The organism is Devosia nitrariae, assembly GCF_030160115.1.
GTDB lineage: Bacteria > Pseudomonadota > Alphaproteobacteria > Rhizobiales > Devosiaceae > Devosia > Devosia nitrariae.
The window spans coordinates 224202-451333 of record NZ_BSNS01000022.1 but is presented as its reverse complement, the minus strand read 5'-3'; the positions used below and the strand labels follow the sequence as shown (position 1 = coordinate 451333).

The following is a 227132-nucleotide window of genomic DNA, read 5'->3' as shown; positions in this document are numbered from 1 at the left end:
GGTATCGATCAGGTTGACGATGATGTCGTTCAGGATGAACGAGACGACGGCGGACTTGATGGTAATGCCGCGCCGGCGTTCGAGCGCCAGTGTATCGGTCTGGGTATTGCCGTCATCGACGCTGCCGATCCGGTCGATGACACCGGCTGCATGGAGCAGGCGTTCAGTAAGGCTGGTCTTTCCGGCGTCGACATGCGCCAGGATCCCCAGGTTCAACGTTCGCATGGAACCTCATGTCCTCTCGATAGGGAACTCCTTTCTCAGTGGACATGAAGGCTTTCATCTCGTTCTCCCGGGTGCGGAAGGATAGGGAAGCATGAATACAGCACAGGCCGCCGCTGCGGGCAATGGTGCCGTTGCCTGGGCCTCCGGCTTCACGGATAAGCGTGCTTGCCATCGAACTGGTGGATGGTCAGCGAAGCAAGCTCGACTCCCTCGATGCAGCGCGCATTGACCGACACGGGTGGCGGGTACTCGGTCGAGGTTCGCAGAATCGCCGTTCCGCAGTTCGCGCAGAAGTGCTGTCCGCCCGTCGCGCTTCGCCACCAATAGGTGCTCGCGCCCTGATTCTCGGTGAGGAATTTGACCTGGTCGGGCTGGACGTACCAATGCAGGAAGCCCGATCGCACGCAGAGCGAGCAGTTGCACTCCACCACCTCGGTGAGCTCCGCACTCACTTCGAGCCGAATCCGTCCGCAATGGCAGGAAACCGTGACGCTCATCTACCCAACCTCGACATTGCGGGAATGCTTGCACACTGGTGGCCAGCTGACAACGAAGCTCGGGCTTGAAGGCGCTTACGGAGTGAAGGGTATCCCGCCTCACATCCCCGGAATTTCTCGCCTTTTTGAATCAAGGACATAGCCGGATTCTGCGGTGTGGATGCGGAATCCGGTTGCTCGTGTTCTCTTTTTGTTCTTAAATCAGGGTATGCAACTGACGCTGCCTTTTGTGATGGAGAACAGGCTTGCGCGCGCCCATGAGCTGCTGTCGGCAGCCTTTGGGCCGGTGGCAGCCACGCGCCGGATGGACCCGGTGAGCCAGATGGTCTTTGCCATGCTCTCGGGGCGTACGCGCGATGGAATCGCCAAGTCCGCATTCGAGGGGCTTGCCAACAGCTTTCCCACCTGGGAGCCGGTGGCGCGGATGCGCGCCGGCGACCTCCTGGCCAGGATTGGGCAGACCACTTTCCCCGAAAAGAAGGCGTTCTACGTGCCGAGCGCGCTGCAGGCGATCATGCGCCGGCGCCAGCGGCTCGATCTAGATTTCCTCGGCAACCGGCCGGTCGAGGCGGCGCAGACGTGGCTCGAGAGCCTGCCCGGGATCGGCCCCAAGGCCAGCACGGCCGTCCTCAATTTCAGCACGCTCCACAGGCGCGTACTCTGCGTCGATACCACCCACTACCGCGTTGCTATGCGCTTCGGGCTGGTGCCGCCCGGAACGCCGCATAAGCTTGCATCGCGCCTACTCAACCAGCTGGTCCCCGACCAATGGAGCGCCGACGACACCGAGACGCATCACATTCTGATGCAGTTTCTGGGAAGGGTCTTCTGCACGGCAGGCCGGCCCAGATGCGCACCTTGTCCGCTGCGGCTGATGTGTCCAACGGCCAATTCGTCGGCGGTTGCGCCCCTCTCGGCTTTTTCTCCTCAAGCCTTCCATCCGGATCGGCAGGGTGGCTAGACATGTCCAGTCTCCAGAACCTTGCGGCGCTACGCGCCCGGATCACCGAAACGGAACGGATTTCCCCGCAGGCCTGGCCGAGCGCGCCGATGGGGGCTGCCGGGATCGATGCGGCGCTGCCGGGGAGGGGCCTGGTGACCGGAGCGCTGCACGAGCTGCTGCCGGCAAGCCATGCGGACCTCTCTGCCACTCTCGGCTTCGGGCTCGGGGCGCTTCGGCGCATTCTCGAGACGCGTGCCGGGCACATTCTCTTCGTGCTGCCCTCGTTCGTCGCCTTCGACATGGGCAGGCTCTACCCCATCGGTCTTGCCGCCTATGGGATCGATCCCAACCGGCTGGTGCACCTGCGCGTCGCAAAGCCCGTCAACGTGCTCTGGGCGCTGGAGGAAGCCCTGTCGCATCCGGCGGTCGCCGCCGCTATCGGAATCCTGCCCGAGAACGACCGCGCCTATGATTTCACCGCCAGCCGCCGTCTTTCCATGCGGGCCGGCCGGCACGGCGCCACCGCCTTCATCGTCGGCACCAGGCCGGACCTTGGCCTTTCGACAGCCGCCGACATGCGCTGGCGGATCGGGGCGGAGGCCAGCGCCCCTGCCTGGCGCACCGGCCAGTACCGGCCGGGACTCGGGGCCCCGCGCTGGCGGGTGGAGCTTATCAAAACGCGTAAAGGAGTGACCGGTGTATGGCCGGTCGAATGGGACCATGAAACGCTATCTTTCCGTGTGGCTGCCCCGCTGGGCGATCGAACGCCGCTCCGGGTCGATCGCCGCAGAGGTGGGCAACCTGCTGCCGCCTGACGAGGGCCGGCCGCTGGTCCTCTCGGATAACGCCCAAAGCGGGGCGCGCATCACCGCGACCAACGCCGCTGCCGAGGCGCAGGGGCTTTTTACCGGCATGCCGGTCACCGATGCGCGCGCCATTTTTCCGGCGCTCGAGGTCTATCCGGCCGACAGCGCCGGCGACGTCGAGGCGTTGACCCGCCTTGCCCTCTGGGGCCAGCGCTACAGTCCCTTCACCCGTATCGAGGGCGAGGACGGCATCAGCCTCGACATCACCGGCTGTGCGCATCTCTTCGGCGGCGAGGAGGGGCTGATGGACGATCTTGCGCAACGGCTCGAAAGCTTCGGGCTCTCGGCCCGGCTCGCCATCGCCCCGACCCTCGGGGCCGCCTGGGCCGCCGCCCGCCATGCGCCGAGTGCGCACGCCATCATCGCGACTGGCGAGATCAGTGAAGCCCTCGCCGCCTTTCCGGTTGCAGCCTTGAGGCTCAGCGAGGAGACGGTCGCCGCTCTCGACAAGCTCGGCCTCAAGCAGATCGGACTCCTCATCGGCAAGCCGCGCGGGGCGTTGGTTGCCCGGTTCGGCATGCTATTGGTGATGCGCCTCGACCAGGCTCTGGGTCAGGCCGACGAAAGCTTCAACCCGCTGACGCCGCCGCCCGTCTATCGGGCCGACTGCCGTTTCGCTGAGCCCGTGACCCTGCTAGCCGATATCGAGGCGACCGTTAAGCACCTGTCGCGCGAACTGGCCGAGGCACTCTACAAGGCAGGCAAGGGCGCGCGACGGATCGAGCTCGTCCTCTACCGGGTCGACGGCTGGTTCGAGGCGCTGGAATTGCGAACCAGTGCCTTGAGCCGCGATGCCAGGCACCTCTCGCGCCTCATCTGCGAGCGGCTCGAGCGCATCGAGGAGCGTGCCGGCTTCGGCTTCGAGGCGGCGACCCTTGCCGCCTTCGACGTCGAGCGGGGCGACGCGCAGCAGCATGGGCTCGATACCGGCGCGCCCGGCGAGGCGGAAGGCGACATTTCCGAGCTCCTCGACCGCTTCGCCAACCGGTTCGGCGCCGCCAGCGTCACCCGCTTCGTGCCGCGGCAAAGCTACGTGCCCGAAAAGGCGGTCGAGGCTCTCTCGGTGCTCGAGCCCATTGCACTGCAGGACTGGAGCGCCCATGCACGGCACCTCATGGACGATACTCCGCTCGCCCGTCCGATCCTGCTCTTTGGCAGGCCCGAGCCGGTCGACGTCATCTTCGAAACACCCGACCATCCGCCGACCCGCTTCGCGTGGCGGCGCATCGCCCACCGGATCGTGCGCGCCGACGGCCCTGAGCGCATCGCGCCCGAATGGTGGAGCGCCGCGCCCGGCGAGACCCGCGACTACTACCGCGTCGAGGATGAGGCCGGGCACCGCTTCTGGCTCTATCGCCAGGGTTTTTATGAGCGGCAGGGAGAGCCGGCGAGCTGGTTCATCCATGGGGTGTTCCCATGACTGCCGTGAACGCGCCCGCTTATGCGGAACTCGCCGTCACCAGTAATTTCAGCTTCCTCCACGGCGGCTCGCATCCGCATGAAATGGTCGGCATGGCCAAGGAGCTTGGGCTTTCCGCCATTGGCATTGCCGACCGCAACACGCTTTCCGGTGCGGTGCGGGCGCATGTGGCAGCAAGGGATGCGGGCATCCGTCTTGTCGTCGGGGCTCGGCTCGTTTTGCGCGACGGGTTCGAGGCGCTGTGCTTTCCGACTGACAGGGAGGCCTATGGGCGGCTCAGCAAGCTTTTGACCCTGGGCAATCTCCGCGCCCCGAAGGGCGAGTGCCATCTCGATTTCGAGGATCTTGCCGGTCTCGGCCACGGCCAGCGCTTCGTCGTCATGCCGACCTATGAGCTTGACGGTGAGTTCCGGGAAAGACTTGCCCGCTTCGCCTGCGTCTTTGCCGGCGAGACCTATCTTGCCCTGACGCCCTATTATCGCAGCAACGACCGCGCCCGCTTCGACAGGCTCGCCGCTCTGGCCGATCAACACGGCACGCCGCTCCTTGCCACCAATGACGTGCTCTACCACGATCACGGACGCCGTCGCCTGCAGGATCTTCTGACCTGCATTCGCGAGCATGTGACCATCGACGAGGCGGGCTTCCGCCTCGAGCGCAATGCCGAGCGGCACCTCAAGTCCGGCGCAGAGATGGCGCGCCTGCTCTCGGGCTACGAGGCGGCTCTGGCGCGTACCATCGAGCTGAGTGAGGTTTGCACCTTCTCGCTCAGCGAATTGAAGCCCCACTATCCCGATGAGCCGATGGGCGAGAGCGCTACGCCGCAGGCCGAGCTCGAGCGGCTGACCTGGGAGGGGGCGAGGAGGCGCTTTCCCAACGGGATCAGCGAGAATGTGCGCGGCAAGATCGCCCATGAGCTGCGCCTCATCGCCGAGCTCGATTTCGCGCCTTATTTCCTCACCGTCCAGGACATCGTCGGCTTTGCCCGCAGCCAGCATATTCTCTGCCAGGGGCGCGGCTCCTCGGCCAATTCGGTGGTCTGCTATTGCCTCGGCATCACCGCGGTCAATCCAGACGAGATCGATCTCCTCTTCGAGCGCTTCATCTCGGTCGAGCGCGGCGAGCCGCCCGACATCGACGTCGATTTCGAGCACGAGCGGCGCGAGGAGGTGATCCAGTACATCTACAAGAAATATGGCCGGCACCGCGCCGGGATCGCCGCGACCGTCATCTCCTACCGGGCACGCAGCGCCATCAACGAGGCGGGCAAGGCCATGGGCCTGTCGCCCGACATCGTGCGCGCCATGTCCGGCATCGTCTGGGGGTGGTCGTCGGAAACGCCGCCGCAGGACGATATCCGCAAAGCAGGCCTTGATCCCCACGATCCGCGCCTGTTGCAGGCGCTGGTGCTCGCGGGAGAGCTTGTCGGCTTTCCGCGGCACCTGTCGCAGCATGTGGGCGGCTTCGTCATCACCCAGGAGCCGCTGGAGGAGGTGGTGCCGATCGGCAATGCGGGGATGGACGAGCGCACGTTCGTCGAATGGGATAAGGACGACCTCGATGCGCTGGGGCTCCTCAAGGTCGACGTGCTGGCGCTCGGCATGCTGACGTGCTTGCGCAAGACCTTCGATCTTGTTGCCGACCATTATGGCACGCGCTACTCGCTGGCCAGCGTACCGCGCGAGGACAAAGCGACCTATGCGATGATCCAGGAGGCCGACACTGTCGGCGTCTTCCAGATCGAAAGCCGCGCGCAGATGTCCATGCTGCCGCGTCTGAGACCGAAGGATTTCTACGATCTCGTCATCGAGATCGCCATCGTGCGCCCCGGTCCCATCCAGGGCGACATGGTGCACCCGTATCTGCGGCGCCGGCAGGGCAGGGAAACGGTTGAATATCCTTCCGAGGCCTTGAAGGCCGTGCTGCACAAGACCCTCGGCGTGCCGCTCTTCCAGGAGCAGGCGATGAAGATCGCCATGGTCGGGGCGGGCTTTTCCGCCGACAAGGCCGACAAGCTGCGGCGGGCCATGGCGTCCTTCCGCAACCATGGCACCATCGACAAGTTCCGCGACGATTTCATCAAGGGCATGACCGGTAAGGGCTACAAGCTGGACTTCGCGCAACGGTGCTTCAAGCAGATCGAAGGCTTTTCCGATTACGGCTTTCCCGAAAGCCACTCGGCGAGCTTTGCGTTGCTCGCCTATGCCTCGGCCTGGCTCAAATGCCACTTTCCCGATGCTTTTGCCTGCGCGCTGCTGAACTCCCAACCCATGGGCTTTTATTCGTCGGGCTCGATCGTGCGCGATTTCCGCGACCATCATGGCGTGGTGCTGCCGGTCGACGTCAACCACAGCGACTGGGACCATAAGCTCGAGCCACTCGAGGATCCGCGCGCGATGACCCGCGAGGGCGGCAACGCCTTTGCCCTGCGCCTTGGCCTGCGCCAGATCGACGGGATGCGCGAAGAAACGGGGCAAAAGCTGGTTGCGGCGCGCGGCGCCGGCTTCGCCGACATGAACGACCTCTATGAGCGCACGCGCATCGAAGTCTCGGTGCTTCAACGCCTCGCCCATGCCGATGCCTATCGCTCCTTTGGCCTCGACCGGCGGCAGGCGCTCTGGGAGATCCGCGGGCTTTCCGGGTATCTGGGCGCGCGCGCCAATGAGGAGAGCCTGCCGCTTTTCCTCAACGAGGATGCGGGGGTCTCCGCCCTGCTACCGACCGAGGATGAGAAGGTGGAACTGCCCGCGCTCCTTGACGGCGAGCACGTGCACCAGGATTACGAGACGCTGCGCCTTTCCCTCAAAGGCCATCCGGTGGCGTTCCTGCGTGACAGGCTCGACCCGCGCGGGGTGGTGCGTACCCGCGACCTCGAGGGGGTGACAAACGGGCGCAAGGTGATCATTGCCGGCCTGGTGCTGGTGCGCCAGCGTCCGGGGACGGCGAGCGGCGTCGTCTTCATGACGCTCGAGGACGAGACCGGCATTGCCAATGCCGTCATCTGGAAAACGGTCTTTGATGAATTCCGCAAGGTGGTGATGGGCGCGCGCATGGTTGCGATCGAAGGTACGGTGCAGAAGGCCGACAACGTCACTCATGTGGTCGCCAAACGGCTGATCGACCTCACCCCGCAACTGATGCGCGCCATGGAAACCGCACCCGACCGCGCCAAGCCCCCGGTCGAGCAACCGAGCCTCTGGCGGCATCCACGCGATACGCGCGTGTTGCCTAAGGGGCGGAATTTCCATTGAGGGGACGAGTGGCGGAGTTGGGTCCGCCGCGGATGCTGGTTGAGCCCCCTTCCCCTCGCCCCTTGTGGGAGAGGGACCGCGTTTCCGCGTTCAGCGGAAACGCAGGGTGAGGGGGTGCGATGGTGCGGCTTGCACAAGGGTTTGGTGGGAGCCCCCTCATCCGGCGCTGCGCGCCACCTTCTCCCACGAGGGGAGAAGGGGAGGGTGCCAATCGCCAGCACCGAGCATTGACTGCCCGATCGCCACCACTAGGGAAAACGCTTATGCCACCCCACCGAACGGATTCGCCCAAAGGCGGCTCGACTCGCGGTCGGGGCGCGGTTACAAGCGCACTAACATGTTAGGGCTGGCTGCCGGCAAGAGGAGGCTGAAGAGATGAAGTTGCTGCGTGTGGGGGAAAAAGGATCCGAAAAGCCCGCGATCCTCGATGGGGATGGTGTGGTGCGCGATCTTTCCGGCGTCGTCACCGATATCGGCGGCGAGACGCTCACCCCCGAGGGCCTGGCGCGCATCCGCGCGACCGATGTCGGCGTCCTCCCGAAAATCGAGGGCACCCCACGCATCGGGCCGTGCGTCGCCAATGTCGGCAAGTTCATCTGCGTCGGGCTCAACTATGCCGACCACGCCGCCGAAACCGGTGCGAAAATCCCGGACGAGCCCATCCTCTTCATGAAGGCGACGAGCGCCATCATCGGGCCGAACGACGACGTCATCATCCCCAGGAACTCGATCAAACCGGACTGGGAAGTCGAGCTCGGCGTCGTCATCGGCCGCGAAGCCCGCTATGTCGAGCAGACGCAAGCCCTCGAGCACGTCGCCGGCTATTGTGTCGTCAACGATCTTTCCGAACGGCACTTCCAGACCGAGCGCGGCGGGCAGTGGGTCAAGGGCAAGTCGGCCGATACCTTCGGGCCGATCGGGCCGTGGCTGGTGACGCGCGACGAAATCGCCGATCCGCAGGACCTCTCGATGTGGCTCGAGGTCGACGGGCACCGCTACCAGGACGGCACGACCCGCACCATGGTCTTCGGCGTTGCCCATCTCGTATCCTATATCAGCCAGTTCATGAGCCTGCAGCCGGGCGACATCATCACCACCGGCACCCCTCCGGGCGTCGGCATGGGCATCAAGCCCGAGCCGGTATGGCTGAAGCCCGGCAACGTCATGCGCCTCGGCATCGACGGGCTCGGCGAGCAGCGGCAGAACGTCAGGGCCTGGCAGGGCTGACCTAGACGTAATCCCACCAGTCGCGTCGCGGTGCCGGCTTCTCGATGAGGCCGACATCGCGGCGCAGGGTATCGGCGGGCGGGCGCGAGGCGGCTAGCGCGCGTGCGAATGCAGCAAAGATTCTCATGATCTGAACCCTCATCGATTGCATGAAGGCGATCTTCGCGCTTAATCTACGCGAGGAGAAACGAAGTCTCGCCACGCCATGCATGAGGAAATTTCATGATCCTCGCATCGACTGCGCTGCCCTCCCTGCAGGGGCTGCGCGCCTTCCTGGCCGTCGCCGAGACCGGCAGCTTCACCAAGGCTGCGACAGCGCTGGGGCTGACGCAGACGGCGGTCAGCCACCAGATCGCCCAGTTCGAGGACTGGCTTGGCGGGCAGGTGTTCGTGCGCGACAGGCGCGCCGTCGGCCTCACGCCGCTCGGTGAGAGGCTGCTGCCGCAGGTGCGCGAGAGCCTGACGGATCTCCACCAGGTGCTCTCGGCGGCGCGCCAGACCGGGCAGAGGCAGAAGCTTTCTCTCTCGACGACGCCCGAGTTCGGCACGCAATGGCTGGCACCACGGCTCGAAAACTTCGTTTCGGCTCATCCCGGCATCAGCGTCAGCGTCACCCTCGAATACCGACGGGCGGACCTTATGGCGGGCGAGGCCGATATCGCCATCTGGCTTGGCAGCGGCGGACCGGGCCTATCGGCCGATCGGCTGATGCTGGAGGAGGAGTTCGCCGTCTCTTCGCCCGAACTCAGCGCGCGATTGCCGAAGCGGAAAGCGCTGCTCGCCGCGCCGCTCCTCCACTATAAGGGCGAGCGGCATACGGTGCTCGACTGGCGGCGTTGGCACAGCCAGCTCTACGGCGCCGGCGAGGGAAGCCCAGGCGACGAGCTCGCCCGCGAGATCGATATGGATGCCGGCCCGGTATACGCGACCTTTTCCGACATGCTCGAAGCCTGCCGGCGCGGGGAAGGGTTCGCGCTGGTGCGTACCTCGCTCGTCGCCGACGACCTCAAGGCCGGGCGGCTGGTGCGGTGCTTTGTCGAGGTGCTGCCCTCGGACCTGCACTATCATCTGGTCACGGCCCCGCAGCGCCGCCCGCGCCCCGAAATCACTATCTTCCGGCAGTGGATCTTTTCGCAGGTTCAGAGAGCATAGGGGCTACGGCCGGCGCGCGACCATGTCGATCTCGACAAGGGCGCCGACGGCAAGGCCGGTGACGCCGATGGTGGTGCGCCCGGGGAGTTTCCCTTCTTCGAAATAGCTCTTGTAGGCCTCGTTCGTCGCCGCGTAGTCGCGCTCGAAATGGGTGAGGTAGATGCGAGCGAAGGTGACGTTCTCGAGCGAGAGCCCGATGCCGGCCAGCACGAGCCTCAGATTGTCCATCACCCGCCGGGTCTGCGCCTCGATGCCCTCGGGGAGCGGCGCATCGGGCGCCTGCGGGTCGGTCGGCATCTGCCCGGTCAGGAATACCCAGCCGTCGGCCTCGACCGCATGCGAGAACGGCGCGACCGGACGGGGGCCGGTGGCGATCATGTGATGAATGGGCAGGGACATGGCGAGGCTCCGTGAGTGCTTGTCATTGCTGGCGCGGGCCACGATATAGGAGGACCCGATAGAAGCCCAAGGCCCCGTTTCATGACTACATTTCCGGTGACCGTTACCCGCGAGGACAGTGAAGCGCGCGGTCGCTACTCGGCGCCGCTCGCGCCCGGATACGAGGCGGAGATGACCTATCGCTGGGTGGCGCCGGGGATCATTTCCATCGACCATACGGGCGTGCCACCGAAGTTCGAGGGGCGGGGGATCGCCCTGCAACTGGTCAAGGCGGCGATCGCCGACGCGCGCAAGGACGGGTTCACCATCATCCCGCGCTGCCCCTATGTCGAGGTGCAGTTCCGCCGTCACCCGGACTGGGCGGACGTACGCGCGCAGCTTGACGGCGGTCGGCCGATTGCGGCCGGCTAGCGCCTTTTCCGTTCTGATTGAACGAGGGCGGGAGCGCTACGTGGATTATCGCGACCCGAACCGCAATAGTCGCGGACGTGTGCGCAGCCGTTTCTACGCGTAAGCCATCGACCGCAGGTCGTCGATCAAGTCGCTCGGTGCATCGGGCGTCGGGATGACCCCGACGTGCCGCAGCCACCACCACATGGTGATCCGGTGCAACAGCGTATAGTACCAGAGCGCGGCCTCAGGATCGGGGTGCTCGATTGGCCCGTAGCCCTCGAGAATGAGCATTGGGCTATCCGGCGCTTCATGTCTTGAACAGAACAGGCACTTAGCGAGGTCGAACACCGGGTCCGTCGCGCGGGCATTGCCGAAGTCGATGAGGCCACTGAGCGACAGGTTACCCTCCGCCGTCCGTGCGGCCAGCACATTGCCTGGATGCAGGTCGTCATGGGCGAAAACCGCGCCAGTGTTGTACAGGACGATGTCGTCGAACCGCTCGTCGATGATCGCGCGCAGGCGTTCCGCGAGTGCAGCGTCTCCACCGAACCTCACGAATCCCGTGAACGCGCCGTCGATCAGCGGTCGCAGAAAGTCCGCATTCGTTTGCGCGGGTGAAGCGACGCCGGTGGCACTCATGGAGCCATATCCAGGCATCGGAATGGTGTGGAGCTTGCGCTGCAGTTCGCCCATCTGCCGATAGACGTTCGCAATCCCCGGCTCGTCCTTCAGCACCCTGACGAGCACGCCCGGCAGATAGCTGGTGATGGCATAGCGGAAGGGCAGTCGCTTCCGGGTTTCGTCGACCAGCAAGTATCGTGTGGCTGGAATGTTGAGGTTTCGCAATTGCGCCGCTGCGAAGGCTTCCTTGGAGGGCACCAGGGAAAGGCCCTCCGTGTAGGTCTTGAGGACCAGATGGGTGCCGTCGACAAGGTCTATGCGAAAGGAGGGTGAGCTGCCGCCAGGCATCTCCTCGAGATCTGTCGGGATCGCTGCGCCGATCTCCTCGAGGATCGGCCGTAATCTGTCGATGTCAACGACAATGGTCATGCTGCGCCCGGCTCGATGGGACCCGATGCTAGCTCCCCCAGCGGAGCGTCTGGCCGCTCTCGCTGAGGAGCCCGTCGAGATTTTCCCACTTCACGGTCGCGGTGGGGGCGCCGTAGGCGTAGGCGGAGACCTCGTAGGGCTGGAACTGGATGGAAAGGCCATAGTCGCCGAAGATCCAGCGCTCTGGATTGGTGACGATTTCGGCGATGTCGTCCTCGAACCCGTCGAAGAGCGCATCGCCATGCTCGGACTTGAGGGCGGCAACGGTCAGGTCCAGCAGGGTCTTCTGCCAGTCTGAGCCTGCAAAGAGGTCCTGCGCAATCATCTGCCGGTTTTCGGCGGGCAGGTAGTGCAGGTAGCTCACGCCGTAATTGCCGTGGGCGGCGCCATGCCCGTACCAGAAATTGTCGAGCTTGACGGTGATGCGGGCAGGCAGCACCGTCTCGACCGAAGCGGACATGGTGATGTCGCTCGAGGAGTCGAAATCGTCGCTCTCCCCGTCGAGCACCCATTCGGCGAAATAGACGCCCATCATGTCGTTGAAGCCCTTGGCTACGTCGTCCTCGCCGTCGATCATCGGGAAGGCGAGGGCGTGCTGCGCAACCTGCCAGTAGGAGCCGGGTTCGGCCTCCGGGTCGGGGGCGGCGCCATAGGCAGTGTGGAGGTAGAAGCGACGGCCGCCGAGCATGCGGCTGTCCTCTAGGGTCGAGATGCGCTGGTTGTAGAGGTCGAGAAGGCAAGTGCCGCGCTCTTCGAGCGTGTCGTCAGGCGCCTCTTTGATGCAGACATAGCCGGCAAAATCCAGCCAGTCGCGCTGACCCTGGCGCATCTCATTGACGGCGGATTTGGAGAGGCCGCCGATAGCGGTGGCATAGGCGACGTCCAGCACCTCGTCGGCCTTCGAAAGGTCTGGCACGTCGCAGATGGTCTCCTCCATCACCGTTGCCGCCTTGGCGCAATCGAAGCTCGCAGCCGCCGCGGTATGTGGCAAGGCAAGGGCGAAGACAGCGAGAATTGCAAAGACGATGCGCATGACCGGTTCCTCCAGGATCGGGAGGTTCTTAGCATGTCCGGATGACAGCCGGAACGCGCAGCGCCGCAGTGGTGAAGGGTGGGTGCGGATGAGACGCTGGTGCAGGAGCCGAAGGTGACAAGGTGCTCACCTCCGCACCCCAAGCACGACTGCCTCTAGCGCAGTGCCTCTCGCGGCTCACCTTCTTCCCCGCCGGCCTCAGTTCCGATCTCCGTCGGTGCGACCGGTGGGATCGGCGGCTCGTTGCGCGTCCTCCACAGCGAGAACGCAACGCCGCCGCCGAGAATGGTTAGGGTCACGATCAGCGACAGCAGGGTGTCGACATGGATATGGAGCGGCACCAGGAAGATCTTGATACCGATCAGCACCAGGATGATGGCGAGCGAGATCTGCAAATAGCGGAAGCGGGTCATGGCCGCGGCCAGCGCGAAGTAGAGGGCGCGCAGGCCGAGGATCGCGAAGATGTTGGAGGTATAGACGATGAAGGTGTCCTGGGTCACCGCGAACACCGCCGGCACCGAGTCGACGGCAAAGATCAGGTCAACGAACTCGACGAGGATCAGCGCGACGGCGAGCGGAGTGAGAAACCAGGTGACCCGCCCGGCCTTGGGATTGTGCTGGCGCACAGCGAAATGGCGGCCGTGCAGTTCATTGGTGATCGGCACATGGGCGCGCAGCCATTTGAGGAGTGGGTTGTCCTCTATGTGCGGGTTGTCGTCCTTGTGGGTGAACATACGCACGCCCGTGAAGACGAGGAAGGCGCCGAAGATGAAGAGGATCCAGTTGAAGGAGGCGATGAGCGCGGCGCCGAGCCCGATGAGTATGGCGCGGAAGAGGATGACGCCGAGGATGCCCCAGAACAGCACCCGATGCTGATAGATCCGCGGGATGGCGAGGAAGCTGAACACCGAGGCGATGACGAACATGTTGTCCATCGCCAGGCTCTGTTCGATCAGGTAGCCGGTATAGAATTCGAGACCGGCGATATGGCCGCGCGAGACCCACACCCAGGCCCCGAAGGCCAGCGCTATGCCGACATAGAAGGAATAGAGCATGAGGCTTTCCTTGGCGGAAATCTCGTGCTCGTCGTGGTGGAGGATACCGAGGTCGAAGACCAGCAGGGCGATGACAATGGCAACGAAGGCAACCCAGAAATAAACGGGGGTGCCGAGAAAATCGCCCATAAGGGCGGCAAGAAGGGGCTCCATGGCCGGACCATCTCCATGTTGAATGGAGCGGCTCCGACATCACGGCAGGAACAAAAGCTCACCGCCGCCAGAGGGGCCCGGCGCCGCCTGTGCGATGTGGGGGCGGCGCCGCGGCTTTCAAGGGGGGTGTTGGAAATTTCTCTTTGCTCGCCGCTTGCTAAGGCAGCCGGTAGACCAACCGGCACTGCTCGGTATCGAAGTTGGCCACCCCGTCGGGCGCCGTTGCCGAGGAGCCGCGGACGAGAACCTCTGTGTCCGGCGCGTTCTCGATCATCTGCATCAGTGAGGTGTGGCCGGGCTGGTTGCCGATATCCATATCGAAGACGATGACGTGCCCGGCGGCCGCGCCAGCATCGACGGCAAGGCCCATGTGCTCGATGTGCTCGCTCGCCCAGACCAGCCGGCCCGTGGCGTCGAACGGCACGGGCGGGGCGGCGGCGGGCAGGTCGCCGGTCTCGGGGCCGAGGACGGTGGCGAGTACGGCAATGCCGTCCATGGCGACGCCTTCGGCAGCGTTCATGCCCGGCTGCAGGGGAGCGAGGCTGGCGAGGCGCTCGCGATAGGCTGTCTCGGTGCAGGCGGCATCCTCGCCGCAGCTTGCCGCGACCTTCTCGTGCCAGGCGGCAGTGTCGGCTTCGAAGCACTGGCGGGCGCCCTCGCCAATAAGGTTCAGCACGCCTAGCTCATAAAGAAACAGGGTTTCACCGAGCCAGTACCACAGTTCATCGCAGGCGATGTCGTCCTCGCCACACTGGTCGTATTGCGCCGCCGCGGGCGCCGGTGCCGCAAGCACCGCCGCCAGCAGGACGCCTGCCACCGTTTTCTTCATGCCAGCCCCTCCTCAACCCCTCGGATCGGCATCATGGCGGGGCGGGCCGCGGCAATCAACTGCGGTTCAGGCGGTCGCCACTCGGTAGGGCTTGAGGAATTCTGCGGTCTTCAAGAATTCCTCCTGGCGTAGCTCATGGCCGCCATCGTGCCAGAAGAGATCGACCGCGGCGCCCTGGCCGGAGAAGTAGTCGGCCAGGTCCTGGGTCGCGGCTGCAGGTCCGATGGGATCGCGCCGGCCGGCGGTGATGAGGAGACGCTTGCCGACAAGTTCGGGCCGCGGCGGTGGGGCGAAGGGGATCAGCGGGTGCATCAGCACAGCGGCATCGAAGATCTCTGGATGCTCGAACAGTACCGAAGCGAGGATGTTGGCGCCGTTGGAATAGCCAAGGCCGATGACGGCCGAAGGCGAGACGCCTTCGAGGCGCTCGCGCGCGAACTCGGCCATGTTGCTGGTGCGTAGCGCCAGGTCGTCCATGTCGTAGACGCCCTCGCCGGTGCGGCGGAAGTAGCGCAACGCCCCGGCCTCGGAGACGTCGCCGCGCGGGGCGATGACATGGGCGCCGGCAAGCAGCTTCCCGGCAAGGTCGAAGAACTGGTTCTCGTCGCCCCCGGTGCCGTGGAAGACGAAGAACACCGGCGCCTGGGCGTCGGCGCCCTTGCTCTCGCGGAAGAGGTAGTCACTCATGTGCGGATCTCCTGTCGTTCCGCCATATCTGGCATACGTCGGCCGCTAGACAATCAGCCGTCCGCGCCACGCACCGTTGCCGAGCTTTAAACAGTCAAGGGCGCTGGACGCCGCTCGCGGCAACGAAGACTGAATAGACCGCCTGGGTCGAGGTGAAGAACAGCCGGTTGCGCCGGGGTCCGCCGAAGGTCAGGTTGGAGACGGCCTGCGGGGCGCGGATGCGGCCGAGCAGGGCCCCCGACGAATTGTAGCATTCGATCGACGGGCCGGCGCTGGTCCAGACATTGCCCTCGGTATCGATGCGGAAGCCATCGGGCGTGCCGGCGCCGGTTTCAACGAACACACGCCCGTTGCTGAGCCGGTCGCCGTTGACGTCATATTGGCGGATGACCGTCGGCCAGTCGGGGTCATGGCTGCGACCGCTGTCGGCAACGTAGAGCACCGTTTCGTCGGGCGAGAAGGCCAGGCCGTTGGGCTTCTTCAGTTCGTCGGTCACGACGGTCAGCGACCCGTCCGCGGGATCGAAGCGGAAGACGTAGCAGCCGACCTGCTCCTGGGGGGACTTGTAGCCCTCGTAGTCCGAGATGATGCCGTAGGTCGGGTCGGTGAACCAGATGGTCCCGTCGGACTTGACGACGAGGTCGTTTGGCGAGTTGAGGCGCTTGCCCTCGAAGTGGGAGACGAGGGTGGTGATCGTTCCGTCCGGCTCGGTACGAAGGATTGCACGCGCGCCGTGCGAACAGGACACCAGCCGGCCCTCGCGGTCGCGGGTGTTGCCGTTGATGTAATTGGAGGGCATGCGGAAGACGGAGACGCCGAGGTCCGGCACCCAGCGCAGCAGGCGATTGTTGGGAATGTCCGACCAGACGAGGTAGTTGCCGTCCTCGAACCAGACGGGGCCTTCGCTCCAGCGGCACCCGTCGTAAAGGGTTTCGATGGCGGCGATGCCGATGGTCAGGTCGTAGAATTTCTTATCGATATAGTCGTAGGCATTGCTGGCCGCCATGATGCACCTCCCCCGTTTGGCGCGGGCAGATTGCGCGGAAGAGGCCGCCAAGGCAAGGCGCATTGACGACTAACATGTTAGTTAGTAGAGCAGGGAAAACCGTAAGGACTGGGCATGGCCGATCTCACCAAAATTCTGACCATCGAGGAGATGATGGCGCTGGCCAAGCGTCGGGTGCCCAAGCAGTTCTTCGACTATGCGGATTCGGGCGCCTGGACCGAGAGCACCTATCGGGCCAATGCCGAGGATTTTGGCAAGATCGCCCTCAACCAGCGCGTCGCGGTCAATATGGAAGGCCGTACGCTCAAGACCACAATGATCGGGCAGGAGGTCGCCATGCCGGTGGCGATCGCTCCGACGGGACTGACCGGCATGCAGTTCCCCGACGGCGAGATCAAGGCGGCGCGGGCGGCCGAGGCGTTCGGCGTGCCCTTCACGCTCTCGACCATGTCGATCTGCTCGATCGAGGACATCGCCGAGAACACCAGCAAGCCGTTCTGGTTCCAGCTCTACGTGATGCGCGACCGCGCCTTCATCGAGCGGCTGATCGATCGGGCCAAGGCCGCCAGGTGCTCGGCGCTGGTCCTGACCATGGACCTGCAGATCCTCGGCCAGCGCCACAAGGATTTGCGCAACGGCATGTCGGCGCCGCCCAAGTTCACGCCGCGCTTCGTCTTCGAGATGGCGCGCAAGCCCGCCTGGGCGCTGGGGATGCTCGGGACCAGGCGGCACACCTTCCGCAACATCGTCGGGCATGTGGAGAACGCGGGGGACCTTTCCAAGCTTTCGGTGTGGACCAATAACCAGTTCGACCCGACGCTCAGCTGGAAGGACCTCTCCTGGGTCAAGGAGCGCTTTGGCGGACCTGTGATCGTCAAGGGCGTGCTCGATGCCGAGGACGCGCGCCAGGCCGTGGCGCACGGGGCCGACGGCGTGATCGTCTCCAACCACGGTGGGCGCCAGCTCGATGGAGCGCCGTCGACCATCAGAGTGCTGCCCGAGATCGTCGATGCGGTGGGCAAGACCACCGAGGTCTATCTCGACGGCGGCATCCGCTCGGGCCAGGACGTGATCAAGGCCCTGGCCATGGGCGCCAAATCGACCTTCATCGGCCGAGCGTTTCTCTGGGGGCTCGGGGCCGGCGGCGAAGCCGGGGTCAAGCGGGTGCTCGATATCTTCCACCGCGAGCTCGAGATCACCATGGCGCTCTGCGGCGAACGCGATATCCGCAATATCGGGCCGCACAACATCTATTCCAACGACATCCCGCCGCGGAACCGGGTCGGGGGGAATTACTAAATTGCGGCTCCCACTTTTCCGCATCTCGGCACCAAAACACCAATACCCACGGGGTCATTCCCGCGAAAGCGGGAACCTCTGTTGGCAGAGCCGGCAAGGGAAACGGAGGTTCCCGCTTTCGCGGGAATGACCCGGTGGATGTGACGTAGTCTCACCGGAAGCATCCTCGGCCGGAAGGTCATCCCTCAGCTCATCCCCCGATATTCCTCCATCCCCGTGCTCCCACCGGTCAGCTGCCGGTAGACCGTCCGGGAGACGGTCTGCATGCGCTCCTGTGGCAGCGTGCCGACGACGGTGCAGGTGATGCGCGCATTGGCCCAGTAGAAGGCCTCGGCGCCGTCGAGGCTGGCGAATTCATAGGCCGGCTCCGGATCGGGCAGGGCCGCGGTGATGTAGACGGTGACGCGTTCGCCCGCCGCATTCTCGTACATCAGCTGCGCGGCGCGTCCGCCCGCCTGCGGGTCGGCGGGCAGCAGCCGGCCGCCCTTGAGGGTAAAGCCTTCGACAGAGAGGTCGGGCGTTCCGACCTCGGTTTCCAGCCTGTTGGAAAGCCAGGTGACCAGGTGGTCCCTGTCGTTGGAAGCGACCTCGACGGCGTGGCGGTTCTCGGCAGCAAAGACGCGGTGGGCGTTGACGGCGCTGGCGATGAGGATGTCGTAGGTTGCCGGCCTGCTCTCGAGCAGAGGGCGGGTGAGCCACCCGGCGCCGAGCCCGATGCCGAGAAGAACGACGGCGGCCGCGGCCCAGCGCCAGCGGCCGCGATTGCGGCTCTCCATCTCGGCGGCGAGGCGCCGGGGCTTCAAGCGTGGCGGCACCGGCTCGGCGCCGGCGGGGCCGAAGAGCGTGCGTATGGAATCGTCCTGGCGTGCCCAGAGCGCGACCTCGGCGGCGGCTTCCGGGTTGGCGGCGAGATAGGCGGCGACCGTCTCGGCCTCGGCCTGCGGCAGCTGGCCGTCGGCATAGGCGAGGAGCGTCTCGCGGGAGATGGGGCCGACGGCACTCATTTGACGGTCCTGAGGTAAGGTTCCCCGGGGACGCCCGCTGCGCTGCGCAGCGCCGCGCGGGCGCGCGAGAGGCGCGACATCAGCGTGCCCTGGGGGACGCCCAGTATTCCGGCGGCCTCGGCGTAGCTCACGCCTTCGAGGACGATCAGCAGCAGCGCCTCCTTCTGGTCGAGCGGCAACGCGTCGATGGCACGGGCGGTTTCGGCGAGTGCCATGTGCCCGGGCTGGGGAGCGGGAGTCACCGGCTCGCTGGGCACGTCGTCGAGCGCGACGACCTGTCCGCGCCGGCGACCGGCACGCAGCCCGTTGCGGTAAAGGTTCAAAAGAATGGTGAAAAGCCAGGCGCGGACCGGTCCCTGCGGCCGGAACAGGCCGCGCCTGGCAATGGCGCGTTCGAGACAGTCCTGCACGAGATCGTCGGCGGTATCGGCGTTACGCGTCAGCGCGCGGGCATAACGCCGCAACGCCGGTACGCAAGCCTCGATCTCGCTCAGGAACTCGCTCAAGCCGTCGCCCTCACGTCACGAACCTAAACGGCGCGTGATCATTCCACAGCAAGATGCCAGACGCCGCCGACGCCGTCACCGGTGGTATCGCCGGGATTGACGTCGTCCTTCCAGTAATAGAGCGGCATGCCCTTGTAGGCCCACATCTGGGTGCCGTCGGTGCGCTCGACGAGCGTGAACTCGCCTTCGGGTGTTGCCGAGGCATCGGCAATCAGCGGCGGCCAGTTGATGGCGCATTGTTCGTAACAATTGGTCACGCCCGGCTCGTCTTTGTCGAAGATATAGAGCGTCATGCCGTTAGCGTCGGTCAGGATCATCTGACCGCCGACATCGGTGGATTTGACGGCGCCGCCTAGATATTCGGCGGAGATCGCCGGTACGGCGAGAAGCGCGAGCGCGGCAGCGCCGGCCAGGAGGAGCTTTTTCAACATCTTTGGGAGTCTCCCTCGATTTTAGCGGGCGGAGGAGTCCGGCCCGCATGAGGGTCAACACCGCCGCGGGCGGTTTATTCCCGAGGGGACGATTTATTTCTGCGGCTGGTCGGATGCGTCCTCGATCGGCTCGGCGCCGTTCCAGAGGAAGATCTGGATCTCCTGGCCCATGGCGTGGGCCTGGCGCGCTGCCTCACGCGCGGCAGCAATCGCCGCGTCCTGCGAAAGATAGCCTCGAAGGGAGGGGCCACCAACCCCAACGGTCCAAGTCGCCCCCTCGCGAACGATGTCGTAACGCCGCTTCTTGCCCAACTTCACAACTCCATACTGCCTGTTAACAGCATGGAACGGGCGGGCGGTATTTGATTCAGATCAAATAGGTTCGGGATCGAGGTTGGTCGGCGCCATGCCCGTCGGTGGATTGGCAGTGGAGGGACAGGTGCTGGTGGATCATTTTGCGGCGCCGCCGACCAGCGTGCCGTTGCCGACCATCTGCGCTATGCTGGGTAAAAGGAGGGGAAGATGAGCGAGACAGAGGACGACCTGCAGGTACTGGTCGAAACGATCATCGAGGCGCCGGTGGACGCCGTGTGGCGGGCGCTGCGCGAGCGCGAACAGTTGCGCAACTGGTTCGGCTGGGATGCCGAAACGCTCGCCGACGAGATCGACTTCATCTTCTTTGGTCATGCGAAGGCGGACGAGGCGGGGCATGTGCTGCAGTTCGGCGAGTGGGAGGGCGTCTCGGACGCGTTCGAACTGACCGGGGACGCCAACGAGACGACGGTCGCGGTGGTGCGGCGCGGACCGCCGGTCGACTGGGCCGGCGCCTTCGAGGACGTGCCTGAGGGCTGGGTGACCTTTGTCCAGCAGCTGCGCCTGCTGCTCGACCGGCATCCGGGGGCCAAGCGGCGAACTCTCTATCTTTCGGGCGCGGCCAGGGCCGGCGTTGCCGAACCGCGCCAGGCGCTCGGTATCATCGACCTGATCAGGCGTCCCGACGGGGCGGAATATTCGGCAAGCCTGCCGACCGGCGAGACTATCTCGGGCATCGTCTGGCACCGCACGCATTTCCAGCTCGGGCTCAACGTCACCGAATGGGGCGACGGCCTCCTGGTCGTGACCAACACCGGCGTTACCGATACCCGTTCCAGCGCTGGCGGCTCGGTGCTGCTGACGACCTTCGGGCTCGATGACGCGACCTTCGGCGAGCTCGCGAGCCGCTGGCGGGCCTGGTGGGAGAAGCGGTACGAGGCTCCGCAGGCCGAGTGAAACACCTGCACTGGAGCCTTTTCCCGTTTTGATTGGATCAGAACGGGCGCCCCAAACTGATTGCGGCGTTTTCGAACCGCAAAAGTGGCATCCACTTTTGCTGAAAACGCCGTGGTGCGAGCATCGCGGGCGGTTGACCTCCGACTGGTGACAAGGGCGACAGACATGCTATGTGGCGGGCGGTCCAGACGGGCCGCGTGATGCATGGGAGGGTGTTGCATGTTCGTTGTCGGCGGGGAGAGCCTTATCGATCTCGTAAGCGACCCGCGGGGGGCGGACGGGATCATCCGCATGCATGCCCACCAGGGCGGCTCGCCCTATAACTGCGCCATCGCCCTCTCCAAGCTCGGGAACCAAACCGGTTTCCTCTGCCCCATCTCCCGCGACGGGTTCGGCGGCTATTTGCTCGAGCCCTTGGCGGCGGCCGGAGTCCGGCCCTTGCTCAGCGAGCGGGTGGCGTCGCCGACGACGCTTGCCGTCGTCACCCTCGATGCTGCCGGCAAAGCGCAATACGAGTTCTACCGCGGTGCCGAGCGGGCGCTGACCGCCGAGGCGGGGCTCACGGCGCTTCCCGCGGCGGTCGAGGTCCTGCAGTTCGGCGGCTTCGGCCCGATCGAGCCCGAGGATGCGGCCGTCTGGCTCGAGGTGGTCAAGGCCGCCATCGCCAGGGGCGCGACGATCTCAATCGATCCCAACGTGCGCCCATCGCTAGTCAACGATCCCGACGGCTATCGCCAGCGCCTGTCGCACTTCCTCGACCTGGCCCACATCGTCAAGGTTTCGGAGGAGGACCTCGCTTGGCTCGATCCGACGCTCAGCATCGAGCAGCACGCGGCGGGCCTGCTCGACCGTGCCAATTGTGCGCTCGTCATCGTCACGCTCGGCGAAAAAGGTTCGCGGGCCTTCACCCGCTCGGGCCTTGCCGAGGCCGGCATCTATAGCCCGCCGGTGTTCGGCGACACGGTGGGGGCCGGCGACAGCCTGATGGCCGGCATCCTCACCTATCTTGCCGAGCAGAAGGCGCTGGAGCCGGGGCGGATCGGGCGGCTCGACGATGTCGAGCTCGCGTCCATGCTCGGCTTCGGGGCGGTGGTGGCCGGGCTCAACTGCGCCTACAAAGGCTGCGTGCCGCCGACCCGCGAAGAGGTCGAGGCGGTGCTCGTTCAGCCGGTGCTGTAACGCGCTCCTCAATGGACAGGTCCGGCGGTTCTCCGATCAAGCCCCGGCGCGGATGGCGAGCGCTTCGGCCAGCGTCATGGTGGTATGATGCTCCCAGGTTTCGCTGGGCTGCGGGTGGTCGGTGCGGAAATGACCGCCGCGGCTTTCGGTGCGCCTCAAGGCCGCGGCGGCAACCAGTGTCGCCGAAGTGGTCATGTTGAGATAGGCGCGGGTGACCTGCTGGGCGTTGGCCTCGAGGTCGGCGATGCGGCGCAGGGCCTCACGCAGGCCCTCGGCGTGCCTCTCGACGCCGACGAGCTCGGTCATGACCGCGCGCAGGTCCTTGACCGCCTTTAGGTTGCGCAGCACCTGCTCGGCTTCCTCGCCCTTGGCGTCGTTCCACTCGATGCCGTCGAACGGGGCCAGCGCGCGCACCGGCTCGAGGCCGCCGATGTCCGCAGCGATGCGCGCGCCGTAGACGGTCGCTTCGAGCAGTGAATTCGAGGCGAGGCGGTTGGCACCGTGCAGGCCCGTGCAGCTGGCTTCCCCGCACACCCAGAGGCCTGGGAGCGAGGAGCGTCCGGTCTCGTCGACCTGGACGCCGCCCATGTGGAAATGGGTAGCCGGGGTGACCGGGATCAGGCCGTTGACCGGGTCGATGCCGGCTTCCCGGCAATAGCGGGCAACGGTGGGGAACCGGGTGAGGATCGTTTCCCCCAAAGCCTGACGGGTATCGAGGAAGACCTTCCGCCCGTCGCGGATCTGGCGGAAATTGGCGCGGGCAACGATATCGCGCGGGGCGAGCTCGGCATCCGGATGGATGGCGGGCATGAAGCGCTCGCCGAGGTCGTTGACGAGAATGGCGCCCTCGCCGCGCAGGGCTTCAGTCGCCAGCGGGGCCGGGTCGGCGCCGGTCAGGATCGCGGTCGGGTGGAACTGGACGAATTCGGGGTCACCGATCAGGGCCCCGGCGCGGGCGGCCATGCCCATGGCGTGACCGCGCACGCCCGGCGGATTGGTGGTGACGGCATAGAGCCCGCCGAGCCCGCCGGCGGCAAGGACGGTCGCGCGGGCGCGGATGAACACCGGCTCGGTGTAGCGGTCGCCGAGCTTGCGGCAGAAGACGCCGACGACGCGCCCATCGGCGCGAGCGAGATCGACGGCGGTGATGCCTTCGACGATCCGGATCGAGGGCGTGCGCCTCACCTCGCGGATGATCGCCTGCATGATGGCCCAGCCGGCCCGGTCGCCCTCGACCTTGACGATGCGGTTGGCCGAATGCGCGGCCTCGCGCCCCAGCGCATAATTGCCGAAATCGTCGCGGTCGAACGGCGTTCCCCAGCGGGCAAGGTCCTCGATGCGGGCGGCCGCCTCGGCGGTGACGCTCTCGGCGATGCCGTGATCGACGATGCCGGCACCGGCCATTTCGGTGTCGATCGCGTGGGCGTGCGAGCTGTCTCCGGCCCCGACCGCGGCGGCGACTCCGCCCTGCGCCCAGGCGGAGGAGGCGCCCGAACCCAGGGGCTTGGGCGAGAGCACGGTGACCGGACGCGGCGCGAGCTTTAGCGCGCAGAAAAGCCCGGCAAGACCCGCGCCGACGATGAGGGCACCGTCGGCGTTGAGTGTGTTGTCGAAAGTCGTCACCAAGTGTCCTCCGGCCGGCGCGCCCCGTAACGCAGCGCTTAACCGTATGTATGAGACTGATCAAGACATACGTATTTTGACCGATTGATCGGGATTTCCCCTGGGCTTAGACCTTTAGGCGAATCAGGGATTGAGCATGCTGCGTTTGGCCTTCGACATCACGAGCTCCGACGGCAGGGGCGAGATCGTTGATTGCCTGATCCCGGTGCGCCGGTTCGATGCGCCGCAGCTGGTGCGCCATATCGGCGGGCAGGTGCTGGTATTCCTGCCGGGCGAGGCCGGGCGCAACAGCTTCGTCGGCGGCGCCGTGCTGAGCGGCCTCGTTCCCAGCGGCCCCGACTCTCGCGGGCTGGTCGCCGAGCTCGCGCAGGTCGAGCTCTTTTCCGATCCGGTCGAGTATGGTGGCCTTCCCAGGATCGAAGGTGTTCCCTGGATCAGCCTGCCTGCCGCGATGTTCGAGGCAATCCTTACGAACGGTGAGTCCAGGGGGAGGGGCGATCTCGACGAAGACGAGGCTCCATTCGCCGCCGACGAGCGGCCGCCGCTGGAAAATGCGAGTTTTTCCGCGCTCGGCACGTCGGTGCTGCGCCACTATGGCAACGGCTGCGCGCTGACGGGCATGATGTTGGCTACGCAGTCTTCCGATGACCTGCGGATCGTGCCGATCCAGCCACTCGCCGAGGACGGGCCGGTGCACGTGACCAATTGCCTGCCCCTGGCGCCGGCGGCGGCCGAGGCCTTCTCGGCGGGGCACCTGACCGTTGCCGGCGATTTGCGGGTGATCGTCGATGTCGGGCGCATCGATCAGGACCTGCTCGCACGGCTCAATCCGCTGGGGCGCCTCATCGTGCCGCAGGACGAGGCTTTGCGGCCCGACAAGCAGCACCTCGCCTGGCACCGGCGATGGTTCTTCTCGCAGCTCGAGTGAGCTGAGCCGGTCCGCCTGGGTCGTGGCGGAGCCCTAAATGAAAAAGTCCAGGCGGGGCCCGGACATTTTTCAGGTTATCGATCTGTCTCTAGTCGAAGCTTAGTGGGCGCTCTCGCTCAAGCCGGGGGCAGGAACGCGGTAGCCCTGCTCGGCATAGATGTGAAGCTTGTTGCGCAGGGTGCGGACCGAAATGCGCAGGACGCCGGCCGCGTGTGTGCGGTTACCGTCCACCTGCCGCAGCGTTGCCAGGATCAGATCCCGCTCGACATCGGCGGCGGGCAGTCCGACGAGTTGCTCGGTTGCAGCAGATCGGGGATGGAAGTCATACATTGTCGGCCTCTTCTGAGCCCCCAGACCACCCAGAACGACATCAAGCTCCACCCCGCGTGGTTAACATCAGGTTAACGCGAGCCGCGGCCGCACGCTCCAGCGAATTTAGGCATATCTTCCACGACATCGCCCATAACCTGCCTTTATTCCGCCCGGCTGGCGCCACGGAATCGGATCACAAAGATGTGGCTGCCGGCCAGGCCCGTTTATCCGAGCCCCCAACTCCCGGCCCTGCCGGCAGCTCTCCCGAATTTTTCCTGACGCCTGGCCCGCCCTGTTGGCGGGTCCTTTTGTTTTGTTGTTCTGCCGGAACTGCGCGCGGACGGCTGCCGCCGCTGTTGCGCGTCAGCGGCTGATGCCAAGGACGGCGTGATAGAAGACGAGGCCGGCGCCGCTCTCCGAATGGCTCTGCCGCCCGGCCATGCCGATGGTGAGGGCAATGGGTGCAACGAGAACGAGGCTGAACACGAAGGCGGCCAGGAACGGCATGACGGGGCGGAAGACGGTGCTCATGGCTGGGAACGCGACGCTTGGAATTGATGATGACGAGGAGATAGCGGGCGAGCCCGCAACCGGCACTGAATGTGCCGTTCAGCTTGCGTTCAGGTTCGGGTTGGGGGCGGGGGGCGGTGCCGGCGCGGGGATCGGCTTGGCCGACTCCGTGCTGCGCTGCCAGGCGGAGTGCAAAGATTTTCCTGCGTCTGTCGATTTCGTTTCCTCGCATTCGACCAGGGGTGTTGCTGAGAGCACGTCCGCAAAGGAGTCGAAAATGGAACACCAGATCGTGTCACGAGATGAGTGGCTGGCCGCGCGAAAGGCCCTTCTTGTCGAGGAAAAGGAACTGACGAGAGCCCGCGACCGGCTGAGCGCCAAGCGGCGGGAACTGCCCTGGGTCAGGATTGACAAGGAATATGTGTTCGACACGGCCGAAGGCAGGAGGACGCTGGCTGACCTGTTCGAGGGGCGCAGCCAGCTCATCGTCCAGCACTTCATGTTCGGTCCTGATTGGGAGCAGGGGTGCGTCGGCTGTTCGTTCGGTGCCGATCACGCGGATGCCGCCTATCAGCATCTCAGGCACCATGACGTCACCTATGTCGCGATAGCACGCGCGCCGATCGAGAAGCTCGAGACCTATCGCAAACGCATGGGCTGGCGGTTCAACTTCGCCTCGTCCTACGGCAGCGATTTCAATTATGACTTCAGTGTCTCGTTCCGAAGGGAGGATATGGAGAAGGGCAAGGTTTGGTATAATTATGCAATGATCGACCCGGGTAGCGACGAACTGCCCGGCGACAGCGTCTTCTATAAGGACGAGGCCGGGCAGGTCTACCACACCTATTCCGAATACGGTCGCGGCGGCGAGGAAGCGCTCTCCGCATACATGCTGCTCGACGTCACGCCGAAAGGACGTAACGAAAACGGGCCCATGGGCTGGATGAAGCGGCACGACGAATATGAGGCAGCGGCGCCGCACTCCTGCCATGCCGATAACACCGACAGGCAAGCGCCGACGGCAGCCGCAGATTCGATTGTCTTGTAAAGAAGCGCGGCACTAACAATCCGCTCCTGGGCATGTACTAATGGGGCCGGCTCGAACGCGCGCGCGGTCGGGCTGCCCCGCATCTACATCCCGTTTCTGTGGAGGACAGAGCCTATGCCCGTCAGCGGATTTGGCATCCACACCAGTATCTGGGCGATGAATTGGACGCCCGAAGCGGCCGAACGCGCCGTGACGTCGGCCAGGTACTACGAGCTCGACTTCATCGAGATCGCCATGCCCGATCCTGCAGCGATCGATGCGGATCACACGCGTGGCCTATTGGAAGCCAATGAGCTCAAGGCGGTCAGTTCACTCGGACTTCCCGAGCACGCCTGGGCATCGGTCAGGCCCGATGCCGCCGTTGAGTTCCTGGAAGCTGCGATCGACAAGACCGCGGCTTTTGGCGGCAAGGCGCTTTCGGGCGTGATCTATGGCGGGATCGGCGAACGCACCGGCGTACCGCCGACGCAGGGCGAATATGACAACATCACCCGGGCCGTGGCCGCCGCCGCAAAGCACGCCAAGGGTCGTGGCATTGCACTCGGCATCGAGCCCATCAACCGCTACGAGAACCACCTCGTCAACACGGCACGGCAGGGTGTCGATCTCATCGAGCGCATCGGGGCCGACAACGTCTTCGTGCACCTCGACACCTACCACATGAACATCGAGGAAAAGGGCGTCGCCAATGGCGTCCTCGCTTGTCGCGACCACCTCAGATATATCCACCTTTCCGAAAGCGACCGCGGTACGCCGGGCTACGGCAACGTTGCCTGGGACGAAATCTTCGCCGCCCTTGCAGCGATCGAGTTCAAGGGTGGGCTCGCCATGGAAAGCTTCATCAACATGCCGCCCGAGTTCGCCTACGGGCTTGCCGTGTGGCGTCCGGTGGCCGACAGCATGGAGGAGGTCATGGACAAGGGCCTGCCGTTCCTGCGCAACAAGGCCGAGCAGTACGGGCTGACGCGGTGACGGTGCAGGCAAGGCCCACCCCGACTGGCTCGTCAAGAAGGAGGGAGCTGATGGATGTCGTCTCCAATGCTGGCGCACCCCTCGCCGGGTTTATGGGTGTCACTTTGCCAGACACCGAAGCCGGAATGGCGCACTGCATGAATGACGTCCATTATTGCCGGGCCGGGAAGGCCCGTGTCAGGGTCTGTCATCATGAGCGCACTCGATGCGGAAATCGTTGGTGAGCGGCTTGGGCTGACGGCTGGCCTGCTCGAATGGCTGCGCGCACGGCCGTTGCCGGCAGGATCGCCAAGCCCGGTGCTGCCGGACGACGAAACCGTCTGCTCTTACCTCGCGGCGCTCGCGGTTGAAGTGGAAGCGTGGTCGGAGATCCTGACGACCCGACCAGACCCGGCGAGCAGCCCAGAGCTATGGTGGGCCCTCGAGAGGGTTTACCACGATCTGGTCAGCAATCTCGGCAACGGGGCGGCCTTTGCCGGATGGCCGAATCTGCCCGTCGACGGCACCGCGCCGGTACGACATCTCTACATATGGACGTTTCTGGCGGCGGTGCCGGACGTACGGCAATACCATGCCGGGCATGGCATCCCCGATGAGATCAGCTGGGCGACCTTGCGTTCACTCGGTCAAGCGGTCACCGACTCGCGGGCGAGCGGGCTGCTGTTCGCACTGTGGGTGCAGCCGTTGGCGTTCCGCGGTGTGCACTACCGCATCGGCCGGCTTGCCTATGACCTCGGTGGGACCAAGGTCCCTCATCTTGATGGTGCCGATCTCGCCGTGCACATCGGCGCCGGTCAACCGCTTGAACCTCACGACTGTGACCAATCGTTTGCGCAAGCCGCCGCCTTCTTTCGCCGGCATTTCCCCCGGCGACCGGTGCGGCGTTTCACCTGCCACTCGTGGCTGCTTGACGATCAACTTGCCGATTACCTTCCCGAGGGGTCGAACATCCTGCAGTTCCAGCGCCGCTTCCAACTGCTCCCTCTTGACGAGGAACGAGAAGAGCGCGCCGATAACGTGATCCTTGAGTACGTCTTCGAGCGGATGCACACGGACCCGCTAATACCGGACGAGGTGCTCGAGGATCTGCCGCAGACGACTAGCTTGCAAAGGGCGTTCGTCACCCATTTGCGCAGCGGCAGGCATTGGTACTCCCGCACCGGCTGGTTCCCTGCGTCCGCCATCCGTTGATTCGGGGCAGGGGTGATTGCTTCGCAAGGCGAATGATGGACCGAACCTCCCGGCCGGTCGGCATCCGGGATGTCCGATGCTTGGCGGCGGTCGGTGGCCGTGCAGCTCGGAAGATTAAGCTCGGGCGCGTCGGTTCATGTCGGGCGGCCACGGCCGATGATTTCGACGACGGTGCCGTCAGGCAGATGAAAGTGCTGCCACGAGATACCGGCCTCGTGTTGGGATTCGCCGATGAAGGCGAAGCCTGCCGCCTGCATCTTTTGCTTGGTCGCATCGAAGTCGGGCACCTCGAAGCCGACGACTGGCCCGGTGCGAAAGAAGGCGTGGAAAGTGTCTTCGGGCCCGTAGAGCTCAAAGCGCGTGCCGTCGCCGAGCCTGAACTCGGTGAGCTGAGGCTCCTCGCGTACCGGCTCGAGGCCCAGCAGGTCGCGAAAGAGCGCGGTGTGCTCCTGTAATTTATCGGTGCGCATGCCGACGAAGCGGACTGCCTTGATGGTCATCTTCACCCTCCGCATCAGCGCGGCACGTGCTTTAGCACGGCCTGCCAAACCTGTCGTTGATCGGCGTCTTGCCCGAACCTAGCTCGCCTCGACCCCGCGCATCTCGCCGGGCAGGGTTTCCCAGGCTCGGATCAGGTCGCCGATGGACGCGGCTTGCATTTTGCGCATGACGTTGCTGCGATGGAGCTTGACCGTCACTTCGCTGATGCCGAGGTCGTAGGCGATCTGCTTGTTGAGGCGCCCGCGTGCCACCTGCTGCAGAACCTCGCGCTCACGGGGCGTCAATGTTTCGAGGCGGTCGACATTGCGCTTAACGACGACGGCTTCCGCCCGCCGCGCGGCATCCATGGCAATCCCCGCGATGACTGCATCGAGCAGCGTCTGGTCGCGCACCGGCTTGGTCAGGAAATCGACGGCACCGGCCTTCATCGCCTGGACGGTCATTGGAATGTCGCCATGCCCGGTGAGGAAAATGATCGGCTTGGGCTTGCCGCTGCGCGCCAACTGCTGCTGCAGATCGAGACCGCTCGCGCCGGGCATGCGCACATCGAGGATCAGGCACCCGGGGCTGTCGAGGATGTCGGCCTCGAGCAGCTCGCGGGTCGAGGCGAAGTCGACCGGCTGGAAGCCCGCGGACAGGATCAGTTCGGCGAGCGCCTCGCGCATCGACGCATCGTCGTCGACGATGAGGACGAGCGGTTGCCCGCCTTCACCGGTCCTTGGCTGTGACAGTGGCGCGGATCTGTGCGCGAACGGCTGGTCAATTCTCATGATTACCCTCCATCTTATCGCGTTCCCAATTCCGATTTGCCCAGGGCGTCGCCCACGGCCGCAAGCAGGGCCTGGGCATCGAAAGGCTTGCGGAAGAATCCGCTAATGCCCCGGGCGCGGCCCTGGTCGGCGAGCTCGTGACGGCCGGTGATCAGGAATACCGGCAGGTCGGGGCGCGCTTTCATCACCAGGTCGCGAAGCTCGAAGCCGTCCACGCCGGGCATGCCGATGTCGGTGATGAGGAGATCGAGCCCACCCAGCCCGGCAACGAGCAGCGCGCGCGCCGACGGGAAGCTGCGCGCCGCATAGCCGGCCGATTCCAGCAGGTCCTCCAGCGACTCGAGGAGCCTCGGATCGTCATCGACAACCGCCACGACAGGTCTTTTCTCACCCACGCTCAACTCCCTCCCGCCCGACGCGAGTGCGTGACCGGTATCTCCAGTCGCTCGGCCATGCGCACGAGATCGGCGAGCGACGCCGCTGCCATTTTGTGCATCACGTTCCTTCTATGGATCTGCAGCGTGACCTCGCTGATGCCGAGCTCAGCGGCGGCCTGTTTGTTGAGAAGTCCGCTTACGACGAGCGGCAGCACCTCGCGCTCGCGGGGCGTGAGCTCGAGATAGCGTTGCCTCAATTTGCCGAGGTCGGCCCGTTCGGCTCTTTTTCTACGATCCTCGCCGATCGCCGCGTCGATCGCGGCCATGAGATCGGCGTCGCTGAAGGGCTTGGCGAGGAAGTCCACGGCGCCGTGTTTGATCGCGCGCACCGAGGAGGGGATATCGCCATGCCCGGTTATGAAAACGATCGGCGGATGATCGCCGGCCGCGATCTGCCGTTGCAGGTCGAGGCCGTTGATGTCGGGCAGTTCGACATCGAGGATGAGGCAGGACGGGATGTCGGGCTTGTCGGCGCGGATATAGTCGCCGGCTGATCCGAACGTGACGGCGTCAATGCCGTGCGATGCGAGGAGCTCGCCGAGCGCCTCGCGGATGCGCTCGTCGTCATCGACGATGAAGACGATCCGGTCATGCCCCGTCATGGCGCAGCCTTCGCTTGGATCGGCAGGGTGAAGACGAACACTGCTCCCTGCGGCTCGTTGTTTTCCGCCCATAGCCGTCCGCCGTGCGACTCGACGATCGAACGGCAGATGGCTAGCCCCATGCCCATGCCATGGCCTTTGGTGGTAAAGAACGGCTCAAAAATCCTGTCGGGGAAGGCGATGCCCGAGCCGTGGTCGCTGATGCGGGTCTCGATCACTTCGCCCGCCCGGCGCACGCGCATGGCAAGAACCCGATCGCCGATAACTGCACTCGTCGCCTCCATGCCGTTGCGCATCAGATTGATCAGGACCTGCTGGATCTGGATGCGATCGATCGCCACCGGCGGCAGGCCGTCCTCGATGCCGACATCGAGGCGGATGGACCGCCGCGTGGCCTCCTCGGCGATAAGGCTGCGCGCTTCGGCGACGACGCTGGCAAGCATGGTGCCGGTCCTGGTCTCGACGGATTGCCGGAACAGGGCGCGGATGCGGCTGACGACGTCGGCGGCGGCGTTGGCGTCTCGGATGATGCGCTCGACGGTTCTCTGCGCCCGCTCGAGATTGGGTGGATCGGCGGTCAGCCAGCGCTCGCAGGCATGTGAGTTGGCAACGACCGCCGCCAAAGGCTGGTTGACCTCATGCGCGATGGATGCCGAGAGCTCTGCAAGGCTCGCCGCCTGCGAGGCGATCGCGAGCCTTTCCTGCGTGCGGCGCAGTTCCTCCTGGGTGCGCACTTCGTCGTCGACGTCGAAGCTCACGCCATACCACTGCACAATCTGCCCATCGGCATCGCGCAGCGGTTCGGCGCGGCCGTTGATCCAGCGATAGATGCCGTCGGCGCGCCGCTGCCGGTACTTCATTGAAAAGGTCTCGCCCGTCCCGAACGAGTGAACGAGGGCGCGCCCGACCGAAGGCGCATCGTCGGGATGGACGGAGCTCTGGATGGCCACCTGCAGGCGGCTCGAGTCGGGCATGTCGAGATCACTCAAGGTCAGGCCCACATATTCGGCGAGGCGCCTGTTGAGGTAGGAAGGTTCCCCTTGCGCCGTCGCCGCCCAGATCTGGGTCGGCAGGGCGTCGACGAGCCGTCTCAACTGCTCCTCGCTCTCCCGGATCGCTTCTTCGGCACGCAGTTGATCTTCTATGTCGTTGGCAAGGCCATACCACTGCAGGATGCGTCCGTTCTCATCGCGCATCGGTTCTGCGCGCACCTCCATCCAGCGATAGATGCCGTCGGCGCGGCGCAGGCGGTATCTCAAGGCGTAGTTCTCGCCGGTCGCGAGGGAATGGTTGAGCGCGTGGCTCACCCTGGCTGCGTCGTCGGGGTGAACGACTGTCTCGATGGCGGCCGCCAACGGGCTCACGCCGGGCTTTTCGTACTCCGCCACGTCAAGGCCCAGGAAATCGATCAGGCGTTTGTTGAAGAAGGTCGGTTCTCCGGAGGGCGCCAGGCGCCAGATGGGGATCGGGACCATGTTGACAAGGTGCGAGAACTCGCGCTCGCGGTCGCGTAGCGCCTGCTGTGCCGCCATCTGGTCGTCGATGTCGACATTGACGCCGAACCACTGGGTGATGGCGCCGGACTCGTCGCGTAACGGCTCCGCACGCGAATCCACCCAGCGATAGACGCCGTCCGCACGACGCACGCGCCACCTCATCGAAAAAGTTTCGCCGGTGACGAGGGAGTGACCAATCGTCTCCGCTATGACCGGTGCATCCTCGGGGTGGGCGGAAGTCAGGATAGCACCCGCCAGCCGGTTCATGCCGGGCTGGTCGTAGTCTTCTACGTCAAGACCGAGAAAATCGCCGAGGCGCTTGTTGATGAAGGTCGGCTCGCCCTCGGCCGTCAGGCGCCAAACGTGGCTCGGGACCATGTTGACGAGTTGCGAGAGCTCCCGCTCGCGTTCGCGCAGCGCCTGCTGCGCGCGCACCTCATCGTCGATGTCGAGAGAAACGCCATACCATTCCGCGATCGATCCGTCCTCATCGCGCCGTGCCTCTACCCTGCACTCGGCCCAGCGATAGACGCCGTCCTTTTCGCGCCAGCGAAACCGCATCGCCGCGCCGTTCCCGGTCGCGAAACACTCCTCAAGCGCGCGCTGCACCTCGGCAGTGTCGTCGGGATGAACGAGTTCCTGCAGCAACTGCGCGATGCCCGGCTTATCGAGCCGGTCGAATCCGTCGAGGACAGCGCGAAAATGGTCCTGGTATCGCTTGTTGAAATAGACCGGTCCACCCGCGGGCGTGGCGCTCCAGATGCGGACCGGCACCGCATCGATCATCTGCTGGAGTTGCTGCTCGCTGCGCCGCAACGCCTCGACATTCTGACGCAAGGTGAGCATTGCCAGCTGGTGCTGGCGGGATATGGCGGCAACGACGAGCGCGGAAAATGCCGAGATGGCCAGAAAGAGCTGCAGCATGACCTGCCTGTCCCTCTGGGACTCGGGGTCTCCGGCGAACTGGCTATCGCCGGATATGGTGAACACAGCCGTGATCAGCGCGAGGAGTAGCAAGCTGACGGCCGCGCCTTTGAACTCGAAGCGCACCGCGGTCCAAAGGAGCGGCGGCATGATCATGTAGGCGAACGGCAGATAACCGCTGAGGGAAAGGGCGGCGACACCAAGGAAGATCAGCGCCAGGACGGCGGCCTCCATCCATCGCGCGGTCGAGAGCTGCTCACCGCGCCAGTTTTGGACGACCACCAGCGCCAATGGCGCGACGATCAGAATGCCGGTTGCGTCTCCGATCCACCACAGAGGCCAGGCCTCCGCAAACGTCTGCGACTGTATGGCGAACCATTGAAGTGTCGCGCTTCCCGCCGTCGCGCTGACGACCGGCGCAACTCCGGCGGCCAGCACGACGAAGGCCAGAACATCCTGCAGGGTTTCCAGCCGGACCGACGCCCTGGAGGCCCTGGTCACGAGCCAGGCGCCGGTCATTGCTCCAAGCGCATTGCCGACATAGATGAGGAAGGCTGCGGGCAGCGGACTGTGGAACCACACGAAATTGCTGAAGAGTTCAGCGAGACACCCACCGAGCACCCACCACAGCCAGCTCTGCCTTGGGGCAAGGACGAGAGTCGCGATGAAAAGCCCGCCAGGCGGCCAGATGGAAATACCTGTTCCAGGTACGATCGCGAGCGACTGCGCGAATCCGCAGCCCAGGACATAGGCTGCAATGAAGAGCCCCAGATGCAGGAATTTGGGGCGGTGCGACCAGACGCGCATCATCGGCGGCTCCCATCGGCGCTTGCTGAGGCATTTATCTTATATCTACGCCGATAAACTCACGCCCCTACCCTAGTCGGGCAGTGCCTTGGCCGCATCTTATGGAAATCCATGCATAGCCCACGGCAGATGAGGAGAGAGAGCCGGACAGGTAAGACGCTCGCCTGCCGTTTCGTTGGCTGCAGAGAGAAACCGGAAAAACCCCTGCATTCGTCATCCCTGTCTCGTCCGGTTGACACGGCTCGTGGCCGAAACTCGCCACCTTCCAGCAAGAACGCATCTCACCGGTGACAGCGGTTGGCCTAACTGAAAGGTCAAATTGGCAATCCCTAGGTATAGTTCCGCACGCGCAACCCGCGGGACACAGTGGATCAGTCCACTGAGGATTGATGCCATGAAGCTCTATTATACTCCGCTCGCCTGCAGTCTTGCCGATCACATTGCTCTCATCGAGGTCGGTGTCGATTTCGAGCGGGAGCGGGTCGATCTCAAGACCAAGCGCACGGCCTCGGGTGGTGACCTCGGCGCAATCTCGCGGAAGGGCTATGTGCCGGTACTTGTCCTCGACGACGGTGAGACCTTGACCGAAAACACCGCGGTCCTCGACTGGATCGCGTGGCAGTACCCGGCGCTCGGTGTTGCCGGCCCCTTGGGCCGGACGCGGGTCATCGAGGCGTTGACCTACATCTCGACCGAAGTCCATCGCAGCTTCAAGCCGTTCTGGCACAGCGGCACGGACGCCGAGAAGGCGAGAGCGGCCAAGGCGATCACCCGCCAACTGCAGCTCCTTTCCGATAGCCTTGCGAGCGATTATCTCTTCGGCGACATGCCAAGTGTTGCCGATTTCTACCTCTTCGTGATGCTGCTGTGGGCGGAGCGGTTTGGCGTACCCATTCCCGCGCTGCTCCAGGCTCTGCGCGAGCGTATAGCGGCGCGTCCGGCGGTGGAAGCGGCGATGCGCCATGAAGGGCTGATCTAAAGACAACCGCCGAAATGGAAGAGCCGGCCGCGATGGGCGGCCGGCTCTCTCGATGCTTGAATCCGGCTCATTGCGCCGAGGCGACTTCCTCGATGATCGCGGCCTCCTGGATGATCGCGGCCACCTCGTCCGGATGCGAGATCATCAGCGCGTGCGAACCGCCTGGGATCTCGACGGCCTTCACGACGCCCGCGCGGTCGGCCATGAAGCTCTGGACAGCGGCCGGGATGTTGAGGTCGTCCGAGCCGTAGATGGTGAAGGCAGGCACCGCCTTCCATGTGGCAACAGTGGTCAACTCGGAGAGAGCTGCCTGCGTCACCGGGCGCTGCGTTGCCGCCATCAGAGCGGCGACGTCCTTGGGAATATCCGCGGCGAACTGCGCGTGGAACTTGGCCGGCTGTATGTAGAGGTCCACACCGCCATTGGCCAGGGCCACAGGCTGAAGCGCGTCGCCCAGCGTGCTGCCGGGGAACTTGGTCGAGAGGGTGAAGGCGGACTCGCCCGCCTCGGGAATGAAGCCGGCGACATAGACGAGCGCCTTGACGTTATCATTGCCGTTGGCGGCCTCGGTGATCAGGAGACCACCATAGGAATGACCGACCAGCACGACCTCGCCCGGGATGCTCTTGAGGACGGCGGAAACCGAGGCGGCGTCGCCGCCGAGGCTGCGCAGCGGATTGGCGGCGGCGATGGTGGAATAGCCGTCGCGGTTGAGTTGGGAAATGACGCCGTTCCAGCCCGACGAATCCGCGAAGGCACCGTGGACGAAAACGACCGTCGGCTTGGCCGGCTCCTGCGCCGAGGTGCCGGCAGACACGCCGAGTGTCGCGGCAAGAGCGATGGCTCCGAGAGCTTTCTGCATTTCATGTTCTCCAGATCGGCCGGGATGGCCGCCTTCGAACAATGGCGCCCGCAGCGGACGAAACCACTGTGCGCGGGCCGAGGCGGAGTTCGTCGGAAGGCGAGGTGGGTGCAACGCCTTGAGGCCGGAACGCCCGCCTGCCGCCTAGGCGGGTAAACCTTGGGGTGTGGAAGACCTCGCCCTAAGGCCGATGGCCGAGGTGGGTGGGAAATCGCCTGATGCCGGTGCGGCAGCCATGATGCTCGCCGGCAAGCCAAGCTGCCGGCACTCCCATGCGCCGCTCCTTAGTCAACCAACTCCAACAGGAGCCGAAATGAACAAGCCAATGTCCATGAGCCCCAGGCTCGAGCCGACCGCACACGCCTTTGTTGAAAGTCTTGCCGGGTCGCAGCCCATCCAGACCCTCAGTCCCGTCGATGCACGGGCGGTGCTCTCCGGAGCGCAAAAATCGGCTGAGGTGAAGCTCGCCGATGTCACCGTCAAGGACGTCACCCTGCCGCTGGGTCCGACCGGGGAGACCAGGATCCGCGTGCTGCGGCCGGCCGGCGCCACCAGCGCCCTGCCGGTCATCGTCTACATGCATGGCGGCGGCTGGGTACTCGGCGACCGCGAGACCCACGACCGGCTGATCCGCGAACTCGCGGTCGGGGCGAACGCGGCACTGGTCTTCGTCGACTACGAACGCTCGCCGGAGGCCCGCTATCCGGTGGCTGTCGAGCAAGGTTATGCCGTTGCCAGGCACATTGCCGAGAACGCCGACAAGCTCAATGTCGACGGCAGCCGCCTGGTGATCGCCGGCGACAGCGTCGGCGGCAACATGGCCGCCGTGATCGCGCTCATGGCCAAGGAGCGCAAGGGTCCTGCGTTCAAGGCGCAGCTTCTATTCTATCCCGTCACCGACGCCTCGATGTCGAGCCCGTCCTATGAGGAGTTTGCGCAGGGCCCCTGGCTCACCAGGGAGGCGATGGCGTGGTACTGGGAGCAGTACATCCCCGATACAGACAAGCGCGCCGAGGTGCACGCCTCGCCCCTCAACGCGCTGGTCGAGGACCTTGCCGGGCTGCCGCAGACGCTCATCATCGTCGATGAGAACGACGTGCTGCGCGACGAAGGCGAAGCCTATGGCCGCAAGCTCGCGCAGGCGGGCGTGCGCGTGACCAGCGTGCGCTACAACGGCACCATCCACGACTTCGTCATGCTCAACGCTCTGGCCATGACGCCGGCGGTGCGCGGCGCCGTCGGCCAGGCGACCGGCTATCTGCGCTTCGTTTTCGCGGCGAGCTGACCGCCGCTGTCATCTCGCGGCGGGTCCCTTGTGATCCGCCGCGCCTTTGCCGGAGCTCAGGTGGCACCCCTCTGGATGAGGTCATGCGGCAGGTGCGCCACCTCGCCTCCGTCGCCCGTAGGAGGGAACGCCATGACACCCCAATATCCGCAGGCCAAACCCGAAATCATCCCGCCCGCCACACACGAGAGCGTCGTTGGTCTTGTCCATGACCTCGGCAACTATATCCAGATCGCCATGTCGGCCGTCAGCATCATGTCGCGCCACGCGGACGTCGCCGCTTCCGAGGGGCTCGGAGCGATCGTCGCGCACGCGGCCGATTCCCTCGAACGCGCCGGCGCGCTGGTGCGGGGGTCGAGCGACCCCGACGCCTTGCAGGCCGAGGAGGTGAACATCGATACATGCCTCACGCAGATGGGGCCGCTTCTGCGCTATGCGTGCGGCCCCAATATCCGCATCAAGCTCTATATCGGCCTCGTGCCGAAGATCCGATGCAGCCGCCTGGCCCTGCAGAATGCACTGCTGAACCTCGCGCTCAATGCGCGCGACGCCATGCCCGGCCGCGGGACACTGACCATCTCGGCCCTTTTAGCCGACGGCCCGGAAGCGCCGGAAGTCGAGCTTACCGTCAACGACACCGGTGTCGGCATGGCGCCCGAAATCCTCGAGCGCGTGTTGGAAGCGCATTTCACCACCAAGCCGGGCGACGGCCACGGCATGGGCCTGCCGGGCGTCAGGTGGTTCGTCGAGCGCTCGAACGGGCGCCTCTTCATCGAGAGCGCGCCGGGGGTCGGCACCTCCGTAGTCCTGCGCCTGCCGGTATCGACCTGACGATATCCGGGAGGCGGTGCCCGACTGCGACCGAGGTCGAAAGGCCCTAAACCAAAAGCATAGGTCCCCACGCCTCCGGGACGATGGCTGCGCAAGCCCCCGGTGTCCACAATCGCGACATCAACCAATCTACCGGACAAAGGAGTCTGTCATGAAAGTCGTGGTCATTGGCGGAAGCGGTCTCATCGGTTCCAAGCTCGTCGCCAGGTTGCGTCACGGCGGGCACGACGTTGTTGCCGCTTCGCCGTCCTCGGGCGTCAATACGGTCAGCGGCGACGGCCTGCCCGAAGCAATGGAGGAGGCCGAGGTGGTCGTCGACGTCGCAAACTCTCCCTCGTTCGACGACGCTGTCGCCTGGGACTTCTTCACGGCCTCGGGGCGCAACATCTTTGCGGCCGAGACCGCCGCCAGGGTCAGCCACCATATCGCGCTCTCGGTGGTAGGTACGGACCGGTTGCTCGACAGTGGCTATTTCCGCGCCAAGCTGCTGCAGGAAGACCTGGTGCGCAAGTCCGGCATTCCCTACACCATCCTGCGCTCCACGCAGTTCTTCGAGTTCATGGGCGGTATCGCCGGCTCGAACACCGAAGGGCAGGTGGTGCGGATGCCCCTGGCCCTGATCCAGCCGGTAGCGGCCGACGACGTGGCCGAAACGCTGGCCCAGATCTCGGTTCGCGCGCCGGTCAACGACATGGTGGAACTGGCAGGCCCGGAGCCTTTCCGGTTTACCGATATCGTCAGCCGGGTGCTGGCGGCAAACCATGACGAGCGATTGGTCATCGCCGATCCCGACGCCAGGTACTTCGGCGTCCCGATCGAGGAGCGCACGCTGATCCCGGGCGAGAACCCGCGCATCGCCCCCACCAGTCTCGAGGCCTGGCTGTCCCGAACGCAGTTCCGGGCCGCGTAGGGAGAAGGAGGGCGTGCCGTGATCATCGCGGACCTGATCGGGGCGACCAGAACGAGGTTCAGGGCTCTCAGCCACGCGAGCTCGGTGCAAGCGGCCGCCGACGCCTTCTCTGACGCCCGCCTCGGCCTCATCATCGTTTGCGATGCCGCCGACCGGGCCACGGGCGTCGTCAGCAAGTCGGATCTTGTCAGGCATCTGGCGAGGTCCGGCCGGACAGATATGCCGGTCACCGCCGTGATGACGAACTCGGTGCTTTCGGCATCGCCGTCAGACGACCTGCGCACAACATGGGAATTCATGGTGGCGCGGCGCCTGCAGAGCCTGCCCCTGCTCGATCCTGGCCGCCGGCCGCTGGGGACGCTCGACATCCGTGACGCCCTCGAGGCCATTCTCGCATTCGAGCAGGACCAGGAAGACCAGCTGGTCAACTACATCGCCGGCAAGGGCTACCGGTAAGGCGGTCGCAGGCGCCATCCATCAAGGAGACAATAGCGATGACCTTCGTGATCCATCGGAGCGGCTGCCGAGGGGCGATCACAATCGTCGCATCTCGCTTGGTCTTCAGCGTGAGGAACTGGCGGCGGAAGCCGGGATCACGCCGGAGCAATTGCGTCTCTATGAGACCATTTCTCCCGATGGCAAGTTCAGTCGCGCCATTGCCGAGCGGGTCGGCCGGGCACTCGAGCGACTGGAAGCAAGCCGCGTCCCGATCGTCGACAACGGGCCCGTCCCCGGCACCGCCTGACCGCGCATCTGCCGTCTGCCGAGCCGTGTAAGGGGTGGGCGACAGGGCCAGATTTCCATTCGATTCAGCCGGTGGAGTAGGATCGGATGTGACCTGATGGTCAGGTGCCGACGACGGGCAGGGACGGGCAGATGCGCGATGTCACTTTGATGCTGGCGGGGGATGTCATGACCGGCCGGGGCATTGACCAGATTCTCCAGCATCCCTCGTCGCCCGAGCTCTATGAACGCTACATGCGCTCGGCGCTCGGCTACGTGAAGCTCGCCGAAGACCGGAACGGCGCCATTCGTCGCGCGGTCCCGCCATCCTATGTCTGGGGCGACGCGCTGACAGCGCTGGCACAGCAAGCGCCGGACCTCATCATCATCAACCTCGAAACTGCGATCACAAGGTCGGCCGCGCCCGAGCCAAAGGGCATCAACTACCGCATGCATCCGGACAACATCGATTGTCTTTCTGCACTGCGGATCGATTGCTGCGTGCTCGCCAACAATCATGTTCTCGACTGGGGTGAGGTAGGGCTGAGCGACACGCTGCAAGCCCTCGGGACCGCCGGCATTCGATGGGTGGGGGCCGGCCGCGACGCAATCGAGGCCGCCGCCCCCGCCGTGTTGCCCGTCCATGCCGGGCAGAGGATTGTCCTCCACGCCTTCGCCTGTCCCTCCAGCGGCGTCGACCGGCATTGGCGAGCTGCAGCGGGCCGCATGGGCGTCAATTTCGTGGACGAGGACGACGAAGAGGCGATCGGTCTGGCCATCGAGCGCGTGTCCGCCTTCGGCAAGGCGGACGACATCGTCGTCTGCTCGATTCATTGGGGCCCCAACTGGGGATATGACATCGATTCACGGCATCGGCGCTTTGCGCGCGCCCTTATCGATGGCGGAGCGGACCTCGTCTTCGGCCATTCTTCACACCACCCCAAGGCGGCCGAGATCTATCGGAACCGGCTGGTGCTCTACGGGTGCGGCGATTTCCTCAATGACTATGAAAGCATCGGGCCGCACGACGGCGAGAGGTCCGATCTCGCCGTCATGTACCTGCCCCGGCTCAACGGTGTCGATGGAAAGCTGCTGGCCTTGCGCCTGGTGCCGTTCAAGATCGAAAAATTCCGACTCAAACGGTTGGACGCGGGCACGGCCGCAGAGTTGCATCGGCGCCTGCAGCACGAATACGGCCGCTTCGGCCTTTCCCTCGACATCGATGCCTTCGGAGCCATGGATCTCGCATTGTAAGGCAGGAGAACACGGTGAACGGGCCGCGCAAGGAAGGATGACAAGGCGGTTTCAGCCGCGACATCAAATTAAACCTAGCGAGTGCTCGGTTAGTTTGCTACGATCCCGTCGATGGAGCCGCAAGAGGGGCACGCAAGCCCACGCGGCAGAACCGTTGATGGAGGAGCCAATGACTATGAGTGTCGCCCGCGGTTGCGGACCTTTCCGTTCGAGCATGCTTGCCGCGGGTATCGCCGCAGTGCTTCTTGGCAGCACGGCTGCCGCCTGGGCGCAGGAGCGCGGCGGGATCCTGACGGTATCGCAGTCTGCCGACGCCCAGCCGATCAACATCCTGGCGCTGCGGGCCGGCAATGCGCCGTGGATCCGCAATGTGTTCGAGACCCTGACCCTTGTGGACCCGCAGACGTTCCAGCCCCAGCCTGTGCTCGCGCAATCCTGGACACTGGCAGAAGACGGGCTTTCCATGGACATCACGCTGCGCGACGACGTGACGTTCCATACCGGCCGGCCGATGACGGCCGAGGACGTCAAGTTCTCCTTCGAGACGGCCGCGACGCCCGAGAGCGCTTCGCAGGTCGGCTTTATTGCCCGTGAGTTCGAGAGCATCGAGGTGACGGGCGACCACAGTCTGACCATCGCTTTCAAGCGCCCGCTCAGCAACATCTTCGACTTCTTCGAGGAGACCTATATCATCGACAGGGAGACTTACGACCAGCGCGAGGACGGATCCCAGGTCGTCGGCACTGGCCCCTACATGTTCTCCGAATGGTCGCCGGGCGCCTCGATCATCCTCAAGCGCTACGAGAACTACCGCTCGACCGACACGGCCTGGTTCGACGAGATCGAGTTCGCCGTCATTCCCGATCCGACCGCGTCCATTGCGGCGTTGCGCAGCAACCGCACGCAGATCACCACGGGCCTGACCCCGCGCGACACGGTCGAATTCATACGCAATCCGCAGTTCAGCGTGCTTGAGACCGGCGGCACCATCTATCCGCTCGGCGTCAACGTCACGATCCCGCCGTTCGACGACAAGCTAGTGCGCCAGGCGATCGCCTATGCCGTCGACCGCGACCGCATCAATGACCAAGTGTTCCTCGGCACCGGCACCGTCACGGACCTCTTCTGGTCGCCGGCGGCGCCCGGCTATAGCGGGGAACTGGCCAATCACTATACATATGATCCGGACCGGGCTCGCGAGCTTATCGCGGAGGCCGGCGCCGAGGGCGCTGCGATCCCGATTATCGTTCCGGCCATTCCATCCCAGCGCAGCATTTTCGAAATCGTGCAGAACAATCTGCGCGAAGTCGGCCTCGTGCCGGAGGCCGTTGTGCTCGATGTCGCCGATTTTGACCAGCGACAGATTGCCGGCGATCTGGGCGCTGCATTCCTGCTATTGCACGGCCAGGTCGGCTTTAGTTCGCCGACGTTGCTGAGTTCGCTTCCCTCGCTGCGTCAAGGCAACCCTTCCGCGTTCTGGAACGACGATTATGTCGCCTTGCGCGAGGCCATGCTGGCGTCGGCCACGCCTGAGGCGCTCGGCGATGCGACCGCGGCGCTTAGCGAATACATGCTTGATGAGGCATTCAGCACCGTTCTGGTGCAAGCTCCCGGCCAGGCCGTGATGTCGTCCGGCCTTCAGGGCGTGGTGGCGACCGTCCGTGGTCAACTCGTTCTCGCGGGCTCGTACCTGGAGTAGCAGATGTTCGGTTTCCTTTTGAGGAAACTGCCGTCGGTGGCGATGGTGGCGTTCATCAGTTCCATCATCGCCTTCGTCCTACCGAGGTTGGCGCCGGGCGATCCGGCGCTGACCATTGCGGGATCGGACGCGACTCCAGAGCAACTGGCGGCGGTGCGTGAGCGGATGGGGCTCCTGAAGCCCCTCTACCAGCAGTATTTCGACTGGATCTTCGGCATGTTCCGCGGCGATCTGGGCGAATCCTTCATCATGCGCCGGCCGGTGGCGAGCGTCATCGGCAGCCGGCTCGAAAGCACGCTCGAGCTCGCGCTCCTGGCCATGCTGCTGATGATCATCATCGGCCTTGCTCTCGGTATTGCCGCCGGCTCCCCGCGCTCCAAGTGGGCGCGCGCAGTGCTCGACGCGATGACGACAGTGTTCCTCGCAACCCCCCCGTTCCTGACCGGGTTGCTGCTCATCCTCTTCCTCGGCATCTTCGTTCCGATCCTGCCCATCAGCGGCGAGGTCGGCTTTCTGGAGGATCCGCTGCTGGCGCTGCAGTATCTGATCCTGCCGGCCGTGGCGTTAGCCTTGCCGCAGGCGGCAATCGTTGCTCGCCTGTTGCAGACGGCGATGAATTCGGCGCGTGGCGAAGATTTCGTGGATCTCGCCAAGGCCAAGGGCGTGCCGCCGGGCCAGATCACCCGGCGCCATGTGCTGCGCAACTCACTGGGAACGGCCGTGGTTGCCCTGGGCCTGCGCGCAGGGGACCTGTTGGCTGGGGCCATCGTCATCGAAGCCATCTTTGCGCGCAACGGGCTTGGCAGCCTCGCCGTCTATTCGGTGCAGTCACGCGACTATGTCGTGCTGCAGGTGCTGATCCTGGGGGCGGTGGTCATAGCGGTGTTCATTCAGCTCTTTTCCGAAATCATCCTGGCCGCGCTCGATCCGCGCATCCGTCTCGAGGGTTGAGCGATGACTGAAATCTCGACCCCATCCCACAAGCGCTCTCGCCTCAACCCGACGCTGGCTCGCTATCTCCAGGCCTTCACCACGCCCAAGGGGCAGATCGCCCTGGCGCTGATCGTTCTGCTTGCGGGCGTCGCGCTGCTCGCGCCCGTCATCTATCCGCAAGGTCATGACCTGCAGACGCGGGATTCACTGCTGCCGGTGTCCTGGGCGCATCCCTTCGGCACGGATGAACTCGGCCGCGACATCCTGGTGCGCAGCATCTATGGCCTGCGCACGGACTTGGCCCTGGCGTCCGTTGCCGTGCCGATCAGCATGATCCTCGGCACATTCCTCGGCCTTTCCGGGGCGCTGTCGCCGCGCCTCGGCGTACTCGTGCAACGGGCGCTCGACATCATCGTGGGCTTCCCCGGTCTGATCCTCGCCATCTGCGTCGTCCTCGTGCTGGGGGCGGGGTGGACGGCGCTGCTGGTCGCCATCGTCGTCGGCGGGCTGCCAAGTTTCGGCCGGCTTGCCCGCGCGACCCTGTTGAGCCAGCAGCATCAGGAATATGTGATTGCCGCGCGCACGCTCGGGGTGGACAAGTGGCGGATCATGGTGCGGCACATCCTGCCCAACGCCATCGATCCGATCATCGTCCAGGGTGCGGTGTTCGTCGTTGCCGCGGTCTTTACTGAGGCGGCGCTGAGCATCGTCGGGCTCGGCCTGCAGCCTCCCGAGCCGTCGCTGGGCATCCTGCTCAATATCGGCATGCGCTACATCACCATCGCCCCGTTCTATATCCTAGGGCCCACCTTGATCCTGCTGCTTCTGGCGCTGGCCTTCAGCCTGCTTGCCGATGCGCTCAATCGCACGGTCAACCGCACATGATCGCTGTCATGGACGTTTTAACGCCGCCCGCCCAGCCCCTGCTCAAGGTCGAGCATCTGACGACCACGTTCGACGCCGGCAAGGTCAGCGTGAAGGCTGTCACGGACGTTTCCTTCGACGTCTTTCCCGGCCGGGTCGTCGGCATCGTCGGGGAGTCCGGGTCGGGCAAATCGGTCACCGCACGATCGATCATGGGCCTGCTGCGCGCACCCGGCAGGGTGCGCGAGGGGAGGGTCCTGCTCAACGGCCGCAACCTGATCGACTTGCCGGAAGGGGAGATGCGCAGGATCCGCGGCAAGCAGATCGCCATGGTGTTCCAGGATCCGCAGGCGGCGCTCAATCCGGTCATGCGGGTGGGCGACCAGATCGCCGAAGCGCTGATGGTGCATGGCGCCGATGCAGGGAGCGCGCGCGACCGCGCCAAGGCGCTGCTGGCGCAGGTCGGCATTCCCGATGTCGAGCGCACCATCGATCAGTATCCGCACGAATTCTCCGGCGGCATGCGGCAGCGCGTCGTCATCGCCATCGCCCTCGCCAACGATCCGGCCCTGCTGATCGCCGACGAGCCGACGACGGCGCTCGACGTGACCATCCAGGCGCAGATCCTGCGGCTTCTGGCCGACCTCGGTCGCGAGCTCAATGTGTCGATCATCATGATCACCCACGACATGGGCGTGGTGGCCGAGCTCTGCGACGATCTCATCGTCATGTATGGCGGCCGGGTGGTCGAGCAGGGCCCGGTACGCGATATCTTCGCCAATCCGCGCCACCCCTATACGGCGGCGCTCCTCAAGGCTGTGCCACGGCTCGATACCGCGGGCGACGACCCGCTGATCGCCATTCCCGGCGCACCGCCGGTGCCGCTCCGTCTGCCGCCGGGCTGCGCCTTCCATCCGCGCTGCAGCAACGCCGTCGACAAATGTCGCGTTGAGGTGCCTCCGCTCGCCCCTATGGGCGACGAGCGGCGCTCGGCATGCTGGGTCGCGATGGCAGGCGGCGATGTGGCGCCGGTTGCGGCCGAAGCCACGATGCGGGCGCGCCATGGGGAGCGGGAGCGGGAACCAGCATTGAGGATCGAGGGGCTGCGCACCAATGTGGCGCGCCCCGGCGGGTTCCTGCGCACGTCCGATCCGGTCTATGCCGTCGATGGCGTGTCGCTGGAGGTCTATCCGGGCGAGACGCTCGGCCTCGTCGGCGAATCCGGCTGCGGCAAGTCCACGCTCTCGCGCACCATCATGGGCATCAATGCCGTCAGCGAGGGCCGCATCAGCGTTGCCCGTCGCGACGTCACGGCGATGGAACCCGAGGATCGCCGGCAGGTCAGCACCACGATCCAATACATCTTCCAGGACCCCTTCGCCTCGCTCAATCCGCGCCGGACCATCGGCCAATCCATCACCGAAGCCCTCAACGTCGTCGGCATCACCGGGGCCGCGGCGGAAACCCGCATGGTCGAGCTGCTCGAACGCGTGGGTCTCAGTCAGGACTACGTCCCGCGCTACCCCTACGAGCTCTCGGGCGGCCAGCGCCAGCGCGTCGGCATCGCCCGCGCCCTCTCGGCCAATCCCCGGATCCTCATCTGCGACGAGCCGGTTTCGGCCCTGGACGTTTCGATCCAGGCGCAGATCATCTCGCTGCTCGAAGAGCTGCGCGACGATCTCGGCCTCGGCTACCTCTTCATTGCTCATGACCTCTCGGTCGTACGTCACATCAGCGACCGTGTGGCGGTGATGTATCTGGGGCGGATCGTCGAGATCGGCACCGCCGAGGAGGTCTACGGTAACCCGCAGCACCCCTATACGGTAGCGCTGCTGAGCTCGACGCCGGAGCCGAATCCGGATCGGTCGGTCGAGAACCGCACCATCCTGACCGGCGACATGCCCAGCCCCGCGCGTCCGCCCTCCGGATGCCGCTTCCGCACCCGCTGCCCGATCGGTCCCGCATTTCGTTCCGAGCGTGAAATCTGCAATACAACCTCTCCGGACCTCGTCGAAACGCCGAATGGACAGAAAGCCGCTTGCCATTTCGCTGGCGAGGCCGAACCAGGAAAGGCGTGACTGGGATGGAGCATCAGGTCCTCCCAGCAAGGGAGCAGGCCATGAACGAGACCTCGGACAAACGCGCCAGCCGCCGCAGCCCGCGCGGCGACGCGGCCCGCAAGGCTATTCTGGAATCGGCAACGCGGCTGTTTTCCGAGGGTGGCTTCAATTCGGCCAGCATTGCGGACATTGCTAGGGACGTGGGCATGACCCAGGCCGGCATGCTGCACCACTTTCCCTCGAAAGCCGCGCTGCTGCACGCCGTGCTGCTGGAGCGCGAAGCGCGCAACGAGCGCGACACGCAGGCGGAGCGCGAGAAGGGGCTCGATCCGCTGACCGTCTTTCTCCATACGCTGCGCAACAACGACCGCAATCCGCCGCTCGTACAGCTGATGACGGTGCTCTCGGCCGAGAGCATCCCTGCCAACCACCCTGCACATGAGTGGTTCGAGCAACGCTACGAGGACATCGTCACCTCAACCGTCGAGCATTTCAGTGCCATCGTCGACGAGGCGGCGCTACCGGACGGGCTGACCGTCGAGACGGTGGCGCGGTGGCTTATCGCGCTGGCCGACGGTCTGCGCGTGCAATGGCTCTACGACCAGTCCTCGGTCAGCCGGCAGCACTCCCTGGCGCAGTTCTACGACATGGTCATGCGGCCCATCCTCAGGGAGCCTTATCGCTCCTTCTCCTGGTTGCAGATGATCGAGGACGAGGCCGCCAAATGAGCGAAACCTGCTGCCCACCCGCCGCGCATTGACTATCCATTGGAGACGCATCGTTGAAAGCCATCGTTGTCATGTTCGACAGCCTCAACCGGAAATATCTGCCCGCCTATGGCGCGGACTGGACCGGGCTGCCGAATTTCCGGCGTCTCCAGGAAAGGACCGTCACCTTCGATACCTGCTATGGCGGATCGATGCCGTGCATGCCGGCGCGGCGCGAGATGCACACAGGGCGCTACAACTTCCTGCACCGGTCCTGGGGGCCGCTCGAGCCGTTCGACGACTCCGTGCCGGAGATGCTCAAGTTCAGCGGGGTGCACACGCATCTTGTCACCGACCACACCCATTACTGGGAAGACGGCGGCGCCACCTATCACACGCGCTTTTCGACCTTCGAGTTTTTCCGGGGCCAGGAGGGTGATCCGTGGAAAGGGCAAGTGGCCGAGCCCGAGATCCCCGAAACGCTGAGCTGGCGGGAGGGCCGCCTCTGGCGGCAGGATTGGGTCAACCGGCATCATCTCGACAGCGTCGACAAGCATCCGCAGACCCTGACCTTCGACGCCGGCATCGAGTTCATCGCCACCAACAAGGACACCGATCGCTGGCTGGTGCAGATCGAGACCTTCGATCCGCATGAGCCGTTCTTCAGCTATGACGAGCACAAGGCCCGCTATCCGCACGACTACAACGGGCCCCATTTCGACTGGCCCGACTACCGGCCGGTCATCGAGAGCGATAGCGCGGTGGCGCATGCGCGTATGGAGTACGCGGCACTTCTCAGCATGTGCGACGATTCCCTCGGCCGGGTGCTCGATGCGATGGACGAGCATGGCCTCTGGGACGACACCATGCTGATCGTCTGCACTGACCACGGTTTCCTCCTCGGCGAGCGCAACTGGTGGGGCAAGAACGTCCAGCCCTGGTACGAGCAGAACATCCACACCCCGCTGTTCGTGTGGGATCCGCGGACGCGCGTTGTCGGCAAACGGCGCAAGAGCCTGGTGCAGACGATCGACCTCGGTCCCACCCTGCTCGACTATTTCGGGCTGGCGCCGACGGCGGACATGCAGGGGCGGGCGCTGCGCGAGACCATTGCCGAGGATCGCCCGGTGCGCGAGGTGGGCCTTTTCGGGGTCTATGGCGGGCACGTTTCGGTGACGGATGGCCGCTACGTCTATATGCGCTGCTGCGCCGAAGCGGCCAATGGGCCGCTGGAGCAGTATACGCTGATGCCGACGCACATGGCCTGGCGCTTCACCCCGTCGGAACTGACGAATGCGGAGCTCAGTCCGCCGTTGCCCTTCACCAAAGGCGTGCCGGTGCTGTGTATGGCCGGCAGGGCAATGGGGACCCCCTATGTCTTTGGCACTCTGCTCTACGACCTGGCGAGCGACCCCGACCAGCTGACGCCCCTCAATGATCCGGCGCTCGAGCGGGTGATGGCGCAAAAGCTCGTCACCGCCATGCGGGCCAATCATGCACCTTCCAGCCAGTTCGAGCGCCTGGGCCTGCCCGAGGCCGGTCCTGTAGAGGACCGGCACCTGCTCATCGAACGGCAGTGGCCGCAGGTCGAGAGCTCCTATCGGCAGGAGCGGCGGACGGATACTGCCGCGGACTACGGAAGTGAGGTTTCACGACCGCTGAGGGAGATCGTCGGCGAGCCAGCCGGCCGCGAGGCCATCCGAACCTCATTGGGGTTCGAGCCCGATGCGGCCATGCTCGGCTATATCGGCCATCTCAATGCCTGGCAGCTCAGCGTGATGCTGCCCGGCATCTCGCCGGCGGCGCTGAGATCGCTCGATCAGGCGCTCTCCCATCGGTAGCGTCGGTCGAGGGGCGAGCCTTGAGAATCAACTTCCCGTTCCGTTCACCCCGCCCCCCACATCCCACGCATCTTGGCACCGAGATCGACAGTGGCGGCGCTCGCCGGCTGCAGGTCGGCGCGGATCGGTGTGACGGGCGGCCAGAGGATGTCTTCGAATAGGGGCGTCATCGCGCGGGGGATGAACCGGGTCCGCTGCGCATAGAGGTGACGGTCCCCATTGCGGGTCTGCTGGGTGACGTAGAAGCGCTGCGGGAGGAGGAGATGCAGCTCGTCGCGCGCCCTGGTCATTGCCACATAGAGCAGGCGACGCTCCTCTTCGAGCTCGTCCGAAGTGCCCGCGCCGAGGTCGGAGGGAATGCATCCGTCGACGACGTTGAGGACGTGGACGGCCTTCCACTCTTGGCCCTTGGCGGAGTGGATCGTCGAGAGGATCAGATAGTCCTCGTCGCGCGACGGCACGCCGGGCCGGTCGCTGGTTGCGTCCGGCGGGTCAAGGGTCAGCTCGGTCAGGAACCGGTCGCGGCTGGCATAGCCGGCGGCGATCTGCTCGAGCTGGACGATGTCGGCCTGCCGCACCTGCACATCCTCATAGGTTGCCTCGAGCATGGGCTGGTACCACAAGCGCGCGTGCCCCAGCTCGATCGGCCAAACGACCTCCCGGCCGGAAAGGCGGACCATCAGCTCGACGAGGCCCGTCCACGCCTCGCCAGCCTTGGCGGGTGCGGGAGCTTCCTGCAGCGCCCAGACGGGGTCGGGACCGGTCTCCATGGCGTCGAGCACCCTTCCGGCGATACCGGGTCCGATGCCGGGCAGGAGCTGCAGGACCCGGAAGCCGGCGACGCGGTCGCGCGGGTTCTCGGCCCAGCGCAGAATGGCCAGGAGGTCCTTGATGTGGGCGGCATCGAGGAATTTGAGGCCGCCGAACTTGACGAAGGGGATGTTGCGCCGCGTCAGCTCGATCTCGAGGGGTCCGGAATGGCTCGAGGTGCGGAAAAGCACCGCCTGCTCCTTGAGCAGCACACCGCCCTCACGCGCCTCGAGGATTTTTTCGGAAACGTAGCGGACCTGGTCGGCCTCATCCTTGACCGTCACCAGCAGCGGCTTGGCCTCGCTCGTCCTGTCGCTCCACAAATTCTTGGTGAAGCGCTCGCTCGCCTTCTCGATGACGGCATTGGCGGCGGCAAGGATGGGTTGCGTCGAGCGGTAGTTGCGCTCGAGGGTGACGATGCGCGCAGGCGGCGCAAACGCCGTTGGAAAATCGAGGATGTTACGCACCGTTGCGGCGCGGAACGAATAGATCGACTGGGCATCGTCACCGACGACTGTCACCCCCTGTCCGTTCGGCCGCATGGCGAGGAGCACAGAGGACTGCAGCCGGTTGGTATCCTGATACTCGTCCACCAGCACATGATCGAAGCGGCCCGAAACCACACCCGCGATCGTCGGCTCGGCCATCATCCCGGCCCAATAGAGCAGCAGGTCGTCGTAATCGAGGACGTTCTGCCTTTGCTTGGCCTCGACATAGGCGGCAAAGAGGGACCGTAGCTGCTCCGCCCACATGGCGCACCACGGGAAGACGGTCTTGAGGACTTGCGCCAAATCCTCCTGCGCGTTGACCACGCGAGAGTAGATCGCAAGGCATGTGCCTTTGGTGGGAAAGCGTGAGGCGGCGCTGCTCAGCGCCAGCTCGTGCCGGACGAGGTTCATCAGGTCCGCGGAATCCTCGCGGTCATGAATGGTGAAGGCAGGGTCGAGGCCGATCTCGCGGGCGTGCTCACGCAGGAGCCTCGCGCCGATACCATGGAAGGTGCCGGCCCAGGTCAGGGAGTCCGTGACCGCGCCGGAACTGACCCCGAGGACCTTGCCTGCGATCCGTTCGACACGGCGGCTCATCTCGCTCGCGGCCCGGCGGGAGAAGGTCAGGAGCAGGATGCGACGGGGGTCGGCGCCGTTGACGACGAGGTGGGCGACGCGGTGCGCTAGCGTGTTGGTCTTGCCCGAGCCCGCGCCAGCGATGACCAGCAGCGGTCCCGGCGCGTTGGTACCCACACCGTGCTCGACGGCCTGCCGTTGTTCCGGGTTGAGCATCTCGAGATAGATGGCGTCAGCGGGCACGAATCGATCCCTGAGCAAAGTCGGACCATCGGACCGCATTCGCCTTTTGTTCGCAAGAGCCGCGTTCTGCGTGCCTGGTGCTTCCGTCCGAACCTTGAAAGTCGCTAACCGCGCGGACCATACTCTTGGCGGGGGTGGCCAAGGAGGACGCGAATGACCAGGATCGCCCATTTCGAGATCACCGCGAAGGACGTCGAGCGCACCGCAGACTTCTATCACCAGGTCTTCGGCTGGAAGACCAGTCCGTCGCAGTTCATTCCCGGCTATGTACTGCTCGATCTCGTCGATACCGACGCCGGCGCGGTCATGGACCGCAGCTATCAGAGCCAGCCGACCATCATCTGGTTCGAAGTGGCCTCGATCGACGAGACCGTCCAAACCATCGTCGCGGCCGGTGGGCGCACGATCAACGAGAAGCAGAGTCTGCCGGGGGTCGGCGAGCTGATTTATGTGGCCGATCCCGAGGGCACGGTTTTCGGCTTGAAGCAGCCGGCCTGAAGCCGGCCGGCTCTTGCGGTGGCTTCGCGCCTACGCCGAAGCGCTCCCTGCACCGTGCTGCAAGGCGATCATCATGGCTTTGCGCGCCGTTTGCTCGTCGCAGATGATCGCGCTGCCGAGGCCCGATGCCAGCACAGCGGCGATGGCTTCGGCCTTGTGGAGGCCTCCCGAGGCGAAGACGACGTTGGGGATCTGGCGCAGGGCCTCGAACGGCAGGGCGATAGCGCGGCGGTTGATCGGATGGTCGACGGCGTGGCCGGACCGGTCGATGAACTGGCCGAGAATGTCGCCGCAGGCGCCGGCCTCGGCGATCTCCTCGATGCTGATGTCCTTGGGCAGGCCATAACGCATCAGCAGCGAGCGGTCGGTCAGGTCGCCGATGCTCAAGAGGATGAGGTCGTTGGCGGCGACGCGGGCGAAGGCTTCCTCGAAGACATCCTGGTGCATGATGGCATCGCGCGATTCCGGGCTGCCGCTGTAGATCGGAGCAGCAAGGTACGCGCATTCGGCATTGAGCTGCCGGGCGAGATCGCTGGCGATGTCGAAGGTGTTGATCTCGATGCCGCGGGTCAGCCCGCCCATGACCGAATTGACGCACAGCTCCGGGCGGCGCATGGCCGGCATATGGCGCACGGTCTCGCGCAGCGTTGCGCCCCAGCCGACGCCGATCCCCTTCATCTTGTCGGCGTTGAGCAGCTGGGTGACGTAGTCGGCGGTCGCCTGGCCGAGCAATACCGGGATCTGCTCGACGTCCTGGGGCGTCGGGATGATGATGGCGCGCTTGAGGCCGAAGCGGCTCGCCAGTTCCTGTTCGAACTCGACGCAACTGGTCAGGCGCGAGTTGAGGGTGATCGAGACGAGCCCGGAGCGTCGGGCTTCGTTGATGATGCGGTTGATGCGCAGGCGGTTGGTTGAGAGCGTCTCGGCGATCTCGGCCTGGGTGCGCCCCTCCATGAAATAGAGCCAGACGACCCGCACGTTCAGCTGCTCTTCGGTCGTCGGCGGTGTGTCGACCGCCGCAGGCGATTTCTGCCCCATCTGCCTGTCCATCCCGTCAGCCACTCCAATGCAGCGCTATCGACATCAGTCGAGCCGCGCTTGTCAATTGCGGCAACCATCCGACGACCGCCGGTTCAGTCCATCCTGCGCCCCGTCCGGCTGTTGAAGGGGTGGAGCTTATCGAGCGGCGCATGGCAAGTGACGGCCTCGGCTTCGTGTACGCCGGCGCGGCCGGGAACGCTGGCGATCACCGGCTCGGCGATACCCTCGACACGCAGATGCACGTGGCTCTCGCCGCCGACCGGCTCGATAAGCTCGACGACGCCGCGCAGCGAAAGGGCGGGGGCGTCGGGGCGGTTGAGGGCAATCGCGTCGGGGCGCAGGCCGATGATATCCGTGCCGGTGGGCAGGTCGGGGATGCCTTCGACCGCCGTGGCGGTGCCCTCGAGCGGCAGGAGGTTCATCGGCGGTGAGCCGATGAAGCCGGCAACGAAAAGGGTTTCGGGACGCTCATAGACTTCGATGGGCGAGCCGATCTGCTCGATCTCGCCGCCGTTCATCACCACCAGCCGGTCGGCCAGGGTCATCGCCTCCAGTTGGTCATGGGTCACGTAAATGCTGGTGGTGCGCAGCCGCCGCTGCAGCCGACGAATCTCGACGCGCATGGCGACACGCAGCTTGGCGTCGAGATTGGACAGGGGCTCGTCGAAGAGGAAGGCCGCCGGATTGCGGACGATAGCGCGGCCCATGGCCACGCGCTGGCGCTGTCCGCCCGATAGCTGGCGCGGCCGGCGCTCGAGAAAGGGCTCGATCTCGAGGATGGACGCGGCCTCGCTTACGCGCTTCTCGATCTCGGCCTTGGGCGTGCCGCGATTCTTGAGGCCGTATTCGAGATTCCGGCGCACGGTCATGTGCGGGTAGAGCGCGTAGTTCTGGAAGACCATGGCAATATCGCGCTCGGCCGGCTCGACACGGCTGACGTCCCGTCCGGCGATATGCAGATGTCCCGAGGTGATGGTCTCAAGACCTGCAACCATGCGCAGAAGCGTCGATTTCCCGCAGCCCGACGGGCCGACGAGGACGATCATCTCTCCGTCCGAAACGGAGAGATTGACACCTTTCACGGCCGGCACCGGTCCATAATTCTTCTTGAGGTCGATGAGTTCGATGGTGGCCATTCTCTCCTCCGAACGGCAGTGTCATACAAATGTAACATCATATTGACATTTGTAACGACCGGGCGCTAGCTTCTTTTTGTCGCCGCCGTGGAAGCGGCCCGCCCGCCCCTCTCGAGCAGGAGAGCGGGAAAGGAATTACGGCGATGCGAGAGGAGAGAGAGATGAAGATTTTATCCAAGCGGGCCTTTAAGGCCTGCGCAGGCGGCGTCGCCATCAGCCTTATGACCCTGCAGCTCGGCGGCACCGCGTTCGCCCAGGACAAGGTCTCGGTCGAGTGGTGGCACGCGATGAGCGGGCGGCTCGGGGAGATCGTCGATCAGCTCATTGCCGACTTCAACGAGTCGCAGGACCAGTACGAGATCGTCGGCGTCAACAAGGGCAGCTATGCCGAGACCTTCGCGGCCATGATCGCGGCCTATCGGGTCGGCCAGCATCCGACACTGGTGCAGGCGACCGAGCGCAGCTTCCTGACCATGCTCTATTCCGACGCTGTCGTTCCGGTCGGCGAGCTGATGGAGCAGCAGGGCTATGAGATCGATTGGGACGACTTTGTCGGGCCGGTCGCTGATTTCTACATCGTCGACGAGACGCCGGCGGCCCTGCCGTTCAACTCGTCGACCGCCATCCTCTGGTACAATGTCGACCACTTCCGCGCCGCCGGTTTCGACAAGCCGGCCGAGACCTGGCAGGAGCTCGAGACGCAGCTCTATGCGCTCAAGGAGCAGGGTGTCACCGACTGCTCGATGGCGCTTGCCGGCGATTTCATCTGGAGCATGGTCGAAGGCTATTCGGCCATCAACGACTATCCCTATGCCACAAAGGCCAACGGCTATGGCGGGCTCGACACCGAGTACATCTTCAACACCACGCCCGTCGTCGGCCAAGTGGAACGCATGAAGAAATGGGTCGACGACGACGTGCTGCAGATCGCCGGTCAGGGTCTCAGCCCAACCCAGCTCTACACCTCGGGCGATTGCTCGACTTACATCGCTTCGACGGCCAGCCATGCGGCGGTCGAGTCGGGCGCCGAGTTCGACTGGGGCGCGACCTTCATGCCGCATGAAGAGGACGTCGCCGAGCCCAAGAACAGCAATATCGGCGGCGCTGCGCTCTGGGTCCTCAAAGGCAAGTCGGATGAAGAGCAGGCGGCAGCCGCCGCGTTCCTCGACTTCATCGCCAAGCCCGAGACCCAGGCCTGGTGGAGCGGCGAGACCGGCTACGTGCCGGTGACCAACGCGGCCTATGAGCTGATGCAGTCGCAGGGGTTCTTTGACGAGCACCCGACCCGCGAGATCGCCATCCTGCAGTTGACGCGGGGCGAGCCGACCGAGAACTCGCGCGGTTTCCGCTTCGGCAACAGCGACCAGACCTTCGCGGTCATGAACGAAGAGCTGCAGGCTGTGTGGACCGGCCAGAAGAGCGTTCAAGAAGCGCTCGACGCCTCGGTGTCGCGCGGCAACGAGATCCTGCGCGCCTATGAGACGCTCCATGCTGGCAAGTGACGCCATCACCAATCGGGAGGACGCGGCAACGCGTCCTCCCACGGGTTTCAAGGCCTGGACCCGGCGCCTCGTTCCGGTAGCGAGCGATGCCGGGCTGAAATCGGCCCATTTCCGCAAGCCCGGCATTGCCGTCTGGCTCCTGGCGCCGCAGCTGCTCATTCTTTTGTTCTTTTTCTTCATCCCGTCCTGGAAGGCGCTTTCGCTCGCCTTCGTGCAGGTCGACCCGTTCGGCGGCACGGTGCTGTTCGTCGGGCTCGACAACTTCACCCGGCTTTTTGCCAGCGCGTCCTACCGGTCGAGCGCGGTGCTGACCTTCTGGTTCACCATCATCCAGAACGTGGCAACACTCAGCATCGCCGGACTCCTTGCCTTTGCCACCGACCAGGTGATCCGCGGGCGCTTCGTCTACAAGAGCGTCATCCTTTTGCCCTATGCCATCGCGCCGGTGATCTCGGGCGTGCTCTGGGCCTTCCTGTTCAATCCGACCGTCGGGCCGATGGCGCAGTTCCTGCACAGTCTTGGCCTGCCCTGGGATCCCAACCGCCGCCCGTTCGATGCCCAGGTGCTGATCACCGTCGCCGCCGTCTGGAAGCATGTGTGCTACGACTACATCTTCATGGTGGCGGCGCTGCTTGCGGTTCCGCAATCGCTGATCGAGGCGGCGGCCCTCGATGGGGCGCGGCCGGTGCGGCGGTTCTTCACCGTCTCGCTGCCGATCATTGCCCCGACCATCTTCTTTCTGGTGGTGATGAACTTCACCTACGGGCTCTTTGACACCTTCGCCATCATCGATGCGGTGACCAAGGGCGGGCCGGGCGGCGCCACCAATACCCTTGTCTACAAGGTCTACCAGGACGGTTTCGTGCTCCTCGATCTCGGCTCGTCGGCGGCCCAGTCGATCATCCTGATGGCACTCGCCATCGTCTTCACCATCCTTCAGTTCCGCGCGATCGAGCGCAAGGTCAACTATCAGGTCTAGGCGATGGTCCAGCGCAATCCAGGTCTCACCATCTTCTGCCACATCGTTCTGTTCCTCGGAGCGGCGGCGGTCTGCATGCCGCTCTATTTCGCCTTCGTTGCTGGCTCGTTGACCACAGCCGAGGTGCAGCAGACGCCGTTCCCGTGGCTCCCCGGCGCGCACTTTATCGACAACATCGCCACTGCCTGGAACGAGGAAGATTTCTCGCGGCTCTACATCAACTCGATCATCGTCACCGCCGGGATCGTCGTCGGCAAGATCATCATCTCGCTGATTGCCGCGTTCGCCGTCACCTATTTCCGTTTCGCCTTCCGCATGACGGCGTTCTGGCTGATCTTCATCTCGCTCATGCTGCCGGTCGAGGTGCGAATCATCCCGACCTATGAGGCCGTCGCCGATGCCGCCGGACCGGTACGCTGGTTCGCGTCGGCGACCGGCCTTTCCGGCCTTGTCGAGAGCCTCACCGGCTACCGGCTCGAGGCGGCGCTGCAGTGGAACCTTGTCAACACCTATGGCGGGCTCATCCTGCCGCTGATCGCGTCGGCCTCGGCGACCTTCCTCTTCCGCCAGTTCTTCCTCACCATTCCGGACGAGTTGTGCGAGGCGGCGCGCATCGACGGGGCGGGGCCTCTGAAGTTCTTCTGGGACGTGCTCCTGCCCCTATCGCGCGCCAACATTGCGGCGCTCTCCATCATCCTCTTCCTTTATGGCTGGAACCAGTATCTCTGGCCGCTGCTGTTTACCACCGACAAGTCGATGGCAACGGTGATGCTGGGCCTGAAGAACCTGATACCTGTCGCCGACGCCGCGCCCGCCTGGAACATCGCCATGGCTGGCGCCTTCTTCGTCATGCTCCCCCCGGCCGCCATCATCCTGCTGATGCAGCGATGGTTCGCCAAAGGCCTTGTCGATGCAGGCAAATAGAGCGGGATTCAAAAAAAGTGGGAACCGGTTTTTTGCGAAAAATCCCGCGACAACAAAACACTAGAGTGCGCGATTTGATTCAATCAAATCGCATCGCGCTCTAGCCGCGCGCTTCACACGCAAGGACAACAACAAATGGTACATATCGTCGGCCACCGCGGCGGCCGCAACCTCTGGCCGGAAAACAGCCTCACCGGCTTTCGCGAACTGGCGAAGATGCCGGTCGATGGCGTCGAGTTCGACGTGCATCTGACCGGGGACGGGGAACTGGTCGTCATCCACGACCCGACCCTCGACCGCACCACCGACCGCACCGGGCCGGTCGCGGCGCTGAAGGCCGGCGAGCACCGGCAGGTGCGCCTCAAGGGCAGTGACGATCAACCGATTCCGCTGCTTGAGGAGGTGCTCGACATCTTCGTCCCGACGGCCATGGAGCTCCATGTCGAGCTCAAGGCAGATCACAATGGCACGCCCTATCCAGGGCTCGAGGCGCGCGTCGCCGAAATGCTCGAAGCCAAGGGCCTCTCCGGGCGGGCGATAATGACGAGCTTCCACGCGGAAGTGCTGGCGGCGATCCGGCACGAGGCGCCGCATATGCGCACGCTCTCCTCGTTCGATGCCAAATCGGCTGAGCGCATGGGCGGGGTCAAGGCGGGTCTTGAAACGATGCTCGCCCTCTCGGACGTCATTGCCATCGAAAAGAGCGTGCTCGGCCCGCACTGGAGCGAGATTTCGGCAATGATCCCCAAGGAGCGCCTCGGGGTGTGGGTGCCCAACGAGGAGCAGGATCTTTCCTATTGGCTTGGCATGCCGATCCGGCAGCTGACCACCGACCGGCCGGACCGCGCCGTCAGCCTGCGTGGTGCCTGATCCGTGCTGACATCCGATATCAGAGTGCCCGCGCCGGAGGCGCCAGCAGAGAGCAGCCTCGAGAACATCGATCTCATCATCTTCGATTGCGATGGAGTGCTGATCGACAGCGAACCGATCGCCAGCCGAACGCTGGCCGAGGCATTGCAGCGTGCGGGCATTGAGATCACCGCGGCTGAGGCGCATGAGAAATTCACCGGCAATTCGGTGACCATCATCGCCCAGATGATCGCGCGCGACCACGGCCTTGCCGATCTCGACGGCCTCTTTGCCGGCTGGCACACGGCGCTCTTTGCCGAATTTGCGAGTTCGCTGACGCCGATGGCTGGAATGACGGGCCTCGTCAGGAGCATCTCACGCCCCAAATGCGTGGCATCCAACAGCACCATGCAGCGCCTCAAGGGTAGCCTCGGGCACCTGGAGCTGTGGGAGCTGTTTTTTCCCCGGATCTACAGTGCCGACGCGGTGGCAAGGCCGAAGCCGGCCCCGGACCTGATGCTGCATTGCGCCGAACAGTTCGAGGTCGCCCCCGGCCGTTGCGTGATGATCGATGACAGCCCGCACGGCATCGAGGCGGCCAACGCGGCCGGCATGCTCGCCATCGGCTTTGCCGACCCTGCCGACCCGCGGCCGGGCCGCACCGAGATCCTGCGCCGGGCCGGGGCACGGTTCGTGGCGACAGGCGTTGCGGAACTGCGCGTCGGCCTGGCCGAGGCGAATGCGGTGCTGGGGGATCGGCCGCGTCCCCTTTGATTCAGACCATGGGCCAACCGGTTCCATAGGGTTCGCCCGCCGCTGCCGCCGAAATGCTCACAAAGGGCCCTCTATCGCCGGCACAGGATCGCCCCTCCAGATCATGCGGTAGACCGCTCCTTGCCTCACCGATTGCACGGCTGCTGGCCTCAGCGCCACGAGGCACGTGCCCCCCGGGTGTCGCACCGAAGGATAGATGATGCCGTTGAGACCCGCGGCGCGAGCGCTGTCGGCGAGCGCGTTTCCGACCGGGTAAGCCCTGGTTTTGTCAGGGTCGAGCGAGGGATGACCGGGCACCTGCCGAAGGTCGAGGAATTCCCCCGCGAGGCTGCAGAACATTTCCGCGTAATCGACTATGGCGTTGTAGTCGCCGGCGTCAGCGAGTGCATTGGTCAGATGGTACCCGACCTCGCGCAGGCACGTCGCGACCTCGAGTGCGGCGTACCAGGCGCCGCGATCGGCTCCATTGAACCGGTTGGGCTGCTGCGGCTTGGCATAGGCAAAGGATGCGTTGATGAAGCGGGCGTGGGGGACGTCGTAAACGAGCTCGTTGGCCGCGAGCCCCGAAATGCCACGATCCTGTGCAAGCATCCGGCTGCTTGTCGCGCCCTCGATCTCGGCCAAGGCTTCGAGCTCGTCGTTATCGTCCACCAACGGGGCAAGCACTGCCGCGCGCAGACGAGCCGTTGTCACCAGCCGGACGGTCCTCGGAAACGCCTCTGTGACGACGGGCACACCGTCGACCGACAACTACAAACCCCCGCGGACCGCGTCCACATATCGGCGCACTTCCAACATCTGCGGAATGCCGCCCTTCAACATCGAGTCGATCGGGCTCATCCGAGCGAAAAGCGGTCCCTTGTTCTCGAGCCTGGGCCAACGATCGGCCATGTCGTCAGCAAACAACAGGTGAAGGCCCTTGTAGATACCGACCATTGCCGAAATGCGCGTCAGCTGGTCCTGGCTGAGGGACTTGTCCTTTCCCTCCTGCTTCAGGCGCTCCCAGGTGCTTGTCGAGACATCAAGAAGCGCCGCAGCCTGCTGTCCCGTAAGGCCCCAATGCTCGACAAGCCGCTTATAGGCTTTGAGCGCCACCTTCGACAGCCTCGTGCGATCGGCTTCAGCCGAGAAGTCCTGTCGTTCCGGTAGGGCAGGTATCGGAATCGCGGCTCCCAGCATTATGGGCCTCCATCATTTGATGGTATATCCATATATCAAATGATGGCAATCTGTCCAGATGCAAGACCGCTGAAGAAAAGGGGGTCAGGCCGACCGGGCGAAGAGGTCCTGGCTGCGAACTCGATCGCCTCGACCTGCATACTGTGCTGAGGCGCAGCTTCTGCTCGCGACGCACCCTCATGAATGCGCAGCGTTGCGCGAGTTCATCCTGAATGTATGGAAAGGCAGTCAAGCCGGACAGGCTAGACGCGCAGGTAGTCGGCAGTGGCCTCTTCCCGCCATACTGACATGTAGTGCAAAAGGGGCTTGCTTCAAGACCCTGCTTGTCCCGTAAAAGGCTGGCCCTGGCTAGATTTTTAGGGAGCGACGAATGCCTGAATTCGAGCATGCGGTGATCATTGCCGGCGGAGGTCCGACCGGGCTGATGCTGGCGGGCGAGCTGACCCTGGCGGGGGTCGACGTGGCCATTGTCGAAAAACGCCTCAGCCAGGAACCGGAGCGTTCGCGGGGCGGCGGTCTTCATGCGCGCACCATCGAGGTTCTCGACCAGCGAGGGATTGCCGACCGCTTCTTGGCCGAGGGCAAAGCGATGCAGGTCAACGGGTTTGGCGGGACGCCGCTCGACATCAGCGATTTCCCGTCCCGCCATCCCTACGGGCTGGCGCTGTGGCAGAACCATAGCGAGCGTATCCTGGAGGGCTGGGTTGACGAGCTCGATGTGCCGATCCTTCGCGGCCGCGAGGTCAAGGGATTTACTCAGGACGAGGACGGCGTCGACGTGACCCTTGCCGACGGCGATCGGCTGCGGGCGCAGTACCTTGTCGGCTGCGACGGAGGGCGCAGCCTCGTGCGCAAGCTTGCCGGCATCGACTTTCCGGGATGGGACCCGTCGATGAGCTGGATCATCGCCGAAGCCCAGATGTCCGAGGAACCGGCATGGGGCTTTCGTGAAAACGCGGCGGGCTCGCACGCGATCGGCAAGGTCGAGGAAGGCGGTGCGGCAGTACGGCTGGTGTTGACCGACCCGGAAGTGAAGCGCGGGAAAGAACCGACCCTCGCCGATGTCAGCGCCGCACTCCAGGACATCTACGGCACGGACTTCGGTATCCATAGTCCCGTCTGGATCTCGCGGTTCACCGACATGACGCGGCAGGCCGCTTCCTATCGCGAGCGGCGCGTGCTGCTGGCTGGCGATGCCGCGCATATCCATCCGCCCATCGGCGGGCAGGGCCTCAATATCGGGGTGCAGGATGCGGTCAATCTCGGCTGGAAGCTGGCGCAGGTGGCCAAGGGCATTTCGACGGAAAGCCTGCTCGACACCTATCACGCCGAGCGCCACCCGGTGGCGGCGCGGGTGCTGAAGATGACCATGGCGCAGACGGCGCTGCGCCGCGTGGACGAGCGCACCAAGGCCCTCACCGGCATCCTGTCCGAACTTGTCGGCATGAACGAACCACGCAAGAGCCTCGGTGCCGAACTGTCCGGCCTTGGCGTCCATTACGATCTCGGCGAAGGGCACCCGTTGCTCGGGCGTCGCATGCCTGATCTCGACCTCGTCACCGCTGACGGGGCGCTGCGGGTGTTCAGCCTGCTGCACGCGGCCCGGCCAACATTCATAGATTTCGGGAAGCCCGGTGCCTTCGACATCATGCCATGGGCCGATCGGGTGCAACTGGTCGAGGCGCAATACCCCGGCCCCTGGGAGCTTCCGGTCCTGGGGCCGGTCAGTGCGCCTGCGGCCGTACTGGTCCGGCCCGATGGTTATGTGGCCTGGGTTGGCGAGCATGACGACGCGGGGCTCGCCGATGCGCTTGCCACCTGGTTCGGACCGCCTGCTGCGGTTGTTTAGCACCAACCGCGGCGGCCGCTACTTGGGGAGCGGCCGCCGGTTCGTATGGCTTACGATGGAACGCCTCCATCGCTTCCGTTTCGATGGAGCCGGGCGATGACGCGCTCGGCCATCAGCACGCATCTTTGCCCATCGAACGGATAGAGCTCCGAGAACGTCGCATGTAGCTGCGCCTCGATGCTGGCGCGGAGCAGCTTGCGGGCACGGTGGAGGCGTGTCTTGACCGTCTCCGGCTTGATGGCGAGATGCGTGGCAGTCTCTTCGACACTGAGCCCCTCGATGTCGCGCAGCACGAAGACAATGCGGAAGCCTTCCGGCAGACGATCAATGGCATGTTCGAGCAGATTTCGCATTTGGCTCCGATCCGCTTCACTGTCGGCGGGAAGAGGCACGAGCGAGAGCGGAAACAGCGAGACAAGGCCCGGATCGTCGCTGACCGCAGTGTCGAGTGACGGCAGGTCCGTCGTCACCCGTCGCTTGCGGAGGCGGCGAAAGGCTTCGTTGAGCGCGATCCGCACCAGCCACGTCGAGAACCGGGACTCTTCGCGGAAGTCCTCCAGCCCGGTGAACGCCCGGACATAGGCCTCCTGAACCACGTCTTCGGCCTCGGCGTCGTCCCGCACGACACTGCGGGCCACGCGGAACAGACGCTGGTTGTTGCGCCGGATGAGCTCGCGGATGGCGTTCTCGCCGCCCATGCGCGCGATCCTGACCAGCGCGGCGTCATGGAGACCGGTCAGGCTCTCGCGTTCGAACATCACTGCCACCATCGCTCGCTTCCTCCGTGGTGCTATCGGTCAGGGGTGAACTGTACCGGCCGAGATGATTTCGGCAACGTCCGGCAAGCTCTCCAATACGCCCTCCGGCAGACCGCCTTCGGAAGGCCGCTGATCGGTGCGCGGCATGCCGACGACGATGCGGCCCGCCATCCCCGCATGCTCATGCGGAATGCAATAGTAATCGTAGACCCCTTCGACCGTCAGGGTCACCTCGAATGACTCGTCGGGCAGCAGATAGTCCGAATTCCACGGCTCGGCACCGTTCGGTATCCGCAGCGGGTGCCCATCGAGGGACGGATGGTAGGCCGTGGCCGTATGCGAATTGCCCGGATCGCGGTTGGTCCAGCGAACAGTTTCGCCGGGGCGCACGTGGATGCCGACGGGATCGAACCAGACATGCGATCCGTCCGGCCCGCCTTGCATGGCGACTTCGACCGTGCCTGCCGAGAGCCCCGGGAGAGGTCGAAGGACGAGGCCGGCAAGGATCCCCGCGCCGACTGCAACCAGTCGCCTGCGGCGCACGCTCATTGCGCGACCCGCGCTTCCTCGTCCGCCGGAACGTGCCAGAGAACAACGTGGGCATGGGGCACCTCGACGCCGGGGTGTCCGGCATTGAAGTAGACGTCTACATGGTCGACGTCGCCGCCCGGAGCGGCAAGATCCTCGAACTTGGTGTCCGGGTTCAGGTCCTCGACGGGTATCATGTAGATGGTGCTGACGAGCCCGCCATCATGATCGTAGGCGAGGAACGGGCCGGCTGGCAGGCTCTCCGGATCGACGAAGAGCTGCCCGAGACCCGGCAGGAAGTCGGGCAGCGTCACGAGGCTGCTGACGGCCTTGTACGCGCCGGCGGGCGGCGATTTGGCGACTTCGGCTGGAATGTCGTGCGACAAGGCCGGCAGCGATCCAGCCAGCAGCAGCGCTGCGACGGCAAGGGGCAGTGGTTTCACTTCGCGTCTCCTTTTGGGTTCCACGCGGGTGTATGGCGTCCCGCGTCGTTCAATTGGATCAGCGATGGCGAAAAAGGTTCCCGGATCGCATCCAGAGCCGGACGTCTTCGGCGTGCCCGCCTTCCCATCCTGTTCCGCCGCCCCTATAGCTCGCTGTTCGTGTGGCTTGCAGGAGGAGGGCGGAAATGGACGCGAAAGACGTCGCCAGACATTGGGAGAGCAACGCGGAAACGTGGACGATCTATTCGCGTGCGGGCTACGACAAATACCGCGATGCGCTCAATACCCCGGCGTTTCTCGACATGCTTCCGACCGTCGCCGGTCTTCAAGGGTTGGACCTCGGATGCGGCGAGGGGACCAATACAAGGGCCGTCGCTCGTCTCGGCGCCCGGATGACGGGGCTCGATATCGCGCCGACCTTCATTCGCCATGCCCGCGAGACAGAGGCGCAGGATCCTCTTGGGATCGCGTACGTGGTCGGCGATGGTGAACGCATCGACTTTCCGGACGAGAGCTTCGACTTCGTCACCGCTTTTATGTCTATGATGGACATGGCGGACCAGCGCACGGTGCTCGAGGGAGTCTACCGCCTCCTCAAGCCCGGCGGATTCCTGCAGTTTTCGATCCTGCACCCGTGTTTCGTGCCGCCGACGCGCCGGAACATCCGGGACGAAACCGGAGAGCCCGTCGCGGTGCAGGTCGCAGACTATTTCGATGAGACCGACGGGCGGATCGAGCGCTGGATATTCTCCGCGATTCCGGCAGAAGAGCGCGAAGGGCTGACGCCGTTTTCGGTGCCGCGCTTCCATCGCACACTGACGAGCTGGGTGTCGATGATCGTCGGCGCCAAGTTGACGATCGAAGCATTCGGCGAGCCGATGGCGTCGGAGGAGGTGGCGCTGGCCGAGCCGGTGGTTGCCGATACGCGGGTTGCGCCGATCTTTCTGCATGTCAGGGCACGCAAGGGCTGATGCTCGTTTCTACAGAGTCCTGAGAATACACGGCACCAGGATCGGCTCGCCCGCCCCGGACGGCGTCTCCAACTCCTCGAACACCTTGTCGAGAAGGTGGGTCACATCCTGCTGCACCATGCCGATATTGCCGGGCAAGAGCACGGCGAATGGGTCCCAGTCGAAGCACCCGTAGCGTAACGGGTGCTTGGATGGCGGGCGGTTTTGGTTGAGCCAGCGCACGACGCCTTCGAGGGTGATCGTCGAATTGACGAACATCCCCCTGGGTAGGGGCATGTCGAGGGCGGCGAGGGCACGTTCGGCCTTTTCGGCGGCATAGCCGCAGGCGAGGATGAATTCTTCCGACACCGGTATGCCGCGCTCGGCATGGGCATCGCGGAAGCCGCGAATGCGAGCGCCCGTATTATGGTCGGTCGCCCGGCCGCCAACGAAGAGCAGGGGGCGCTTGTCGCCCAAGTCCTTTTCGCAGCGGTCGAGGATGTGGCGGGTGAGATCGAGGGCGCCGGAATAGTTGTCCGAGATGATCGAGGGCGCCTTGCTGCCGGGCAGGTCGAGGTTGATCGTCCTGACCCCGGCGGCGGCGCAGAGTGCGCTGATGTGGTCGGGATCGGTGGCGCCCGTCGAGACCAGGCAGTCGATCCGATAGGCGACCAGTTCCCGTGCCGCCTCGAGCTCGAGGTCGGGATCGCGCTGGGTGCAGGTGATGACCGGGAAGAGTCCGAGCCTGCGGGCCCGCGCCTCGAACTGTTCGGCGATCGCGCCGAAATAGCGGTTGTCGTATTTGGGCACGATCATGCCAATGATGTTGGAGCGCTCGCGCCGCAACAGGCTCGCCTGGATGTTGACCGAGTAGCCCTGCTCCTCGGCAATTCGCATGATGCGGTCGGCCAGCTTCTGGCTGATCCGCCGCTTCTTCCATGAGCCGTTGAGCACAGCGCTCACCGCGCTCGCCGATGTTCCGGCGAGCGCTGCCAGATCATAGATCGTCGTTCGTCTGGCAGGCGTCGTGTCCTTGGCAGCCATCGAATCGTGAGCCCCGTGCGTCGTGAGGGACCTTGACGGCAAAACCGCCTCGTGACAATCATGCTACATCGATTGCGCAAGCTTGCGCAATCGATGGCGCGCCGAAAAACGCGGTCGCGCGGAGGAAACGGCTTTTGCGAAAGGACGTGTCGGCAGGACACGCAGACCCGACCTCGGATGGCCGGGACACTGTGCGCCGACCGGAAGCTCTCTGGAGGAGAAAATGAAGTCCATCGCCTATGCACTCGCGACGACCTCGGTCGTTGCCATCACCACGTCCGCCACTGTCGCCATGGCCCAGGAGGCGGCGACCGTCGCCTTCCTGATGCCCGACCAGGCCTCGACCCGCTATGAGGAGCACGATTATCCGGGCTTCCAGGCCGCCATGGACGAGCTCTGTCCCGACTGCACGGTGATCTACCAAAACGCGAACGCCGATGCGGCGCTGCAGCAGCAGCAATTCAACTCGGTGATTGCGCAGGGCGCCAAAGTTGTCGTCCTCGACCCCGTCGACTCGGCGGCCGCCGCCGCGCTTGTCGAGATCGCCCATTCGCAGGACGTCAAGATCATCGCCTACGACCGGCCGATCCCGGACACGCCTGCCGACTACTATGTCTCATTCGACAATGAGGGCATCGGCCGGGCCATTGCCCAGTCGCTGGTCGACCATCTGAAGGCCGAGGGTGTTCCGGCTGGATCGGGCGTGCTGCAGATCAACGGCTCGCCGACCGATGCGGCGGCCGGGCTCATCCGCGACGGCATCGACTCGGCGCTCGACGCCTCCGATTACGAAACCCTTGCCGAGTTCGACACCCCGGACTGGGCGCCGCCCGAGGCGCAGGAATGGGCGGCCGGGCAGATCACGCGCTTTGGCGACCAGATCATCGGCGTCGTTGCTGCCAATGACGGTACCGCAGGCGGTGCCATTGCCGCCTTCAAGGCGGCGGGCGTCGATCCGGTTCCGCCGGTGACCGGCAACGACGCAACCATTGCCGCGCTGCAGCTGATCATCGCGGGCGACCAGTACAACACGATCTCCAAACCTTCGGAGATCGTGGCGCGCGCGGCGGCCGAGGTGGTGGTGAGCTTGTTGAAGGGGGAAACCCCCGAGCCTGAAACAACGCTCTACGACACGCCCTCGACGCTCTTCGTTCCGGCTGTGGTCACCCGCGAGAACATCAAGGCTGAGATCTTCGACGCCGGCATCCAGACGCCGGAGCAGGTCTGCACCGGCGAATATGAAGAGCCCTGCCGCGAACTGGGTATCCTGGAGTAGGATAACTGGGCTGCGCCGGGTTCACGGCGCAGCCTTTCCTTCCCGCCGCGCAAGATTTGTGCGCGGGCAGAACAAGGAGGTCGGTATGCCGCCGGTGAACGAGCAAGATCCGCCCCAGGGAGAGCTGCTCCTTCGATTGCGCGGCATTTCCAAGACGTTCGGCGCGGTGACGGCCCTTTCCGACATCGAGCTCGACGTCCATGCCGGCGAAGTGGTGGCGCTGGTCGGCGACAACGGCGCGGGTAAGTCGACACTCGTCAAGATCCTCGCCGGCGTCCACCAGCCGACCACGGGAACCATCGAGTTCGGCGGCCGGCAGGTCACGGTCGACAATCCACGCAAGGCGCTGGAACTGGGCATTGCGACAGTCTTCCAGGACCTGGCGCTCTGCGAGAACCTCGACGTCGTCGCCAACCTCTTCCTCGGACACGAACTGTCGCCTTTAAGGCTCGACGAGGTACAGATGGAGGTCCGCGCCTGGAAGCTGCTCCAGGAACTGGCAGCCAGGATTCCGTCCGTGCGCGAGCCTGTGGCCTCGCTGTCTGGCGGCCAACGGCAGACCGTCGCCATCGCGCGCTCGCTGCTGCTTGATCCGAAAGTCATCATGCTCGACGAACCGACCGCCGCGCTCGGCGTTGCCCAGACGGCAGAGGTCTTGAACCTTATCGAACGGGTGCGGGCGCGCGGGCACGGGGTCATCCTCATTTCCCACAACATGGAAGACGTACGGGCGGTCGCCGACCGCATTGTTGTCCTCCGCCTCGGCCGCAATGCCGGTGTGTTCGGCGGCGAAGCCTCGCACGAGGAACTGGTCACGGCCATCACCGGGGCACGGGAAAACGCCGTGTCGCGCCGCCGCGACCGCGGTATCGAAGCAACTGGTGGTGAGCAGCCATGAACCGGAGTTCTCCTGAAACCCAGCAGACAAGGTTTGATCAGGCGGACACGCGTCTGCGCCGCGACGAGGGCATCGCCGGTGCGCTGCGTGGGTTCGTCGATCGGGCGAGGTCGGGGGATCTCGGCATGTTGCCGGTGATCTTCGGACTCTTGCTGATCTCGGTCGTCTTCACCTCGATCAATCCGGTATTCATTGCGCCCAACAACCTGGTGAACCTGTTGTTTGATGCGGCGGCCGTCGGGTTGATCGCGCTGGGGGTTGTGTGCGTTCTGCTGCTGGGCGAGATCGACCTTTCCATCGGGTCGATGAGCGGGCTGGCCTCGGCGATTGTCGGCGTCCTCTGGGTCAACAGCGGCATGCCACTGCCGATCGGCATCGGTGCGGCCCTCGCGACGGGCGTGCTGATGGGCTGCGTCTACGGTTTCCTGTTGAACCGGTTCGGCATGCCGAGCTTCGTGTCGACCCTGGCGGGCCTGCTCGCGCTCCTGGGCTTCCAGCTCTACATTCTTGGACCGAGCGGATCGATCAACCTGCCCTATGCCTCGCCGCTGGTGCGGTTCGGGCAGATCCTGATCATGCCGGACTGGTTCTCCTACACCGTCGCGATCGTGCCCGGCATATTGATCGTGCTTTCGGGCCTGCGCACGATCCGGCAGCGCGCCGCGGCAAATCTTTCCCCCGGCAGCCTCAGCGTCGTCCTCGCCAAGGCCGGTGTACTGACGGCCGCCCTGCTGCTGGCCGCCTACTATCTCAACCAGGGCCGCGGCGTACCGTGGATGTTCGGCCTCTTCGTGCTGCTCGTCATGATCATGCACTACGCGTTCACCCGCACCAAATGGGGGCGATCGATGTTCGCGGTCGGCGGCAACGCAGAGGCGGCCCGGCGTTCGGGCATCAACGTCAAGCGCATAAGGCTTTCCGCGTTCATCCTCTGTTCGACCTTCGCGGCCGCGGGCGGCGTGCTGGCGGCAGCAAGGCTTGCCTCTTCCAGTCAGCAGGCGGGTGCGGGGGACGTCAACCTCAATGCCATCGCCGCGGCGGTGATCGGGGGAACGTCGCTCTTCGGCGGACGCGGTTCCGCCTGGTCGGCGCTACTCGGCGTGCTCGTCATCCAGGCGATCTCGAACGGGCTGACGCTCCTCAACCTCAGCTCGTCGCTGCGCTACATGATCACCGGCGGCGTCCTCGCCATCGCGGTGATCGTCGACTCGCTCGCCCGGCAATCGCGCGCCAGCCACGGCCGCGCCTGACTATCCAAGGAGACACAATTGACCATGCAGTTGAACGGCAAGACGGCGGCTGTCACCGGCGCCGCCTCCGGGATCGGTCTCGCCTGCGCGCAGATCCTCATCGAAGCCGGCGCCAAAGTCGTCCTCATCGACCGTGCCGCCGACAAGCTCGAGAGCCTCTGTGCTGAACTTGGCAAAAACGCCTATCCGCTGGTGGTCGATCTCCTCGACGGGAAGCAGGTTTCGGGGATGATGCCGAGGATCGAGGCCCTGGTCGGGCCGCTCGACATCTTCCATGCCAATGCCGGCGCCTATGTCGGCGGTCCCGCCGCCGAAGGCGACCCGGATGCCTGGGACCGCATGCTCAACCTCAACATCAACGCGGTCTTCCGTTGCGTGAACACCGTGCTGCCGCACATGATCGCGCGCCGGACCGGCGACGTCATCTTCACCAGTTCCGTCGCCGGTGTGATCCCGGTGGTCTGGGAGCCGGTCTATACCGCTTCGAAATTCGCGGTGCAGGCGTTCCTCCACGCCACCCGCCGCCAGGTGTCGCAGCACGGTATCCGCATGGGCGCGGTGCTGCCGGGGCCGGTGGTTACGGCTCTGCTCGACGACTGGCCGAAGGCCAAGATGGAAGAGGCTCTCGCCAATGGATCGCTGATGCAGCCGCGTGAGGTCGCCGAGGCGGTGCTCTTCATGTTGACCCGTCCGCGCGGAGTGGTCGTGCGCGACCTGGTGATCCTTCCCAACAGCGTCGATCTCTGACGATAACGCAACGGAACTGGATCCGAGATGACCGAGACATCGCAAGGCAGAGGTGCGGCGGCAGCCCGATATCTGATCGGTGTGGACGTCGGCACCGGCAGCGCCCGGGCCGGGGTGTTCACGCCCGACGGCAAATTGCTGGGCGCCGACAAGCGTCCCATCAGCGTCTTTCGCGAGGGCGGTTCGATCGCCGAGCAATCGAGCGCGGAGATCTGGGCGGCGGTGGCGGCGTCGGTCCGAGGCGCGGTCGCCGTGGCGGGTGTCGATCCAGGCGAGATCGCCGGGATCGGGTTCGATGCGACCTGTTCGCTGGTGGTTTTGGGTGAGGGCGGTGAACCGTTGCCGGTCGGCGATCCGCAAAGGCCCGAACGCGACATCATCCTGTGGATGGACCACCGGGCGGTGGAGCAGGCCGAGCGGATCAACAAGATCGGCCACCGCGTCCTCGACTATGTCGGGGGGCGCATCTCTCCGGAGATGGAGACCCCCAAACTCCTCTGGCTGAAGGAGAACCGGCCGGACGTCTTCCGGGGCGCGTGGCAGTTCTTCGATCTTGCCGATTTCCTCACCTGGCGGGCGACCGGGGACCTTTCGCGGTCCAACTGCACGCTGACCTGTAAATGGACCTATCTCGGCCACGAGCAGCGCTGGGACGCGAGCTATTTCGAGGCGGTGGGGCTGAACGACCTGGCCGACGAGGGTTTTGCCCGCGTCGGCACAAGGATCGTCGATCCCGGAGCGCCCTTGGGCAATGGCCTGACCGAAGCTGCCGCGCACGACTTAGGTCTTCTTCCCGCCACGCCCGTCGCCGCCGGTCTCATCGATGCGCATGCGGGCGGCATCGGATCGGTCGGCGCCCGCGATGGCGGCGGACCACAGGCTAATCTCGCTTATGTCTTCGGCACCTCCTCCTGCACGATGACGACCACAAACGAGCCGGTCTTCGTGCCCGGGGTTTGGGGGCCTTACTATTCGGCCATGGTGCCCGGCGCCTGGCTCAACGAGGGCGGCCAATCGGCGGCGGGCGCGGCGATCGAGCAGCTGCTCGACTTCCACCCCTATTCGGCGGAGGCCCACCGGCGCGCGGAAGAGGTTGGCCTTTCGCTTCCCGACTGGCTGTCCCGCCAAGCCCTGGCGCGGGTCGATGATCTCGGGCGCGTGGTGGAGCTGGCGGGCGGGGTGCATATCGTGCCGGAGTTCCTCGGCAATCGCGCGCCTCATGCCGATCCCAACACCAGGGCCGCCATTCTCGGCATCGGCATGGAGCGGGATCTCGATAGCCTCGTCGCCCTCTACATCGCCGGCCTTTGCGGCATCGGTTACGGCCTGCGCCAGATCATCGAGGCGCAGGCCCGCGCCGGCTGCGAGATCGAGCGCATCGTCATCAGCGGCGGGGCAGGGCGCAGTGACCTCGTGCGCCAGCTCCTTGCCGATACCACCGGCGTCGAGGTGGCAGCGCCCGAGACCGAGGAGCCGGTGCTGCTGGGGTCGGCCATTCTTGCCAGCGTTGCTGCAGGCCTTTATTCCGACATCGAGACGGCGATGGGCGCGATGTCCGCCTTTTCTACCCGCTACAGGCCGGCTAGCCAGTCGATCAGCGCAGTGCACGACGAGCGCTTCGCAATCTTCGAGGCACTGCAGGCTCTGGCCCGGAAAAGTGCTGCGGGGGCATGAGCCGCCGTCCGCTGACCGGCTCTCGACGCGCAACCGGACAAACGCCCCGTACGGCTTAGCGTTTTGGTAACTCAGTTGCCAAGGTCCTCCGCTCGCGGCGGCACCTCGCGGCTCGCCTCAGCGTTTCCGTCACGCAATGCAAGTCGTGGTCGCCGATGACGATCTGGGCGAACGCCTCGTGCTGAAGACGGTGCTGAGCCGGCTGAACTACGAGGTCGAGGCTACAGAAGACGGAGCCGCTGCGCTGGAGGCGCTCGAGCGGGGCAGCGCCTCGATTCTATTGACCGACATCACCATGCCCGAGATGGACGGCCTTGAGCTCGTCCGGCGCCTGCGCGAGACGGATCTCGGCCGCTACATCTACGTCATCGTCTTTACCGGACTTGGTGCCAGCGAAGCCCGCATGCGCGGGCTCGAGGCCGGCGCCGACGAGTTCATGTCCAAGCCCATCGATACCGCTTCGCTCGTCGCGAGGCTGCGGGCCGCCGAGCGGCTGATGACCTATGAGCGGGATCTCAGGGCTAAGAACCAACGGCTGCAGGAAGCCAATCGGATCATCAAGGACGACCTGGATGCGGCGGCCAGCGCGCAACGCGCCCTGTTGCCCGACCCGGATGTCAGGATCTGCGGGTGCCGGTTCTCCTCCGTTTTCCTGCCGTCACGCGCGGTGTCGGGGGACGTCTTCAACCATTTCCGCATCGGCGAGGGCCGCGTCGGCTTCTTTGGCGCGGACGTTTCTGGCCACGGGGTCAGGGCCGCACTCGCTGCTGTGGCGCTCGGCTACATGGCGAGCGAGGAGTTCTTCACCAATATGGCGGTCCGCCGGGACGACGGCACGCTGCAGCCTAAGCGCGTCGCCGACGTTCTCAACGCGCGCTTCTTCAGGGAAGGGGCCGAGACCTATTTCACCCTGTTCGTCGGCACGATCGACGAACGCCTCGACAGGCTTGTTTATTGCCAGGCGGGATATCCGAGCCCGCTCCTGCTCGGCAGCAACGGGCGTGCCAGATTCGTCGGCGAAGGCGGCATGCCCGTTGCTCTGCTTTCCGATGCGATATTCGACGAGGGATCGATCGGCTTTGCACCGGGGGACCGCCTCGTCGTCTACTCAGATGGCGTTACCGAGGCAGCCAATGCCAGCGGCGAGCCCTTCGGTGCCGAGCGCCTCGCCTCTTCTATGCGCGATATGAGGGGTGATCTCCCGCAAGTCGCACTTGACCATCTGACTCGGCAACTCGCGGCGTGGACGGAGGGAGAACCGCTCGAAGACGACGTCTCGCTCATCATCATCGACAGGGAGAACCCACAATGATCGATGTCGTTCAGCTCGACAACGGCACGGCAGTGCTGGATCCGGGTGACATGAGGATTACCGCCGCGACCGCCCCGAAATTCAAGGAGGAGATACTTGGCGTCGTCGAGGGCGGTAGCCATCGCCTGATCCTCGACCTCAAGGGGGTCAACTTCATCGACTCGACAGGCCTTGGAGCGCTGGTCGGCATCCTCAAGCGCCTCGGCCCGCGCGGTGACCTGGCGCTCTGCGGGCTGCAGCGGCCCGTCGCCACCATGTTCGCGCTGACGCGCATGGACAGGATCTTCCGGATCTTTCCCGATGTCGCCAGCGCCAGCGCTGCGTTCGAACAGGTCTAGACCCATGCGCCGGATCGTCCTTCCAACGGACCTTGCCAGGATCGATCAGGTCACTGAAGTGCTGACTGAGCAGGCGAGCGGTCATCTTGACCAGGCCAAGCTCGATTGCCTGCAGATCGCTCTTGCCGAGGCCCTGGTCAACATCGCCAAGCATGGCTACCACGGTGAGGAAGGGCTGATCGACGTCACCTTCGAGGTCGATACTGCGGTCACCGTCATTCTGCGCGATACCGGGATACCCATTCCGTCGTCCGCCTTCGAGCCCGGCCCGGAGCCGGACGATCACACGGTTCCGGACCTCGACGAGACCGGCCGCGGAATGGCCCTTATCCAGCATTGTTGCGACGGCATCGATTACCGGACCACCGAGCACGGCAACCAGCTCACCCTTGTCTTTCATCCGAACTCTGCACCGGTGAAGCGCCTCAAGACACAACACTCTGAGTAGGGGGCATCGAATGTCCTCAGACGTCACCAACGAAGAGGCAAAAAGCGACCGCGCCCCAGATTTGCGGCGCGCCACTTTCTATTTCGACCGCTACGAAGACCGCGTCCCTCCCGATCCGATACCGCATTCGGTTGCGCGCCAGGTGCTCTGGCAACTCCTCATCACCATCACGCTCGGCCTCGGTGCCGGATATCTCTGGTGGCGCTGGACGGCCTCGCTCAACTATGACGCGCTGTGGTTCGCCATCCCGCTCGTTACTGCCGAGACCTGCTCTTATATCGGGCTCGTCCTCTATGGAGTGAACCTTTGGGCGGTGACGGACCTGCCGATCCTGCCGCCGCCGGCTCGGATCGGCGAGTGCAGCAGCGAGACCGACGATCCGTCGCGCCTGCTCGCCGTCGACATCATGTTCACCACCTATAGCGAGGAGCCCGAGCTGGTGCGGCTCGGCATCAGGGATGCCAAACGCATAAGCTATCCCCACCCGATCGATATCAGGGTCCATGTGCTCGACGACGGCAGGCGCCGGAGCATGCGGGAAGTCTGCGAGGAGGAAGGCGTCAACTACATCACGCGGGACACCAATGAAGGCTTCAAGGCCGGGAACCTGCGCAATGCCATGGAGAATACCTCGGGCGATTTCCTGGTGATCTGCGACGCCGATACAAGGCCCTTCCCGACGATCCTCGAGCGCACGCTCGGCTATTTCCGCGACCCGCAGGTGGCCTGGGTGCAAACGCCGCAATGGTTCTTCGATCTTCCCGAGGGCTATACCCTGACCGAGACGATGTCCGATCGGTTCGGCACCCTCGGGCGTGGGGTCGGGTCGTTCGTCGAAAGGCTGGTCGGCCCGATCCGGTTCGGCGAGGACCCGTTCGTCAACGACCCGCGCATGTTCTACGACGTGATCCTGCGGCGCCGGAACTGGGCGAACGCCGCATTCTGCTGCGGGGCAGGCTCGATCCATCGGCGCGAAGCGGTGATGGAGGCGGCCCTGCGCAGCTTCAGCAGCCAGGTCGAGTTATCGATCGCCGATACGACGAACGAACTGCGCCGGGTCAGCCGCACGAGCGAGATCTCGCCGGAGCTACTCGAGGCGATAAGGGCCGAAGCTGTCGGCGCGAGTGTCCTTTCCCCTTACAAGTTCCACGTCTCGGAGGACATCTTCACCTCGATGATCCTCCATTCCGACCGCGAGCGGGGCTGGCGGTCGGTGATGCACCCTTATGTCGAATCCAAGATGCTCTCGCCGCAGGACCTGCTCTCCTGGACGATCCAGCGCTTCAAATATGCCGGGGGAAGCCTCGATATCCTCTTCAACAATTTTTCGCTCCTGCGCCGGGGTTTCACCTGGTCGCAAAGGCTGATGTATGCCTCGACCTTCTGGTCCTATCTCGCAGGCATCTGGAACGTCGTCTTCCTTTGCGCCCCGGTCATCTACCTCCTCACCAGCATCGGCCCTGTGACCGCATATTCGTCCGACTTCTTCGCCCGGCTGCTGCCGTTCCTCATCTGCCTCCAGCTCGCCAAGATGGTCGGGACGTGGGGCATCCCGGGCGGGCGGAGCGAGGCGAGTTATCTGGCCTTCTTCCCGATCAACCTCAGAGCGATCTGGACGGTGCTGCGCGGCAAGAAGATCAGCTTTCCGGTCACGCCCAAGGAGCGCCAGTCCGGCCGCCATCTCTACCTCGTCTGGCCGCATATCGCCGTCATCGCCATCACCGGCAGCGCCATCCTCTTTGGCACGGCGAGCTACGTGCTGGGCATTGGCGGCTTTACCATTGGCGGCATCCTCACCAACAGCTTCTGGGGGCTCAACAACATGCTCTCGATGATGGTGATGGTGCGGGCCGCCTTCTGGCAGCCGGACGACGGGGAGGCAGCACCATGACCTTCCGCGAAGGCCTGATCAACGCCCGCAGCCACATCGTCTTCATCATCGCCCTGATCTGCGCGATGTGGTTGGCCAATGTGCTCGAGGAGAAACTGGAGGCGCCGGCCAACAGCGAGGTGAGAGGGGTGGCGGAGGAAACCACCGAAAGGTAGGTGGTGCGGAGTGTGTGGGCACCATTCCTCTCCAATTCACCGGGTCATCCTCGCGAAGCGGGGACCTCTGTTGGCGGTGCAGGCAGGGGAAACGGAGGTTCCCGCTTTCGCGGGAATGATCCTGAGTTGGTGATATTTTCGCGGCTCGCACAAGCACTCCGACGGCAATGGTTTCCCATATCATCGCCTCGTTTCCACCGCACGCTGTGCACCTTGCGGAGGTGCAGATGACCAGAACCATCGACGGCATGGACGCACGCCTGATCGAGACCGACCGTGGCGGCGTGTTCGTTCAGACCGCAGGGAGCGGGCCGGCGGTGCTGCTCCTCCACGGCTTTCCGGAAACGGGTCTGATGTGGCGGGACGTTGCGCGGCTGCTGCAGGAGGACTTCACCGTCGTCGTCGCTGACCTCCCCGGCTATGGCGCCAGTCAATGTCCGGCTGATGAAGACGATCATGCATCTATGTCGAAACGGTCCATGGCCCTGACCCTGGCCGAGGTCATGAGCCGATTGGGGTGCGAGCGGTTCGCCGTGGTCGGGCATGACCGGGGCGGTCGCGTCGCCTATCGCATGGCGCTCGACTATCCGGATCGGGTGACCCACATCGTTGCGCTCGACATCGTTCCAACCGCCGAGGTGTGGGAGCGGGCCGATGCCCGACTTGCTCTTGCCTTCTGGCCGTTCTGCCTGCTTGCGCAACCTGCTCCGCTTCCGGAGCGGATGATCCTTGGCGCCGCGGACGCCGTGGTCGACAACGCCCTCGGCGGATGGGGCTCACCGGCGGACATGTTCCCGCCGGACGTTCGCGACGCCTATATCGCGGCGCTTTCCGATCCCGCGCATGTGCACGCGATCTGCGAAGAGTATCGAGCCGCCGCCTCGATCGACCGCGACCACGATGCAGTGGACAGGCGTGCCGGCAAGACAATCGCCTGTCCGCTGCTCGCACTGTGGAGCGGGCAGGGAGCGCTCGCCGAGTGGTACTCTGACGCTGGCGGGCCGATGGGCCTCTGGCGTCAATGGGCCGAGCTTGCCGCGGGTGAGGCGACAGACGGCGGGCACTTCTTTCCGGAGGAGTATCCGGCCGAGACGGCGCAGCGGATCAAGGCGTTCCTGTCGGATTAGCTTCGAAACGGAGCGGATCGCGTGCCCCCTCAAGTCACGCTCTTCTCCTCGCCCTCGTTGAGCTGGCGCATGAGAGCCACGACCTGCTCCGTCATCCAGGCATGCAGCGGGCTCGAGTTCAGGCGCTTGTGCCAGACGGCGATGATGAGTGCGGGCTCGATCGACATGGGCGGACGGTAGATATCGAGGCCAATTTGGGGCGCGACGCGCTCAGCGAGCTGGCGCGGCACAAGGCCGATGAGCTCGCTTTCGGCAACGGCGCGGCACACGCCCGAAAAGACCGGCAGCGTCATCATCACCTGCCGACGGCGGCCGACCCTGGCGAGGGCTGCGTCACCCATGGCCGAGAAATTGCCCTCGGGCGAGAACAGCACATGACCGAGGTCGCAGAAGAGGTCGATCGGCACCACGTCGTCGGGCACGATTTTTTCTGCCGCCAGGCGCGGGTGCCTGCGCCGGGCGATGACGACGAAGCTCGAATGAAACAAAGGCAGGCTCTTCGTCCAGTCCGGCACCTCCTGGCGCGGGATCAACGCAAGGTCGGCGCGATAGGTCTCGAGGCTGTCGATATAGCTGGTCGGCACCAGGTCGACGAGCTGTGCCCGGATCAGCGGCGCCTCTTTGCGTAAATGGTCAGCGAGCGGCGGCATCAGCATTTCGGCAAAGAAGTCGCTCGCGGTGATGCGGAAGGTGCCTTCGGCCGTTGCCGGATCGAAGGTCGTCGGCGGAGCGAAGAGGGTTGCCAGCCGATCCAGCTCCTCGCGTAGCGGCAGCTCGATGCGTTTGGCGTAAGCGGTCGGCACCAGCCGGTTGCCGTGACGAACGAAAAGCTCGTCGCCCAGCGCATAGCGCAGCCGCGACAGGGCGCCCGATACGGCCGATTGGGACATATTGAGCCGCCGGCCAGCCTGCACCGTCGATCCTTCGCGCAGAAGCGCATCGAGCACCCGCATGAGGTTCAGGTCGAAGGTAGCGAAATTCATTTTGGCGATATCCTATATCGCAACAATCGGTTGGACCGATACTGTGCCCGGGCGTACACCAACGTCAACGAAGGCGCCTTCGTTTTCTTTGCGACAGTGAGCAATGGAGAAAACGATGAACAACCACGACTACTATTCCGACGCCGCCGACTGGAACGGCGTCAAATACAAGACCATCCTCTCGACCGAAGAGACCGGCGGCAAGATGTCGATCGTCGACAGCCTCTCGCCCGTTGGCAGTGGACCGCCGCTGCATGTACATGCGGGCGAGGACGAAACCTTCATCATCGTCACCGGCGCGTGCAAGTTTCATCTTGCCGGCGAGGAGTTCATGCGCGGTCCTGGAGAGACCGTGTTCATCCCACGCGGCTCCGAGCATACCTTCCAAGTCGTCGGCGATGTCCCTTGCCGCCACATCGTCATCCTGACACCCGGCGGGTTCGAGGGGTTCTTTACCGAAATGGCGGCCGGCGGTTTTTCCATCCCGGCCGACATGCCAGCGATCGAAGAGGCGGCGGCGCGCCACAATTTGCGCTTCACCGGCCCGCCGCTGGCGGCGAACTAGGGGGAAGGCTATGCTGGATCTGCCCACTCTCTACCGCATCCCAGTCTGTCCATTCTCGCAGCGCATCGAGATCTTGCTGGCCCTCAAAGGCCTCTCGGGCGCAGTGCGGTTCGAGACGGTCGACATCACCCGGCCGCGCGATGCAGCGCTCCTTGCCAAGACACGCAGCACGACGGCGTTGCCGATCCTGGAGACGGGGCAAGGGACGGTGCTGAAGGAAAGCCTCGTGATCCTGCGTTACCTAGACGAGGCATTGGGGCAACGGCAGATCCGGCAGGCCGACCCGCTGCGCCACGCGATCGAGAACATGCTGATCGCCAAGGAGGGGCCCTTCACCACAGCCGGCTATATCCTGGTGATGAACCGCGATCTTGGTGCAAAGTCTGCCCTCGAAGCAAAACTGCTGGAGCTCCACCGAGAGCTCTCGGGGTTTCTCGACGAGCACAACCCGGACGGCACCTTTCTCTTCGAGGACTTCGGCCTTGCCGAAGCGGTGTTCACGCCGATCTTCATGCGCTTCTGGTTCCTCGACTATTACGAAGACTTCCGGCTGCCCGAGACGGGTGAATACGCCCGGATCGCCCGCTGGCGGCAGGCCTGCCTTGAGCATCCAGCCGCCCAGCAGGTGAGCCGCGAGGAGATCGTCAAGCTCTACTACGACTATACCATAGGCGCAGGGAACGGTGCCCTGCCTGAAGGCCGGTCCGTCTCAAGCTTCGCCTTTGCGCCGCACTGGAAAGAACGGCCGTGGCCCCCGAGCGACAAATATAACCGGCGGGCGAACGACGAGGAACTGGGGCTCGTGTGAGCCCCGGTCGCCTTGCACGGCGCGCCGGTTGCGCCAGCCGGCGAGCCTGCCCCGCCGAGAGCTGCTGCACAAGCGCACAGTCGCAAAACCGGGAGCAGGGTTGAGCGAACCGGAGCCTATCCCCATCATGCGTTCATGACTTTGACCGACCCGACCCATGCCGCCGCTCGCAGAGCCCTTTTCAACGTCGCTGGTCCGGCGGCAGGCGAGGCCGTTCTGAGCCACCGCCGCCTCTCGTCGGGCAGTGAAGCGAGCGAAGTCGTCCGCATCGCTGCCCGCTTTGCCGACAGGCGAGGCAAACCGCAAACCATCACGTTCGTCATCAAGCACCTGCAGGGCCGCACAAGGCGCGAGGCGGTTATCTATCGCGAGCTCGTCGCCATGCATGCGAGCGCCATCGCGCCGCGGCTGCTGGATGTGCAACATGGGCAAGCCGGATCGTTCCTGGTGGTGGAGGCCATTAATCGCGCCATGGCCTGGCCCTGGCGACACCTCGATCTCACCACCGTTCTGTTGCGCCAACTGGGACGGTTTCACGCCGATACGGTGGAAAGCCGCTTGCCGCTGGCCGACTGGGACTACGAGAGCGAGCTCGCCGCGAGCGCCGCCGAAACGGTCGCACGGCTCGAAGACTGCCGACACGATCCGGATCTGAGGCCGCTGGCGCGACATGTCCGCATGCTCGACAGGGTGGTCTCGAGCCTCGCCAGACTTCGCAGTGCCCTGCTGACCGAGAGCGCGTTCGACCGGCGTCCGATCCACGGCGATCTGCATCCGGGTAATACGATGATGAGGAGAGGCGTCGATCGCCGGCCCCTGGTGATCGATTGGGGACGCGCGCGGCCCGGCTCACCGCTGGAGGATGTGAGCTCGATGCTCCAATCGCTGCGCTTTTTCGAGCCGAACGCGTTGCAGCGGCATGATGTTCTGCTCAAGGAATATCTGACGGGGCTCGGGCGGGACAGGCGGATCGACGAGTCAACGCGCGGTGCCTATTGGGTCGCCGGCGCCTCCAACGCCCTGGCCGGTGCGCTCAACGTCCATCTGCTGACGGTCATGGACATAGATCGCAGTCCGCGTCAGCGATATCACGCTTTCCTTGCGGCCCGAGACTGGCTGCGCGTCATCCGCCGCGCCCATGCGTGGGCGTTGTAGGACGGGCTGCCGGCCTTGCCCGAAGGGGCGATCCGTTTCGAGCTTTGCCTACGCCCCGCACTGGACAGAGCGGCCATGGCCGCCGGCCGACAAATACGCCCGGCAGGCGAGCGACGGGGAACTGGGGCTCGCGTGAGCCCGGTTCTCTATACCGGCAAGCGCGTCTGCTTGCGCAGTGCCTTGTCGAAGGCTTCCGCGGGCACGAGCCGGCGCAGCAAGCCGATTTGCCGTGCGGTCTTGCCGACCTTGTAGCGCCGCTTGAGGCGGTCGGTCGTTGCAGCGGTGACCACTGCCTCGGCCACCAATTCGGGCGGATCGGCCTTGAGCATCACATCGCGTATCGCCGCGGCAGCGGTGGCTCGTGCCTCGGCATAGTCGTTCAATGGGAAATCCGGCTCCCACCCGTTCTGGTCGAAGACGGTTTTGGTATAGGCCGGCTCGATGATTGCGACACGGATATTGAAGGCCCGGATCTCATGGTCGAGCGATTCCGAATAGCCTTCGAGGGCGTGCTTGGTAGCGGCATAGTGGGCCGAATAGGCGGCGGGGATCACTCCGAGGATCGAGCCGATATTGATGATGCGTCCCTCGCCGCGCTGTCGCATTGCCGGCAACACGGCATTTGTCATGCGAACGACGCCGAAGAGGTTCACGTCGAACAGCGCCTGGACTTGAGCCACCGAAGACTCCTCGGCACCCGCCAACAGGCCGACCCCGGCGTTGTTAACGAGGACATCGATGCGGCCGGTTTTCGAGAGCACGGTTGAAACCAGCAAGGCGACGGAACTGTCGTCGGTCACGTCGCAGGCCAGCATGGTCACATTTTCGGGGCCGTTGTCCGTCGGTCTGCGGCTGGTGCCGAAGACGGTAAAGCCTGCTTGCGCGAGGGCTTCGGCGCTAGCGCGGCCGATGCCGGACGAGGCTCCGGTCACGATCGCGGTCGTTCCAAAATGGGCGTTCATCATTGTCTCCAACGCGCCGAAACGTCTTGGCGCTCTGTAATTGCCTTATGGTTACTTATTTAGTATATGATCGTAATGCAATGGCGAATCGACAAGGAAGGGCCATGCGCTACGAAAAAGGTCGCAAGGACGCATCGAAGCAACGGATCGTGGAGGTTGCGGCCGGCCGTTTCCGGGCAGACGGCATTGCCGCGACGGGGTTGGCGAGCATCATGAGCGATGCTGGCCTCACCAACGGCGCCTTCTATCCCCACTTCAAATCAAAGGCCGCGCTGATCGGCGCCAGCGTCTCTGCTGCGCTGGAACAGCAATTCGAGCAGATCGATAGTCTGTTGGCGGCAGGCGGGCCGGAAGCGGCGATCTCGGCCTATCTCTCGTCCCAGCATCGGGACGATCCCGGTCACGGATGCGCGTCGGCGGCGCTCTTGCCCGAGATTGGACGCGAGTCACCCGAAACGCGCCGGGCGTACACGGAAAGTGTCCTGGCGCTGGTCAATCGGCTGGCGGGTGAATTGCCTCTAGAAGTGAAAGATCGGGAGGGGGCTGTCCTTGCCATATTCGCGACCCTCATCGGTACACTCCAGCTGGCCCGAGCGGTTGATCGCCCGGAGCTGTCGGACCAGATCCTCGCTGCGGGAGCCAACGCAGCGCGCAGGCTCGGCCAGAGCGAAAAGGGCGAAGCAGTCAACCAACTCTGATGGACTGGTCGAACCGGAAGACATTGTCGGCGTCGTATTTACGCTTCACTCGCGCCAACCGCTCGCAGTTTCGCCCGTAATAGGCGTCCTCGAAGTTCTCAAGGGCGGGGTCGGGAAAATTCTGGTAGGCGCGTCCGGTGCCCGAGGGGTGTCCAATCTCCCAGGCGCGATCCAGCCATCGCTGCGCCGCCTGCCTTTCGTCCGCGCTCGCCTCGGCCCCGACCACCGCCGTATGCTTGAGGAGAAAGATCTCGTTGCGGTGAACGAAGGCAGTCGCGGTCTCTTCGATCCGGTTGTAGGCGCCGCCCCAGGGGTTGAAATCCAGCTCGCGTGATTGGCCAGCAATCCGATCCGCCTTCAGGTGCGCCACCAGGGCTTCGACGGCGTCCGGAGGCATTGCCGTGCGGAAGAACTCCGACTTGCTGTAGGCGTGACCCGCCTCTGCTGGCTCCGCCGCGAGATCGGTGTCGCCGAGCGAGGCGAGGTAGCGTTTAGTTTCGCGGTGCGTCATCGACTTGGCGAAAAGCGAAGTCGGCTCTGTGCCCGCCGCTTTGGCCAGCTCCTCCAGCAGCTCCCGCGTTTGCGCTTCCGTGCCGAGCATCGCGCCGAAAACCTTGATGACGGGCGGCTTGGCCTGGTCGGCGTCTGCCGTCATCACCAGACTGGCGGCGAGCGCGTCGGGGGCGTTCGGCGACCAGCTCTGCCAGGCGAGGATGAGATCGGCGGCGCGCGATATTGGCCAGAAGGTTTGGAATCCCGTGGCGGAAGGCGGCAGGATCGGGCGAAAGACAAATTGGGTGACGATGCCGAAATTGCGGGCGCCAGCGCCGCGCAGCGCCCAGAACAGGTCCGCCTCGTGCTGCTCGTCGCAGGTGACGATACGTCCGTCAGCAAGAACGACCTTGGCCGCGAGCAGGCTGTCGCAGGTCAACCCATGGGAGCGGCCGAGAATGCCGAGCCCGCCGCCGAGGGTCAGCCCGGCGATGCCGACGGTCGGGCCGCATCCGGCCGGAATGGTGAGGCCATGTTCAAGAAGCCTGTCATAGACGTCGCCGAGGCGTGCTCCAGCGCCGATGGTGGCGAGCCCTTCGGAAACGGAGACCGCGGACATAGGGGTGACGTCGATGACCATGCCCTCGCTCGAGGAGTGCCCGGCAAAGCAATGCCCGCCGCTGCGAGGCGCGAGCGGGATGGCGTTTCGCCGCGCGAAGGCGATGGCCGCGGCGACATCCTCGGCTGTCTCGCAGAGCACCACGGCTTGCGGACGCACCGCATCGAAACGAGAGATCTGCGATTTGCGGCGCTCCTCATAATCAGGCGCGCCGGCAAGAATGACACGGCCGGCGATGGCAGTCTGCAGAGCGTGCCAGTCCGGTCCCTGCGTCGTGGCGGTATCCGCGCATTCCATGTGTCCTCCTCCAGCTAACGGGTCATGATCGCCGCCGCGGCGCCGGCCATCATCGAGGCGCTGGTGCGGTTGGCGATGCGCATGGCGCGGGCGCTCTTCAAGAGCCTGCGCGCCTGGGCGGCGGCCAGCATCCAGGCAACATCGACGGTGACGAGGACGAGGAGCATGGTCAGCGTCAGCTCGGCCCAGCCGACGAGGCCGACGGCGGAAAGATCGAGGATGGTCGGGAGCAGCGCCAGGTAGAACATCATGATTTTCGGGTTGCCGAGGGTGACGGTCATGCCGGTCAGGAACAGCTTCCACCGGCTTCCGGCTTCCGGGATCTCGCCGACATCCTTGGCCACGGGCGCCGTCCACATCTTGAAGGCAAGATAGAGGAGGTAGGCAACGCCGAGATATTTGATGACGAGGAAGGCTAGGCCGAACGTTTCGGCGATGAAGGCGAGGCCGAAAATGGCGCAGGTCAACCAGATCGCCTCGCCGATCCACATGGCAAGCAGGACGGGAATACGTCCCTGATGCCCCTCGAAATGACTCGCGCCACCAGCGCCGCGATGCTCGGGCCCGGCGACCCGGCCGCCACGAACAGCGCCCCGGCGAAAATGATCAGCGAAGACAGCTCCATCACACAACCCTCCCGTTGCAGCGGCGATTAAAGCGGCTTTACCGGCCGAGCTCAACAGAAGCTCGGTACCGCCTCCTGCCGACACGACGACTCCGGGCTCGGAATTTCGACAGGTTGAGGTTGCGGGGTTGCAAACCCGGCGCATCCTCGCTTGAAGTGACGTCCTCACCTCAGCCCTTCCCTGGTCCGACAAGGAGTATTGCCATGACCCGGCTGGTCCTCGACTGCGACACAGGCACGGACGATGCCATCGCCATATTCGTCGCGGCGCTCCACCCGGAGCTCGAGCTCATGGCCGTGTCGACCGTCAACGGCAATGTGGCGCTGGAAAACACCACCGAGAACACGCTGAGGGTGCTCGATCTGATCGGCGCCAAGGTTCCCGTTCATGCCGGGGCCAGCCGTCCTTTGGTTCGGCCGGACTTTCCCATACCGCGCGACATCCTCAATGCCGGCAATCCCGAGTTCCAGGTCGCCTATCTCGACCTGCCGCCCTCGCGGACCCCCGTCCACGAGACGCCGGCCGTGCGCATGCTGATCGACACCTTCATGGACCCGGCGAACGCCGACATAGTGCTGGTTGCGACCGGCCCGTTGACCAATGTGGCGCTCGCCCTTGCCGCCGAGCCGCGGCTGGCGCGAAAGATCAGCCGGCTGGTGCTGATGGGTGGCGCCCACCTTGGCGGCAACGTGACCGCCACCGCCGAGTTCAATTTCTGGGTCGACCCGGAAGCGGCGCGCGCAGTATTTTCCTCCGACATCGGCGAGATCGTGGTGATGCCGCTCGATGCCACCCATAGCGCTCCGCTGATCCTTGCCGATTGCGACGCCTTCGACCGGCTGGGCACGCCTGCGGCCACGGCCTGCAGCCGCTTTCTTCGCCATCGGATCGAGCAATACCACCAGGAGGGTGACACGCCTTCCGCGCCCGTCCACGATGCCCTCTGCATCGCTTATCTCGTGCGCGAGGACGTCATCACCGCTTGGGGACACTATCCCGTTTCGATCGAAACGGCAGGAGAGCAGACGCTCGGGCAGATGGTCGTCGACACCAGGCCGTGGGCGACGGCAAGGGTCAACGCCGCCATCGCCTACAAGGCGTCGGTCGACATTTTCCGCGACGTGCTGATGACGGCGTTCAAGGCAACGGGATAGGAGGGGATCATCATCGCCAGCCGATCGCATCCGGAGCTGGTCCGGCGATCGAGGCGCTTAAAGGTGCATTAACTCCAACTCCTACTTTCAATTTCATTCGAATTTTAGGCGCATTGCCGCCGCATTGAGACATGAGATTTCGGGGCAGTCAGAACGCCAAGCTGCGGTAGTGCCCGGTCAATGCGTATCGTTGCATCTTTGAGAGGCTACGTCCTCACCGTCATTGCCGCTTTCGTGCTCAACCTTGCGGCTGCATTCACTTCCGTTGCGGCCATCGAAAATCTGGCAAGACCGGCAGCCATCGTCGTCGACGCCAAGACGGGCCAAGTGCTGTACGAGGAAGCGGGCGGCAGCAAACGCTATCCGGCGTCGGTGACCAAGGTCATGACGCTCTATGTCCTCTTTCAGGAACTGGAAGCGGGCAACATCTCGCTCTCCACCAAGATGGTCGTCTCGCGCCACGCTGCCGCGGCCCGGCCAACCAAGCTGGGGCTGGCGGCCGGCTCGAGCATCACGGTCGAGGATGCGATCAAGTCGCTGGTGACGATATCGGCCAACGATATGGCCCGGGCGATCGCAGAGCACATCTCGGGCACGGAATCCGAGTTTGCGCAGCGCATGACGCAAACGGCGCGAGCGCTGGGCATGCACGACACGCGCTATGCCAATGCCTCGGGCTGGCCCGATCCCAACAATCTCACCACCGTGCGCGACCAGGTGATCCTCGCCATGGCGGTCTACCAGCACTTCCCGCAATACTACGCCTATTTCCAGACGACACGGTTCGTTTATGGCGGCCGCACCTACAGCAGTCACAACAGGGTGCTGGGCTATATGGGCGCGGTCGACGGGCTGAAGACCGGCTGGACGACCTCGTCCGGCTCGACGATCCTGACCGCAGCGCGCAAGGACGGCCGGCATCTCATCGTTGCCGCGTTCGGCTTCAGCGGGGCGCGGGCAAGGGACGACAAGGTCCGGCAGCTGGTTGCGGCCTATCTGCCGAAGGCGCATCAGGGTGACATGCTTGCGGCCGCCATCGTTCCTCGGCTGGGCACGGGACAGGGTGTCGCGGTCGCCGCGGCTCAACCGAGCCAGGCCGTTTATGTCGTGCCGATGCCGCTACCCGACTTCCGCCTCCCGCAGGCGGGTGCGGGGAGCCCGGCTGCCGTGGTGATGGAAAGTGTGCCGACACCGGCTGTCCGGCCAGATCAGACTTCACAGCAACCGGCCCTGCAGGCTGCCAGCACCCTTGCCTCCCCGGCGCAGCCACCCCAGCCCGCTCATCCGAACGAGGATGTGATCGGCGCCTGGCTCAGCGAAACCTACAGCCTCGGCGCCCCGCCTGCTGCGCTGGGCCAGACACGCGCGTCCGCGCCACTCGTTCCGCCGGCTGACGTGGGGGCCGTGGAGTGAGGTCCGGGCCGGGTACTCGTATGGGCGGGATGCGGCGCGCGGGCGTGAGTGTGAGCCACGAAAACATCACCAACTCGGGGATGACCCGGTGGGTGGGGATGGATGGTGCCCACACCAAGCATCGCAGGGACGGATGAGCAACCTACGCCAGCGCCAGCACCGGCCCGTCGAGCAGCTGCATCAGGTCGCCGAAATAGCCTTCAGAGCGTGCTGGCTGGGTCGGGTCGGAGGTGATGGCAATGGCCAGGCGCCGTTCCTGATGCGCGGCGATGATCTGGCCGCCATAGCCGCGGGCAATGGCAAAGCCGGTGTCGGAGAGGAACCAGCCATAGCCGTAGCGCAGTCCCGACCAGGGCGACCGGCCGCGGGGAACGAGCGAGGCCTCGACCCAGTCCGCCGGCAGCACCTGCCGGCCCTCAAACTCTCCGCCGTTGCGCAGCATGACGGCGATCTTCAGCATCGCCCGTGGGGTCAGCGCCATCTCGTTGCCGCCGAGGTAATAGCCCTGCGGATCTCGGGTCCAGGGCGGGACCTCGAAGTCCATGACCTCGCCCAGCCGTGAACGGGCCTGGTCGAGAAGACTCTCACCCGTCGCCTCGGCAAGCGCGGCGCCGAGTATGTGGGTCGTGCCGGTTGAATAGATCATGCGGCCGCCTGGCTCGGCGACCATGGGACGGCGCAGCGCAAAGGCCAGCCAGTTGCCCGATTCCACCCACCGGCCGTAATTGGGTCCCGAGGTCGGCTCGAGCCCGGCGCGTAGGCTCACCAAATCCTCCATGGTGATGTCGGCCACCCCCTGCGTCGCGTCGGCCGGGATGATGGTCGGTGCCACGTCGCCGAGACGCGCGCCGACACCGTCAATTTCGCCCCGATCTATGGCCGCGCCCAACAGCAGTGCCACGATGCTCTTGGCGCAGGATTTGATGTTGGCGGACCTGTCGAGGCCGCCTCCACGAGGCGCCTCGGCAAAGAGCATGTCCGCGCCGCGCTGCACCTGCAGGGAGTGGAGCTGCGGCATGGCCTCGATCGCGGCGCCCAGGTCGCTGCGGGCTTGCGCCTCGGCTCTGCGCACGAAGGCCATGGCGAGACCCCCGGCGGCGAGCGCGGTGAAACCGCGGCGTGTCAGCATGTCGACCCCCTCGAGTGGAGCAGGCGCGGACGCCTGCCTTAGAACAAGGGAGGAGTAGTGGCCGGCGCTTTCGGCAAATTACCGGCAGCGGCGCTGACGTTTGCGTGATCAGCCTTCTGCTCCGGCGTCACTCCGCCGCGGCCGCCGACGAAAACCAGACATCCTCGTAGACGGCCACCGCCGTTTCATCAGGCTTCCGATCGGAGGCAAGCCAGACCGAACGGATCGCCCTGACATCGCTCCGCGTCGGACTGCGGTCGCCGGAGTGGCCTTGTGAAGCTCCGACGCAGGGAATGAACCAGGCGCGACCCAGTGACTTGGCGATCAGCCCGCCTGCCTCCTCGCGACGGATCAGCATCGCCACGCCGATGTCGTTGGTCGGCTTCCACGGAAAGATCATCCGACCGCCGGGACGCAATGCCTCGAGCCACTGGGCCGGCGGCGACACGACACCCGCGTTCACGTAGATCACGTCCGATGGTTCCAGCGGCAGCGCAGTGGCGTCGCCGCAGATGACGTCGACCTTCTCGAAGGGCTGCAGGTTGGTGCGTGCGGTATTGGCGAGCGTCTCATGAAACTCATAGGCCCGGGTGCTTCCCCCGGGAGATGTCAGGAAGGAGAGGATCGCCGTGTAATAGCCGGTCCCCGCTCCGATATGGGAGACGCGTTCACCTGGCTGAGGATCGACGGCAGCAAGCCAGGCGGCGTGCAACTGAGGCTCGCCATTGTTGATGCCACGTTCCTCGTCGAGAGCAATGAGGACGTTCTGATAGAGGTGAACCGGATCGGCCGTCGGCGTGTCGATATAGCGACGTGCCTGCATTGAAAGGATGCGCCACGGGCCGGGTGGCAGGAATGCCTCTCGGGGCAAGGCTTCGAAGGCGCGTTCAAGCCGGATGCCTGCGTCGCCGGCTCCGGCTGTCAGAAGCTGCGAATAGAACCTGCGAACATCGGCCAGATCGGCACGCTTGGCTGACATCGGAATTCCCTGGACTGCGTCGTGAAAAGGCAGGGAGGGAAATCTAGAGAGAAGTCGTTTCACACATTTGAAGTCGCCACGCCAGGAGTGAAATCCCTGGCGCGGCCGCTTGCCGGAAGAAGCCAGGAACGGTCAATTGGAACTCGCGTAGCGGCCGGTGCAGGGTCGCGGGAGCATCTCGTTGACTTGCCAATCGATATCGGCCGCGACGCTGCCATCGTGCGCGGCGGGGACCGGGGGAGCACACGGCCGTTCCCCGATATCCCTGTATTGGGCCGGATGCCTCGAGGCGGCGAGGCCGGCATTCACCTCGGCATCTACCCAGCCGGCCAGATCATTTCCCGCGGCGGGCAGAGCCCATAAGGAGAGTATAGCCGAAACGGCAAGTGTGGATCTCGACATGGTGGTCCTCCATTCCATTGGTTGCGTCGTGCACGCACAATGGTGTCGGCAGCCGGCCAAGACCTGTATTTGCGCTGCAATTTGCCTGAAATCCGGCTACATTCTGCCGACACCAGCGCAGGTGGAACGATTGCAAGACGCAGAGTTCTACAGGTTCGGCGATTTCGTCCTCGATACCGCGCGCATGGCGCTCTTTCGGGATGGCAGCCAGGTCGAGCTCAGGCCCAAGGCCTTCGAAACCCTGCTGACGCTGCTGCGCAATGCCGGACGGGTGGTGACCAAGGACGAGCTTGTGGCGAGCGTCTGGCCAAGTGTCATCGTCAATGACGACGCGCTGGCGCAGTGCGTTCGCGATATCCGCAAGGCCCTCGATGACCCTGGGCAGACCTATATCCGCACAGTGCCGCGGCGCGGCTACATGTTTGCTTCCCCGGTCGAGACAGGCGCGGGCGGCCCGGTGCCAGTTGCGAGACGGCGTCTTAGTTGGTGGCTGACCGGCGCTGTGGCTGTCGTTGCCGCGCTTGCCGTTGCGGTGGTCCTTACCCGGGCGTGGACAGAGCCGGAAGCGCCAGGGCTCGCCTTGTTCGACCGCAATCCTCGCCTGACAATCGCCGTACTCCCATTCAGAAATGATAGCGGGTCCGAAACGGACGCCTGGGTGGGTGCGGGGCTCGCGGAAGACATCCTCACCGGATTGGCCCGGTTCGGCGATCTGACGGTGATCTCCCGCAACTCCAGCTTCCGCGACGCAGAAGCGGACCCGGTGGACATTGGTCGCCAGCTCAACGCGGACCTCGTGTTGCAGGGATCGGTGCGGCAAACGGGCGACACGCTGCGGTTGTCGCTGCAACTCGTCGATCCCGACAGCGGGACCTATCGCTGGGTCGGCCGATACGAGGAGCGGCTGGCGAATTTCTTTACTCTCCAGGACACCGTGACCCAGGAGATCGCGTACCGACTTGCTCTCGGCGCGCGAGATGCGGTGGTCACGCGGGTGCAGGGAAAGCCGCCCGAACAGCTGGCCGCCTACGAGCTGGTGCTGAGGGGGCGGAACCTTTGGCGGCGCTTCACTCGCGAGGACACTCTGCATGCGCTGGACCTGGCGGAGCGGGCGGTAGAAATGGATCCCGGCTACGCCGTTGCCTGGGAACTGCTAGCGCAGGTTCTGCTGCAGCTCTACATCCAGCCTTACAATGAACAGGGCGGCGATCCGGCCACGCTTGCATGCGCGCGTGAGGCCGCCGAACGCGCGGTTGCGCTCGACCCGGGATATGCGGCCGGCCAGGCTACACTGGGCGCGATGCTCTTCCGGACCGGTGCTTATGATACCAGCATTGCAATCCTCGAGGAGGCGCTTCGCCTCAATCCCAACGACGCGGGCGCCATCACCAGCTACGCGAACATCCTCGGCGTTGCCGGTCTCAACCGGGAATCGCTGCGCGCCTGGGACGAGGTCGAACGCCTCGATCCGCTCGGGCCACCACTGATCCACGCGCTGCGGTCGCGATCGTACGTCCTGCTCGGTGAGTTCGCCCAAGCGCGCGCGGAAGCCAGGGCCTGTGTCGGCAAAGCACCCGGGCTTCCGGTCTGCCACCTGTATCTCGTGATAACAGCCCAGGCGAGCGGTGAAACCGAAGCGGCCCGGCAAGCGGCCGAGGGGCTCCTTGCTCTGAACCCGCAGTTCTCGATTTCCGAGCATTTTGCCCGGACGGTCTACCGCAATCCGCAGGACCCCGAAACGCTCGCGGCGTATTTGCGCGCGGCCGGGCTGCCGGAATAGTAGGGCGCGGCACGGGCGAGGGTGGGCGACTCGCGCTCCGGCATTCGTCCACTAAAGCCGCTCGTTTCGGAAAACCAGCGCTGCCGTTCGGTGGAATGCGCAAACGGATTCGACGCGCCGGGCGCAGGTAGAAACAATCTCCCGGGCTGTTGTAACCTACGGTTTCCAAGTGCATTTTCTGCGCCAGTGCCGGTCCAGTCAGAGCGGGCCGGCTGGTAAGGAGAACAACAATGAAGCTCACCAAGACTTTGCTCGCCATTGGCCTCGTACAACTGGCCCTTGCAACGCCCGCTCTCGCCCAGTCCGCGCTCGACCAGATCCGGGAAGCCGGCGTCCTGCGCATCGGCACCGAGGGCACCTACGCCCCGTTCACCTACCACGACGCGACCGGTGAACTGATCGGCTTCGACGTCGAGATCGGCCGCGAAATCGCCGAGCGCATCGGGGTGGAAGCCGAGTTCGTCGAAGGACCCTGGGACGGCCTCATCGCCGGGATCGACGCCAACCGCTACGACGTGGTGATCAACCAGGTCGGTATCACCGAAGAGCGCCAGGCAAAGTACGATTTCTCGGAGCCCTACATCGCCTCGAGGGCCGCCCTGATCGTGCGCGCCGACAACGAGGACATCCTCAGCTTCGAGGATCTCGAGGGCAAGCGCGCGGCCCAGACGCTGACCAGCAACTACGGCCAGATGGCCGAGGAAGCTGGCGCCGAGCTGGTAGGGACCGAAGGGTTCGACCAATCAATTGCCCTGGTGCTGCAGGGGCGGGCCGATGCGACCATCAACGACAGCCTCTCCTTCTATGACTTCAAGAAGCAGCAACCGGACGCGCAGGTGAAGATCGCGGCAACGCAGGCCGATGCGAGTTATTCGGGGGTGCTGCTCGCCAAGGGCAAGCCGGAACTGCTCGCGGCGATCAACGAGGCGCTGGCCGGGCTCGAGGAAGACGGCACCTATGCCGAGATCTCCGAGAAATATTTCGGCGAGGACGTCTCGCAATAACTCCGCTTTCACGGCAGTTTGCAGGATCGGCCGATGCTTCGGCCGATCTTTCTTTTTGAGTCTTTCAGGAGCGCGCGATGCCGCACTGGCTTTCCCTGATGATCGAGTCGCTGCCCTCGCTGCTCTGGGCCTGCCTGCTGTTCACCGTGCCGCTGACGCTCCTCTCCTTCGCGCTCGGCCTCGGCGTCGGCTTTGCCTCGGCTCTCATCCGACTCTTCGCCCCAGCGCCGTTCGCTGCGGTCGTCCGTTTCTACGTGTGGATCATCCGCGGCACGCCGCTGCTCGTGCAACTGTTCCTCATTTTTTATGGACTGCCCAGTATCGGTATCGTGCTCGATGCGTTTCCGGCGGCCTTGATCGGGTTCACGCTCAATATCGGAGCCTATACTTCGGAAGTGATCCGGGCGGTGCTGGGCGCGGTGCCGAAGGGGCAGTGGGAGGCGGCCTATTCGATAGGGATGACCTGGACGCAGGCCATGCGCCGGATCATTCTGCCGCAGGCGAGCCGCATCGCCGTGCCGCCGCTCTCCAACACCTTCATCGCGCTGGTCAAGGATACGTCGCTTGCCGCGGCGATCACCGTGCCGGAGCTCTTCCGGGCCGGCCAGAGAATCGTTGCCACGACCTATGAGCCGCTCATCCTTTATGTCGAGGTCGCCTTGATCTATCTGGTCGTCAGTTCCGTGCTTTCAAACCTGCAGGCCAGGCTCGAAAAACGTTTGTCGCGTTATGGCGGCTATATCGAGGCCGGCTCATGATCACGCTCGAGAACATCGACAAGCACTTCAACGACCTGCATGTGCTCAAGGGTACGAGCCTTGCCGTCAAGGAGGGCGGGGTGACGGCGCTGATCGGCCCTTCGGGGAGCGGCAAGAGCACGCTGCTGCGCTGCGTGAACCTGCTCGAAGTGCCGCAATCGGGGCGCGTGCGCATCGACGATGCGGTCATCGCGTTCACCCCTGCCGGCAAGGTCGACCGCAATGCCGTGCTGGCGCTGCGGCGCAAGACCGGCATGGTGTTCCAGAACTTCCAGCTCTTTCCGCATCTGACTGCGATCGAGAACGTCATGGAAAGCCTGGTGACGGTGCTGAGACGCTCGCGCGAGGAGGCGAGGCAGCGTGCCATGGACCTTCTCGAAAAGGTGGGCATGGTCGAGAAGGCCGAAGCCTGGCCCGCTAGCCTTTCGGGCGGTCAGCAGCAGCGCGTGGCGATCGCCCGGGCACTGGCGCCTTCGCCCAAGGTCCTGCTCTGCGACGAGCCGACTTCGGCTCTCGATCCGGAGCTTGCAACCGAGGTCGTCGAAGTGCTCGCCCAGCTCGCACGCGAGGGGACCACCATGCTGATGGCAACCCACGACCTGCGGTTGGCAGCGACAATCGCCAGCGAGGTGGTGTTCCTCGATGCCGGCGAGATCGTCGAGGCGGGGTCCGCAAGCAAGGTCTTCCGCACCCCGGAGCGCAACCGCACCAAGCAGTTCATTTCGACGCTGACCGCGCAGGACCTGCCGCCCGGCTAGGTGACAACCCTGGGGCAGCCGGAGAGGTGAGAATGCCGCTTCACATGATCGATCTCGATCTTCCGGAGGGCATCCCCCTGCAGGTCGGGATTTCCTCGGGCTCAGATGCGAGGGTCTGGTGCAGCGGAAACTGGACCGAGGCGCGGCCGGTCAGCGAAACTGATGTCTACTACACAGGGAGCCTCACCAAGCAGGTCGTCGCGGTGGCGATTTTCATGCTCGAGAGGGAAGGGGCTCTGTCGCTGGACCAACCGGCAACGCACCTGCTCAGCGATCTGCCGGCCTACTTCGGTTCGATCAGCCTTCGGCAACTGCTTCACCACACGGCGGGCCTGCCTGGCCCAAAGGAAAGTGAAGCGATTGCTGCAAGGCTCGGACATATGCACTGGACCAATCAGGCTGCCTTCGATGTTCTCCATGAGTCGAACGCGCCAGAGACGGTGCCCGGAACGATCTACAGCTATTCCAATCTCGGGTATGTCGTGCTGGCGGCAACCATAGGTGCGTGTGGGGTTCCGTTCCATGAGTTCGCCAGGCTGCGTCTGTTTCGACCGTCGGGTATGAATGATACCGAAGTCCGATCCACTCCGCCTGACTCTCCGCGAACGCCGCAGATCGAGTTGTTTGACAAGCTTCCATTGTCGACAGGCGACGGAGGCATGTGGAGCTCAGCGCGCGACGTCATGCACTGGGGCGCTGCGATGAACGCGGACGCGTTCGGCGTGTTCGAGAAAATGGCTACGCCGGGACAGCTGCTCGATGGAACGGTTCTGAACTATGGCGGGGGCGTAGGCATCCGCGAGTTTCAGGGGGTGCCGATGTTCAGCCATGGTGGCAGTTTCGGACCGGCTACCGCCAAGCTGATCTGGGTACCGGAGCGGCAGCTCGTTATTGCGGCAGTAGCGTCGGGAATGGGGACGGAAGATCTGGCAAATTTGGTCGACAATAGCCTCGCCTTGGCGATGCGTGTTGCCTGAACCGCTGCCGCGTGTCCGGTTCAGGCCAATGGAGCGCCACCGAGGCGGCGCTCGCCAAAGCTTCCGTCAGGCGGCGATGCGTTTGCCGCTGTCGGCGTCGAACAGGTGGATGGCGTCCCTTTCAGGACGAACGTGCAGCACCTCGCCGGGCCGGGCCGCGATGCGTTCGCGGAAGGCGCCCATGAAGTTCTGGCCCGCGAAACGGGCAAAGACCTGTGTCTCAGAGCCGGTCGGTTCGACCGTCAGGATCTCGGCGGGCAGGCCCTCCGGGTCGAGGTGGAGGTGCTCCGGACGAACACCGAGCTTGACCGGCCGGCCGACAGAGCCGGACGGAACAGGTCCAAGGTCGATGCGGGTGCCGTCGTTGGCAACGAACGCGTTGCTGTCGAGCTTGCCGTCCAGCAGGTTCATGGCGGGCGAGCCGATGAAGCCTGCGACGAACAGGTTTGCTGGATTGTCGTAGAGCTCGAGTGGCGTCCCGATCTGCTCGATCACACCGTCATGCATGACGACGATGCGGTCGGCCATGGTCATGGCCTCGATCTGGTCGTGCGTCACGTAGACCGTCGTTGTCTTCAAGCGCTGGTGGTTCTGCTTGATCTCGGACCGCATCTGGACCCGGAGCTTTGCGTCGAGGTTGGACAGCGGTTCGTCGAAGAGGAACACGGCCGGTTCGCGCACGATCGCCCGGCCCATGGCGACGCGCTGGCGCTGTCCGCCCGAGAGGTGCCGCGGGTAACGCTCAAGGTATGGCTCGAGGCCGAGGATTCCGGCGGCGTTGGCGACACGCTGTTTCGCCTGCTCGCGCGGCACCCGTTGGAGCTTTAATGAGAATGCCATGTTCTGTTCGACGGTCATATGCGGGTAGAGCGCGTAGGACTGGAACACCATGGCGATGTCGCGATCCTTGGGGGCGAGTGTGTTGACCACGTTGCCGGCGATCGAGATCTCGCCCGAGGTGATGTCCTCGAGTCCCGCGATCATCCGCAGCAGGGTAGACTTGCCGCAGCCCGACGGCCCCACCAGGATGACGAACTCGCCGTCGGCGATATCGATGGTGACGCCATGCAGCACCTCCATGCTGCCGTAGCTCTTGCGCACATCATCAATGTGGACCGCACCCATTTCTTTCTCCCTTTCCGGGGCCATTCCGGCCCTGCATAGTTTGCGCACTACGGTTTCGTTTGCCGCCGCGTGCCTTGCAGCAGACGCTAGCAGCAGTGTTCAGCAGGCGTCCAGTAACGCCGGTGAGGTCGACAGGGGACAGACGCGCTCGACGCTGTCGCGGCGGCCTATTACAAAGGTCGGCGATGCGAGAGCGCATCGATACTGGGGAGGGGACATGAAGATCACGTCGGTCAGGACCGCGGCCACGAGCGGCCATTGCATGCATCTGTGGGTGCGGATCGAGACGGACGCCGGAGTAACCGGCATCGGAGAGTGCGTGCATGGCGGACACCAGGCCATCGCCATCATCAAGGAACTCGAGGGGCGGCTGATCGGACGCGACCCCTTCGCCATCGATGCGATCTTCGAGGAGATCCGCCGCAGCCTCGTTTTCGAAGGGGGTTTTGCCGGCGCCCTGATCACGGCGCTGACGGGTATCGAAATCGCGCTCTGGGACCTCAAGGGCAAGGCGCTCAAGGTGCCCATCTACGAACTGATGGGCGGCAAGTTCCGGGACGATATCCGCGTCTATTGCGATTGCGAGGTTTCGCCCGGCATGAACATGGCCGAGGTCCAGGAGGTGGTCGACGAAGTGCTGGAGGCGGGATTCTCCGCACTCAAGGTCGATCTCGATATCCGTGCCTACGGCCACACCGGCAGCGAGACCGGCTGGTACGAAAAGGACAAATTCAACATGACTCCCAACCGCTGGGAGCATGACCGCATGGTCCAACTGGCCGAAATGGTGGTGAAAGCTGCCGGTCCTTCGGTCGACGTCGCGGCCGATCTTCATACGAGGCTCGACAAGCACAGCGCCATCCGGCTCGCGCGCGATCTCGAGCCGCTGAAGCTCATGTGGCTCGAAGAGCCGGTGCCGCCCGAGAATATCGACACCATGCGCGAGATCACCCGCGCGACCTCGACGCCGATCTGCGCCGGCGAGAACCTTTATCTCCGCCATGGCTTTCGTGAGCTGATCGAGAAGCAGGCGGTCGACATCATCATGCCCGACATTCCCAAATGCGGCGGGTTGTCGGAGTGCCGCAAGATCGCGGAGATGGCGGACCTCTATTCGATCCCGTTTGCGCCGCACAACGTGTCGTCTCCCATCGGCACGATGGCGTCGGCGCATGTCTGTGCCACGGTGCCCAACTTCCTCGTGCTCGAGTTCCACTGGTTCCACAGGGAGTACTGGTCGACCATCACCGACGGCGGCGACATCATCAGCAACGGCCGCATTGCGCTCAGCGACCGGCCCGGCATCGGGCTCGAGCTCAACGAGGAGGTGGCGCGGACCCACCAATATCCCGGCACCACCTGGTTCGAGTAGGATTCGCATCTTCAGCGCACCAGGGCAGGGCGCTTGGCATCGAAGCGCCAGCCCTCGATCAGGTGTTGCATGGCGGCGGCATCGTTGCGGCCGCCAGCCGGCAGCGAGCAGTAAAGGGCGTGTGCCTGTTCAAGCGCCTCTTCATCGAGTTCGACGCCAAGCCCAGGCTTCTCCGGGACTGCAACCTGCCCGTTGCGGATCACCGGCGGCTCCACCGTCAGGCGCTGCCCGTCCTGCCAGATCCAGTGGGTGTCGAGCGCAGTGATCGCCCCCGGCGCGGCGGCGCCCACCTGGGTGAACATGGCGAGCGAAATGTCGAAATGGTTGTTCGAGTGCGAACCCCACGTGAGGCCCCACCGCTCGCAAAGCTGGGCCACTTCAACCGAGCCCTGCGGCGTCCAGAAGTGCGGATCCGCCAGCACGATGTCGACGGCACCGAGCTGAACGGCGTGGGCCATCTGGCGCCAGTCGGTGGCGATCATGTTGGTGGCGACTTTTATGCCGGTGGCGCGGCGGAACTCGGCCAGCACCTCGCGTCCGGAATAGCCGGCCTCAGTTCCGCACGGGTCCTCCGCATAAGCGAGGATCGGCTTGATCTCGCGGCAAAGCGCAATCGCCTCTTCAAGCGACCAGGCTCCGTTCGGATCGATCGTCAGCCGTGCTTCGGGGAACCGCTCCGCGAGGGCAGCGATCGCCTCGATCTCCCCGCGACCGTCGAGCACGCCGCCCTTGAGCTTGAAGTCGGCAAAGCCGTAGTGCTCGGCTGCCGCCTCGGCCTGCCGCACGATGGCGTGCGCGTCGAGCGTAGGCTCATCGCGCACGCGCATCCAGCCCTTGGCCTCCGGTGCCGGCGAGCGGTAGCCGAGCGGCGTGCGGGTGCGGTCGCCGACAAAGAACAAATAGCCGAGCATCGGGACGTGCTTGCGGCACTGGCCATCGCCTAAAAGCTCGGCCATCGGCACGCCGAGGAACTGCCCCATCAGATCGAGCAGGGCACACTGGAGCGCGGCGACCGCGTGGATGGTGACGCGCTCGTCGTAAGTCTGCTGGCCCCGGCCGGCGGTGTCGCGCGCGGCGTATGTCGAACCGACCTGTCTCAGCAGGGACCGGTAGGAGGCGATCTCGTGCCCCTCGACCAAAGACCTTGCATCCTCGAGAGTGCGGGTGATGGCCTCGCCACCCGGCACCTCACCAAGACCGGTGTGACCGTGGCTGTCGGTCAAGATGACGACGTTACGGGTAAAGAACGGCGCGTGCGCACCGCTGAGGTTAAGCAGCATGCTGTCGTGTCCGGCGACGGGCACGACGCGCATGCTGACGACACGCGGTGACGAAGACGAACTCACCATCGCTCGCCGTCAGCCCTTGACCGCGCCGACCGTCAGGCCGCCGACGAGGAAGCGCTGCGCATACATGTAGAGCAGGGCCACCGGAACCGCCGTCAGCAGCGAAGCCGCCATCAACTGACCCCAGGGCAGGATGTCGCCGACGACCATCGATTGGAGGCCGATGGGGAGCGTTCGCAGGGACTCGCTGTTGATGAAGACGAAGGCGAAAAGGAACTCGTTCCAGGCATTGGTGAAGGCAAAGAGCGCGACCGCCAGCAGCGCCGGGGCGGCGAGCGGCAGCGTGATGCGCCAGAAGGCGTAGAACCGACTTGCCCCGTCGATCATCGCCGCCTCCTCGAGCTCCACGGGGATCGAGCGGAAATAGCCTATCAGCACCCAGGTTGCGAACGGCACCAGGAACGTCGGATAGGTGACCATCAACGCGCCATAGCTGTTGATGAGGCCCAGATCGCTCAGCGTCTGGTAGAGCGGGATAAAGATCAGCGTCCCGGGTAGGAGATAGGTGATGAGGATCGCGGTGGTCAGGAGCCCCGCCCCGACGAACTTGAGCCGTGACAAGGCGTAGGCGGCGAGGGCCGCGACCACCACCGAAACCAACGTGCTGACCGCGGCCACCAGCAGCGAATTGCCGAGCCAGACAAGGAAAGGCGACTGCGTGATCAGGGCCTGATATTGCCCGAGTGTTGCCGGATCAGGCCAGAAGATGGAACTGCGCTGGCTGATCTGGGGGGTGGTTTTGAACGAGGTGATGACGACCCAGTAGAACGGGAACAGCACGAACACCATGATCGGCAGAAGGATCAGGAGCCTCACGCCAATCCCCGCCTTCTCGCGCTGCCTGGGCTCGAGCACCGGAAGTACGGGCGAGCCCGTCACCCGCCGGCGGATCGCACGCGCAGTGGCCTCGAGGCCACGATTGATCATCTCGAAGGGCCAGAAGACGATATCGAGGATGAGGCTGAAGGCTCGCCCGAATAGTTTGCCGATGCGGGTGCCAATCCCCGGGGCTTTGTTGATCGACGCGCGGTCATCGTGCCGCATGAACTTGGCGAGCAGGTAAATGAGGAACGCCATCAGCGGGGCGACGCTCAGCGCAATGGCGCTTCCAGGGCCATACTGCAACGAGCCGATCGCCTTCTCATAGGCGAGGATGGAGTAAAGACGGGTGGCGCCGCCCGGACCGCCGCCGGTCATCAGGAAGATGAGGCCGAACTGGTTGAAGGTCGAAATGAACGACAGGAGCAGCACGACGAGGATGACGTAGCGCATTCCTGGTAGCGTCACGTAGCGGAACCGCTGCACGGCACTGGCGCCGTCGACCTCGGCCGCCTCGAACAGCTCGTTGTCGATGGCCTTGAGGCCGGCAAGGAGCAAGAGGGTATAGAAAGGGATGCCCTTCCAAACGTTGACGGCAATGACGCTGCCGAGCGCCATGTTGGGGTCCGAGAGCCAGCCGAGCGGCCGGTCGATCACTCCGAGGCCCTGAAGGATCGGGTTGAGGCCGCCGAAAAGCGGGTCATAGATGCTCTTCCAGGCCAGGGCCGTGACGACCTCGGGCACGATCCAGGGCAGCAGCATGATGGCCGACAGCAGGTTGCGATAAGGCAGCCTGCTGTGCAGGATCAACGCGATCGTCATGCCGGCCACGAACTTGATGGCCAACGACCAGATGGTGAAGTTGATCGTGTTCTGCAGCGAGAGCAGGTAGTCGCTGTTGGTGAACAGGCGCTCATAGTTTCTGAGGCCGACACCGACCGTTTCGCCGGTCACGAAACTGAACGTTGTCGTGCTCATCAGGATGGCGTTGATGAACGGCCAGAAGATCAGCCCGGCCATCAGCAACACCACCGGCAGCACGAACAGAGCTGCAATCTTCCAGTCGCGGCCAAGCATGGCCCTGAGCCGGATCGAGGTCGGCGTCGCCCCCTTTTTCACCACGGGTCGGTCGAGCGATATGCGGTTGTCCAAGGGCAAGTCTCCTGTTTGCCTTGAGCGCACGGCGCTCCGGGCCAGCAGCAAAGCAGCACGCATTCCGACGCCAAGCGTCAGATCCAGGCTGCGGAGGACATGACATCGATGGAGAGGGTCACTTGCGCCACCCTCTCCATCCGAACCCGTCTAGGGCTGCATGATGCCGCCTTCTTCGAAGATATCGACCATCTTCTGGTGCGCATCCCGCACGGCGTCGGCGGGCTGCATACGGCCCGCGATGACGTTGGCGACCATCTGCTCGACCACCCCCTGGGCGCGGATAGCGTCGACGCCGGCATTTGGATCGGCCGGCCACGACTGCCCCAGGAACGGATCTTCGACACTGACCTGCTCCTTGATGGTGGCCAGGTTCGGGTCGCTCGCCAAGAGCTGATCGGTCCAGAGATCCGCATAGGCCGGCGTAAACAGCACGCCGCCCAGCTCCGACATGGGCGTGAAGTTCACGGGATCGAGCAGGTCTAGCGCCAGCTGCTTGGCGAGGTCCACGTTCTTGGACCCCTTGAAGATCGTCAACCAGCCGCCGACATTGCCGCCGTCGCGGCTGTCGCCGTTGTTGGCGGTGGGCGCGTTCAGCAACACGATGTCGGGATAGACCGGATTGTCGTCGCGCTTGGCCTGCGCATAGACGCTGAAGGCGTTGTGCGTGTAGCCGATCTGTCCCGCGAGGAACGCTTCGTTGTTGCTGGTGTCGGTCCAACTCTCGACGCCCGGCGGCAGCATGGCGGCATATTTGCCGTTGCGGTCGTAGGTTTCCCTCAGCCACTCGACCGCAGCCACGGTCTCGGGCGTATCGAACTGCACGATCTGTCCGGTCTCGTCGGTGAAATGTCCGCCGAAGGCCTGGATGAGAAGCGTCAGATAGCCGAAGCCGTCACCGCTCTGGTTGGGCGTCAGGCCCCAGCCATAGAAGTCGGGCCCGGAAATGGCGAGAGCCGCCTCGCGACGATCGTCGAACGTCTTGAGGTTTGCCGGATCGATGCCCGCTTCCCTCAGCTTATCGCCCCTGAAGAAAAAGCCGGTCGTCGTGCCGATGAAGGGCACCGCCTTCCACACGCCGTCGAACTGGCCGGTCCTGGCGGCATTGAGGCCTGGCATGATGTTGCCGTACTTTGCAACGGCCTCCTCGACGACGTCGGTCACGTCCTCCAGGAGGTCGAGCAGATGCATCTGCGGGATCGAGACGTTGCTGGTATAGGCGAAGTCCGGTGGGTTGCCGGCTCTGACCGCGGCGGACATCTTGCCGAGGAAATCCCCGAAGGATTCCGGATTAGTGGTCGAGATGTCGAGCTCGGCGTTGTTGGCGGCCGCGAACTTGGTGACCGTGTCGCGGAAGGCGGCCTGCGCAGCTTCAAAATATTCGGTGCGGTGGATGACGGTCAGCTTGCCGGCGGCACCTTGCGGAAGGTCCAGCTCGGGCGCGGCATCCTGGCCGAGCACCGGCAGACCGTGTGCCCCGAAAAGCAGTCCCGCACCCGTCGCGGCACTCCCCCGCAGAACATCTCTGCGGGTCAGTTTCCCCTTGTACATGTTTCGTCCTCCTCCTGACGATTGTGGTTCCCCAGGGTTTGACGGTTCCCTCAAACCATCAGACCCCTTCTTCAAAAATCCTCTGCAGCCTCTTCAAAGGCAATCTGTGGGCGAACGGCTGGCTTGTCAACGAGCAATCATACTTCTTTGATCGCCGGTAACGTACCTCGAAGGGGCGATTCATGGATGAGCGGCGATCGATAAGTATGATTTCTATGGTGGCGGCCGAACCGCCACGTTTGTGATGGGCGATACCCTCTCGATCTGGAATTCTTTTCTCTTATCGTTCAGTAGCTTACGTGTGGACAGGGGGCGCTGCGAACCGCACCCGTTGCTGCGGATATCAATGATGTGCCAGACGGCGACTTGCCCAGCTGCGCGCGAAACTGCGAGTCGGGGCTATGAATGCTTCAAAGGAGTATGATAGATTTCGCAAACACCCCGCCCCGTGGCCCCGATGCCGCCATGCCGGCGTTTCCTCCGGCATCCCAAAACGTCCCACGCAATGTCCGCCGCTGCCCCTTCACTCCACCTCACCGATCGCGTCAAGCTGGGCCTGCTCCGTTTCATCGAGGCAGAACGGTTGGTACCCGGTGACAAGCTGCCTCCGGCCGAGCAGTTGTGCCGCAAGTTTTCGGTGAGCCGTACGGTGGTGCGTGAAGCGATTGCCAGTCTCAAAGCCGAAGGGCGGGTGCGGTCGCTCCGCGGCAGCGGTGTCTATGTGGCCGAGGCGCGCGATGTCACGGGCCGCGTGTCGATGTTCATGGCCGCGCCGCAGGAAATCGGCGATATCCTCGATTTCATGGAGTTCCGCATCGCTGTCGAGGTCGAGGCGGCCGGGCTCGCGGCCGAGCGCCGCACCGAGACCAACCTTTTACGCATGGAGCAGGCGATGGCGCAGTTCCACCGCCATATGGCCGATAGCAGTCTTGCCACCGACTCGGACCGCGCGTTCCACCGGGCTATCGCCGATGCGACCAACAACGGGCGCTTTCAGATGTTTGTCGACGAGATGGGCGGGCGGCTCATTCCCCGCCGCGCGCTCGGCGCGAGTTTCAAGGACGAAGCGAGCAAGTCGACCTTCCTTGAAACCATTGAAGCCGAGCATCGCCACGTCTTCACTGCCATCGCTGAGCGACGGCCGGACGAGGCGCGCCTCGCGATGCGCCGTCACCTCGAGGACGGCCGGCGCCGCTACCGCGAATGGAGCCTGGCGCGGGATCTGCCGGCGACGCGCTGAAAGAGCGTCAGAGTAGTGGCGGCCATCAACAATCGGCCTGCACCGCGGCATCGGGAGCTGCGAGAGCCCCTGATGTCGCAGGTTTTCGCCCCGGCGCAAGCGGGCCGAGGCCGGCGTTTTCCATCAATCGTCGTCGTCGGACGAGTTCGAGGAAGAATTGGAACTCGAGTTCGAGCTCGAGTTGGACGAGCTGTTGGAACTGGAGTTCGACGAAGAATTCGAGCTTGAATTGGATGACGAGTTCGAACTGGAATTTGAGTTCGAATTGGACGAAGAGTTCGAGCTCGAATTGGAGTTCGAGTTAGAATTCGAATTGGAGTTCGAGTTCGAGTTCGAATTGCTCTCCCACCACCAATTGCGCTTGGGATAACGGCGATAGCCGTCATCGGCGACCTGGACACGCTCGGCATCCACGACCCTTGGTGCGGTCATCGGGGCTTCGGAGATCGCGGCCTGGGCCGGGGCCGCGACGGACACGATCGTGGCGACCGCGAGCGTTGAAATGGTTATCGATTTGGCCATGTGAACGTCCTTTCGACTGGCGCGGGCGAATGTGCCTCGCAGGGTCAAGGACGAGCCTGCCTCCCATCTATTCCCGAAATTTTTTCACGCTGCGAATGGAATAGATCCGCCTGCCGGCCGTCTCACGCGGCAATGCCGATAACATGTGAGGTCCGTCCGATGTTCATGAACCCTAACCGCACGATAGAGTTCCTGTGCACCCCGGAGGACGAGGGTGTGATCGCTCCGCCGGTCGCCGCCAAGACGCACCTGCCGGACTGGTTCCGCAAGCTCCCGGCGATCGACAAATCCAAATACGGCACCGGCGATACGGGACTGACCGTCAAGCGCTGCATGCCGTTCATCGATGCGATGACCACCGGTTTCATCCTGCCGCTCGCGGCAACCGTCCGACTCGAGATCCGTGACAACGGCCAGACTGTCACCGCCGGCTGGGATTTCGACAAGGCCATGGTCTCCAACCACGGCGAGCACCAGGTCGCTGGCCACCCGAGCGCGCCACGGCCACCGTGCAAGTTCCACAACTACTGGTCGATCCGCACCCCGCCCGGCTGGAGCTGCCTCTTCGTTGCGCCGCTCAACCGCAAAGAGCCGGTGTTCGAGCCGGTCGCCGGCGTCGTCGATACCGACACCTATACCGCGCCGGTGCACTTCCCATTCTTTGCCACCGCGCCGGATGGTCTCTACGAGCTCGCCAAGGGAACGCCGCTGGTGCAGGTCATCCCCTTCCGCCGGCAAAGCACCGAACTCGAGCTTTCGGTACGGGCCGAACATGCCGGCGAGGCCATGGAGCGGCAACGGGTCCACCGCAACACGCTCGCTGCCACCGGCTGGTACCGCAAGTTCGCCCGCGCGCAACGTTAGCCTCTCGCTGCGACGGGCGTGGTGAGGGCGTGTCCCTCCGCAGGATGCGCCCTCACTCTTTGCAGGGGCTGCCGATCTGCACCAGACCATGGCCGAAGACGTCGTCGCGCCCGGGCTCGCCGAGATCGAGGCTGGCGCCTGCCACGGCATCGAGGAGCTCGGCAACGCTCGCTTCCGGCGCCCGTGCCCGTGCCGCCGCCAGTGCGACCGTCACGAACGGCGCTGCGAACGACGTGCCGGTCTGCGGCCGTATGCCCCTGATGGAGGCGGCGGTCGGGATGTCGACCCCGGGCGCCGCAAGGTCGACATGCAGGCCCTGGACGGCGCGGCGGTAGGCATTGCCGTTGCCGTCGACGGCGGTGACGGCAACGACCGAGTCGTAGGCTGCCGGATAAAGCGGCTCGGCTCGCGGACCGGCATTACCGACCGCTGCAACGAGCGGCACATCGGCCTCGACAGCCGTGGCGACGGCCTCCTCGACCACCGCATTGGCGGGGCCGGCAAGGCTTAGATTGATCACCTCCACCTCGGCCGAAAGCAGCGAGGTGATGGCGAGGTAAAGGCCATAGGCATCAGCGCGGTCGTCGCCGCCGCTGCCGGTGAAGGGATCGGCGACATGCAGGCGCGCGCCCGGCACCATGCCGGGCACCCGGCTGTCGGCAGCGCCGGCGAACATCGCCACCACCGCGGTACCGTGCTTGAGCTCGGCAGGGGCTGCGTCAGCGTCGCCGATCCGCTCGAGCCTTATGTCGGCGTCCGCCAGCATCTCCTGATCGAGATTGATACCGGCGTCGACGATGCCGATCACCGGCGCAAAGCCGCAGGTCCCGTCGGAGGGCACCTGATAGGCAACCTGCGTCCAGTTTTTGCAGATGGCTGCGTCACAGTCGGCGGCCTGGTTGCGGTAGTAGCTGTTGGGCGCGGCGATCAGTCCCGGCGAGAGCGCCGCCACGGCTTCGGCTGCGGCCTCGACGCTCATGCCTTGCGGCACCCTCAGCAGGGTCGCCTCTGCCTCGCTGCGCAGCGCATTGTAGCCGAGCCGCTCAAGCTCGGCTCGGATTGTGGCGTCGAGATGGAGCACCACCACTTCGTTGGCGGCCTCGACCGCGGGTGGTGGTGGCGGCGCGCGCACAGTTGGGGCCGGGGCAGAAAGGACGGGTCTGCTCAAGCTGTCGTCCCAGCCGCCATTGTCGTCGTCGTCATCATCACCAAAGTCATCGTCGTCGTCATCATCGTCATCGTCGTCATCATCATCGTCGGCGAAGGCCGCGTGCGGGGGCACGCCGGCCTCGTCGACGGAAAAGAGCCCGGTCAGCGGCAGGGCGGAGATCAGGCAGGCGAGCACGGTGAGGCGCAATGGGTCGAACTTAGCCACGGCCACTCCTTTCCAAAGCGGTTGATCGGGTTCGTCCGATGACGCAGCATTGATACATTCATTCCCTTCGTGACAAAATTTATGCTGGCGGGGAATAAGAGGCGCCGTGCGGCGTCATCGCGCCAAGGAACCTGTGACGCCCCATGACGACCGCCATTGGACCATTGCTGATCGAAGCGCTGCCGCGGCTGCGGCGCTACGCCCTGTCGCTGAGCCGGGTGTCCGACGTTGCCGACGAGTTGGTACAGGGTGCCTGCGAGCGGGCACTCGCCTCGGCGGCGCTCGACGACGAGATGCGCTTCGATGCCTGGATGTTCAGGATCGTGCGCAACCTCTGGTACGATCGGCTGCGGCGATTGCGTACGCGCGGCGAAGAGCTCGACGTTACTGTACGCGACGACCTTGTGGCCGTCGAGGGCGAGGCGGTGCCGGAGCGGCGGATGCTGCTGCGCCGGGCGGCCGAAGCCATCGATCGCTTGCCGGAGGAACAGCGCGAGGTGCTGCTCCTCGTCTGCGTCGAGGGGCTCAGTTATCGCGATGCGGCCGAGATGCTCGACCTGCCGATCGGCACGGTGATGAGCCGGCTGGCGCGCGCCCGCAAGCGGGTGGCCGAGGATATCGGCGCCGAAACCGGAAAGGTATTGTGAGAACGGATGGCCAGATCATTCGACGATGAAGAACTGATGGCCTTTGCCGACGGCGCAATCGAGGAGCCACGCTTCTCCGACATTGCCGCCGCCATCGAGGCCGACCCGGATCTGGCCCGACGCCTGGAGCTCCTGGCCGCCGGCGGCGAGGCCGCGCGCGCCGTCTATGGGCCGCTCGCCGACCGCCCGGTGCCCGATCGCCTGCGCCGCCGCGTCGAAGCGACGATTGCCGCGGCAGAGACGGTGAAGGTCGTCCCGTTCCGGCGGCTGCACTCTCGCCCCGCCTGGCAGCCGGTCACCATTGCCGCCTCGGTCGCCGTGGTGCTCGCCGCACCCGCCGGGTATTTTTTCGCCCGCACCGGCGAAGACTTTTCCATCGCCGCCGGCGAACCGCTGGCCCCCTCATTGGTTGCCCAGTTGGAGACGGTGCCGTCGGGCGCCGAGGCAGAGCTCGGCGCCGCGACCCTGCAGCCGATCGCAACCTTCACCGACGCCGCCCAAAACCTCTGCCGCGAGTTCGAACTCGATCGCGAGGTCACCACCGTCGCTGTCGCTTGCCGCAGCGAGGACAGCTGGCGGGTTGCCATCGCCATCGACGCGCCGCCGGCCGATGACGGCTATGCGCCCGCCTCCTCGCTGGCGGCCCTCGATGCCTTCCTCGACAGCATCGGCGCGGGCCCGCCCATGTCGCCAGAGGAGGAACGGCGGTTGCTCCTGAGCCGTTAGGCTACATTGGCGCATGATCGCAGTTGCCCGCCGCGGCGAATTGCGGTAGGCGGCTCGCATCCATGACAGGGACGTTTGCATGAACGAGCTGGCTGTCTTTTCTGGAAGTGCCCACCCGGAGCTTGCCGAGGAGATCTGCGCCAGGCTCGGCGTGCACCTGCTGCCGACGCGGCTCAAGCGCTTCTCCAATGATTGCCTCGAGGTGCAGCTGCAGGCCAATTGCCGCGAGCAGGATGTGTTCGTGATCCAGCCGCTGAGCGCGCCGGTGCAGGACAATCTGATGGAGTTGCTGCTAATGCTGAATGCCGCCCGCGGCGCCTCGGCGTCGCGCATCACGGCGGTCATTCCTTATTTTTCCTACGCCCGCTCCGACAAGAAGGACGCCCCGCGGATCTCCATCGGCGGGCGCCTCGTTGCAGACCTGCTTTCGACGGCAGGCGCCGACAGGGTGCTGACCATGACGCTGCATTCGCCCCAGGTCCACGGCTTTTTCAGTGTGCCGGTCGATCAGCTCCATGCCTTGAGTGAGCTCGCAGCCCACTTCCAATCCTACGATCTCGGTCGCGCAGTAGTCGTCTCGCCCGATCTCGGCAATGCCAAGAATGCGGCTCATTTCGCCAAGCGCCTGGGGCTGCCGGTCGCCGCCGGCGCCAAGGAGCGCATCAGCGACACCAAGGTCAGGGTCTCCGCCCTGATCGGCGACGTGCAGGACCGCGACGTCATCGTCCTCGACGATGAGATCTCGAGCGGCGGCTCGATTCTCGAATTGCTGCAGCACTTGCGCGACCACGGCGCGCGCTCCGTGCGAGTGGCAACCACGCATGGGATCTTTGCTCGAGACAGCATCGAACGGCTAGCGGCCGAGCCGGATATAGTCGAGATCGTCTGCACCAATACGGTGCCTGTTCCGGCCGCAAAGCGCGTTCCCAAGCTTACGGTCATCTCGGTTGCTCCGGCGCTGGCGGAAGCCATCAGCCGCATCAATAGCGGCAAGTCGGTCAGCGCCTTGTTCTACACCGAACCCGAGACAGGCAAAGCCGCCGCCGAGTAACATCTGCGACGGCCTAATACTTTCAGACCGACGTCATCGGGCATCCAGATAGGCATTGGTGTAGTACGCGGAAAAGTCCGGTTCCTCGGTCACCTCCGCGCCATTGCCGTCCTTGAGGATGCCGGTCTCGAAAAGAAAGCTGCCTACTGCGTCCATCTTGGCCGGATCGATGGCGCCGACCGCGCCGTCCTCGCCCTTAAGGTAGTGGCCGTCGATCAGCGCCTGCAGCGAGGCGCGGACGAAATCGCGGTCGAGCAGTGCATCATCATTGGCATCGACCAGGATGTCCGTCGCCTCGTCCGGGTGGGCGACCGCATAGGCATAGCCTTGCTGCGTTGCGGTGATGAAGGCCCGGGCGACATCGGGATGTTCGGCCAGATAAGCCTCGCTCGTGCCGATGAAATTGGTGTGCTGGTCGGGCACGCCGAAATCGGCATAGCGGATGGCGCGTTGCGCGCGTCCATCGCGTTCGGCCTTTACCCCCTCCCAGGTGTAGACCTCCAAAGTAAAGTCCACTGCGCCATTGTAGAGGGCCTCGTAGGCCGAGGTACCGAGCGTCACCGTCTCGAAGTCGCCCTTGCCCCCGTCGTTTCGGATGATCGTGCCGATCAGCGCAGTTTCCCAGGCGCTGCCGAACCCGGCATAGGTCTTACCGTCGAGGTCTTTGGGACTCTGGATATCCTGGCGGTCGGCATTGAACACCAGCCGCCCGGTCTCGGTCTGGACCAGCGCATAGACGGCGACGAGATCGGCTCCAGCCGTGCGCTGGGTGAAGAGACCGATCGATCCCAGGATGCCGAAATCGGCGACATGGTTGGCAACGAGCGTGCCGGCCGAGGTGTCCGTATAGGGCAGGATCTCAACCTCCAGCCCCGCCTCGTCGTAAAAGCCCTTCGCCTGCGCCACGAAGAGGCCGATATGGTTGGTATTGGGCGTCCAGTCGAGCGCCATGGTGACGGGCGTCGATTGCGCCATGGCCGGGCCGGCGGCTAGCATTGCAGCGAGTCCCAAGGCCAGAAGTCTGTGGGGGGAAAGCGACATGGTTCACTCCTCGGGATGAAACAGGGTTTTCAGGATGTCGGCTTCGATGGCGGCGACCTGCGGCGCAGCCGCGCTCGGCCGCGGATGGGCGAGCGGTACGTCGAACCGGCGCACGATCCGTGCCGGGCGGGCCGAGAGCACATAGATGCGGTCCGACAGCAGCACCGCCTCGCGCACGTCATGGGTAATCAGCAGCACGGTCCAGCGATGGCGCGTCCACATGCCGGCCAGCCAGTGCTGCATCTCTCTGCGGGTGAGGGCGTCGAGGGCTCCGAACGGCTCGTCGAGCAGCAGCATCGACCGCTCCTGTACGACCGTGCGTAAGAGGGCGGCGCGCTGGCGCATGCCGCCCGAAAGCTGCGCCGGGTAATGGAACTCGAACCCGGAGAGCCCGAACTCGAGGAAAAGCGGTTCGACCCGCGCCCGCGCTGTCTTGCGCGAGAGGCCCTCGACTTCGAGCCCCAGCGTTGTGTTGTCGATGACCCGCCGCCACGGCATCAGCGCATCGCGCTGCGGCATGAAGGCGAAGCGATGGCTGCCTGGTGCCAATGGCGCACCATCGACCAGGATGTCGCCGCCATCGCCCGCAAGTGCCCCGGTCAGCAATTGCAGCACGGTCGATTTGCCCGCCCCCGATGGGCCGAGGATGGACACGAACTCGCCCGGCCGCACCGAAAGGCTTATGTCGGCCAACACGGCAAGATCGCCGAATCGCTTGCGCACATGCCTGAGCTCAAGGCGCGGCGTGCTCATGGCTTGCTCTCCGCGAGCCGGGCCCAGGGCATGGCCGCCCGCTGCACCAGCACGGTCGCGCCGAACAGCGTGAGCGTGAGCGTAGCGCTGACGCCGACGGCGGCCAGCACCAGGTCGGGGCGGAAGTTGTTCTTGGCGTTGAGGATATAGATCCCCAAACCCTTCGCGGCTCCGGCATATTCGGCAAAGATTGCCCCCACCACCGCATAGGTGATCGAGATGCGCAGGCCGGCGAAGAAATAGGGCAGGGCCGACGGCAACCGGGCCGAGAGGAATATCCGCACCCGCGACGCTCCCATTGAAGCGAGCAGCGCCTCGATATCCCGGTCCGTTGCTTCATAGCCCTGCGCCAGCGCCACCAGCATCGGAAAGAAGGTGACCAGGGCTACCAGCACGATCTTGGGCGTCAGACCGAAGCCGAACCACAGAACGATCAGCGGTGCGATGGCCACCAGCGGCAGCGTCTGGGTGATGATGAAGACCGGAAACAGGGCTCGCCGCAGCGGCCGGAAGAAATCGACCAGCACCGAAAACAGAAAGGCTGCGCTCAGCGAACAGGCAAACCCGAAGGTGGTGGCCTGAAGCGTTGCCAGGCTATGCTCGGCGAGGGCCTCGCGCTGCTCAATGCCCTGAACGAGGATGCGCGAGGGCGCCGGCAGCGCGGTGGGCGAGATGCCGGAAAGCTGCACATAGGCTTCCCAGCCGAGGAAGAGCGCAGTGACTGAGAGCATGGCGGGGCCTGCACTTGCCAAAGCGCGGGCCAATGGGCGCGTAGGAGTAAACAGTGTAAACATGGATCGGCCCGATCGAGGCGCGTTTCAGCGGGCGCTGGGGCTGTTGGCCGATGCCGTCAGGTCGATGGTCACATGTCCTTCGGGCGGGCCGAAACGGCAGAAGGCTTGCTCGAGGGTTGCAAACAGCACGCCCGTGTCACCGGAAAGCTTGGTGGCGAAGTGCTTCGACTTTTCGAACGTGCCGGACTGTTTGAGGAAGTCGATGCAGCCATAGATCTCGTCCATGTGGCTGCCGCTGCCCATCACGTAGAGCGAGAACTGTGCCACGGAAAAGACATCGAGGACCGGTGCGCCACGCACCGCCGCAAGTGCGTCGGCATGCCGTTCGGCAAGCGGGGCAGAAGGCCCTTCGAAATGCGTCGACTGGCAGATGGCATCGTCCGGTTCACCCGGGCAGCCCCGCGAGATCGCCGCCGACAGCACGCAATGGACGCCGGTTCCGGCCGCGGCTGAAAAGAGGTCGCGCATGGCCGGGAACAGTACCTCCGGCGGCCCGACCAGGAGCGTCGAAACGTCGTCGGTCTCGATGCGCAGCCTCTCGCGATAGGGGGCGAGCGCAGAAAGTGCGCTCATGATGACGCCGACGAAATCGTCGGCCATGGGATAAAGGGAAATCTGTGCGCCAGAAAACATGGGCCCGCCTCGCTCCGCTGGTATTACCCAGATCAGCTATAGGGTCCGAAGGCATGCCGCCCTCATCTCAGCCCCGACCGTACGGAGCACCCCTGTGGATGGGCCATCCCCTAGAACAAAAGCCGGGATGACGCAAGGCGGATCGAAAACGGCAGCGGCAGGCCGGTTAGCGCCTGCCACCATCGCTTTCGAGATCGCTGATCACGTCTGGTGCTATTTCGACAGGAATGCCTTGGCGTGGTCGGTGGCGACCTTGGTCGCTTTCAGCATCAGGGCAATGCAATGCTGGAGAAGGCCAAGAGGTTCGCGACGGCGGCGCCGGCGGAGGCGTGAGGAAAGGGGCCGTTCCAGCCTCATACGCTCTGCTGCGGTCGAGGGTGATCCCACGCTTCCCACACATCGTAGAGGGCCAGTTCATCGGCCGTCGGGCGCTGGAAGAGTTCGGACCATCGGACGAGATCAGCCCGCGTCATCTCGAATGCGCCAAAAGGCCGATCCGCGTTGCGTCGCGAGACTCGACTCCAAAGTTCATCAATTGGAGGGTCGAGAAGACATAGGACAACCCGCGCGCCAACCTCGCGCGCCGCGACGCGGAAGACGTCTCGCTCATCCCTTGCCCAGACGCCCCAGTCAACGACCACATTGCAGCCAAGCTCAAGGGCGCGCACAGCGGTCAGCCACTGCAGCCGCTCGACCCTGCTCCGGAACGGACCTGTCTCGGCTTCGGCGGTGGACATGTTGGGGAAGAGTTCTTGCAGCCACTCGTCGCCGGTCAGGCGAAGAGCGGGGGCCTCTTGCTCAAGCTGCCTGGCCAGCGTCGTCTTGCCCGAGCCTGGCAACCCGCAGGTCAGAAACAACGTCGATGATCGGTTCATGGGCTTCTATAGCTTCTTCCAAAAGCCCGCGACGAGATCGGCCGAGCGCAGTTGACGCATGCGCTCATCGACAACCGTGGGCAAATGGGAAGTCCTTCAACAATATGCGTCACAAAACGGTCGGCAAGAGCCGCTGTTCGCAGCCGAGGCCGGAGAGTGCGCGCCAGTGGCGCGCCTATGGATCACGCAGTTGTTGCCATGACGGCACCCTACGGACGCAACTGAAGGCGGTCAACCGGGATCGCGGTCCAAGCAGCGTCGGGGTAATGGTGGTTCGATAATCTAGAGGCCAGAAAGTCGTGGTCCGTAGATCCGTGTCCCTGTCCGTTATCCGTCGGTCACGGCGATCACGTTGGCCTCGGCGAACCGGCCCGTTTCTAAACCTCGCGCGGTCGGCCGACCCGCCTTTGCGCGAGCTCTTCCGCCTTTTCGCGGCTCGGCCCTGCTTGCCGGATGATCTCGCGCGCTTCGTCAACGGATAGTCCGTACCGGTCGGCAAAGTGCTGCACTTCGTAGTCCTGGCCACCGCCGACGCGGGCGCGGTCCTGGGCTCCGGGGTCGGTCTTATCATCGGGCATGGCGATCTCCTTTGCTGCAACACGAACTCGGCGATCGGCTGTGAGGTTCCGGAGCACGGCGTTGGCGAACTGCACCACCGCCCCAAACGGTACAAACCCAACAATGAAAAGAGGCCCCGTGCCGAACACGGAGCCCCGATCGCTTCTTCAGGAGTGCAATCTTTTAGAAGCGGAAGTTGATGCCGGCCTTGACAGTGTGGAAGCCGAGCCACTCGTCGACCTGGGTGAAGCCGTCGTCGTAGATCTCCTTCTCGCCGAGGTCGGTATAGGCGTACTCGGTCTGGATCGAGACCATGTCGGTAACCTGGTATTCGACACCCGCGCCGATGACGAAACCGAACCGGTCGACGGCGTCGGTGTCGACAAGGCTCACACCATTGAACTCGATGCTGGAGTCGGTGCGCCCGAAGGCGAGACCGCCATGGACATAGGCGAGCAGGTCTTCATAGGCAAAGCCGGCACGCGCGCGCAGAGTTCCCAGATATTCGAGGGTCGAGGATGCCTCGATCGTGTCCGGCCCCAACGACACGCTGACGTCCGCTTCGTGATTGGTGATCGCGACGTCGGCGACGGCACCGACCACGAAGCTGTTGAACTGGTAGTCGGCACCGATCTGAACGCCGCCAAGGACACCGCCGCCGCTGATATCGGCCTCGATGACGGTGGGTCCGCCGGACGGGCCGAAGTCGTAGTCGAAATCGCCGCTGGTGACGCCGCCGAACACACCGGCATAAAAGCCGGTCCAATAGGCCGGGGTCTCGACCGGCACAGAGTAGGCAGGTTGCACCATTAGGGCATCAGCCGCATGTGCGGCCGCAGTCAGCGCCAGGGCCGAAGCCGCGGCAAGAAAGATGGTTTTCAATTGAGCCTCCAAGCCCCACGGAGCGGTTCAGCCGGAAATCGGCTCGCCCCGGTATCGTTGTCCGGGCGAAGTCATAGGGCCCGGTCATTTTTGAACGTCGGATCTCTCTCAGAACATTGAGAATTTAGCAAGTTTTATCCTGCCTCGCCATCGAGTGGGATCATCACGCATCTTCTGCGTCGGCTTTGTGTCGGGCAGGGCATCATCCAATGGGCGTCGCACCAGCCCGGTCCCGGCGGTAAGCATTTCGTTCCTGGGAACGATCGGCGTTAGCCGGGGTTGAATCGGCCTCAGCAAGTGGAGGCGTCATGGCGGAGCAACGACCGGTCTGGCAGGGGCAGATGCGCCTCTCGCTCGTCTCGTTCATGGTGCAGATCTATCCGGCCCTCAACGAGGGCGGCACGCGCTTTCACCAGATCCATGCGCCGTCGGGGGAGCGCATCCGCTACCAGAAGGTGGCCGAGGGCGTCGGCCCGGTGAAGCCCGAGGATATCTGGCGCGGCTTCGAATACGAAAAAGGCCAGTACGTGCTCCTCAGCGAGGACGAGGTCGAGGCGGTGCGTCTCGAAACCAAGAAGACCATCGATCTGGTACAGTTCAGCAAGGTCTGCGACATCGATCCGCTCTATTTCGACAAGTCTTATTTCGTAGTCCCGGCCGACGAGCTGGCTCACGACGCCTTCCGCGTGGTGCGCGATGCGCTGCGCGAAGAGGAGATGGCCGGCATCGGCCAGCTCTCCATGCGCGGGCGGGAGTACCTGGTTGCCATCCAGGCCTCGGGCAAGGGCATGATGCTCAATACCATGCATTACGCGGAGGAGGTCCGGCAGGCGCAGGAGTTCTTCCGACAGATCGGCGAGGCCAAGGCCGACCGCACCCTGATCGATGTTGCCGCCCAGGTGATCGAGCAGCGCACCGCAGCGTTCGATCCCAAGGTCTACCGGGATAACTATGAGGCAGCGCTACGCGCGCTGCTCGAGGAGAAGATCAAGGCGCTGCCGAAGAAGCGCAAGGCGAAGACCGAAAGGCAAGAGCAGGCTGAGCCTGCGTCGGCGGGCGCCAATGTCGTCGACCTGATGACGGCGCTCAAGGAAAGCCTCGAAGTCAAGCCGCCCGCGCAAAGCGTTCGACGTTCGGAGGGGCGGCGAAAGAAGGCGAGCTAATCCTACGCCTTCAGGCCCGCGCCAGGATCGCGATGCCTTTGAGGGCGCCAGCCTCAAGCCCGGCGATATAGTTGCGTCGCCGATCGAGAAAATCGTCACCCATGACGATCTGGTTGGCCATCATCCGTTCCGGCGATGGTGTCTGACCGGCCCGCCGGGCTTCGTGGGCATGCTCCACCTGAAGCGTCGTCTCGTCACGCCACTCGAGAATGGTTAGGCCCGCGCGCTCCAGTGCCTCGCGCAGACCCGACTCGGTCGTGAGATGGTTCGTCTCGGGCGAGCGCGCCCAGGGCAGCGGATAGGGCGGGTCCCGCCCCTCGATGCCGACTGCCTCACTCCAGAGGAGCCGGCCACCGGGCTTGAGGACACGCGCGATCTCGCGCGCCAGTCCTTCCTTGCCGGCTACGTTCATGGCAACGTACTGGCAGATGGCTGCATCGAAGGTTGCCTCCGGGAACGGCATGTCGAGCGCGTTTCCGACTTCGAACGTCACCCGATCGGCAAGTCCGCATCGCTCCGTGAAGCTCCTGGCGGCCGCAACGAAATCCGGTGTCAGGTCGATGCCCGTAACGCGGGCAGATGTCTTTGCCGCGACGAAGCGCGCGGGACCGCCGACGCCGCTACCGACGTCAAGCACATGCTCATCGGGACGAGGAGCAAGCCAAGCGACGTGCTCTTCCGTCGCTTTCAATTCGCGCGCATGAAGCTGGTCGTAGGGAAACAGCATCTCGGGCCGCAATTGGCCAGGATCAGCGCCGCTCGCCGCGACGGCAGCCAGAACGCGTTCAGCGATGCCGGTACTGCCGTAGTGCTGAGTAACCCCGTCACTCATCGCATTTCCCTCAAGGCCATCTTATCCGGACGCGAACACTCTGCCAACAGACTGAACATGGCGCTTGCCGCGGGCTCCGTGCTGGCCGTCACGCCGGCGAGGGGGGCGTTCAGGGTGGTATCCGGTGCGCTTTTGCAATCCGTCGCCAAGCACGTCAGACTATGAACCGATGCAGCGTCCGCGCCCTTATGCGAATGTTCAAACCTGCCAGCGGTGGCCAAAGCGCGACCGATACGTTGTCGAATAGCTGGTCCGGCCAACGGGAGTGTATCCGATGTCCACGATCGAGACCGTGGTGACGACCTGCAAGCGCGGCCTCGTCCTTGCGCCTGTGGCTGCCTTGCTGCTGAGCGTCGCCCTTCTTCTTCTCGGCAACGGCCTACTGGGGACGCTGCTCGTCGTGCGGGCCGGCAACGAAGGTTTCGCAAACGAGACGATCGGGGCGATGATGTCGGCCTATTTTGCCGGCTATGCGATCGGCGCTTGGTTCCTGCCGCAGGTGGTCATCTCGGTGGGGCACGTGCGCACATTCGCCGGTTTTGCCGCCGTTGCGTCGATGACGGCGATCCTTCACCTCGCCTCGATCGACCCGTGGTCCTGGACGCTTCTGCGCGCAGTGACCGGCCTTGCCTATGCCGGCATGATCCTCGCAACCGAGAGCTGGCTCAACGCCCACGCAGTGCAATCGACGCGTGGACAGCTGTTGTCGATCTTCGGCGTGGTTTCCATGGGCGCCTGGGCGCTCGGGCAGGCGCTGCTCAACGTTGCCTCGCCGGATGGCATCGTGCTCTTCCTCGTGGTCTCTCTCCTGATAACCGCGTCCGTCGTGCCGATCACACTGTTGCCGAGCCGACCGCCGGCGGACGTCGCGCAGGAGCCGTTCTCGCTGCGCCAACTACTCGCGATTTCACCGCTGGCAACCGCCGGCGTTTTTCTTGCAGGCCTTGCCATCGGCGCATTCTGGGGAATGGGGCCGAATTTCGCTCAGCGCATCGGTTTGGACGTCGGCGGCACCTCGGCCTTCATGGCCGCGGTCCTTGGGGGCACCCTCGTTCTGCAATGGCCGCTCGGCTGGGTCTCCGACCGCCTGCCGCGCAACATGGTCATTGCCGCGGCGGCGATAGGAGCAGGGGCCGCTGCCATCGCCCTCGCCGTGGCGACACAAGCGCCGCTGCCGGTGCTGTTGGTCATTGGTGCCCTTTTTGGCGGCCTTGGCATTCCGATCTACTCGCTGTGCGCGGCCTTTGCCAACGATGGCCTGTCACAAGGACAAATGCTCGGCGCCGCTCGCGGCCTGCTCCTGCTCAACGACCTTGGCACGGCAGTTGGACCGTTGGTCGGCGGACTTGCAATGACGGCAGCCGGCCCGGGCGGGCTTTTTGTCTACGCCAGCGTCTTGCTGGGTGTCCTCGCCGTCGCAGCGCTTCCGAACATGCGCATCGGGCGCTCGGGCGAAGCCGTCTCGACGCGGTGTCCGCACACGCCGCTCATTACCCTCTCCCTCAATGCCTTGCTACAGGGACAGGACGCCCCGCAGAAAGCGAAGCAGAGTCAGCCAGCGTCCTCGGGAAGCAGTTGAACAGCGGCGCATCCGCACCAGACGCAGGAGCGCCTCGGTCCGATGTCTGTGCTGAGACCCGGCCAGGGGGAGCGGGTCGATGCCCAGGCCGTAGATCAGTTGCTCATCGAAACCCGACAAGCTGAACCAGGCATCGAGCCTGCGGCGGGCGAACCGCAATATGGTGCGCAGGGCGTGGAATCCGGCTGACACACGGGGCGTGAATAATGGGCTCGCTTGCCGGCCCACACCGGTTTCATCGTGGGTTGCCATCTGAATGTCCTTTGAGAATGATCGGGTCTTGTCCGCTCGGCCGCTTGCGCGGGTGCGGCTCAGACGACCGCGAGTTCCGTCAGGCGCTTTTCCATCTTTACGCAGGCGAAGCGCACTCGATCGGGCAGTCGAAGCGACGTGACCTCTTGTGTCCGGTAACCGAGGCTTTGGTAGAGGGCTAAGCCGGAGAGCGTCGCCGTCAGATGCAGGGTGTCATGACCATTCGTGGCGGCGTCGCGTTCGGCTCTGTGCATGACAGCTGTCCCGACGCCACGGCGAACGGCGGCAGGGTCGACGAATACGCTGCGAACGGTCGGATATCCGGCCGTCGGCGCACCGTCATCGAGCCCGTTCGCATAGCTCGGACGCAATCGCGTCCAGCCGCCGCTGCCGATGATTGCGCCGTGATCGTCCTCGGCGACGAAAAAGTGCCCTTCATCGACAATGGCATCGTCCATGGTTCCGAATTCCCTCATGAAGCCTGTGATTTCGCTGGCCGAATAGAAGTTGCCGCCGAGAACACCCATGGAGCGTTCCTGCATCGCCCGGATCTCCACAACGTCGGCTGGACAGGCATGGCGGATGACATATCGGGCGGGGTTTGTGCTCGTTGGCATAGCGTTTATCCTTCCGTTGTCCTGTCCTAGTTGCGCGACGCGAGCAGTCGAGCGAGCGAAAGGAACGTGGTGACCAAGGTCCCAGCGGCGAGGCCGATCCAGATGCCGATGACGCCCGATCCCTGCGCCTCGCAGAGATAGATGCCCAGCGGCGCGCCGATCGCCCAATGGCCGACCAGCACGTAGATCATGGGCGCCCTGGTGTCTTTGCGCCCGCGTAACAGTCCTGCCGCGGCGGAGCCCGGACCGACCATGAACTCGATAAGGCCGAGCAGGATCACCAGGACGACGGCAAGTCGCATCGCGGTCACGCCCGCGGCGCTGTCGTCGAAGAACGCCATGGCAAAGGGCTCGGCGCCGGCGGCGAGCATGAGGAAAATAGCCGTTCCGAAAATGGCCGAAAGCGTCAGGCTGGTCGTAACGAGAACTCCGCCGGTGCGCGCATCCCCGAGGCTCTCCGCGCGCGCCATGCGCACCATGGACGCCTGCAGGAGGGCCACCGGCACGGCGTAGAGCACTCCCGCCAGGCGCAATGCCAGCGTGTGCGCGGCCACATCGGCCGCTCCGAGCGTGGCGGCGTAGAGTGTTGCGCCGAGGAATATGCCGAGTTCGGCGACCGTTGCGATTCCGATCGGGATGCCAACGCGCAGCACGTCGGCCATTGCGCGCCAGTCCGGCGCTGCTTTGCCTCGGGGGGCTGAAGCCGAGCCGCGCGCGCTGCGGCGAGCAACGACGACAAGAACGGCGAGGCTCGCCATGGCAACGATCAGCGACGAAACGCCGGCGCCTGTAGAGCCCAGTTCGGGGACGGGGCCGACGCCAGTCATGAAGAGGTAGTTCGCGATGGCGTTGAGCGGCAGCATCGCGAGCGTGACCTTCAGGAAGACTTTCGGCTTCTCGGCCGCGGTCAGAATGGTGCGATAGAGGATCACGCCGAGCATGGGCACGAGCGTCAGCGCCATGGCGCGCGTGTAGCCCTGACCATCTGTCAGCAGGCTCTGCTCAATGCGGAACGCTTCGAGCCAGGCAGGCGCCAGCCAGATCAGCGGGACGGCGAACAGTGCAAGCAAGCCGGCCGTCATCCATCCGGCACGCTCGAGGCGAGCGCGCTCCGGCCCATCCGCCTTGGCGACGGCGGCCGTATAGAAGGGAGCGATACCTGCAAGCACGCCAGCACACAGATAAAAGACGATCGAATAGAGGTCGCTTCCGACCGCAACGGCAGCCAGCGCGTCCGTGCCGAAGAGCGCCGAGACCATCATGGTGTCGGTGACGCTCATGCCCATGTTGACCATCGAGATCAGCGCGATCGGGGTTGCGAGCCGGAGGAGCGCGTGCGCTTCCGCAAGATGCAGGCGCCGTCCAGAGCCGGAGGCGGCAATGAACGTAGAAGCGGACAGGGTTCGCGAAGGAGCGATAGACATATCGGTGACTCATGCTGTTGCGTGGGTGCGGCGCATCAGGGGTCGCGAGGCGGGCCTTTATTGCATCGTCCCCGTGACCTCCGGCCGCGTCTGGCGGCCCGGTCGCGTGATTGCTCGAGCGCCGGGAGGGCTCGTGCAGCGGTTAGTCACAGAGACGGCGGGGAGACGACAGAGGCGAACCAGCCAGAATCGGGTGGTTTGCGCCAATCGGCGTTGGTGCCCGGCCAGAAATGCTCTGTCTGCCACCGGACGCGCCCCGTGGTGCTGTCGCTCCGAGACGTAGCGGTTGGTAAGCCAACCGCAATCAAGCCGGCCGACAGCTCTGACGGACTGCGAGCCGAAGCGCGGTCTCGGGGCCGTTTGGCACGGCGCCGTTGCGCCTTAGGGGGTCATTGGAAGTTTGCCCGGTGCATAAGGAGAGACTAAGAGCTCTCTGCTCGCGCTGTCGGATTGATGCCCGGTTCCGATCGGCAATTTCGCCAACCCTGTCTCCAACCGTCAAGGGAACGCCTGTCGTCGGAGTGAAGCGGCCCGCACCAGATTTCACTTACGCGCGTCCGGAAACGGTGATCCAGCCGGGTGACCTGCTGTGCCACGAATCTGGTCGAACGGTTCGCGGCGCTGGAGTGAAACGCAGCTCCTCGGGCGCGGCAGCGGGTAACGTAGAGATGCCGCCCGGGGAGACCGGGCGGCGCAAGGAGGAGATCAACTGAAGGCCCGAGCGGCCCTGGGACGCCCAAGCCTTCAGTTGCAACGTTGCACATTGCCGGCATGGCTTGGTATTGTAAATTCTGACAATGCGACCGGCTTCTACGGTAGCCGGAGCGCTGCAGGCTGCTGAACTGGCCAACGAGGTTTCATGCCGATGATGGAAAAGGTTCTCTGCGTCTGTCTTGGCAACATCAGCCGCAGCCCGATGATGCAGGCGGTGCTTCAGCAGCACCTTGGCGCCGCCTATCTGGTCGAAAGTGCCGGCGTGAGTAAAGAGTTGGCGGGCCGTGCCGCCAATAACCACTCTGTCGCGTGTATGAACGAACGCGGGGTCGATTTGAGTGGCCATATCAGCCGCTGGATCGGGGACCTGGAACTCGACCAGTACCGATGGATCGTTTGTGTCGGTCAGGACGAGGCCAACAAGGTCCGTTCCGCCCTAGGCGCAGTCGCGGCGAGCGTGATGGTCGCAAACGAGCATCAAGGCGGGATTCCGGACCCCTACGAACTTGGGCTGGCCGGTTACCGCGACTGCCTGGCTCTGCTGGATCAGGTCATGCCGAACGTCGCGCAGCAAATCAGCGGAGCCATGTTTGCAAGTACGAATGGCCGATAGCCACCCATTTCGCGCGTTCAAAGTCCTGGCGTCGGCTGGTCGGTAGTGATTCACTGTCTTCGAACCAGCGGTAGCGTCCGGGACAGGCTCTTTCGCACGTTGCTATAAAACTCAAGCCCCGTCGGCGCGGCCGGCGGGGCTTAAATATTACGGCACAAGGGCTGGCAGGATGAAGGTCCGGCCGCCCGATCCGAAAGACGGGCAGTCCTTGCAGGCTTATCTCGAAGCCTGGAAGCCGCGAGACGCGGTCTGCGGGCGGGCCGGGCGCTTGGGCGCGGCGATCAGACCTTCACGGATTGCTTGCTTGCGCGCCAGCTTGCGGCTGCGCCGGACGGCCTCTGCTGCCTCGCGCACGCGCCTCTCCGACGGCTTTTCATAATACTTGCGAAGCTTCATTTCGCGGAAGACGCCCTCGCGCTGAAGGCGCTTCTTGAGGACTCGAAGAGCTTGATCGACGTTGTTGTCGCGGACCTGTACTTGCAAAAATTTTCCTAACATGAACCTCGCCTCGCCCGATAAACGGGGCAGGCGGAAGGGCGGTGGAATCCGCCCGCGACTGCTGTAGCAGAGTTCGCCACCAGGACCAAATCGCAAGCGCCCGAGCGGAAGCCGGCTGGACCTTGACTCCAGACCGCCACCCCACGATATTGGAGTTTACGCGTTTCCAGCCCTTCTTGGCTAACTAAACTTCCCGGCAAAAACCGGTTGCTTGGCTACCCATTGAACTTGTGAACGTTGAACCCTTCCGCATGTTGCGGCGGGGAAACTTGCCCGTTCGCAGCTGCCTGCGGGCCCATCCAAAGGGAATGCCAATGATTACCGGCACCGTAAAATTCTTCAATTCCACCAAGGGCTTCGGCTTCATTGCGCCCGACGACGGCGGCAAGGACGCCTTCGTCCACATCTCTGCTGTCGAGCGCGCCGGCCTTTCCACTCTGGCCGAGGGCCAGAAGGTCACCTACGACCTCGAGCAGGGCCGTGACGGCCGTGCTTCGGCCACCAATCTGCAGCTCGCCTGATCCGACTAGCGAAAGCCCCGCACCGCGGGGCTTTCGACTATTAGAGCGGGACACTGTCCCGCGACAACGACACGTTAGAGCGGGCGATTTTGAATCCATCAAATCGTACTGCGCTCTAGAAGAGGGCACCGATGCGACACAAGTACGCTGTCGGCCAGATGGTTGACCTCATTCCTTCACCGCGGCTCAGCAACCGGCCCTCGGGACCGTGCGAGATCCTGCTGCAGTTGCCCTTCGAGGGTCATCGGCTGCAGTACCGCGTGCAATCGAGCGCCGAGAGCTATCAGCGGGTGGTCAACGAGGAGGACATGCGCCCCTCGACGGCCGCCTCCGACGGCACGCGCGAAGCGGCGTCGCATTTCGCGCGCATTCCGGTCTTGCGGCGATGAACGACAATTTCGACTACACCCACGCCGCAGAACTCTATCCCGGCCGTTCGATGACCGGGCGCCGTTCGGGCCGCTACATGCGCTTTCCGTCCGCCGCCGAAGCTGTGCAGTTCGCGGTCGAGAAAATGCCGCGCGAGCTGCTGCGTGGCGCCACTTTGGAAGTCGATGAAGAGCGGTTCCTGGGCGAGGCGATCCTTGGCCTCTACATGGCCGCGGGCTATCCCCTGCCGCGCGTGGAGCCCGGCACCCCCCTGCCGCCGACGACCAGCAATCCGGGCTAGTCGTACTCGCACTCAAAAACCAGAGCTGTCGCTGGCCGTGCCGTAGTGCGTGTCCAGAATGTCGATGAGCACCCGGACTTTTATGCGCAAGAAAATCGCCTGGGGACAATGATGCGGATCGCATGTTCGCCGAAGGCGGCACCGGCTTCGCACTCCTCCCGCAATCTGCTGTCGCCGATCGCCGCGGACATCATCATAAAGGCGGTCTGTCGAGCACTGCCCCCAAACATTCATCGTGCGTCCGGTGGAATCGGCGGGGGGCGCCCCCGCCGATCGTTAACTCAGCCGACCGGCACCTCGCTTTGCCGGGGCGCCGAGCGGATGAGCAGCAGCGCCGCAAGCACCGCGATGGCGGCCGTTACGCCAGCCCCGAGGAACGCGGCCTGAAAGCCGGCGAGCAGGCGTTCGGTGGTCGGGCTGACGCTATGGGCGATGCCGGACGCGGAGATCGCCACCATCACGGCGAGTCCGACGGCCGAGCCGATCTGGTAGGTCGTGTTGATGAGACCCGAAGCGAGGCCGGTCTCTTCGGGCTTGGCGCCTGCCATACCTGACATAGTCGCCGGAATGTAGGCGAGGCCCATGCCGAGGGCGGCCAGAACCGAGGCCGGCAGCACGTTGGCAACGAAGGACCCGTCGAGCGGCAGCTCGGCGAACATCCACAGCGAGCCGGCCATGAGCATCAGACCGAGGATCAGGCTGGTCTTGACGCCGAAGCGGGCGATCGACCTGCCCGAGAACCCGACCATCACGACCATGATGGTCACGGTCATGGGCAGGAGCGCGAGGCCACCGGCCAACGCCGAAAACCCGAGGACCTGCTGCAGATAGAGGTTCAGGAAGAACCACAGTGGGATCCAGGCAGCGCCGAGCAGCGCCATGACGAGGTTCCCCGCCGCCAGGTTCGGCGCGGCGAAGATGCGGAGCGGAAGCAGTGGTTCGTGCCGGATGACCTGAGTGGTCAGGAACACGGCAAAGAGCGCTGCGGATATCGCGAGCAGTGTCAGTATCTGGGGCGACCCCAAGCCTACCGACTCGATGGTGACGATCGCATAGACGAGAGTCGCCATCGCGCCGGTCACGGTGATCGCGCCGAACCAGTCGACCTTGCCGGAATTGCGCTGGAACTTGCGCAGCAGGGCTGGGATCAGCGCCAGGACAAGCAACCCCAGCGGGACGTTGATCAGGAACGTCCATGGCCAGGAGAGCCACTCGGTGATGACGCCGCCAAAGAAAACGCCAGCCGAGCCGCCCGCCGCTGCGGCAGCACCCCAGAAGCCGAAGGCCTTGCCGAGTTCGGCACCATTGTGGGCGAAGAGGCGCATAACGATCGTCAGCGCGGACGGTGCGATCAACGCGGCACCGACACCCTGCAACGCCCGGCCGGCAAGCAGACTTTCCTGGCTGTTGGCAAGACCGGCAAGGAGGGATGCCGCCGTCAGGATGAAGAAACCAGCCGCGAAAATCCGGCGCGCACCGAGGAGATCGCTGAGCCTGCCGCCCAACAGCAGCAGGCCTCCGAACGCGATGACATAGGCGTTGAAGATCCAGCTCAGCCCGCTGGCGCTGAAGCCGAGGTCGGATTGGATGGCGGGCAGGGCCACGCCGATAATCGAGGTGTCGAGAATCACGATGAACTGAGCCGCACAAAGCAAAGCCAAGGCGGCCCATCTCTTCGGATCAGGTGTGAAATCTTGCATTGGAATTCTCCAAGATCGAGTGTCCCGCTTGTCGCGATTGATCTCGGTGTCCGGCTTCCAACGCTTGGAGGGTCAATACCGAATTTTTCGAATTATACGGAAATGGAGAGGGCGCCGATTTTATCGGCGCCCTGAAGACCTAGCGGGCAGGGGAATATACTTGTGCGGCGACGCCAAACCGAGGCTGCCGCTTCCTGAGTTCCCTTGGCGGAGGCGCTACCGCGAACTCATCGATGATCGGGCAGTCCGGTCGGTCGTCGCCATGGCAGTTATCGGCAAGGTGCCTAAGTGTCCGACTCATGTCCTGCAGCGAGCGTGCCTTCTCCTCGAGCATCGCGGCATGCGCGAGGGCGAGGGCCTTCACATCGGCACTGGCGCGGCTTCGATCGCCCCACAAGTCCAGCAGGTCGCGCATCTGCTCGACCGAAAAGCCGAGGTCGCGGGCACTATTTATGAAGCGCAGGGCGTGGATGTCGTCATCGGTGTAGACGCGGTATCCGGCTTGCGATCGATGGGCCGGCGAAATCAGCCCGATGGATTCGTAGTATCGGATCATCTTGGTCGAGATGCCCGTGGCCTTGGCGGCGTGGCCGATGTTCATTGTACGTACTCCAGCTTGAGGACTGTGTGGTCCGACTGCTCCATCGTTTGCACCTTCCAATGATGGTAAGGTCAAGCCGATTTTGCAACCGTTAGCCGGACATCAGCCGACTGGGGCTATCCTTGCTTGACAAAGCGCCAGGGATGGCTGACGACAGGGCCATGACCTGCCGCTGCACCAAACTCACGGTTGCGAAAAAAGCCCCGTTCTAGGGGCAGTCGGTCGTCGCGCGCAAAAAAAGCAAGCCCTCTGATCAGATTGACCCCGCCGGTTTCGACGGGGTTTTTGCGTGCGCTCCGTCTCCGGCCTTTTGGAGATGGACCTCATGAACCCCACACATTCTGCCCTCACCGGCCTCTGGCTGCCGCTCGTCACCCCGTTCCGCGACGGCGCGCTCGATGAGCGCTCCCTCTACCGGCTCGTCACGCATTTTGCGGCGCAGCCGATCGACGGACTTATTCTCGGCGCGACCACCGGGGAGGGCACCTCGCTCGACGACGAGGAGGCCGAGCGGCTGGTTTCGATCACCAGCGCCGCCCTCGAGGCGGCGGGAAAGTCCATCCCGCTCTATTTGGGCCTTTCCGGCGCCGATACGCGCAAGACCGTCAAGGCGCTGGAGCGCACGGCGTCGTGGGACGTCACCGGCTATTTGATCACCTGTCCCTATTATACGCGGCCGTCGCAGCGGGGCTTGTTCGGCCACTTCTCGGCGCTTGCCGACAGCACGCAAAGGCCGATCCTTATCTACAACATCCCCTATCGAACCGGCGTCAACCTCGCCAACGAGACGATGCTGCAACTGGCCGAGCGCGCCAATATCGTCGGCGTCAAGGACTGCTCGGCCGATCCCGAGCAGTCCTTCGACCTGCTGCGCCGCCGACCGGCGGACTTCGCTGTGCTGACCGGCGAAGACTATTTGTTCTATGGCGCCCTGACGCTTGGCGCCGATGGCGGCATCACTGCCTCGGCGCATGTGTGTACGGCGCAGTTCGCTGCCATCCGCAACAAGCTCATCGCCGGCAACCAGGCCGGGGCACTAGCCGACTGGACGCGTCTTGCCGACCTGCCGCGCTTGCTGTTTGCCGAGCCGAGCCCAGGACCCATCAAGTATTGGCTGTGGCGGGCGGGGCTGATCGACAGCCCGGAGATGCGCCTGCCGATGGTGCCGATTACCGCTGAACTGGCGTCGCGGATCGACCAGGCGATGGCAGGCGGGAGCGAGGGCGCATAGCTGCGAACCCGGAACGGGCTGCGGCCGCACGCGTTTGGCATGAGTGCAGTGGGAGCCTCCACCAATGCGTTCATATGCCATCATCGAAGCGCCCTCCGGGCTCGGCCTCACCACGGACGGCGTCGAGCAGTTGCCGGACCGGCTCCTGGAGCTGGGCCTTGCCGAACGCATTGTGGCCCGTCGGGCGGGGCGACTTGCCGTCCCGACCACGGATCGCAGCCGCGACCCCGAAACGACGATCCTCAACGCCCGGGCGATTGCCGCCTGGTCGCCGACGCTTGCCGATGCGGTCGAGGCGGTGCTCGACGCGGGCAAGTTTCCGGTCGTTCTGGGCGGCGACTGCACTATCCTTCTCGGCCCGATGCTGGCGCTGCGGCGCCGGGGTCGCTTCGGCTTGCTCTACCTCGACGGCCATGCGGATTTCTTCCAGCCGGAGGCCGAACCCAAGGGCGAGGGCGCATCCATGGATCTGGCGTGGGCGACCGGCTACGGGCCCGCAATTGTCACCGATCTCGAGGGACGCCGTCCGCTCGTCCGGCCCGAGGACGTGGTGGCGTTCGGCTATCGCGACCACGAAGACCAGGCCGAGTACGGCAGCCAGCCGCTTCCGGCTGAGCTCGTCAGTCTCGATCTTCCCGCCATCCGCGAGCGCGGAATCGAAGCCTGCGCCCGCGCGGCGGTCGACCATCTGACGCGGGGCGAGCTCGAGGGATACTTCATTCACCTCGACGCAGACTGCCTCGAGGACGCCATCATGCCGGCGGTCGATTTCCGCATGCCCGGCGGCCTCTCCTGGGACGAATTGGCGGCTGCATTGCGGATCGCCCTTGCCAGCGAAAAGGCCGTCGGCATCGAGGTCACCATCTACAATCCGCGCCTCGATCAAAGCGGCGCGGCGGGCCACGGCCTTGCCGACGTGCTCGCCACAGTGCTTGGATAGCCTATTGCCGCACTATTGCGCCGCGGGAGTGCCAAGCGCCTCGGCGAGGGCAAGCCCCGCCGCGGTGCGCAGGTCTAGATCGGCCTCGATGTGGTCGATGTGGGTCAAGAGAAGCGCGCTGGCCCGCTCGGCATCGCCCGCGCGCAGGGCGCCGACGATCTCGGCATGTTCGTTATGGCCGCAACTCGACGCGCCCGAACGGCCGTAGAGGGCAATGACCAGCGACGAGCGGGCGACCAGCTCTTCCATGAAGCGAAGCATGATGGCGTTGCCGGCGACCTCTGCCAGCAGCAGATGGAAGTCACCGGAAGCGCGGATTTCGGCGCGGCGGGCCGAGGGGCCGCGCTCGCCCATCAGCCGGTTCTCGGCTGAAAGGCACGTCTCGAAGCGGGCGAGATCGGCCGCCGTCACCCGTGCCGCCGCGGCCCGGACCAGGCCCGGTTCGATCACCCGGCGGGATTGAAAGACCTGCCGGGCCTCCTCCGGGGTAGGGCTCGCAACGAACGCGCCGCGATTGCGCTCGATGCGCACCAGGCCCTCGAAAGCCAGCGCCTGCAACGCGGCACGCACCACCGTGCGGCTGACGTCGAACAGCGACCCGACCTCGACCTCGCTGAGCTTGGTGCCGGGCGCGAGCCGCCGGTCGACGATCGCATCGCGCAGGTGCTCGCGGATCGCCAAGGTGCGGTCATCGGATGCTGCTGTTGCGGGGGAAACGGCCTCGATGCTCATGCGTCCATTCATAAGCATAATCGCATGCAAGGGGAAGGAGTGATCGCATACGAAATTCCGGAAAATTGCATACAATTTCGGCGGGAACTGTGAACGCGTGCCCATAAATCGGGCAGAGGACTGCTTCGCTTACAGGGAGGGCCGATCGCGACGCGAACAAAAACCCGAGCTCTCAGGGACATAGCTCGGATCGATGAAACTGGCACGGCGGATGCATTGAAGTCTCTCGACCACGGAGAGACGCTTCATGTCGAAGGCGGTAGAGATCGACATCGCTTCGGTTTCCAAGATTTACGGCAAGTTCACTGCCGTCGATGCCATCAGCCTCAAAATTCCCGCTGGCAGCTATTGCTGTCTTCTGGGACCTTCCGGCTGCGGCAAGACCTCGACTTTGCGCATGATCGCCGGGCACGAGACCGTATCGCGTGGCGACATCGCCCTTGGCCAGACGGTGGTGACGGACCTGCCGCCGGCCAAGCGCGGCACGGCGATGATGTTCCAGTCCTATGCGCTCTTTCCACACCTCGACCTCGTCGACAATGTCGCCTTCAGCCTGAAGATGCAGGGCGTGCCCAAGGAACAGCGGCGGGCGAAGGCCATCGACATGCTGCGGCTCATGCAGATGGACGCCTATGCCGGCCGGCATCCCGCCCAGCTCTCAGGCGGACAGCAGCAGCGCGTGGCGCTGGCGCGTGCGCTCATCACAGATCCCGAGGCGCTGCTGCTCGACGAGCCGCTCTCGGCGCTCGACCCCTTCCTCAAGGTGCGCATGCGCGCCGAGCTCAAGAAGCTGCAGAAGAGCCTCGGCATCACCTTCGTCCATGTGACGCACAGCCAGGAGGAGGCCATGGCCCTGGCTGACCTGATCGTCGTCATGGACAATGGCAGGATCGAGCAGGCGGCGACCCCGCGCGAGGTCTTCGAGCGCCCGTCGACGTCCTTCGTTGCCCGCTTCATGGGCGACCACAACGTCATCCCCGGCAAGGTCGCCGGTGCCGAGGACGGGCGCGTCAGCTTCGACGTGATCGGTGGCGGCAGCTTCCAGGCCAGTGGCGCGCCGCTGGAGGCCGGGTCCGACATCGACGTGGCGGTGCGCATCGATCGCGTGCGCATCGGCGAGAGCCCGATCAACGGCCTGGGTTTTTCCGGCATCGTCTCCAACCTCGAATACCGCGGGCCGAGCGTGAAGCTCACCATCGACGGGGCCGGCATCTCCGATTTCACCGCCATCGTAAGCGATACCGCCTTCTTTTCCACACCAGTCGATGTGGGGGATGCGGTGCCCGTCCACTGGGACGCCGAGGACGCCATCGTCCTCGCACGTGCCAATTCGTGAAGCCGCCAGCAACAGGGAGACTGACACCATGACGGATACGACCAAGAAGACCGGAATTTCTCGCCGAAGCCTTCTCAAGACCGGCGCAGCCGCCGCGGCCGGCGCCGCGCTCGGCTCCGGGGCCATCACCGGCTTTCCGACCATCTGGGCGCAGAACCCGATCACGCTGCGCCAATTCGGCACCGGCGTGTCGAACCTCAACGCCATCGCCGAAAAGTGCAAGGAAGACCTCGGCATCACGCTCGAGATGACGGCGACGGATTCCGACGCCGCTGCCCAGCGCGCCGTCACTCAACCCGACAGCTACGACATCGCCGACATCGAATACTGGATCCTCAAGAAGGTGTTCCCCACCGGCGTGATCCAGCCGATGGATACCTCGCGGCTGACCTATTACGACAAGATCGTGCCGCTCTTCAAAAACGGCAAGCTGACCCCCGACAGCGTCATCGCCCAGGGCACGGCGCCGCACACGGTCGGCTTCGTCGAGGGCCCCGACAGCAAGAGCTTCGCTGCCGGCGAAACCGGCTGGTTCACCATGGTGCCAACCATCTACAACGCCGACACGCTCGGCATCCGGCCGGATCTCGTCGGCCGCGACATCACCTCTTGGGCCGACATCATGGATCCGGCCTTCAAGGGCAAGACTTCGATCCTCAACATTCCGTCGATCGGCATCATGGACGCGGCCATGATCATGGAAGCCATGGGTGAGCTCACCTATGCCGACAAGGGCAACATGACCACCGAGGAGATCGACAGGACCATCGACTTCCTGATCGCCGCCAAGCAAGCCGGCCAGTTCCGCGCCTTCTGGAAGAGCTTCGACGAAAGCGTCAACCTGATGAGTTCGGGCGAAGTGGTGATCCAGTCCATGTGGTCGCCGGCCGTCGCCGCCGTCCGCGCCAAGGGTATCCCCTGCGTCTACCAACCGCTGAAGGAAGGCTACCGATCCTGGGGCGGGGGCCTCGGCCTTGCCGCTCACCTTTCTGGCGCCCAGCTCGATGCGGCTTATGAGTACATCAACTGGTACACCTCAGGCTGGGTCGGCGGCTATCTCAACCGCCAGGGCTACTACTCGGCGGCCATGGAGACGGCCAAAGAGTACATGTCGGAAGACGAATGGGGCTTCTGGATCGAAGGCAAGGCGGCTGCGGGCGACATCCTCTCGCCCGATGGCGTGGTGATGGAAAAGGCCGGTGCCGTGCGCGACGGCGGTTCCTTCGAAGAGCGCATGGGCAGCGTTGCCTGCTGGAACTCGGTGATGGACGAGGATCGCTACATGGTCCGCCGCTGGAACGAGTTCATCGCGGCCTAACCGCCCGGGAAGCGCGGGACCCGTCGGTCCGGCGCTTCCCACCTCGAGCTGATTGCCGGATGCCGGAGACGACCTGGTGAACACGCTGCTCAATCGCGCCACGCCCTATCTGCAGGCGACGCCCCTGGCGGTCATCCTGGGGTTCTTCCTCGCCGTCCCAATCCTTCTGTTGCTGATCGTCAGCTTCTGGGACTACGACTTCGCCGGCATGTATCCCGGTTGGGAGACATTCAACTATACCGATACGCTCGGAAGCTGGGTCACCTGGAAGACCTATCTCAACACCCTCAAATACGCGGCCATGGTTTGGGCACTCACTGCCTTCATCGGCTTCTGGGTTGCTTATTTCCTCGCCTTCCACGTGCGGTCGGCCACGACGCAGATAGTGCTCTTTCTCATCTGCACCGTGCCGTTCCTCACCTCCAACATCATCCGGATGATCTCCTGGATCCCGGTGCTGGGGCGCAATGGCCTGGTCAATTCGGGCCTCGTCAATGCCGGCATCGTCGAGCAGCCGATAGAGTGGCTGCTCTATTCCGATTTCGCCGTGGTTCTGGCCATGGTGCACCTCTACACGCTCTTCATGGTCACCCCGATCTTCAACACCATGATGCGCATCGACAGATCGCTGGTCGAGGCGGCCCGCGATGCTGGCGCTGCCGACTGGCAGATCGTCTGGAATGTGATCCTGCCGCTGGCCAAGCCCGGCATCGCCATCGGCACCATTTTCGTCGTGACGCTGGTGATGGCCGATTTCTCGACGGTGCAGGTGATGAGCGGCGGCCAGTCCGCCTCAGTCGCGCTGATGATGCGCAATCAGATGTCCCTGCTGCAGTATCCGGCCGCGGCTGCCAACGCGATCGTGCTGCTGGTACTGGTTCTCGTCATGGTCGCCGGAATCCTGCGCATTGTCGACATCCGCAAGGAGCTTTGAGATGGGCGACAAACGCACCCTCGGCTTTTACGTGCTCGCTGCCTTCTTCGGGCTGTTCGTGCTCTTCCTCTACGGCCCGCTGTCGGCGGTCTTCATCCTGTCGTTCCAAGGTCCCAATGGCGGCCTCACCTTTCCGCTCAACGGGGTGTCGCTGCGCTGGTTTGCCAATCTCTTCGAGCGTCAGGCGGTGGGCGATTTCGGCGCTAGCTTCGGCCGCTCCTTTGCGCTCGGCCTCATGGTCATGGCAGCGACCGTCACGGTCTCGCTCCTCGCCGGCCTTGCCTTTCGCCGCAGGTTCCTCGGCGCCACGCCGCTCTTTTATCTGACCGTCGCGAGCCTGGTGATCCCGTCGATCATCGTCTCGCTGGGCATCGGCGTGCTGTTCCAGCAGGTCGGCTGGCGACCAGCCTGGTTCAGCTCGGGGTACGGCGCACACCTCACCTGGACGCTGCCGTTCGGAGTCCTGATCATGTTCGCCGTCTTCAACCGCTTCTCGCCGAGTTACGAGGAAGCCGCCCGCGATCTCGGCGCCAGCAACTGGCAGACGTTCCGGCACGTTCTGCTGCCGATGATCGCGCCGAGCCTTGTCGGTGTCGGCCTTTTCGGCTTCACGCTCTCCTATGACGAGTTCGCCCGTACGCTGATGACGTCGGGCAGCTCCAACACGCTGCCGCTCGAGATCTACGGCATGACCACCAATGTCACCACGCCCGTGCTCTATGCGCTCGGCACGGTAACCACCGTCTTCTCATTCCTGGTGATCCTTGCGACCCTGGGGATCATCATGGCCATCAATCGTCGCCAGGCCCGTTCATGACCCGCATCCTCGTCGTCAACCCCAACACCACCGCCAGCATGACGGCAACCATTGCCGCCGCCGCGCGCGAGGTGGCGGGGCCCGCGACCGAGATTGTGCCGGTCACCTCGCCCATGGGCCCGATTTCGATCGAAGGCTATTACGACGAAGCCTTCGCCCTGCCCGGGCTTCTCGCCGAGATCAGGGCAGGGGAGAGCGCCGGGGTTTCGGCTGCGGTCATCGCCTGCTTCGACGATACCGGGCTCGACGCCGCCCGGGCAATGGCGCGCATTCCGGTCGTCGGCATCTGCGAGGCGGCGCTGGCAACAGCCGGTTTCCTTGCCAAGCGTTTTACCATCGTCACCACTACCGAGCGTTCGCGCGTGCCGATCGAGGAACTCACCCAGCGCTATGGCATGTCCGGACGCGCCAGGGTGCGTGCCGCCAACATCCCGGTGCTGTCGCTCGAAGACCCCAACTCGGGCGCGCGCGATAAGCTCAGAAGCGAAATCACCCGTGCCATTGCCGAGGACAATGCCGAGGCGATCGTCCTTGGCTGCGCCGGCATGGCGGATCTGGCGCGCACCCTCTCGCGCGAATTCGGCATGCCGGTGATCGACGGCGTCAGCGCCGCAGTCAAGCAGGCCGAACTGCTGGTGGCGCTGGGGTTAACGACCAGCAAGCGCGGTGCTTATGCCAGTCCGGTGACCAAACCCTATCTCGGGGCTCTGGCGGAGTTCGCGCCGGCATGACGCGCACAATCCGCACGCTCACCCTGCCCGAGATCGAGACCCTCATCGACTGGGCCGCGGGCGAGGGGTGGAATCCTGGCCTTCATGACGCGCGCGCCTTCCAGGCCGCCGATCCTTCCGGCTTTTTCGGCGCCTTCATCGGCGACACCCTGGTCGCCGGCATTTCTGCCGTCGCCTACAATGATCGCTTCGGGTTCATCGGCCTCTATATCTGCCATCCCGGCTGGCGCGGGCAGGGGCATGGCAAGGCCGTGTGGGATGCCGGCATGACATATCTCGGCAACCGTACGATCGGGCTCGACGGTGTGCCGGAACAGCAGGCGAACTATGCCCGCATGGGCTTCGTCGTCGCCTACGACACCATGCGCTGGAGCGGCACCTTGCCGGCGCCCGAACCGTATCCGAGCGTGCGGGCAGTGACCGATCCTGCGGAGATCATGGCGCTCGACCGTCGTTGCTTTCCGGCGCCGCGGTCCGAGTTTGTCCGCCACTGGATCGCGCCGCCGCATCGCAGCCTGGTGTTGCAGCGCGATGGACACGTGGTCGGCTGGGCAGTGTCGCGCCCATGCCGGAGCGGCTCCAAGATCGGCCCGCTATTCGCCGCCGACCTCGAGGCAGCAATGGCACTGCTGCGCAGCTTTTCCGGGGACGTCCATATCGACGTGCCGGTGGCGCAGCGGGAGTTCGCAGCAACGCTCTCCGGTTTCGGCTTTGCGGCTTCGTTCCGGACCAGCCGGATGTATCGCGGCGAGCCGCCGAGCCTGGAGCTACCCTTGATCTACGGGGTGACGAGCCTCGAACTGGGGTAGGGCAGCATCTCTCCCCACCCACTGCGTGTCATCCTCGTGCAGGCGAGGAACCAGCCTGGAACACCTCGTCGACCATGGAAAGTTCGGTTAGCTGCGCCTTCCGTGCGCCGCACACACACACCTTGCGGCTGTGGCGAAATCTCAGGATGGGCCCCCTGCGCTGGGTGACAGCCGGTGGGTGGGGAAGCATGGTGCGCAAGCCGCGGCTCCTTCACGGCCGCTCCCACAACCCCAATGTCATTCCGGCGAAGGCCGGAATCCATCTTGAGATATCCCGCCAGCCGCAAGGTGTATGAAACGGGCACGAAAGATCATCGCCCGCCTGTCTCGCGAGGCGCGCGAAACGTTACTCGTCCGCCTTGAGTGTCCGCTCGAAGAAGCCGATCAGTGCCTCATTCACCTCGGGGACGCTCGTCATCTGCTCGAAGTCGTGGCCTACGCCCTCAACGGTGATGAAGGTTGCATCGACGTTCTCGGCAATGAGGGCGTCGTAGAAGCGCTGGCTCGAGGCGATCGGGACGATGCTGTCTTCGGTGCCATGGATCAGGAGGACCGGCGGACTGTCCGGGCCGATATGGCTTTCCGGCGAGGCATGCCGTGTTGCCTCGGCGTTGGCCGGGTCATGCGGCGAGAAGCCGAGGTGGAGGCTGCCGAGGTCATAGCCGGGGCTGCCGGATTCGCCGAAATAGACCGCCGGGTAGAAGGTCGCGATGGCCGTGACTTGCGAGGAGACGCCGGGCCAGCGCTTATCGATGAACTCTTCGTCCTCCCCCGTCAGCCCGGCGATCAGCGAGAGATGGCCGCCGGCCGAAGGCCCGAAGACGGCGATGTTCTCAGGATCGAGGTTGTAGAGCCCGGCATTGGCGCGCAGGTACCTGACGGCCGCTTTCACATCCATCTGCGGCTCGGGAAACTTGGCTTCGCCTATTCCGCGATAGTCGATCGAGGCGACGGCAAAGCCTGCCTCGGCAAGAGGCACGAGTTGAGGCAGGAGCCGTTCACGCTCTACGGCGCGCCAGCCGCTGCCGGTAACGAAGATGACGACCGGCGCTGGCTCGGCACTGGTGGGGCGCATGAGGTCCAGATAGAGCTCGTTGCGCATCAGTCCGAGGGGTGAGGTCGAGTATTGTACATCGGAATAGAGCTCGACGCCGCTGAAGGTCACGTCGTTGGCATCGATGGTGATGGCCTCAGCGTGTGCTGCGCCGGAGATAAGGCATGCGAGAGCGATCCCGCAGATGACGGGTTTGAACATGGTCTCCTCCTTAAAAAGCTCAGTCGGTGCCGATCAGAGCGCGCTTCTGTAGATCGTCAGGATGTCCTCGACCCCCAGCGCGCGGGGGTTGTTGTCGATCAATCGTTTGATGGCGAAAGCCTCCTCGGCCCAGACCGACAGGTCCTGCTCCTCAGCCCCGTGGCGCGACAGGCGCATCTCGATGCCCAGCTGCCGGCACCATTCCATGGCGTCGGCAAGGATGTCCTGCCCGTGCCTTGCAGTAAGCCCCAGCGAGCTGGCGACCGCCGCGGTCTTGTCCGGGCGCTCGGGGGCGTTGAAGGCGAGGATGTGGGGGAAGATGATGGCGTTGGCGAGGCCATGCGGGAGCTTGAGGCGGGTGCCGAGCGGATAAGCGAGGGCGTGGCCGCCGGCGGTGTTCACCGGCCCGAGGCAGAGGCCGCCATAGTAGGAGGCCAGCATCATGCCTGCGCGGGCCTCGGTGTCCTCGCCATCGGCGACGGCGCGGGCGAGGTAACGGCCGACGAGCGAGATGCCGAGGTTGGCATAGCCGTCAATCAGCGGATGCGCCTTGACGTTGGTGAAGGATTCAACGCAATGGGCGAGCGCGTCGACGCCGGTCGCTGCGGTGACGGCGGGGGGCACCGAATAGGTGAGCTCGGGGTCGAGCACAGCGATATCGGCGAGCATAAAGTGGCTCTCAACGGCCATTTTGGCGAGCGTCTCGGGGTGGGTGACCAGCGCGCGGATGCCGGCTTCCGAACCGGTGCCGGAGGTGGTCGGCACCTGGGCGAGGGCAGTGCGGCGCCCGGTGATCTTGCCGACGCCGACGACGTCGGGGACCGTCTGCTCGCTGTCCCAGAGCACGGCGACGAGCTTGGCGACGTCCATCACCGAGCCGCCGCCGAGACCGATGACGAGGTCGGGCCGGAAGGCGCGCGCCGCAGCGATCGCCGCTTCCACCGCCGGCAGGTCGGGCTCCGGCGGCAGGTCGATATACGTCTCGATGTTGCCGGAAAGGCCGATGCGCTCGAGAAAGCCGACGGTTGGGGCCATGGCGACGACGAAGATACGGGTGTAGGGCTCAGCCCATTGGCCGAGCCGCCCAACCGCGCCGGCGCCGATCTCGAGCCGTGCCGGCTGCAGCAGGGTAATCTGCCTGGCCATGGAGAGCATGGGCTCAGCCATTCTCTTGCGCCTCGAGCTCGGCCATCCTCGCCCACACGGTTTCGATCTCATCCTCTGTCAGTTCGACCAGCGGCGGGCGCACGCGCGCCCAGCCCGGATGGTTGCGGCGGCGCGCCAGCATCGCCTTGACGGTCGGAAGCTGGACATAGGCGTTGGAGAGGTTGCGCCAGGCTTCGATGCGCTCCTGGGCCCGGGCAACACGGGCCTCCGCATCGGGCTCGTGCCAGTGGTCGAACACCACGCGCAGGTGCCGGCCGATGAGGTTGGAGCTCGAGGTGATGCAACCGGCGCCGCCCGAGCGCAGCAGCGGCAGCATGAAGGGGTCGGCGCCCGAAAACACGGAGAAGTTCTCGAAAGCGGTGGCGTAGGACTCCATGCTCTCGAGCTTGCCGGAGCTGTCCTTGATGCCGACGATGATGCCGGGGAAGGCCTCGAGCAGCCGACCGACCAGCGGGAGCGACAGGCCGATCTGTGAGGTGGGCGGGATGTGGTAGAGGACGATCTTGAGGTCGTTGCGGCCGACGCCCTCGATCACTTCGGAATAGAAGCGGAAAAGGCCTTCGTCGCTGACGCCCTTGTAGTAGAAGGGCGGCAGCACCACCGTCGCCTTGACGCCGGCATCGACGGCATGACGCACCAGCGTCACCGTATCGGGCACATTGGTCTGCGAGGTGCCGGGAAGCAGGCGCTTTGGATCGATGCCGGCGTCGATCACGCGTTCGAGCAGGTCCTGCCTTTGGGCGAGGCTGAAGGAGTTGGCCTCGCCGGTGGTGCCGAGCAGGGCAATGCCGTCGCAGCCTTCCTCGATGAGCGCACGGCAGTGGGTAATGAAGGTTGCGTGATCGGGCGCGCCGTCGTCGCGAACCGGCGTTGCCGAGGCGCAGAAGACGCCGTGGATCGGGAGCTTCTCTGCTGGATTGGTCATCAGTTCCTCCCCGCGGCCAGCCGGCGCGCATAGGCGATGGCGGCGTTCATGTTGACGTGGTTGGCCTTGCCGGTGCCGGCAATGTCGAAGGCGGTGCCGTGGTCGACCGAGGTGCGGTCGATGGGCAGGCCCAGCGAAACATTGACGGCGGTGTCGAAGGCGACGAGCTTGATCGGGATATGGCCCTGGTCGTGGTATTGCGCCACGACCAGATCGAAGGCGCCGGAATAGGCGCGGTGGTATACGGTGTCGGCCGAGATCGGACCGGCAACGTCGATACCCTCGGCCTTGGCCAGGGCGACGGCCGGCACCACCTGCTCGTCGTCCTCGGTGCCGAAGAGCCCGCTCTCGCCGCAATGCGGGTTGATGCCGGCAACGGCGATACGGGGCCTGTCGATGCCGATGCGCTTCAGGTGATCGTTGCCGGTGCGGATGGTGGCGAGGATGCGCTCGGGCGTCGCCCGGTCGATAGCGGTCTTCAGCGACACATGCGTCGAGACGTGGATGACCTTGAGCCGGTCCGAGGCCAACAGCATAAAGGCCGACTTCTGTCCGGTGAGCGCGGCCAGCATGCCGGTGTGCCCGTCATAGTGGTGCCCGGCAAGGTTGAGCGCTTCCTTGTTGATCGGCGCGGTGACGACGCAGCCGATGCGGTTCGCCTCAGCATCGCGTACGGCCTTCTCGATGAAGCGGAAGGCGGCATCGCCCGCGCGCGGGTCGAGCCTGCCCCAGGGAAGCGGTCCGCCCTCAATGGGCAGATCTTCGACAAGCTCGGCAAGATCGAGCGACTGGCCGTTTGTCTTGAGCGCGTTCTCCAGCGTTGCGCGGTTGCCGTATATGCGGGTGCGCGAACGGTCCTCTCGGCTCATCTCCGCCACGGCGCGAACTGTGATCTCAGGGCCGACGCCCGCCGGGTCGCCCATAGTGATGCCGATGATGTCGCTCACGCCTCGTCTCCGTCGATCCAACCCTTGGGCAGGCGAACATATTTGATGGCCCGCCGGAAGTAAGTGTAGGCGACGTGGAGAGATCCGTCCGGGTCTTCGAGCAGATAGGGGTAAGACAGCTCCTTGTTGCGCCCGTCGATGGAGTTGTTGGACAGGCACGTGCCGGGGCTGTCGTCGATGATGCGGCGCGTGGGAAAGCTGCGGCCGCCGTCGGTCGAGACGCAAAGGGTGAGCGGCGCGCGCGGAACGCCCCAGATGGGCGAGCATCCGCCCGTGGCGTCGGGGCGGTCGTCGCCTTCCTCGATCTCATCATAGAGTGAGGCGCGCCGGTCGCTGGAGGTGGCGGCCGACACCGGATTGCACACCATCGCCAGGCGCCCGTCGGCGAGGCGCACGACGTTGATCGAAGAATTGTTGTTGGGTACGTCGGTCGGCTCGGGCGCCGACCAGGTGATGCCGCCGTCGAGGCTTTGCGAGCGGTGCACGAAGTCCGATTGCCGGCGGCGGTAGAAGGCCGCCATATGGCTGCCGCCGAGCGGCACGATGGTCATGTGCACGCTGCCGATGGACCCGGGCACTTCGGAAAGCGTCCAGGTGGCGCCGTGGTCATGGCTGACGGCGACGCCGGCGGTGTCGTGGCTGCCGTTCCAGCGCTGGCCAGGCCGGGAGATGCAACGGAAGACCGGCATCATCCAGGCACCGTCCGTACGGCGCACGAACCGGGCGCGGACGAACGTGCCGAGCGGCAGGTCGAGCGTGCGCGGCTCGCCGCCCGTGAGCTTCCCATCGCTAAGGGTGATCTCGCGGGCACGCAGCAGGCACTCGTCCTGGTTGCCTGCTGGCTGGGCGGTGTGGAAGAGCTGCCAGCCTTTGCCGTTCCGGGCGAGGACCGGGTTCTGCTCGGAGCGCTCCGGATCACGGCTCAACTGCACGGGCGCGCTCCAGCGGTCGGCGCCGGGCGCCAGCGTGCTGCCATAGATCGAGATGTCCGACTTGCCCTCGAGCGTGCCGCCGAACCAGAGGCAGGCGAGGGTGCCGTCGTCCAGCCGTTCGATGAAGGCGGCATGGTTCTGCACCATGGGCGAGGGGAGGTAGGCTTCCGTCAGGCCCAGCGGCAGGTCGACAAGCTCACCCGTCATGCGTGCCGCGATCTCGTTCGGAGTCATCTCTTCTCCTCGTTCTCGATGCGCCAAATTTTACATCGGCGGATATGTTGTCAAGTTATAATTGCCGGAATTTCTGCGTGATGCCTAGAGGTGCACATTTTTTCTGCTTAAATTTCAATATGATGTGCCGCATCAATTCAACCCGCTTAGGGCCATTCCCAATTTTGCTTTGACAACTTCTGGTTGTAACGTGATAGTGCCGGCCACGGTGGACCCGCCCGCGGGTCGGCCTTTCAAGGAATTGCATGGACGCCCCCGCAGCGCCGCCCATGCCGCCTTATCGAGCTGCGAAGGGAGGAAGAATTGATTTTGAAGCGTATTCTGATCGGCGCCCTTCTGGCGTCGGCTTCGGTCGCTCCGGCAATGGCGCAGGCCGATACCGATATCACCGTGGTGCTCAGCGAAGACCTGGACCTCGTTGAACCATGCATGGCGACGCGCTCCAATATCGGCCGCGTGGTTATGCAGAACATCAGCGAGACCCTGACCGAGCTCGACGTGCGTGGCGATGCGGGGCTGATGCCGCGTTTGGCGGAGAGCTGGGAGGACCTGGGCGACGGCTCGTGGCGCTTCAACCTGCGCCAAGGCGTGACCTTCTCGGACGGCTCGGCGTTCGACGCCAATGACGTCAAGCACTCGTTCGACCGCGTGTTCAGCGACCAGATCACCTGCGAGAGTGCCCGCTATTTCGCCGATACCGAACTGACCTTCTCTGTGGTCGACGACAATACCATCGACGTCAAGGCCGAGCCGGCCCAGCCGATCCTGCCGCTGCTGATGTCGCTGGTGACCATCGTGCCGTCCGAGACGCCGATGGAGTTCGTGCGCGATCCCATCGGCACCGGACCTTATGCGTTGTCGGAGTGGACCGCCGGCCAGCAGATCGTGCTGACCCGCCGCGACGACTATTGGGGCGAACAGCCCGCCGTGACCTCGGCCACCTATGTCTTCCGCTCCGAGCCCGCTGTCCGCGCCGGTATGGTCGCTGCCGGCGAAGCCGACATTGCGCCGCAGATCAGCGAAGAGGTCGCCGACAATCGCGATACCGATTTCACCTATCCGAACTCGGAGACGGTCTATCTGCGCATCGACCATTCGGTCGAACCCATGGGCGACATCCGCGTGCGCCAGGCTCTCAACCATGCCATCGAGCGCGAGGCGTTCATCGGCACCGTCCTCGCCGAGGGCACGGAGCTGGCGACCGCCATTGTGCCGCCGACGACGCTCGGCTGGAATCCGGAGCTCGAGCCGCCGGCCTATGACCGGGACAAGGCTCGTGAACTGCTCGCCGCCGCCGAAGCCGATGGTGTCAACGTCAAGGCGCCGGTGGAAGTGATCGCGCGCACCGAGAATTTCCCGCATGTGACGGAAGTCGGCGAGGCCATTGTGCAGATGCTCAACGAAGTGGGCTTCAATGCGTCGCTGCGCATGGTGGAAGTGGCCGAGCACGAGCAGTACTATTCCAAGCCCTATCCCGAGGGCCGCAATGCCCAGCTCATCATGGCTCAGCACGACAATTCGCGTGGCGATCCGGTGTTCTCTGCGTACTTCAAGTATCACAGCGACGGCACCCAGTCGGGCATCAGCGATCCCAAGGTCGACGAACTGATCGAAAGTGCCACCGCCGCCACCGGAGAGGAGCGCGCCGCGCTTTGGTCGGAGCTCTTCGCCTATGTGCAGCAGGATATCGTGGCCGACGCGCTGCTGTTCCACATGGTGGGTCATAGCCGGGTGGGCACGCATCTCGACTTCAGGCCCAGCATCGCGACGAACTCGCAGCTGCAGCTCGCCGAGATCGGCTTCAAGTAAGACCCTCGAACGGTCCATAGTCAGGTGATGCCGGATTCCTCCGGCATCACCACTGTTACAAGTCCTGGGTGATCGACCATGACGAGACTGATCGGACAAAGGGCGATCGCGAGCCTTCTTTCCCTGATGGGATTGATGATCCTCGTCTTCTTTCTCTCGCGCCTGACGGGCGATCCGGCGGTGCTGTTCCTGCCGATCGACGCGACCGAGCAGATGAAGCAGCAGTTCCGGGCCCTCCACGGACTTGACGCGCCGCTCATCGAACAGTTCGGCCGCTATGTCTGGGATCTCGTCCATCTCGACTTCGGAGAATCACTGCGCAAGGCCCGTCCGGCGATCGACGTGGTGCTCGAAGCCTACGCCTGGACGCTGCCGCTGGCGCTGATCACCATGGGGCTGGTGGTCGTTGCCGCCATCGTGCTCGGGGCACTTGCCGCCTTCAATATCGGCGGCTTCTTTGACCGGCTGGTCTCGGTCGTCTCGCTGATCGGGGCTTCGGCGCCCGATTTCTGGATCGCCATCGTGGCGATCGTCGTCTTTTCGCTCAATCTCGCCTGGCTGCCGACCTCGGGAGTGGGAACGCCCATGCATTGGGTGTTGCCGGTCGCGGTGCTTTTCGTGCGGCCGTTCGGCCTGATCGTGCAGGTGGTGCGCGGCTCGATGCTCTCGGCCTTGACGGCGCCTTATGTGAAGACCGCCCGCGCCAAAGGCGTCAAGAACGGGCCCATCATCTTCATCCATACGCTGCGCAACGCCATGCTGCCGGTCATCACCGTCATCGGCGACCAGGCTGCGGCCCTGCTCAACGGTGCGGTGGTCGTCGAGACCATCTTTGGCTTTCCGGGCATTGGCAAGCTGATGATCGATTCGATCCTGCAGCGCGACTTCAACGTGGTCTTGGCCGCCATCATGGTCACGGCCATCGCCATCTTCCTCATGAACATCCTGATCGACATCGCCTATTCGCTGCTCGATCCGCGGATCCGGCATTAGGGAGGGCGCGATGACCGACCTCACTCTCCCCAAATCTTCACAATCAGGCGCCAGGGGCGGCATCGCTGCGCTGCTCGCTATGCTCTGGCGCGACAAGGTGGCGCTCGTCTCGGCCCTCGTCCTGCTGGTCATCGTCATCTGTGCGCTCATCGGCCCGACGCTTCTCGGTGACCTCGCTACCGACCAGAACCTGCGCGGCCGCAACAGCCCGCCCTTCGACCTGGAACGCGGCTGGGCCTTCGTTCTCGGCGGCGATTCCCTCGGACGGCCGATGCTCGCCCGTCTGGTCGTTGCAGCGCGCAGCACCATGATGGTGGCCGCCGGAGCCGTCGCTTGCGCCCTGCTGATCGGCGCGGCGCTCGGGCTCGTCGCCGGCTATTTGGGCAAGGGCGTCTCGCAGGTGATCATGCGGCTGGCGGACGTCATCATGTCCTTTCCCTCGCTGCTGATCGCCGTCGTCGTGCTCTATGTGCTGGGTCCGTCCGTACCCAACATGATCCTGGTGCTGGCCATCACCCGCATCCCCATTTACCTGCGCACCACGCGCGCCGAAGTGCTCGAAGTGCGCGAGCGCATGTTCGTGCAGGCGGCCGTCGTCATGGGTGCGAGGCCCGGGCGCATCATCCTTCGGCACATCCTCCCGGTCGTCGCTCCGACACTCGTCACCATCGCGACGCTCGATTTCGCCTTCGTCATGCTCGCGGAGTCCGCGCTCTCCTTCCTCGGCATCGGCATCCAGCCACCGGACATCACCTGGGGCTTGATGGTCAGCCAGGGCCGGCCCTATCTCACATCCGCCTGGTGGCTGGCGTTCTGGCCGGGCCTGATGATCGTCATCACCACGCTCTCGCTCAATCTCCTGTCGAACTGGATGCGCATCGCCCTCGACCCCGCCCAGCGCTGGCGGCTGGAAGCCCGGAGCACGACCAATGGCTGACGCCCTGCTCGAAGTGCGCAACCTCTCGGTCGACTTCCATACCGCGCACGGCACCGTCCACGCCGTGCGCAAGGTGGGCTGGTCGGTCAATCGCGGCGAGACGCTGGCCATCCTCGGCGAAAGCGGATCGGGCAAGTCGGTCTCGGCCTCGGCGGTGATGAACCTCCTCGATATGCCGCCGGCACGGATCGTCTCTGGCGAGATCCTGTTCGAAGGCAGGGACCTGCTGAAGACCAGCGCCGAAGAGCGGCGCGCGCTCAACGGCAAGCGCATTGCCATGATCTTCCAGGACCCGCTCGGACACCTCAACCCGGTCTATTCCGTCGGCTGGCAGATCGTCGAGATGATGACCGCCCATGGCCGGCCGGCCGATGCGGCCCGGGCCCGCGCGCTCGAGCTCATTGCCCGGGTCGGACTTCCTGAGCCCGAGCGGGCGATGCACAAATATCCGCATCAGTTCTCCGGCGGCCAGCGCCAGCGCCTGATGATCGCCATGGCGCTGATGCTGAAGCCCGATATCCTCATTGCCGACGAACCGACGACGGCGCTCGATGTTACCATCCAGGCCGAGGTGCTGGCCCTGCTCAAGGAACTGCAGGCCGAGACCGGCATGGGGCTGGTGCTGATCACCCATGACCTCGGTGTCGTTGCCGAGATCGCCGACCGCGTGGTGGTGATGAGCGATGGCGAGATCGTCGAGGCGGGGACGGCGGGCGACGTCTATCACCGTCCGCACCACCCCTATACCCGAAAGCTGATCGGGGCGGCACCGGGCAAGGGCGAGATCAGGCGGCCCGATGACAGCTCGCCGGTGCTGCTCGAGATCAAGGACCTCTGCAAGACCTATGGGCACGTGCCGGCGCTCAAGAACGTTTCGCTCGCGCTCCACAAGGGACAGAGCCTGGCGGTGGTCGGCGAGAGCGGCTCGGGCAAGTCGACCCTTGCCCGCACCGTGCTGCGGCTCGAAACCGCCGACAGTGGCGAGGCGCTGTGGAAGGGCAAGGACCTCATCGCCATGAACGCCCGCGACCTCCTTAGCGTGCGCCGCCAGATCCAGATGGTGTTCCAGGACCCGACCCAGTCGCTCAATCCGCGGATGTCCGTCTACCAGATCATTTCGGAAGGCTGGGACATCCACCGGCTGGTGCCCGACCGGGCGGCGCGGCGCAAACGCGTGGCGGAACTGCTCGAACAGGTGGGCCTGCTGCCCGAGCATGCGCAGCGCTATCCGCACCAGTTCTCGGGCGGGCAGCGGCAGCGCATCGCCATTGCGCGGGCACTGGCGCTGGAGCCGGAGCTGATCATCTGCGACGAGGCGGTCTCGGCGCTCGATGTCTCCATCCAGGCGCAGGTGATTGCCCTGCTCGACAGCCTGCGCCGGCGGCTCGGCATCTCGTTCCTGTTCATCGCCCACGACCTCGGGGTGGTGCGCGATTTCGCCGATACGGTCGTCGTGATGAAATCGGGCGAGATCGTCGAAAGCGGCCCGACGGGTGAGATCTTCGAGGATCCGCAGCAGCCCTATACGCAGCGTCTTCTCGCGGCCAATCTCGACCCCGATCCCGACGTGCAGGCGCAGCGGCGCCTTTCCGCGAGCGCACCTGCATGACGCGGTTGGCGATCATTGCCGACGACCTGACCGGGGCGCTGGATTCGGCCGCGCCCTTTGCCATGCGCGGCCTGCGCACGCTGGTGGCACTGACGCCAGCCGGACTGCAGGAGGCGCTCGGGCAAGGGGCCGACATCGTCGCCGCTTCGGCCGACAGCCGCGAGTTGGCACCCGACGCCGCGCGCGCGGCGGTCGGCGCCTGTCACGCCCAGCTGCCGGCGCAGCAGGCAATCTTCAAGAAGGTCGACTCCCGTCTCAAGGGCAATATCGCCGCCGAACTCGATGCCATCCCGCATCGGCGCGCGCTCGTCGTCCCGGCCATTCCGGCGTTCGGGCGCTGGGTGCATAAGGGGGTCCTTAGCGGTTTCGGGGTCGATGAGCCGGTGGACATCGCGGCGCGCCTGGGCGCCCATGCCGGCACCGCTCACGTTCCCGACGCGCTGGTGCAAAGCGACATAGAGGCGGCGGTGGCCGAGGGCGACTATGATTTGCCGGTCGGGGCACGGGCTCTCGCCGAGGCAATGGCGGAGCGGATGGCCCCGGAGGGTCGCGCGCCAGCGCCGACGCTCGCGGCAAGACGCGTCATCGCCATCATCGGCTCGGCCGATCCGATCACCCGCGAGCAGGTCGAAACGCTACGTCGCGGAATGCCGGACCTTGCCTATATCGCCGCGCCCGGCGGAGAGACTCCGGAAGCCCTGCCGCTGGCATCGGCCCTGACGCTCGTGCAGGCAGTACCGGGCGCGCGGCCGGTCGATGCGACAACTGTCGCCGAGCGGCTGGGCGAGGTGCTGGCGCGGCTTGAGCCGGAGCCGGGAACGCTCCTGGTGATCACCGGCGGCGCTACGGCGCAGGCGGTCCTCGCCCGGATCGGCATTGCGGTGCTCGAGGTCGTCGGTGAGGCGCTGCCGGGGCTGCCTATTGCCCGGGCCGAGGGCTTCACGATAATCACCAAATCGGGGGGCTTTGGAGAACCGGACACATTGCTGCGTCTCCTCGGCCACGTCACCGCAACGCCAGTGGAGAATATCGGATAGAAATGTCGGAGGCCCTCAATGTTCGGCGCAGTCTTTCTGACGCGGTGTTCGATCGCATCCAGCGGGCCATCAAGTCCGGCGCCTATGGCGTCGACGAACGGCTGCCGACCGAACATGCGCTGGCGGCCGAGTTCCAGGTTTCGCGGCCCGTGGTGCGCGACGCGCTGCAGCGGCTGCGCGACCAGGGCCTGATTTATTCCCGCCGCGGCGCGGGCAGCTTCGTGCGCGAACATGGCCTGCGCGAGCCGCTCGGCTTCGGGCAGATGGAGAACCTGTCGGACCTCCAGCACTGTTATGATTTCCGCCTCACCATCGAGCCCGAGGCCGCGGCGATGGCGGCGGTGCGGCGCACGCCCGAGGCGCTCTCGAAAATCAAGTCTGCACTGAGCCTCCTGCGCGACGCCACCAATCGGCAGGCGCACAGGGCAGACGCCGATTTCATGTTCCACCTCGCTATCGCTCAAGCCTCGGCCAACCCCTATTTCGCAACGGCCATGAAGGCGCTCGAAGAGCATATCGCCGTCGGCATGCGCTTCCACGGGTTGTCACTGCGCTCGACCAGCGACGGGTTGCAGAATGTCTTTACCGAGCACAAGGCGGTGTTCGAGGCGATCAGCGACGGCGACGCCGAAGCGGCGCGCCGGCTGATGAAGGATCACCTCACGGGCTCGCGCGATCGCCTGTTCGAACCGAAGAGGTAATCACTTCCTCACCCACGCGCCGGCATTGCCATAGCGTTGACCGGAGAATTTTGCCGGCGCCAGCATGTCGCCGAGGGTCTCGAGTTCTTGCGGTGAAAGGCTGATCCCGGCCGCGGCGACATTTTGCTCCAGATGCTCAATCCGGCGCGCTCCGGGAATGGGAACGATGAAATCAGCCTGGTTGAGGACCCAGGCGAGGGCGAGTTGGGCGGCTGTTACGCCTTTGTCGGCGGCCATTTCCTCGAGCATTTTTACCAAAGCGGCATTGGCCGCCATATTCTCGGGGCTGAAGCGCGGCAGCGTGCGCCGGAAGTCGTTCTCGCCGAAATCCTCGGGCTTCTGAATCTTGCCGGTGAGGAACCCACGGCCGAGCGGGCTGAACGGTACGAAGCCGATGCCGAGTTCGCGGCAGGTGTCGAGGATTTCGCCTTCCGGATCCCGGGTCCAGAGCGAGTATTCGCTCTGGAGAGCTGAGATCGGATGCACGGCATGGGCGCGGCGGACGATGTCGGCACTCGCCTCGGACAGGCCGAGTGCCCGCACCTTGCCTTGCTTCACCAGTTCGGCCATGGCGCCGACGGTCTCCTCGATCGGCACCTGCGGGTCGACGCGGTGTTGATAAAACAGGTCGATCACCTCGACCCCAAGCCGCTTCAACGATGCTTCGGCCACCTCGCGGACATGTTCCGGACGGCTGTCGACACCAGACATGGCCTCGACGCCCGCCTTGCCCTTATCGATGCGGAAACCGAACTTGGTGGCGATCACCACCTTATCCCGATAGGGCTTCAACGCCTTGCCGACGAGGATCTCGTTTTCGAAAGGTCCATAGACCTCGGCGGTGTCGAAAAAGGTCACACCGAGCTCGACCGCCCGGTGCAGCGTGCGCACGGACTCCCTTTCGTCCTGGCCACCATAGGCATGGCTCATGCCCATGCAGCCGAGCCCGACAGTCGAGACGGTAAGGTGCGGACCGAGCTTGCGTGTCCGCGAAGCGTTGCCGTCAGTCCCGGCCGGCCGCCCGCCGTGCTCCGGCCGGCCGTTGCCGGCGTTCTGGTGGTGCTGTGTCATATGGATTGATCCTCATTTCTGTGCCGGCATAACCGGCGATCTTGGTGTCGAGGACGAGAAGGCACTCCGATAGTTCTGCAAGGTGGGCACGCACACTGTCGCGATGCTGTTCCAGCAATCGACAACGCTCCGCCTCCGTTCCGGCGCCACGTTCCCGCAGAGCGGCATAGCGCAGCATCTCCCGGATCGGCATCCCGGTCGTTTTCAGGCGGCCGATGAACTCGATCCAGGTGAGGATCGATGCGTCGTAGTCTCGCTGGCCCGACCGGTCCCTGTCGGCATAGGGCAACAGCCCGATGCGCTCATAGTAGCGCAGAGTATGGGACGACAGCCCCGAGCGCCTGGCCAGTTCACCGATCTTCATGATTGCCTTCCGTAACAGGACGCGTCCAAGGCTAGGGGTTCGAGCGCGCTCTAAGTCAAGAGGCGATCCGCTGTACCGGGGCCGCGTCGCAGTGTGTTAGGACGGCGCCGGCATGGTGGCGTTCGCCACTTCGCCGGGTGGATCGAACCCGAGCAGCGCCATCGCTGCAACATTGTCCGGCCGCGACCAGAAGCGAGCGTGCAAGTCGTCTGGGAGTTCGTCGCGATGCGAGCCTATCAGTCCCCGGCGAAAGAACTTGTCGTCTGTCTCTCGCAACTTTGCAAAATCGGGCGCACTGGCGCCGTCCACCAGGGGCAGGTCAGGAACCAGTTCGCCGACGATCCGCCGCGTTACGGCTTCGGGATGGCTACCAGCTCCCCGTAATGGACAACCACGCGGTTCGGCATCTCCGGCATGAGCCAGCTCAGGACGTTGGCGCCCCAGCTGCCGGTACCGATCGGATCAGTCCGATCGATCATCTCACGCAATTTCGTCTCGTATAGGTCCGGATCGGTCTCGCTCTGCATGCGCGCCCAGGACACAAGGCAGTCTCGACCGTCCCGCATAAGACAGATCGCCCGATCCCCAGCATCCACGTCGCTGTCGCGTTGCCGATGCGTTTTGACGAAGTGGATCGCCGAGGAGGACCGCATCTCGTCATAGCTCGCGGGCCGGTTTTCGAAGCCCACGAACTCTTGGCCCAGCCTCGCGGCCACGCCATCGACGTCATAGACCACCGAACTTCGCACGCCATAGAGCCGATTGAGCAGGATGCGAAGGAAAGTGTTTCCCGAACGGGGGAATGAAGCGAGCCAAACGATCATGCGCCGAATCTATCCGTGCGGTGAGAAGCAAAGTCTAGCGCTGACGGTCGCCCGCCAGTACCGCAGCAGGGTGGAAAACCCAGCAATTTCATCACCAAGGCCCTGAGACGAACGCGGAGGCAGTTGGCCGTCTCGCCGCGATAGGCCATGATGGGGCAAATCGATAGGAGGTCCCGTCATGAGAGTCCGCGCCGCCGTTGCCTGGGAGGCCAAGAAGCCCCTGACCATCGAAATGGTCGATCTGGAGGGCCCCAAGGCCGGCGAGGTGCTGGTCGAGATCATGGCGACCGGCATCTGCCATACCGATGCCTATACGCTCTCGGGCCTTGATTCCGAAGGAAAGTTCCCGGCCATTCTCGGTCATGAAGGCGCAGGGATCGTGCGCGAGGTCGGCGCAGGGGTCACGTCCGTCAAGCCCGGCGACCATGTGATCCCGCTCTATACGCCCGAATGCCGCGAGTGCAAGACGTGCCTGTCGCACCGCTCGAACCTCTGCACCTCCATCCGCTCGACGCAGGGGCAGGGTCTGATGCCCGACGGCACCTCGCGCTTCTCTCAGGCCGGCCGCGACGTCTTTCACTATATGGGCTGCTCGACCTTCTCCAACTTCACGGTGCTGCCCGAGATCGCCGTCGCCAAGGTGCGCCAGGACGCGCCCTTCGACAAGATCTGCTACATCGGCTGCGGGGTGACTACCGGGATCGGTGCCGTCATCTACACCGCCAAGGTGTGGCCCGGCGCCAATGTCGCGGTCTTCGGCCTCGGCGGCATCGGCCTCAATGTCATCCAGGGCGCGCGCATGGTCGGCGCCGACAAGATCATCGGCGTCGACATCAATCCGGCCAAGCAGGAAATGGCCAGAAAGTTCGGCATGACCCACTTCGTCAACCCCAAGGAAGTCGGCAACGACAAGGTGGTGCAGGCGATCGTCGACATCACCGGGGGCGGGGCGGACTTCTCGTTCGATGCGACCGGCAACACCGAGGTCATGCGCCAGGCGCTCGAATGCTGCCATCGCGGCTGGGGCGAGTCGATCATCATCGGCGTTGCCGAGGCCGGCAAGGAGATCTCGACGCGACCCTTCCAGCTGGTCACCGGCCGGGTGTGGCGCGGCACGGCGTTCGGAGGCGCCAGGGGCCGTACTGACGTGCCCAAGATCGTCGACTGGTACATGGAGGGCAAGATCGATATCGACAGCCTCATCACCCACACCATGCCGCTCGAGGACATCAACAAGGGGTTCGATTTGATGCACGAGGGCAAGTCGATCCGCTCCGTCGTCCTCTATTGACCTTGCCGACCATGGAGACGGTTTCCACCTCGAAGAGCTTCGGGGGCATCCAGGGCGTCTATCGTCACGAGAGCCGCGAATGCGCCAGCGAGATGACCTTCGCGCTCTATCTGCCGCCGCAAGCGGAGGATGGGCCTGTGCCGCTGCTCTGGTACCTGTCGGGCCTCACCTGCACGCACCAGAACGTCATGGACAAGGGCGAGTATCGGCGCGCCGCCGCCGAGCACGGCGTTGCCGTCATCTGCCCTGATACCAGCCCGCGTGGCGCGGACGTTCCGGACGAGCCCGACAACTGGCAATTCGGGCAGGGGGCGGGCTTTTATGTCGACGCCACAGAGCCTGCGTTCGCGCGCAACTACCGCATGGCCAGCTACATCATCTCCGAGCTTCCGGAGCTCCTCGCCGGGCGTTTCCCGCTCGACATGAACCGTCAGTCGATCTTTGGCCACTCGATGGGCGGCCATGGCGCCATCACCCTGGCGCTCAAGCGTCCCGGCCGCTTCCGTTCGGTGTCGGCGTTTGCGCCCATCGCCCAGCCCTCGACCGCCGGCTGGTCGCGAACCGCCTTCGAGAAGTATCTCGGTCAGGACGAGCAGGCCTGGCGGGCCTATGACGCGACGCACCTCATCGAAGACGGCTTCCGGCTCCCGGAACTCCTCGTCGACCAGGGCGATGCCGATGGCTTCCTCGACGATGGCTTGCGGCCGTGGCTCCTTGAAGAGGCGTGCAAGGCCGCCGGCATTCCGCTGACGCTCAACATGCGCGCCGGGTACGATCACTCGTACTTCTTCATTTCGACCTTCATGGCCGATCACATCGCCTGGCATGCAGAGCGGCTGAAGTAGCGCGAACGGGCGGCGCCGTTCGCGCCTGTTACCGGCAGGCCGGAGCCTTCCCGACCCATCCGGCGGCCTGGGCCTTGGAGTCCGAGGTGCCGTCCTACTCCACCGACTGGCGTTCGACCAGCTCGCATTCGACCTTGATGCGGTTGTGCCGGGCGCGCAGGCCGTTGGCCCCATCGATCAGCATCTCGGCGGCGATCTCTCCCATCTCGTAGTGGGGCAGGATCAGCGTCGTCAGTGGCGGGTGCATGTGCTGGGCGATCTCGCGGTCATCGAACCCGATTACGGCGATATCGTCGGGCACCTTCAACCCGAGCTTGGCCAGCGCGTCGTAGCAGCCGAGCGCCATCATGTCGTTGGCACAGAAGATGGCGTGGGGCGGATGGTCCATCGCCATCAGCTCCAGCGTCATCTCGTAGCCGGAGTCCGGCTCCCAGTTGCCGGGCCGCACCAGGGCGGCATCGAACGGGATGTCGTTGCTGGCAAGGGCCTGCCGATAGCCTTTCAGCCGGTCGCGGGCGGCATCGACACCCTGCTGTCCGTTGATGAAGCCGATGCGCTTGTAGCCTGCCGCTATCAGCCGCTCTGTGGCTGTGCGGCCGCCTAGAAGATCGCCGGGTAATACGGACGGATACTCGCGCTCGGCATCATAACAGTTGAGGAGCACCGTATGGTCGCCGGCGAGAGCCGGGGAGACCTCTACGAGGCGAGTCAGGATGGTGCCATAGATGAAGCCGAGCGGAGACAGTCGGCTCATCTGGCTGGCAACGACCGTCTCGATATTGATTTCGCCATGGCTGACGGCAAGGCAGGCGTTGATGCCGAATTCCAGCGCCTTGTCGCGCACGCCCTGGAAGGCCAGCGCCATCCACGGGTCGGTCGAAAGCTCATCGGCAATGAAAACAACGGTGGACTGCATTCCGGACGCGCCGCGCGAGTCCCGGCCGATCAGTCGGTAACCCAGCTTGTGGGCGGCATCCAGCACGCGCTGGCGCGTTGCGTCGGCGAGCTTTGCGCCGGGGCTGCCGTTGAGCACGAGGGACACGGTCGCCTGGGACACACCGGCCATCGCCGCGACGTCCATCATCGTCGGCCGTCCCCTGCCGCCACGTCCCGTGTTTTCCGACATCGATCGTTCCGACCCCTCGGGTCTTCTGAATACCGTCATGCTCTTGATAGTTGGCTAGCGGCAACCCGGCCCAATTGCAAATGTCAACTGTGTTTACCTAACCGCTCCCGGCTTCTTTCCCCAACCGAGCGCTTGTCGAGGCTGATCCGTCGCCATGGCGGAAGGGTCGCCCGACCCATTCGTCGCCCGAAACTGCCTCCTTCACCCCTCTCAATGGCGGCTTGACTAAAGAATATTACTTAATATTATTGATTATAGAAAGAGGGGGGATTAATGAAGCTTCTGGTGACCGGTGCGACCGGAAAGGTCGGCCGGAATTTCCTCGGCGCGTTTCTTTCCCGCGACGAATTCCGCGCGTGGGACGTGGTGGCGCTCTGTCACAACCGGACACTCGAGGCGACGCCGCGCGTGCGCGTCATTTTCGGGTCGCAGGCCGATGAGGCAGTGGTACGGACGGCGATGGAGGGGGTGACCCATGTGCTGCACATGGCTGCCGTCAAGGAATCCCCGGATCTCGCGATCGGCGTGGCGGTCAAGGGCATGTTCCTGCTGCTCGAGGAAGCGCGCCGCTCGCCGACGCTACGCCAGTTCATGCTGATCAGCGGCGACTGCGCCGTGGGCCATATCTTCCACCGTTACCCCGCGCCGATCACCGAAGCTTCCCCCCGCATGGCCTATCCCGGCTGTTATGCGCTGACCAAAGTGCTCGAAGAGGTGATGATCGAGCAGTACCAGATTCAGTACGGCCTCAACGGCACGGTGCTGCGTGCGCCCTGGGTTATGGAGAAGGACGATTTCCGCTATGCGCTGAGCTTCGGTCCTGGGCAGTTCGGCGGACCCGCCTGGTCGACCCTCATATCGGCCGAGGAGGAGGTTGGCCTTGCGGAAAAGGGCGCGGTGCCGCTGCTGCTCGATGCCGCCGGCGCGCCGCTGAAGCGCAATTTCGTTCATGTCGACGATTTGGTGGGCGCGATCCTTGCCGCCCTCGACAACCGGGCGGCCGAGGGAGCGCTTTTCAACATCTCGATGAACGAACCGGTCGATTACGCCAAGGTCGCCGAGTACTTGGCGGGCACGCGGGGCTTGGAGCCGGCGGCGATCCGCACGCCCTTTCACAGCAATTGGCTGGACAACTCAAAGGCGCGGCTGCTGCTGGGATGGCAGCCGCACACCGATTTCGAGGCGCTCGTCGAGCGCGCCTGGGCCTATGAACGGGACCCGGGCGATCCTCGAAAGATCTGGTACCCGGGCTGAGGAGGCCGGGCCAGGCAACCAGGGAGGAAGGACTATGAGGAACTATCTATTGCCGGCGTTGGCGTCGGCGCTGGTGCTGGCCGGCGTCACGGCGCAGGCGCAGGACAAGCAGACTCTGGCGATCGTCGTCAAAGGTCTGGACAATCCGTTCTTCGAGCAGATCAATCTCGGCTGCCAGGAGTGGATGGCCAACAATGCGGACTCCGAATACGAATGCCTTTACACCGGTCCCGCCTCGAGCGCCGACGAAGCCGGCGAAGTGCAGATCGTCGATGACCTCTTGACCCGCGGCGTCGCCGCGATTGCCATATCGCCGTCCAACGCGCCGGCCATGGCCAACCGCATCCGCCAGATCAGCCCCAGCATTCCCGTCATGACCATCGATGCGGACTTCCTGGAAGAGGACCGTGACCTCCGCGCGACGTATCTGGGCACCGACAACTATCTCATGGGCGTCAAGATGGCCGAGGAGGCCATGAAGCTGAAGCCGGAGGGCGGGACGGTCTGCCTGCAGCTCGGCAATGTCGCCGCCGACAATATCAATGCCCGCGCCCAGGGCTTCCGCGACACGGCAAGCGGCGAGGAGGGCATAGATCGGCTGACCGGCCAGAACGGCTGGACCGAGATCGACGGCTGCCCGCTCTTTACCAACGACCAGGCGGATCTGGCCAACCAGCAGATGGCCGACACCTTCACCGCCAACCCCGATCTGGATGCCTTTATCCTGGTCGGCGGCTGGGCGCAGTTCGCCCCGCAGGCCTACGCGCAGGTCACCGACCAGGTCATGGACCGGCTGGAATCCAAGGACCTGATCATCGTTGCCGGCGACACTCTGCCGCCGCAGACACAGGCCTTCCGCGACGGCCGCAGCCACGTGCAGGTGGGGCAGCGTCCGTTCGAGATGGGGCTGCGCGCGCCCGATGTGATGATCCAACTGATCAACGGCGAGACCGTGGAGGACCCCCTCTATACCGGGCTCGACGTGTGTAACGAGGAGGATCCGGGCTTCTGCGAAGAGCCCTGATCCCGCTGGCTGCGGGTGCCGGGTCCGTTTGCAGGTCCCGGCGCCCGTCGAAAGGTGCGGTGAGGTCGCGTCAGAATGCGCTTCCTTACGTATCTCTATTGATAATATTACTGATAGAAACGAACGACTATGGACTTCAAGGCAATCTCAGGAGGAGAGAGATGAGACTTGGAATGACCCTCGGCGTGGCCGCTCTTGCGGTAGTCCTCGCCACCGGCGCGCATGCGCAGGACAAGCAACAGCTCGCGTTCGTGGTGAACGCGGCATCGGACTTCTGGAAATTGGCCGAGGCCGGCGTCAGCGCGGCGCAGGCGGAGCTGCCCGATTACGAGCTGCAGTTCCGCTATCCGGCACAAGGTACCGCGGCGCTGCAGAACGCGCTGATGGATGACCTCGTCGCTGCCGGCACCGACGCCATCATGATTTCCTCGGCCGACCCGAAGAACTCGATTGATGCCTTCAATCGCATCGCGGCCCAGATCCCGCTGTTCACCACCGACAGCGACGCCCCCGAAAGCGATCGTATCGCTTATCTTGGATCGTCCAACACCGATGCCGGAGTCCAGGCCGGCGAGATCGCGCTCGAGGCGATGCCTGAAGGTGGCAAGTGCATGGGCTTCGTCGGGTTCCTCGGCGCCGACAATGCCGTGGAACGCATCGCCGGCTTCCGCCAGGCGGTGGAAGGTTCGGGCATCGAGCTCGTCGACGTGCGCGGCGACGACGTGGACTTTGCCCGAGCCCGGTCGAATGTCGACGACGTGCTGGCGGCGATGCCTGACGTCAACTGCATGGTCGGGTTCTATTCGTACAATCCGCCCAAGATCTACGAGGCCCTGCAGGCTGCGGGTAAGCTCGGCGAGATCACCGTGATCGCATTCGATGAGGATCCGATCACGCTGGGCGCCGTACGCGAAGGCAGCTTTGCCGGTACGGTCGTGCAGGACCCCTATCAGTGGGGGTACCAGGGCATGCACCTGATGGCCGATTATCTCGAAGGCGACACGTCCGGGGTTCCGGAGGATGGCCTGATCATCGTGCCGACCAAGGTCATCGACCAGTCCAATGTCGATGCGTTCGAGGCCGAACTCAAGGCGCGCATAGGCGGCTGAAGACTCCCGCCATGCACCGGGTGGGCGTAGCATGCGTCCACCCGGTCATTCGACGGTACGCGCCGCTGTCCGGCAACGGGGGAGCCGAAACGCATGAGTGCAGATCTGCAACTCGATCTGCGGTTGGAAGCGATCACCAAGATCTATCCTGGGGTGATCGCGCTCGAAAACGTCTCGCTGCACATTCGAGCGGGCGAGGTGATCGGCCTCATCGGCGAAAACGGCGCCGGTAAGTCCACCTTGATGAAGGTTCTCGGGGGCGTGATCACGCCGACCGCGGGTACGATCAGTATCGATGGTGAGGAGTACGACAGCCTGACGGTGGCGCAGTCGCAGGCGGCCGGCATCGCGTTCGTCCACCAGGAACTCAATGTTTTCGATAACCTCGATGTGGCCGCCAACATCTTCCTCGGTCGTGAGAAGACGCGCGGCCGGTTCAGATTGATCGACATCGGCGCCATGCATACGGCGGTGCAGCCGCTGCTCGACCGGGTTGGCGCCCGCTTCAAGCCGAGTACACCGGTGGCGACCCTGTCGCTCGCCGAACAGCAGTTGCTCGAGATCGCCAAGGCGCTCTCGGTCGAGGCGCGGCTGGTGATCATGGACGAGCCCACGTCGAGCCTGACGATCTCGGAGACCAACACGCTCTTGAAGGTCATCGCCGATCTGAAGGCGCAGGGTATCGCCGTGGTGTTCATTTCCCATCGCCTGGGGGAGGTGGAGGCGTGTGCAGATCGGGTGGTGGTCCTGCGGGACGGACGGATCGCCGGGCATCTGCCGCGCGAGAACACGACCCACGATGCCATGATCCGGCTGATGATCGGCCGTGATCTCAAGGCCCTCTATACGCCGCCGGCCGCGGCGCCCGGCGAGCCATTGCTGGCGATCAGGAATGTCAGGACGTCGGCCAAGCCCGCGAGCGCCGCGAGCTTCGACGTGCACACCGGTGAAATCCTCGGCGTTGCCGGCCTCATCGGAGCCGGGCGCACCGAGCTGGCCCAGGCAATATTCGGCGTCGGGGGGAAGCTCGGCGGCGAGGTTTCTATCGGCGGGAAACCGCTCGACGCGCAGTCTCCGGCAGAAGCCATAGCAGCCGGACTTTATCTCGTGCCGGAGGACCGCAAGCGATCCGGTCTCATCCTGGATCTCGCAATCCTCGATAATGTGACGATGGCGAACCTGCCGGCCTTTGCCGAATGGGGCATGGTCTCACGTGCGCGCCAGATCGTTGTCGCCGAGGATCAGCGTCGCAAGCTCTCGATCCGGACGCCGGACGTGCGGCGTGCGGCGCTCGAGATGTCGGGCGGCAACCAGCAGAAGGTCGTGCTGGCCAAGTGGCTGTCGATGGCGCCCAAGGTCATCATCTTCGACGAACCGACGCGCGGCATCGACGTCGGCGCGAAAGCGGAAATCTACAAGCTCATGCGGGCGCTCGCCGACCGTGGCGTCGGCGTGATGATGATCTCAAGCGATATGGAGGAGGTAATCGGCGTGTCGGACAGGATCGTGGTGATGAAGGACGGCAGGGTCACCGGGGAGCTGCAGCGCCGTGACTTTTCGGAGCACAATGTGCTGATGCTGGCCGTCGGCAGGGTCCTGGAGGAGGCCTGAACGATGCAGAAGAAGGATCTGGGGCTCGCCGTCCTCATCATCGTTGTTGGCGCCATCGTCTATCTGCGCAACCCGCTGTTCCTGTCGCCGATCAACCTCGGCAATACGGCCAACCTCATCGGTCTTTTCGGGCTCTTCGCCATCGGCCAGGGCTTCGTGATCATGACCGGCGGCATCGATCTCTCAGTCGGATCGGTTATCGCGCTCCTCGGCGTGCTGTTCGTCGATATGGTGGGTAAATTGGGCGTGCCTTGGCCCGTGGCCGTCGCGGTTATCATCGCGCTCGGTGCGCTGATGGGACTGGCGCATGGCCTCTTGATCACCCGCTTCAAGATGCAGCCGTTCGTCGTGACGCTCTGTGGCCTGCTGATCTATCGCGGGGTCGCCCGCGGCTATACGGCCGAGGCGACCGCTGGCTTCCCGTTCGGCGCGTCGTTCCCGCAATTGGAGTGGTTGACCATCGGGCGCAGTTTTGGCATGCCGCATTCGTTCATTGCCATGGTCCTTGTTGCCGTCGTCATGTGGCTGGTGCTGCACCGGTCCGTCTTCGGGCGGCATCTCTATGCCGTCGGCAAGAATGAAGAGGCCGCGCGCTTTTCCGGCATCAAGACCGGGTTCGTCATCACCAGCGCCTATGTGATCTGCTCGGTGCTGGCGGCAATCGCGGCGATCTACTTTGCCATGTTCACCAAATCGGTGCAGCCGTCGTCCCATGGCAACTTCTATGAGCTTTACGCAATCGCAGCGGCGGTGCTCGGCGGATTTTCGCTGCGCGGCGGAGAGGGCTCGATCGTCGGCGTGGTGCTCGGGGCAGTATTGCTCCAGGAGCTGCAGAACCTCGTCAACCTCCTCGGTATCCCGTCCTCGCTCAATTTCGCGGTCATGGGAACGGTGATCCTGCTCGGGGTCCTTGCCGACCAGCAGTTCGCCGCCTACCGGGCGCGAAAGCGTGCCGCGCAGGCGCTGGAGCGGCTGCAATTCGAGGAGGGGCACGCACATGAGCGCGCTTGAGTTGCACAACATCTCCAAGAATTTCGGGGCGATCCAGGCGCTGAACGATGTGTCGCTCAGCATCGAGCCGGGCGAGGTCTACGGGCTGATGGGCGACAACGGTGCGGGCAAGTCGACGCTGGTCAAGGTGATCGCCGGAAACTTCCCGCCCTCTGCCGGCGAGGTGTTCATTTCCGGCCAAAAGGTTGAGTTCCACAAGCCGATCGATGCCCAGCGCGCCGGGATCGAGGTCGTCTATCAGGACCTTGCAATCTGCGACAACCTGTCGGCGGCCTCCAATGTCTTTCTCGGGCGGGAGCCCATCCGGCAGTTTGGCCCGCTGAAGGTCGTCGACTATGCATTCATGCGCAAAAGAACCGGCGAGCTCTTCTCGCGGCTCAAGTCCGAAACCCGGCCGCGCGACCTCGTCCGGCGCATGTCCGGCGGACAGCGCCAAGCGGTCGCCATTGCCCGCGCTCTGCTCACCGAGGCGAGGATCGTACTCATGGACGAGCCGACCGCGGCCATCTCGGTGCGGCAGGTCGCCGAGGTCCTCAACCTTATCCGGCAGCTCAGGGATCACGGCATCGCCGTGGTGCTGATCAGCCACCGTATGCCGGACGTGTTCGAGGTCGCCGACAAGGTGGCCGTGCTGCGGCGCGGCCGGCTCGTCGCCGCCAAGAAAGCGTCCGACACCTCGCCCGAAGAGGTCACGGGGCTGATCACCGGCGCCATCGAGGCGGTCTAGCGCAGCGTCCGGAAGGGAACGCAACTCATGTCGAACACCAATCTGGCGGATGCCATCAACCGGTCGCAACACCGCGGCGTGCTGTCCTGGATCACCAGCCAGCAGACCTTTTGGGTGTTCATCGCCGCGGTGCTGGCCTGTCTGGCGCTGACGCTCCTGACCGACACTTTCGCCACCGAGCGCAACCTCTTCAACGTCACCCGCAACTTCGCCTTCGTCGGCATCGTGGCGCTGGGCATGACGGCGGTGATCGCTTCGGGCGGCATCGATCTTTCGGTCGGCTCGACCGTGGTGATCTCGGCCATGACCATCGGTATCGTCATGGCCGAGGGCTATCCGTTCTGGGTCGGGTTCATCGCCGCCATGGGCGCTTCGCTTCTCGTCGGCGTCGCCAATGGGGTCCTGATCGCCTATGCGAGGATGCCGCCGTTCGTCGTGACGCTCGGCATGCTGTCCGTGGCGCGCAGCCTTGCCATGGTGCTGTCGAACAACAGGATGGTCTACCAGTTCGGCCCCGACCATAATCTGCTGCTGTGGCTGGGCGGCGGTTCGACCTTCGGTCTGCCGCACCCGCTCATCATCCTTATCATCCTGGCGGTGATCACCGCTTTCGCCTTCAAATGGCTGCGCTGGGGCCAGCACCTCTTTGCCATCGGCGGCAACGAGCAGGCGGCGATCCTCACCGGCATTCCGGTCAAGGCGGTCAAGGTCAGCGTCTATATGTTCTCAGCCGCCATGGCCGGCATCACCGGTGTGCTCGAGGTCGGGTGGCTCGGTGGCGTCACCACCAATCTCGGCCAGGCGATGGAGCTGACGGTCATTGCGGCGGCGGTCATCGGCGGGGCGAACCTGGCAGGCGGCTCGGGCACCGCGTTCGGCGCCATTGTCGGCGCGCTGCTCATCGAGGTCATCCGCAACAGCCTGATCCTGCTTGGCATCAGCACCTTCTGGCAGGGCACGTTCGTCGGCTCGTTCATCGTCATCGCCGTCGCCTTCGATCGCTTCCGGCAGGCTCGCGGCGGCGATTGATGTCCGCCGAGGGCTTGCCGAGTTAGGTGATGGCCTCCTCCGCGGCCCATTCCTCGTCGACGAACTGCCGGGACGAGTTGAGCTTGGGGAAGGTGATGGCCGGCACGGGGCAGCCGAGAAAGGCGCAGAGCGGCTCCCATCCCTCGCGCACGTCGAAGACCAACAGCCGCGCGGGCGCAATGGTCGCCTTCACCTCCTCGATATGGGCGTTCAAGATACCGATCGCGTGCGCCCTCTCGCTCAGTCGGCCACCGAAGATACCTTGCTCGATCAGCTTGTGGCCCATTTCGACAAGAGCGTTGATGTGCTTGTCCGGCTGCTGTCCGCGCGTGCCGAGCAGCTTCACGATCGTCGCCTGGACGCTGTCAAACCAGTCGTCGGGATCACGGACTGACAGGATCACCCGCGCGTCCGGGAAGTCACGCGCGAGTTCGCGCCAGCAGGCCGCGCCAGGCCAGTCGACCTGCGCGCGATATCCTCTGAAAGCCGTTTCCCAATCAATTCCACGACCTTCGACGAAGGCCTGCCATGGCGGCAGCAGGTGCGGATTGTCCCGCACCTCGAACATGTGATGCACGGGGCCGAACCCCAGATGCTCGAGGGCGACCTTCAGGGAACTCGTGCCGGTGCGGCCGAACCCCGCGCCGATGATCTCTAGTGCCATTGTCCTGCCTCCGCGGTGGGAAGGGCGCCAACAGCATAGTTCCCTTCATGTGTCGTCTTGCCGGGATTGAGCGCGCTGAACGGCAGGGCCGCTGCCGCGATCGCAGCAACCTTCGACCAAGCCCATTCAGTATTGCGGTAGTACACATCTTCGTCTTGCCGAGACATCGGACGCATCGCGCCCACTCCTCGATAGGCCCCGAAGGCAGCAAGATAGACATCCATTTTGGTCCTCCTCGTAGGGTCACTGGGTGGGTCCAGCTACCGCACGGTCCTCCGGATCGACCGCTTAAGTCCTTACGCGACTCCAAAAAGTTCCAAAAAAATCAGCGGAGGCCGGCGAGGCGTAGTCCGTCAGCCAGCGCCCGAAAGCGGTCGTCCATTCTGGCGCCGAGGACGTTGAGTCCTTCTAGGGTCGTATGGGGCGCGATCTGCAGCAATCTTGCCACGGTCTCGCGCGCCTCCTCTATCCGGCCCGAATGAGCCAATGCGGCCGCCAGCATCCAGAAGGTCGGCGGCCAGTCGACGAGGGTGGCCCGCGAGCGTTCGAACCAGGCAATGGCGTCGTTGTGGCGGCCGGCCAAGAAGTGGGTAAACCCGATGCCCGCCAGGCATTCATGGGCTTCCATGCCGCCAGGACAGAGGGTGTAGGCGCGGGTATAGGCCTCTTGCGCGAGATCCAGATCGCCGGCCGCCATATTGCATATGCCGCCGAGCATCAGCACGACGACGCTGTTGGGGTTCTCCTCCGTTGCCCGCTTAACCAGCGCCAGCCCTTCGGCACGTTTTCGGCCGATCGTAAGCAGCGAATGCCCGCAGGCGGCCATCACCAGCGGATCATCGCCGCCATGGCGTAGCGCTGCGGCTCCGAGCTCGAGGCAGCGCGCGGCCTCCTCTTCGGAAAGCATCTTGAGGGCAACCAGGCTGCGGCGGGGATAGGTCCAGGAGGCATAGGCGAGGGCCAGGGCATAGTCGGGTTCGAGGGCGATGGCGCGCTCGAGATGTTCGAGCGCGAGCGCATATCCGGCGGGGTCGCGGGCATAAAAGTGCGGCAAGGCCTTGAGGAAGTGATCGTAGGCCACGGGGCTCTCAGGCCATTGGCGCCGCGCACGCTCGATCTCCGTTCGCCGGATCTGCGGCTCGACGAGACCCGCGACGGCCTCGGTGATGCGATCCTGAAAGGCGAAGATTTCTTCGAGCTCGCCATCGAAGCTCCTGGCCCAGAGGTGGCTGTCGAGGTGGGCGTCGATCAGCTGCGTCGTGACCCGCACGCGCTTCCCCGCACGGCGCACGCTGCCTTCGAGGAGATAACGCACGCCGAGCTGGCGAGCGGTTTCGCGGGCATCGAGCCCATCGTTCCTGTGAGCGAACGAGGAGGTGCGCGAGACGACGGCGAACGAGCGGAAGCGACTGAGCGCCGCGATCAGGTCGGTCACCAGCCCGTCGGCGAAATAATCGCCGGAGCCCTCGGCTCCAAGGGAAACGAAGGGAAGCACGGCGAGCGTCGGACGTCCGGTTGCGGCGGCGCCGGACGGCTGGGCCGGGAGCGCGTCGGCTACGAGGCGATAGCCGATGCGGGGCACGGTCACGATCCACTCACCGCCGCCCGGGCGCAGGCCGAGCTCGCGGCGCAGGGCCGATATCTGCACGGTCAGGTTTCCCTCCTCGACCGCCGCGCCCTGCCATGCCTTGTCGATGAGGTCGGCCTTGCTGATGACTTCGCCATTGGCTCGCATCATGGCCTCGAGCACAAGCAGGGCGCGATGGCCGACCGGCAACAGCTTACCCTCGCGGCGCAGCTCCGTGCCGGGCACGAGTTCAAAAGGACCAGCAATGAGCCTGTCCCGTCCCATGCAGCCAATATATCTGGTGTCAGCGGCGAAGAAAGATGCATCCGATGGAGGCCCACCAGAGCAACCGGTCACTTAGTCGGTGTTACAGAAAACAATGGTGGGTGCGACAGGGATTGAACCTGTGACCCCTGCCGTGTGAAGGCAGTGCTCTCCCGCTGAGCTACGCACCCGACGCCGAAAGGGCGCGGTAGGTGACCTGAGGCTAGCCGGGCCACCGAAAGCCGGATCGTTGCGATCGGGCCTTAAGAAGAAGAGAGAATGGTGGGCGTGACAAGGATCGAACTTGTGACCCCTACGATGTCAACGTAGTGCTCTCCCGCTGAGCTACACGCCCATCTCTCGAGCGGAGCGGCTTCGCCGTTCCGGTGGCGGGGATAGACCATAAAATCCCCGCTGCGGTCAAGAGGTCAAGAACGCAAATGAACAGGCTCAGGCGGCGAGCAGTCGCTCGACCTCGTTGACCAGATCGCGCAGGTGAAAGGGCTTGGAGAGCACCGAGGCATCGCGCGGCGCGTCGCTGTCGGGATTGAGCGCGACGGCGGCAAAGCCGGTGATGAACATGACCTTGAGGTCCGGGTCGAGCTCGGTGGCACGCCGGGCGAGCTCGATGCCGTCCATCTCGGGCATGACGATGTCGCTGAGGAGGAGCGCAAAGGGCTCCTCGCGCAGCCGCTCATAGGCGGAGAGGCCATTGTCGAACGAAACCACTTCGTAGCCGGCGTTCTTGAGCGCGCGTGTCAGGAACTGGCGCATGTCGTTATCGTCTTCCGCAAGCAGGATCCGTTTCATCCCAAAACCTTCCAAGTCGCCAGCGCTGAGCCCGATTCGGGCGAATCCCGGCTATTGAATCGCATTTTACGCGGTGATGTTTAAGCGAGTTTTGCTGCAAGGCAAACCAGAGGAGGAATCTCGCGCTCGCAAAATCGCGATATTCTGGACAATGCCGGCGAAGCGGGGCAATCTTGTTCTCAACAAGGCCGATTTTGCGAAAAGCGCCGCGGCGGAAAACGGAGGAAAGGTGCGGTCGGACTACAGCGACAGACCCGCTTTTGAAACCGTCCGTCCGCGCCGGCTGCTTGCTCCCGTTGTCTTCAACTCCGCCCATTCCGGCCGCGTCTATCCCGAACGGTTCCTGGCCATGACCCGGCTCGACCACCTGTCGATCCGCCAGTCGGAGGATGCGTGGGTGGACGAACTGTTCATGCGGGCGCCGCATCTGGGCGCGCCGCTGCTGCGCGCACACTTCCCGCGCGCCTATCTCGATGCCAACCGCGAACCCTGGGAGCTCGACCCGGAGATGTTCGCCGAGCCGCTTTCGGATCGGTTCAACACCACCTCGCCGCGGGTCGCCGCCGGGCTCGGCACCATTGCCAGGGTCGTGGCCGAAAACAAGCCGATCTACCGTGAGCGCTTGACGCTCGAGGATGCGCGCATGCGCATCGAGGGCATCTATCACCCCTACCACACCGCCCTGCAGAAGCTTCTGGCCGACGCGATGAGCGCGTTCGGCGTCGCGTTGCTCGTCGATTGCCATTCCATGCCGCGCATCACCCGTAGCGGCGACCGGCCGGCACCCGATGTGGTGCTGGGCGACCGCTACGGAACCACATGCGCGCCGGCCATCATCGATCTCGTCGAGACGGTGTTCGTTGCCGCCGGCCTCAAGGTTGCGCGCAACAGGCCCTATGCCGGGGGGTTCTCCACCCGTACCTATGGCCGTCCGCAGCATGGGGTGCATGCCCTGCAGATCGAAATCAGCCGGCACCTCTACATGAGCGAGGTGACGCTGACCAAAACCGCCGGCTTCGAACCGATGCGGGCCCTTATGGAAAAGCTGATCCTGGCGCTTATCGGCTTCGACCTGGCGGCGCTGGCGGCGGTCCCCATAGCCAGGGCGGCCGAGTAGCTGCCGGTTTTCATTTGCAAAACAATAGTTTGAAAAAACAGGGCCGCCCGAGGGCGGCCCAAGTCAAGGGAGGAAACGATCACGGCCAACCAAAGGCCGGAGCAAGTCCGGTATGAAGTAAAGCCGCATACCCATCATGCATCTTCTTAGTGAACTGATTTGTTAACGCGGACAATATCTGGATCGTGACTTGGCAAAAAACCGTCATGCTGTTGCAAAAATGAATCACAGTCATTGACGCGGGATGCAATTCAAAAGCAAATACCGCGCCCGTCTCGATCTTTGAAAGCGCAATAAAATCCGATGATTACCTCCCAGCACGCCATGCCGCCCGCTGGCCTCGTCGATTTCGACGCGGTCGAGAAAGTTTTGCACAGGGCCGCCGAAGCAGCGGCATCGGTAACGCTTCGGCTCTTCCGCACGCCGCTGGCGGTCGAGAACAAGTGGCAGGCAGGCTTCGATCCGGTGACCGAGGCGGACAAGGAAGCCGAGATCGCGATTCGCCAGATCATCGAGGAGAGCTTCCCCGACCACGCGATCGTCGGCGAGGAATGGGCGAACAAAGAGACGGGCAGCCCCTTCACCTGGATCATCGATCCGATAGATGGCACCCGCGCGTTCATTTCCGGCGTGCCGGTATGGGGCACGCTCATCGGCCTGATACATCAGGGCAGGGCGCTTGCCGGCCTCATGGCGCAACCTTTCACCGGCGAGACGTTCTGGAGCCTGCCAGGGAGGGCGCGCTATCGCCATGGCGGCGACATGGCCCCGCTCGGCACCAGCGCGGTGACCGAACTCGCCCATGCCAAGCTGACGACGACGAGCCCGGACCTTTTCCTCGGCGCCAACCGGGAGGGACCGTGGCGTGCCATCAGTCCGCGTGTGCTGCAGGTGCGTTACGGGCTCGACTGCTACGGCTACTGCCTGTTGGCCATGGGGCAGATCGACCTGGTGGTCGAGGCGGGATTGAAAGACGTCGATATCGCGCCGCTCATTCCCATCATCGAGAATGCCGGCGGCGTCATCACCACCTGGGCGGGCGGGCCGGCCGAGGCAGGCGGCAATTGCGTGGCGGCGGCAACCCCGGACCTGCATGCCGCGGCGCTCGCCGTGCTTGCCGGCGGGTAGGTGGTGGCACCGCGGGGGGCGGTAGGGAACCATCGGGCAGCTCCCGCGTAGAGCCCAGGACTCAGTCGACGCGAGAGCCCCAATGTCCTTCGTTCTCGAGATACTTGCCGTGCTGGCGGCAGCCGTGGCCCTGGCGCCGTCACTTGCGCATGCCCTGGAATATCCTGGCAAACTGCGGCTCGACAGGCTGGACTATATGACCGTGCAGCCTATCTACTATCCAGGCTTTACCATGACTGGCTTTGCCGAGCCGGTGGCGGCGTTGCTGGCCCTCGGTCTGCTGTTCGTCCTGCCGGCCGGCAGTTCGGCATTCTGGTGGGCGCTGGTGGGGTTCGTCGCCCTCGTTGCCATGCATGTGACCTATTGGCTCGTCACTCATCCGGTCAATCGCGTGTGGCTGAAGGAAGAACGGTTGCATCCGACTGGCGAGCGGTTCTTTGCAGCGGGCGGCGGGGAAGAACCTTCAACCGCCGATGAGGACTGGGAGAAGCTGCGCAACCGCTGGGAATACTCCCACATGCTGCGCGCCGCGCTCGCCGGGCTCGGGCTTGTCAGCCTGACCATTACGGCCGCGCTCTAGGTTATTGAATTTGTCGCGCTTTCGAACCGCAAAAGTGGTGTCCACTTTTGCTGAAAGCACTCTAGTGCCGCCTATTCGCTCTGCTCGGTCACGAACGCATCGAACGCGGCAAAGACCTGGGCACGGATGGCGTCGGTTTCCATGAACAGCTCGTGACGAGCGCCGGGAATGACAACATGGCGGCCGGTGCGCATCCGCAGCCCCAGTTGCTCGGTCGCCGCGCTCGCCACCACCCGGTCGCAGGCGGCAGCCAGCATCAGCACCGGCACACGGATGCGGGCGGGGAAGTCGTCGCGAGCGACTTCGGCCATGGCGGTCATCGCCGCGGCGGCCCAGCCGAGGGTCGGCACGGAAACTTCGAGCTCGGGGCGCGCCGCATAGACATCGACGGTGCGCATGTAGCGCTCGAGGTCCGAGGTCAGCGGGTTGCCCTCGAACGCCTGGCGGGAGGGCGGGCGGTCGGCCGGACGCGAAACCGGCATCTGCGAGAGGCCGAGAAAGCCGAGCGCCCGGGTGAAAAAGGCCATGCCGGCCGGCGGCAGCGGCTGGTTGGGCAGCCAGATCATCGGCGCCGACAGGAACACCCGGTCGAACATCATGCGGTCGTTGGCGGCGGCAAAGAGCGAGGCGAGGCCGCCCATCGAGTGACCGACGAGATAGAAGGGCGGCGGGCACTCGGGCAGCAGGATCTGCCGGTGGAAGCTTTTAAGGTCGAGCCAAAAGTCCTCGAAACGCTCGACATGGCCGTGGTGGGGATGGCCGATCAGCCGCTCCGAACCGCCCTGGCCGCGCCAGTCGAAGGTGGCGACGGCAAAGCCGCGTCGGCGGAAGTCCTCGATCGTCTCGAAATATTTCTCGATGAACTCGGTGCGCCCGTGGACGAGGCAGACGGTACCTTTATGCCCCTCGGCGGCACGCGGCCAGGTGGCGTAGCGCAGCCGCACATTGTCCTCGGTGCGGAAATAGCCGGGCCGGGCACCCTCGGGCACGCGGTTGCTGGGCAGGTCGACAAGGACGGCCTGGTCGGGGGTGACGGCGGCCGTGGCGCTGAGAGTCATGACTTCGGCTCATTCGATCAAATCGGACAACTGATGGCCGAGTTCAGGCGCGCATGCAATGGGCGGGGAATGTCGGGGTTGAGAAGGAACCGGCGATGGCCCGGCAAAAAGGCCAGCACCCTGTCGGATGCTGGCCCTCGTGACTGGCGACGCCGTGCGGGGGGCGGGTGACGACGCCGCTGGGGTACGCGGGGGCTCGGAACCATTCCTCGCCGTCCGCATGCCCCGTTCTAAGCGCGGCAAGCTGAACCTATTCGGACCGCTATATTCATCCGCCATTCATCATTGCGGCGGGGTCTTGAACGCCGGTTCGGCGTCCCTACATCAATTGCGTCCGCCGGATATGCCGGGGACCGGACCTTTCCATGACTGCTCGCCTAGACAGGGAGTTTACCGGGAAGGCCCGACAACACGTTGCTCAACACGGAGAATGTGACATGCAGACCTACGACTTTTCCCCCCTTTATCGGTCGACCGTTGGTTTTGACCGGTTGTTCTCGCGTCTCGACAACCTGGTGACCCAGGAAGCCAAGACCTACCCGCCCTACAACATCGAGCGGACGGGCGAAGATGCCTACCGCGTCTCGATCGCCGTGGCCGGGTTCTCGAACGGCGACATCGCCATCGAGAGCAAGGAGAACAACCTCCTGGTCAAAGGCGCCAAGCCCGCCGACTCGGGCGACAAGCCCCGTGAGTTCCTCCATCGCGGCATTGCCGAGCGCGCCTTCGAGCTGCGCTTCCAGCTTGCTGACTATGTCGAGGTAACCGGTGCCGCGCTCGAAGATGGGCTCCTGCACATCGATCTCAAGCGCGAACTGCCCGAGGGCAAGAAGCCGCGCCAGATTCCGATCAATGGCAGCGCCAAGAGCATCGAGGACCAGTCGGTCAACTAACCGGCGGCCTTACGGCAGACAGAAGGGGCGCGGTCCGTCTGGACCGCGCCTTTTGCTTTCGTGGGTACGGAGAACGTAGTGGGTGGGTCGACGGCGCCGGAGCCCGGAAGGAGGCGCAATACCCGCCCGCCCACCGAGTTCACCTCCCCCTTGACGGGGGAGGCAGGAGGGGGTGATGCGCGGAGCCGCGTGGGCACCCCCCTCCCAGCCTCCCCCACAAGGGGGGAGGTGTCCATCCGGTGGGCTTGGCAAGATCGTGTCACGACTGCGATGTGCCGCTCTTCCCCCCATCCGGTGGTGATAGAGCCAGCCTGGGCATCGGATCCTTAACAGCCGGGAACCGCGTCACGCTCCCGGGTGTTGTGCACGCGACTGTTGCAGGGAGACCTCCATGAAAACCCCGTCGATCCACCTCAATTCCAATACCAAGGCGACCGTCATCGCGCTGCTCAATTCACGGCTTGCCGACACCATCGATCTGGCGCTCGCCACCAAGCAGGCGCATTGGAACCTCAAGGGCCCGCAGTTCATCGCCGTGCACGAACTGCTCGACACTTTCCGGGCCGGACTCGACGAGCATGGGGACGTCATGGCCGAGCGGGTTGCCCAACTTGACGGCATAGCATTGGGCACCAGCCAGGCGGTGGCCAAGACATCGGGGCTCGAGCCCTATCCGACCGACATCCAGAAGGTGCCCGCTCACCTGGCGGCACTCGCCGATCGCTATGCCCACCTTGCCAACACGGTGCGCGAGGATATCGACACCACCGACGAGGCGGGGGACGCCGATACCGCGGACATCCTCACCGCCTTTTCGCGTGAGCTCGATAAGGATCTCTGGTTCATCAAGTCGCACCTCGAATAGGGTGTGTTGATATTCAGGTGATGCCGGACTGCAAATGGCCGCTTTCTGCGCTTCCGTTGCTCACGTACCCGAAGGTACGCTGCGCTACGGTTCTCGAAAAACGGCCATATTCGGCCCTTCGGGTCGCCTCGGCCTGACCTGAATCTCAATACACCCACGGAGCCGCAATAGGCATTCGCAGGCGATTGGAGGCGAAGGTGGTGCGAATCGGGTCGATTCGTACCGCCTTCATGCGCCGCGGCGGTTGAAAAGACGGTGCATTCCTACTATCTCCTACGATTTGTTGGTCTTTTCCTATTCTGCATGGCGAAAAAGTGACGGCCGCCGCTTGTGCGCAGATTGGAATTATGCAAATGTGCGGTCGATAGGACAACATTGTTGTCATTTATCTGCGCGGCGTCCCGGTCTCCCCGGACAGCGCCGCACGCCGTACCGGCTGGTCCCGCTCGTGCATAGCGGAAACGGAATGGCGGGGCTAAGATAGCCCGAACGAGCGGCCATTTGGATGCAGAGCCGCTCCCCACTGAATGGATGCGTTTGCTCTTTCGAGCCGTACTGTGTACGACCCGGGACGACAGCGCGCCCACGAAAGGACGAAATGCTGCATCCAGGCGCCGGCAAGCCGGCACGAACGCCAAGGATGCGAACGAGACATCAAGCGAGGTCGCCCGATAGCCGGGCGCCGGGCACTGCGAGAGAGGACACGATATGGCAAACGAACGGACCGGAACGGCTCTTACCGTCGGCGCGAGCGCTGCCAATCGCAAAACCCTGATCGCCAACGGCCGTCGCGTGGTTCCGGCTGGCCGCCCGCAGGCTCAGGGTCTCTACGATCCGACGCGCGAGCACGATGCCTGCGGCATCGGCATGATCGCCAATATCAAGAACAAGCCAAGCCATGAGGTGGTCGAGAAGGGTCTCGAGATCCTCGAGAACCTGGAGCATCGCGGGGCGGTGGGCGCCGATCCGCTGATGGGTGACGGCGCGGGCATCCTTGTCCAGATTCCGCATGCGTTCCTTGCCAAGAGCGTCGATTTCGCCCTGCCCGAAAAGCACGGCTATGCCGTAGCCATGATCTTTTACCCCAACGATCGGGCGTTGCGCGATCGTTGCGCGACGGCGGTCAAGGCGTGTCTCGAAAGCGAGGGGCTGACGCTTCTGGGCGAGCGGGTGGTGCCGACCGACAATTCCAGGCTCTCCGAGGGCGTCATCGCCACTCAGCCGTTCATCGAGCAGATGTTCATCGCCCGGCCGGAGGGCCTCTCCCTTGACGATTTCGAGCGCAAGCTGCTGATCGTGCGGAAGGTCATCTCCAATACGGTTTACCGCGCGATCCCCGAGAGTGACAGCGACAATGGGTTCTACGTCGTCTCCATGTCGGCGCGCACGCTCGTCTACAAGGGCATGTTCCTTGCCTACCAGCTCGGCGCCTTCTATCCGGACCTTTCGGACGAGGCGTTCGAAAGCGCCGTCGCGCTCGTCCACCAGCGCTTCTCGACCAACACCTTCCCCTCCTGGAAGCTCGCTCATCCCTATCGGATGACGACGCATAACGGCGAGATCAACACCATTCGCGGCAACGTCAACTGGATGGCGGCACGCCAGGCTTCGGTCGCCTCGAAGCTCTTCGGAGACGAGATCACCAAGATCTGGCCGATCTCCTATGAAGGCCAGTCCGACACCGCCTGCTTCGACAATGCGCTCGAGTTCCTGGTGAGCGGCGGCTACTCGCTGCCGCACGCGGCCATGATGCTGATTCCCGAGGCCTGGGCAGGCAACTCGCTGATGGACGAGGAGCGGCGTGCCTTCTACGAGTACCACGCCGCGCTGATGGAACCCTGGGACGGGCCGGCGGCGATGTCGCTCTCGGACGGACGCTATGTCGTTGCGACCCTCGACCGCAATGGCCTGCGCCCGGCTCGCTACCTCGTCACCAAGGCCGGGCACGTGGTGCTGGCTTCCGAATCCGGCGTCCTCGATATTCCCGAGGAAGACGTCGTCGAGCGCTGGCGGCTGCAGCCGGGCCGGATGCTGGTCATCGACCTCGAAGAGGGGCGGATCGTCTCGGACGAGGAGATCAAGCATCGCCTTGCCGGTAAGCACCCGTACAAGGAGTGGCTGGCCCGCACGCAGATCGTGCTCGAAGAGCTGCCGCCAACCGAGCCCAAGGCGCCCAAGTCCTCTGAGAGCCTTCTGGACCGCATGCAGGCCTTCGGCTACACGCAGGAAGACATCAAGCTCCTGATGGCGCCGATGGCGACCACCGGCCAGGAAGCCGTAGGCTCGATGGGCACCGATACGCCGCTCTCGGCGCTCTCGGACAAGTCCAAGCTCCTCTATACCTATTTCAAGCAGAACTTCGCCCAGGTCACCAACCCGCCGATCGACCCGATCCGCGAGGAATCGGTGATGAGCCTCGTCTCGTTCATCGGACCGCGGCCCAATATCTTCGACCTCGAGGGCCTCTCCAACCAGAAGCGGCTCGAAGTGCGCCAGCCGATCCTGACCAATGAGGATCTGGAAAAGATCCGCACGATCGGCGACATGCGCGACAACCAGTTCAAGACCGAGACGATCGACATCACCTATGCGACCGATTCCGGCGCGGCGGGGATGGAAGACGCGCTCGATCACATCTGCCAACTGGCGGAAGAGGCCGTGCGCGGCGACTATAACATCATCATCCTCTCGGACCGGCTGGTGGCGGCCGACCGCATCGCCATTCCGGCGCTGCTGGCGACGGCTGCCGTGCACCACCACCTCATCCGCAAGGGGCTCAGAACCTCCTCGGGCCTCGTTGTCGAGACCGGCGAGGCGCGCGAGATGCATCACTTCGCGATGCTCGCCGGGTACGGTGCCGAAGCGATCAACCCGTATCTCGCCTTCGAGACGCTGGCCGCGCTCCATGCCGAGGGCGAGTATCCGCCCGAGGTCGACGCCGAAGAGGTCGTCTATCGCTACATCAAGTCGGTCGGTAAGGGGCTGCTCAAGGTCATGTCCAAGATGGGCATTTCGACCTACCAGTCCTATTGCGGTGCGCAGATCTTCGACGCGGTCGGTTTGAAGTCCGATTTCGTCAACCGCTACTTCTTCGGCACAGCGACCTCGATCGAAGGTGTCGGCCTTGCCGAGATCGCCGAGGAGACGGTGCGGCGCCATCGCGACGCTTTCGGCAATGATGCGGTGCTGAGGAAGGCGCTGGATGTCGGCGGCGAATACATGTACCGCATCCGCGGCGAAAAGCATGCCTGGTCACCCGACACCGTCGCCGACCTGCAGCACGCGGTGCGCACAAAGGACGAAAGCCCGGAGAGCGCCCAGGAGCGCTACGAGAGCTTTTCCAGGCAAGTCAATGAGGCCATGAACGGCTTCAAAGCCATCCGGTCGCTGTTCGAGGTAAAGCCCCTGGGGTCGGCCGTGCCGATCGAGGAGGTGGAGCCGGCAACCGAGATCGTCAAGCGCTTCGCCACCGGCGCGATGAGCTTCGGCTCGATCAGCCGCGAGGCGCACACGACGCTCGCCATTGCCATGAACCGGATCGGCGGTAAGTCCAACACCGGCGAGGGCGGCGAGGAGCAAGATCGGTTCAAGCCGCTGCCGGACGGATCGATGAACCCGCTGCGCTCGGCCATCAAGCAGGTGGCCTCGGGCCGGTTCGGGGTGACGGCTGAATACCTGGTCAACTCTGATGCCATCCAGATCAAGGTGGCGCAGGGCGCCAAGCCCGGCGAGGGCGGTCAGCTTCCCGGCCACAAGGTCGACTGGAAGATCGCCAAGGTGCGGCACTCGACGCCCGGCGTCGGTCTCATCTCACCGCCGCCGCACCATGACATCTATTCGATCGAGGACCTGGCACAGCTCATCTACGATCTGAAGAACGTCAACGAGCAGGCCGATGTCTCGGTCAAGCTCGTTTCGGAAGTGGGTGTGGGCACGGTCGCGGCGGGCGTTGCCAAGGCGCGGGCCGACCACATCACAATTTCCGGCTATGACGGGGGCACGGGCGCCTCGCCGCTGACGTCGCTGAAGCACGCCGGCGGTCCTTGGGAGATCGGCCTTGCCGAAACTCACCAGACCCTGGTGCTGAACCGCCTGCGCGCGCGCGTCAAGCTTCAGGTCGACGGGGGCCTGCGGACCGGACGGGACGTGCTCATCGGCGCGCTGCTCGGGGCTGACGAGTTCGGCTTCTCGACGGCACCGCTGATCGCGGCCGGCTGCATCATGATGAGGAAGTGTCACCTCAATACCTGTCCGGTCGGGGTTGCGACCCAGGACCCGGTGCTGCGCAAGCGCTTCAAGGGCACGCCCGAGCACGTCATCAACTACTTCTTCTTCGTCGCCGAGGAGCTGCGCGCTCTGATGGCGCAGATGGGTGCAAGGACGCTGGCCGAGGTCATCGGGCGCTCGGACCTTCTCGACCAGAACAGACTCGCCGACCATTGGAAGTCGGCGGGGATCGACTGCTCGAAGATCTTTTATAAGCCCGATCCGATCGGGGGCGACACGCTCCATCACTCGGAGCTGCAGAACCACCACCTCGAGACGGTCCTAGACCGTACGCTGATCGAAAAGGCGATGCCGGCGCTCGAGAACCGCACGCCCGTGCAGTTCGAATTGCCCATCCGCTCGCGCGACCGCTCGGCCGGAGCCATGCTCTCGGGCGAGGTGGCGCGCCGCTTCGGGCATGAGGGCCTGCCGGACGACACCATCGCCATCCGCCTCAACGGCACCGCCGGGCAGAGCTTCGGCGCGTTCCTTGCGCGCGGCATCTCGATCGATCTCGTGGGCGATGCCAACGACTATGTCGGTAAGGGCCTCTCGGGCGGGCGCCTTGTGGTCAGGCCGTCGGAGAAGGCGGCGATCGTGCCCGAGAAGTCGATCATCGTCGGCAACACGGTGCTCTATGGCGCCATCGAGGGCGAGGCCTATTTCCGGGGCGTTGCGGGCGAGCGGTTCGCGGTTCGCAATTCCGGCGCCATCGCCGTCGTCGAAGGCACGGGCGATCACGGCTGCGAGTACATGACCGGCGGCCTCGTCGTCGTCATAGGCGAGACCGGGCGCAACTTTGCCGCCGGCATGTCCGGGGGCGTCGCCTATGTGCTCGACGAGGACGGCACGTTCCGCTCGCGCTGTAACCTGGCCATGGTCGATCTCGAGCCGGTGCCCGAGGAAGAAAACCTCATGCAGAAGATCCACCACCACGGCGGGGATCTCGAATGGCACGGGCGCGTCGACATCTCCGGCGATATGACCCGGCACGACGACGAGCGCCTGCAGCAACTGATTGCCAACCATCTCCACTACACCGGCTCGACCCGGGCCAAGGCGATCCTCGAGAACTGGGAGGCCTACAGGCCCAAATTCGTCAAGGTGATGCCGGTCGAATACCGCCGGGCGATCCGCGAGATGGAACAGAAGAAGAAGCGCGCCGCCGAGCTCGGCGTGGCTGCAGAGTAGGAAAGGAAAGCCGATGGGTAAGGTTACAGGCTTCCTGGAAATCGACCGCGAGGAGCCCCGGTACGAGCCCGCCTCCGATCGCATCCGTCACTTCGGCGAGTTCTCCATTCCGCTCTCGGAAGGGCGGGTGGTGGACCAGGCGGCGCGCTGCATGGATTGCGGCATCCCGTTCTGCCACGGCGACACGGGCTGCCCGGTCAACAACCAGATTCCCGACTGGAACGACCTCGTCTACCAGGGGGACTGGGAGGAGGCGGCGCGCAACCTCCATTCGACCAACAACTTCCCCGAGTTCACCGGCCGCATCTGCCCGGCGCCGTGCGAGGAGGCGTGCACCCTCAACCTCGAGGACACGCCCGTCGCCATCAAGACCGTCGAGCAGGCCATCGCCGACCGGGCGATCCGCTCGGGCTGGGTCAAGCCGCAGATTGCGGAAACGCGCACCGGCAAGTCGGTCGGCATTATCGGGTCGGGCCCGGCCGGCATGGCCGCGGCTCAACAACTCGCCCGCGCCGGCCACGAGGTGCATGTCTATGAACGCGAGCTGAGGGCAGGGGGCCTGATGCGCTACGGCATCCCCGACTTCAAGATGGAAAAGGACCATATCGACTTCCGCGTCAGCCAGATGGAAGCCGAGGGGGTCATCTTCCACTATGGCGAGAACATCGGCGTTTCCCGTCCGCTCTCGGACCTTCGCGCGCGCCATGATGCGGTGCTGCTCAGCGGCGGGGCGGAAAAGCCGCGCGAGGTCGGGGCCGAGGGCGTCGAACTCGACGGCGTGCATTTCGCCATGCCGTTCCTCGTCCAGCAGAACCGGCGCATCGGCGGCGAGGACGTGTCGGGCGAAATGCCGCTCGTCGCCGCCGGCAAGCATGTCGTCGTCATCGGCGGCGGCGACACGGCCTCGGACTGCATCGGCACCTCGTTCCGGCAGGGGGCCATCGCCGTCACCCAGCTCGACGTGCGCCCACAGCCGCCCGAGTTGGAGAACAAGCTGTCGACCTGGCCCAACTGGGCGGTCAAGATGCGCACCTCCTCCTCGCAGGCCGAGGGCGCCATCCGCGAGTTCGCGGCAGGAACGCTCAAGATCATCGGCGACGCCAAGGGGCGCGTCACAGGCGTCGAATGCGCCCGCGTCGACCGGCAGCGCCGGCCGATCCCGGGCACCGACTTCGTCATCAAGGCGGACCTGGTGCTGCTGGCGATCGGCTTTGCCGGCCCGGTGCAGGAGGGGATGCTCAATGAGCTCGGTGCCGAGCTCGACAAGCGCGGGAACCTCTTTGCCGACACCTTCAGCTATCGCACCAGCGTTGCCGGCGTCTATGCGGCCGGCGACATGCGGCGCGGCCAATCGCTGGTCGTCTGGGCGATCCGTGAGGGACGCCAGGCGGCACGGGCGATCGACATGGACCTGATGGGCAAAACGGACCTGCCGCTTTAGCTTTCCTTTGTCACGGGATGCGAAGAGTTGCCGCTTTCGCATCCCGTTCTAACCCATATGGGCCCGGCGACCGTCCGGCCTTCGCTTTTTCGATTCGAGGACCGACAGGACGATGGGCGTAAACTACGTGGTCGACGAATTAATCTCGGCCAAGGCCGTCGCGGCCCGTGTCGAGGGCCTTGCCAAGGAGATCTCGACCTATTTCCGCGATACCGAGAAGCTCGTCGTCGTCGGGCTCCTGCGTGGCTCGTTCATCTTCATCGCCGATCTGGTGCGCGAGCTCGACCTGCCGGTCGAGGTCGATTTCCTCGAAGCTTCCTCCTATGGCGATGCCATGGAATCCAGCCGCGAGGTGCGCATCCTCAAGGACTTGCGCGGGGAGATCGCCGGTCGCGATGTCCTCGTCGTCGAGGACATCGTCGATACCGGCTACACGTTGAAGCACGTGCTCGAGATCCTCGCCACGCGCCACCCGCGCCGGATGGAAGCGTGCGCGCTTCTCAACAAGCCCTCGCGGCGTGAGATCGACATCGCCGCAAAATGGGTCGGATTCGATATTCCCGACGACTTCGTCGTCGGCTACGGCATCGACTATGCGCAGCGCAATCGCAACCTGCCCTATATCGGTACGGTGCGGTTCGTCGAGGGCTGAGGCTCGGACCGACGGCCTTTTGGCCATCTGTCGTCACGGAGGTCCCTCACGTGGGTGCCGTGGAGGCGAACGAACCGAAGAATCTCATCAGCTGGAAAAATAGAGCTATCGTCCTGCCGGATTTTCTACGTCCCGCCCCGGACTAATCCCGACGCCGAATGCATCGACCCGCCCGACCGGGGCCTTGACCATCTGCTCGAGGTCGAAGGATGCGGCCGGCTCCGGGATGCTAACTGCCGAGATCAGGTCGACTGCGGGCGGGGGCGAGCGGGTCAGGGGCGTTACGGCGCCGGCGACCTCCAGGAGCCGGATCTGGCCGAGGCCTTGCAGGGGCGGGCGCAGCATGGCTCCGGCGTCGGTGCCGGCCAGCGGGTCGGCCACCTCGATCGATATGCCGCCTTCGCGATAGAACCTGCGCACGGACTGGGACACGAAAAAGGCGAGCTTGTCGGCGCCGGCGGACGAGAAGTGGATGCCGTCGTCCTTGCGTATCCTGACGTTCTGCCCGTTGAGGTCGGGCCCATAGGCTGAATACTTGCCGTCCTCGCCGAGGAACCGTTCATAGACGTCGACGAATTCGGCTCCGCCCGAAAGGCTGGCGAGCCGATGGATGGCGCTGATCTGGCTGATGGCGGTCGAATAGGAACTGCCCGACATCGGCGGCAGCCCGATCCAGATCGCCGGTTTGCCGGCGGCGCGCAATTGGTTGAGGAACGTCGTGATCCGCGCCTGGTAGGCGGCGGTCCATGTGTCTGACAGCGGCTGAAGGACCTGACCATTGGCGCGCATCTCCTGCCGGTCGTTGATGCCCACGATAATGACGGCGAGATCGAAGCTGTCCTTGGCGATCTCGTCGTTTATGGCTGCATTCCAGTTGAAATAGTCCTCGCGCACGAACCCAGACGAGCCGACTCCCTGGTCGAGAACGATGAGGTTGGGATCGTCGACGTAGAGGCGCTCGAGCGCCTTGGCGAGGTCGACGGCCAGCGAGTCGCCGAAAACGGCGAGGCGCGTGGCGCCCTCTGCCTTTTCGACTGTTGGCTTGGGCGGGGGGAGGTTTGCCGTGGGCGTTCGCTGGCGAGGAGCGGTCTGTCGCGGCTGTTCGACCGGTTGACGCTGCGGCGGTTGGGGGTCGCCGAACAGCAGGTCGAAAAGCGTGCGGCGCCGAGGCTCCTGCTGGGCAAGGAGAAGCGTTTCGGCCTGCGCGAAGGCGGGCGCGGCATCGACCGCCGTGATGCAGAGAGCAAGCAGAAGGACGAAAAGGCGAAGCATTCGTGTCTTTTACCAGAACGCGATGGGTAAGGCACGAGGCTCAGTACCCCCCTCCCAACCTCCCCCACAAGGGGGGAGGTGCCGGATTTGTGCGAGTGGCACAATCGTGCCAAGAGCACTGTGCTACACCTCCCCCCTTTGGGGGGGAGGTTGGGAGGGGGAATCCTTTTCACCTTGCGGCACTCATCAGTGCCTCATACGCGGCGCGGGTGATGAAGCCGTCGGCGACCTCGCCGCGAGAGGCCTGGAAGCGGGCATAGGCGGCCTGGGTAATGGGTCCGATGCGCCCGTCGAGGTTGCTCTCATAGAGGCCGAGCGCTTTCAGCGCCCGCTGGATGGCCTGACGCTCGGAAAGGTTGGGAAACTGCGTGGCGCGCGGCCAGTCGTCGGCAAAGGGGCCGGCGCCCTTCAGCCGGTCGGTCATGTGGGCGACCGAAAGCGCATAGCTGTCGGAGAAATTGTAGCCCTTCAAAACGAGGTAGTTGCCGGTCATGAGGAATTTCGGCCCGTCCTTGCCGGCGGGCACGTAGAGGAAAACGGGTTCGGAAAGGTCGGCGAACTGCCGGTTGCCGACCCGGGCGATGCCTCGTTCGGTGAAAAAGGAAGCTGGGCGCAACTGGCTGCGGTCGGCGAGCAGGTAGTCGAAGCCCGGGAGTACCTCGACCTCGAAGCCCCAATCGGTGCCGGGCTTGTAGCCCAACGCCCGCAGGTACACCGCGCTCGTCGCCAGGGCATCGGCCAACGAGTTGTGGAGGTCGATGCGCCCGTCGCCGTCCCCGTCGGTGCCATGCCGCACGACGTTGGACGGATTGACCTGCAAATGGCCGATGGCCCCGGCCCAGGAGCCGACAAGGGTGTCGACCGTTGCCGGTCCGCGTTCGAGGAGCTTCAGGGCCGCGATGAAATCGGCCTCGTCCTCGACGAGCCGCGAGCGGCGCTGATGGACGAGGGTCGCCAGCGAGCGGATGATCGGCCGGATATAGCGCGGGTTGCCGAGGACGCTCCCATAGTCGGTCTCCATGCCCCAGATGGCGGCGAGCAGATAAGGGTCGACGCCGTAGCGGGCGCCTGTCGCTTCGAAGAGCGCGGCATTGCGCTCGATCGCCGCACGCCCACGGGCTACGCGATCTGCGCTGACGCGGGTTTCGATGTAATCCCATACGGGCGTGGTGAATTCGGGCTGGCCGGTGACCAGCGTCGGTGTCTGCGGGTCGGGCGTCAGCCCGGCGGTCGCGGCACGGTAGGTGTCGCGACTGACGCCGGCCGCCACGGCCTTCGCCTCGAAATTGGCGAGGAACGCGGGAAAGGATTCGATCGGCTGGGCGAGAGCGATGCCGCCGCCTGCAACTACAAGCGCGATTGCCGCCAGAATCCGCAGCATGGGCATCCCTCCTCGTCGGACCCATTGTGCCGACCGATTCGGGCCAGATTCAAGGCTGCCGGCAGCGCCGAGCAGCCAGGGCGCAAGCTTTCTCGTTGTCGCGTTCTCGAACCGCAAAAAGTGGCATCCGCTTTTGCTGAGGACGCTCCTTCAGCGATTGCGCCGGATGAGGTGCTGCTCCCAGTCGAAGGCGGTCTTGACGATCTCGTTGAGGTCGTCGTGCCGGGGCGTCCAGCCGAGGAGCTTGCGCACCCTTTCGCCGGTCGCGGTGATCGAGGCCGGATCGCCGGGGCGGCGCGGGCCTTCTTCGACGGGAAAGTCGACGCCGGAGACGGCCTTGACCGTGTCGATCACCTCGCGCACCGAGTAGCCGCGCCCGTAGGCGCAGTTGAGCGTCGTGCTGTCGCCGCCGGCCCGCAGGCGCTCGAGCAGCAGCGCGTGGGCCTCGATGAGGTCGGTTACGTGGATATAGTCGCGCACGCCAGTGCCGTCCGGTGTCTCGTAATCGGTGCCGAAGATCGCCATCTTGTCGCGCTGGCCGAGCGCCGTCTGGCAAGCGACCTTGATGAGGTGGGTGGCCATCGGCGTCGACTGGCCGGAACGGCCGGCGGGATCAGCGCCCGCCACGTTGAAATAGCGCAGCACTCCATAGGTGATGGGGTGGGCGGCCGCGACATCGGCCAGCATCCATTCGGTCATCAGTTTGGAGCGCCCATAGGGCGACATGGGGTTGAGGGGCGTTTCCTCGATGACGGGCGCGAGCCCGGTCATACCGTAGACGGCTGCGGTCGAGGAGAAGACGAAGTGCTTGACCCCGCCCTTGACCGCCGCCTCGATGAGATTACGCGAGGTTGCGGTGTTGTTGGCGTAGTATTTCAGTGGGTTCTCGACCGATTCCGGCACGACGATCGAGCCGGCGAAATGAACGATTTCGGTTATGGCGTGTTCAGCGATCACCTTGCCGACGAAGTCCATATCGCCTGCATTGCCTTCGACCAGTTCCGCGCGGTGGTCGATTGCCCAGTCGAAGCCGGTTACCAGATTGTCGAGGACCACCACTTTCTCGCCGGCGTCGGCAAGCCTCAAAACCATATGGCTGCCGATATAGCCGGCGCCGCCTGTAACGAGAACGGTCATGTTGTTTACCCTGGGGGAGGAAATGACGAAACGACGCGGATGCTATTGGCGAGGTGTTGCGATAGCTTTACCAAGCTTTCCACCGATCTTTCCATTCCATCAAGTGCATAGACCGGAGCCAAATGGTGCATAAACGCGTACGTACTGCCGTCTTCCCCGTCGCCGGGCTCGGGACCCGGTTCCTGCCTGCGACAAAGGCCATGCCCAAGGAGATGCTGACGGTCGTCGACCGCCCGCTGATCCAGTACGCGGTGGACGAGGCGCGCGAGGCCGGCATCGAGCATTTCGTGTTCGTCACCGGTCGCAACAAGGGCGTGATCGAAGATCATTTCGACCGGCAGTTCGAGCTCGAAACCACCCTCGAGGCGCGCGGTAAGGTCGAGGCGCTGGCCGAGCTGCGCATGGACCTGCCCTCGGCCGGCCGGACGAGCTTTACCCGTCAGCAGGAGCCGCTGGGGCTCGGTCACGCGGTCTGGTGTGCCCGCGATATCGTCGGCGACCAGCCGTTCGCCCTGCTCCTGCCGGACATGCTGTTCCGAAGCGAGCCGGGTGTCCTCAAGCAGATGATAGAGACCTACGAGGAGACCGGCGGTAACCTCGTTGCGGTCGAGGAAGTGCCGCCCGAGGACGTCAGCTCCTATGGGATCGTGGCGCGCGGGGAGGGACCGGACGAGGGTTTCCGCATCACGCAGATGGTCGAAAAGCCCAAGCCCGAAGATGCGCCGTCCAATCTCATTATTTCCGGCCGCTACATCCTGCAGCCCGAGATCTTCAACCTCTTGGCCGAACAGACCAAGGGCGCGGGCGGGGAGATTCAGCTCACCGACGCCATGCAGACGCTGATGCGCAGCCAGACCTTCATCGGGGTCAAGTATCGCGGGCAGTCCTTCGACTGCGGCGCCAAGATCGGGTTCCTCACCGCCAATGTCGTCTATGCGCTCGATCGCGAGGACATCCGCGACGGGTTTCTCGCCGAACTCCATAAGCTCGGAGTCGGGCGCGAGATCAATTAGCCGCTAGCCAGGGACGTTGAGAACGCCTTAGCGCGAAACGGTGACGCCCACCGTCACCCGGTGCGTGTCCTCGGGCGTGTCGCCGGACTTTTCGGTATGGGCAAAGCCGTAGTCGGCCGAGAGCTGGGTATGGGCGCCGAGGCGGTAGTCGGTACCGAGCCCGAGGCCGTAGCCCTTTTCGGTCTCGCCCGAACCTTCGAGCTCGGCGTCCCACCAGTCGGCGCTGGCACGTAGCCGCAACCAGCGGTTGACCGTATAGGCAAGCTCGGCATCGGCGCGGGTTTCGATGCGGGCGGTGCCGGAGGTGTCGACTCCCGCCGCTTCGAGTGTCCTGCGGAAGCCGGCCGAGAGCGTGACGGTCGGGTCTGGTGTATAGGTCAGGCGAGCGTCGAAGAGAGTCGAGGTGATCTCGTCGAGCGCGCCCGCGTCGAACCGGCGCAGCCCCACTCCGACCGAGCCTTCGGCCGTGAGGATCCCGCGCCAGTTGCCGGCAAGGCCGCCAACGAGCGCATATTGCGTGGCGTCGGCCTTGACTCCAAGGCCGGGCACGGGATGGTCGAAGATCTCCCGCTCGACGCTGCCGCGCCCGAACACTTCGAAAATCGGGGTGATCTGGTAGCCGACGCGCAGCCCGGTATCGAAGGTCCAGGCATTGTCGTGGCCGTTAAGCTCCTCGATGCCGCCGGTCATGATCGTCGGTCCATAAACGGTGCGGGCAACGCCGCCGTCGAGGCCGACGGAAAAGAGGCCGAAGCGCCGCGACACGCCAAGGTCGACGCTCCCGGAAATGCTGTCGGCCGGGTCCTCGACGTCGTCCGCAACGCCCGGATCGTTGGGATTGGGCTGTTCATAGGCGAGCGCCGCGGATCCGGTGAGGTCGGTGACGCTGTCGAGCGCATAGGCACCCGAGACGCCGAGGCGGAGCGCCTCGACATGGGTCTCGCCGTCGAGCGGCAGGGCGAGCTCGGCCTCCGTGTCGAGGACAAGCGTCGACCGCCCGCCCTCCCGAGTCAGCGTCACACGCGGAACCAGCACCGCTTCATAGCTCTCGCCGTCCTCGTCCTGCGTAAAGCTACCGCGCAGCGCCAGGCTCCAGTCGACATCGAACGGCAGGTGGGCAGGCTCGGCCGGGGGAGGGGAGAGCGGCGTGCCGGGCGCCAGGGGGTAGAGGTCCGGCTCCAGTCGATCATCGGCCGCCCATGCGCCCGCGATCGGCGCGGCCGCAATGAGCAGCAGGCCGGCGAACAGCTTTACGGGCCAGGATTTGGGCCGACGTGCGGGGCAGGACAAAAGGCGCTCCATCCGCCTGCCCGTTGCGCAACGGGCAGGCGCTCACGCCATGCTTGGACGGTTATGGTTAATAAAGCGTTGTCGGCGATTGGAGCTACGGCGGAACTTGCTTTATCCCAGTTCTCTCGAAACGTCCGGTTTGGCTCCTAGTTTCCCCACTCGCCCGTCATCCCCGCGAAAGCGGGGACCTCCGTTTCCCTTGCAGAATTTGCTAACAGAGGTTCCCGCTTTCGCGGGAATGACCCGGTGGAGATGAGCGTTCTTGAGTAGGGACGATTCAACGCAGACCTAAACGATCCCCCCCGACCCGCCGGCAACGGCCGGGCGTATCTCGGCGACCTTCTGCCGATAGCCCGAGGCGCGGTAGGCGCCGACGGGGTCGATGGCGCCGCCCTTTTCGAGGCGGACCATGGCCAGGATCGGTTCGACGTCGGTGCGGAAGGCGGTCTTGAGGGAGAGGGTCGCCATCAGTGCGTCATTGGCCTGCTGGTAGCCGTCGAGGGCCTTGCGATCGACGAGAAGGGCGCTGGTATAGGCGCGCAGCACTTCGGCCGCCGACACCATCAGGCTCTCGATAGGGTCGGTGACGTTGTGGCTCTGGTCGAGCATGTGGGCGGGGTGGAAGTCCGGCAGGTTGAGCTCGGCATCGACCAGTTCATTGAAGACAAGGAACAGGCGGTAAGGGTCGATCGCACCGGTGTCGAGGTCGTCGTCGCCATACTTGCTGTCGTTGAAGTGGAAGCCGCCGAGCTTGCCGAACTGGATCAGCCGGGCAACGATCATCTCGATGTTGACGTTGGGCGCATGGTGGCCGAGGTCGACGAGGCAATAGGCCTTGTCGCCCAGCTCTTTCGAGATCAGGTAGTTCGTTCCCCAATCTTGCACGACCGTCGAATAGAAGGCCGGCTCGTACATCTTGTGCTCGGTAAAGATGCGCCAGTCGTCGGGGAGCGCCTTATAGACCTCTTTCATCGCCTCGAGATAGCGCTCGAACTGGCGGGTGAAGTGGGCCTGGCCGGGGAAGTTCGAACCGTCGCCGATCCAGACCGTCAGCGCCTTTGAACCGATGGCCTTGCCGATCTCGATGCACTCGATGTTGTGCTCGACCGCCTGCCTGCGGGTTGCCGCATCGGTATGGGAGAGCGAGCCGAACTTGTAGGAGTGCGCCTGCCCCTGGGCATCGGAGAAGGTGTTGGAGTTCATGGCGTCGAACCCGAGGCCGAGCCGGTCGGCCGTCTCCCTGAGACGGTTCGGGTTGGCCTTGTCCCACGGGATGTGCAGGGAGACGCTGGGGGTCGCCTGGGTCAGTTGGTTGATGACGGCGCAGTCCTCGAGCTTGTCGAAGATGTCGCGCGGCTCGCCGACGCCGGGGAAACGGGCAAAGCGCGTGCCGCCGGTGCCGACACCCCACGAGGGAATGGCGACGGTGAAGGCGGCGACCTTCTGCTTGATCTCGTCGATGGCGACGCCGGCCCGGTCGAGCCGCTCGCCGAGGGTCTCGTAGTCGCGGCGAAGAGTGGCTTCGCGCGCGGCGTTGTCCTTTTCGATGGAAGACTGGTCGAAGATGGATTCGTGCATGTTGTTCCTCCCGTGAGTCCCCCCTCCTAGCCTCCCCCAAAAGTGGGGAGATGAACCCTGTGTGCGTGGCAGTATCGCGCCACAAACGCTGCGCTCACCCTCCCCCTTGTGGGGAGGGCTAGGGAGGGGGTTCTGCTTATCGCGTGAATGCCTGGGCGTTGCCGGCGTCGACGTTGATGATGTTGCCCGTGGATTTGGCCGACATGTCCGAAGCCAAAAAGTAGATCGCCTCGGCAATGTCCTCGGGAAACACGGAGCGCTTGAGCATCGAGCGCTGGCGGTAGTGCTCCTCGAGGTCGTCGGTGTTCATCTTGTAGGCAGCGGCGCGCTGTTCCTTCCATTCGCCGGTCCAGATCTTGGAGCCGCGCAACACCGCGTCGGGGTTGACGACGTTGACGCGGATCTGAGCTTCGGCGCCTTCGAGCGCCAGGCACCGGGCGAGATGGATCTCGGCGGCCTTGGCCGTGCAATAGGCGGCGGCGTTCGGCGAGGCGGCCAGCCCGTTCTTGGAGGCAACGAAGACGACGTTGCCGCCGATCTTCTGGGCGCGGAACAGCTTGAAAGCCTCGCGCGACACCAGGAAATAGCCGGTCGAAAGGATATCCATGTTGCGGTTCCACAGCGCCAGCGTCGTCTCCTCGATCGGTGCCGAGGAGGCAAGGCCAGCGTTGGAAACGAGAATGTCGAGGCCGCCGAACTCCACTGCCGTGTTGGTAAAGCCGGCCAAGACCTGGTCCTCGCTGGTGACGTTGATGTTCACTGGCCGCACGAAATCGGCACCGAAGACCTTCGAGAGCTCCTCATGGGCACCGGCGAGGGCCGCTTGGTCGATATCGGCCAGCACCACGCAGGCGCCCTCACGCAAGAGCCGCGCGGCCGTCGCCTTGCCGATGCCGCCGGCCCCGCCGGTGACGAGCGCGACTTGGCCGGCCAGCGACTTGGGTTTGGGCAGGCGCTGGAGCTTGGCTTCCTCGAGAAGCCAATATTCGATGTCGAACGCTTCCTGCTCGGGCAGGCCCCGATATTCCGAAACCGTCGAGGCGCCGCGCATGACGTTGATGGCGTTGACGTAGAACTCGCCCGAGATGCGCGCCGTCGCCTTGTTCTTGGCGAAGGTGAACATGCCGACGCCCGGCATCAGGTAAACGACGGCGTTGGGATCGCGGATGGCGGGCGAGTTGTCGCGCTTGCAACGCTCATAATAAGCCGCGTAGTCGGCTCGGTAGGCGGCGACGTCGTCGGCGAGCTTGTCGACGACCGCATCGACGTCGGGCTTGGCCGGATCGAAATCGATGACCAGCGGGCGGATCTTGGTCCGCAGGAAATGGTCGGGGCAGGAGGTGCCCAGCGCCGCCAGCGGCCGCAGATCCTTGGAATTGACGAATTCGAGCACGGCCGGCGAATCGTCGAAATGGCCGAGCTTGTGGCTGTCCTCGGAGATGAGGCCGCGTATCTTGGGCATCAAGCGGGCGGCGATGGCGCGGCGCTCGTCGGCGGGCAGGGAGTCTACCGCCTTTCCGCCGAAGATCGCCTTGCCGGCGGTCTTCTCCTCGAACCAGGCGGTGGCCCTGTTGATGATGTCGATGGTCGTCTCGTAGCACTCCTTGGGGCTATCGCCCCAGGTGAAGAGCCCGTGGCTCTCGAGCACGACGCCTTTGGCATTGGGATTCTCGAGGCAGAATTTTTCGAGCCACAGGCCCAGCTCGAACCCCGGCCGTTTCCATGGCAGCCAGCCGATCTCGTCGCCGAAGATCTCCTGGGTCAGCGCCTTGGAGTCCTTGGAGGCCGCGATGGCGATGATCGCGTCCGGGTGCATGTGGTCGACGAAGGGCCTCGGTACATAGGCGTGCAGGGGCGTATCGATCGAGGAGGCGCGCGGGTTGAGGTTGAAGGTCGCGTGGGGGAGGTAGCCGACCATCTCGTCCTCGAACTCGAGACCGCGATAAAGACCCTTCAGCGCGCGGAGCTTCTCCATATAAAGAGTGGCAAAGCCGTCGAGCCTGATCGTGCCCACGTCCCCGCCCGAGCCCTTGACCCAGAGCACCTCGACCTCTTCGCCGGTCAGCGGGTCCTTCTCCATGATCTTGGACGAGGTGTTGCCGCCCCCGTAGTTGGTCACCCGCTTGTCGGAACCGAGGAGGTTGGAGCGGTAGACGAGGCGTTCCGGCTCGCTCATCGCGGCGGCTTTGGCATCGTCCCAAAGATTGGCGAGGCGCGGATGCGCGGACTTGGACATTGGACCTCCTCCCAAGGGAAATTCGCGTGCTAGGGTTTGGCTGGACAATGGCCATAGAAAGCCGGCGTATGTCAATCAGAAACAATCAACTTCCATCACCAATCCGGTCGCTCGACCGGAAGTGGCAAAATTCTGATTGACACTGATCGGTTTTGATGGAACTCAAATCATTGAAAGGGAGGTGCTGCGTGCACGAAACGGAACGCCACAGGGTCATTCTCGCCGCCGTGCAGGCACGGCCGGTCGCGACCGTTGCGGACTTGGTCGAGATCACCGGCACCTCGGAGGCGACCATCCGGCGCGACATTGCCGCGCTCCACATCCAGGGGCAGCTGCGGCGGGTGCGGGGCGGAGCCGAGGCGGTCAATCCGCCCGAGCAGAGCGCCCTCATCGGACGACCCTTCTCGGTCAACGAAAGCATCAACATCGGCGCCAAGCGCGCCATCGCCCGCGCGGCCGCCGATCTCTGCCGGGACGGGGAGTCGATCATCATCAATGGCGGCACCACCACTCACCAGATGGTGCCGCACCTGGCGACGCGCCGGTTGTCGGTCTTCACCAATTCCTTCGCCATTGCCGAATACCTCATCCACAATTCGCGCAACAGCGTGGTCATTCCCGGTGGCACGATCTACCGGGAGCAGAACGTCATCCTCTCTCCCTTCGGCGGGGTGGTGGCGAGCCACTTCTATGCCAAGAAGATGTTCATGGGCTGTCAGGGCCTTAACGCGCATGGCTTGATGGAGGCGGATCCGATGGTCGTGCAGTCGGAGCTGGCGCTCATCGGGCAGGCGGACGAACTGATCGTCCTGGCCGATTCGTCCAAGTTCAAGGCCAAGTCGAGCCTTATCCTGTGCGGACTCGACAGGATCACTACCGTCGTCACCGACGGGGGCATCCGCGACGAGGACCGGCAGATGCTGGAAACGGCGGGCGTCGGTCTCATTGTTGCGGAAAAAGGTGCTGATAGCGATCAGCAATCACCGTCCGTGGCCCTGTAGGGCCGCGGCATCACTCGGGAGGACTATCCAATATGAAACTCATCCATACCCTGGCCGTGACGACTGCCCTTGCGGCGGTATTCGCGGCAGCGCCTGCCTATGCGCAGACGCGCATCGCGCTCGTCGTCAAGTCGCTGGGCAACGGCTTCTTCGAGGCGGCCGCGCGCGGCGCCGAAGAGGCGGCCGGCGAACTCGGCGATGTCGAGATCATCTATACCGGCCCCACCGAACCGACGGCGGAAGCCCAGATCGAGGTGGTCAACTCGCTGATCGCCCAGCAGGTCGACGCCATCGCCATCTCGGCCAACGACCCGGATGCGCTGGTTCCGGCACTGCAGCGCGCCATGCAGCGCGGCATCACCGTCATCTCCTGGGATTCGGGCGTTGCCCCGGAAGGCCGCGAGATGCACCTCAACCCGTCCTCGAACGACCTCATCGGCAACACGATCATCAAGCTGTCTGCCGACCACCTGCCGGACGGCGGTGATGTCGCCATCCTTTCGGCGACCGCGACCGCCACCAACCAGAACATCTGGATCGCCGAAGCCGAAAAGGTGCTGCCCGACTATGAGGGTATCAACCTCGTCGCCACCGTCTATGGCGACGACCAGTCCGACAAGTCCTATCGCGAGGCGCAGGGCCTGATCTCGTCCTATCCGGGCCTCAAGGCCATCATCGCCCCGACCACGGTCGGGATCGTTGCGGCGGCGCAGGCGGTGACCGACGCCGGCAAGATCGGCGAGATCAACGTCACGGGCCTGGCGCTTCCTTCGGAAATGGCCGCGCACATCAAGTCGGGCGCCAGCCAGTCCTTTGCCATCTGGAACCCGATCGACCTCGGCTATTCGGCGACCTACATCGCCCATGCGCTGGCAACTGACGCGGCGACCGCCGAGCCGGGCGCGACGATCTCGATCGGACGGGTCGGCGAGGTCACCATCGGCGAAGACGGGCAGGCGGCAATGGCCGAGCCCTTCACCTACGATGCCTCGAACATCGACGAGTTCGCGACGATTTTCTAAAGGCATCAGTCCGGCAGACAGATCGCCGGCATCGCGTCACCCCCTCCCATCCTCCCCCATCAAGGGGGAGGTGTGCCCGGCGGTGGGTATGGCAATATCGTGCCACATCCCCGGTATCACCCTCCCCCTTGTGGGGAGGGCAAGGGAGGGGGTCCTAACCCAAGAAAACATGACCGAACCCGTCCTCACCCTTTCCGGTATCTCCAAGTCCTTTCCGGGCGTGCGCGCGCTGCACGATGTGGCGCTCGAACTCTATCCCGGCGAGGTGACGGCACTCATCGGTGAGAATGGGGCGGGCAAGTCGACGCTGGTCAAAATCCTGACAGGCATCTACCGGCCGGACGCGGGAGAAATCCATGTCCGGGGCGAGCCGGTCAGCCTGCCGACGGCACACGCCGCGTTCGAGAAGGGCATCACCGCCATCCACCAGGAGACGGTGCTGTTTGACGAATTGACGGTCGCCGAGAACGTCTTTCTCGGCCATGCGCCACGTACACGCTTCAAGCTCATCGACTGGAAGAAGATGCGCGCCGAAGCGCAGTCGCTGCTCGATTCCATGGGCGCGGAGCTTCGCGCCGATACCAGGCTCAAGGAACTCGGCATCGCCAAGAAGCATCTGGTGGGCCTTGCCCGCGCGCTCTCGGTCGAGGCGGACGTCGTGATCATGGACGAGCCGACCGCGGCCTTGAGCCAGAAGGAGATCGAGGACCTCTACGTCCTGGTCGAGCTTCTGAAAGAGGAGGGCAAGGCCATCCTCTTCATCTCGCACAAGTTCGACGAGATCTACCGCGTCGCCGACCGCTTCACGGTCTTTCGCGACGGGGAGATGGTCGGCAAGGGGATGATCAAGGAGACCGCGCAGGACGAGATCGTCAGGATGATGGTCGGGCGCTCGGTCGACCATATCTTTCCCAAGGTCAAAGCCGAGATCGGCGAAGTCGTGCTCTCGGTCGAAGGCCTCAGCCATCCCACCGAGTTCGCCGACATCTCGTTCGCGTTGCGCCGGGGGGAAATCCTCGGTTTCTACGGCCTTGTCGGGGCCGGCCGCACCGAAGTCATGCAGGCGCTGTTCGGTATTACCCGGCCTTCCGGCGGCAGCATCACCATCGATGGACGCGAGATCGCGCCCAGATCTGCGGCGGACGCGGTTGCTGCGGGCATCGTCTATGTGCCCGAGGAGCGGGGCAAGCAGGGCGTCGTCATCGGCCTACCCATCTTCCAGAACGTGTCGCTGCCTTCGCTCAAACGCACCAGCACATCGAGCGTGCTGCAGCTGGCGCAGGAGTTCGCGCTCGCCCGCACTTATACCGAACGGCTCGACCTTCGGGCGGCATCACTCAGCCAGGATGTCGGCACGCTCTCAGGCGGCAATCAGCAGAAGGTGGTCATCGCCAAGTGGCTGGCGACCAACCCCCGCGTCATCATTCTCGACGAGCCGACAAAGGGCATCGACATCGGCTCCAAGGCCGCCGTCCATGCCTTCATGAGCGAACTCGTCGGCCAGGGACTTTGCGTCATCATGGTCTCTTCCGAACTGCCCGAGGTCATGGGCATGTCCGACCGCGTCGTCGTCATGCGCGAAGGGCGCATCGCCGGCGTCTTCGACAATAAGGGGCTCGATCCGGTGACCCTCGTCGAGACGGCCGCCGGCATCAGGAGCCAAGCGGCATGATCCGGTTACTCAAGCAGCGGGAGGTGATGCTCCTTGCCATCATCGCCATCATCGTGGCGCTGGTGACCACTCGTTCGGCCGGCTTCGGGCGCCCGGGGAACCTGACAGCCATTTTCAACGACACGGCAGTGCTGATGATGCTGGCGTGCGGGCAGCTCGTCGTCATCCTCACCCGCTCGATCGACCTGTCGCTTGCCTCCAACCTGGCGCTGACCGGCATGATTGCCGCCATGGTCAACGCGGCAATGCCGGGCATTCCGGTCGAGGTACTGATCCTGGGCTGCATCGTCGTCGGTGGGCTCCTGGGCATGTTCAACGGGCTGCTCGTCTGGAAACTCAACATTCCGCCCATCGTCGTCACGCTCGGCACGCTGACCATCTATCGAGGCACTGTGTTCCTCGTTTCCGGCGGCACCTGGGTCAACGCGGTCGAGATGTCGGACCGGTTCAAGTCCTTTACCCGCGCCGAATTCCTCAGCCTGCCCATGCTCTCCTGGATTGCCATCCTCGTCATCGCGCTCTTTGCGCTGATGATGCTGCGCACCCCGCTCGGTCGAGCGTTCTATGCCACGGGCATCAATCCGACGGCAGCGACCTATGCTGGGATCGATGTCGGCAAGACCAAGTTCATCGCCTTTACCCTTGCCGGCATGGTCGCCGGGCTCGCCGGGTACCTCTGGGTCTCGCGCTACGTCATCGCATCGGTCGACGTTGCGCGCGGGCTCGAACTGCAGGTGGTCGCCGCCTGCGTCATTGGGGGCGTCTCGATCGCCGGCGGCATCGGCACGGTCGGCGGCGCGGTGCTCGGCGCCCTGTTCCTCGGCGTCATCAACAACGCCCTCCCCGTCATCGGCGTCTCCCCCTTCTGGCAGATGGCGATCTCGGGCGCGGCGATCATCACGGCGGTGATCTTCAACGCCCGCGGCGAGCGCCGCGGCGGCCGGATCATCCTCAAGACGGCGGAGGCGGGATGATGGGTATCGTATGTAGTCCGGCTTGGATGTGGTCCGGGCTTACCCCCCTCCCATCCTCCCCCACAAGGGGGGAGGTGCCGCCTAGTGTTCGTGGCACGATCTTGCCACAAGCACTGACATCCACCTCCCCCCTTGTGGGGGAGGTCGGGAGGGGGGTGTCTTGTTCCGCCACAGCACCAAGGGCGTCCCATGACTGACGCTGCCGAAACCACTCACCGCCACATCCCGGACCGGCTGGACAATCCGATTAAGTCCGCTGTCCTCTCCTGGGAGACGCTGCTCGTTCTCGTGGCGGTGGTCATCTTCATCCTCAATTCGCTGGCCTCGCCCTATTTCCTCAACGCCTGGAGCCTTTCCGACCTCACCTTCAACTTCACCGAAAAGGCGGTGATCGCGCTGGCGATGGCGCTGCTCATCACCTCGGGGGAGATTGACCTTTCGGTAGCGGCCATCATCGCGCTGGCTTCGACGCTGATGGGGATGGCGGTGCAGTGGGGCGTGCCGACACCGGGGCTGGTGGCCATCGGCATTGGCGTGGGGCTTGCCTGCGGAGCCTTCAATGGCGCGCTGGTGACGGGCCTGAAGCTGCCTTCGATCGTCGTCACCATCGGCACGATGAGCCTGTTCCGTGGCATCTCCTATGCCATCCTCGGTGACCGGGCCTATGGCGGTTATCCGAGCGACTTCTCGTTTGTCGGGCAGGGCTATGTGTGGTGGGTCATTTCGTTCGAACTGGTGCTGTTCGTTTTCGCGGCGGTGCTCTTCTGGTTCGCGCTGCACCGTACCAATTTCGGCCGACAGATCTTTGCCATCGGCAATAACGCGGTGGCCGCGCAGTTCTCGGGCGTGCGGGTTGCTCGTATCAAGTTCGTGCTCTTTTGCCTCACCGGCCTGATGAGCGGCATTGCCGCCGTCATGCTGACGGCGCGGCTGGGCTCGACGCGACCTTCGATCGCGCAGGGCTGGGAGCTCGAGGTCATCACCATGGTGGTGCTGGGCGGGGTCAATATCCTGGGTGGCGCCGGCTCGATCACGGGCGTCGTCCTGGCGGCCCTGATCATGGGGCTCGTCACCTTCGGCCTGGGGCTGCTCAACGTGCCGGGCATCGTCATGTCGATCTTCATCGGCGGTCTGCTGATCACGGTCATCGCGCTGCCGATCCTTTATCGCATGTGGAGGGAGCGCAGGGCATGATCGAACAGGACGGTTGGGAAAAGCACGCTTTCAAGATGCGGCTCAATCCAGGGATGGCCGCCGAATACAAGAAACGTCACGACGAGATTTTCCCCGAGCTCGTGACGCTGTTGAAGGACGCAGGGGTGCGGGACTATTCAATCCATCTCGACGAGGAGACCAATACGCTCTTCGGCGTGCTCTGGCGGCGCAAGGACCACACCATGGCGGACCTGCCTGCCCACCCGGTCATGCAGCGCTGGTGGGCGCACATGGCCGACATCATGGCCACCAACGACAAGAACGAGCCGCTCTCGGTCGACCTCAAGCCGGTGTTCTGGCTGGAATAGCGGCCCTTACGTCGCTCCGGGTAAACCCCTCACCCGGCGCTTCGCGCCGACCTCTCCCCAGAGGGGCGAGGTGAGCCCCGGTGGGCAGGCTTGTCTTCCAGCGTGCGCCACGGCGTCCCCTCGCCCCTTTGGGGAGGGTCAGGGTGAGGGGGCTTTGGCCCGCACAATTGAGACTACGCCGCCTCGATCAGCAGCACCGTCCCGTCGGCGCCGACGATCTTGACCCTGGTGCCCGCGGGAAGGTCCGGACCTGCAACACGCCAGACGGTGTCTTCCAGTACCAGTCGTCCGTAGCCGCCGGCGACCGGGTCGTCGAGTACGGCTTCACGCCCGACAAGGCGCTCGGCGCGGCGGTTGAGGTAGGGGCGGTCGGTGACCTGCGGGCGGGCGCGGAAGAAGCGCAGCCAGGCAAAGATCGCAATCAGCGAGAGGATGCCGAAGAGGCCCCATTGCATGGGCAGCGAGAGCGGCTGGATCATGGCGGCAAGGCCGGTGACGATGCCGGCGATGCCGAGCCAGAGCAGGAAGCCGCCCGGAATGACGAGCTCGAGGGCGAGGAGGATCAGCCCGGCGATGATCCAGGCCCAGGGGCCGTAGGCCAAGAGAAAGTCGACGATCTGCATTGGTGTCCCCCTGAGCCTATACTAGCCGGCGCTGGGCGGGCGGGCACCGCGCATCGGGGGCGTGCGGTTTTCGCCGAACGCCTCGCGGGCGATTTCGGCGATGCCGCCGATCGAGCCGATAACGCTCGCGGCCTCGACCGGCAGCATCAGCACCTTCTGGTTGGGCGAGGTCGCGAGCCGCTCGAGCGCCTTGATGTAGTTGTTGGCGACGAAATAGTTGATGGCCTGCACGTCGCCGGAGGCAATCGCCTGGCTCACCATCTCGGTTGCCTTCGCCTCGGCTTCGGCGGAGCGCTCGCGGGCCTCGGCGTCGCGGAAGGCAGCCTCGCGCCGACCCTCGGCCTCCAGCACCTGCGCCTGCTTCGCGCCCTCGGCCTGCAGGATCGCCGCCTGCCGGCGGCCCTCGGCCTCGAGGATGGCGGCCCGCTTCTCGCGCTCGGCCTTCATCTGCCGGCCCATGGATTCAACGAGGTCCTTGGGCGGATCGATGTCCTTGATCTCGATGCGGGTGATCTTGACGCCCCAGGGCGAGACGGCGGTATCGACGACGCGCAGCACGCGGGTGTTGATCTCGTCGCGGTTGGACAGGAGCTCGTCAAGGTCCATCGAGCCCATGACCGAGCGGATGTTGGTCATGGTAAGGTTGAGGATGGCGTGCTCGAGATTGGTCACCTCATAGGCGGCGGCCGCGGCATCGAGGATCTGGTAGAAGGTGACGCCATTGGCGGTGACCGTGGCGTTATCGCGGGTGATGACCTCCTGGTGGGGAACGTCGAGCACCTGCTCCATCATGTTGATCCGCTTGCCGACCGTATCGATGAACGGGACGATGAGGTTGAGGCCGGGCGACAGGGTGCGCGTATATTTGCCGAAGCGTTCGATGGTGAAGTTGTAGCCCTGCGACACAGTCTTGATGCCGGCAAACAGCACCAGGATGGCGAGGATGCCGATAACGATCAGCGTCACGCTGCCGCCGTCGATGAATAAATCCATGTTTTCAAATCTCCCCCGAGCAATCGATGGCGGGACTGTAGTCGATTGCGTGGCAGGGCGGGAACAGGATTTTTCTGCGATCGCCGCCCGGTGCCGTCTTACGGCCGTGGCAAGCCTGCGCGGCGGTCGATCATCAGCATACCGGTGATGGCAACGAACCCGAAAACGACCATGCCGAGCGAAAGGATATGGGCCGAATTCCACTCCAGCCGCTCGACATAGTCGTAGATGGCGATGGAAAGGACCCTAGTTTCGCCGGGGATATTGCCGCCGATCATCAGCACCACGCCGAACTCGCCCACGGTATGGGCAAAGGTGAGCACCGCACCGGTCAGGTACCCCGAGCGCGAGAGCGGTACCACGACCCGGCGGAAGCTCTGCCAGCGCGTTGCGCCCAGGGTCTCGGCCGCCTCCTGATATTCCCGAGGCACCGCCTCGAAGGCCGACCGCAACGGGTGCACCATGAAGGGCAGGGAATAGAGGATCGAGCCGATGAGCAGGCCGATAAAGGAGAAGGCGAGAGTGCGCGCGCCCCAGAGCCCGGCGATGGCCCCGCCCGGCCCGCTGGGGCCGAGGGCGATGAGCAGATAAAAGCCGATGACGGTCGGGGGCAGCACCAGCGGTAGCGCAACGATACCGCCGATCATCTCGCGCCCTTTCCAGTCCGTGCGCGCCAACCACCAGGCGAGGGGCGTCCCAAGCGCCAGAAGGCAGAGCGTGGTGACTGCCGAGAGCGTCAGCGTCAGGATGACCGGCGGCCAGAGTTCGGAAAGCGCGATCACGGCACGTCGTATCCGGCCGCCTCGATCAGTGCGACGGCCTCGCCCGAGCGCAGGAAATCGAGGAAGGCGACGGCTGCGGGGTTGGTCTCACCGGCTTTCAGCAGCACGGCATCCTGGCGGATCGGCTGGTGGAAGTCGGCCGGCACCAGCCATTGGTGGGGCCTGCCGACCACCTGGCTCGCGGCAACGAAACCGAGCTCGGCATTGCCGGTCTCGACGAACTGCAGCGTTTGCGAAATGTTCTCGCCGGTAACGAGCCGTCCCTTGATCGCCTCGTAGAGGCCGAGCGCTTCGAGCGTCTCAATGGCAGCGGCGCCATAGGGCGCGGCAGCGGGGTCGGCGATGGCCAGCTTGCTGAAGGGCTCTTGCAGGACCACCTCTCCCGCCGAGACGTCCAGGGTCGGGCTATATAGCACCAGCCGTCCAACGGCGTAGGTGAAGGCGGTGCCCGCAACGGCGAGGCCTTGTTCGATGGCGATGCGGGGTCGCTCGTTGTCGGCCGCGAGGAACACCTCATAAGGCGCCCCTTGAGTGATCTGGGCATAGAGCTGACCAGTCGAGGCAAAGCTCAGCACCGGCTCATGCCCGGTTTGGGCGGCGAACATTTCTGCAAGGTCTTCGGCGAGCGCAGTGAAATTGGCGGCGACGGCGATGGTGACGGTTTCGGCATGGGCGGGGCTGGGCGACACGGCGGACAGCAGGGCGAGGACGACGCGTTTCATCATTGGCTCCGATATGTCCGTCTAAACATATCGTCTGCCAAACATGTCCTTGCCGATCAAGCGTTATTTCCTTCCGGAAATAACGGCGAGCCGCGTCCGCAGGGCAGCGACATCGGCGGCGATGGCCGCTGCGGTTTTGTCCTGCATGGCGCGATAGCGGGCGAGGACCTCGGCGCCGAGATCTGTCAGGTGCGCGCCGCCCTGGGCGGCGCCGCCGCGGCTGGCCTCGACCAGCGGCGCGCCGAACCCGTCATTGAGGGCCTGCACCAGTCCCCAGGCGCGCTTGTAGCTCATGCCCATGCGCCTGCCGGCAGCCGAGATCGACCCGGTCGCGGCAATGCCCTCGAGCAGGTCGGCGCGGCCCGGTCCGATATAGGCGGTCTCGGAGAGGGTTACGCGCAAATGGCCGAGCCCGCTTTCGGGCACGCCGGCCATGGCGGCCTCAGCCCCTGAGGGCCGCCGCCTCGCGCGCGAGGGTCTCGATGCGGGCAAAGTCCCCGCTCTCGACCGCGTCGGCCGGCATGATCCATGAGCCGCCGACGCAGATGACGTTGGACAGCGCCAGGTAGGTTTTGGCCTTGGCCGCGTCGATGCCGCCGGTCGGGCAGAAGGTGACGTCCGGCAGGGGCGAGGCGAAGGCCTTGAGGACGGGGGCGCCGCCAAGCGCCTCGGCCGGGAAGAACTTGAGGTACGAGTAGCCGCGCTCGGCGGCAGTCATGGCCTCGGTCGGCGTGCCGATACCGGGCAGCAACGGAATGCCGATATCGTCGGCGGCATCGAGCAGGCGCGGCGACGCGCCGGGCGAGACCATGAAGCGCGCGCCGGCGTCGACCGACTGCTGCATGTGCTGGGCATTGCGCACCGTACCGGAGCCAACGATAGCGCCCTCGACCTTGCCCATCTCCTCGATCACCCGGATCGCATTGGCCGTGCGCAGCGTCACCTCCAGCACCGGCAGACCGCCGGCCACCAGCGCTTGCGCCAGCGGCCGGGCTTTGGAGACATCATCAAGGATGATGACCGGCACGACGGGAGCGAGCGAGAGGATGGAGCGGATGGCTTCTGCGTCCTGGGGCATGGCGGCGATCCTGCGCTGGAGTTGCCCCGTGGTAGGGGCTCGGTCGCGTTTGAGCAAGCGCCAATTTCGTTAGCTGCTGAGGTCACAGATCACCCCCCTCCCAACCTCCCCCACAAAGGGGGGAGGTGCTGTTTTGTGGGCGTGGTACCATTCTGCCAAAGGCACAGGGTTCACCCCCCCCCTTGTGGGGGAGGTTGGGAGGGGGAACTTCGGGGCACCCAATTCCGCGCTCGCTCGATTGAAATAGGTCTCGAAAGTGCCTAGGTAACCCCGGCAGCTGGAGCACTTCCCGTTCCGACGCGGTCGAAGCGGGGTCTCTGGCTCTTTGCCTCTCGCATTTTCGAACCTGAAAATGCTCCGGCGCCGAGGAGGGTTGCCATGGTTCAGACGATCAACGCGTTCACCCCGCTCGAAGACGCGCGCGCCATCCTCGCGGAAAACTTCGACCTCAAGTTCTCGCCCGCCGTTGAACGCGAAACCGGCGGCATCTTTGATCGCGTCAGGGACAAGATCCCGGAGATCGAATGGCCCTTCTATGCGCCGCTGATCTTCCAGATCAACCGGCTCAAGAAGGAGAGGGATGCGGTCATCCTCGCCCACAACTACCAAACGCCGCAGATCTACCATGGCGTTGCCGATTTCGTCGGCGACAGCCTGCAGCTGGCCATCGAGGCGACGCGCGTCGACCAGTCGGTGATCGTGCAGTGCGGCGTGCATTTCATGGCCGAGACCAGCAAGCTCCTGAACCCTCAAAAGACGGTGCTGATCCCCGACAGCCGTGCCGGCTGCTCACTTGCCGAATCCATCTCGGTCGACGACGTCGAGGCGATGCGCGAGATGTATCCGGGTGTACCGGTCGTCACCTATGTCAACACCTCGGCGGCGGTCAAAGCCGTGACCGACGTCTGCTGCACCTCGTCCAATGCGCTCGACATCGTCGAGGCGGTCGAGGGCGACACGGTGATCATGATCCCCGACCAGTATCTGGCGCAGAACACGGCCAAGAGGACCAAGAAGAAGGTCATCACCTGGGCGGGCGCCTGCGAGGTGCACGAGACCTTCACGGCCGAGGACATCGCCGAATTGCGCCATGCCTATCCGACGGCCAAGATCATCGCCCACCCCGAGTGTCCGCCGGAGGTGATCGATGCGGTCGATTTCGCCGGCTCGACCGCGGCGATGATCGACTGGGTCAAGACAGAAAGGCCGGCTCGCGTGGTGATGGTCACCGAGTGCTCGATGTCGGACAATGTCGCCTCGGAGACGACGGGCGTCGATTTCCTGCGGGGATGCAACATCTGTCCGCACATGAAGCGGATCAACCTCGAGAATGTCCTGTGGTCGCTCCATACCGGCACCGAGGAGGTGACGGTGCCTGAAGACATCATCCCTCCGGCGCGCCGGGCGGTCGAGCGCATGATCGAGATGAGCCGCAAGCGCGACTAAGGTCGGGCGGAGACAGCTTGTTTACCCTCTTGTCGATCGTCTCGCGCGCTCGGCAAGCCGCAGAGACGGCGTAGAGCCTTCATTAAGGCGGTCGCCCTAGGGTCCCGTTGAAGGGGCAGAAGCCCTGGTTGGCGGTGCCCCGAGAAGATGGCGAACGGCGGACAGAAAGAGCAAGCGGAAGCGAAGGCCGCCTGGGAGGTCCGTCGGCAGGCGGCCGTCAAGGCGCTCGCCATTCTCGACACGCCGCCAACGCCCGAATTCGAGGCCCTGGTCGATATCGTCGGCCAGACGCTCGGCGTGCCGATCTGCGGGATCTCGCTCATCGACGACAGGCGCCAATGGTTCAAGGCGCTGCGTGGCCTCGGGCTCAAGCAGATGCCGCGCGAGCATGCTTTCTGCAACCGACTGATCGAATCCGGTGCGCCTCTCGTCATCTCCGATCTTGCCGCCGAGAGCGCCAGCAGCAGCCATCCGCTCGTTGCCGGCGGACCCAGGTTGCGTTTCTATGCGGGTGCGCCCCTGACCCTCGAGGACGGTCTCGTCGTCGGGGCGATATGTGTCTTCGACACGGCGCCGCGCGTTTTCGAGAAGAAGGAGGCCGAGGCGCTTTCGCGCCTTGCCGGCATCGCCGAGGGGTTGCTGCGGCAGTTCGAAAGCGCAGAAAAACTGGCGCGGCTGAGCCGCGAAGCCGAGGCGCATCTGCGGCTCGTCGAAGATCAGCGTCGCCAGCTCTTCCAGCAGCACCGCGTCCTGTCGCAGGCATCGGTCATGGCGCGCATCGGCGCTTGGGAGCGGGATCTGGCGACCGGCGCCTATCGCTGGAGCGAAGGCATGTATCGGCTGCACGAGGTCGGTGAGGATTTCGTGGTCGACGAGGAGGCGGTGTTCTCCTTCTACCCACGCAGCGAACGGCGACGCATCGCCGGCGTCATCGCCCGGGCGCGCAAGGCCAACACCTCCTACCGGCTCGACGCACAGATCGTGACCGGCAAGGGCAACCGGCGCTGGGTGCGGATCAGCTCGGAGGCCGAGATGATCGACGGTGTCCCGGTGCGCCGCTTCGGCATCATGCGCGACATCACCGATGAGAAGGAGGCGGCGGACCGCATCGCCTCCATGGCCGAGCGCGACGCCCTGACCGGGCTCTATAACCGGGCCTTCCTCCAGACCCGCATCGACGGCCTGGCAGAGACCGTCCCCGGGCGGCGCCACGCCTTCCTGCTACTCGACCTCGATGGCTTCAAGGACATCAACGACACCCATGGTCACGCCGCGGGCGACGAGTGCCTGAGGCGGGTGTCGCGGCGGATCGGGCGGGCGGCCGGGCGCGGGGCTCTGGTGGCGCGGATCGGCGGCGACGAATTCGCCATTCTCGTCGAGGAATCGCAGGGGCGGGATGCGCGGGCGCTGGCGCGGCATGTGCGCAAGGCCATACAGGTGCCGCTGCGCTGGCAGGGCCAGGCCTTTCAGCTCAGCGCCTCGATCGGCATCGCCTACTGGCCGGGAACCGGTCCCATCCGCAGCGATGCGCTCTTTGCCGATGCGGACCTGGCGCTCTACGATGCCAAGGGTGCCGGCAAGAACTGCGATGCGGTCTACCGGGTCGAACTCAAGGCCGAAGCCACGCAACGCTTCGCCATCGTGCGCGACATCAGCCGGGCGCTGAAGCGCGGCAATCTTGAACTCTACTATCAGCCCAAGGTGCGGCTTGCCGACGGTGCGCATAGAGGGTTCGAGGCGTTGTTGCGCTGGGTGCGTGAGGACGGATCGGTGGTCGCGGCCGGGGCGTTCGGGCCGGCGCTCAAGGACCCCGGGCTCTCCGTCGAGATCGGCCACTTCGTCCTGCGCTCCGGCTTGGAGCAGGCAGCCGAGTGGCAGCGCCAAGGCCTCGCCTTCGGGTCGGTCGCCATCAACCTCGGCGCCAGCCAGTTCCGCCACCGCAACCTCGCGCGCACCATCCTCGAGCACATCGCCAGCCTCGGCCTGCCGCCCGGGTCGATCGAGGTCGAGGTCACCGAGGATGTATTCCTGTCACGCGCGGCCGGGTACGCACCCGAGATCTGCCGGGACCTGAAGCAGGGTGGGGTCACCATTGCCTTCGACGATTTTGGCACTGGCTTTGCCTCGCTGACGCACCTGCGCGAGTTTCCGGTGGACGTCCTCAAGATCGACCGTAGCTTCATCTCCCGGCTCGGCACCGATGCCAGCACCACCTCGATCGTCCACGCGGTCATCGACCTAGCGCACAATCTCGACCTGCAGACGGTGGCCGAAGGCGTGGAGACCGAAGGCCAGGCGCAGTTCCTGCGCGCGGTCGGTTGCGAATGGGCGCAAGGCTATCTCTATGCCCGGCCGATGGATGCGCGGTCGGTGCCGGCTTATCTCGGGGCAGCAGAGCGGTTGCGGGCCTAGGATGTATTGATATTCAGGTGATGCCGGTCTGCAATGACCATTTTTCCTCGGCCTGACCTGAATCTCAACACACGCTATTACGCTCGCGTAGCCAAGAGGCCAGACCGCTACTCCGCCGCGGGGCGTTCCTCAGTCATGGCATCGGGCCCTTCGGGGTCGCTCGGCGCCGTCTCGCAGCCGAGGTCGGGCAGGGCGACGACGCGGGCACCGCGGAAGTCGAGGCGTACCACGATCAGCCCGCGTTCCTCGAACCAGGTGAGCAGCCGTCGGGCCCGGCTCGGCGAATGCGTGCCGTAGGCGCGCGCCAGAGTCGCATCGGAAGGACACGGCTCTCCGGCAACCGCTGCCTGTGCGATCATCAGGAAAACGCCCTGGACATCGTCGGTAAGGCTCTCTGAAAGCGCCAGCGCCTGCTGCCAGGCCTCGCTTTCGGCGATCTCAGCGGCGACCCCGGCGCGAGCGACCGCGAGCTTCCGGCGAAAGGCGGGCAGGGCGGGCGGGTCGCCCGGCACGCGGCGGATGCGACAGCGCACCAGAAAATCCTGATAGAGCACGGCGACCGAGCGGAAGCCGGCATCGGGATCGTCGAGGAGTTCACGCATGACCGCGTCGATCAGCGCCTCGCGTTCGGCCTCGTCAATCTCGGGGAAAAGGCCTTGCGGCACATCCGCCTGCTGTGGCCGCGGCCGGGCCAGTTGAGCGAGGATGTCGGCGGTCGGGGTCGGCGGGGGTGGCGCCGCCCGACGCGGCGCCGGGCGCACCGGCTCCGGTTCGCGGGTGAAGATCAGCTCCTGTGCGTCGGCCGGCGCCTCGGGCAGGGGCGTCAGCTTCGGGCTCGTCGAGCGGGCCGAGGTTTCGACCGGACCGATGACGACGGGCAGCGGCCGGCGCGCGACGGCCGGACCGAGCGCGACGAAACGGCCGCGCTCCAGGTCGCGGAACTGCTCGGCCTGGCGCCGGTCCATGCCGAGAAGGTCGGCGGCACGCGCCATGTCGATGTCGAGGAAAGTGCGGCCCATCAGGAAGTTGCTGGCCTCGGCCGCAACGTTCTTGGCGAGCTTGGCGAGGCGCTGCGTGGCGATAACGCCGGCAAGCCCGCGTTTGCGGCCCCGGCACATGAGGTTGGTCATGGCGCCGAGCGAGAGCTTCCTTGCCTCGTCGGAAACCTCGCCGGCGGCGGCTGGGGCGAACAGCTGGGCCTCGTCGACGACGACCAACACCGGATACCAGAAATCGCGGTCGGCATCGAACATGCCGCCGAGAAAGGCTGCGGCGGCACGCATCTGCTGCTCGACGTCGAGCCCTTCGAGATTGAGCACCACCGACACGCGGTGCTGGCGGATGCGGCCGGCGATGCGGGTGAGTTCGTTCTCGGTACGGGCGGCGTCCACCACCACATGGCCGAACCTGTCGGCGAGGGTGACGAAATCACCCTCGGGATCGATGACGCACTGCTGCACCCATTGGGCGCTCTGCTCGAGCAACCGGCGCAGGAGATGTGATTTGCCCGAACCGGAATTGCCCTGCACCAGGAGGCGGGTGGCGAGCAGTTCTTCGAGATCCATGAGGGCCGCCCGCCCATCGGGCGCCGCTCCCATGTCGATGTCGACTTTCATGCTCAATCCGGGCTGGGACTCAATGACGGGCACTTCCCTTAGCATCCCCTGTCCGTGTCCGACCAGAAGCGGGAGCGCCTACCCACAGCTTGGCTCGGTTTGCACCGACTGTCCCCCTTCCACGGAGTCATCCCCACGAAAGTGGGGACCTCTGTTGGCAGAGCCTGCTAGCGAAACGGAGGTTTCCGCTTTCGCGGGAATGACCCGATGGGCGGGGGCGGAATCTGGTCAGAGCCGGTTTGCTTGTGCAGATTGCGGCTAAGCGAAGTCAGACCCGGTCACAATCCCGCACGCAGCATTTGACAAACGCCGCGCCTGCCTTCAATCTTGTATGGAAGATGGAGGCATACCTGCGGCGCATGCAGGCGTCCTGCTCTCCGCCGTCCTGTCCCCGAGTCCTGACCCTTAAGAATTCATCGCAATGAAATACGCCATCGTGGGCACAGGTGCCCGCCATTCCATGTTCCGCACGGCGGTCACCGAAACGCATGCACAAGGCAACGAGCTCGTTGCGCTGTGCGACGTCAACTCCAAGCGCCTGGCGCTGTCGGCCGGCAAGGTCAAGAACCAGAAGGGGAACGGAGTCGCCACTTATCACGCTGCCGAATTCGATCGCATGATCGCCGAGCAACGGCCGGACACGGTGATCGTGACGACCCCGGACTATCTCCACGACAAGTACATCGTCGAGGCGCTGCGCGCGGGCTGCAATGTGATGACCGAGAAGCCGATGACGATCAACGTCGAAAAGCTCAAGGCTATCCTCGATGCGCAGCGCGAAACCGGCAAGTCGGTCGCCGTCACCTTCAACTATCGCTACACGCCCGCCCGCACCCAGCTCAAGGATATCCTGATGGCCGGCACCATCGGCGAGATCACGGCGATCGACTTCCGCTGGTATCTCGACCGGGTGCACGGGGCGGACTATTTCCGCCGCTGGCATCGCTACAAGGACAAGTCCGGCGGATTGCTTGTCCACAAGTCCACCCACCATTTCGATCTGCTCAACTGGTGGACGGCCTCGTTTCCGGTGCATGTGGCGGCCAACGGCAAGCGTGATTTCTATACACCCGAGATGGCGATCAAGCTCGGGCTGGCCGGCCATGGCGAGCGCTGCCACGAGTGTCCGGTCGCCGACAGGTGCGACTTCCGCATGGACCTCGAAGAGAACGACAAGCTGCGCGAGCTCTATCTCGATGCCGAGGACGAGGACGGCTACATCCGCGACAAGTGCGTGTTCGCGCCCGACATCACCATCGAAGACACCATGCAGGTGCAGGTCGCCTATGCCAACGGCATCTCTTGCAACTATACGCTCTGCGCCTACAGCCCCTGGGAGGGGCTGGAAATCAAGTTCCACGGCACCAAGGGCGAGCTGACCCATCGGCATGTCGAGGTGCACGGGGTCTTCGGCGGCGATCGGCAGCGGCCGGTCGAGGACGGGATCACGACGGAATTGCATCTTGCCGGCAAGGCACCGGAAAAGCTCGAGGTGTGGGAAGGATCCGGCGACCATGGCGGGGCGGATCCGATCATGCTCGGCTATCTCTTCGATCCGCAGGGCGTCGAGCCTGACCGCTACAACCGCAGCTCGGACCAGGTGGCCGGCGCCTGGTCGATCCTCACCGGCATCGCGGCCAATCAGGCGATCGCCACGGGCGAGCGCATCCATGTCGGCGAGATGCTCAAGACCGCGGGAATCGACCTCGGCGTCGATTTTGGGTAACGATCGCGGGAATGGTGGAGGAGGTCACATAGTGGGAGAGGTGCTGCAACCGGTGGAGGAGGCGGTGAGCGATACGATCGCTTCCCGTGTGGTTGCGGCCCTGCGCGAGGAGATCGTCACCCTCAAGCTCAAGCCTGGCGATGCCATCTCGGAAAGCGATATCGCGGCGCGCTACGGCATTTCCCGCCAGCCGGCGCGTGAGGCCTTCATCCGCCTCGCTCAGCAGGGGCTTTTGCTCATCCGCCCCAAACGGGCGACCGTGGTCAAGAAGATTTCGGCCGACGGCGTGCGGCAATCGCGTTTCATCCGCGAATCCATCGAGGTCGAGATCGTGCGGCGGGTGGCGGGGGCGCACCTGCCGGAGACGAAAGAAGCGCTCAAGGCCATCATCGCCGATCAGGAGGCCGCGTCCGAGATCGAGGACGTCCATGGCTTCCACGAACTCGACGAGCTCTTCCACAGGACGCTCGCGCGTCTCGCCGGTGTCGAATACGCCTGGCAGCTCGTCGACGACCACAAGATCCAGCTTGACCGGGTGCGCTACCTGACGCTCGGTGTTGCCAGCCAGAAGCGGGCTATCACCGAGCACAAGGCGATCGTGGCAGCGGTGGCGGCGGGTGATGCGGCCGGCGCGGAAGCGGCCATGCGCGCCCATCTGGCGCGCGCCGAGGTGCTGCTCGGTCAGACCATTGCCGAGCATCCGGACTACTTCGAAGCCGAGGAGGACGAACCGGCCGAAGGCGAGACGGTCTAAAGTGAGACGCAAAAAGTGAGAATCGGGTTTTTGCAGAAAATCTCGCGACAACAAGACGTTAGGGCGCGGGATTTGATCCAATCAAATCGTATCGTGCTCTAGCCCGATGCTGCTGGCTCACAGCTGGAGGAAAAAGCGCATGAACAGGCGCCGTTTGGGCAAAACCGGCTATATGGTCTCCGAAATCGGGCTCGGCTGCTGGCAGCTCGGTGGCGATTTCGGGCCGGTCGGCGACGAGACCGCCTCGGCCATCCTCGATGCGGCCAACCGGCTCGGAGTCAATTTCTGGGATACGGCCGACGTCTATGGCGGCGGACTCTCGGAGAGCCGCATCGGTGCGCACTCCAAGAATCCGGACGTTCTCGTTGCCACCAAGCTCGGCCGGTCCGGCACGCTCTATCCCGACAAATATACCAAGGCCGGCGTGCGCGAGAGTCTCGAGGGGTCGGCAAAGCGGCTCGGCGTCGAGACGCTCTATCTCGCGCAGTTGCACTGCGTGCCGATCGACGTCATCCGCGACGGCGCGATCTTCAACTGGATGGACGACCTGCAACAGGCGGGGCTCGTTCGCTTCTATGGCGCCAGCGTCGAGACCATCGAGCAGGCGATGATCTGCCTTGCGCACGAGAACGTCTCGACGCTGCAGATCATCTTCAACATTTTCCGCCAGGACCATGCCGAAAAGCTGCTACCGATCGCGGCTGACAAGGATGTGGGCATCATCGTCCGCCTGCCGCTCGCCAGCGGGCTCCTCTCGGGCAAGTTCGGGCGCGACACGCAGTTTTCCGCGCAGGACCACCGCAACTATAACCGCGACGGGCAGGCTTTCTCGGTCGGCGAGACCTTCTCGGGGATACCGTTCGAGAAGGGCGTCGAACTCGTCGAGGAACTGAAGGGCAAGGTGCCCGCTGATGTGCCGCTGGCGCAGATGGCGCTGCGCTGGATTCTCGATCATCCCGCCGTCTCGACCATCATTGCCGGGGTGAGCAGGCCCGCCCAACTCGAGGACAACGTGGCAGCGACCAGGCTCGCCCCGCTGCCCGAGGCGACGATGGCGGACCTGGCGAGTTGGTATACGCAACGGGTGCGTCCGCAGGTGCGCGGCGAGATTTAGGGCGGCGTTGTGCCTCCGGTGCACCACCACCCTCAATGTCATTCCGGCGTAGACCGGCATCCATCCTTGAGATCCAGCGCCAGCCGCAAGGTATTTGTCTCGTCTACGAAAACATCACCAACTCAGGTCATTCCCGCGAAAGCGGGAACCTCTGTTTTTTAGACCAGCATCGCCAACCGAGGTCCCCGCTTTCGCGGGGATGACCCGGTGGGTGGGTGGGATTATGCCTCTGGCGTGGCCCCGGCGTCTGGCCTTCCGGCGCTCGTTTAGCCCCAACATTCACGATCGGCACTGGCGCTCCGTGTCCCGCCTTCCTACGTTGTGGGTTCCTACCCAAGTCGTTTCAGCGAGTACATCCATGTCCGACCATGCCGCCTTCGATCTCGTGCGCGAGGAAACCATCCCCGAGGTCAATTCGCTGGCGCGGCACTACCGGCACAGGAAGACCGGGGCGGAGGTCATCAGCCTCATCAACGACGACGAGAACAAGGTGTTCGGCATCACCTTGAAGACACCGCCGGACGATTCCACCGGCATTGCTCATATCCTCGAGCATTCGGTGCTGTGCGGGAGTCGCAAATATCCGGTCAAGAAGCCGTTCGTCGAGCTGATCAAGGGCTCGATGCACACCTTCCTCAATGCGATGACCTTTCCGGACAAGACGGCCTATCCGGTGGCCAGCCAGAACCTTGCCGATTTCTACAACCTCGTCGACGTCTATCTCGACTCCGTGTTCTTTCCGCTGATCACCGAGGACACCTTCCGTCAGGAGGGCTGGCACTACGAGATCGAGGAGAAGAATGCGCCGCTCACCTACAAGGGCGTCGTGTTCAACGAGATGAAGGGCGCCTGGTCCTCGCCCGACGCGCTGATGCACAAGACGGCGCAGCAGGCCCTCTATCCCGACACCACCTACGGCAAGTCGTCGGGCGGCGAACCGGTGGTGATGCCCGAGTTGACCTACGAGAAGTTCAAGCGCTTCCACCAGACCTTCTACCACCCGTCGAACGCGCGGGCGTTCTTTTCGGGCGACGACGATCCGGCAAGACGCCTCGACATACTCGACGAATACTTCTCGCAGTTCGAGCGGATCAAGGTCGACGCCGAGATCGGTCTCCAGGGGCGGTTCAACGAGCCGCGGCGGGTGGCGGCGACCTATGCCGGCACCAAGGCCGAGGGCAAGCCCCGCGACGGCATGGTGACGGTCAACTGGATGATCGACCCTCCGGGCGGCCGCGAGGAGGCGCTAGCCAACGGCATCATCTCCTATATCCTGATGGGCACACCAGCCGCGCCGCTGCGCAAGGCGCTCACCGATTCCGGGCTCGGCGAGGGTCTGATGGGCGGAGGGATCTCCTCAGGCCTGCGGCAGCCCATGGCAACCTTCGGACTTAAGGGCATCGACCCGGCCGACGCCGGCAAGGTCGAGGAATTGATCCTTTCGACCCTTAGGGATCTCAAGGAGAAGGGCATTGATGCCGAGGCCATCGAGGCGGCGCTCAATACCATCGAGTTCTCGCTGCGCGAGTACAACACCGGCTCGTTCCCGCGCGGCATCGCCATGATGTTCGCAAGCCTCTCCACCTGGCTCCATCAGGACGATCCGCTTGCGCCCCTGCAGTTCGAGGCACCCCTCGCCAAGATCAAGGAGAAGGCGCAGTCCGGCTATTTCGAGGACCTCATCGGCAAGCGCTTCCTCGACAACACCCATCGGGTAACCGTCACGCTCTCGGCCGACGAAGGGCAGGGTGCGCGCGAGGAGGCAGCCGAGGCCGAAAAGCTCGCCGCCATCCGTGCCGGGATGAGCGAGGCCGAGATCGAGGCGGCCATCGAGACGACGAAAACGCTCAAGGCTCTGCAGGAGAAGGAGGACGATCCGGCCGATCTTGCCAAGATCCCGTCCCTGACCCGCGCGGATCTGCCGCGCGAGATCCGCACAGTGCCAATCGAGCGCGGCGATATCGCCGGCACGCGACTCTTCACCCACGACCTGCCAACGCTCGGCATCTTCTATCTCGACCTCGGCTTCGACCTGCATGCGCTCGATGCCGAGCTTTTGCCCTATGTGCCGCTATTCGGCCGGGCTCTGCTGCAGACGGGGACCGAGAAGGAAGATTTCGTCTCGCTCACCCAGCGCATTGGCCGGTCGACCGGCGGCATCTCGCAGCACCGGGGCGTTTCCACCCGCCAGGGCAGGGACGGCACAGCGGCGTGGTTCTTCCTCTCGGGCAAGGCGGTGCCCGACAGGATCCCGGAACTCCTTGCCATCCTTAGGGATGTCATCCTTTCCGCGCGGCTCGACAACCGGGCGCGCTTCAAGCAGATGGCGCTCGAGGAAAAGGCGATGCTCGAGGCCCGGCTGGTGCCGGGCGGCAACGGCTTCGTCGACCTGCGCATCAAATCGGCGCTGACCGAGGCCGGGTGGGTCGCCGAGCAGATGGGCGGCATCAGCTATCTGGAATTCCTGCGCACGCTGGTTAAGCGCATCGAAAGCGACTGGGAAAGCGTGCAGCGGGCGCTCGAGACGATCAGGCGCCTCCTCGTCAACCGGGCGCAGATGGTCGTCAACGTCACCGCCGACGACGAACTCTGGCGTCAAACCCAGGCGGAGCTGCGTGCTTTCCTTGTCGATCTGCCCAGCGGACCGGTGCACCGCATAGATTGGGGGATCGGCGTGCCGCCGGTCAACGAGGGCCTGACCATTCCCGCCCAGGTCAACTATGTCGGCAAGGGCGCCAACCTGCGAGACTTGGGCTTCGAGCTCACCGGGGCGGCGAATGTCGCGCTCAAGTTCCTCAATACCACCTGGCTCTGGGACAAGGTGCGGGTGCAGGGCGGCGCCTATGGCGGGTCGAGTCGTTTCGACCTGGTGTCGGGCAACTTCGCCTTCCTCTCCTACCGCGACCCCAATCTCCTCAAGACCCTCGATGCCTATGACGGCTCGGCCAAGGCCTTGCGCAACGGCATCGGGGAGACCGAACTCACCCGCTCGATCATCGGCGTCATCGGCGACATGGACCCCTACCAGTTCCCCGACGCCAAGGGGTATTCCTCGATGTGGCGGGAACTGACCGGTACCACCGACGCGGTGCGCCAGCAGCGGCGCGACGAGGTGCTGGCGACGCAGCCCAGGGATTTCCTGGCGCTTGCCGACGCGCTCGAGGCGGTGGCGAGTGCGGGGCGGGTGGTGGTCCTCGGCAATGTCTCGGCCATCGAGAAGGCCAATGCCGATAAGGGCGGGTTCCTGGCGGTCAGCAAGGTGATGTGAGGGCGCTGGCGCCAGCTGCGACGAAGGCCCCTCACCCTGTCCCTCTCCCCAGAGGGGCGAGGGGACCCTGTGGATGCGCATGATACATACACGAGCACTGAGCTCACCTCGCCCCTCTGGGGAGGTCGGCCTCCCCGGGTCGCGTCGCGCCCGAGGACAGGCTCCGGGCCGGGTGAGGGGCCTTCCACTCTAAATCATCTCCAGTCCGCGCTTGCCCCGCGGCGGTGGAAAGGCCCTGTCTAGACGGGCGCGGTCCTCGTTGGTCAGGCGGATGTCGAGGGCCTTGAGATTCTCCTCCACCCGTTCGGAATCGCTGGTCTTGGGGATGGCGATGACGCCGGGCTTGTCCAGCACAAAGGCGAGAGCAATCTGCACGGGCGTTGCGCGGTGCGCTTCGGCAATGGCGGCAAGCTCGGACGAACGTGCCAGCCGTCCCTGTTCGATGGGCGAATAGGCCGTGATCGGCATCGAACGCCGGCGCGACCAGTCGAGCAGGTCGTGCTCGATGCCGCGGCGCGAGAGGTTGTAGAGTACCTGGTTGGTGGCGCAGCCGTCCGAGAGCGCTTCCAGTTCCTCCATGTCGTCGACATCGAAGTTGGAGACCCCCCAGCGCAGGATCTTGCCGTCGGCCTTGAGCTTCTCGAAGGCGCGCACGGTCTCCTCCAGGCGGAAGGAGCCGCGCCAATGGAGCAGGTAGAGGTCGAGCCGGTCGGTTTCGAGGCGGCGCAGGCTCTCCTCACAGGCACGGAGGGTGCGATCATAGGAGGCGTTGGACGGGAGCACCTTGCTGACGAGGTAAACCTCGTCGCGCCGCCCGGCGATCGCTTCCGCCACCACGCGCTCGGCACCGCCCTGGCCGTACATCTCGGCGTGTCGATCAGCGATATGCCGAGCTCGAGCCCGACGCGCAGCGTTTCCACCTCCCTGTCGTGATCGCCGCGCCGTTCTCCCATCATCCAGGTGCCCAGCCCAAAAACGGGCATCTGCGAGCGATCGGGCAAGGGAGTCGTCGGAATCGTCGTCATCGTGCACCTTCCTGCGGGGATATCATCGAACGCCAGGGGCAACCGCGGACATCTCCCCACCGTTCCCATGAACCGGCTACAATGAACGCCATGACGCTGATCGACCGCAACCTCCATATCCGCGCCATCGACACTTATGTCGATCCGACCGTGCCGCGGGCACGGGCGATCGTCACCCATGGCCATTCCGATCATGCGCGGTCCGGGCACGGCGCGGTGCTGGCGACGGCCGATACCATCGCCGTCATGAAGACGCGTTATGGGGACGATTGCGCCGGCCAATTCCAGGAGGTCGCCTTCGGCGAACCGGTCTCGATCGATGACGTCACCATCACCCTTTATCCGGCGGGGCACATTCTCGGCAGCGCCCAGGTGCTGATCGAGCACCAAGGGCAGCGCATCGTCGTCACCGGCGACTATAAGCGCCTGCCCGACGCGACGGCGCAGCCCTTCGAACTCGTCGAGTGCGACCTGCTGGTGACCGAAGCGACGTTCGGCCTGCCGGTCTTCCAGCACCCCGAGCCGCAGTCGGAGATCGCGCGCCTGTTGCGCTCGCTCGCGGCCAATGCCGATCGCGCGCATCTCATCGGCGCCTATCCGCTGGGCAAGGCGCAACGGGTCATCCGGCTGCTGCGGGATACCGGCTATGACGAGCCGATCTATCTCCATGGCGCCATGGTGCGGCTTTGCACGCTTTACGAGGAGCGGGGCGTCGCGCTCGGCGACCTGCGGCTGGCGATCGAAGCGAGCAAGGCCGAGCTCGCCGGCAAGATTGTCGTCGGGCCGCCCTCGGCCCTAAAGGACCGGTGGAGCCGGCGGCTGCCCGATCCGGTGCTGGCCATGGCCTCGGGCTGGATGAGCGTCAAGCAGCGCGCCCGGCAGAGCGGCGTCGAGCTGCCGCTGATCATTTCCGATCATGCCGACTGGAACGAGCTCGGGCAGACCATCGCGGATACCCGGGCGGGTACGATCTGGGTCACGCATGGGCGCGAGGATGCGCTGGTCTACTATTGCCAGCAGCAGGGGCTTGCCGCCGAGCCGCTCAACATCCAGGGCTTCGAGGACGATGGCGGGGAGGGCGAGGAGTGAAGCGCTTCGCCCAATTGCTCGAGCTGCTGGCGCTCACCCCCTCGCGCAACCGCAAGATCGCGGCGCTTGCGGAGTATTTCCGCACTACGCCCGATCCGGATCGGGGGCTGGCGCTCGCGGTTTTGACCGGCGCCCTGACCTTCCGCAACGTCAAGCCGGCGCTGTTGAAGGAAACGGTGCTTGCCGAGGTCGATCCCCACCTTTTTGCCCTGAGCTATGACTATGTGGGGGATCTCGGTGAAACCATCGCGCTCATCTGGCCGCATCACGGGGGCACGGAGGAGCTGCCGCGGCTTTCCGACCTCATCGAACTCTTCAACACCACCTCGAAGCGTGACCTGCCAGGGCTCATCGCTTCGCTCCTGACGCGGGCCGAGGTCAACGAGCGGTGGGCGCTGGTCAAGCTCGCGACCGGCGCCTTGCGCATCGGCCTTTCTGCGCGCCTCGCCAAGACCGCGCTCGCCGAGATGAGCGGGAAGGACCTGCAGAAGATCGAGGAGATCTGGCACGGACTGACGCCACCCTATACCGAACTCTTCGCGTGGCTCGAGGACAAGAGCGAAGCGCCCGACATCGCCCATACGGCGCGCTTCCACCCGCTGATGCTCTCCAATGCCATCGACGAGGAGAAGGACCTCACGGCGCTCGATCCGCGTGATTTCGCCGCCGAGTGGAAGTGGGACGGCATCAGGGTGCAACTGGTGATGGGCAAGGGCGGCATCTCGCTTTTCTCGCGCACCGGTGACGACATCGCGCATGCCTTTCCCGATATCGTCGAAGAGGTGTTCGGAGAAGCGGTATTGGACGGAGAACTGCTGGTCGGACACGGCTTCGATCCGGCCCCGTTCAATGATCTGCAGCAGCGGCTCAACCGCAAGGTGGCGCTGGCCAAGCACCTCAAGGAGTATCCGGCCTTCATCCGCGTCTACGATATACTTTACGACGGCGACGAGGACATAAGGCCGCTGATGTGGCGCGAACGGCGCGAGCGGCTCGAGGATTGGTTTACCCGCCATCCGCAGACCCATATGGACGTCTCGCAGGTTATCCCGTTCGCCGACTGGCAGGAGCTTGCCGCCATCCGGCGGCGCGGCGCCGACGAGCATGGGCATGAGGGGGTGATGCTCAAGCTCAAGACCTCGCCCTATGTACCGGGCCGGCCCAAAGGCCTGTGGTTCAAGTGGAAGCGGGACCCCAACGTTGTCGACGCTGTGCTGATGTATGCCCAGCGTGGGCACGGCAAGCGCTCCTCGTTCTATTCGGATTATACGTTTGGCGTCTGGGCCGGCAACGAGATCGTGCCGATCGGCAAGGCCTATTTCGGCTTCACCGACGAGGAGTTGAAGCAGCTGGACCGCTGGATCCGCGCCAACACCATCAGCTCGTTCGGACCGGTGCGGGAAGTGCGGAAAGAGCTGGTCTTCGAGGTCGCCTTCGACAGCGCCCAGCTCTCGGGCCGGCACAAATCAGGCGTGGCGTTGCGCTTTCCGCGCATCAATCGTATCCGCTGGGACAAGCCCGCCGCCGAGGCGGCCAGCCTCGATGAGGTGCGGGCACTGGTGCCGGCAACGTGACTTTTTGTTGTGCGGGATTGTTCGCGAAAAACCGGTTCCATCCCCGGATCCAAGTCCGGGACAGGCTTTTCGCATCCCGCTTTAGCGGCTCGGAAACCCTGTCGGTTTGCGTTTGTGGGCAAAGCTGGCATTGCCGGGAAAACATGCGGACTTCGTTTACGGTTCTTTCCACACACTGGTCCTCAGCATGGCAAGGCTTGCGGCCGCTAACGAGGATATGGGCCGAATGACCAGCGGGGGAAGCATGGATCCGGCGACGGGTCCGGGAAGGGGGGACGAGGCCTATTTCGTGGGCCTTGCCGCCAATTGCACCGATCGCGCCGTCCTCGTCGCCGAGGAGGCAGGGCCGATCGTCTACTGCAACGACGTCTTCTGCACCATGTTCGGTTTTTCTCGCGAGGAGGTGATCGGCGCCCTGCCGCTGCCGCTTCTCGGGCGCGGCGACATGAGCGAGGAGGCGGTCGAGGCGGCGCGCGCGGATCTGCGTGCCGGCAAGATCTACGAGGAGGAAACCCTCGTTGCCAGGCGGAACGGCGAGACGCTCTGCCTTTCCGCCACGCTCTTCTCGCGTCTTCATACCGACACGGGAGCGCGGCACACGGTCTTCGTGTTCTCCAACATCACCGAGAGCAAGCAGATCCAGTCGCTGCAGCGCGACGTGCTCGAGGCGATAGCCAGGGACATGCCGCTCGTCGAGATCATGGATCTGCTCTGCCGCCGGGTCGAGGCGATAGCGCCGGATGTCACGTGCTCGGTGCTGGCGGTCGAGGACGGATGCGTCAAGCCGCTGGCGGCCCCGCGCATGCCCCCCTTCTTCAGCGAGGCGATCGATGGCCTTCCCATCGGCCCGGCGGAGGGGTCGTGCGGAACTGCGGCCTGGCGCGGTGAGCCCGTGGTCGTCGCCGATATCGAAAACGATCCGCTGTGGGCGCACTATCGCGCCTTGGCGCTGCCGTTGGGACTGCTAGCCTGCTGGTCGAGCCCGATCAAGCTGCGCGACGGGCAGGTCGCAGGCACCTTCGCCTTCTACTATCGCAGCAAGCGCGCGCCTTCGGCCTGGCATCACCACATCGTCGAGGCATGCGTGCACCTTTGCGTGGTGGCTATCGAACGTGCGCTGGCCAAGGCACACATCGACCGGCTCGCCTATTACGACGCGCTGACGGGCCTGCCGAACCGCACGATGCTTCGCGAGAGGATCGGCGGCGTGCTGGCGGGCAAAGTCGATGGCCCGGATACGGCAATGCTCTTTCTCGACGTCGATCACTTCAAGGACGTCAACGATACCCTCGGCCATTCGGTTGGCGACAAACTGCTGGTCGAGATCGCGCAGCGGCTGCGCACGCTGGTGGGGCGGGACGATCTCGTCGGACGGCTCAGCGGCGATGAGTTCGTGATCCTGTTGCAGGACGCGGATGGCGATGGGGCGGCACGCCTCGCCCAGCAGGTCCTCGAGGCGATGCATGCGCCGGTAATGATCGAGGACGTGGCGCTGCCGGCTTCGGTTAGCATCGGCATCAGCCTTTTTCCCGCCGACGGTATGGACGGGGACACGCTCCTCAAGCACGCCGATTCCGCCATGTACCAGGCCAAGGGGGGTGGCCGAGCCACCTATCGCTTCTTCAGCCCGCGGATGAATTCCATGGCGCAGGACCGGCTGCTGCTCGGCGCGGCGCTGCGGGAGGCCATCGCCAACGGCGACCTCGAGCTACACTACCAGCCGCAGATCGCCACACGCACCGGAGAGCTGCATGCCGTCGAGGCGCTGGCGCGCTGGACGCACCCGGAATTCGGTCCGATCTCGCCCGGCCGTTTCATTGCCCTTGCCGAAGAGAGCGGGCAGATCGAGACACTGGGGGAATGGGGGATCGAAGAGGCCTGCCGGCAGATGGGCGACTGGCGGCAGCGCGGCATCGCCGTTCCGTCGGTCTCGGTCAACATATCGCCCCTGCATTTCCGCAATAGGGACATCATCCCGCCGGTGCGCAGTGCGCTCGCGCGGCACGGCATCGAGCCACAGATGCTGACCATCGAGATCACCGAACGGGTGATCCTCGACGATTGCCCGATGGCCCTCGAAAACGCCCACGCGCTCGACGCGCTCGGGGTTCGGCTGTCGATGGACGATTTCGGCACCGGCTATTCGAGCCTTTCGCACCTCGCCAGCATTCCGGCGCGCGAGCTCAAGATCGACCGCAGCTTCATGAAGGACCTGCTGACCGGATCTTCGCCGGGAGCGATCGTCACGGCAGTGGTGCGGATCGGGCAAAGCCTCGGGATGACAGTGGTGGCCGAGGGGGTCGAGACCTCCCTGCAGCACTTCTTCCTCGAAACCCTCGGGTGCGATGTGTTGCAGGGCTATCTCTTCTCGCCGGCGCTGCCCCCGCCCGCGCTCGAGGCTTGGCTCAAGGAACGCAATGTGCAGGCCAGCGCGCTGGCGGTGCATGGGTGACTCTCGGCTTTGAAGGGCGTCAGATGCGTCGGTGAGGGCACGACAGCTGGACGGCGTGGTGCCGGCGTGAGGATTTCACCAGCGGATCAGCCCGGTCGCGGTCAAGGCCTCGACGAGGCCGGCGCGAGAGTCATCGAGGTCTTCGAGGCGCTTGATTGGAGTGAAGCGGGAATCGACACCGCCCCGGGGCACGGCTATGGCGTTGAGCCCCGCGATGCTGCCGATGTCGCCCAGCAATTGCTCGAACTGAATGATGTTGCGGTCGTCGGGCATGGTCTTCGAGACTGCGTGGTAGGGCAACTTGTCGGCCATCTGCGCAGTGCTGCGGCCGACGATGAAGGTGTTGGTGCTCAGAAAGAACGCGCCTTTCGGTCGCTCGGCGGCTTCAACCTGGAAACCCTCGATGATCTCGAAGCCGCGCGGCGCGATGGCGAGATAGCCGCCGACGTCGGCGGAGGTGCCTGGCGCAGCTTCAACCGTCGCGTGGGCTCCACTAGCGGCGTGGGCGCCGACGATGCCGGGGTCAAGGATCGCCAGCAGGTTGTCGATGTTCGAGATCTGCCAATAGATCGGTGCGGTCTCCGCCTTGAAGCCGTGGGCAGCGAGCAGGTGCAGCACCTCTCCATGACCGGGCGGGTTGAAACTCAGACCGCCGTCGGTCTCCCTGACGAGGCGCCCCTCAGGGTCGATCCTTGGCAGCACGGTTTGGCGCACCAGCGTGATGGCGAGATGTCGGAAGGCGTGCTCATCGATGATCCGACGCACCGCATTTTCGGTGGCAAAGCTGACAATGACGATGACGGGTAAGGTCGTCTCGCGCCGAGCGGCGATGCTTTCCAGCGCCTCGAGCTTGATGCGCAGCAGCGGCCATCCCGGCACGAGATCGACAGCCGCCTTGGCTTCCCCACCGAAGCGTGTGGCGAGACCGCCAGCGAGTATGGCAGCCCCAACACCGCCTTGCGCGATCAGATCCCAACCTGCTTCGACGTGCTGCGTGGTACTGCCTTGTGCAAGATCGGCAGGCGTGGCGTAGCGCAAATCGGTCCTGAGGGCCCGCTTGAGATTACCTCGTGCGAACTGCTCGCGAAGACGCTCGAACAGCGCCGCGTCGTACTGCGCCGGCGTTTCTGTACCTGCATGCTTCACAGGTCTTAAGCCCCCGTGGCCATTCGTTCGAGTGCCAGCTTGCGGATTTCGCGGAGTTCCGAGATCGTCGTTTGCAGATCCCGCATCTGGTTTTCGAGCGCGGCCAGCCGCGCGCCGACCTTCTCGGCCAGCAGGTGTACCTGCTGGTTCCGATCGGCATCGTAGAGCGAGAGATAGTCCGAGATGTCGCGCAGCGAGAAGCCCAGCCGCTTGCCGCGCAGGATCAGGATCAGCCGGGCGCGGTCGCGCCGGCGGAAGATGCGGGTGGCGCCGACCCGCTCGGGCGCGATCAGGCCCTTGGATTCGTAGAAGCGGATGGCGCGTGTAGAGATGCCGAACTCGCGGGCGAGATCGGCGATGGCGAAGAGATCCTTGCTCTCGCTCTCAGGCTTGTTCACGGTTCTTTGCCTTCATCTGAGCGTAGTCCTCGCGCAGTTCCTTCTTGGAAAGCTTGCCGATAAGAGTCTTGGGCAGCGCTTGCTTGAAGATGATTTCCCGCGGCATTTCAATCTTGTTCAGCCTTTCGGCAAGGAACGACTTGATCTCGCTCTCGCTCGCGGCCTCATCGGTCTTGAGCTTGACGAAAGCGACGGGAGCCTCGCCGCGGTATTGGTCGGGCACGCCGATGACATTGACTTCGTCGACCGCCGGATGCTCGGCGAGCGCCTCTTCGATCACGCGCGGATAGACCTTGAAGCCCGAACAGATGATCATGTCCTTGATACGATCGACGAGGAAGACATAGCCGTCCTCGTCCATGTGTCCGACATCACCCGTGCGCAGCCACCCGTCCATGAAGACGTCCTCGGTCGCTTCCCTATTGTTGTAGTACCCCAGCATCACCTGCGGCCCCTTGACCTGCAGCTCGCCGTCCTCCCCGATGCCGAGCACTCGGCCGCTGTCGATGTCGACGAAGCGGATGTCGGTCGCGGGCAGGGGCAGACCGATCGACATGGGCTTGGACGGCACCCGCAGAGCCGCGCAGCAGACGACCGGTGAAGCCTCGGTCAGGCCGTAGCCCTCGGCGAGCAGCGCCTTCGACTTCTTGGCGAAGGCTTCCCGCACTTCGTTGGGAAGCGCCGCTCCGCCCGAGACGGCGACTTCGAGGCTCGAAAGGTCGTTTGATGTGATGTTGTCGGCGCGGGCTAGGGCGGTCAGCAGCGTCGGCACTGTGGGCAGGATGTTTGCCCTTGTACGCGCGATGAGGTCGGCAAGGGCCTTGAGCTCGAACCGCGGCAGCATGACCACCTGGGCGCCATTGCAGAGCGGCACGTTCATGCAGACGGTCATAGCGAAGATGTGGAAGAACGGCAGCACGGCGACGACCTTGGTCGGCGGGTAGAACAGGTCGCAGCCCCATTTGTCGATCTGGCTCATATTGGCCGCGACATTGGCATGGGTGAGGAGCGCACCCTTGGGTATGCCCGTGGTGCCGCCCGTATATTGTTGGACCGCGATGTCCGTGTGCGGATCGATCGTCACCGGCTCCGGCGTCAGCTTGCGCGCGACGAGCTGACGATAGTGGGCAACACGCCCGGCGATGCGGGAGCGGCGGGTGTCGACGAGATCCTTGCGCTTGGCGAGCGAGAACAGCACCTTCTTGGCGAGCGGCAGGGCATCGGGGAAATGGCAGACGATCAGCGAGCCGATGCGGCCCGTCTCGACCAGCGTCTCGGCCTTCTCGAAGATCATCTTGAGATCGAGAGTGATCATAAGGTCGGCGCCGGCGTTGTCGGCCATGTGCGCGAGCTCGTCGACCGTATAGAGCGGGTTACAGTTGACCACGGTGCCGCCGGCGCGCAGCACAGCGTAGTAGGCGACGGGATAGAATGGCGTGTTGGGCAGCAGCAGCGCCACGCGCGTTCCTTTAGTGACGCCGAACTCGCTCTGCAGGGCGCCGGCAAATGCGGTGATGGCGTCGGCGAGGGCGCCGAATGTTGTAGTGGCGCCGAGGAAGTCCAGGGCAATGGCGGAAGGGGTCTTGGCGCAGGCATCCAGGACCTGCTCGTGAACCGGACGAATGTCGATATCGACGTCCCAGTCGATGCCTTCCGGATAGTGATCGATCCACGGGCGCAGCGGTTGCGACGTGCGGTTCGCGTCTGCCTTTTTGTCCATAGTCTCCTCCTCGACCCGTTTCCGAACGACCGTGCCCGGGCACTGGCCGGCCGCGGTCTTGGTGCCGCGAAATGCCGATGGTTCGAGTATTCCACGGCTTTACGTAAGCGTCAAACAGATGCCGGAGAGGCAAACCAAGCGATGGGTCGCGGCTAATGGTCGAATTGCCATCCTGAAACCTAATGGGCTTTCAGTTGACGTATACGTAAACCTTGTTAAACTCTTGGCCATGGCGCCGCGCGGGACGGTAGACTGGCCGGCGGCGGGCAGAAGGAGCTCGGGATGACTATCGCGCTTTGGGCAATCGGCGTTGTCGCCTTTGTCGTACTGGCGATGCGCCAGGCGCCGCTCTGGCAGTGGGGCGCGGCGGCGCTCGTCATTGGCCTTTTTACCCGATTCGACCCAGTGACTGGGTTCGATCCTTCGCCGCTCCTGCTGATCCTGGCGCTGCTGCCGGGCGTCGTTCTCCTGGCGCTCTCGGTTCGCGCGGTCCGCAAGGCTCTGCTCACCGCCCCGGCCTACGGCATGGTCAGGAAGATCCTGCCCAGGGTCTCGCGCACCGAGCAGGAAGCGCTCGATGCCGGCACCATCGGCTGGGACGCCGAACTGTTCTATGGCCGCCCGGACTGGACGAAACTGACCTCCATCCGGCCGCTGACGCTGACCGAGGAGGAAAAGGCGTTCCTCGACGGGCCGACCGAGGAGGTCTGCGCCATGATCGACGACTGGGAGACGCGCAACGAGCGCGCCGACCTCTCCCCGGAAGTCTGGCAGTTCCTCAAGGAAAAGGGTTTTCTCGGGATGCTCATCGACAAGGCTTATGATGGGCTCGGCTTCTCGGCCCAGGCCCAGTCGATGATCGTCTCCAAGATCGCCTCGCGCTCGGTCGCGGCCGGCATTACCGTGATGGTGCCCAATTCCCTGGGGCCGGGCGAACTGCTGGAGAAATACGGCACGCCCGAGCAGAAGGAGACCTACCTGTCGCGGCTCGCCAGGGGGCTCGAGGTGCCGTGCTTTGCCCTGACCGGCGTCCACTCGGGGTCGGACGCCGGCAACATGCGCGATGTCGGCGTGGTGACCAAAGGCACGTGGAACGGCAAGGAGGTCGTCGGTGTCACACTCTCCTGGGACAAGCGCTACATTACGCTTGCGCCCATCGCGACGCTGATCGGCCTTGCCTTCGACCTGCACGATCCGGACAACCTCCTTGGCAAGGGTGAGCATGTCGGCATCACGCTGGCGCTCATTCCACACGACCATCCGGGTGTCGAGATCGGCCGCCGGCATTTCCCGGCGCGGCAGGCGTTCATGAACGGGCCGACGCGCGGCAAGGACGTGTTCGTGCCGATGGACTATCTCATCGGCGGGGTCGACTATGCCGGCCAGGGCTGGCGCATGCTGATGGAGTGCCTGTCGACCGGTCGGGCCATTTCGTTGCCGGCCATCGGTTCGATCTCGATCAAGCAGGCGCTGAGGGTGACCTCCGCCTATGCCCGCATCCGCCGCCAGTTCGGCATCCCTGTCGGGATCATGGAGGGCGTTGCCGAACCCCTCGCAGGGATGGTCAAGAGCGCCTACACCTTCGAGGCGGCGCGACGACTGACGGCTTCCATGGTCGATGAAGGACAGCGCCCCTCGGTTCTTTCGGCGCTGCTCAAATATCGCACCACCGAGGCGATGCGCGACTGCCTCGATGCGGCTTTCGACATCCATGGCGGGCGCGCCATCCAGGACGGCCCTTCCAACTATCTCTTCGGCGGCTATATGGCGACGCCTGTCGCCATTACCGTGGAAGGCGCCAATATCCTCACCCGTACGCTGATGACCTTCGCCCAGGGCGTGCTGCGTGCCCATCCTTTCCTCTATAAGGAAGTCCAGGCCGCCCAGAACCCCGACCGCAAGGCGGGGGTCGACGCCTTCGACAAGGCCTTTGCCGGGCACACGGCCTTTATGCTGCGCAACAAGATCGCGACCTTTCTCCACGCGGTCACCTTCGGCATGTTCGCCTCCTCGCCCGTCGACCACGAGATGGCGCGCTGGTACCGGCAACTGCACCGCTACGCGCAGGCCTTCGCTCTCGTTGCCGACTGGACCACAGTGGTGCTCGGCGGCGCGCTCAAGGCCAGGCAACAGATATCGGGTCGCATGGCCGATATCTTGGGCGACCTCTACCTGATGAGCGCTGTCTTGAAGCGCTACGAGGACGAGGGACGTCTGGCGGATGACCGGGCGCTGGTCGATGCCATCATGGCCGACCGCATCGCGGCCATGGAGGCAACGTTTGGTGAAGTCTTCGCCAACTTCCCCAGCCGGCTCTTCGCCTTTGCCATGCGGGTTCTGTGCTTCCCGTTCGGACGGCATGCGAGGCCCGCACCGGACCGGGTCAACAACGGTTTCGTGTCCATGGTGCTGCGGCCAGGTGCCTTCCGTGACCGGCTGACCACCGGCGCCTATGTGTCGATGGATCCTGAGGATGTGACCGGCCTTCTGGAAGATGCGCTCGCCAAGGTGATCGCGGCCGAGGAGATCGAGGCCCGGTTCATGCGGGCGGTCAAGAAGGGAGAGGTTTCCCGCCGCCTCGACCGGGACGCCATCGCCGATGCCGTTGCCGCGGGGATCATCAACGACAACGAGGCCGGCATCCTGCGTGCTGCCGATGAAGCGACCGACCGGGCCGTTGCCGTCGACGACTTCGCCCCGGACGCCTTTGCCGCCCGCAAGTCGGCCCGGGCAGCGGCGGAATAGCGCGTTATTGAAACCGAACGCGACCCCTCGTCGCCAGCCAGGGAAGAGGAGCCGGAATTGGCGAAAACCGAGACGCCGGAGACCAGAAACTGGTCGTTCCATATCGACGTCGAGCAGTTGGGGTGGCTGACCATCGACCGCCCCGATGCCCCGGTCAATACGTTGAGCCGCGAGGCCATCGCCGAGCTCGAGAGCCTCATCGAGCGGATCGAGGATTTGATCGCGGGCGGGGAACTGGCCGGTGTCATCCTGCTCTCGGGCAAGGAGAGCGGGTTCATCGCCGGCGCCGATATCTCCGAGTTCGACGCCATGGCGGATTTCTCGGTGCTGCCGGATGCGCTTCGGCGCGCGCACGCGCTCTTCCAGCGCATCGAAAACCTCAAGGTGCCGGTCGTTGCCGGCATCCACGGCTTCTGCCTCGGCGGCGGCCTAGAGCTGGCGCTCGCCTGCCATTACCGGATCGCCATCGCCAACGATAAGACCCGCATCGGCTTTCCCGAGGTCAATCTCGGCATCTTTCCGGGCTTTGGGGGCACGGGCCGTTCCATCCGGCAGGCAGGGCCGGTCGATGCCATGCAGATCATGCTCACCGGCCGGATGCTGCGAGCCGGTCAGGCCCGCGGCATGGGCCTTGTCGACAAGCTCGTGAGGCACCGCGACATGCTGCGCTGGGAGGCGCGCAAGGCCGTTCTGCAAAAGCGCAGGTCGCGGCGGGCGAGCCTTGTGAAGCGCGTGATGGCGATGGGGCCGCTGCGCGGCTATGTGGCGAGCAAGATGCGCGATGAGGCCGGCAAGAAGGCGCGGCCCGAGCACTATCCCGCGCCCTATGCCCTCATCGATCTCTTCGAGAAGCACGGGGACGAGCCCGGGGCCATGATCGCCGGGGAGGTCGATGCGTTCGTCCCGCTCATGGGGTCGCCGACCGCGACGAACCTGCGGCGGGTGTTCTTCCTTTCGGAAGGATTGAAGAAGCAGGGCGTCAAGGGCGCGCGGTTCGCCAGGGTCCATGTCGTCGGGGCGGGCGTGATGGGCGGCGATATCGCCGCCTGGTGTGCGTTGCGGGGCATGGCGGTAACGCTCCAGGACCTCGACATGGAACGGATCAAGCCGGCGCTCGACCGGGCAAAGGGCCTGTTCAAAAAGCGGCTGAAGAAAAAGCACGAGGTCAATGCGGCGATGCTCCGGCTCGAGGCGGATCCAGCCGGCAAGGGCGTGGCGCGGGCCGACGTCGTCATCGAGGCGGTGGTCGAGAACCTTGAGATCAAGCGCAAGATCTTTGCCGGGGTCGAGGAGAAGTTGAAGGCTGGCGCGATCCTTGCCACCAACACCTCCTCGATCGAACTCGAGCGTATCGCCGAAGGACTCAAGGACCCGAGCCGGCTGATTGGCCTCCATTTCTTCAACCCGGTCGCGCAGCTGCCGCTGGTCGAGGTCATCCGTTCGACCTTCAACAGCGACGAGCAGATCGCCATGGGCGCAGCCTTTGCTCTCGCGATCGGCAAGAGCCCGGTGGTGGTCAAGTCCGCACCCGGCTTCCTCGTCAACCGGGTGCTGATGCCCTATATGCTGGGCGCCGTCGAGCGGGTCGAGAGAGGCGAGAGCAAGGAGCTGATCGATGCCGCCGCCGTCGCCTTCGGCATGCCGATGGGCCCGATCGAACTGATGGATACTGTCGGCCTCGATGTCGGCCAGTCGGTCGCCACCGAGCTCGGCCACGCGGTGCCGGAGGATTCGAGGTTCGCCCGTCTGGTCGCTGCCGGCAAGCTTGGCCGCAAGAGCGGCGAGGGCTTTTACAAGTGGGAAAAGGGCAAGGCGCAGAAGGGCGAGGCACCGGCCCATGCCGACCTGGCCGGGCTCGGGCGCGAGCTCGTCAAACCACTGGTGGACACCACGGCGGTGGTCGTTGCCGAGGGCGTGGTGGCGAGCGCCGATCTCGCCGATATCGGGGTGATCCTCGGGACGGGCTTTGCGCCGTTCCTCGGTGGGCCGATGAAGGCACGTGCGGACGACAGGGCGTGAGGACAATATGAACGGAATGAGAAAAGTCGCCATTGTCGGTTCTGCCCGCATCCCCTTCGCGCGCGGCCATACCGCCTATGTGGAAGAGAGCAATCTTTCCATGCTTGCCACTGCGCTCGGCGGTCTTGTCGACAAGTTCAACCTCAAAGGCGAGAAGATCGACGAGGTGATGGCAGGCGCGGTCATCAACCATTCACGCGACTTCAACCTCGCACGCGAAGCGTCGCTCGATGCGGGCCTGTCGCCGAGAACCCCGGGCACGACCATGCAGATCGCCTGCGGCACGAGCCTGCAGGCGGCGTTGACTATCGGCAACAAGATCATGACCGGCGAGATCGACTGCGGCATTGCGGCGGGCTCCGACACCGTCAGCGACAGCCCCGTGGTTTTCGGTGACAAGTTCCAGCACCGCATGATCAACCTCAGCCGCGCGCGAAGCGCCGGCGAAAAGCTCGGGGTCTTCAAGGGGTTCTCGTTCGGGGAACTGACGCCCGTCGCGCCATCGACGCAGGAGCCGCGCACGGGTCTTTCCATGGGGCAGCACTGCGAGCTGATGGCGCGCGAGTGGGGCATTGCGCGTGAGGCACAGGACGAGCTCGCATTGAGGAGCCACAAGAACGCCGCCAAGGCCTATGACGAGGGCTTCCACGACGACCTGCTGGTGCCCTGCGCCGGGCTGGTCAAGGACAACAATGTGCGGCCCGATACGAGCCTCGAGAAGATGGCGACGATGAAGCCGGCTTTCGACAAGTCCTCGGGCCATGGCACGCTGACGGCGGCCAATTCGACGCCACTGACCGACGGGGCGGCCGCGGTGCTGCTGGCGAGCGAGGAGTGGGCGAGGGCGCGGGGCCTGCCGGTCCTGGCTTACCTGACCATGGGGCGGGTCGCCGCCAACGATTTCGCCGGCGGCGAGGGGCTGCTGATGGCGCCGACCATCGCGGTCTCCGAGATGCTGGCCCGTTCCAACATCACCTTTGCCGATATCGATGTCTTCGAATTGCACGAGGCTTTCGCCGCGCAGGTACTCTGCACCCTGAAGGCCTGGACCGACGCCAAATACTGTAAGAACGTGCTCGGGCGCGAGACGGTGCTGGGCGAGGTCGATCCGGAAAAGCTCAACACCAAGGGATCGAGCCTTGCCTATGGCCACCCCTTTGCCGCGACCGGCGCGCGCATACTCGGAGTCACCGCCAAGCTCCTTGCCAGCGAAGAAAAGCAACGGGCATTGATCTCGGTCTGCACGGCCGGCGGCATGGGGGTCGCTGCCTTGGTCGAACGCGCCAGTTAAGTTCACAATTGCAATAAAACCGGCGCAAAGCCTGCACCTGGCATCGCTGGTTGCCGGGGTGTTAACATTTTTGTGGCGGTTGACGTTTGCGGCAACCTTTCACTTGCAAGTGGACGGAAAGTGGGGATACCGTCCACCAATCTTGATCAGGCGGTAAATTCTGCCGGTCAGGCAAAAAATGGCCGGGCCAACCAATTCCGGCTGCATAAACAGGAAACCCTTTCAGGAGATGGGACGATAATGAAAATCACACAGGTCCTTAAGGCGGCAACGACCGCCGGTGTGGTTGCGCTGCTTATGAGCAGCTCCGCCTACGCCGTGACCCTGCAGATGCACAATGGCGGTGATCCGGGTTCGATCGACCCGCACAAGGTCTCCGGCGACTGGGAGAACCGCGTCGTCGGCGATTATCTGGAAGGCCTTGTGACTGAGGATCCCGAGGCTGCGCCGATCCCGGGGCAGGCCGAGAGTTGGGAGATTTCGGACGACGGCCTTGTCTACACCTTCCATCTGCGCGACGGCATCCAGTGGACCGACGGCACGCCGGTCACCGCCGACGACTTCGTCTTTGCTTTCCAGCGCCTGATGGATCCGGCGACGGCCTCGGAATACGCCTACCTCCAGTATCCCATCAAGAATGCCGAGGCGATCAATTCGGGCGAGATCACCGATTTCAGCCAGCTTGGGGTCAAGGCTGTTGACGAGAAGACCGTCGAGATCACGCTCGAGGCGCCGACGCCGTTCTTCCTCGACGCGCTCACCCACTACACGGCCTATCCGGTCCCCAAGCATCTCATCGAAGAGGTCGGCGATGCCTGGACCGATATGGACAACATCGTCGCCAACGGTCCTTACAAGATCGTCGAGTGGCTGCCGGGCTCCTATGTCCGTTCGGAAAAGAACGCGGACTATTACGACGCCGAGAACGTGCAGATCGACGAGGTCTTCTACCACGTGCTCGAGGACCAGACGGCGGCGCTCAACCGCTACCGCGCCGGCGAATTCGACATCCTGACCGACCTCCCTTCCGACCAGTACCAGTGGCTGCAGGACAACCTGCCGGGCGAGGCGCATGTGGAGCCGTTCCTCGGCGTCTACTACTACGTCCTCAACCAGGAAAAGCCGCCGCTCGACGACGTGCGCATCCGCGAGGCGCTGTCGATCTCGGTGCTGCGCGACGTGATCGGGCCGGACGTGCTCGGCACCGGCGAACTGCCTGCCTATGGCTGGGTGCCGCCGGGCACCGGCAACTATGTCGAGAACGCCTACGATCCTGAATGGGCAACGCTGCCCTATGAGGACCGCGTCGCCCGCGCCGTCGAGCTGATGACCGAGGCCGGCTACGGCCCCGATAATCCGCTGAACCTGCAGTTGCGCTACAACACCAACGACAACCACCAGCGCATTGCGGTGGCGATTGCCGCCATGTGGGAGCCGCTCGGGGTCAATGTCGAGCTGTTCAACTCGGAAACCGCAGTGCACTACGACGCGCTGCGCGCCGGCGACTTCCAGGTCGGCCGGGCCGGGTGGCTCCTCGACTACAACGACCCGTCCAATACGCTCGACCTCCTCAAGACCGGCATCTCGCAGGGTGACGGCACCAACTGGGGCAACAACTACGGTCGTTACTCCAACGAGGAGTTCGACGCGCTGATGGACCAGGCCGCCACCGAGCAGGATCTTGTCGCACGCGGTGAAATCCTGGCTGATGCCGAGGAGATCGCCATGGACGAGTTCGCGGCCATCCCGATCTACTGGTACGTCTCGAAGAACGTCGTGAAGCCCTACATCGAAGGGTTCGTCGACAACGCCAAGGACATCCACCGCACGCGGTGGCTGACGAAGTCGGAGTAAGCCGATGACGGATCGTGGGGCCGGCCGGCCCCACGATCCCTTTTCCGGCGAGACGCGCGGTCTCCGCGGCGCCCCGGACAATAAAGGTCACACGAAATGCTCGGTTACGCATTGCGGCGAGTGCTCTCGGCCATACCGATTGCACTGATCGCCGTATCGGTCTGTTTTTTCATTTTGCGCCTGGCGCCTGGCGGCCCGTTCGACGGGGAGCGCGCGCTGCCGCCACTGGTCCTCGCGAACCTTCGCGCCCACTACAGTCTCGATCAGCCGCTGGTCGTCCAGTATTTCATCTATATCTGGCGCCTGCTGCACGGCGATCTCGGCCCGTCAATGGTCATCGAGGGCTTTTCGGTCAGCCGGCTTATCGCCATCGGCTTTCCCTTCACCCTGACGCTGGCGCTCACTGCCTTTGTCATCGCCACGGCCATCGGGCTCCTGGCCGGCATGGTCGCGGCGGTGAACCAGAACAAGTGGCCGGACTACGTGTTGGTGCTGGCGGTAATGATCGGCGTGATCATCCCCAACTTCCTGATGGCCGCGCTGCTGCAGCTCTGGTTCGGCGTCCATCTCGGATGGTTTCCGGCGGGAGGCTGGGTCACAGGGTCATGGATGCATCTGGTGCTGCCGGTGACGGTGCTCGCCTGGCCGCACGCGGCGCGCATCTCGCGGCTGATGCGCGGCTCGATGATCGAGATCCTAGGTACCAACTATGTGCGCACCGCCCGCTCCAAGGGGCTCGGTGAGCGCCTGGTTCTGGCCAGGCACGCGATCAAGCCGGCGCTTATCCCCGTCGTCTCCTATCTCGGCCCGGGCCTTTCATACCTTCTCACCGGTTCTCTCGCCGTCGAGCAGATCTTCGGCCTGCCCGGGATTGGCAAGTACTTCGTCACCGCCGCGCTCAACCGCGATTACGGCATAGTTCTCGGAACGACCATCCTCTATATGTTCATCATCCTTGCGCTCAACCTCATCGTCGACCTCGTCTATGCCTGGCTCGATCCAAAGGTGAGGTACCGCTAATGGCCGGGATCACTGGAAAAGACGCGGTCCTGACCGACTACGCCAACCGGCTGGCGACGCTCGAGGCGCCCAAGGGCCGCTCACTGACGCAGGACGCGCTGCGACGCCTCTCCAACAACAAGGCGGCGGTGGTCTCGATCGTGGTGCTGGCGCTGATCGTCATCATCGCTTTCGTCGGCCCCTATTTCGTGCCGTGGACCTATTCGCAGGTCGACTGGACGGCGATCCGCAAGCCGCCCGATTTCGACAAGGGCCACTTCTTCGGCACCGACCAGAACGGGCGCGACATGC

General features: G+C 64.6%; 211 protein-coding genes, 2 tRNA genes, 2 pseudogenes and 1 riboswitch (2 of these 216 cut by a window edge). Of the genes and pseudogenes, 124 read left to right on the top strand and 91 right to left on the bottom strand.

All coding sequences use genetic code 11. The annotated features are described in order from the left end of the window. Positions 1-225: the 5' end (the start) of an elongation factor G gene (locus QQK18_RS21845; RefSeq protein ID WP_284342483.1), read on the bottom strand. It extends 1710 nt beyond the left edge of the window; only the first 225 of its 1935 coding nucleotides appear in the window; the start codon lies at positions 223-225; its stop codon lies off the left edge, out of view. A 149-nt stretch (positions 226-374) separates the two neighbouring features. Then, positions 375-722 carry a GFA family protein gene (locus QQK18_RS21840; RefSeq protein ID WP_284342482.1) on the bottom strand — a complete coding sequence of 116 codons (348 nt, stop codon included), beginning with the start codon at positions 720-722 and terminating at the stop codon, positions 375-377. 208 nt (positions 723-930) lie between these two features. On the opposite strand from QQK18_RS21840, the gene QQK18_RS21835 reads away from it, so the two are divergent. The 5 genes from QQK18_RS21835 to QQK18_RS21815 all read left to right on the top strand — a co-directional run bounded on the left by QQK18_RS21835 (position 931) and on the right by QQK18_RS21815 (position 8429). Then, positions 931-1683 (top strand): endonuclease III domain-containing protein, encoded by a 753-nt coding sequence (locus QQK18_RS21835; protein WP_284342481.1) that lies wholly within the window; start codon positions 931-933, stop codon positions 1681-1683. A 2-nt stretch (positions 1684-1685) separates the two neighbouring features. Beyond that, positions 1686-2480, top strand: a complete 795-nt coding sequence (locus QQK18_RS21830; protein ID WP_284342480.1) for an ImuA family protein — start codon at positions 1686-1688, stop codon at positions 2478-2480. Then, on the top strand, positions 2386-3951 hold the full coding sequence (locus QQK18_RS21825; protein WP_284342479.1) for a Y-family DNA polymerase: 1566 nt from the start codon (positions 2386-2388) through the stop codon (positions 3949-3951). Before QQK18_RS21830 ends, QQK18_RS21825 begins: the two co-directional genes overlap by 95 nt. Further along, positions 3948-7202: an error-prone DNA polymerase gene (locus QQK18_RS21820; RefSeq protein WP_284342478.1), complete on the top strand. Its 3255-nt coding sequence runs from the start codon at positions 3948-3950 to the stop codon at positions 7200-7202. Before QQK18_RS21825 ends, QQK18_RS21820 begins: the two co-directional genes overlap by 4 nt. A 375-nt stretch (positions 7203-7577) precedes the next feature. Next, positions 7578-8429, top strand: a complete 852-nt coding sequence (locus tag QQK18_RS21815) for a fumarylacetoacetate hydrolase family protein (protein ID WP_284342477.1) — start codon at positions 7578-7580, stop codon at positions 8427-8429. Position 8430: 1 nt separating this feature from the next. Here the strand turns inward: QQK18_RS21815 and QQK18_RS21810 are convergent, their stop codons facing one another. Continuing rightward, entirely contained in the window at positions 8431-8556 is a 126-nt protein-coding gene (locus tag QQK18_RS21810) for a hypothetical protein (RefSeq protein ID WP_284342476.1), read from the bottom strand. A 95-nt stretch (positions 8557-8651) separates the two neighbouring features. On the opposite strand from QQK18_RS21810, the gene QQK18_RS21805 reads away from it, so the two are divergent. Beyond that, positions 8652-9581, top strand: a complete 930-nt coding sequence (locus QQK18_RS21805) for a LysR family transcriptional regulator (protein WP_284342475.1) — start codon at positions 8652-8654, stop codon at positions 9579-9581. 3 nt (positions 9582-9584) lie between these two features. Here the strand turns inward: QQK18_RS21805 and QQK18_RS21800 are convergent, their stop codons facing one another. Beyond that, a complete protein-coding gene (locus QQK18_RS21800; RefSeq protein WP_284342544.1) occupies positions 9585-9959 on the bottom strand; it encodes a RidA family protein in 375 nt (124 codons plus the stop codon). Positions 9960-10061: 102 nt separating this feature from the next. Here QQK18_RS21800 and QQK18_RS21795 point away from each other — a divergent pair, with 102 nt between their 5' ends. Further along, a complete protein-coding gene (locus QQK18_RS21795; RefSeq protein WP_284342474.1) occupies positions 10062-10391 on the top strand; it encodes a GNAT family N-acetyltransferase in 330 nt (109 codons plus the stop codon). 93 nt (positions 10392-10484) lie between these two features. Here QQK18_RS21795 and QQK18_RS21790 read toward each other — a convergent pair whose 3' ends face one another. The 6 genes from QQK18_RS21790 to QQK18_RS21765 form a co-directional block, all read right to left on the bottom strand. Next, entirely contained in the window at positions 10485-11423 is a 939-nt protein-coding gene (locus QQK18_RS21790; RefSeq protein WP_284342473.1) for a phosphotransferase family protein, read from the bottom strand. A 28-nt stretch (positions 11424-11451) separates the two neighbouring features. Next, entirely contained in the window at positions 11452-12456 is a 1005-nt protein-coding gene (locus QQK18_RS21785; protein WP_284342472.1) for a DUF3298 domain-containing protein, read from the bottom strand. A 155-nt stretch (positions 12457-12611) separates the two neighbouring features. Next, positions 12612-13664 carry a TerC family protein gene (locus QQK18_RS21780; protein WP_284342471.1) on the bottom strand — a complete coding sequence of 351 codons (1053 nt, stop codon included), beginning with the start codon at positions 13662-13664 and terminating at the stop codon, positions 12612-12614. Between the two features lie 157 nt (positions 13665-13821). Further along, positions 13822-14493: a hypothetical protein gene (locus tag QQK18_RS21775; protein ID WP_284342470.1), complete on the bottom strand. Its 672-nt coding sequence runs from the start codon at positions 14491-14493 to the stop codon at positions 13822-13824. A gap of 66 nt (positions 14494-14559) precedes the next feature. Next, a complete protein-coding gene (locus QQK18_RS21770; RefSeq protein WP_284342469.1) occupies positions 14560-15180 on the bottom strand; it encodes an alpha/beta hydrolase in 621 nt (206 codons plus the stop codon). A 94-nt stretch (positions 15181-15274) separates the two neighbouring features. Then, positions 15275-16186, bottom strand: a complete 912-nt coding sequence (locus QQK18_RS21765; protein ID WP_284342468.1) for an SMP-30/gluconolactonase/LRE family protein — start codon at positions 16184-16186, stop codon at positions 15275-15277. A 114-nt stretch (positions 16187-16300) separates the two neighbouring features. Between QQK18_RS21765 and QQK18_RS21760 the strand changes: the two genes are divergently transcribed. After that, positions 16301-17485, top strand: coding sequence for an alpha-hydroxy acid oxidase (locus QQK18_RS21760; RefSeq protein ID WP_284342467.1), 1185 nt, complete (start codon positions 16301-16303; stop codon positions 17483-17485). Between the two features lie 185 nt (positions 17486-17670). Here QQK18_RS21760 and QQK18_RS21755 read toward each other — a convergent pair whose 3' ends face one another. The 4 genes from QQK18_RS21755 to QQK18_RS21740 form a co-directional block, all read right to left on the bottom strand. Beyond that, positions 17671-18489, bottom strand: coding sequence for an anti-sigma factor family protein (locus QQK18_RS21755; protein WP_284342466.1), 819 nt, complete (start codon positions 18487-18489; stop codon positions 17671-17673). Next, the gene (locus QQK18_RS21750; protein WP_284342465.1) at positions 18486-18995 is read right to left on the bottom strand and encodes a sigma-70 family RNA polymerase sigma factor; all 510 of its coding nucleotides are present in this window, start codon (positions 18993-18995) and stop codon (positions 18486-18488) included. Before QQK18_RS21750 ends, QQK18_RS21755 begins: the two co-directional genes overlap by 4 nt. Positions 18996-19033: 38 nt before the next feature. Further along, positions 19034-19426 carry a COG4315 family predicted lipoprotein gene (locus QQK18_RS21745; protein WP_284342464.1) on the bottom strand — a complete coding sequence of 131 codons (393 nt, stop codon included), beginning with the start codon at positions 19424-19426 and terminating at the stop codon, positions 19034-19036. A gap of 93 nt (positions 19427-19519) precedes the next feature. Continuing rightward, positions 19520-19738, bottom strand: a complete 219-nt coding sequence (locus QQK18_RS21740; RefSeq protein ID WP_284342463.1) for a hypothetical protein — start codon at positions 19736-19738, stop codon at positions 19520-19522. A 210-nt stretch (positions 19739-19948) separates the two neighbouring features. Between QQK18_RS21740 and QQK18_RS21735 the strand changes: the two genes are divergently transcribed. Then, entirely contained in the window at positions 19949-20695 is a 747-nt protein-coding gene (locus tag QQK18_RS21735) for an SRPBCC family protein (RefSeq protein WP_284342462.1), read from the top strand. A 219-nt stretch (positions 20696-20914) separates the two neighbouring features. Continuing rightward, positions 20915-21874, top strand: a complete 960-nt coding sequence (locus QQK18_RS21730; protein WP_284342461.1) for a carbohydrate kinase family protein — start codon at positions 20915-20917, stop codon at positions 21872-21874. 36 nt (positions 21875-21910) lie between these two features. Here QQK18_RS21730 and QQK18_RS21725 read toward each other — a convergent pair whose 3' ends face one another. Next, positions 21911-23497 (bottom strand): L-aspartate oxidase, encoded by a 1587-nt coding sequence (locus QQK18_RS21725; protein WP_284342460.1) that lies wholly within the window; start codon positions 23495-23497, stop codon positions 21911-21913. Between the two features lie 136 nt (positions 23498-23633). Between QQK18_RS21725 and QQK18_RS21720 the strand changes: the two genes are divergently transcribed. Then, the gene (locus tag QQK18_RS21720) at positions 23634-24425 is read left to right on the top strand and encodes a hypothetical protein (RefSeq protein WP_284342459.1); all 792 of its coding nucleotides are present in this window, start codon (positions 23634-23636) and stop codon (positions 24423-24425) included. A 99-nt stretch (positions 24426-24524) separates the two neighbouring features. Here the strand turns inward: QQK18_RS21720 and QQK18_RS21715 are convergent, their stop codons facing one another. Continuing rightward, positions 24525-24755, bottom strand: a complete 231-nt coding sequence (locus tag QQK18_RS21715) for a helix-turn-helix domain-containing protein (RefSeq protein WP_379993890.1) — start codon at positions 24753-24755, stop codon at positions 24525-24527. 345 nt (positions 24756-25100) lie between these two features. Further along, positions 25101-25268, bottom strand: a complete 168-nt coding sequence (locus QQK18_RS21710) for a hypothetical protein (RefSeq protein ID WP_284342458.1) — start codon at positions 25266-25268, stop codon at positions 25101-25103. Positions 25269-25524: 256 nt separating this feature from the next. On the opposite strand from QQK18_RS21710, the gene QQK18_RS21705 reads away from it, so the two are divergent. The 3 genes from QQK18_RS21705 to QQK18_RS21695 all read left to right on the top strand — a co-directional run bounded on the left by QQK18_RS21705 (position 25525) and on the right by QQK18_RS21695 (position 28458). After that, on the top strand, positions 25525-26295 hold the full coding sequence (locus QQK18_RS21705; RefSeq protein WP_284342457.1) for a DUF899 domain-containing protein: 771 nt from the start codon (positions 25525-25527) through the stop codon (positions 26293-26295). A 114-nt stretch (positions 26296-26409) separates the two neighbouring features. Beyond that, entirely contained in the window at positions 26410-27267 is an 858-nt protein-coding gene (locus QQK18_RS21700; protein ID WP_284342456.1) for a sugar phosphate isomerase/epimerase family protein, read from the top strand. 192 nt (positions 27268-27459) lie between these two features. After that, complete coding sequence (locus tag QQK18_RS21695; RefSeq protein WP_284342455.1) at positions 27460-28458, top strand: acyltransferase domain-containing protein; 999 nt, start codon at positions 27460-27462, stop codon at positions 28456-28458. Positions 28459-28592: 134 nt separating this feature from the next. On the opposite strand, the gene QQK18_RS21690 is transcribed toward QQK18_RS21695, so the two are convergent. The 5 genes from QQK18_RS21690 to QQK18_RS21670 all read right to left on the bottom strand — a co-directional run bounded on the left by QQK18_RS21690 (position 28593) and on the right by QQK18_RS21670 (position 33998). Next, the gene (locus QQK18_RS21690; RefSeq protein ID WP_284342454.1) at positions 28593-28958 is read right to left on the bottom strand and encodes a VOC family protein; all 366 of its coding nucleotides are present in this window, start codon (positions 28956-28958) and stop codon (positions 28593-28595) included. 78 nt (positions 28959-29036) lie between these two features. Next, positions 29037-29729 (bottom strand): response regulator transcription factor, encoded by a 693-nt coding sequence (locus QQK18_RS21685; RefSeq protein ID WP_284342453.1) that lies wholly within the window; start codon positions 29727-29729, stop codon positions 29037-29039. Positions 29730-29743: 14 nt separating this feature from the next. Beyond that, positions 29744-30124 carry a response regulator gene (locus QQK18_RS21680; protein ID WP_284342452.1) on the bottom strand — a complete coding sequence of 127 codons (381 nt, stop codon included), beginning with the start codon at positions 30122-30124 and terminating at the stop codon, positions 29744-29746. Between the two features lie 2 nt (positions 30125-30126). Continuing rightward, positions 30127-30768 (bottom strand): response regulator transcription factor, encoded by a 642-nt coding sequence (locus tag QQK18_RS21675; protein ID WP_284342451.1) that lies wholly within the window; start codon positions 30766-30768, stop codon positions 30127-30129. Further along, positions 30765-33998, bottom strand: coding sequence for an MASE1 domain-containing protein (locus QQK18_RS21670; RefSeq protein WP_284342450.1), 3234 nt, complete (start codon positions 33996-33998; stop codon positions 30765-30767). Before QQK18_RS21670 ends, QQK18_RS21675 begins: the two co-directional genes overlap by 4 nt. 391 nt (positions 33999-34389) lie before the next feature. Here QQK18_RS21670 and QQK18_RS21665 point away from each other — a divergent pair, with 391 nt between their 5' ends. Next, positions 34390-34974 carry a glutathione binding-like protein gene (locus QQK18_RS21665; RefSeq protein ID WP_284342449.1) on the top strand — a complete coding sequence of 195 codons (585 nt, stop codon included), beginning with the start codon at positions 34390-34392 and terminating at the stop codon, positions 34972-34974. A 67-nt stretch (positions 34975-35041) separates the two neighbouring features. On the opposite strand, the gene QQK18_RS21660 is transcribed toward QQK18_RS21665, so the two are convergent. Continuing rightward, positions 35042-35836, bottom strand: a complete 795-nt coding sequence (locus tag QQK18_RS21660) for an alpha/beta fold hydrolase (RefSeq protein ID WP_284342448.1) — start codon at positions 35834-35836, stop codon at positions 35042-35044. Positions 35837-36149: 313 nt separating this feature from the next. Between QQK18_RS21660 and QQK18_RS21655 the strand changes: the two genes are divergently transcribed. From QQK18_RS21655 to QQK18_RS21600, 12 genes are all read left to right on the top strand, one after another. Further along, positions 36150-37121 (top strand): alpha/beta hydrolase, encoded by a 972-nt coding sequence (locus QQK18_RS21655; RefSeq protein ID WP_284342447.1) that lies wholly within the window; start codon positions 36150-36152, stop codon positions 37119-37121. A gap of 132 nt (positions 37122-37253) precedes the next feature. Continuing rightward, entirely contained in the window at positions 37254-37952 is a 699-nt protein-coding gene (locus tag QQK18_RS21650; RefSeq protein ID WP_284342446.1) for a sensor histidine kinase, read from the top strand. A 151-nt stretch (positions 37953-38103) separates the two neighbouring features. Continuing rightward, the gene (locus QQK18_RS21645) at positions 38104-38862 is read left to right on the top strand and encodes an SDR family oxidoreductase (RefSeq protein ID WP_284342445.1); all 759 of its coding nucleotides are present in this window, start codon (positions 38104-38106) and stop codon (positions 38860-38862) included. A gap of 18 nt (positions 38863-38880) precedes the next feature. Further along, a complete protein-coding gene (locus QQK18_RS21640; protein ID WP_284342444.1) occupies positions 38881-39318 on the top strand; it encodes a CBS domain-containing protein in 438 nt (145 codons plus the stop codon). A 151-nt stretch (positions 39319-39469) separates the two neighbouring features. After that, positions 39470-39607, top strand: a complete 138-nt coding sequence (locus tag QQK18_RS21635) for a hypothetical protein (RefSeq protein WP_284342443.1) — start codon at positions 39470-39472, stop codon at positions 39605-39607. A gap of 131 nt (positions 39608-39738) precedes the next feature. Beyond that, on the top strand, positions 39739-40839 hold the full coding sequence (locus tag QQK18_RS21630; RefSeq protein WP_284342442.1) for a CapA family protein: 1101 nt from the start codon (positions 39739-39741) through the stop codon (positions 40837-40839). A gap of 169 nt (positions 40840-41008) precedes the next feature. Continuing rightward, a complete protein-coding gene (locus QQK18_RS21625) occupies positions 41009-42538 on the top strand; it encodes an ABC transporter substrate-binding protein (protein WP_284342441.1) in 1530 nt (509 codons plus the stop codon). A gap of 3 nt (positions 42539-42541) precedes the next feature. Continuing rightward, positions 42542-43489 carry an ABC transporter permease gene (locus QQK18_RS21620; protein WP_284342440.1) on the top strand — a complete coding sequence of 316 codons (948 nt, stop codon included), beginning with the start codon at positions 42542-42544 and terminating at the stop codon, positions 43487-43489. A 3-nt stretch (positions 43490-43492) separates the two neighbouring features. Beyond that, entirely contained in the window at positions 43493-44356 is an 864-nt protein-coding gene (locus QQK18_RS21615) for an ABC transporter permease (RefSeq protein ID WP_284342439.1), read from the top strand. Between the two features lie 8 nt (positions 44357-44364). Beyond that, complete coding sequence (locus tag QQK18_RS21610; protein WP_284342438.1) at positions 44365-46413, top strand: dipeptide ABC transporter ATP-binding protein; 2049 nt, start codon at positions 44365-44367, stop codon at positions 46411-46413. A 41-nt stretch (positions 46414-46454) separates the two neighbouring features. Next, positions 46455-47123 (top strand): TetR/AcrR family transcriptional regulator, encoded by a 669-nt coding sequence (locus tag QQK18_RS21605; protein ID WP_284342437.1) that lies wholly within the window; start codon positions 46455-46457, stop codon positions 47121-47123. A gap of 53 nt (positions 47124-47176) precedes the next feature. Then, positions 47177-48943 (top strand): sulfatase family protein, encoded by a 1767-nt coding sequence (locus tag QQK18_RS21600; RefSeq protein WP_284342436.1) that lies wholly within the window; start codon positions 47177-47179, stop codon positions 48941-48943. 44 nt (positions 48944-48987) lie between these two features. On the opposite strand, the gene QQK18_RS21595 is transcribed toward QQK18_RS21600, so the two are convergent. Beyond that, positions 48988-51099 carry an ATP-dependent helicase gene (locus tag QQK18_RS21595; RefSeq protein WP_379993880.1) on the bottom strand — a complete coding sequence of 704 codons (2112 nt, stop codon included), beginning with the start codon at positions 51097-51099 and terminating at the stop codon, positions 48988-48990. 114 nt (positions 51100-51213) lie between these two features. On the opposite strand from QQK18_RS21595, the gene QQK18_RS21590 reads away from it, so the two are divergent. Further along, the gene (locus QQK18_RS21590) at positions 51214-51558 is read left to right on the top strand and encodes a VOC family protein (protein WP_284342435.1); all 345 of its coding nucleotides are present in this window, start codon (positions 51214-51216) and stop codon (positions 51556-51558) included. Between the two features lie 30 nt (positions 51559-51588). Here the strand turns inward: QQK18_RS21590 and QQK18_RS21585 are convergent, their stop codons facing one another. Both QQK18_RS21585 and ugpC read right to left on the bottom strand, forming a co-directional pair. Continuing rightward, the gene (locus QQK18_RS21585) at positions 51589-52596 is read right to left on the bottom strand and encodes a sugar-binding transcriptional regulator (protein WP_284342434.1); all 1008 of its coding nucleotides are present in this window, start codon (positions 52594-52596) and stop codon (positions 51589-51591) included. Positions 52597-52691: 95 nt separating this feature from the next. Further along, the gene (gene ugpC / locus QQK18_RS21580; RefSeq protein ID WP_284342433.1) at positions 52692-53735 is read right to left on the bottom strand and encodes a sn-glycerol-3-phosphate ABC transporter ATP-binding protein UgpC; all 1044 of its coding nucleotides are present in this window, start codon (positions 53733-53735) and stop codon (positions 52692-52694) included. 221 nt (positions 53736-53956) lie between these two features. Here ugpC and QQK18_RS21575 point away from each other — a divergent pair, with 221 nt between their 5' ends. The 5 genes from QQK18_RS21575 (at position 53957) to QQK18_RS21555 (ending at position 58763) form a co-directional block, all read left to right on the top strand. Continuing rightward, positions 53957-55237 carry an extracellular solute-binding protein gene (locus QQK18_RS21575; protein WP_284342542.1) on the top strand — a complete coding sequence of 427 codons (1281 nt, stop codon included), beginning with the start codon at positions 53957-53959 and terminating at the stop codon, positions 55235-55237. Continuing rightward, entirely contained in the window at positions 55224-56216 is a 993-nt protein-coding gene (locus QQK18_RS21570; protein ID WP_284342432.1) for an ABC transporter permease subunit, read from the top strand. The genes QQK18_RS21575 and QQK18_RS21570 overlap by 14 nt, the downstream gene beginning before the upstream one ends. A gap of 3 nt (positions 56217-56219) precedes the next feature. Beyond that, complete coding sequence (locus tag QQK18_RS21565) at positions 56220-57140, top strand: ABC transporter permease subunit (RefSeq protein ID WP_284342431.1); 921 nt, start codon at positions 56220-56222, stop codon at positions 57138-57140. Between the two features lie 135 nt (positions 57141-57275). Beyond that, on the top strand, positions 57276-58010 hold the full coding sequence (locus QQK18_RS21560; RefSeq protein ID WP_284342430.1) for a glycerophosphodiester phosphodiesterase family protein: 735 nt from the start codon (positions 57276-57278) through the stop codon (positions 58008-58010). Between the two features lie 6 nt (positions 58011-58016). Next, on the top strand, positions 58017-58763 hold the full coding sequence (locus tag QQK18_RS21555) for an HAD family hydrolase (protein ID WP_284342541.1): 747 nt from the start codon (positions 58017-58019) through the stop codon (positions 58761-58763). A 57-nt stretch (positions 58764-58820) separates the two neighbouring features. On the opposite strand, the gene QQK18_RS21550 is transcribed toward QQK18_RS21555, so the two are convergent. Both QQK18_RS21550 and QQK18_RS21545 read right to left on the bottom strand, forming a co-directional pair. Continuing rightward, positions 58821-59456 (bottom strand): RES family NAD+ phosphorylase, encoded by a 636-nt coding sequence (locus QQK18_RS21550; RefSeq protein WP_284342429.1) that lies wholly within the window; start codon positions 59454-59456, stop codon positions 58821-58823. A 57-nt stretch (positions 59457-59513) separates the two neighbouring features. Continuing rightward, a complete protein-coding gene (locus QQK18_RS21545) occupies positions 59514-59942 on the bottom strand; it encodes an antitoxin Xre-like helix-turn-helix domain-containing protein (RefSeq protein WP_284342428.1) in 429 nt (142 codons plus the stop codon). A 370-nt stretch (positions 59943-60312) separates the two neighbouring features. Here QQK18_RS21545 and QQK18_RS21540 point away from each other — a divergent pair, with 370 nt between their 5' ends. Continuing rightward, complete coding sequence (locus QQK18_RS21540; RefSeq protein ID WP_284342427.1) at positions 60313-61791, top strand: FAD-dependent monooxygenase; 1479 nt, start codon at positions 60313-60315, stop codon at positions 61789-61791. 50 nt (positions 61792-61841) lie between these two features. On the opposite strand, the gene QQK18_RS21535 is transcribed toward QQK18_RS21540, so the two are convergent. The 3 genes from QQK18_RS21535 to QQK18_RS21525 are packed head-to-tail and all read right to left on the bottom strand — an operon-like array spanning position 61842 to position 63520. Then, positions 61842-62561: an RNA polymerase sigma factor gene (locus QQK18_RS21535; protein WP_284342426.1), complete on the bottom strand. Its 720-nt coding sequence runs from the start codon at positions 62559-62561 to the stop codon at positions 61842-61844. A 27-nt stretch (positions 62562-62588) separates the two neighbouring features. Continuing rightward, a complete protein-coding gene (locus QQK18_RS21530; RefSeq protein ID WP_284342425.1) occupies positions 62589-63098 on the bottom strand; it encodes a plastocyanin/azurin family copper-binding protein in 510 nt (169 codons plus the stop codon). Continuing rightward, the gene (locus tag QQK18_RS21525; RefSeq protein ID WP_284342424.1) at positions 63095-63520 is read right to left on the bottom strand and encodes a DUF5602 domain-containing protein; all 426 of its coding nucleotides are present in this window, start codon (positions 63518-63520) and stop codon (positions 63095-63097) included. Before QQK18_RS21525 ends, QQK18_RS21530 begins: the two co-directional genes overlap by 4 nt. Before the next feature lie 185 nt (positions 63521-63705). Between QQK18_RS21525 and QQK18_RS21520 the strand changes: the two genes are divergently transcribed. Further along, positions 63706-64491, top strand: a complete 786-nt coding sequence (locus QQK18_RS21520) for a class I SAM-dependent methyltransferase (RefSeq protein ID WP_284342423.1) — start codon at positions 63706-63708, stop codon at positions 64489-64491. 9 nt (positions 64492-64500) lie between these two features. Here QQK18_RS21520 and QQK18_RS21515 read toward each other — a convergent pair whose 3' ends face one another. Continuing rightward, entirely contained in the window at positions 64501-65514 is a 1014-nt protein-coding gene (locus QQK18_RS21515; protein WP_284342422.1) for a LacI family DNA-binding transcriptional regulator, read from the bottom strand. A 223-nt stretch (positions 65515-65737) separates the two neighbouring features. On the opposite strand from QQK18_RS21515, the gene QQK18_RS21510 reads away from it, so the two are divergent. From QQK18_RS21510 to QQK18_RS21460, 11 genes are all read left to right on the top strand, one after another. Continuing rightward, complete coding sequence (locus tag QQK18_RS21510) at positions 65738-66790, top strand: ABC transporter substrate-binding protein (RefSeq protein ID WP_284342421.1); 1053 nt, start codon at positions 65738-65740, stop codon at positions 66788-66790. Between the two features lie 85 nt (positions 66791-66875). Then, complete coding sequence (locus QQK18_RS21505) at positions 66876-67688, top strand: ATP-binding cassette domain-containing protein (protein WP_284342420.1); 813 nt, start codon at positions 66876-66878, stop codon at positions 67686-67688. Then, positions 67685-68938, top strand: a complete 1254-nt coding sequence (locus QQK18_RS21500) for a sugar ABC transporter permease (RefSeq protein ID WP_284342419.1) — start codon at positions 67685-67687, stop codon at positions 68936-68938. Before QQK18_RS21505 ends, QQK18_RS21500 begins: the two co-directional genes overlap by 4 nt. A 24-nt stretch (positions 68939-68962) precedes the next feature. Beyond that, positions 68963-69685, top strand: a complete 723-nt coding sequence (locus QQK18_RS21495) for an SDR family oxidoreductase (RefSeq protein WP_379993928.1) — start codon at positions 68963-68965, stop codon at positions 69683-69685. 27 nt (positions 69686-69712) lie between these two features. Then, complete coding sequence (locus tag QQK18_RS21490; RefSeq protein ID WP_284342417.1) at positions 69713-71359, top strand: FGGY-family carbohydrate kinase; 1647 nt, start codon at positions 69713-69715, stop codon at positions 71357-71359. A 136-nt stretch (positions 71360-71495) separates the two neighbouring features. Then, positions 71496-72671: a PP2C family protein-serine/threonine phosphatase gene (locus tag QQK18_RS21485; protein ID WP_284342416.1), complete on the top strand. Its 1176-nt coding sequence runs from the start codon at positions 71496-71498 to the stop codon at positions 72669-72671. Further along, positions 72668-73009 carry an STAS domain-containing protein gene (locus QQK18_RS21480; protein WP_284342415.1) on the top strand — a complete coding sequence of 114 codons (342 nt, stop codon included), beginning with the start codon at positions 72668-72670 and terminating at the stop codon, positions 73007-73009. The genes QQK18_RS21485 and QQK18_RS21480 overlap by 4 nt, the downstream gene beginning before the upstream one ends. Positions 73010-73013: 4 nt before the next feature. After that, entirely contained in the window at positions 73014-73457 is a 444-nt protein-coding gene (locus tag QQK18_RS21475; protein WP_284342414.1) for an ATP-binding protein, read from the top strand. Between the two features lie 10 nt (positions 73458-73467). After that, positions 73468-75348, top strand: a complete 1881-nt coding sequence (locus QQK18_RS21470; protein ID WP_284342413.1) for a glycosyltransferase — start codon at positions 73468-73470, stop codon at positions 75346-75348. Next, the gene (locus tag QQK18_RS21465) at positions 75345-75503 is read left to right on the top strand and encodes a hypothetical protein (protein WP_284342412.1); all 159 of its coding nucleotides are present in this window, start codon (positions 75345-75347) and stop codon (positions 75501-75503) included. The genes QQK18_RS21470 and QQK18_RS21465 overlap by 4 nt, the downstream gene beginning before the upstream one ends. 227 nt (positions 75504-75730) lie before the next feature. Further along, positions 75731-76630 carry an alpha/beta fold hydrolase gene (locus QQK18_RS21460; RefSeq protein WP_284342411.1) on the top strand — a complete coding sequence of 300 codons (900 nt, stop codon included), beginning with the start codon at positions 75731-75733 and terminating at the stop codon, positions 76628-76630. 29 nt (positions 76631-76659) lie between these two features. On the opposite strand, the gene QQK18_RS21455 is transcribed toward QQK18_RS21460, so the two are convergent. Next, positions 76660-77613 carry a LysR family transcriptional regulator gene (locus tag QQK18_RS21455; RefSeq protein WP_284342410.1) on the bottom strand — a complete coding sequence of 318 codons (954 nt, stop codon included), beginning with the start codon at positions 77611-77613 and terminating at the stop codon, positions 76660-76662. Positions 77614-77728: 115 nt separating this feature from the next. On the opposite strand from QQK18_RS21455, the gene QQK18_RS21450 reads away from it, so the two are divergent. The 3 genes from QQK18_RS21450 to QQK18_RS21440 all read left to right on the top strand — a co-directional run bounded on the left by QQK18_RS21450 (position 77729) and on the right by QQK18_RS21440 (position 80141). Continuing rightward, positions 77729-78178, top strand: coding sequence for a cupin domain-containing protein (locus QQK18_RS21450; protein ID WP_284342409.1), 450 nt, complete (start codon positions 77729-77731; stop codon positions 78176-78178). A gap of 10 nt (positions 78179-78188) precedes the next feature. Next, positions 78189-78986 carry a glutathione S-transferase family protein gene (locus QQK18_RS21445; protein ID WP_284342408.1) on the top strand — a complete coding sequence of 266 codons (798 nt, stop codon included), beginning with the start codon at positions 78189-78191 and terminating at the stop codon, positions 78984-78986. A 135-nt stretch (positions 78987-79121) separates the two neighbouring features. Further along, positions 79122-80141: an aminoglycoside phosphotransferase family protein gene (locus QQK18_RS21440; RefSeq protein ID WP_284342407.1), complete on the top strand. Its 1020-nt coding sequence runs from the start codon at positions 79122-79124 to the stop codon at positions 80139-80141. A gap of 146 nt (positions 80142-80287) precedes the next feature. Here the strand turns inward: QQK18_RS21440 and QQK18_RS21435 are convergent, their stop codons facing one another. Further along, a complete protein-coding gene (locus QQK18_RS21435) occupies positions 80288-81103 on the bottom strand; it encodes an oxidoreductase (protein ID WP_284342406.1) in 816 nt (271 codons plus the stop codon). A 104-nt stretch (positions 81104-81207) separates the two neighbouring features. Here QQK18_RS21435 and QQK18_RS21430 point away from each other — a divergent pair, with 104 nt between their 5' ends. Further along, a complete protein-coding gene (locus QQK18_RS21430; protein ID WP_284342405.1) occupies positions 81208-81801 on the top strand; it encodes a TetR/AcrR family transcriptional regulator in 594 nt (197 codons plus the stop codon). Here QQK18_RS21430 and QQK18_RS21425 read toward each other — a convergent pair. Together QQK18_RS21425 and QQK18_RS21420 are read right to left on the bottom strand one after the other, a co-directional pair. Continuing rightward, positions 81788-83209 carry an FAD-binding oxidoreductase gene (locus QQK18_RS21425; RefSeq protein ID WP_284342404.1) on the bottom strand — a complete coding sequence of 474 codons (1422 nt, stop codon included), beginning with the start codon at positions 83207-83209 and terminating at the stop codon, positions 81788-81790. The two genes, QQK18_RS21430 and QQK18_RS21425, sit on opposite strands and share 14 nt — an antisense overlap. 14 nt (positions 83210-83223) lie before the next feature. After that, positions 83224-83834 (bottom strand): annotated as a pseudogene (locus QQK18_RS21420) (LysE family translocator). Between the two features lie 204 nt (positions 83835-84038). Between QQK18_RS21420 and QQK18_RS21415 the strand changes: the two are divergent. Together QQK18_RS21415 and QQK18_RS21410 are read left to right on the top strand one after the other, a co-directional pair. Then, positions 84039-84989, top strand: a complete 951-nt coding sequence (locus QQK18_RS21415; protein ID WP_284342403.1) for a nucleoside hydrolase — start codon at positions 84039-84041, stop codon at positions 84987-84989. 180 nt (positions 84990-85169) lie between these two features. Then, positions 85170-86402, top strand: a complete 1233-nt coding sequence (locus QQK18_RS21410; protein WP_284342402.1) for a D-alanyl-D-alanine carboxypeptidase family protein — start codon at positions 85170-85172, stop codon at positions 86400-86402. Between the two features lie 142 nt (positions 86403-86544). On the opposite strand, the gene QQK18_RS21405 is transcribed toward QQK18_RS21410, so the two are convergent. From QQK18_RS21405 to QQK18_RS21395, 3 genes are all read right to left on the bottom strand, one after another. Beyond that, on the bottom strand, positions 86545-87531 hold the full coding sequence (locus QQK18_RS21405) for a serine hydrolase domain-containing protein (protein ID WP_284342401.1): 987 nt from the start codon (positions 87529-87531) through the stop codon (positions 86545-86547). Between the two features lie 127 nt (positions 87532-87658). Beyond that, positions 87659-88510 carry a protein-L-isoaspartate O-methyltransferase family protein gene (locus QQK18_RS21400; protein ID WP_284342400.1) on the bottom strand — a complete coding sequence of 284 codons (852 nt, stop codon included), beginning with the start codon at positions 88508-88510 and terminating at the stop codon, positions 87659-87661. A 132-nt stretch (positions 88511-88642) separates the two neighbouring features. Next, complete coding sequence (locus QQK18_RS21395; protein WP_284342399.1) at positions 88643-88912, bottom strand: hypothetical protein; 270 nt, start codon at positions 88910-88912, stop codon at positions 88643-88645. A gap of 130 nt (positions 88913-89042) precedes the next feature. Here QQK18_RS21395 and QQK18_RS21390 point away from each other — a divergent pair, with 130 nt between their 5' ends. The 5 genes from QQK18_RS21390 (at position 89043) to QQK18_RS21370 (ending at position 94189) form a co-directional block, all read left to right on the top strand. Further along, the gene (locus QQK18_RS21390; RefSeq protein WP_284342398.1) at positions 89043-90692 is read left to right on the top strand and encodes a winged helix-turn-helix domain-containing protein; all 1650 of its coding nucleotides are present in this window, start codon (positions 89043-89045) and stop codon (positions 90690-90692) included. 230 nt (positions 90693-90922) lie between these two features. Further along, entirely contained in the window at positions 90923-91696 is a 774-nt protein-coding gene (locus QQK18_RS21385; RefSeq protein ID WP_284342397.1) for an amino acid ABC transporter substrate-binding protein, read from the top strand. A 77-nt stretch (positions 91697-91773) separates the two neighbouring features. Beyond that, complete coding sequence (locus QQK18_RS21380) at positions 91774-92454, top strand: amino acid ABC transporter permease (RefSeq protein WP_284342396.1); 681 nt, start codon at positions 91774-91776, stop codon at positions 92452-92454. Continuing rightward, complete coding sequence (locus tag QQK18_RS21375) at positions 92451-93212, top strand: amino acid ABC transporter ATP-binding protein (RefSeq protein WP_284342395.1); 762 nt, start codon at positions 92451-92453, stop codon at positions 93210-93212. The genes QQK18_RS21380 and QQK18_RS21375 overlap by 4 nt, the downstream gene beginning before the upstream one ends. A gap of 44 nt (positions 93213-93256) precedes the next feature. Further along, a complete protein-coding gene (locus QQK18_RS21370) occupies positions 93257-94189 on the top strand; it encodes a serine hydrolase domain-containing protein (protein ID WP_284342394.1) in 933 nt (310 codons plus the stop codon). 66 nt (positions 94190-94255) lie between these two features. Here QQK18_RS21370 and QQK18_RS21365 read toward each other — a convergent pair whose 3' ends face one another. Next, positions 94256-95314 carry an ABC transporter ATP-binding protein gene (locus tag QQK18_RS21365; protein WP_284342393.1) on the bottom strand — a complete coding sequence of 353 codons (1059 nt, stop codon included), beginning with the start codon at positions 95312-95314 and terminating at the stop codon, positions 94256-94258. Positions 95315-95531: 217 nt separating this feature from the next. On the opposite strand from QQK18_RS21365, the gene QQK18_RS21360 reads away from it, so the two are divergent. After that, positions 95532-96686 (top strand): mandelate racemase/muconate lactonizing enzyme family protein, encoded by a 1155-nt coding sequence (locus QQK18_RS21360; RefSeq protein WP_284342392.1) that lies wholly within the window; start codon positions 95532-95534, stop codon positions 96684-96686. An 11-nt stretch (positions 96687-96697) separates the two neighbouring features. Here QQK18_RS21360 and QQK18_RS21355 read toward each other — a convergent pair whose 3' ends face one another. The 3 genes from QQK18_RS21355 to QQK18_RS21345 form a co-directional block, all read right to left on the bottom strand. Beyond that, positions 96698-98035: an enolase C-terminal domain-like protein gene (locus QQK18_RS21355; RefSeq protein ID WP_379993863.1), complete on the bottom strand. Its 1338-nt coding sequence runs from the start codon at positions 98033-98035 to the stop codon at positions 96698-96700. Positions 98036-98044: 9 nt separating this feature from the next. After that, positions 98045-100003 carry an ABC transporter permease gene (locus QQK18_RS21350; protein WP_284342391.1) on the bottom strand — a complete coding sequence of 653 codons (1959 nt, stop codon included), beginning with the start codon at positions 100001-100003 and terminating at the stop codon, positions 98045-98047. A 150-nt stretch (positions 100004-100153) separates the two neighbouring features. After that, positions 100154-101554 (bottom strand): ABC transporter substrate-binding protein, encoded by a 1401-nt coding sequence (locus tag QQK18_RS21345; protein ID WP_284342390.1) that lies wholly within the window; start codon positions 101552-101554, stop codon positions 100154-100156. Between the two features lie 505 nt (positions 101555-102059). On the opposite strand from QQK18_RS21345, the gene QQK18_RS21340 reads away from it, so the two are divergent. From QQK18_RS21340 to QQK18_RS21330, 3 genes are all read left to right on the top strand, one after another. Next, positions 102060-102794 carry a FadR/GntR family transcriptional regulator gene (locus QQK18_RS21340; protein ID WP_284342389.1) on the top strand — a complete coding sequence of 245 codons (735 nt, stop codon included), beginning with the start codon at positions 102060-102062 and terminating at the stop codon, positions 102792-102794. Positions 102795-102951: 157 nt separating this feature from the next. Beyond that, positions 102952-103164 (top strand): hypothetical protein, encoded by a 213-nt coding sequence (locus QQK18_RS21335; RefSeq protein ID WP_284342388.1) that lies wholly within the window; start codon positions 102952-102954, stop codon positions 103162-103164. A gap of 311 nt (positions 103165-103475) precedes the next feature. After that, on the top strand, positions 103476-104180 hold the full coding sequence (locus QQK18_RS21330; protein ID WP_284342387.1) for a DUF6065 family protein: 705 nt from the start codon (positions 103476-103478) through the stop codon (positions 104178-104180). Between the two features lie 52 nt (positions 104181-104232). On the opposite strand, the gene QQK18_RS21325 is transcribed toward QQK18_RS21330, so the two are convergent. After that, positions 104233-105555, bottom strand: coding sequence for a S8 family serine peptidase (locus tag QQK18_RS21325; RefSeq protein ID WP_284342386.1), 1323 nt, complete (start codon positions 105553-105555; stop codon positions 104233-104235). 143 nt (positions 105556-105698) lie between these two features. Between QQK18_RS21325 and QQK18_RS21320 the strand changes: the two genes are divergently transcribed. From QQK18_RS21320 to QQK18_RS21310, 3 genes are all read left to right on the top strand, one after another. Then, positions 105699-106202 carry an RNA polymerase sigma factor gene (locus QQK18_RS21320; RefSeq protein WP_284342385.1) on the top strand — a complete coding sequence of 168 codons (504 nt, stop codon included), beginning with the start codon at positions 105699-105701 and terminating at the stop codon, positions 106200-106202. Positions 106203-106208: 6 nt separating this feature from the next. Further along, on the top strand, positions 106209-106928 hold the full coding sequence (locus QQK18_RS21315; protein ID WP_284342384.1) for an anti-sigma factor family protein: 720 nt from the start codon (positions 106209-106211) through the stop codon (positions 106926-106928). Between the two features lie 79 nt (positions 106929-107007). Continuing rightward, positions 107008-107979, top strand: a complete 972-nt coding sequence (locus QQK18_RS21310; protein WP_284342383.1) for a ribose-phosphate diphosphokinase — start codon at positions 107008-107010, stop codon at positions 107977-107979. Between the two features lie 33 nt (positions 107980-108012). Here the strand turns inward: QQK18_RS21310 and QQK18_RS21305 are convergent, their stop codons facing one another. The 7 genes from QQK18_RS21305 to QQK18_RS21275 all read right to left on the bottom strand — a co-directional run bounded on the left by QQK18_RS21305 (position 108013) and on the right by QQK18_RS21275 (position 113515). Next, positions 108013-109020 carry an ABC transporter substrate-binding protein gene (locus QQK18_RS21305; protein ID WP_284342382.1) on the bottom strand — a complete coding sequence of 336 codons (1008 nt, stop codon included), beginning with the start codon at positions 109018-109020 and terminating at the stop codon, positions 108013-108015. 3 nt (positions 109021-109023) lie between these two features. Further along, complete coding sequence (locus tag QQK18_RS21300; protein ID WP_284342381.1) at positions 109024-109773, bottom strand: ABC transporter ATP-binding protein; 750 nt, start codon at positions 109771-109773, stop codon at positions 109024-109026. After that, on the bottom strand, positions 109770-110504 hold the full coding sequence (locus QQK18_RS21295) for an ABC transporter permease (protein WP_284342380.1): 735 nt from the start codon (positions 110502-110504) through the stop codon (positions 109770-109772). The genes QQK18_RS21300 and QQK18_RS21295 overlap by 4 nt, the downstream gene beginning before the upstream one ends. 87 nt (positions 110505-110591) lie before the next feature. Then, entirely contained in the window at positions 110592-111200 is a 609-nt protein-coding gene (locus QQK18_RS21290) for a YkoF family thiamine/hydroxymethylpyrimidine-binding protein (protein ID WP_284342379.1), read from the bottom strand. Next, positions 111192-111304: riboswitch (TPP riboswitch) on the bottom strand. It overlaps the preceding gene by 9 nt. A gap of 249 nt (positions 111305-111553) precedes the next feature. Further along, positions 111554-112075 carry a P-loop nucleotide/nucleoside kinase family protein gene (locus QQK18_RS21285; RefSeq protein ID WP_284342378.1) on the bottom strand — a complete coding sequence of 174 codons (522 nt, stop codon included), beginning with the start codon at positions 112073-112075 and terminating at the stop codon, positions 111554-111556. A gap of 377 nt (positions 112076-112452) precedes the next feature. Continuing rightward, entirely contained in the window at positions 112453-112653 is a 201-nt protein-coding gene (locus tag QQK18_RS21280; RefSeq protein WP_284342377.1) for a DUF3606 domain-containing protein, read from the bottom strand. Positions 112654-112816: 163 nt separating this feature from the next. Further along, the gene (locus QQK18_RS21275) at positions 112817-113515 is read right to left on the bottom strand and encodes an outer membrane protein (RefSeq protein ID WP_284342376.1); all 699 of its coding nucleotides are present in this window, start codon (positions 113513-113515) and stop codon (positions 112817-112819) included. A 308-nt stretch (positions 113516-113823) separates the two neighbouring features. Between QQK18_RS21275 and ku the strand changes: the two genes are divergently transcribed. Continuing rightward, entirely contained in the window at positions 113824-114678 is an 855-nt protein-coding gene (gene ku, locus QQK18_RS21270; protein WP_284342375.1) for a non-homologous end joining protein Ku, read from the top strand. Between the two features lie 10 nt (positions 114679-114688). Here the strand turns inward: ku and QQK18_RS21265 are convergent, their stop codons facing one another. Continuing rightward, positions 114689-115510: a class I SAM-dependent methyltransferase gene (locus tag QQK18_RS21265; protein ID WP_284342374.1), complete on the bottom strand. Its 822-nt coding sequence runs from the start codon at positions 115508-115510 to the stop codon at positions 114689-114691. 274 nt (positions 115511-115784) lie between these two features. On the opposite strand from QQK18_RS21265, the gene QQK18_RS21260 reads away from it, so the two are divergent. Next, positions 115785-117089 (top strand): MFS transporter, encoded by a 1305-nt coding sequence (locus tag QQK18_RS21260; RefSeq protein WP_284342373.1) that lies wholly within the window; start codon positions 115785-115787, stop codon positions 117087-117089. Between the two features lie 42 nt (positions 117090-117131). Beyond that, positions 117132-117278: a hypothetical protein gene (locus QQK18_RS21255; RefSeq protein ID WP_284342372.1), complete on the top strand. Its 147-nt coding sequence runs from the start codon at positions 117132-117134 to the stop codon at positions 117276-117278. Positions 117279-117400: 122 nt separating this feature from the next. Here QQK18_RS21255 and QQK18_RS21250 read toward each other — a convergent pair whose 3' ends face one another. Together QQK18_RS21250 and QQK18_RS21245 are read right to left on the bottom strand one after the other, a co-directional pair. Then, positions 117401-117868, bottom strand: coding sequence for a GNAT family N-acetyltransferase (locus QQK18_RS21250; protein WP_284342371.1), 468 nt, complete (start codon positions 117866-117868; stop codon positions 117401-117403). 116 nt (positions 117869-117984) lie between these two features. Then, positions 117985-119382, bottom strand: a complete 1398-nt coding sequence (locus QQK18_RS21245; RefSeq protein ID WP_284342370.1) for an MATE family efflux transporter — start codon at positions 119380-119382, stop codon at positions 117985-117987. Positions 119383-120241: 859 nt separating this feature from the next. On the opposite strand from QQK18_RS21245, the gene QQK18_RS21240 reads away from it, so the two are divergent. Next, on the top strand, positions 120242-120709 hold the full coding sequence (locus tag QQK18_RS21240; RefSeq protein ID WP_284342369.1) for an arsenate-mycothiol transferase ArsC: 468 nt from the start codon (positions 120242-120244) through the stop codon (positions 120707-120709). Positions 120710-120925: 216 nt separating this feature from the next. On the opposite strand, the gene rpsU is transcribed toward QQK18_RS21240, so the two are convergent. Next, entirely contained in the window at positions 120926-121192 is a 267-nt protein-coding gene (rpsU, locus tag QQK18_RS21235) for a 30S ribosomal protein S21 (protein ID WP_284342539.1), read from the bottom strand. Between the two features lie 329 nt (positions 121193-121521). On the opposite strand from rpsU, the gene QQK18_RS21230 reads away from it, so the two are divergent. From QQK18_RS21230 to QQK18_RS21220, 3 genes are all read left to right on the top strand, one after another. Continuing rightward, positions 121522-121728: a cold-shock protein gene (locus tag QQK18_RS21230; protein ID WP_284342368.1), complete on the top strand. Its 207-nt coding sequence runs from the start codon at positions 121522-121524 to the stop codon at positions 121726-121728. Positions 121729-121859: 131 nt separating this feature from the next. Further along, complete coding sequence (locus QQK18_RS21225) at positions 121860-122117, top strand: hypothetical protein (protein ID WP_284342367.1); 258 nt, start codon at positions 121860-121862, stop codon at positions 122115-122117. Then, positions 122114-122398: a hypothetical protein gene (locus QQK18_RS21220; protein WP_348523250.1), complete on the top strand. Its 285-nt coding sequence runs from the start codon at positions 122114-122116 to the stop codon at positions 122396-122398. The genes QQK18_RS21225 and QQK18_RS21220 overlap by 4 nt, the downstream gene beginning before the upstream one ends. Before the next feature lie 281 nt (positions 122399-122679). On the opposite strand, the gene QQK18_RS21215 is transcribed toward QQK18_RS21220, so the two are convergent. Together QQK18_RS21215 and cueR are read right to left on the bottom strand one after the other, a co-directional pair. Beyond that, positions 122680-124098, bottom strand: coding sequence for an MFS transporter (locus QQK18_RS21215; RefSeq protein ID WP_284342366.1), 1419 nt, complete (start codon positions 124096-124098; stop codon positions 122680-122682). 139 nt (positions 124099-124237) lie between these two features. Next, entirely contained in the window at positions 124238-124699 is a 462-nt protein-coding gene (cueR, locus tag QQK18_RS21210) for a Cu(I)-responsive transcriptional regulator (protein ID WP_284342365.1), read from the bottom strand. Positions 124700-125024: 325 nt separating this feature from the next. Between cueR and dapA the strand changes: the two genes are divergently transcribed. Both dapA and QQK18_RS21200 read left to right on the top strand, forming a co-directional pair. Continuing rightward, a complete protein-coding gene (gene dapA, locus QQK18_RS21205) occupies positions 125025-125930 on the top strand; it encodes a 4-hydroxy-tetrahydrodipicolinate synthase (RefSeq protein ID WP_284342364.1) in 906 nt (301 codons plus the stop codon). Positions 125931-125994: 64 nt separating this feature from the next. Continuing rightward, positions 125995-126870: an arginase family protein gene (locus tag QQK18_RS21200; RefSeq protein WP_284342363.1), complete on the top strand. Its 876-nt coding sequence runs from the start codon at positions 125995-125997 to the stop codon at positions 126868-126870. 12 nt (positions 126871-126882) lie between these two features. Here QQK18_RS21200 and QQK18_RS21195 read toward each other — a convergent pair whose 3' ends face one another. After that, positions 126883-127602, bottom strand: a complete 720-nt coding sequence (locus QQK18_RS21195) for a GntR family transcriptional regulator (RefSeq protein WP_284342362.1) — start codon at positions 127600-127602, stop codon at positions 126883-126885. Between the two features lie 247 nt (positions 127603-127849). Here QQK18_RS21195 and QQK18_RS21190 point away from each other — a divergent pair, with 247 nt between their 5' ends. From QQK18_RS21190 to QQK18_RS21165, 6 genes are all read left to right on the top strand, one after another. Further along, positions 127850-128938 (top strand): ABC transporter ATP-binding protein, encoded by a 1089-nt coding sequence (locus tag QQK18_RS21190; RefSeq protein ID WP_284342361.1) that lies wholly within the window; start codon positions 127850-127852, stop codon positions 128936-128938. A 28-nt stretch (positions 128939-128966) separates the two neighbouring features. Beyond that, positions 128967-130256: an ABC transporter substrate-binding protein gene (locus QQK18_RS21185; protein ID WP_284342360.1), complete on the top strand. Its 1290-nt coding sequence runs from the start codon at positions 128967-128969 to the stop codon at positions 130254-130256. 76 nt (positions 130257-130332) lie between these two features. Beyond that, a complete protein-coding gene (locus tag QQK18_RS21180) occupies positions 130333-131190 on the top strand; it encodes an ABC transporter permease (RefSeq protein WP_348523249.1) in 858 nt (285 codons plus the stop codon). 1 nt (position 131191) lies between these two features. After that, positions 131192-132007, top strand: a complete 816-nt coding sequence (locus tag QQK18_RS21175) for an ABC transporter permease (RefSeq protein ID WP_284342359.1) — start codon at positions 131192-131194, stop codon at positions 132005-132007. Continuing rightward, positions 132004-132738 (top strand): aspartate/glutamate racemase family protein, encoded by a 735-nt coding sequence (locus QQK18_RS21170; RefSeq protein ID WP_284342358.1) that lies wholly within the window; start codon positions 132004-132006, stop codon positions 132736-132738. The genes QQK18_RS21175 and QQK18_RS21170 overlap by 4 nt, the downstream gene beginning before the upstream one ends. Further along, positions 132735-133547, top strand: a complete 813-nt coding sequence (locus QQK18_RS21165; RefSeq protein WP_284342357.1) for a GNAT family N-acetyltransferase — start codon at positions 132735-132737, stop codon at positions 133545-133547. The genes QQK18_RS21170 and QQK18_RS21165 overlap by 4 nt, the downstream gene beginning before the upstream one ends. A 346-nt stretch (positions 133548-133893) precedes the next feature. Here QQK18_RS21165 and QQK18_RS21160 read toward each other — a convergent pair whose 3' ends face one another. Genes QQK18_RS21160 through QQK18_RS21140 form a run of 5 tightly spaced genes read right to left on the bottom strand, consistent with a single transcriptional unit; the run spans position 133894 to position 139007 of the window. Then, positions 133894-134802 (bottom strand): alpha/beta hydrolase, encoded by a 909-nt coding sequence (locus QQK18_RS21160; protein ID WP_284342356.1) that lies wholly within the window; start codon positions 134800-134802, stop codon positions 133894-133896. Between the two features lie 33 nt (positions 134803-134835). Then, positions 134836-135969 (bottom strand): iron-containing alcohol dehydrogenase, encoded by a 1134-nt coding sequence (locus QQK18_RS21155; RefSeq protein ID WP_379993849.1) that lies wholly within the window; start codon positions 135967-135969, stop codon positions 134836-134838. After that, complete coding sequence (locus QQK18_RS21150; protein WP_284342355.1) at positions 135962-136894, bottom strand: dihydrodipicolinate synthase family protein; 933 nt, start codon at positions 136892-136894, stop codon at positions 135962-135964. Before QQK18_RS21150 ends, QQK18_RS21155 begins: the two co-directional genes overlap by 8 nt. Then, complete coding sequence (pdxA, locus tag QQK18_RS21145) at positions 136894-137841, bottom strand: 4-hydroxythreonine-4-phosphate dehydrogenase PdxA (protein ID WP_284342354.1); 948 nt, start codon at positions 137839-137841, stop codon at positions 136894-136896. Before pdxA ends, QQK18_RS21150 begins: the two co-directional genes overlap by 1 nt. Continuing rightward, positions 137838-139007, bottom strand: coding sequence for a sialidase family protein (locus tag QQK18_RS21140; RefSeq protein WP_284342353.1), 1170 nt, complete (start codon positions 139005-139007; stop codon positions 137838-137840). Before QQK18_RS21140 ends, pdxA begins: the two co-directional genes overlap by 4 nt. A 363-nt stretch (positions 139008-139370) precedes the next feature. Here QQK18_RS21140 and QQK18_RS21135 point away from each other — a divergent pair, with 363 nt between their 5' ends. From QQK18_RS21135 to QQK18_RS21110, 6 genes are all read left to right on the top strand, one after another. Beyond that, positions 139371-140816 (top strand): ABC transporter substrate-binding protein, encoded by a 1446-nt coding sequence (locus QQK18_RS21135; RefSeq protein WP_284342536.1) that lies wholly within the window; start codon positions 139371-139373, stop codon positions 140814-140816. A gap of 78 nt (positions 140817-140894) precedes the next feature. Beyond that, complete coding sequence (locus QQK18_RS21130) at positions 140895-141809, top strand: ABC transporter permease (protein WP_284342352.1); 915 nt, start codon at positions 140895-140897, stop codon at positions 141807-141809. Positions 141810-141819: 10 nt separating this feature from the next. After that, positions 141820-142746, top strand: a complete 927-nt coding sequence (locus QQK18_RS21125) for an ABC transporter permease (RefSeq protein WP_379993846.1) — start codon at positions 141820-141822, stop codon at positions 142744-142746. After that, positions 142739-144355 carry an ABC transporter ATP-binding protein gene (locus tag QQK18_RS21120; protein ID WP_284342351.1) on the top strand — a complete coding sequence of 539 codons (1617 nt, stop codon included), beginning with the start codon at positions 142739-142741 and terminating at the stop codon, positions 144353-144355. Before QQK18_RS21125 ends, QQK18_RS21120 begins: the two co-directional genes overlap by 8 nt. Then, positions 144352-145392, top strand: a complete 1041-nt coding sequence (locus tag QQK18_RS21115) for a four-carbon acid sugar kinase family protein (protein WP_284342350.1) — start codon at positions 144352-144354, stop codon at positions 145390-145392. The genes QQK18_RS21120 and QQK18_RS21115 overlap by 4 nt, the downstream gene beginning before the upstream one ends. A gap of 2 nt (positions 145393-145394) precedes the next feature. Continuing rightward, positions 145395-146093 (top strand): FadR/GntR family transcriptional regulator, encoded by a 699-nt coding sequence (locus QQK18_RS21110; RefSeq protein ID WP_284342349.1) that lies wholly within the window; start codon positions 145395-145397, stop codon positions 146091-146093. Here QQK18_RS21110 and QQK18_RS21105 read toward each other — a convergent pair whose 3' ends face one another. From QQK18_RS21105 to QQK18_RS21095, 3 genes are all read right to left on the bottom strand, one after another. Next, a complete protein-coding gene (locus QQK18_RS21105; protein ID WP_284342348.1) occupies positions 146094-147164 on the bottom strand; it encodes an aldo/keto reductase in 1071 nt (356 codons plus the stop codon). Further along, the gene (locus QQK18_RS21100; RefSeq protein WP_284342347.1) at positions 147097-147528 is read right to left on the bottom strand and encodes a MerR family transcriptional regulator; all 432 of its coding nucleotides are present in this window, start codon (positions 147526-147528) and stop codon (positions 147097-147099) included. Before QQK18_RS21100 ends, QQK18_RS21105 begins: the two co-directional genes overlap by 68 nt. Before the next feature lie 350 nt (positions 147529-147878). After that, the gene (locus QQK18_RS21095; RefSeq protein WP_284342346.1) at positions 147879-148352 is read right to left on the bottom strand and encodes a sulfotransferase domain-containing protein; all 474 of its coding nucleotides are present in this window, start codon (positions 148350-148352) and stop codon (positions 147879-147881) included. A 178-nt stretch (positions 148353-148530) separates the two neighbouring features. On the opposite strand from QQK18_RS21095, the gene QQK18_RS21090 reads away from it, so the two are divergent. Both QQK18_RS21090 and fghA read left to right on the top strand, forming a co-directional pair. Then, positions 148531-149643, top strand: a complete 1113-nt coding sequence (locus QQK18_RS21090) for an S-(hydroxymethyl)glutathione dehydrogenase/class III alcohol dehydrogenase (protein WP_284342345.1) — start codon at positions 148531-148533, stop codon at positions 149641-149643. An 11-nt stretch (positions 149644-149654) separates the two neighbouring features. Continuing rightward, entirely contained in the window at positions 149655-150488 is an 834-nt protein-coding gene (gene fghA, locus QQK18_RS21085; RefSeq protein WP_284342344.1) for an S-formylglutathione hydrolase, read from the top strand. Positions 150489-150582: 94 nt separating this feature from the next. Here the strand turns inward: fghA and QQK18_RS21080 are convergent, their stop codons facing one another. Continuing rightward, positions 150583-151614, bottom strand: a complete 1032-nt coding sequence (locus QQK18_RS21080; RefSeq protein ID WP_284342343.1) for a LacI family DNA-binding transcriptional regulator — start codon at positions 151612-151614, stop codon at positions 150583-150585. Positions 151615-151887: 273 nt separating this feature from the next. Between QQK18_RS21080 and QQK18_RS21075 the strand changes: the two genes are divergently transcribed. From QQK18_RS21075 to QQK18_RS21045, 7 genes are all read left to right on the top strand, one after another. Beyond that, on the top strand, positions 151888-152868 hold the full coding sequence (locus QQK18_RS21075; RefSeq protein ID WP_284342342.1) for an NAD-dependent epimerase/dehydratase family protein: 981 nt from the start codon (positions 151888-151890) through the stop codon (positions 152866-152868). A gap of 34 nt (positions 152869-152902) precedes the next feature. After that, entirely contained in the window at positions 152903-153892 is a 990-nt protein-coding gene (locus QQK18_RS21070; protein ID WP_284342341.1) for a substrate-binding domain-containing protein, read from the top strand. Between the two features lie 161 nt (positions 153893-154053). Then, on the top strand, positions 154054-155001 hold the full coding sequence (locus tag QQK18_RS21065) for a sugar-binding protein (protein ID WP_284342340.1): 948 nt from the start codon (positions 154054-154056) through the stop codon (positions 154999-155001). Between the two features lie 93 nt (positions 155002-155094). Then, positions 155095-156612, top strand: a complete 1518-nt coding sequence (locus tag QQK18_RS21060; protein WP_284342339.1) for a sugar ABC transporter ATP-binding protein — start codon at positions 155095-155097, stop codon at positions 156610-156612. Positions 156613-156615: 3 nt separating this feature from the next. After that, positions 156616-157623, top strand: coding sequence for an ABC transporter permease (locus QQK18_RS21055; protein ID WP_284342338.1), 1008 nt, complete (start codon positions 156616-156618; stop codon positions 157621-157623). After that, complete coding sequence (locus tag QQK18_RS21050) at positions 157610-158350, top strand: ATP-binding cassette domain-containing protein (RefSeq protein WP_284342337.1); 741 nt, start codon at positions 157610-157612, stop codon at positions 158348-158350. Before QQK18_RS21055 ends, QQK18_RS21050 begins: the two co-directional genes overlap by 14 nt. A 27-nt stretch (positions 158351-158377) precedes the next feature. Next, positions 158378-159379 (top strand): ABC transporter permease, encoded by a 1002-nt coding sequence (locus QQK18_RS21045; protein WP_284342336.1) that lies wholly within the window; start codon positions 158378-158380, stop codon positions 159377-159379. A 22-nt stretch (positions 159380-159401) separates the two neighbouring features. Here the strand turns inward: QQK18_RS21045 and QQK18_RS21040 are convergent, their stop codons facing one another. The 6 genes from QQK18_RS21040 to cpdR all read right to left on the bottom strand — a co-directional run bounded on the left by QQK18_RS21040 (position 159402) and on the right by cpdR (position 162684). Beyond that, a complete protein-coding gene (locus tag QQK18_RS21040; protein WP_284342335.1) occupies positions 159402-160043 on the bottom strand; it encodes a sulfotransferase family protein in 642 nt (213 codons plus the stop codon). After that, positions 160034-160267: a hypothetical protein gene (locus tag QQK18_RS21035; RefSeq protein ID WP_284342334.1), complete on the bottom strand. Its 234-nt coding sequence runs from the start codon at positions 160265-160267 to the stop codon at positions 160034-160036. The genes QQK18_RS21040 and QQK18_RS21035 overlap by 10 nt, the downstream gene beginning before the upstream one ends. Before the next feature lie 101 nt (positions 160268-160368). Then, positions 160369-161895, bottom strand: a complete 1527-nt coding sequence (locus QQK18_RS21030; RefSeq protein WP_284342333.1) for a winged helix-turn-helix domain-containing protein — start codon at positions 161893-161895, stop codon at positions 160369-160371. 95 nt (positions 161896-161990) lie between these two features. After that, a tRNA-Val gene (locus QQK18_RS21025) sits at positions 161991-162065 on the bottom strand. An 89-nt stretch (positions 162066-162154) separates the two neighbouring features. Continuing rightward, positions 162155-162229, bottom strand: a tRNA-Val gene (locus tag QQK18_RS21020). A gap of 95 nt (positions 162230-162324) precedes the next feature. Continuing rightward, complete coding sequence (gene cpdR, locus QQK18_RS21015; protein WP_284342332.1) at positions 162325-162684, bottom strand: cell cycle two-component system response regulator CpdR; 360 nt, start codon at positions 162682-162684, stop codon at positions 162325-162327. Positions 162685-162913: 229 nt separating this feature from the next. Between cpdR and QQK18_RS21010 the strand changes: the two genes are divergently transcribed. The 3 genes from QQK18_RS21010 (at position 162914) to QQK18_RS21000 (ending at position 165509) form a co-directional block, all read left to right on the top strand. Next, entirely contained in the window at positions 162914-163801 is an 888-nt protein-coding gene (locus tag QQK18_RS21010; RefSeq protein WP_284342331.1) for an N-formylglutamate amidohydrolase, read from the top strand. Positions 163802-164125: 324 nt separating this feature from the next. After that, positions 164126-164929, top strand: coding sequence for a histidinol-phosphatase (gene hisN / locus QQK18_RS21005; protein ID WP_284342534.1), 804 nt, complete (start codon positions 164126-164128; stop codon positions 164927-164929). Between the two features lie 82 nt (positions 164930-165011). Beyond that, positions 165012-165509 carry an anthrone oxygenase family protein gene (locus tag QQK18_RS21000; RefSeq protein WP_284342330.1) on the top strand — a complete coding sequence of 166 codons (498 nt, stop codon included), beginning with the start codon at positions 165012-165014 and terminating at the stop codon, positions 165507-165509. Between the two features lie 71 nt (positions 165510-165580). On the opposite strand, the gene QQK18_RS20995 is transcribed toward QQK18_RS21000, so the two are convergent. After that, positions 165581-166567 carry an alpha/beta fold hydrolase gene (locus QQK18_RS20995; protein WP_284342329.1) on the bottom strand — a complete coding sequence of 329 codons (987 nt, stop codon included), beginning with the start codon at positions 166565-166567 and terminating at the stop codon, positions 165581-165583. A 437-nt stretch (positions 166568-167004) separates the two neighbouring features. Here QQK18_RS20995 and QQK18_RS20990 point away from each other — a divergent pair, with 437 nt between their 5' ends. The 5 genes from QQK18_RS20990 to hpt all read left to right on the top strand — a co-directional run bounded on the left by QQK18_RS20990 (position 167005) and on the right by hpt (position 175875). Further along, positions 167005-167460 carry an Hsp20 family protein gene (locus QQK18_RS20990; RefSeq protein WP_284342328.1) on the top strand — a complete coding sequence of 152 codons (456 nt, stop codon included), beginning with the start codon at positions 167005-167007 and terminating at the stop codon, positions 167458-167460. Between the two features lie 391 nt (positions 167461-167851). Further along, the gene (gene dps / locus QQK18_RS20985) at positions 167852-168325 is read left to right on the top strand and encodes a DNA starvation/stationary phase protection protein Dps (protein WP_284342327.1); all 474 of its coding nucleotides are present in this window, start codon (positions 167852-167854) and stop codon (positions 168323-168325) included. A gap of 708 nt (positions 168326-169033) precedes the next feature. Next, complete coding sequence (gene gltB / locus QQK18_RS20980; RefSeq protein ID WP_284342326.1) at positions 169034-173782, top strand: glutamate synthase large subunit; 4749 nt, start codon at positions 169034-169036, stop codon at positions 173780-173782. Between the two features lie 13 nt (positions 173783-173795). Beyond that, positions 173796-175223 carry a glutamate synthase subunit beta gene (locus tag QQK18_RS20975; protein ID WP_284342325.1) on the top strand — a complete coding sequence of 476 codons (1428 nt, stop codon included), beginning with the start codon at positions 173796-173798 and terminating at the stop codon, positions 175221-175223. 112 nt (positions 175224-175335) lie between these two features. Then, on the top strand, positions 175336-175875 hold the full coding sequence (hpt, locus tag QQK18_RS20970; protein ID WP_284342324.1) for a hypoxanthine phosphoribosyltransferase: 540 nt from the start codon (positions 175336-175338) through the stop codon (positions 175873-175875). A 105-nt stretch (positions 175876-175980) separates the two neighbouring features. Here hpt and QQK18_RS20965 read toward each other — a convergent pair whose 3' ends face one another. The 3 genes from QQK18_RS20965 to galE form a co-directional block, all read right to left on the bottom strand. After that, entirely contained in the window at positions 175981-177147 is a 1167-nt protein-coding gene (locus tag QQK18_RS20965; protein ID WP_284342323.1) for an SGNH/GDSL hydrolase family protein, read from the bottom strand. 169 nt (positions 177148-177316) lie between these two features. Then, complete coding sequence (locus tag QQK18_RS20960; RefSeq protein ID WP_284342322.1) at positions 177317-178528, bottom strand: lytic murein transglycosylase; 1212 nt, start codon at positions 178526-178528, stop codon at positions 177317-177319. A 150-nt stretch (positions 178529-178678) separates the two neighbouring features. Beyond that, positions 178679-179665, bottom strand: coding sequence for a UDP-glucose 4-epimerase GalE (galE, locus tag QQK18_RS20955; protein WP_284342321.1), 987 nt, complete (start codon positions 179663-179665; stop codon positions 178679-178681). A 122-nt stretch (positions 179666-179787) separates the two neighbouring features. On the opposite strand from galE, the gene galU reads away from it, so the two are divergent. Further along, positions 179788-180678 (top strand): UTP--glucose-1-phosphate uridylyltransferase GalU, encoded by an 891-nt coding sequence (gene galU / locus QQK18_RS20950; protein WP_379993834.1) that lies wholly within the window; start codon positions 179788-179790, stop codon positions 180676-180678. 27 nt (positions 180679-180705) lie between these two features. Here galU and QQK18_RS20945 read toward each other — a convergent pair whose 3' ends face one another. From QQK18_RS20945 to QQK18_RS20935, 3 genes are all read right to left on the bottom strand, one after another. Further along, positions 180706-181968, bottom strand: coding sequence for an outer membrane beta-barrel protein (locus QQK18_RS20945; protein WP_284342319.1), 1263 nt, complete (start codon positions 181966-181968; stop codon positions 180706-180708). A gap of 288 nt (positions 181969-182256) precedes the next feature. Further along, complete coding sequence (rhaI, locus tag QQK18_RS20940) at positions 182257-183546, bottom strand: L-rhamnose catabolism isomerase (RefSeq protein ID WP_284342318.1); 1290 nt, start codon at positions 183544-183546, stop codon at positions 182257-182259. A 136-nt stretch (positions 183547-183682) separates the two neighbouring features. Next, the gene (locus QQK18_RS20935; protein WP_284342317.1) at positions 183683-185782 is read right to left on the bottom strand and encodes a bifunctional rhamnulose-1-phosphate aldolase/short-chain dehydrogenase; all 2100 of its coding nucleotides are present in this window, start codon (positions 185780-185782) and stop codon (positions 183683-183685) included. 188 nt (positions 185783-185970) lie between these two features. Between QQK18_RS20935 and QQK18_RS20930 the strand changes: the two genes are divergently transcribed. The 6 genes from QQK18_RS20930 (at position 185971) to rhaM (ending at position 191974) form a co-directional block, all read left to right on the top strand. Continuing rightward, the gene (locus tag QQK18_RS20930; protein WP_284342316.1) at positions 185971-186783 is read left to right on the top strand and encodes a DeoR/GlpR family DNA-binding transcription regulator; all 813 of its coding nucleotides are present in this window, start codon (positions 185971-185973) and stop codon (positions 186781-186783) included. A 32-nt stretch (positions 186784-186815) separates the two neighbouring features. Then, complete coding sequence (rhaS, locus tag QQK18_RS20925; protein WP_284342315.1) at positions 186816-187805, top strand: rhamnose ABC transporter substrate-binding protein; 990 nt, start codon at positions 186816-186818, stop codon at positions 187803-187805. A 169-nt stretch (positions 187806-187974) separates the two neighbouring features. Then, a complete protein-coding gene (locus QQK18_RS20920) occupies positions 187975-189477 on the top strand; it encodes a sugar ABC transporter ATP-binding protein (RefSeq protein WP_284342314.1) in 1503 nt (500 codons plus the stop codon). After that, positions 189474-190451 (top strand): ABC transporter permease, encoded by a 978-nt coding sequence (locus tag QQK18_RS20915; protein ID WP_284342313.1) that lies wholly within the window; start codon positions 189474-189476, stop codon positions 190449-190451. Before QQK18_RS20920 ends, QQK18_RS20915 begins: the two co-directional genes overlap by 4 nt. A 189-nt stretch (positions 190452-190640) precedes the next feature. Next, on the top strand, positions 190641-191645 hold the full coding sequence (locus QQK18_RS20910) for an ABC transporter permease (protein ID WP_284342312.1): 1005 nt from the start codon (positions 190641-190643) through the stop codon (positions 191643-191645). Then, a complete protein-coding gene (gene rhaM, locus QQK18_RS20905; RefSeq protein ID WP_284342311.1) occupies positions 191642-191974 on the top strand; it encodes an L-rhamnose mutarotase in 333 nt (110 codons plus the stop codon). The genes QQK18_RS20910 and rhaM overlap by 4 nt, the downstream gene beginning before the upstream one ends. A gap of 173 nt (positions 191975-192147) precedes the next feature. Here rhaM and QQK18_RS20900 read toward each other — a convergent pair whose 3' ends face one another. The 6 genes from QQK18_RS20900 to eda form a co-directional block, all read right to left on the bottom strand. Then, positions 192148-192597, bottom strand: a complete 450-nt coding sequence (locus QQK18_RS20900; protein WP_284342310.1) for an NfeD family protein — start codon at positions 192595-192597, stop codon at positions 192148-192150. A 21-nt stretch (positions 192598-192618) separates the two neighbouring features. Beyond that, on the bottom strand, positions 192619-193590 hold the full coding sequence (locus QQK18_RS20895; protein ID WP_284342309.1) for an SPFH domain-containing protein: 972 nt from the start codon (positions 193588-193590) through the stop codon (positions 192619-192621). A 98-nt stretch (positions 193591-193688) separates the two neighbouring features. Continuing rightward, positions 193689-194369, bottom strand: coding sequence for a molybdate ABC transporter permease subunit (modB, locus tag QQK18_RS20890; RefSeq protein WP_379993925.1), 681 nt, complete (start codon positions 194367-194369; stop codon positions 193689-193691). After that, positions 194369-195094, bottom strand: a complete 726-nt coding sequence (gene modA / locus QQK18_RS20885; RefSeq protein WP_284342307.1) for a molybdate ABC transporter substrate-binding protein — start codon at positions 195092-195094, stop codon at positions 194369-194371. Before modA ends, modB begins: the two co-directional genes overlap by 1 nt. A gap of 63 nt (positions 195095-195157) precedes the next feature. Then, on the bottom strand, positions 195158-195529 hold the full coding sequence (locus tag QQK18_RS20880) for a winged helix-turn-helix domain-containing protein (protein WP_284342306.1): 372 nt from the start codon (positions 195527-195529) through the stop codon (positions 195158-195160). Positions 195530-195536: 7 nt separating this feature from the next. Further along, positions 195537-196172: a bifunctional 4-hydroxy-2-oxoglutarate aldolase/2-dehydro-3-deoxy-phosphogluconate aldolase gene (gene eda, locus QQK18_RS20875; protein WP_284342305.1), complete on the bottom strand. Its 636-nt coding sequence runs from the start codon at positions 196170-196172 to the stop codon at positions 195537-195539. Between the two features lie 378 nt (positions 196173-196550). Here eda and nadA point away from each other — a divergent pair, with 378 nt between their 5' ends. Together nadA and QQK18_RS20865 are read left to right on the top strand one after the other, a co-directional pair. Continuing rightward, entirely contained in the window at positions 196551-197618 is a 1068-nt protein-coding gene (gene nadA / locus QQK18_RS20870) for a quinolinate synthase NadA (RefSeq protein ID WP_284342304.1), read from the top strand. Positions 197619-197765: 147 nt separating this feature from the next. Beyond that, the gene (locus QQK18_RS20865; RefSeq protein WP_284342303.1) at positions 197766-200030 is read left to right on the top strand and encodes a putative bifunctional diguanylate cyclase/phosphodiesterase; all 2265 of its coding nucleotides are present in this window, start codon (positions 197766-197768) and stop codon (positions 200028-200030) included. A gap of 107 nt (positions 200031-200137) precedes the next feature. Here the strand turns inward: QQK18_RS20865 and QQK18_RS20860 are convergent, their stop codons facing one another. Continuing rightward, positions 200138-201646, bottom strand: a complete 1509-nt coding sequence (locus QQK18_RS20860) for an ATP-binding protein (protein WP_284342302.1) — start codon at positions 201644-201646, stop codon at positions 200138-200140. 421 nt (positions 201647-202067) lie between these two features. Here QQK18_RS20860 and QQK18_RS20855 point away from each other — a divergent pair, with 421 nt between their 5' ends. From QQK18_RS20855 to QQK18_RS20840, 4 genes are all read left to right on the top strand, one after another. Next, a complete protein-coding gene (locus tag QQK18_RS20855) occupies positions 202068-203372 on the top strand; it encodes a Gfo/Idh/MocA family protein (RefSeq protein WP_284342301.1) in 1305 nt (434 codons plus the stop codon). 64 nt (positions 203373-203436) lie between these two features. Further along, a complete protein-coding gene (locus tag QQK18_RS20850; RefSeq protein ID WP_284342300.1) occupies positions 203437-204126 on the top strand; it encodes a GntR family transcriptional regulator in 690 nt (229 codons plus the stop codon). Positions 204127-204265: 139 nt separating this feature from the next. Continuing rightward, entirely contained in the window at positions 204266-205240 is a 975-nt protein-coding gene (locus tag QQK18_RS20845) for an aldo/keto reductase (protein ID WP_284342299.1), read from the top strand. 358 nt (positions 205241-205598) lie between these two features. After that, on the top strand, positions 205599-208508 hold the full coding sequence (locus tag QQK18_RS20840) for an insulinase family protein (protein ID WP_284342298.1): 2910 nt from the start codon (positions 205599-205601) through the stop codon (positions 208506-208508). Between the two features lie 189 nt (positions 208509-208697). Here the strand turns inward: QQK18_RS20840 and QQK18_RS20835 are convergent. Further along, positions 208698-209533: pseudogene (locus QQK18_RS20835) on the bottom strand (aldo/keto reductase). Positions 209534-209614: 81 nt separating this feature from the next. Between QQK18_RS20835 and QQK18_RS20830 the strand changes: the two are divergent. The 3 genes from QQK18_RS20830 to QQK18_RS20820 all read left to right on the top strand — a co-directional run bounded on the left by QQK18_RS20830 (position 209615) and on the right by QQK18_RS20820 (position 214648). Next, positions 209615-210622, top strand: a complete 1008-nt coding sequence (locus QQK18_RS20830) for a ligase-associated DNA damage response exonuclease (RefSeq protein WP_284342297.1) — start codon at positions 209615-209617, stop codon at positions 210620-210622. Further along, on the top strand, positions 210619-212196 hold the full coding sequence (locus QQK18_RS20825) for a cisplatin damage response ATP-dependent DNA ligase (protein ID WP_284342296.1): 1578 nt from the start codon (positions 210619-210621) through the stop codon (positions 212194-212196). The genes QQK18_RS20830 and QQK18_RS20825 overlap by 4 nt, the downstream gene beginning before the upstream one ends. Positions 212197-212422: 226 nt before the next feature. Beyond that, positions 212423-214648, top strand: coding sequence for a sensor domain-containing protein (locus tag QQK18_RS20820; protein WP_284342295.1), 2226 nt, complete (start codon positions 212423-212425; stop codon positions 214646-214648). Positions 214649-214723: 75 nt separating this feature from the next. On the opposite strand, the gene QQK18_RS20815 is transcribed toward QQK18_RS20820, so the two are convergent. Genes QQK18_RS20815 through QQK18_RS20805 form a run of 3 tightly spaced genes read right to left on the bottom strand, consistent with a single transcriptional unit; the run spans position 214724 to position 217912 of the window. After that, positions 214724-215794 (bottom strand): UTP--glucose-1-phosphate uridylyltransferase, encoded by a 1071-nt coding sequence (locus tag QQK18_RS20815; protein WP_284342294.1) that lies wholly within the window; start codon positions 215792-215794, stop codon positions 214724-214726. Positions 215795-215799: 5 nt separating this feature from the next. Continuing rightward, positions 215800-216192 (bottom strand): MerR family DNA-binding protein, encoded by a 393-nt coding sequence (locus QQK18_RS20810; RefSeq protein WP_284342293.1) that lies wholly within the window; start codon positions 216190-216192, stop codon positions 215800-215802. After that, positions 216179-217912, bottom strand: coding sequence for a long-chain-fatty-acid--CoA ligase (locus QQK18_RS20805; RefSeq protein ID WP_284342292.1), 1734 nt, complete (start codon positions 217910-217912; stop codon positions 216179-216181). Before QQK18_RS20805 ends, QQK18_RS20810 begins: the two co-directional genes overlap by 14 nt. Before the next feature lie 282 nt (positions 217913-218194). On the opposite strand from QQK18_RS20805, the gene QQK18_RS20800 reads away from it, so the two are divergent. From QQK18_RS20800 to QQK18_RS20775, 6 genes are all read left to right on the top strand, one after another. Further along, the gene (locus QQK18_RS20800) at positions 218195-220657 is read left to right on the top strand and encodes an acyl-CoA dehydrogenase (RefSeq protein ID WP_284342291.1); all 2463 of its coding nucleotides are present in this window, start codon (positions 218195-218197) and stop codon (positions 220655-220657) included. Between the two features lie 57 nt (positions 220658-220714). Next, positions 220715-222676, top strand: coding sequence for a 3-hydroxyacyl-CoA dehydrogenase NAD-binding domain-containing protein (locus tag QQK18_RS20795; RefSeq protein ID WP_284342290.1), 1962 nt, complete (start codon positions 220715-220717; stop codon positions 222674-222676). Positions 222677-222683: 7 nt separating this feature from the next. Further along, positions 222684-223967, top strand: a complete 1284-nt coding sequence (locus tag QQK18_RS20790) for an acetyl-CoA C-acetyltransferase (RefSeq protein ID WP_284342289.1) — start codon at positions 222684-222686, stop codon at positions 223965-223967. 246 nt (positions 223968-224213) lie between these two features. Continuing rightward, on the top strand, positions 224214-225821 hold the full coding sequence (locus tag QQK18_RS20785; RefSeq protein ID WP_379993922.1) for a peptide ABC transporter substrate-binding protein: 1608 nt from the start codon (positions 224214-224216) through the stop codon (positions 225819-225821). A gap of 96 nt (positions 225822-225917) precedes the next feature. Further along, on the top strand, positions 225918-226841 hold the full coding sequence (locus tag QQK18_RS20780) for an ABC transporter permease (RefSeq protein ID WP_284342287.1): 924 nt from the start codon (positions 225918-225920) through the stop codon (positions 226839-226841). Next, on the top strand, positions 226841-227132 hold the 5' end (the start) of the coding sequence (locus tag QQK18_RS20775) for an ABC transporter permease (protein ID WP_284342286.1). The gene runs 629 nt beyond the window's last position; 292 of the gene's 921 nt are visible here — the first part of the coding sequence; the start codon lies at positions 226841-226843; its stop codon lies off the right edge, out of view. The genes QQK18_RS20780 and QQK18_RS20775 overlap by 1 nt, the downstream gene beginning before the upstream one ends.

Excerpts from the sequence above, each read along its gene's own strand:
- rhaI (WP_284342318.1), bottom strand. The coding sequence starts at position 183,546 with ATGCACGAATCCATCTTCGACCAGTCTTCCATCGAAAAGGACAACGCC.
- QQK18_RS21815 (WP_284342477.1), top strand. The coding sequence starts at position 7,578 with ATGAAGTTGCTGCGTGTGGGGGAAAAAGGATCCGAAAAGCCCGCGATC.
- QQK18_RS21570 (WP_284342432.1), top strand. The coding sequence starts at position 55,224 with ATGCTGGCAAGTGACGCCATCACCAATCGGGAGGACGCGGCAACGCGT.
- QQK18_RS21340 (WP_284342389.1), top strand. The coding sequence starts at position 102,060 with ATGTCCGCCGCTGCCCCTTCACTCCACCTCACCGATCGCGTCAAGCTG.
- QQK18_RS21620 (WP_284342440.1), top strand. The coding sequence starts at position 42,542 with ATGTTCGGTTTCCTTTTGAGGAAACTGCCGTCGGTGGCGATGGTGGCG.
- QQK18_RS21070 (WP_284342341.1), top strand. The coding sequence starts at position 152,903 with ATGAGGAACTATCTATTGCCGGCGTTGGCGTCGGCGCTGGTGCTGGCC.
- modA (WP_284342307.1), bottom strand. The coding sequence starts at position 195,094 with ATGAAACGCGTCGTCCTCGCCCTGCTGTCCGCCGTGTCGCCCAGCCCC.
- QQK18_RS21820 (WP_284342478.1), top strand. The coding sequence starts at position 3,948 with ATGACTGCCGTGAACGCGCCCGCTTATGCGGAACTCGCCGTCACCAGT.
- QQK18_RS21125 (WP_379993846.1), top strand. The coding sequence starts at position 141,820 with ATGACCGACCTCACTCTCCCCAAATCTTCACAATCAGGCGCCAGGGGC.
- rhaS (WP_284342315.1), top strand. The coding sequence starts at position 186,816 with ATGAAACTCATCCATACCCTGGCCGTGACGACTGCCCTTGCGGCGGTA.
- QQK18_RS21465 (WP_284342412.1), top strand. The coding sequence starts at position 75,345 with ATGACCTTCCGCGAAGGCCTGATCAACGCCCGCAGCCACATCGTCTTC.
- QQK18_RS21495 (WP_379993928.1), top strand. The coding sequence starts at position 68,963 with ATGCAGTTGAACGGCAAGACGGCGGCTGTCACCGGCGCCGCCTCCGGG.
- QQK18_RS20820 (WP_284342295.1), top strand. The coding sequence starts at position 212,423 with ATGACCAGCGGGGGAAGCATGGATCCGGCGACGGGTCCGGGAAGGGGG.
- ugpC (WP_284342433.1), bottom strand. The coding sequence starts at position 53,735 with ATGGCCACCATCGAACTCATCGACCTCAAGAAGAATTATGGACCGGTG.
- QQK18_RS21785 (WP_284342472.1), bottom strand. The coding sequence starts at position 12,456 with ATGCGCATCGTCTTTGCAATTCTCGCTGTCTTCGCCCTTGCCTTGCCA.
- QQK18_RS20895 (WP_284342309.1), bottom strand. The coding sequence starts at position 193,590 with ATGGATTTATTCATCGACGGCGGCAGCGTGACGCTGATCGTTATCGGC.
- QQK18_RS21135 (WP_284342536.1), top strand. The coding sequence starts at position 139,371 with ATGGCGCAGGCCGATACCGATATCACCGTGGTGCTCAGCGAAGACCTG.
- QQK18_RS21255 (WP_284342372.1), top strand. The coding sequence starts at position 117,132 with ATGTCTGTGCTGAGACCCGGCCAGGGGGAGCGGGTCGATGCCCAGGCC.
- QQK18_RS21760 (WP_284342467.1), top strand. The coding sequence starts at position 16,301 with ATGGCCGATCTCACCAAAATTCTGACCATCGAGGAGATGATGGCGCTG.
- QQK18_RS20935 (WP_284342317.1), bottom strand. The coding sequence starts at position 185,782 with ATGTCCAAGTCCGCGCATCCGCGCCTCGCCAATCTTTGGGACGATGCC.
- QQK18_RS21540 (WP_284342427.1), top strand. The coding sequence starts at position 60,313 with ATGCCTGAATTCGAGCATGCGGTGATCATTGCCGGCGGAGGTCCGACC.
- QQK18_RS21715 (WP_379993890.1), bottom strand. The coding sequence starts at position 24,755 with ATGTATGACTTCCATCCCCGATCTGCTGCAACCGAGCAACTCGTCGGA.
- QQK18_RS21370 (WP_284342394.1), top strand. The coding sequence starts at position 93,257 with ATGATCGATCTCGATCTTCCGGAGGGCATCCCCCTGCAGGTCGGGATT.
- QQK18_RS21575 (WP_284342542.1), top strand. The coding sequence starts at position 53,957 with ATGACCCTGCAGCTCGGCGGCACCGCGTTCGCCCAGGACAAGGTCTCG.
- QQK18_RS20900 (WP_284342310.1), bottom strand. The coding sequence starts at position 192,597 with ATGCAGATCGTCGACTTTCTCTTGGCCTACGGCCCCTGGGCCTGGATC.
- nadA (WP_284342304.1), top strand. The coding sequence starts at position 196,551 with ATGGTTCAGACGATCAACGCGTTCACCCCGCTCGAAGACGCGCGCGCC.
- QQK18_RS21170 (WP_284342358.1), top strand. The coding sequence starts at position 132,004 with ATGACCCGCATCCTCGTCGTCAACCCCAACACCACCGCCAGCATGACG.
- QQK18_RS21440 (WP_284342407.1), top strand. The coding sequence starts at position 79,122 with ATGACTTTGACCGACCCGACCCATGCCGCCGCTCGCAGAGCCCTTTTC.
- QQK18_RS21590 (WP_284342435.1), top strand. The coding sequence starts at position 51,214 with ATGACCAGGATCGCCCATTTCGAGATCACCGCGAAGGACGTCGAGCGC.
- QQK18_RS21040 (WP_284342335.1), bottom strand. The coding sequence starts at position 160,043 with ATGGCACTAGAGATCATCGGCGCGGGGTTCGGCCGCACCGGCACGAGT.
- QQK18_RS21660 (WP_284342448.1), bottom strand. The coding sequence starts at position 35,836 with ATGCAGAAAGCTCTCGGAGCCATCGCTCTTGCCGCGACACTCGGCGTG.
- QQK18_RS21625 (WP_284342441.1), top strand. The coding sequence starts at position 41,009 with ATGACTATGAGTGTCGCCCGCGGTTGCGGACCTTTCCGTTCGAGCATG.
- QQK18_RS21690 (WP_284342454.1), bottom strand. The coding sequence starts at position 28,958 with ATGACCATCAAGGCAGTCCGCTTCGTCGGCATGCGCACCGATAAATTA.
- QQK18_RS21315 (WP_284342384.1), top strand. The coding sequence starts at position 106,209 with ATGGCCAGATCATTCGACGATGAAGAACTGATGGCCTTTGCCGACGGC.
- QQK18_RS21060 (WP_284342339.1), top strand. The coding sequence starts at position 155,095 with ATGAGTGCAGATCTGCAACTCGATCTGCGGTTGGAAGCGATCACCAAG.
- QQK18_RS21165 (WP_284342357.1), top strand. The coding sequence starts at position 132,735 with ATGACGCGCACAATCCGCACGCTCACCCTGCCCGAGATCGAGACCCTC.
- QQK18_RS20800 (WP_284342291.1), top strand. The coding sequence starts at position 218,195 with ATGACTATCGCGCTTTGGGCAATCGGCGTTGTCGCCTTTGTCGTACTG.
- QQK18_RS21545 (WP_284342428.1), bottom strand. The coding sequence starts at position 59,942 with ATGCTGGGAGCCGCGATTCCGATACCTGCCCTACCGGAACGACAGGAC.
- QQK18_RS20840 (WP_284342298.1), top strand. The coding sequence starts at position 205,599 with ATGTCCGACCATGCCGCCTTCGATCTCGTGCGCGAGGAAACCATCCCC.
- QQK18_RS20910 (WP_284342312.1), top strand. The coding sequence starts at position 190,641 with ATGACTGACGCTGCCGAAACCACTCACCGCCACATCCCGGACCGGCTG.
- QQK18_RS21720 (WP_284342459.1), top strand. The coding sequence starts at position 23,634 with ATGCTGCGTTTGGCCTTCGACATCACGAGCTCCGACGGCAGGGGCGAG.
- QQK18_RS21285 (WP_284342378.1), bottom strand. The coding sequence starts at position 112,075 with ATGAACCGATCATCGACGTTGTTTCTGACCTGCGGGTTGCCAGGCTCG.
- QQK18_RS21430 (WP_284342405.1), top strand. The coding sequence starts at position 81,208 with ATGCGCTACGAAAAAGGTCGCAAGGACGCATCGAAGCAACGGATCGTG.
- QQK18_RS20865 (WP_284342303.1), top strand. The coding sequence starts at position 197,766 with ATGGCGAACGGCGGACAGAAAGAGCAAGCGGAAGCGAAGGCCGCCTGG.
- QQK18_RS21585 (WP_284342434.1), bottom strand. The coding sequence starts at position 52,596 with ATGGGGCAGAAATCGCCTGCGGCGGTCGACACACCGCCGACGACCGAA.
- QQK18_RS21175 (WP_284342359.1), top strand. The coding sequence starts at position 131,192 with ATGGGCGACAAACGCACCCTCGGCTTTTACGTGCTCGCTGCCTTCTTC.
- QQK18_RS21730 (WP_284342461.1), top strand. The coding sequence starts at position 20,915 with ATGTTCGTTGTCGGCGGGGAGAGCCTTATCGATCTCGTAAGCGACCCG.
- QQK18_RS21515 (WP_284342422.1), bottom strand. The coding sequence starts at position 65,514 with ATGGCTGCCAAGGACACGACGCCTGCCAGACGAACGACGATCTATGAT.
- QQK18_RS21375 (WP_284342395.1), top strand. The coding sequence starts at position 92,451 with ATGATCACGCTCGAGAACATCGACAAGCACTTCAACGACCTGCATGTG.
- QQK18_RS21735 (WP_284342462.1), top strand. The coding sequence starts at position 19,949 with ATGAGCGAGACAGAGGACGACCTGCAGGTACTGGTCGAAACGATCATC.
- QQK18_RS21755 (WP_284342466.1), bottom strand. The coding sequence starts at position 18,489 with ATGAGTGCCGTCGGCCCCATCTCCCGCGAGACGCTCCTCGCCTATGCC.
- QQK18_RS21195 (WP_284342362.1), bottom strand. The coding sequence starts at position 127,602 with ATGAGCATCGAGGCCGTTTCCCCCGCAACAGCAGCATCCGATGACCGC.
- QQK18_RS21825 (WP_284342479.1), top strand. The coding sequence starts at position 2,386 with ATGAAACGCTATCTTTCCGTGTGGCTGCCCCGCTGGGCGATCGAACGC.
- QQK18_RS21830 (WP_284342480.1), top strand. The coding sequence starts at position 1,686 with ATGTCCAGTCTCCAGAACCTTGCGGCGCTACGCGCCCGGATCACCGAA.
- eda (WP_284342305.1), bottom strand. The coding sequence starts at position 196,172 with ATGCCCCAGGACGCAGAAGCCATCCGCTCCATCCTCTCGCTCGCTCCC.
- QQK18_RS21695 (WP_284342455.1), top strand. The coding sequence starts at position 27,460 with ATGAGCGCACTCGATGCGGAAATCGTTGGTGAGCGGCTTGGGCTGACG.
- QQK18_RS21655 (WP_284342447.1), top strand. The coding sequence starts at position 36,150 with ATGAACAAGCCAATGTCCATGAGCCCCAGGCTCGAGCCGACCGCACAC.
- QQK18_RS20920 (WP_284342314.1), top strand. The coding sequence starts at position 187,975 with ATGACCGAACCCGTCCTCACCCTTTCCGGTATCTCCAAGTCCTTTCCG.
- QQK18_RS20960 (WP_284342322.1), bottom strand. The coding sequence starts at position 178,528 with ATGCTGCGGATTCTGGCGGCAATCGCGCTTGTAGTTGCAGGCGGCGGC.
- QQK18_RS21355 (WP_379993863.1), bottom strand. The coding sequence starts at position 98,035 with ATGGTGAGTTCGTCTTCGTCACCGCGTGTCGTCAGCATGCGCGTCGTG.
- QQK18_RS21595 (WP_379993880.1), bottom strand. The coding sequence starts at position 51,099 with ATGCGGTCCGATGGTCCGACTTTGCTCAGGGATCGATTCGTGCCCGCT.
- QQK18_RS21705 (WP_284342457.1), top strand. The coding sequence starts at position 25,525 with ATGGAACACCAGATCGTGTCACGAGATGAGTGGCTGGCCGCGCGAAAG.
- QQK18_RS21445 (WP_284342408.1), top strand. The coding sequence starts at position 78,189 with ATGCTGGATCTGCCCACTCTCTACCGCATCCCAGTCTGTCCATTCTCG.
- QQK18_RS21610 (WP_284342438.1), top strand. The coding sequence starts at position 44,365 with ATGGACGTTTTAACGCCGCCCGCCCAGCCCCTGCTCAAGGTCGAGCAT.
- QQK18_RS20860 (WP_284342302.1), bottom strand. The coding sequence starts at position 201,646 with ATGAAAGTCGACATCGACATGGGAGCGGCGCCCGATGGGCGGGCGGCC.
- QQK18_RS21615 (WP_284342439.1), top strand. The coding sequence starts at position 43,493 with ATGACTGAAATCTCGACCCCATCCCACAAGCGCTCTCGCCTCAACCCG.
- QQK18_RS21240 (WP_284342369.1), top strand. The coding sequence starts at position 120,242 with ATGCCGATGATGGAAAAGGTTCTCTGCGTCTGTCTTGGCAACATCAGC.
- QQK18_RS21065 (WP_284342340.1), top strand. The coding sequence starts at position 154,054 with ATGAGACTTGGAATGACCCTCGGCGTGGCCGCTCTTGCGGTAGTCCTC.
- QQK18_RS21155 (WP_379993849.1), bottom strand. The coding sequence starts at position 135,969 with ATGGCTGAGCCCATGCTCTCCATGGCCAGGCAGATTACCCTGCTGCAG.
- QQK18_RS21320 (WP_284342385.1), top strand. The coding sequence starts at position 105,699 with ATGACGACCGCCATTGGACCATTGCTGATCGAAGCGCTGCCGCGGCTG.
- QQK18_RS21710 (WP_284342458.1), bottom strand. The coding sequence starts at position 25,268 with ATGAGCACCGTCTTCCGCCCCGTCATGCCGTTCCTGGCCGCCTTCGTG.
- QQK18_RS21470 (WP_284342413.1), top strand. The coding sequence starts at position 73,468 with ATGTCCTCAGACGTCACCAACGAAGAGGCAAAAAGCGACCGCGCCCCA.
- QQK18_RS21185 (WP_284342360.1), top strand. The coding sequence starts at position 128,967 with ATGACGGATACGACCAAGAAGACCGGAATTTCTCGCCGAAGCCTTCTC.
- QQK18_RS20780 (WP_284342287.1), top strand. The coding sequence starts at position 225,918 with ATGCTCGGTTACGCATTGCGGCGAGTGCTCTCGGCCATACCGATTGCA.
- QQK18_RS21230 (WP_284342368.1), top strand. The coding sequence starts at position 121,522 with ATGATTACCGGCACCGTAAAATTCTTCAATTCCACCAAGGGCTTCGGC.
- QQK18_RS20990 (WP_284342328.1), top strand. The coding sequence starts at position 167,005 with ATGCAGACCTACGACTTTTCCCCCCTTTATCGGTCGACCGTTGGTTTT.
- QQK18_RS21645 (WP_284342445.1), top strand. The coding sequence starts at position 38,104 with ATGAAAGTCGTGGTCATTGGCGGAAGCGGTCTCATCGGTTCCAAGCTC.
- hisN (WP_284342534.1), top strand. The coding sequence starts at position 164,126 with ATGCCGCCCGCTGGCCTCGTCGATTTCGACGCGGTCGAGAAAGTTTTG.
- QQK18_RS21395 (WP_284342399.1), bottom strand. The coding sequence starts at position 88,912 with ATGTCGAGATCCACACTTGCCGTTTCGGCTATACTCTCCTTATGGGCT.
- QQK18_RS21250 (WP_284342371.1), bottom strand. The coding sequence starts at position 117,868 with ATGGGTGTTCTCGGCGGCAACTTCTATTCGGCCAGCGAAATCACAGGC.
- QQK18_RS21505 (WP_284342420.1), top strand. The coding sequence starts at position 66,876 with ATGCCGCCGGTGAACGAGCAAGATCCGCCCCAGGGAGAGCTGCTCCTT.
- QQK18_RS21075 (WP_284342342.1), top strand. The coding sequence starts at position 151,888 with ATGAAGCTTCTGGTGACCGGTGCGACCGGAAAGGTCGGCCGGAATTTC.
- QQK18_RS21765 (WP_284342468.1), bottom strand. The coding sequence starts at position 16,186 with ATGGCGGCCAGCAATGCCTACGACTATATCGATAAGAAATTCTACGAC.
- QQK18_RS20790 (WP_284342289.1), top strand. The coding sequence starts at position 222,684 with ATGAACGGAATGAGAAAAGTCGCCATTGTCGGTTCTGCCCGCATCCCC.
- QQK18_RS21380 (WP_284342396.1), top strand. The coding sequence starts at position 91,774 with ATGCCGCACTGGCTTTCCCTGATGATCGAGTCGCTGCCCTCGCTGCTC.
- QQK18_RS20805 (WP_284342292.1), bottom strand. The coding sequence starts at position 217,912 with ATGGACAAAAAGGCAGACGCGAACCGCACGTCGCAACCGCTGCGCCCG.
- QQK18_RS21190 (WP_284342361.1), top strand. The coding sequence starts at position 127,850 with ATGTCGAAGGCGGTAGAGATCGACATCGCTTCGGTTTCCAAGATTTAC.
- QQK18_RS21080 (WP_284342343.1), bottom strand. The coding sequence starts at position 151,614 with ATGTCGGAAAACACGGGACGTGGCGGCAGGGGACGGCCGACGATGATG.
- QQK18_RS21280 (WP_284342377.1), bottom strand. The coding sequence starts at position 112,653 with ATGCCCGATGATAAGACCGACCCCGGAGCCCAGGACCGCGCCCGCGTC.
- QQK18_RS21045 (WP_284342336.1), top strand. The coding sequence starts at position 158,378 with ATGTCGAACACCAATCTGGCGGATGCCATCAACCGGTCGCAACACCGC.
- QQK18_RS21160 (WP_284342356.1), bottom strand. The coding sequence starts at position 134,802 with ATGTTCAAACCCGTCATCTGCGGGATCGCTCTCGCATGCCTTATCTCC.
- QQK18_RS21100 (WP_284342347.1), bottom strand. The coding sequence starts at position 147,528 with ATGAAGATCGGTGAACTGGCCAGGCGCTCGGGGCTGTCGTCCCATACT.
- QQK18_RS21245 (WP_284342370.1), bottom strand. The coding sequence starts at position 119,382 with ATGTCTATCGCTCCTTCGCGAACCCTGTCCGCTTCTACGTTCATTGCC.
- QQK18_RS21365 (WP_284342393.1), bottom strand. The coding sequence starts at position 95,314 with ATGGGTGCGGTCCACATTGATGATGTGCGCAAGAGCTACGGCAGCATG.
- QQK18_RS20855 (WP_284342301.1), top strand. The coding sequence starts at position 202,068 with ATGAAATACGCCATCGTGGGCACAGGTGCCCGCCATTCCATGTTCCGC.
- QQK18_RS21200 (WP_284342363.1), top strand. The coding sequence starts at position 125,995 with ATGCGTTCATATGCCATCATCGAAGCGCCCTCCGGGCTCGGCCTCACC.
- cpdR (WP_284342332.1), bottom strand. The coding sequence starts at position 162,684 with ATGAAACGGATCCTGCTTGCGGAAGACGATAACGACATGCGCCAGTTC.
- QQK18_RS21520 (WP_284342423.1), top strand. The coding sequence starts at position 63,706 with ATGGACGCGAAAGACGTCGCCAGACATTGGGAGAGCAACGCGGAAACG.
- rhaM (WP_284342311.1), top strand. The coding sequence starts at position 191,642 with ATGATCGAACAGGACGGTTGGGAAAAGCACGCTTTCAAGATGCGGCTC.
- QQK18_RS21220 (WP_348523250.1), top strand. The coding sequence starts at position 122,114 with ATGAACGACAATTTCGACTACACCCACGCCGCAGAACTCTATCCCGGC.
- QQK18_RS20880 (WP_284342306.1), bottom strand. The coding sequence starts at position 195,529 with ATGGCCGGCGTGCCCGAAAGCGGGCTCGGCCATTTGCGCGTAACCCTC.
- QQK18_RS21790 (WP_284342473.1), bottom strand. The coding sequence starts at position 11,423 with ATGACCATTGTCGTTGACATCGACAGATTACGGCCGATCCTCGAGGAG.
- QQK18_RS21050 (WP_284342337.1), top strand. The coding sequence starts at position 157,610 with ATGAGCGCGCTTGAGTTGCACAACATCTCCAAGAATTTCGGGGCGATC.
- QQK18_RS21530 (WP_284342425.1), bottom strand. The coding sequence starts at position 63,098 with ATGAGCGTGCGCCGCAGGCGACTGGTTGCAGTCGGCGCGGGGATCCTT.
- QQK18_RS21150 (WP_284342355.1), bottom strand. The coding sequence starts at position 136,894 with ATGACCAATCCAGCAGAGAAGCTCCCGATCCACGGCGTCTTCTGCGCC.
- QQK18_RS21110 (WP_284342349.1), top strand. The coding sequence starts at position 145,395 with ATGTCGGAGGCCCTCAATGTTCGGCGCAGTCTTTCTGACGCGGTGTTC.
- QQK18_RS21480 (WP_284342415.1), top strand. The coding sequence starts at position 72,668 with ATGATCGATGTCGTTCAGCTCGACAACGGCACGGCAGTGCTGGATCCG.
- QQK18_RS21225 (WP_284342367.1), top strand. The coding sequence starts at position 121,860 with ATGCGACACAAGTACGCTGTCGGCCAGATGGTTGACCTCATTCCTTCA.
- gltB (WP_284342326.1), top strand. The coding sequence starts at position 169,034 with ATGGCAAACGAACGGACCGGAACGGCTCTTACCGTCGGCGCGAGCGCT.
- QQK18_RS21840 (WP_284342482.1), bottom strand. The coding sequence starts at position 722 with ATGAGCGTCACGGTTTCCTGCCATTGCGGACGGATTCGGCTCGAAGTG.
- QQK18_RS21330 (WP_284342387.1), top strand. The coding sequence starts at position 103,476 with ATGTTCATGAACCCTAACCGCACGATAGAGTTCCTGTGCACCCCGGAG.
- QQK18_RS21665 (WP_284342449.1), top strand. The coding sequence starts at position 34,390 with ATGAAGCTCTATTATACTCCGCTCGCCTGCAGTCTTGCCGATCACATT.
- QQK18_RS21345 (WP_284342390.1), bottom strand. The coding sequence starts at position 101,554 with ATGTACAAGGGGAAACTGACCCGCAGAGATGTTCTGCGGGGGAGTGCC.
- QQK18_RS21105 (WP_284342348.1), bottom strand. The coding sequence starts at position 147,164 with ATGACACAGCACCACCAGAACGCCGGCAACGGCCGGCCGGAGCACGGC.
- QQK18_RS21700 (WP_284342456.1), top strand. The coding sequence starts at position 26,410 with ATGCCCGTCAGCGGATTTGGCATCCACACCAGTATCTGGGCGATGAAT.
- QQK18_RS21490 (WP_284342417.1), top strand. The coding sequence starts at position 69,713 with ATGACCGAGACATCGCAAGGCAGAGGTGCGGCGGCAGCCCGATATCTG.
- QQK18_RS21305 (WP_284342382.1), bottom strand. The coding sequence starts at position 109,020 with ATGTCGCTTTCCCCCCACAGACTTCTGGCCTTGGGACTCGCTGCAATG.
- QQK18_RS21055 (WP_284342338.1), top strand. The coding sequence starts at position 156,616 with ATGCAGAAGAAGGATCTGGGGCTCGCCGTCCTCATCATCGTTGTTGGC.
- QQK18_RS21805 (WP_284342475.1), top strand. The coding sequence starts at position 8,652 with ATGATCCTCGCATCGACTGCGCTGCCCTCCCTGCAGGGGCTGCGCGCC.
- QQK18_RS21565 (WP_284342431.1), top strand. The coding sequence starts at position 56,220 with ATGGTCCAGCGCAATCCAGGTCTCACCATCTTCTGCCACATCGTTCTG.
- QQK18_RS21500 (WP_284342419.1), top strand. The coding sequence starts at position 67,685 with ATGAACCGGAGTTCTCCTGAAACCCAGCAGACAAGGTTTGATCAGGCG.
- fghA (WP_284342344.1), top strand. The coding sequence starts at position 149,655 with ATGGAGACGGTTTCCACCTCGAAGAGCTTCGGGGGCATCCAGGGCGTC.
- QQK18_RS21450 (WP_284342409.1), top strand. The coding sequence starts at position 77,729 with ATGAACAACCACGACTACTATTCCGACGCCGCCGACTGGAACGGCGTC.
- QQK18_RS21410 (WP_284342402.1), top strand. The coding sequence starts at position 85,170 with ATGCGTATCGTTGCATCTTTGAGAGGCTACGTCCTCACCGTCATTGCC.
- QQK18_RS21560 (WP_284342430.1), top strand. The coding sequence starts at position 57,276 with ATGGTACATATCGTCGGCCACCGCGGCGGCCGCAACCTCTGGCCGGAA.
- QQK18_RS21130 (WP_284342352.1), top strand. The coding sequence starts at position 140,895 with ATGACGAGACTGATCGGACAAAGGGCGATCGCGAGCCTTCTTTCCCTG.
- QQK18_RS21295 (WP_284342380.1), bottom strand. The coding sequence starts at position 110,504 with ATGCTCTCAGTCACTGCGCTCTTCCTCGGCTGGGAAGCCTATGTGCAG.
- QQK18_RS21460 (WP_284342411.1), top strand. The coding sequence starts at position 75,731 with ATGACCAGAACCATCGACGGCATGGACGCACGCCTGATCGAGACCGAC.
- QQK18_RS21630 (WP_284342442.1), top strand. The coding sequence starts at position 39,739 with ATGCGCGATGTCACTTTGATGCTGGCGGGGGATGTCATGACCGGCCGG.
- QQK18_RS21035 (WP_284342334.1), bottom strand. The coding sequence starts at position 160,267 with ATGGATGTCTATCTTGCTGCCTTCGGGGCCTATCGAGGAGTGGGCGCG.
- QQK18_RS21000 (WP_284342330.1), top strand. The coding sequence starts at position 165,012 with ATGTCCTTCGTTCTCGAGATACTTGCCGTGCTGGCGGCAGCCGTGGCC.
- QQK18_RS21405 (WP_284342401.1), bottom strand. The coding sequence starts at position 87,531 with ATGCTGACACGCCGCGGTTTCACCGCGCTCGCCGCCGGGGGTCTCGCC.
- QQK18_RS21745 (WP_284342464.1), bottom strand. The coding sequence starts at position 19,426 with ATGTTGAAAAAGCTCCTCCTGGCCGGCGCTGCCGCGCTCGCGCTTCTC.
- QQK18_RS21300 (WP_284342381.1), bottom strand. The coding sequence starts at position 109,773 with ATGAGCACGCCGCGCCTTGAGCTCAGGCATGTGCGCAAGCGATTCGGC.
- QQK18_RS21095 (WP_284342346.1), bottom strand. The coding sequence starts at position 148,352 with ATGATCGTTTGGCTCGCTTCATTCCCCCGTTCGGGAAACACTTTCCTT.
- QQK18_RS21435 (WP_284342406.1), bottom strand. The coding sequence starts at position 81,103 with ATGAACGCCCATTTTGGAACGACCGCGATCGTGACCGGAGCCTCGTCC.
- QQK18_RS21485 (WP_284342416.1), top strand. The coding sequence starts at position 71,496 with ATGCAAGTCGTGGTCGCCGATGACGATCTGGGCGAACGCCTCGTGCTG.
- QQK18_RS21800 (WP_284342544.1), bottom strand. The coding sequence starts at position 9,959 with ATGATCGCCACCGGCCCCCGTCCGGTCGCGCCGTTCTCGCATGCGGTC.
- QQK18_RS21605 (WP_284342437.1), top strand. The coding sequence starts at position 46,455 with ATGAACGAGACCTCGGACAAACGCGCCAGCCGCCGCAGCCCGCGCGGC.
- QQK18_RS21510 (WP_284342421.1), top strand. The coding sequence starts at position 65,738 with ATGAAGTCCATCGCCTATGCACTCGCGACGACCTCGGTCGTTGCCATC.
- QQK18_RS21090 (WP_284342345.1), top strand. The coding sequence starts at position 148,531 with ATGAGAGTCCGCGCCGCCGTTGCCTGGGAGGCCAAGAAGCCCCTGACC.
- QQK18_RS21310 (WP_284342383.1), top strand. The coding sequence starts at position 107,008 with ATGAACGAGCTGGCTGTCTTTTCTGGAAGTGCCCACCCGGAGCTTGCC.
- QQK18_RS21795 (WP_284342474.1), top strand. The coding sequence starts at position 10,062 with ATGACTACATTTCCGGTGACCGTTACCCGCGAGGACAGTGAAGCGCGC.
- QQK18_RS21290 (WP_284342379.1), bottom strand. The coding sequence starts at position 111,200 with ATGTTTTCTGGCGCACAGATTTCCCTTTATCCCATGGCCGACGATTTC.
- QQK18_RS20830 (WP_284342297.1), top strand. The coding sequence starts at position 209,615 with ATGAACGCCATGACGCTGATCGACCGCAACCTCCATATCCGCGCCATC.
- QQK18_RS20995 (WP_284342329.1), bottom strand. The coding sequence starts at position 166,567 with ATGACTCTCAGCGCCACGGCCGCCGTCACCCCCGACCAGGCCGTCCTT.
- QQK18_RS21535 (WP_284342426.1), bottom strand. The coding sequence starts at position 62,561 with ATGGTGGCAGTGATGTTCGAACGCGAGAGCCTGACCGGTCTCCATGAC.
- QQK18_RS21115 (WP_284342350.1), top strand. The coding sequence starts at position 144,352 with ATGACGCGGTTGGCGATCATTGCCGACGACCTGACCGGGGCGCTGGAT.
- dps (WP_284342327.1), top strand. The coding sequence starts at position 167,852 with ATGAAAACCCCGTCGATCCACCTCAATTCCAATACCAAGGCGACCGTC.
- QQK18_RS21215 (WP_284342366.1), bottom strand. The coding sequence starts at position 124,098 with ATGCAAGATTTCACACCTGATCCGAAGAGATGGGCCGCCTTGGCTTTG.
- QQK18_RS21360 (WP_284342392.1), top strand. The coding sequence starts at position 95,532 with ATGAAGATCACGTCGGTCAGGACCGCGGCCACGAGCGGCCATTGCATG.
- ku (WP_284342375.1), top strand. The coding sequence starts at position 113,824 with ATGGCGGAGCAACGACCGGTCTGGCAGGGGCAGATGCGCCTCTCGCTC.
- QQK18_RS21140 (WP_284342353.1), bottom strand. The coding sequence starts at position 139,007 with ATGACTCCGAACGAGATCGCGGCACGCATGACGGGTGAGCTTGTCGAC.
- QQK18_RS21670 (WP_284342450.1), bottom strand. The coding sequence starts at position 33,998 with ATGATGCGCGTCTGGTCGCACCGCCCCAAATTCCTGCATCTGGGGCTC.
- QQK18_RS21810 (WP_284342476.1), bottom strand. The coding sequence starts at position 8,556 with ATGAGAATCTTTGCTGCATTCGCACGCGCGCTAGCCGCCTCGCGCCCG.
- QQK18_RS21675 (WP_284342451.1), bottom strand. The coding sequence starts at position 30,768 with ATGACGGGGCATGACCGGATCGTCTTCATCGTCGATGACGACGAGCGC.
- cueR (WP_284342365.1), bottom strand. The coding sequence starts at position 124,699 with ATGAACATCGGCCACGCCGCCAAGGCCACGGGCATCTCGACCAAGATG.
- QQK18_RS21475 (WP_284342414.1), top strand. The coding sequence starts at position 73,014 with ATGCGCCGGATCGTCCTTCCAACGGACCTTGCCAGGATCGATCAGGTC.
- QQK18_RS21260 (WP_284342373.1), top strand. The coding sequence starts at position 115,785 with ATGTCCACGATCGAGACCGTGGTGACGACCTGCAAGCGCGGCCTCGTC.
- QQK18_RS21835 (WP_284342481.1), top strand. The coding sequence starts at position 931 with ATGCAACTGACGCTGCCTTTTGTGATGGAGAACAGGCTTGCGCGCGCC.
- QQK18_RS21120 (WP_284342351.1), top strand. The coding sequence starts at position 142,739 with ATGGCTGACGCCCTGCTCGAAGTGCGCAACCTCTCGGTCGACTTCCAT.
- QQK18_RS20915 (WP_284342313.1), top strand. The coding sequence starts at position 189,474 with ATGATCCGGTTACTCAAGCAGCGGGAGGTGATGCTCCTTGCCATCATC.
- QQK18_RS21400 (WP_284342400.1), bottom strand. The coding sequence starts at position 88,510 with ATGTCAGCCAAGCGTGCCGATCTGGCCGATGTTCGCAGGTTCTATTCG.
- QQK18_RS21770 (WP_284342469.1), bottom strand. The coding sequence starts at position 15,180 with ATGAGTGACTACCTCTTCCGCGAGAGCAAGGGCGCCGACGCCCAGGCG.
- QQK18_RS21265 (WP_284342374.1), bottom strand. The coding sequence starts at position 115,510 with ATGAGTGACGGGGTTACTCAGCACTACGGCAGTACCGGCATCGCTGAA.
- QQK18_RS20965 (WP_284342323.1), bottom strand. The coding sequence starts at position 177,147 with ATGCTTCGCCTTTTCGTCCTTCTGCTTGCTCTCTGCATCACGGCGGTC.
- QQK18_RS21415 (WP_284342403.1), top strand. The coding sequence starts at position 84,039 with ATGACCCGGCTGGTCCTCGACTGCGACACAGGCACGGACGATGCCATC.
- QQK18_RS21030 (WP_284342333.1), bottom strand. The coding sequence starts at position 161,895 with ATGGGACGGGACAGGCTCATTGCTGGTCCTTTTGAACTCGTGCCCGGC.
- QQK18_RS21650 (WP_284342446.1), top strand. The coding sequence starts at position 37,254 with ATGACACCCCAATATCCGCAGGCCAAACCCGAAATCATCCCGCCCGCC.
- galE (WP_284342321.1), bottom strand. The coding sequence starts at position 179,665 with ATGACCGTTCTCGTTACAGGCGGCGCCGGCTATATCGGCAGCCATATG.
- QQK18_RS20845 (WP_284342299.1), top strand. The coding sequence starts at position 204,266 with ATGAACAGGCGCCGTTTGGGCAAAACCGGCTATATGGTCTCCGAAATC.
- QQK18_RS21780 (WP_284342471.1), bottom strand. The coding sequence starts at position 13,664 with ATGGAGCCCCTTCTTGCCGCCCTTATGGGCGATTTTCTCGGCACCCCC.
- QQK18_RS21685 (WP_284342453.1), bottom strand. The coding sequence starts at position 29,729 with ATGAGAATTGACCAGCCGTTCGCGCACAGATCCGCGCCACTGTCACAG.
- QQK18_RS21455 (WP_284342410.1), bottom strand. The coding sequence starts at position 77,613 with ATGAATTTCGCTACCTTCGACCTGAACCTCATGCGGGTGCTCGATGCG.
- hpt (WP_284342324.1), top strand. The coding sequence starts at position 175,336 with ATGGGCGTAAACTACGTGGTCGACGAATTAATCTCGGCCAAGGCCGTC.
- QQK18_RS21775 (WP_284342470.1), bottom strand. The coding sequence starts at position 14,493 with ATGAAGAAAACGGTGGCAGGCGTCCTGCTGGCGGCGGTGCTTGCGGCA.
- dapA (WP_284342364.1), top strand. The coding sequence starts at position 125,025 with ATGAACCCCACACATTCTGCCCTCACCGGCCTCTGGCTGCCGCTCGTC.
- galU (WP_379993834.1), top strand. The coding sequence starts at position 179,788 with ATGGTGCATAAACGCGTACGTACTGCCGTCTTCCCCGTCGCCGGGCTC.
- QQK18_RS21385 (WP_284342397.1), top strand. The coding sequence starts at position 90,923 with ATGAAGCTCACCAAGACTTTGCTCGCCATTGGCCTCGTACAACTGGCC.
- QQK18_RS20975 (WP_284342325.1), top strand. The coding sequence starts at position 173,796 with ATGGGTAAGGTTACAGGCTTCCTGGAAATCGACCGCGAGGAGCCCCGG.
- QQK18_RS21425 (WP_284342404.1), bottom strand. The coding sequence starts at position 83,209 with ATGGAATGCGCGGATACCGCCACGACGCAGGGACCGGACTGGCACGCT.